At 64.4% G+C, this 229,653-nt stretch carries 197 protein-coding genes, 1 tRNA gene, 1 pseudogene and 1 riboswitch (1 of these 200 running past the window's edge); of the genes and pseudogenes, 92 read left to right on the plus strand and 107 right to left on the minus strand.

What is annotated here, in order from left to right; translation table 11 throughout:
• Positions 1–120 precede the first annotated feature (120 nt).
• The 3 genes from rpsO (at position 121) to FJW07_RS02140 (ending at position 4,107) form a co-directional block, all read left to right on the plus strand.
• The gene (gene rpsO, locus FJW07_RS02130) at positions 121–432 is read left to right on the plus strand and encodes a 30S ribosomal protein S15 (RefSeq protein WP_281405321.1); all 312 of its coding nucleotides are present in this window, start codon (positions 121–123) and stop codon (positions 430–432) included.
• 379 nt (positions 433–811) lie between these two features.
• Entirely contained in the window at positions 812–2,962 is a 2,151-nt protein-coding gene (gene pnp, locus FJW07_RS02135) for a polyribonucleotide nucleotidyltransferase (RefSeq protein WP_140645332.1), read from the plus strand.
• Positions 2,963–3,099: 137 nt separating this feature from the next.
• Entirely contained in the window at positions 3,100–4,107 is a 1,008-nt protein-coding gene (locus tag FJW07_RS02140; protein ID WP_140854137.1) for a class I SAM-dependent methyltransferase, read from the plus strand.
• A gap of 185 nt (positions 4,108–4,292) precedes the next feature.
• Here FJW07_RS02140 and FJW07_RS02145 read toward each other — a convergent pair whose 3' ends face one another.
• From FJW07_RS02145 to fabA, 4 genes are all read right to left on the minus strand, one after another.
• Positions 4,293–5,846 (minus strand): bifunctional diguanylate cyclase/phosphodiesterase, encoded by a 1,554-nt coding sequence (locus FJW07_RS02145; RefSeq protein WP_140854139.1) that lies wholly within the window; start codon positions 5,844–5,846, stop codon positions 4,293–4,295.
• 102 nt (positions 5,847–5,948) lie between these two features.
• Positions 5,949–6,761 (minus strand): enoyl-ACP reductase FabI, encoded by an 813-nt coding sequence (gene fabI / locus FJW07_RS02150; RefSeq protein ID WP_095765954.1) that lies wholly within the window; start codon positions 6,759–6,761, stop codon positions 5,949–5,951.
• A gap of 31 nt (positions 6,762–6,792) precedes the next feature.
• Positions 6,793–8,013, minus strand: coding sequence for a beta-ketoacyl-ACP synthase I (gene fabB, locus FJW07_RS02155; protein WP_140854140.1), 1,221 nt, complete (start codon positions 8,011–8,013; stop codon positions 6,793–6,795).
• A 115-nt stretch (positions 8,014–8,128) separates the two neighbouring features.
• Positions 8,129–8,644 carry a 3-hydroxyacyl-[acyl-carrier-protein] dehydratase FabA gene (fabA, locus tag FJW07_RS02160; RefSeq protein WP_140645328.1) on the minus strand — a complete coding sequence of 172 codons (516 nt, stop codon included), beginning with the start codon at positions 8,642–8,644 and terminating at the stop codon, positions 8,129–8,131.
• A gap of 246 nt (positions 8,645–8,890) precedes the next feature.
• On the opposite strand from fabA, the gene irrA reads away from it, so the two are divergent.
• Together irrA and FJW07_RS02170 are read left to right on the plus strand one after the other, a co-directional pair.
• Positions 8,891–9,322, plus strand: coding sequence for an iron response transcriptional regulator IrrA (gene irrA / locus FJW07_RS02165; RefSeq protein WP_140645394.1), 432 nt, complete (start codon positions 8,891–8,893; stop codon positions 9,320–9,322).
• Between the two features lie 10 nt (positions 9,323–9,332).
• The gene (locus tag FJW07_RS02170) at positions 9,333–9,713 is read left to right on the plus strand and encodes a DUF4260 domain-containing protein (protein WP_140854422.1); all 381 of its coding nucleotides are present in this window, start codon (positions 9,333–9,335) and stop codon (positions 9,711–9,713) included.
• A 141-nt stretch (positions 9,714–9,854) separates the two neighbouring features.
• On the opposite strand, the gene FJW07_RS02175 is transcribed toward FJW07_RS02170, so the two are convergent.
• The gene (locus tag FJW07_RS02175; RefSeq protein ID WP_140854142.1) at positions 9,855–10,412 is read right to left on the minus strand and encodes an SH3 domain-containing protein; all 558 of its coding nucleotides are present in this window, start codon (positions 10,410–10,412) and stop codon (positions 9,855–9,857) included.
• Positions 10,413–10,581: 169 nt separating this feature from the next.
• On the opposite strand from FJW07_RS02175, the gene FJW07_RS02180 reads away from it, so the two are divergent.
• Entirely contained in the window at positions 10,582–11,583 is a 1,002-nt protein-coding gene (locus tag FJW07_RS02180) for a D-glycerate dehydrogenase (protein WP_140645325.1), read from the plus strand.
• 6 nt (positions 11,584–11,589) lie between these two features.
• Here FJW07_RS02180 and FJW07_RS02185 read toward each other — a convergent pair whose 3' ends face one another.
• The 11 genes from FJW07_RS02185 to FJW07_RS02235 form a co-directional block, all read right to left on the minus strand.
• Positions 11,590–12,003: a DUF126 domain-containing protein gene (locus FJW07_RS02185; RefSeq protein ID WP_140854144.1), complete on the minus strand. Its 414-nt coding sequence runs from the start codon at positions 12,001–12,003 to the stop codon at positions 11,590–11,592.
• Positions 12,000–13,253, minus strand: a complete 1,254-nt coding sequence (locus FJW07_RS02190) for an aconitase X catalytic domain-containing protein (RefSeq protein ID WP_140854146.1) — start codon at positions 13,251–13,253, stop codon at positions 12,000–12,002. Before FJW07_RS02190 ends, FJW07_RS02185 begins: the two co-directional genes overlap by 4 nt.
• Positions 13,250–13,738, minus strand: coding sequence for a GNAT family N-acetyltransferase (locus FJW07_RS02195; RefSeq protein WP_140854148.1), 489 nt, complete (start codon positions 13,736–13,738; stop codon positions 13,250–13,252). The genes FJW07_RS02190 and FJW07_RS02195 overlap by 4 nt, the downstream gene beginning before the upstream one ends.
• Positions 13,739–13,740: 2 nt before the next feature.
• Positions 13,741–14,496, minus strand: coding sequence for a molybdopterin-synthase adenylyltransferase MoeB (locus FJW07_RS02200; RefSeq protein ID WP_140854424.1), 756 nt, complete (start codon positions 14,494–14,496; stop codon positions 13,741–13,743).
• Between the two features lie 94 nt (positions 14,497–14,590).
• Positions 14,591–15,751 carry a DNA replication/repair protein RecF gene (gene recF, locus FJW07_RS02205; RefSeq protein ID WP_140854149.1) on the minus strand — a complete coding sequence of 387 codons (1,161 nt, stop codon included), beginning with the start codon at positions 15,749–15,751 and terminating at the stop codon, positions 14,591–14,593.
• A 24-nt stretch (positions 15,752–15,775) separates the two neighbouring features.
• Positions 15,776–16,894 carry a DNA polymerase III subunit beta gene (dnaN, locus tag FJW07_RS02210; protein WP_140645319.1) on the minus strand — a complete coding sequence of 373 codons (1,119 nt, stop codon included), beginning with the start codon at positions 16,892–16,894 and terminating at the stop codon, positions 15,776–15,778.
• 201 nt (positions 16,895–17,095) lie between these two features.
• Positions 17,096–18,643: a chromosomal replication initiator protein DnaA gene (dnaA, locus tag FJW07_RS02215; RefSeq protein ID WP_140645318.1), complete on the minus strand. Its 1,548-nt coding sequence runs from the start codon at positions 18,641–18,643 to the stop codon at positions 17,096–17,098.
• Positions 18,644–19,483: 840 nt separating this feature from the next.
• Positions 19,484–19,750, minus strand: coding sequence for a 30S ribosomal protein S20 (rpsT, locus tag FJW07_RS02220; protein WP_140645317.1), 267 nt, complete (start codon positions 19,748–19,750; stop codon positions 19,484–19,486).
• Between the two features lie 196 nt (positions 19,751–19,946).
• A complete protein-coding gene (locus FJW07_RS02225; RefSeq protein ID WP_140656263.1) occupies positions 19,947–20,720 on the minus strand; it encodes an enoyl-CoA hydratase in 774 nt (257 codons plus the stop codon).
• Between the two features lie 47 nt (positions 20,721–20,767).
• Positions 20,768–21,658, minus strand: a complete 891-nt coding sequence (mutM, locus tag FJW07_RS02230; protein ID WP_140854151.1) for a bifunctional DNA-formamidopyrimidine glycosylase/DNA-(apurinic or apyrimidinic site) lyase — start codon at positions 21,656–21,658, stop codon at positions 20,768–20,770.
• The gene (locus FJW07_RS02235; protein ID WP_140854153.1) at positions 21,651–22,889 is read right to left on the minus strand and encodes a phosphopentomutase; all 1,239 of its coding nucleotides are present in this window, start codon (positions 22,887–22,889) and stop codon (positions 21,651–21,653) included. The genes mutM and FJW07_RS02235 overlap by 8 nt, the downstream gene beginning before the upstream one ends.
• Positions 22,890–23,063: 174 nt before the next feature.
• Here FJW07_RS02235 and FJW07_RS02240 point away from each other — a divergent pair, with 174 nt between their 5' ends.
• On the plus strand, positions 23,064–23,960 hold the full coding sequence (locus tag FJW07_RS02240) for a PhnD/SsuA/transferrin family substrate-binding protein (protein WP_140854155.1): 897 nt from the start codon (positions 23,064–23,066) through the stop codon (positions 23,958–23,960).
• Positions 23,961–23,964: 4 nt separating this feature from the next.
• Here the strand turns inward: FJW07_RS02240 and FJW07_RS02245 are convergent, their stop codons facing one another.
• The 3 genes from FJW07_RS02245 to FJW07_RS02255 form a co-directional block, all read right to left on the minus strand.
• The gene (locus FJW07_RS02245; RefSeq protein ID WP_246672412.1) at positions 23,965–24,537 is read right to left on the minus strand and encodes a TadE/TadG family type IV pilus assembly protein; all 573 of its coding nucleotides are present in this window, start codon (positions 24,535–24,537) and stop codon (positions 23,965–23,967) included.
• A 77-nt stretch (positions 24,538–24,614) separates the two neighbouring features.
• Positions 24,615–25,196 (minus strand): TadE/TadG family type IV pilus assembly protein, encoded by a 582-nt coding sequence (locus FJW07_RS02250; RefSeq protein ID WP_140854425.1) that lies wholly within the window; start codon positions 25,194–25,196, stop codon positions 24,615–24,617.
• Positions 25,197–25,367: 171 nt separating this feature from the next.
• The gene (locus tag FJW07_RS02255; RefSeq protein WP_140854159.1) at positions 25,368–25,790 is read right to left on the minus strand and encodes a pilus assembly protein N-terminal domain-containing protein; all 423 of its coding nucleotides are present in this window, start codon (positions 25,788–25,790) and stop codon (positions 25,368–25,370) included.
• 347 nt (positions 25,791–26,137) lie between these two features.
• On the opposite strand from FJW07_RS02255, the gene FJW07_RS02260 reads away from it, so the two are divergent.
• From FJW07_RS02260 to FJW07_RS02300, 9 genes are all read left to right on the plus strand, one after another.
• Positions 26,138–26,317 carry a Flp family type IVb pilin gene (locus tag FJW07_RS02260; protein ID WP_095765933.1) on the plus strand — a complete coding sequence of 60 codons (180 nt, stop codon included), beginning with the start codon at positions 26,138–26,140 and terminating at the stop codon, positions 26,315–26,317.
• Positions 26,318–26,475: 158 nt separating this feature from the next.
• Complete coding sequence (locus FJW07_RS02265; protein WP_140854161.1) at positions 26,476–26,994, plus strand: prepilin peptidase; 519 nt, start codon at positions 26,476–26,478, stop codon at positions 26,992–26,994.
• Positions 26,995–27,290: 296 nt separating this feature from the next.
• On the plus strand, positions 27,291–28,103 hold the full coding sequence (gene cpaB / locus FJW07_RS02270) for a Flp pilus assembly protein CpaB (protein WP_140854163.1): 813 nt from the start codon (positions 27,291–27,293) through the stop codon (positions 28,101–28,103).
• Positions 28,100–29,608, plus strand: coding sequence for a type II and III secretion system protein family protein (locus tag FJW07_RS02275; protein WP_140854165.1), 1,509 nt, complete (start codon positions 28,100–28,102; stop codon positions 29,606–29,608). Before cpaB ends, FJW07_RS02275 begins: the two co-directional genes overlap by 4 nt.
• Positions 29,609–29,622: 14 nt before the next feature.
• Positions 29,623–30,354, plus strand: coding sequence for a CpaD family pilus assembly protein (locus FJW07_RS02280; protein ID WP_140854167.1), 732 nt, complete (start codon positions 29,623–29,625; stop codon positions 30,352–30,354).
• 45 nt (positions 30,355–30,399) lie between these two features.
• Positions 30,400–31,683, plus strand: a complete 1,284-nt coding sequence (locus tag FJW07_RS02285; protein WP_181175225.1) for a CpaE family protein — start codon at positions 30,400–30,402, stop codon at positions 31,681–31,683.
• 30 nt (positions 31,684–31,713) lie between these two features.
• Positions 31,714–33,213: a CpaF family protein gene (locus FJW07_RS02290; RefSeq protein WP_140854169.1), complete on the plus strand. Its 1,500-nt coding sequence runs from the start codon at positions 31,714–31,716 to the stop codon at positions 33,211–33,213.
• 131 nt (positions 33,214–33,344) lie between these two features.
• Positions 33,345–34,358: a type II secretion system F family protein gene (locus FJW07_RS02295; protein WP_140645302.1), complete on the plus strand. Its 1,014-nt coding sequence runs from the start codon at positions 33,345–33,347 to the stop codon at positions 34,356–34,358.
• A 13-nt stretch (positions 34,359–34,371) separates the two neighbouring features.
• Positions 34,372–35,388 carry a type II secretion system F family protein gene (locus tag FJW07_RS02300; RefSeq protein WP_140645301.1) on the plus strand — a complete coding sequence of 339 codons (1,017 nt, stop codon included), beginning with the start codon at positions 34,372–34,374 and terminating at the stop codon, positions 35,386–35,388.
• 89 nt (positions 35,389–35,477) lie between these two features.
• On the opposite strand, the gene FJW07_RS02305 is transcribed toward FJW07_RS02300, so the two are convergent.
• On the minus strand, positions 35,478–36,305 hold the full coding sequence (locus FJW07_RS02305) for a tetratricopeptide repeat protein (protein WP_140656286.1): 828 nt from the start codon (positions 36,303–36,305) through the stop codon (positions 35,478–35,480).
• Positions 36,306–36,429: 124 nt separating this feature from the next.
• Between FJW07_RS02305 and FJW07_RS02310 the strand changes: the two genes are divergently transcribed.
• The 5 genes from FJW07_RS02310 (at position 36,430) to pdeM (ending at position 42,649) form a co-directional block, all read left to right on the plus strand.
• A complete protein-coding gene (locus FJW07_RS02310) occupies positions 36,430–37,794 on the plus strand; it encodes a leucyl aminopeptidase family protein (RefSeq protein WP_140854171.1) in 1,365 nt (454 codons plus the stop codon).
• A 126-nt stretch (positions 37,795–37,920) separates the two neighbouring features.
• Positions 37,921–38,271, plus strand: coding sequence for a MarR family winged helix-turn-helix transcriptional regulator (locus tag FJW07_RS02315; RefSeq protein WP_140782196.1), 351 nt, complete (start codon positions 37,921–37,923; stop codon positions 38,269–38,271).
• Positions 38,272–38,300: 29 nt separating this feature from the next.
• Positions 38,301–39,161 carry an NlpC/P60 family protein gene (locus FJW07_RS02320; protein WP_140854173.1) on the plus strand — a complete coding sequence of 287 codons (861 nt, stop codon included), beginning with the start codon at positions 38,301–38,303 and terminating at the stop codon, positions 39,159–39,161.
• A gap of 221 nt (positions 39,162–39,382) precedes the next feature.
• Positions 39,383–41,914 (plus strand): ligase-associated DNA damage response DEXH box helicase, encoded by a 2,532-nt coding sequence (locus FJW07_RS02325; protein WP_140782263.1) that lies wholly within the window; start codon positions 39,383–39,385, stop codon positions 41,912–41,914.
• An 18-nt stretch (positions 41,915–41,932) separates the two neighbouring features.
• Complete coding sequence (gene pdeM, locus FJW07_RS02330; RefSeq protein ID WP_140782194.1) at positions 41,933–42,649, plus strand: ligase-associated DNA damage response endonuclease PdeM; 717 nt, start codon at positions 41,933–41,935, stop codon at positions 42,647–42,649.
• 4 nt (positions 42,650–42,653) lie between these two features.
• Here the strand turns inward: pdeM and FJW07_RS02335 are convergent, their stop codons facing one another.
• From FJW07_RS02335 to FJW07_RS02345, 3 genes are read right to left on the minus strand one after another with little or no spacing between them, the layout of a single operon-like run.
• Positions 42,654–43,592, minus strand: a complete 939-nt coding sequence (locus tag FJW07_RS02335; protein WP_140854175.1) for a DmsC/YnfH family molybdoenzyme membrane anchor subunit — start codon at positions 43,590–43,592, stop codon at positions 42,654–42,656.
• A 6-nt stretch (positions 43,593–43,598) separates the two neighbouring features.
• Complete coding sequence (locus tag FJW07_RS02340; RefSeq protein ID WP_140854177.1) at positions 43,599–44,333, minus strand: 4Fe-4S dicluster domain-containing protein; 735 nt, start codon at positions 44,331–44,333, stop codon at positions 43,599–43,601.
• Positions 44,330–47,260 (minus strand): molybdopterin oxidoreductase family protein, encoded by a 2,931-nt coding sequence (locus FJW07_RS02345; RefSeq protein WP_140854179.1) that lies wholly within the window; start codon positions 47,258–47,260, stop codon positions 44,330–44,332. The genes FJW07_RS02340 and FJW07_RS02345 overlap by 4 nt, the downstream gene beginning before the upstream one ends.
• A gap of 279 nt (positions 47,261–47,539) precedes the next feature.
• On the opposite strand from FJW07_RS02345, the gene FJW07_RS02355 reads away from it, so the two are divergent.
• Complete coding sequence (locus FJW07_RS02355) at positions 47,540–48,427, plus strand: LysR family transcriptional regulator (protein WP_140854183.1); 888 nt, start codon at positions 47,540–47,542, stop codon at positions 48,425–48,427.
• 288 nt (positions 48,428–48,715) lie between these two features.
• Here the strand turns inward: FJW07_RS02355 and FJW07_RS02360 are convergent, their stop codons facing one another.
• The 4 genes from FJW07_RS02360 to FJW07_RS02375 form a co-directional block, all read right to left on the minus strand.
• Positions 48,716–49,972 carry an Hsp70 family protein gene (locus tag FJW07_RS02360; protein WP_140854184.1) on the minus strand — a complete coding sequence of 419 codons (1,257 nt, stop codon included), beginning with the start codon at positions 49,970–49,972 and terminating at the stop codon, positions 48,716–48,718.
• A 198-nt stretch (positions 49,973–50,170) separates the two neighbouring features.
• Positions 50,171–50,962, minus strand: a complete 792-nt coding sequence (locus tag FJW07_RS02365) for a TIGR02186 family protein (protein ID WP_140854186.1) — start codon at positions 50,960–50,962, stop codon at positions 50,171–50,173.
• Positions 50,962–51,885, minus strand: a complete 924-nt coding sequence (locus FJW07_RS02370; RefSeq protein ID WP_140854188.1) for a sulfite exporter TauE/SafE family protein — start codon at positions 51,883–51,885, stop codon at positions 50,962–50,964. The genes FJW07_RS02365 and FJW07_RS02370 overlap by 1 nt, the downstream gene beginning before the upstream one ends.
• A gap of 192 nt (positions 51,886–52,077) precedes the next feature.
• Entirely contained in the window at positions 52,078–56,145 is a 4,068-nt protein-coding gene (locus FJW07_RS02375) for an SEL1-like repeat protein (RefSeq protein WP_140854190.1), read from the minus strand.
• Between the two features lie 452 nt (positions 56,146–56,597).
• Between FJW07_RS02375 and FJW07_RS02380 the strand changes: the two genes are divergently transcribed.
• The 9 genes from FJW07_RS02380 to FJW07_RS02420 all read left to right on the plus strand — a co-directional run bounded on the left by FJW07_RS02380 (position 56,598) and on the right by FJW07_RS02420 (position 66,436).
• A complete protein-coding gene (locus tag FJW07_RS02380; RefSeq protein ID WP_140659424.1) occupies positions 56,598–57,062 on the plus strand; it encodes a MerR family DNA-binding transcriptional regulator in 465 nt (154 codons plus the stop codon).
• Positions 57,063–57,297: 235 nt separating this feature from the next.
• The gene (locus FJW07_RS02385; protein WP_140854192.1) at positions 57,298–59,094 is read left to right on the plus strand and encodes an acyl-CoA dehydrogenase; all 1,797 of its coding nucleotides are present in this window, start codon (positions 57,298–57,300) and stop codon (positions 59,092–59,094) included.
• A gap of 52 nt (positions 59,095–59,146) precedes the next feature.
• The gene (locus FJW07_RS02390) at positions 59,147–60,319 is read left to right on the plus strand and encodes an acyl-CoA dehydrogenase family protein (RefSeq protein WP_140782186.1); all 1,173 of its coding nucleotides are present in this window, start codon (positions 59,147–59,149) and stop codon (positions 60,317–60,319) included.
• A gap of 33 nt (positions 60,320–60,352) precedes the next feature.
• A complete protein-coding gene (locus tag FJW07_RS02395) occupies positions 60,353–61,561 on the plus strand; it encodes an acetyl-CoA C-acetyltransferase (RefSeq protein WP_140645285.1) in 1,209 nt (402 codons plus the stop codon).
• 15 nt (positions 61,562–61,576) lie between these two features.
• Positions 61,577–63,796, plus strand: coding sequence for a 3-hydroxyacyl-CoA dehydrogenase NAD-binding domain-containing protein (locus tag FJW07_RS02400; RefSeq protein ID WP_140854194.1), 2,220 nt, complete (start codon positions 61,577–61,579; stop codon positions 63,794–63,796).
• A 13-nt stretch (positions 63,797–63,809) separates the two neighbouring features.
• Complete coding sequence (locus FJW07_RS02405; RefSeq protein WP_140854195.1) at positions 63,810–64,352, plus strand: thioesterase family protein; 543 nt, start codon at positions 63,810–63,812, stop codon at positions 64,350–64,352.
• 147 nt (positions 64,353–64,499) lie between these two features.
• On the plus strand, positions 64,500–64,802 hold the full coding sequence (locus FJW07_RS02410) for a hypothetical protein (protein ID WP_140854197.1): 303 nt from the start codon (positions 64,500–64,502) through the stop codon (positions 64,800–64,802).
• A gap of 124 nt (positions 64,803–64,926) precedes the next feature.
• Entirely contained in the window at positions 64,927–65,568 is a 642-nt protein-coding gene (locus FJW07_RS02415) for a helix-turn-helix transcriptional regulator (RefSeq protein WP_140659412.1), read from the plus strand.
• A 10-nt stretch (positions 65,569–65,578) separates the two neighbouring features.
• On the plus strand, positions 65,579–66,436 hold the full coding sequence (locus FJW07_RS02420; RefSeq protein WP_348640173.1) for a thermonuclease family protein: 858 nt from the start codon (positions 65,579–65,581) through the stop codon (positions 66,434–66,436).
• Here the strand turns inward: FJW07_RS02420 and FJW07_RS02425 are convergent.
• Positions 66,399–68,048: a lysine--tRNA ligase gene (locus FJW07_RS02425; RefSeq protein ID WP_140854201.1), complete on the minus strand. Its 1,650-nt coding sequence runs from the start codon at positions 68,046–68,048 to the stop codon at positions 66,399–66,401. The genes FJW07_RS02420 and FJW07_RS02425 overlap by 38 nt on opposite strands.
• A gap of 155 nt (positions 68,049–68,203) precedes the next feature.
• Here FJW07_RS02425 and FJW07_RS02430 point away from each other — a divergent pair, with 155 nt between their 5' ends.
• A complete protein-coding gene (locus FJW07_RS02430) occupies positions 68,204–68,617 on the plus strand; it encodes a tellurite resistance TerB family protein (RefSeq protein ID WP_140645278.1) in 414 nt (137 codons plus the stop codon).
• Between the two features lie 15 nt (positions 68,618–68,632).
• Here the strand turns inward: FJW07_RS02430 and FJW07_RS02435 are convergent, their stop codons facing one another.
• Entirely contained in the window at positions 68,633–69,454 is an 822-nt protein-coding gene (locus FJW07_RS02435; RefSeq protein WP_140645392.1) for a transporter substrate-binding domain-containing protein, read from the minus strand.
• A gap of 279 nt (positions 69,455–69,733) precedes the next feature.
• Here FJW07_RS02435 and FJW07_RS02440 point away from each other — a divergent pair, with 279 nt between their 5' ends.
• The 3 genes from FJW07_RS02440 to FJW07_RS02450 all read left to right on the plus strand — a co-directional run bounded on the left by FJW07_RS02440 (position 69,734) and on the right by FJW07_RS02450 (position 71,963).
• A complete protein-coding gene (locus FJW07_RS02440) occupies positions 69,734–70,465 on the plus strand; it encodes a LuxR family transcriptional regulator (RefSeq protein WP_140854203.1) in 732 nt (243 codons plus the stop codon).
• 98 nt (positions 70,466–70,563) lie between these two features.
• The gene (locus tag FJW07_RS02445; protein ID WP_140645276.1) at positions 70,564–71,202 is read left to right on the plus strand and encodes an acyl-homoserine-lactone synthase; all 639 of its coding nucleotides are present in this window, start codon (positions 70,564–70,566) and stop codon (positions 71,200–71,202) included.
• 11 nt (positions 71,203–71,213) lie between these two features.
• Complete coding sequence (locus FJW07_RS02450) at positions 71,214–71,963, plus strand: enoyl-CoA hydratase-related protein (RefSeq protein WP_140854205.1); 750 nt, start codon at positions 71,214–71,216, stop codon at positions 71,961–71,963.
• A gap of 123 nt (positions 71,964–72,086) precedes the next feature.
• On the opposite strand, the gene ppk2 is transcribed toward FJW07_RS02450, so the two are convergent.
• Positions 72,087–72,992 carry a polyphosphate kinase 2 gene (gene ppk2 / locus FJW07_RS02455; protein WP_140854206.1) on the minus strand — a complete coding sequence of 302 codons (906 nt, stop codon included), beginning with the start codon at positions 72,990–72,992 and terminating at the stop codon, positions 72,087–72,089.
• A 201-nt stretch (positions 72,993–73,193) separates the two neighbouring features.
• Between ppk2 and FJW07_RS02460 the strand changes: the two genes are divergently transcribed.
• The 3 genes from FJW07_RS02460 to FJW07_RS02470 all read left to right on the plus strand — a co-directional run bounded on the left by FJW07_RS02460 (position 73,194) and on the right by FJW07_RS02470 (position 76,382).
• A complete protein-coding gene (locus FJW07_RS02460) occupies positions 73,194–74,459 on the plus strand; it encodes an ATP-binding protein (RefSeq protein ID WP_140854208.1) in 1,266 nt (421 codons plus the stop codon).
• Between the two features lie 108 nt (positions 74,460–74,567).
• A complete protein-coding gene (gene phoU / locus FJW07_RS02465) occupies positions 74,568–75,290 on the plus strand; it encodes a phosphate signaling complex protein PhoU (RefSeq protein ID WP_140647368.1) in 723 nt (240 codons plus the stop codon).
• Positions 75,291–75,377: 87 nt separating this feature from the next.
• Positions 75,378–76,382 (plus strand): magnesium and cobalt transport protein CorA, encoded by a 1,005-nt coding sequence (locus tag FJW07_RS02470; RefSeq protein ID WP_140854210.1) that lies wholly within the window; start codon positions 75,378–75,380, stop codon positions 76,380–76,382.
• A 120-nt stretch (positions 76,383–76,502) separates the two neighbouring features.
• Here FJW07_RS02470 and FJW07_RS02475 read toward each other — a convergent pair whose 3' ends face one another.
• Positions 76,503–77,021 (minus strand): GcrA family cell cycle regulator, encoded by a 519-nt coding sequence (locus FJW07_RS02475; RefSeq protein WP_140854212.1) that lies wholly within the window; start codon positions 77,019–77,021, stop codon positions 76,503–76,505.
• Between the two features lie 355 nt (positions 77,022–77,376).
• On the opposite strand from FJW07_RS02475, the gene FJW07_RS02480 reads away from it, so the two are divergent.
• The 3 genes from FJW07_RS02480 (at position 77,377) to FJW07_RS02490 (ending at position 80,656) form a co-directional block, all read left to right on the plus strand.
• A complete protein-coding gene (locus FJW07_RS02480) occupies positions 77,377–78,576 on the plus strand; it encodes an aspartate aminotransferase family protein (protein ID WP_140854214.1) in 1,200 nt (399 codons plus the stop codon).
• A gap of 16 nt (positions 78,577–78,592) precedes the next feature.
• Positions 78,593–79,504: an ornithine carbamoyltransferase gene (argF, locus tag FJW07_RS02485; RefSeq protein ID WP_140854215.1), complete on the plus strand. Its 912-nt coding sequence runs from the start codon at positions 78,593–78,595 to the stop codon at positions 79,502–79,504.
• Positions 79,505–79,627: 123 nt separating this feature from the next.
• The gene (locus FJW07_RS02490) at positions 79,628–80,656 is read left to right on the plus strand and encodes an Hsp33 family molecular chaperone (protein WP_140854217.1); all 1,029 of its coding nucleotides are present in this window, start codon (positions 79,628–79,630) and stop codon (positions 80,654–80,656) included.
• A 200-nt stretch (positions 80,657–80,856) separates the two neighbouring features.
• Here the strand turns inward: FJW07_RS02490 and apaG are convergent, their stop codons facing one another.
• Positions 80,857–81,249: a Co2+/Mg2+ efflux protein ApaG gene (gene apaG, locus FJW07_RS02495; RefSeq protein ID WP_140647374.1), complete on the minus strand. Its 393-nt coding sequence runs from the start codon at positions 81,247–81,249 to the stop codon at positions 80,857–80,859.
• Between the two features lie 277 nt (positions 81,250–81,526).
• On the opposite strand from apaG, the gene FJW07_RS02500 reads away from it, so the two are divergent.
• A complete protein-coding gene (locus FJW07_RS02500) occupies positions 81,527–82,669 on the plus strand; it encodes a ceramide glucosyltransferase (protein ID WP_140854219.1) in 1,143 nt (380 codons plus the stop codon).
• 138 nt (positions 82,670–82,807) lie between these two features.
• On the opposite strand, the gene FJW07_RS02505 is transcribed toward FJW07_RS02500, so the two are convergent.
• Positions 82,808–83,998 carry an O-succinylhomoserine sulfhydrylase gene (locus FJW07_RS02505; protein ID WP_140854220.1) on the minus strand — a complete coding sequence of 397 codons (1,191 nt, stop codon included), beginning with the start codon at positions 83,996–83,998 and terminating at the stop codon, positions 82,808–82,810.
• A 56-nt stretch (positions 83,999–84,054) separates the two neighbouring features.
• Positions 84,055–84,132, minus strand: a riboswitch (SAM riboswitch).
• Positions 84,133–84,209: 77 nt separating this feature from the next.
• On the opposite strand from FJW07_RS02505, the gene FJW07_RS02510 reads away from it, so the two are divergent.
• Positions 84,210–85,304 (plus strand): 2'-deoxycytidine 5'-triphosphate deaminase, encoded by a 1,095-nt coding sequence (locus FJW07_RS02510; RefSeq protein WP_140647377.1) that lies wholly within the window; start codon positions 84,210–84,212, stop codon positions 85,302–85,304.
• Positions 85,305–85,345: 41 nt separating this feature from the next.
• Here the strand turns inward: FJW07_RS02510 and araD1 are convergent, their stop codons facing one another.
• From araD1 to chvE, 4 genes are all read right to left on the minus strand, one after another.
• Complete coding sequence (gene araD1, locus FJW07_RS02515) at positions 85,346–86,341, minus strand: AraD1 family protein (protein WP_140854222.1); 996 nt, start codon at positions 86,339–86,341, stop codon at positions 85,346–85,348.
• Positions 86,342–86,541: 200 nt separating this feature from the next.
• Positions 86,542–87,834 (minus strand): multiple monosaccharide ABC transporter permease, encoded by a 1,293-nt coding sequence (mmsB, locus tag FJW07_RS02520; protein WP_140647379.1) that lies wholly within the window; start codon positions 87,832–87,834, stop codon positions 86,542–86,544.
• Entirely contained in the window at positions 87,831–89,363 is a 1,533-nt protein-coding gene (gene mmsA, locus FJW07_RS02525; protein ID WP_140706321.1) for a multiple monosaccharide ABC transporter ATP-binding protein, read from the minus strand. Before mmsA ends, mmsB begins: the two co-directional genes overlap by 4 nt.
• Positions 89,364–89,561: 198 nt before the next feature.
• On the minus strand, positions 89,562–90,632 hold the full coding sequence (gene chvE, locus FJW07_RS02530) for a multiple monosaccharide ABC transporter substrate-binding protein (RefSeq protein ID WP_140647381.1): 1,071 nt from the start codon (positions 90,630–90,632) through the stop codon (positions 89,562–89,564).
• Positions 90,633–90,924: 292 nt separating this feature from the next.
• On the opposite strand from chvE, the gene FJW07_RS02535 reads away from it, so the two are divergent.
• Positions 90,925–91,914: a LysR substrate-binding domain-containing protein gene (locus tag FJW07_RS02535; RefSeq protein WP_140659390.1), complete on the plus strand. Its 990-nt coding sequence runs from the start codon at positions 90,925–90,927 to the stop codon at positions 91,912–91,914.
• A 103-nt stretch (positions 91,915–92,017) separates the two neighbouring features.
• Positions 92,018–92,353, plus strand: coding sequence for a protamine-2 (modular protein) (locus FJW07_RS02540; protein WP_140647383.1), 336 nt, complete (start codon positions 92,018–92,020; stop codon positions 92,351–92,353).
• 256 nt (positions 92,354–92,609) lie between these two features.
• On the opposite strand, the gene FJW07_RS02545 is transcribed toward FJW07_RS02540, so the two are convergent.
• Positions 92,610–92,683: transfer RNA gene (locus tag FJW07_RS02545), tRNA-Gly, on the minus strand.
• A gap of 161 nt (positions 92,684–92,844) precedes the next feature.
• Between FJW07_RS02545 and FJW07_RS02550 the strand changes: the two genes are divergently transcribed.
• Positions 92,845–93,114, plus strand: coding sequence for a DUF6460 domain-containing protein (locus tag FJW07_RS02550; protein ID WP_181182533.1), 270 nt, complete (start codon positions 92,845–92,847; stop codon positions 93,112–93,114).
• Positions 93,115–93,126: 12 nt separating this feature from the next.
• Here the strand turns inward: FJW07_RS02550 and FJW07_RS02555 are convergent, their stop codons facing one another.
• On the minus strand, positions 93,127–94,029 hold the full coding sequence (locus FJW07_RS02555; protein WP_140854226.1) for a histone deacetylase: 903 nt from the start codon (positions 94,027–94,029) through the stop codon (positions 93,127–93,129).
• A 177-nt stretch (positions 94,030–94,206) separates the two neighbouring features.
• Here FJW07_RS02555 and FJW07_RS02560 point away from each other — a divergent pair, with 177 nt between their 5' ends.
• Positions 94,207–95,538, plus strand: a complete 1,332-nt coding sequence (locus FJW07_RS02560) for an MATE family efflux transporter (protein ID WP_140854228.1) — start codon at positions 94,207–94,209, stop codon at positions 95,536–95,538.
• A gap of 10 nt (positions 95,539–95,548) precedes the next feature.
• Here the strand turns inward: FJW07_RS02560 and FJW07_RS02565 are convergent, their stop codons facing one another.
• From FJW07_RS02565 to FJW07_RS02575, 3 genes are read right to left on the minus strand one after another with little or no spacing between them, the layout of a single operon-like run.
• Positions 95,549–96,538, minus strand: a complete 990-nt coding sequence (locus FJW07_RS02565; RefSeq protein ID WP_140854230.1) for a cysteine synthase family protein — start codon at positions 96,536–96,538, stop codon at positions 95,549–95,551.
• A 28-nt stretch (positions 96,539–96,566) separates the two neighbouring features.
• On the minus strand, positions 96,567–97,640 hold the full coding sequence (locus FJW07_RS02570) for a quinone-dependent dihydroorotate dehydrogenase (protein WP_140854232.1): 1,074 nt from the start codon (positions 97,638–97,640) through the stop codon (positions 96,567–96,569).
• On the minus strand, positions 97,637–97,984 hold the full coding sequence (locus tag FJW07_RS02575; RefSeq protein ID WP_140854234.1) for a DUF952 domain-containing protein: 348 nt from the start codon (positions 97,982–97,984) through the stop codon (positions 97,637–97,639). The genes FJW07_RS02570 and FJW07_RS02575 overlap by 4 nt, the downstream gene beginning before the upstream one ends.
• 111 nt (positions 97,985–98,095) lie before the next feature.
• Between FJW07_RS02575 and FJW07_RS02580 the strand changes: the two genes are divergently transcribed.
• Together FJW07_RS02580 and FJW07_RS02585 are read left to right on the plus strand one after the other, a co-directional pair.
• A complete protein-coding gene (locus FJW07_RS02580; RefSeq protein ID WP_140854236.1) occupies positions 98,096–98,530 on the plus strand; it encodes a hypothetical protein in 435 nt (144 codons plus the stop codon).
• 138 nt (positions 98,531–98,668) lie between these two features.
• The gene (locus FJW07_RS02585; RefSeq protein WP_140854427.1) at positions 98,669–99,328 is read left to right on the plus strand and encodes a response regulator transcription factor; all 660 of its coding nucleotides are present in this window, start codon (positions 98,669–98,671) and stop codon (positions 99,326–99,328) included.
• On the opposite strand, the gene FJW07_RS02590 is transcribed toward FJW07_RS02585, so the two are convergent.
• The gene (locus FJW07_RS02590) at positions 99,329–102,814 is read right to left on the minus strand and encodes a PAS-domain containing protein (RefSeq protein ID WP_181182534.1); all 3,486 of its coding nucleotides are present in this window, start codon (positions 102,812–102,814) and stop codon (positions 99,329–99,331) included.
• A 237-nt stretch (positions 102,815–103,051) separates the two neighbouring features.
• Between FJW07_RS02590 and mscL the strand changes: the two genes are divergently transcribed.
• Positions 103,052–103,474: a large conductance mechanosensitive channel protein MscL gene (mscL, locus tag FJW07_RS02595; protein ID WP_140854240.1), complete on the plus strand. Its 423-nt coding sequence runs from the start codon at positions 103,052–103,054 to the stop codon at positions 103,472–103,474.
• A gap of 111 nt (positions 103,475–103,585) precedes the next feature.
• A complete protein-coding gene (locus FJW07_RS02600) occupies positions 103,586–104,752 on the plus strand; it encodes a pyridoxal phosphate-dependent aminotransferase (RefSeq protein ID WP_140854242.1) in 1,167 nt (388 codons plus the stop codon).
• 73 nt (positions 104,753–104,825) lie between these two features.
• Here the strand turns inward: FJW07_RS02600 and hemA are convergent, their stop codons facing one another.
• Positions 104,826–106,103: a 5-aminolevulinate synthase gene (gene hemA, locus FJW07_RS02605; protein WP_140647393.1), complete on the minus strand. Its 1,278-nt coding sequence runs from the start codon at positions 106,101–106,103 to the stop codon at positions 104,826–104,828.
• A 331-nt stretch (positions 106,104–106,434) separates the two neighbouring features.
• On the opposite strand from hemA, the gene galE reads away from it, so the two are divergent.
• Entirely contained in the window at positions 106,435–107,430 is a 996-nt protein-coding gene (galE, locus tag FJW07_RS02610) for a UDP-glucose 4-epimerase GalE (RefSeq protein ID WP_140854244.1), read from the plus strand.
• Positions 107,431–107,613: 183 nt separating this feature from the next.
• Entirely contained in the window at positions 107,614–108,870 is a 1,257-nt protein-coding gene (locus FJW07_RS02615) for a D-amino acid dehydrogenase (protein WP_140854246.1), read from the plus strand.
• A 14-nt stretch (positions 108,871–108,884) separates the two neighbouring features.
• On the opposite strand, the gene FJW07_RS02620 is transcribed toward FJW07_RS02615, so the two are convergent.
• The 7 genes from FJW07_RS02620 to FJW07_RS02650 form a co-directional block, all read right to left on the minus strand.
• Entirely contained in the window at positions 108,885–110,231 is a 1,347-nt protein-coding gene (locus tag FJW07_RS02620) for an FGGY-family carbohydrate kinase (RefSeq protein ID WP_140854248.1), read from the minus strand.
• On the minus strand, positions 110,228–110,542 hold the full coding sequence (rhaM, locus tag FJW07_RS02625; protein WP_181182535.1) for an L-rhamnose mutarotase: 315 nt from the start codon (positions 110,540–110,542) through the stop codon (positions 110,228–110,230). Before rhaM ends, FJW07_RS02620 begins: the two co-directional genes overlap by 4 nt.
• A complete protein-coding gene (locus FJW07_RS02630; RefSeq protein ID WP_140854252.1) occupies positions 110,542–111,543 on the minus strand; it encodes an ABC transporter permease in 1,002 nt (333 codons plus the stop codon). The genes rhaM and FJW07_RS02630 overlap by 1 nt, the downstream gene beginning before the upstream one ends.
• Positions 111,540–112,517, minus strand: coding sequence for an ABC transporter permease (locus tag FJW07_RS02635; protein WP_140854254.1), 978 nt, complete (start codon positions 112,515–112,517; stop codon positions 111,540–111,542). Before FJW07_RS02635 ends, FJW07_RS02630 begins: the two co-directional genes overlap by 4 nt.
• Positions 112,514–114,073, minus strand: coding sequence for a sugar ABC transporter ATP-binding protein (locus FJW07_RS02640; protein WP_140854255.1), 1,560 nt, complete (start codon positions 114,071–114,073; stop codon positions 112,514–112,516). The genes FJW07_RS02635 and FJW07_RS02640 overlap by 4 nt, the downstream gene beginning before the upstream one ends.
• An 84-nt stretch (positions 114,074–114,157) precedes the next feature.
• Positions 114,158–115,153, minus strand: coding sequence for a rhamnose ABC transporter substrate-binding protein (rhaS, locus tag FJW07_RS02645; protein WP_140854257.1), 996 nt, complete (start codon positions 115,151–115,153; stop codon positions 114,158–114,160).
• 55 nt (positions 115,154–115,208) lie between these two features.
• A complete protein-coding gene (locus FJW07_RS02650; RefSeq protein ID WP_128259638.1) occupies positions 115,209–116,018 on the minus strand; it encodes a DeoR/GlpR family DNA-binding transcription regulator in 810 nt (269 codons plus the stop codon).
• 188 nt (positions 116,019–116,206) lie between these two features.
• On the opposite strand from FJW07_RS02650, the gene FJW07_RS02655 reads away from it, so the two are divergent.
• From FJW07_RS02655 to ggt, 3 genes are all read left to right on the plus strand, one after another.
• Positions 116,207–118,309, plus strand: coding sequence for a bifunctional rhamnulose-1-phosphate aldolase/short-chain dehydrogenase (locus FJW07_RS02655; protein WP_140854258.1), 2,103 nt, complete (start codon positions 116,207–116,209; stop codon positions 118,307–118,309).
• A gap of 88 nt (positions 118,310–118,397) precedes the next feature.
• Positions 118,398–119,690: an L-rhamnose catabolism isomerase gene (gene rhaI, locus FJW07_RS02660; protein WP_140854260.1), complete on the plus strand. Its 1,293-nt coding sequence runs from the start codon at positions 118,398–118,400 to the stop codon at positions 119,688–119,690.
• A 99-nt stretch (positions 119,691–119,789) separates the two neighbouring features.
• On the plus strand, positions 119,790–121,529 hold the full coding sequence (gene ggt, locus FJW07_RS02665; RefSeq protein ID WP_140854261.1) for a gamma-glutamyltransferase: 1,740 nt from the start codon (positions 119,790–119,792) through the stop codon (positions 121,527–121,529).
• A 44-nt stretch (positions 121,530–121,573) separates the two neighbouring features.
• Here ggt and FJW07_RS02670 read toward each other — a convergent pair whose 3' ends face one another.
• The 3 genes from FJW07_RS02670 to FJW07_RS02680 form a co-directional block, all read right to left on the minus strand.
• Positions 121,574–121,921 carry a hypothetical protein gene (locus FJW07_RS02670; RefSeq protein WP_246680626.1) on the minus strand — a complete coding sequence of 116 codons (348 nt, stop codon included), beginning with the start codon at positions 121,919–121,921 and terminating at the stop codon, positions 121,574–121,576.
• 213 nt (positions 121,922–122,134) lie between these two features.
• On the minus strand, positions 122,135–123,490 hold the full coding sequence (locus FJW07_RS02675; protein ID WP_140854263.1) for a sigma-54 dependent transcriptional regulator: 1,356 nt from the start codon (positions 123,488–123,490) through the stop codon (positions 122,135–122,137).
• Entirely contained in the window at positions 123,487–125,352 is a 1,866-nt protein-coding gene (locus tag FJW07_RS02680) for an ATP-binding protein (RefSeq protein WP_140854265.1), read from the minus strand. Before FJW07_RS02680 ends, FJW07_RS02675 begins: the two co-directional genes overlap by 4 nt.
• A 237-nt stretch (positions 125,353–125,589) precedes the next feature.
• Here FJW07_RS02680 and FJW07_RS02685 point away from each other — a divergent pair, with 237 nt between their 5' ends.
• Positions 125,590–126,924 (plus strand): dicarboxylate/amino acid:cation symporter, encoded by a 1,335-nt coding sequence (locus FJW07_RS02685; RefSeq protein ID WP_140854267.1) that lies wholly within the window; start codon positions 125,590–125,592, stop codon positions 126,922–126,924.
• 125 nt (positions 126,925–127,049) lie between these two features.
• Positions 127,050–127,631, plus strand: coding sequence for a histidine phosphatase family protein (locus tag FJW07_RS02690; protein ID WP_140854269.1), 582 nt, complete (start codon positions 127,050–127,052; stop codon positions 127,629–127,631).
• Between the two features lie 170 nt (positions 127,632–127,801).
• On the opposite strand, the gene FJW07_RS02695 is transcribed toward FJW07_RS02690, so the two are convergent.
• The 3 genes from FJW07_RS02695 to FJW07_RS02705 all read right to left on the minus strand — a co-directional run bounded on the left by FJW07_RS02695 (position 127,802) and on the right by FJW07_RS02705 (position 130,984).
• Complete coding sequence (locus tag FJW07_RS02695) at positions 127,802–128,545, minus strand: pseudouridine synthase (protein ID WP_140854271.1); 744 nt, start codon at positions 128,543–128,545, stop codon at positions 127,802–127,804.
• 97 nt (positions 128,546–128,642) lie between these two features.
• Complete coding sequence (locus FJW07_RS02700) at positions 128,643–129,242, minus strand: hypothetical protein (RefSeq protein WP_246677258.1); 600 nt, start codon at positions 129,240–129,242, stop codon at positions 128,643–128,645.
• A 38-nt stretch (positions 129,243–129,280) separates the two neighbouring features.
• On the minus strand, positions 129,281–130,984 hold the full coding sequence (locus FJW07_RS02705; protein WP_140854273.1) for a BTAD domain-containing putative transcriptional regulator: 1,704 nt from the start codon (positions 130,982–130,984) through the stop codon (positions 129,281–129,283).
• Positions 130,985–131,117: 133 nt separating this feature from the next.
• Between FJW07_RS02705 and FJW07_RS02710 the strand changes: the two genes are divergently transcribed.
• Together FJW07_RS02710 and FJW07_RS02715 are read left to right on the plus strand one after the other, a co-directional pair.
• Entirely contained in the window at positions 131,118–131,783 is a 666-nt protein-coding gene (locus FJW07_RS02710; protein WP_140647410.1) for a peroxiredoxin, read from the plus strand.
• A gap of 132 nt (positions 131,784–131,915) precedes the next feature.
• On the plus strand, positions 131,916–133,058 hold the full coding sequence (locus FJW07_RS02715; RefSeq protein WP_140854275.1) for an FAD/NAD(P)-binding oxidoreductase: 1,143 nt from the start codon (positions 131,916–131,918) through the stop codon (positions 133,056–133,058).
• A 41-nt stretch (positions 133,059–133,099) separates the two neighbouring features.
• Here FJW07_RS02715 and FJW07_RS02720 read toward each other — a convergent pair whose 3' ends face one another.
• A complete protein-coding gene (locus FJW07_RS02720) occupies positions 133,100–133,540 on the minus strand; it encodes a hypothetical protein (RefSeq protein ID WP_140706263.1) in 441 nt (146 codons plus the stop codon).
• 273 nt (positions 133,541–133,813) lie between these two features.
• Here FJW07_RS02720 and FJW07_RS02725 point away from each other — a divergent pair, with 273 nt between their 5' ends.
• Together FJW07_RS02725 and FJW07_RS02730 are read left to right on the plus strand one after the other, a co-directional pair.
• Positions 133,814–134,131: a hypothetical protein gene (locus FJW07_RS02725; protein ID WP_140854277.1), complete on the plus strand. Its 318-nt coding sequence runs from the start codon at positions 133,814–133,816 to the stop codon at positions 134,129–134,131.
• Between the two features lie 141 nt (positions 134,132–134,272).
• Positions 134,273–135,292 (plus strand): NAD-dependent epimerase, encoded by a 1,020-nt coding sequence (locus FJW07_RS02730; protein WP_140854278.1) that lies wholly within the window; start codon positions 134,273–134,275, stop codon positions 135,290–135,292.
• A 133-nt stretch (positions 135,293–135,425) separates the two neighbouring features.
• On the opposite strand, the gene FJW07_RS02735 is transcribed toward FJW07_RS02730, so the two are convergent.
• Positions 135,426–136,739 carry an MFS transporter gene (locus FJW07_RS02735; RefSeq protein WP_140643290.1) on the minus strand — a complete coding sequence of 438 codons (1,314 nt, stop codon included), beginning with the start codon at positions 136,737–136,739 and terminating at the stop codon, positions 135,426–135,428.
• A 220-nt stretch (positions 136,740–136,959) separates the two neighbouring features.
• Here FJW07_RS02735 and cyoA point away from each other — a divergent pair, with 220 nt between their 5' ends.
• The 7 genes from cyoA to FJW07_RS02770 are packed head-to-tail and all read left to right on the plus strand — an operon-like array spanning position 136,960 to position 143,848.
• Complete coding sequence (cyoA, locus tag FJW07_RS02740; protein ID WP_140654648.1) at positions 136,960–138,141, plus strand: ubiquinol oxidase subunit II; 1,182 nt, start codon at positions 136,960–136,962, stop codon at positions 138,139–138,141.
• A gap of 9 nt (positions 138,142–138,150) precedes the next feature.
• Positions 138,151–140,148: a cytochrome o ubiquinol oxidase subunit I gene (gene cyoB / locus FJW07_RS02745; protein WP_140654650.1), complete on the plus strand. Its 1,998-nt coding sequence runs from the start codon at positions 138,151–138,153 to the stop codon at positions 140,146–140,148.
• 9 nt (positions 140,149–140,157) lie between these two features.
• Entirely contained in the window at positions 140,158–140,784 is a 627-nt protein-coding gene (cyoC, locus tag FJW07_RS02750; RefSeq protein WP_140643283.1) for a cytochrome o ubiquinol oxidase subunit III, read from the plus strand.
• Positions 140,781–141,155, plus strand: coding sequence for a cytochrome o ubiquinol oxidase subunit IV (cyoD, locus tag FJW07_RS02755; protein WP_140643280.1), 375 nt, complete (start codon positions 140,781–140,783; stop codon positions 141,153–141,155). The genes cyoC and cyoD overlap by 4 nt, the downstream gene beginning before the upstream one ends.
• A gap of 59 nt (positions 141,156–141,214) precedes the next feature.
• The gene (locus FJW07_RS02760) at positions 141,215–141,976 is read left to right on the plus strand and encodes an SURF1 family protein (protein WP_140854429.1); all 762 of its coding nucleotides are present in this window, start codon (positions 141,215–141,217) and stop codon (positions 141,974–141,976) included.
• Positions 141,973–143,325: an ATP-binding protein gene (locus tag FJW07_RS02765; RefSeq protein ID WP_140854280.1), complete on the plus strand. Its 1,353-nt coding sequence runs from the start codon at positions 141,973–141,975 to the stop codon at positions 143,323–143,325. The genes FJW07_RS02760 and FJW07_RS02765 overlap by 4 nt, the downstream gene beginning before the upstream one ends.
• Complete coding sequence (locus FJW07_RS02770; protein WP_210239412.1) at positions 143,315–143,848, plus strand: response regulator transcription factor; 534 nt, start codon at positions 143,315–143,317, stop codon at positions 143,846–143,848. The genes FJW07_RS02765 and FJW07_RS02770 overlap by 11 nt, the downstream gene beginning before the upstream one ends.
• A gap of 21 nt (positions 143,849–143,869) precedes the next feature.
• Here FJW07_RS02770 and FJW07_RS02775 read toward each other — a convergent pair.
• From FJW07_RS02775 to FJW07_RS02790, 4 genes and pseudogenes are all read right to left on the minus strand, one after another.
• Positions 143,870–144,607, minus strand: a pseudogene (locus FJW07_RS02775) (SDR family NAD(P)-dependent oxidoreductase); the annotation flags it as partial.
• Between the two features lie 94 nt (positions 144,608–144,701).
• Positions 144,702–146,213, minus strand: coding sequence for an altronate dehydratase family protein (locus tag FJW07_RS02780; protein WP_140854282.1), 1,512 nt, complete (start codon positions 146,211–146,213; stop codon positions 144,702–144,704).
• Positions 146,214–146,402: 189 nt separating this feature from the next.
• Positions 146,403–146,732 carry an L-rhamnose mutarotase gene (locus FJW07_RS02785; RefSeq protein WP_140643269.1) on the minus strand — a complete coding sequence of 110 codons (330 nt, stop codon included), beginning with the start codon at positions 146,730–146,732 and terminating at the stop codon, positions 146,403–146,405.
• Positions 146,733–146,916: 184 nt separating this feature from the next.
• Positions 146,917–147,591, minus strand: coding sequence for a GntR family transcriptional regulator (locus FJW07_RS02790; protein WP_140643267.1), 675 nt, complete (start codon positions 147,589–147,591; stop codon positions 146,917–146,919).
• A gap of 342 nt (positions 147,592–147,933) precedes the next feature.
• Here FJW07_RS02790 and FJW07_RS02795 point away from each other — a divergent pair, with 342 nt between their 5' ends.
• From FJW07_RS02795 to FJW07_RS02810, 4 genes are read left to right on the plus strand one after another with little or no spacing between them, the layout of a single operon-like run.
• Positions 147,934–149,406 carry a sugar ABC transporter ATP-binding protein gene (locus FJW07_RS02795; RefSeq protein ID WP_246680627.1) on the plus strand — a complete coding sequence of 491 codons (1,473 nt, stop codon included), beginning with the start codon at positions 147,934–147,936 and terminating at the stop codon, positions 149,404–149,406.
• Positions 149,403–150,401: an ABC transporter permease gene (locus FJW07_RS02800; RefSeq protein ID WP_246680628.1), complete on the plus strand. Its 999-nt coding sequence runs from the start codon at positions 149,403–149,405 to the stop codon at positions 150,399–150,401. The genes FJW07_RS02795 and FJW07_RS02800 overlap by 4 nt, the downstream gene beginning before the upstream one ends.
• On the plus strand, positions 150,398–151,396 hold the full coding sequence (locus FJW07_RS02805; protein ID WP_246680629.1) for an ABC transporter permease: 999 nt from the start codon (positions 150,398–150,400) through the stop codon (positions 151,394–151,396). Before FJW07_RS02800 ends, FJW07_RS02805 begins: the two co-directional genes overlap by 4 nt.
• Positions 151,397–151,428: 32 nt before the next feature.
• On the plus strand, positions 151,429–152,364 hold the full coding sequence (locus tag FJW07_RS02810) for a sugar ABC transporter substrate-binding protein (protein ID WP_140854287.1): 936 nt from the start codon (positions 151,429–151,431) through the stop codon (positions 152,362–152,364).
• Positions 152,365–152,435: 71 nt separating this feature from the next.
• Here the strand turns inward: FJW07_RS02810 and doeB are convergent, their stop codons facing one another.
• The 10 genes from doeB to FJW07_RS02860 form a co-directional block, all read right to left on the minus strand.
• Positions 152,436–153,440, minus strand: coding sequence for a N(2)-acetyl-L-2,4-diaminobutanoate deacetylase DoeB (gene doeB, locus FJW07_RS02815; protein WP_140854289.1), 1,005 nt, complete (start codon positions 153,438–153,440; stop codon positions 152,436–152,438).
• Between the two features lie 4 nt (positions 153,441–153,444).
• Entirely contained in the window at positions 153,445–154,623 is a 1,179-nt protein-coding gene (doeA, locus tag FJW07_RS02820; RefSeq protein WP_140854291.1) for an ectoine hydrolase DoeA, read from the minus strand.
• A gap of 36 nt (positions 154,624–154,659) precedes the next feature.
• Entirely contained in the window at positions 154,660–155,652 is a 993-nt protein-coding gene (locus tag FJW07_RS02825) for a cyclodeaminase (protein WP_140854293.1), read from the minus strand.
• Positions 155,649–156,635, minus strand: a complete 987-nt coding sequence (gene eutB, locus FJW07_RS02830; protein ID WP_181182537.1) for a hydroxyectoine utilization dehydratase EutB — start codon at positions 156,633–156,635, stop codon at positions 155,649–155,651. The genes FJW07_RS02825 and eutB overlap by 4 nt, the downstream gene beginning before the upstream one ends.
• A gap of 5 nt (positions 156,636–156,640) precedes the next feature.
• Complete coding sequence (gene eutA, locus FJW07_RS02835; protein WP_140643321.1) at positions 156,641–157,417, minus strand: ectoine utilization protein EutA; 777 nt, start codon at positions 157,415–157,417, stop codon at positions 156,641–156,643.
• 5 nt (positions 157,418–157,422) lie between these two features.
• Entirely contained in the window at positions 157,423–158,082 is a 660-nt protein-coding gene (ehuD, locus tag FJW07_RS02840; RefSeq protein WP_140643319.1) for an ectoine/hydroxyectoine ABC transporter permease subunit EhuD, read from the minus strand.
• A complete protein-coding gene (gene ehuC / locus FJW07_RS02845; RefSeq protein ID WP_140854295.1) occupies positions 158,082–158,741 on the minus strand; it encodes an ectoine/hydroxyectoine ABC transporter permease subunit EhuC in 660 nt (219 codons plus the stop codon). The genes ehuD and ehuC overlap by 1 nt, the downstream gene beginning before the upstream one ends.
• Before the next feature lie 201 nt (positions 158,742–158,942).
• Entirely contained in the window at positions 158,943–159,794 is an 852-nt protein-coding gene (ehuB, locus tag FJW07_RS02850) for an ectoine/hydroxyectoine ABC transporter substrate-binding protein EhuB (RefSeq protein ID WP_140643249.1), read from the minus strand.
• Positions 159,795–159,888: 94 nt separating this feature from the next.
• Entirely contained in the window at positions 159,889–160,674 is a 786-nt protein-coding gene (gene ehuA, locus FJW07_RS02855; protein ID WP_140854297.1) for an ectoine/hydroxyectoine ABC transporter ATP-binding protein EhuA, read from the minus strand.
• A gap of 135 nt (positions 160,675–160,809) precedes the next feature.
• Positions 160,810–162,195, minus strand: coding sequence for a PLP-dependent aminotransferase family protein (locus tag FJW07_RS02860; protein WP_140854299.1), 1,386 nt, complete (start codon positions 162,193–162,195; stop codon positions 160,810–160,812).
• Positions 162,196–162,278: 83 nt separating this feature from the next.
• On the opposite strand from FJW07_RS02860, the gene FJW07_RS02865 reads away from it, so the two are divergent.
• The 4 genes from FJW07_RS02865 to FJW07_RS02880 all read left to right on the plus strand — a co-directional run bounded on the left by FJW07_RS02865 (position 162,279) and on the right by FJW07_RS02880 (position 167,158).
• Positions 162,279–162,767, plus strand: a complete 489-nt coding sequence (locus FJW07_RS02865; protein ID WP_140643242.1) for an Lrp/AsnC family transcriptional regulator — start codon at positions 162,279–162,281, stop codon at positions 162,765–162,767.
• A 360-nt stretch (positions 162,768–163,127) separates the two neighbouring features.
• Positions 163,128–164,621, plus strand: coding sequence for an NAD-dependent succinate-semialdehyde dehydrogenase (locus tag FJW07_RS02870; RefSeq protein WP_140854301.1), 1,494 nt, complete (start codon positions 163,128–163,130; stop codon positions 164,619–164,621).
• A gap of 34 nt (positions 164,622–164,655) precedes the next feature.
• Positions 164,656–166,035: an aspartate aminotransferase family protein gene (locus FJW07_RS02875; protein WP_140854303.1), complete on the plus strand. Its 1,380-nt coding sequence runs from the start codon at positions 164,656–164,658 to the stop codon at positions 166,033–166,035.
• 22 nt (positions 166,036–166,057) lie between these two features.
• Positions 166,058–167,158 carry an alcohol dehydrogenase family protein gene (locus FJW07_RS02880; protein WP_140854305.1) on the plus strand — a complete coding sequence of 367 codons (1,101 nt, stop codon included), beginning with the start codon at positions 166,058–166,060 and terminating at the stop codon, positions 167,156–167,158.
• Between the two features lie 51 nt (positions 167,159–167,209).
• Here FJW07_RS02880 and FJW07_RS02885 read toward each other — a convergent pair whose 3' ends face one another.
• Positions 167,210–167,650: an acyl-CoA thioesterase gene (locus tag FJW07_RS02885; protein WP_140782128.1), complete on the minus strand. Its 441-nt coding sequence runs from the start codon at positions 167,648–167,650 to the stop codon at positions 167,210–167,212.
• Between the two features lie 116 nt (positions 167,651–167,766).
• A complete protein-coding gene (locus FJW07_RS02890) occupies positions 167,767–168,621 on the minus strand; it encodes a LysR family transcriptional regulator (protein WP_246680630.1) in 855 nt (284 codons plus the stop codon).
• A 96-nt stretch (positions 168,622–168,717) separates the two neighbouring features.
• Here FJW07_RS02890 and FJW07_RS02895 point away from each other — a divergent pair, with 96 nt between their 5' ends.
• From FJW07_RS02895 to FJW07_RS02930, 8 genes are all read left to right on the plus strand, one after another.
• Complete coding sequence (locus FJW07_RS02895; RefSeq protein WP_140643230.1) at positions 168,718–170,049, plus strand: aspartate aminotransferase family protein; 1,332 nt, start codon at positions 168,718–168,720, stop codon at positions 170,047–170,049.
• A gap of 70 nt (positions 170,050–170,119) precedes the next feature.
• Positions 170,120–170,527 carry a cobalamin B12-binding domain-containing protein gene (locus FJW07_RS02900; RefSeq protein WP_181182555.1) on the plus strand — a complete coding sequence of 136 codons (408 nt, stop codon included), beginning with the start codon at positions 170,120–170,122 and terminating at the stop codon, positions 170,525–170,527.
• Positions 170,528–170,550: 23 nt separating this feature from the next.
• Complete coding sequence (meaB, locus tag FJW07_RS02905) at positions 170,551–171,525, plus strand: methylmalonyl Co-A mutase-associated GTPase MeaB (protein WP_246680631.1); 975 nt, start codon at positions 170,551–170,553, stop codon at positions 171,523–171,525.
• A complete protein-coding gene (locus tag FJW07_RS02910; protein WP_140854310.1) occupies positions 171,522–173,213 on the plus strand; it encodes a methylmalonyl-CoA mutase family protein in 1,692 nt (563 codons plus the stop codon). The genes meaB and FJW07_RS02910 overlap by 4 nt, the downstream gene beginning before the upstream one ends.
• A gap of 14 nt (positions 173,214–173,227) precedes the next feature.
• Complete coding sequence (locus tag FJW07_RS02915) at positions 173,228–173,989, plus strand: enoyl-CoA hydratase/isomerase family protein (RefSeq protein ID WP_246680632.1); 762 nt, start codon at positions 173,228–173,230, stop codon at positions 173,987–173,989.
• Positions 173,990–173,992: 3 nt separating this feature from the next.
• Complete coding sequence (locus FJW07_RS02920; protein WP_140854312.1) at positions 173,993–175,621, plus strand: AMP-binding protein; 1,629 nt, start codon at positions 173,993–173,995, stop codon at positions 175,619–175,621.
• Between the two features lie 41 nt (positions 175,622–175,662).
• A complete protein-coding gene (locus tag FJW07_RS02925) occupies positions 175,663–176,685 on the plus strand; it encodes an AraC family transcriptional regulator (protein WP_140854314.1) in 1,023 nt (340 codons plus the stop codon).
• Between the two features lie 304 nt (positions 176,686–176,989).
• Positions 176,990–178,108, plus strand: a complete 1,119-nt coding sequence (locus FJW07_RS02930; protein ID WP_140706217.1) for a branched-chain amino acid ABC transporter substrate-binding protein — start codon at positions 176,990–176,992, stop codon at positions 178,106–178,108.
• Between the two features lie 114 nt (positions 178,109–178,222).
• Here the strand turns inward: FJW07_RS02930 and FJW07_RS02935 are convergent, their stop codons facing one another.
• The 7 genes from FJW07_RS02935 to FJW07_RS02965 form a co-directional block, all read right to left on the minus strand.
• On the minus strand, positions 178,223–179,197 hold the full coding sequence (locus FJW07_RS02935; RefSeq protein WP_140854316.1) for a branched-chain amino acid ABC transporter permease: 975 nt from the start codon (positions 179,195–179,197) through the stop codon (positions 178,223–178,225).
• Positions 179,194–180,072 (minus strand): branched-chain amino acid ABC transporter permease, encoded by an 879-nt coding sequence (locus FJW07_RS02940; RefSeq protein WP_140706215.1) that lies wholly within the window; start codon positions 180,070–180,072, stop codon positions 179,194–179,196. Before FJW07_RS02940 ends, FJW07_RS02935 begins: the two co-directional genes overlap by 4 nt.
• A gap of 3 nt (positions 180,073–180,075) precedes the next feature.
• Positions 180,076–180,786 (minus strand): ABC transporter ATP-binding protein, encoded by a 711-nt coding sequence (locus FJW07_RS02945; RefSeq protein WP_140654700.1) that lies wholly within the window; start codon positions 180,784–180,786, stop codon positions 180,076–180,078.
• Entirely contained in the window at positions 180,779–181,579 is an 801-nt protein-coding gene (locus FJW07_RS02950) for an ABC transporter ATP-binding protein (RefSeq protein ID WP_140706213.1), read from the minus strand. The genes FJW07_RS02945 and FJW07_RS02950 overlap by 8 nt, the downstream gene beginning before the upstream one ends.
• A gap of 4 nt (positions 181,580–181,583) precedes the next feature.
• A complete protein-coding gene (locus tag FJW07_RS02955) occupies positions 181,584–182,933 on the minus strand; it encodes an ABC transporter substrate-binding protein (RefSeq protein WP_246680633.1) in 1,350 nt (449 codons plus the stop codon).
• Positions 182,934–182,957: 24 nt separating this feature from the next.
• Complete coding sequence (locus tag FJW07_RS02960; protein ID WP_140782122.1) at positions 182,958–184,058, minus strand: class II histone deacetylase; 1,101 nt, start codon at positions 184,056–184,058, stop codon at positions 182,958–182,960.
• Positions 184,059–184,266: 208 nt separating this feature from the next.
• Complete coding sequence (locus FJW07_RS02965; protein ID WP_181182538.1) at positions 184,267–187,002, minus strand: LuxR C-terminal-related transcriptional regulator; 2,736 nt, start codon at positions 187,000–187,002, stop codon at positions 184,267–184,269.
• Between the two features lie 82 nt (positions 187,003–187,084).
• Here FJW07_RS02965 and FJW07_RS02970 point away from each other — a divergent pair, with 82 nt between their 5' ends.
• From FJW07_RS02970 to FJW07_RS02985, 3 genes are all read left to right on the plus strand, one after another.
• A complete protein-coding gene (locus tag FJW07_RS02970) occupies positions 187,085–189,844 on the plus strand; it encodes a caspase family protein (protein ID WP_246680634.1) in 2,760 nt (919 codons plus the stop codon).
• A gap of 445 nt (positions 189,845–190,289) precedes the next feature.
• Positions 190,290–191,381 carry an OmpA family protein gene (locus FJW07_RS02980; RefSeq protein ID WP_140782118.1) on the plus strand — a complete coding sequence of 364 codons (1,092 nt, stop codon included), beginning with the start codon at positions 190,290–190,292 and terminating at the stop codon, positions 191,379–191,381.
• 7 nt (positions 191,382–191,388) lie between these two features.
• Positions 191,389–192,627, plus strand: coding sequence for a caspase domain-containing protein (locus FJW07_RS02985; RefSeq protein ID WP_246680635.1), 1,239 nt, complete (start codon positions 191,389–191,391; stop codon positions 192,625–192,627).
• Positions 192,628–192,669: 42 nt separating this feature from the next.
• Here the strand turns inward: FJW07_RS02985 and FJW07_RS02990 are convergent, their stop codons facing one another.
• Entirely contained in the window at positions 192,670–193,230 is a 561-nt protein-coding gene (locus FJW07_RS02990) for a hypothetical protein (protein ID WP_246680636.1), read from the minus strand.
• Positions 193,231–193,406: 176 nt separating this feature from the next.
• Between FJW07_RS02990 and FJW07_RS02995 the strand changes: the two genes are divergently transcribed.
• A complete protein-coding gene (locus tag FJW07_RS02995) occupies positions 193,407–193,940 on the plus strand; it encodes an OmpA family protein (protein ID WP_181182539.1) in 534 nt (177 codons plus the stop codon).
• Between the two features lie 348 nt (positions 193,941–194,288).
• On the opposite strand, the gene FJW07_RS03000 is transcribed toward FJW07_RS02995, so the two are convergent.
• The 8 genes from FJW07_RS03000 to tagH (FJW07_RS03035) form a co-directional block, all read right to left on the minus strand.
• On the minus strand, positions 194,289–194,504 hold the full coding sequence (locus FJW07_RS03000) for a hypothetical protein (RefSeq protein WP_140643195.1): 216 nt from the start codon (positions 194,502–194,504) through the stop codon (positions 194,289–194,291).
• 225 nt (positions 194,505–194,729) lie between these two features.
• Positions 194,730–197,171: a M23 family metallopeptidase gene (locus FJW07_RS03005; RefSeq protein ID WP_140854321.1), complete on the minus strand. Its 2,442-nt coding sequence runs from the start codon at positions 197,169–197,171 to the stop codon at positions 194,730–194,732.
• A complete protein-coding gene (locus FJW07_RS03010; RefSeq protein ID WP_140854323.1) occupies positions 197,168–197,659 on the minus strand; it encodes a DUF1036 domain-containing protein in 492 nt (163 codons plus the stop codon). The genes FJW07_RS03005 and FJW07_RS03010 overlap by 4 nt, the downstream gene beginning before the upstream one ends.
• Before the next feature lie 11 nt (positions 197,660–197,670).
• A complete protein-coding gene (locus FJW07_RS03015; protein WP_140854324.1) occupies positions 197,671–200,145 on the minus strand; it encodes a serine/threonine-protein kinase in 2,475 nt (824 codons plus the stop codon).
• A complete protein-coding gene (locus FJW07_RS03020; RefSeq protein WP_140854326.1) occupies positions 200,142–200,921 on the minus strand; it encodes a PP2C family serine/threonine-protein phosphatase in 780 nt (259 codons plus the stop codon). The genes FJW07_RS03015 and FJW07_RS03020 overlap by 4 nt, the downstream gene beginning before the upstream one ends.
• A 117-nt stretch (positions 200,922–201,038) precedes the next feature.
• Positions 201,039–204,566 carry a type VI secretion system membrane subunit TssM gene (tssM, locus tag FJW07_RS03025; RefSeq protein ID WP_181182540.1) on the minus strand — a complete coding sequence of 1,176 codons (3,528 nt, stop codon included), beginning with the start codon at positions 204,564–204,566 and terminating at the stop codon, positions 201,039–201,041.
• Positions 204,566–206,098: a type VI secretion system protein TssL, long form gene (gene tssL, locus FJW07_RS03030; RefSeq protein WP_140854330.1), complete on the minus strand. Its 1,533-nt coding sequence runs from the start codon at positions 206,096–206,098 to the stop codon at positions 204,566–204,568. The genes tssM (FJW07_RS03025) and tssL (FJW07_RS03030) overlap by 1 nt, the downstream gene beginning before the upstream one ends.
• A 296-nt stretch (positions 206,099–206,394) precedes the next feature.
• The gene (gene tagH / locus FJW07_RS03035; protein ID WP_140854332.1) at positions 206,395–207,474 is read right to left on the minus strand and encodes a type VI secretion system-associated FHA domain protein TagH; all 1,080 of its coding nucleotides are present in this window, start codon (positions 207,472–207,474) and stop codon (positions 206,395–206,397) included.
• Positions 207,475–207,780: 306 nt separating this feature from the next.
• Between tagH (FJW07_RS03035) and tssI the strand changes: the two genes are divergently transcribed.
• The 3 genes from tssI to FJW07_RS03050 are packed head-to-tail and all read left to right on the plus strand — an operon-like array spanning position 207,781 to position 211,629.
• On the plus strand, positions 207,781–210,105 hold the full coding sequence (gene tssI, locus FJW07_RS03040) for a type VI secretion system tip protein TssI/VgrG (protein ID WP_140854334.1): 2,325 nt from the start codon (positions 207,781–207,783) through the stop codon (positions 210,103–210,105).
• Positions 210,106–210,113: 8 nt separating this feature from the next.
• The gene (locus FJW07_RS03045) at positions 210,114–210,539 is read left to right on the plus strand and encodes a DUF6484 domain-containing protein (RefSeq protein ID WP_140706188.1); all 426 of its coding nucleotides are present in this window, start codon (positions 210,114–210,116) and stop codon (positions 210,537–210,539) included.
• Positions 210,540–210,546: 7 nt separating this feature from the next.
• The gene (locus tag FJW07_RS03050) at positions 210,547–211,629 is read left to right on the plus strand and encodes a hypothetical protein (RefSeq protein ID WP_140706186.1); all 1,083 of its coding nucleotides are present in this window, start codon (positions 210,547–210,549) and stop codon (positions 211,627–211,629) included.
• Between the two features lie 24 nt (positions 211,630–211,653).
• Here the strand turns inward: FJW07_RS03050 and FJW07_RS03055 are convergent, their stop codons facing one another.
• The 16 genes from FJW07_RS03055 to tssC form a co-directional block, all read right to left on the minus strand.
• Positions 211,654–212,601: a type VI immunity family protein gene (locus tag FJW07_RS03055; RefSeq protein ID WP_181182541.1), complete on the minus strand. Its 948-nt coding sequence runs from the start codon at positions 212,599–212,601 to the stop codon at positions 211,654–211,656.
• 13 nt (positions 212,602–212,614) lie between these two features.
• Positions 212,615–213,172 (minus strand): SMI1/KNR4 family protein, encoded by a 558-nt coding sequence (locus tag FJW07_RS03060; RefSeq protein ID WP_181175419.1) that lies wholly within the window; start codon positions 213,170–213,172, stop codon positions 212,615–212,617.
• Between the two features lie 13 nt (positions 213,173–213,185).
• Positions 213,186–214,136, minus strand: coding sequence for a DUF4150 domain-containing protein (locus FJW07_RS03065; RefSeq protein WP_140706179.1), 951 nt, complete (start codon positions 214,134–214,136; stop codon positions 213,186–213,188).
• Positions 214,136–215,152, minus strand: a complete 1,017-nt coding sequence (locus FJW07_RS03070; protein WP_140854337.1) for a beta-ketoacyl synthase N-terminal-like domain-containing protein — start codon at positions 215,150–215,152, stop codon at positions 214,136–214,138. The genes FJW07_RS03065 and FJW07_RS03070 overlap by 1 nt, the downstream gene beginning before the upstream one ends.
• 50 nt (positions 215,153–215,202) lie before the next feature.
• Positions 215,203–216,267, minus strand: coding sequence for a DUF2169 domain-containing protein (locus FJW07_RS03075; RefSeq protein WP_140706175.1), 1,065 nt, complete (start codon positions 216,265–216,267; stop codon positions 215,203–215,205).
• Positions 216,267–216,809: a type VI secretion system-associated protein TagF gene (tagF, locus tag FJW07_RS03080; RefSeq protein WP_140854339.1), complete on the minus strand. Its 543-nt coding sequence runs from the start codon at positions 216,807–216,809 to the stop codon at positions 216,267–216,269. The genes FJW07_RS03075 and tagF overlap by 1 nt, the downstream gene beginning before the upstream one ends.
• Positions 216,791–220,333, minus strand: coding sequence for a type VI secretion system membrane subunit TssM (gene tssM / locus FJW07_RS03085; RefSeq protein WP_140854341.1), 3,543 nt, complete (start codon positions 220,331–220,333; stop codon positions 216,791–216,793). Before tssM (FJW07_RS03085) ends, tagF begins: the two co-directional genes overlap by 19 nt.
• Position 220,334: 1 nt before the next feature.
• Positions 220,335–221,657, minus strand: coding sequence for a type VI secretion system protein TssL, long form (gene tssL / locus FJW07_RS03090; protein WP_140854343.1), 1,323 nt, complete (start codon positions 221,655–221,657; stop codon positions 220,335–220,337).
• 4 nt (positions 221,658–221,661) lie between these two features.
• On the minus strand, positions 221,662–222,996 hold the full coding sequence (gene tssK / locus FJW07_RS03095) for a type VI secretion system baseplate subunit TssK (RefSeq protein WP_140643169.1): 1,335 nt from the start codon (positions 222,994–222,996) through the stop codon (positions 221,662–221,664).
• 43 nt (positions 222,997–223,039) lie between these two features.
• Positions 223,040–223,492: a type VI secretion system lipoprotein TssJ gene (gene tssJ / locus FJW07_RS03100; RefSeq protein ID WP_140643168.1), complete on the minus strand. Its 453-nt coding sequence runs from the start codon at positions 223,490–223,492 to the stop codon at positions 223,040–223,042.
• A 4-nt stretch (positions 223,493–223,496) separates the two neighbouring features.
• Entirely contained in the window at positions 223,497–224,951 is a 1,455-nt protein-coding gene (gene tagH, locus FJW07_RS03105; RefSeq protein WP_140854345.1) for a type VI secretion system-associated FHA domain protein TagH, read from the minus strand.
• The gene (gene tssG, locus FJW07_RS03110; protein WP_140854347.1) at positions 224,948–226,015 is read right to left on the minus strand and encodes a type VI secretion system baseplate subunit TssG; all 1,068 of its coding nucleotides are present in this window, start codon (positions 226,013–226,015) and stop codon (positions 224,948–224,950) included. The genes tagH (FJW07_RS03105) and tssG overlap by 4 nt, the downstream gene beginning before the upstream one ends.
• Complete coding sequence (gene tssF, locus FJW07_RS03115; RefSeq protein ID WP_140854349.1) at positions 225,979–227,853, minus strand: type VI secretion system baseplate subunit TssF; 1,875 nt, start codon at positions 227,851–227,853, stop codon at positions 225,979–225,981. Before tssF ends, tssG begins: the two co-directional genes overlap by 37 nt.
• Before the next feature lies 1 nt (position 227,854).
• Positions 227,855–228,607 (minus strand): type VI secretion system baseplate subunit TssE, encoded by a 753-nt coding sequence (gene tssE / locus FJW07_RS03120; protein WP_140834178.1) that lies wholly within the window; start codon positions 228,605–228,607, stop codon positions 227,855–227,857.
• Positions 228,594–229,043 carry an Hcp family type VI secretion system effector gene (locus FJW07_RS03125; protein ID WP_181166839.1) on the minus strand — a complete coding sequence of 150 codons (450 nt, stop codon included), beginning with the start codon at positions 229,041–229,043 and terminating at the stop codon, positions 228,594–228,596. The genes tssE and FJW07_RS03125 overlap by 14 nt, the downstream gene beginning before the upstream one ends.
• A gap of 77 nt (positions 229,044–229,120) precedes the next feature.
• Positions 229,121–229,653, minus strand: partial view of a type VI secretion system contractile sheath large subunit gene (tssC, locus tag FJW07_RS03130; RefSeq protein WP_140643158.1) — the final stretch only. It continues 973 nt past the right edge of the window; the window shows 533 of its 1,506 coding nt (coding positions 974–1,506); its start codon lies beyond the right edge, outside the window — the gene reads right to left on this strand; the stop codon is at positions 229,121–229,123.

Genomic DNA, 229,653 nt, shown 5'->3' on the forward strand with positions numbered 1-229,653 from the left:
GACCTGCGACAAGCCGGCTTGACATTTGGGCTGGTGTTTTTTCCGGAATTGCACTATATGCGCCGCAGCTTCGCGCCCTGACGCGTCGCTTGCACTGGCCCCTGCTGGACGACATCCCGGCTGTGGGCGTCCCGTTTCCTCCAACAGATAAGGAAAAGCACGATGTCGATTACTGCCGACCGCAAGAAGGAATTGATGACCGAATTCGCAACCACCAAGGGCGACACCGGATCTCCGGAAGTCCAGGTTGCCATTCTTTCCGAGCGCATCAAGAACCTGACCGAGCACTTCAAGGACCACAAGAAGGATAACCATTCCCGCCGTGGCCTGCTTGCTCTGGTTTCCCAGCGCCGCAGCCTGCTTGACTACCTCAAGCGCAAGGATGACGCGCGCTATCAGACGCTGATCGACAAGCTCGGTCTCCGTCGCTGACGAATTGACCGGCGGGCTCTCCTCGGAGGGCCCGCCGGTCGCGCATTGGCGCATCGGTCGATCCGGTGCGATAATGCCGGAGCGCGACGCGCTCTTGAAATTCGCATTCGCGCAGGGCGCGTTCCGGAAACAGCGGTTTCCGGCGTCATGCGCAAGCCGGCCGATCGGTCGGCCAAACACGGTTCCGGACGCGCAGAGGGCCATTCGGAACCGCCCCATGGACGGTCATGGGGCAGGATTGCAGGATGCTCGCTTGGCTTATGAGCCGAACCTACGAGCCTCCCGTTGTCTTGCCCGTGGCTGCCCGAAGGAAGCCAGGAAAGGGAGAACCCGTGACCGTTAGGACGGCGCGGCCCTTTCCGCACATGAAGGACAAGACATGTTCAATCAACACAAAGTGGAAATCGAATGGGGCGGCCGTCCGCTCATCCTGGAAACCGGCAAGATCGCACGCCAGGCTGACGGCGCGGTGCTCGCCACCTATGGCGAGACGGTCGTTCTCGCCACCGTCGTTTCGATGAAGGAGCCGAAGCCCGGCCTCGATTTCTTCCCGCTTACCGTCAACTACCAGGAAAAGACCTATGCCGCCGGCAAGATCCCGGGCGGCTACTTCAAGCGTGAGGGCCGTCCGAGCGAAAAGGAAACGCTGGTTTCCCGCCTGATCGACCGTCCGATCCGCCCGCTTTTCGCCGACGGCTACAAGAACGACACCCAGATCGTCGTCACCGTCGTCCAGCATGATCTCGAGAACGATCCGGACATCCTGTCGATCGTCGCCACCTCCGCCGCGCTGACCCTTTCGGGCGTGCCCTTCATGGGCCCGATCGGCGGCGCCCGCGTCGGCTACATCAATGGCGAATATGTGCTCAACCCGCATATCGACGAAATGCAGGAATCCAAGCTCGACCTCGTGGTTGCCGGCACCGGCGACGCTGTGCTTATGGTCGAATCCGAGGCCAAGGAACTCTCCGAGGACCTGATGCTCGGCGCCGTAGTGTTCGGCCACAAGGGCTTCCAGCCTGTGATCGACGCGATCATCAAGCTGGCCGAGGTCGCCGCCAAGGAGCCGCGCGACTTCACCGCGCCGGATCATTCCGCGCTCGAAGCCGAGATGCTGAAGATCGTCGGCGACGAGCTTCGCGAAGCCTACAAAATCACCGACAAGCAGAAGCGCTATGCCGCCGTCGACGCCGTCAAGGCGAAGGTCAAGGCCGCGTTTGCGCCGGCCGAAGGCGAAGAGGCCAAGCACACCTCCGAGCAGATCGGCTCGGTGTTCAAGGAACTCCAGGCCAAGGTCGTGCGCTGGAACATCCTCGACACCGGCTCGCGCATTGATGGCCGTGATCTCAAGACGGTCCGCAAGATCGTCTCCGAAGTCGGCGTCCTGGCGCGCACCCATGGTTCGGCGCTGTTCACGCGCGGCGAAACCCAGGCGCTGGTCGTTGCCACGCTGGGCACCGGCGAGGACGAGCAGTATGTCGATTCGCTGACCGGCATGTACAAGGAGAAGTTCCTCCTTCACTACAACTTCCCGCCCTATTCCGTCGGCGAGACCGGCCGCATGGGTTCGCCGGGCCGCCGCGAAATCGGCCACGGCAAGCTCGCCTGGCGCGCCATCCGCCCGATGCTGCCGAGCGCGGACCAGTTCCCCTACACGCTGCGCGTCGTTTCGGAGATCACCGAGTCCAACGGCTCGTCCTCGATGGCGACCGTGTGCGGCACCTCGCTGGCGCTGATGGATGCCGGCGTGCCGCTGGCAAAGCCGGTCGCCGGCATCGCCATGGGCCTGATCAAGGAAGGTGAGCGCTTCGCGGTGCTCTCCGACATCCTCGGCGATGAGGACCACCTCGGCGACATGGACTTCAAGGTCGCCGGCACTGCCAATGGCGTCACCTCGCTGCAGATGGACATCAAGATCGATGGCATCACCGAGGAGATCATGGGCATCGCTCTGGCCCAGGCCAAGGATGGCCGCCTGCATATCCTCGGCGAGATGGCGCATGCGCTGTCCGGCGCCCGCGCCGAGCTCGGCGAATTCGCGCCGCGCATCGAGGTCATGCATATCCCGACCGACAAGATTCGCGACGTCATCGGCTCCGGCGGCAAGGTGATCCGCGAGATCGTCGAGAAGACCGGCGCCAAGATCAACATCGAGGACGACGGCACGGTCAAGATCGCTTCCGCGAACGCCAAGGAGATCGAGGCGGCGAAGAAGTGGATCCACACCATCGTCGCTGAGCCGGAAGTCGGCGAGATCTACGAAGGCACCGTCGTCAAGACGGCCGACTTCGGCGCGTTCGTCAATTTCTTTGGCCCGCGCGACGGTCTCGTCCATATCTCGCAGCTCGCCAATGAGCGCGTCGCCAAGACCTCGGACGTCGTCAAGGAAGGCGACAAGGTTTGGGTCAAGTTGATGGGCTTCGACGAGCGCGGCAAGGTCCGCCTGTCGATGAAGGTCGTCGACCAGGCGACCGGCAAGGAAATCGTCCAGGAAAAGAAGAAGTCGGACGGCGAGGAAGACGCCGCCTGATCGGTTTTACCGGATAATCCAAGACGGGCGCGCCGCGAGGTCGCGCCCGTTTTGTTTCGGGGCAATTCCACGAAAAGCGGGAACCGGTTTTCCGTCCGGAATTGCGTCGGAACAAAAAGGTTTTACGGAGCAGGTGAATGGCCGCGGAGCCGCTGAAGACGCTGTTCTACCCGTTCGAGGCCGAGGCGCTGCCTCTGCCGCGAAAGGATGCCCGCGTCCTGTTTCTCGGCGCCGAGCCCGGCTTCCGCTTGCCCGCCGGCTTCGAGGCGGCGCTGCAACTGGTGCAAGGCTTTCGGCCACATTTTCGAGCGCTGCAGGCGTCTGGCTGCGCGGTCACGCCGCGCGCCGAGGGTACCGGCTTCGAGCTGGCGCTGGTGCTTGCTGGCCGTCATCGTGGGCAAAATGAGTTGCGCATCGCCGACGCCATCGAACGCACCGTGCCGGGCGGGCTGATCGCGGTCGCGGGTGGCAAGGAGGACGGCATCGACAGCCTGCGCAAGCGGATCAACGCGCTGGTGTCGTTGGAAGGCCATCTGCCGAAGCACCACGGCGTCGCCTTCTGGTTCAGGCGAACCGGTACGGAGGCGGCCGCGACCCTGCGCGCCGGCAACCCCGATCTTGTCGTCGACGACGGCTTCAAGACCAAGCCTGGCATGTTCTCTTTCGACCGTGTCGATGCGGGATCGAAATTGCTGGCCGCGCACCTGCCTGGCGATCTCAAGGGCAATCTCGCCGATTTCTGCGCCGGCTGGGGCTATTTGGCGGCCGAGGTCCTGCAGCGCTCGCACGCCCTCACGGCCATTGATCTCTACGAAGCCGATTTCGAAGCCCTGGAAGCGGCCAGGCTGAACGTCCATGGCGCCACCGAGCCCCGTTTCTTCTGGATTGATCTTCTCACCGAGACGGTCGAGCGGCGCTACGACGCGATCGTCATGAATCCGCCCTTCCACAGTGGGCGTGCGGCTGAACCCGGCATCGGCGCCGGCATGATCCGCGCCGCATCGAAAGCCTTGAAACCGGGCGGCCGCCTGTTCATGGTCGCCAACCGCCAGCTTCCTTACGAACAGGCGCTGTCGGCGGCCTTTGCCAGCCACACCGAGATTGCGCGCGATGGGATGTTCAAGGTGTTTTCGGCACGCCGCTGAAGCAATTCCAGGAAAAGTGTGAAGCGGTTTTCCGTCCGGGATTGCGTCGTCAGGAAAAATGCAATTCCAGGAAAAGTGTGGAGCGGTTTTCCGTCCGGAATTGCGTTGTCAGGAAAAAAGCAATTCCAGGAAAAGTGTGGAGCGGTTTTCCGTCCGGAATTGCGTCAGGAAAAGAGCGAGGTGCTTTATTGCACGCTGACGATGCGGGCGGGTTCGTGCGTGCCGAAGGCGGGCCGCGCTTCGCCGAGCTCGACCTTGAGCGGCGCTGGCCGGCCGAACAGATAGCCCTGCACGACCTCGCAGCCGGCCGCTCGGAGCAGGGTGGCCTGGTTCTCGGTCTCCACGCCTTCGGCGATGATGCCGACGCCCAGTGCCCGCGACAGGCCGACAATGGTCGAAACGATCGCGCCGGAGCTGGAGTCGGTGTCGATGCGGCTGACGAACGAACGGTCGATCTTCAGCTTGCCGAAGGAGAAATCGATCAGGTAGCTCAAATTGGAATAGCCGGTGCCGAAATCGTCGACGGCCACGGAGATGCCCATCTCGGCAAGCTGCTCCAGGATCGCCGCGGCGCGGTTGCGGTCCTGCATCATTGCCGTCTCGGTGACCTCAAGCTCCAGCCGCGAGGGCTTGATGCCGGTCGATTCCATCACTTCCCGCACGATGCCGACGAAATCCCTGGTCATGAACTGGACCGGCGAGATGTTGACGGCGACGAAGCAGTCCTCCGGCAGGTAGCGGGCGTCGCTGCAAGCCTTGCGCAGCACCCACTCGCCGATCGGATTGATCATGCCGGTTTCCTCGGCGATCGGAATGAACTCCATCGGCGGGATCATGCCGCGCTCCGGATGCTTCCAGCGGATCAGCGCCTCATAGCCGACGATGCGGCCGCTCGGCAGGTTGAGCTGCGGCTGATAGTGAAGGCTGAAGTCGCCGCGGTCGAAGGCGGTCTTCAACTCCGACTCGATCCACTGCCGGTAGTCCGCCACCCGGCCCATGTCGGCGTGGAAGACAGACCAGTTGCCGACGCCGCTGGCGCGGGCGTTCTGCAGCGCCAGGTTCGAGCGGCGCAGGATGAGCACTGGGTCGACGCCGTCCTTCGGCATCGCCACGATGCCGACCGACAGGCTGACCGACTGCAGATGGCTCTGCAGCTGATAGGGCTCCATCATCTCGTTGATGAGCTTCTCGATGAGCCGCTCGATCGAACCCCTGATGTCGCGATCCGGCAGCAGCACGCCGAATTCGCCGGCGCCGAGGCGCCCGATCACCGCGTTCTTCGGCATGTTGTCCTTCAGCCTGCTGGTGAAGGCGCGGATCAGTTCGTCACCCTGGCTGTAGCCGATGGCGTCATTGATCTGCTTGAAGCGGTCGATGTCGATGTCGATGAGGAACACCGGCTCGCCTGTTCGGATCGTCCCGGAGGCGGCCTCGGCTATCTTGCCGACCATGGCCTGGCGCGACAAAAGGCCGGTCAGCTTGTCGAAATGGGTTTCCTTGAAGACATAGGCCGCCGATTCATCGACGCCCGCGAAGAACGACAGCGCGGCACCGCCCGCGGCCAAAGCGCAGAGCGCGGCGATGACGCCGGCCATCGTTTCGGCGGGCATGCCGGCCATGCCGTCGCCGAAGCCGAATCGCAGGCCCCATAGTCCAAGGATGAAACTGCCCATGCCCGAGCTGGCGATGGTGATCAGCCGGAACAGCGGAGTCCGTTTCGGATTGCTGACTGCAGGCATGCATTGTCCCTAGATTAGGGGACCTTATAGCGGATATCTCCTTAAAATGAGTTTCCGCCAATGCGTTCAATTTTACTGGAACGCTACTGTCGCGACTGCAAACTATTCGCGCGTGCCGTCGTTCTGCTTCAGTTCCTCCAGTGCCGGCATCGAAACGATGTGATAGCCGGAATCGACATAGTGGATTTCACCGGTCACGCCCGACGACAGGTCGGAGAGCAGGTAGAGCGCCGAGCCGCCGACTTCGTCGATGGTCACGGTGCGCCGCAAAGGCGAGTTGCGCTGCTGGTAGGAGAACATGTGGCGGGCATCGGACACGCCGGAGCCGGCCAGTGTCCGCACCGGCCCGGCCGAGATGCCGTTCACCCTGATACCGCGTGGACCGTAGTCGTTGGCAAGGTAGCGCACGCTGGCCTCCAGCCCGGCCTTGGCGACGCCCATGACATTGTAGTTCGGCATCACCCTGACTGAGCCGGCATAGGTGAGCGTGATCATCGAGCCGCCATTGCCCATCAGCGCGGCGGCGTTGCGGGCGATCTCGGTGAAGGAATAGCAAGAGATCACCATTGTGCGCACGAAATTGTCGCGGCTGGTGTCGGCGTAAAGGCCCTTCAGCTCGTTCTTGTCGGAAAAACCGATGGCGTGCACCACGAAGTCCAGCCCGCCCCAGGCCTTGCCGAGGGTCTCGAAGGTCGCGGTGACCGAGGCGCTGTCCTCGACATCGCAAGGCACGATCAGCGAGGCTCCTACCTTCTCGGCGAGCGGCTTGACCCGCCGCCCGAAGGCGTCGCCCTGGTAGGTGAAAGCGAGTTCGGCCCCGTGTTCCGACAGCTTCTTGGCGATGCCCCAGGCAATCGAATGGTCGTTGGCGACACCCATGACAAGCCCGCGCTTGCCCTTCATCAACCCTTCCATGCCTTGGCAATCCTTATGAAAAACGCTGGTCTTACGCGGAATAGCGCTGGAAAATCAACGTTGCGTTGGTGCCGCCGAAACCGAATGAGTTGGACAGGACGGTGTCGATCCTCGCGTCGTCGATACGCCTGCGCACGATCGGCATGCCCTCGAATTCCGGATCGAGCTCCTCGATATGGGCGCTCTCGCCGATGAAACCGCCCTGCATCATCAGGATCGAATAGATCGATTCCTGCACGCCGGCCGCCCCCAGCGAATGGCCGGTGAGCGACTTGGTCGAGGTGATGTAAGGCATTTTGTCGCCGAACACCTCGCGAATGGCGCCCATTTCCTTGGAATCGCCGACCGGCGTCGAGGTGCCGTGGGTGTTGATGTAGTCGACCGGCGAAGACACCGTGGCAAGCGCCTGGCGCATGCAGCGCATCGCGCCTTCCCCCGAAGGCGCAACCATGTCGTAGCCGTCGGAAGTCGCGCCGTAGCCGACGATCTCGGCGTAGATCTTGGCGCCGCGCGCCTTGGCATGTTCCAACTCCTCCAGCACCAGCACGCCGGCGCCGCCGGCAATGACGAAGCCGTCGCGGTTGACGTCATAGGCGCGGGAAGCGGTCGATGCGTTGTCGTTGAACTTCGACGACATGGCGCCCATGGCGTCGAACAGGTCCGACATGGTCCAATCGAGATCCTCATGGCCGCCGGCGAACATCACGTCCTGCTTGCCCCACTGTATCAGCTCATACGCATTGCCGATGCAGTGCGCCGAGGTCGAGCAGGCCGACGAGATCGAATAGTTGACGCCGTGGATCTTGAACCATGTGGCCAGGGTGGCCGACGCCGTCGACGACATCGCCTTCGGCACGGCGAACGGGCCGATACGCTTGGGGCTGTTGTTCTTGAGCGTGGTTTCGGCCGCTTCGACGATGGTGCGGGTCGACGGCCCGCCGGAACCCATCACGATGCCGGTCCGCTCATTGGTGACGTCGCCTTCGCTTAAGCCGGCATCGGCGATCGCCTGGTCCATGGCGACGTGGTTCCAGGCAGCGCCTTGGCTCAGGAAGCGCATGGCGCGGCGGTCGATCATCGGAGTGGGATCGAGCGTCGGCGCGCCCCAGACCTGGCAGCGGAAGCCGTGTTCGGCGAAGGAATTGGAAAAGCTGATGCCTGATTTGGCATCGTAAAGCGAGCTCTGCACCTCGTTGGCATTGTTGCCGATCGACGACACAATGCCGAGCCCTGTCACTACGACCCGTCTCATTCGCAACTCCTTCCCGCGTATTCGGGCGAAAGACCTAGCCGGTTTTCCCCTTGATCATACGCAAATAAACTGACGTGGCGTCCATTGGCTATGCGGGCGCCGTGGCGGAAAACGGTCAGGCGGCCGACTGCTTGGACAGGCCGACCTTCAGATCCGTAGCCGCATATATGGGTTCGCCATCCGCCTTGAGCCAGCCATCGGCTATGCCGAGCACCAGGCGGCCGCGCATCACGCGCTTGAAGTCGATGCCGTATTCGACCTTCTTCACCGATGGCGTCACCATGCCCTTGAACTTCACCTCGCCGGTCGACAGCGCCATGCCCTTGCCGGGTTCGCCCAGCCAGCCGAGATAGAAACCGGTCAACTGCCACATGGCGTCGAGGCCGAGGCAGCCCGGCATGATCGGGTTGCCGATGAAGTGGCAGGCGAAGAACCACAGGTCCGGCTTGATATCGAATTCGGCGCGGATGAAGCCCTTGTCGAAAGCGCCGCCGGTCTCGCTGATCTCGGTGATGCGGTCGAACATCAGCATCGGTGGGTAGGGCAGCTGGGCATTGCCCGGCCCGAACAGGTCGCCGCGGGCGCAGGCGAGCAGTTCTTCGTAATCGTAGCTGGACTTTTGACCCGCCATCAAGTTTCTGTCCCCGTGTTCTTCGCGGGCGGCAGGGCGCCCTTGTCGTTGGTTTCCTAACACACTCTGTTTGCGGCCGGAAACCGGCGTTTGCGCTTAACCCGTGCGCCTGCCCGGGTCAATGCGCGCTATTGATCGCATTCGGACTACAGAATATATGTCGGCTGATGTCCGGTTTTGGCTTTTGACGTCTTTTTGCCATGCTGGACCTGTTGATGGGCTGGGCAACAAAGCTTCGACGTGAAGATGGATTCGGGCTATCGGAAGGAAAATGTCGCTGTGGACAAGCGGGTTCGCGAAGCCGGCCTGAGGCCGACGCGTCAGCGCATTGCGCTGGCCGACCTGCTGTTCGCCAAGGGCGACCGCCACCTTTCCGCCGAGGAACTGCACGAAGAGGCGATTGCCGCCGGCGTGCCGGTTTCGCTGGCGACGGTGTACAACGCGCTCCACCAATTCACCCAGGCCGGCCTGTTGCGCATCCTGGCGGTCGAAGGCTCGAAAACCTATTTCGACACCAACACCTCCGACCATCATCACTTCTACGTCGAGGGCGAGAACCGGATTTTCGACATCGAGAGCGGACCGGTCACCGTCTCCAACCTGCCGGCGCCGCCGGAAGGCATGGAAATCGCCAATGTCGACATCGTGGTGAGACTGCGTCCCAAACGCTGCGATTGATCCCGTGGCGATGCGGGCCGTCGACCTGATTGTCCGGTCTGAATGGGTCGCCGTCGCCGCGTTGGCTATCGTTTGCTACGCAATGTCCGGCTTTTCCTGGTGGCTGTTTGCGCTGCTCATCCTTGCGCCGGACCTGTCGATGCTGGGCTACCTAGCCGGGCCAAGCGTCGGCGCCGTCATCTACAACGCCTTGCATATCCTGATTGCCCCGCTCGCTCTTCTGCTTGCGGGCGCGTTGCTCGCCGGCCCGATCACGACCGCTGTGGCGCTCATCTGGATCGCGCACATCGCCATCGACCGTGCCCTCGGCTACGGCCTCAAGCTGCCTACCGGTTTTCAGGACACGCATCTCGGCCGCATCGGCCGCGAGCGCCCTGGCGCGGCCCAATAGGGGCGTGCCGAGATTCAGGTCAGGCCGAGCCGAGAACGGTGGGCTCCGAGAACCGGAGCGGAGCGTACTAAAAGTACGTGAGCACCGGAAGCGCAGGAGACCGCCGTTCGCAGGCCGGCATCACCTGAATATCGGCACTCCCTAGTTCTTGACCTTCTCGCCCGGATAAGCGCCCCACACCTGCGACTGGGCCATCCAGCCGGTATGGCCGTCGAAGGTCATCTCGCACCATTGGCCGTCGCATTTCTTGATCGAGCCGATCACGCCCGGCTCGATGATGGCGACGACACCGGCATCCTTGTCGGGCTCGTTGAGCAGGTTGATTCGCCCGCCCTTGCCGCGCTGCCAGGGCGCGACGATGGCGGTGCGGCGGCCCGAGAGCAGCGACTGGTTGATCCAGCCTTCCGAGCCGTCGGCATCGCGCACGCGGCGCCAGGTGTCGAATTCCTGGATGACTTCCATCGGCAGGCCGGCCTTCAGATACATCCAGTTGACGGAATAATTGGCGCCGGGCCCGACGCGCGAGTTGACGCGGGCCGGCTTCAGGCTGACGAAGCGCGGCAGCGGCAGGCCGCTTGGGCCGAGCGTTATGGTCTGCGCGGGAGCGGCGGCACTCTGGGCGAACGCCTGCGGCGCGCAAAGCAGGACGCCAAGAAGGGCTGCGCTGAAGGCCAGGCGAAGCGACGCGAAACCAGACACTTTCGTTCCTTTCGGCGCCGGCCCGTCGGGACGGGCGCCCCTTTTTCTTTGTCTTCGGCGGCACCGCTTGTTACAGGAGTGGGCTGGTGCCGCGATTGGCTGCAAGTTTCGCCGGTCTTGGTTAAAGAGGTCTCAACGAGATCGGTTTCGAGGAAGCTTCGGGGATAAAATGGCAGGCAAAAAACGGCCCCTCGTCGTCATCACGCGCAAGCTGCCCGACCCGGTCGAAACGCGCATGCGCGAGCTGTTCGACGCGCGCCTGAATGTCGAGGACCGGCCGATGACGCAGCCGGAGCTGGTCGCGGCGGTCAAGGAAGCCGATGTGCTGGTCCCCACCATCACCGACCATATCGATGCCGCGCTGATCGCCCAGGCCGGCGAAAACCTCAAGCTGATCGCGAATTTCGGCAATGGCGTCGACAAGATCGACGTCGCGGCGGCGGCCAAGAAAGGCATCACCGTCACCAACACGCCGAACGTGCTCACCGAAGACACCGCCGACATGACCATGGCCCTGATGCTCGCCGTGCCGCGCAGGCTGGCCGAGGGCGCCAATGTGCTGACCGGCGAGAAGAAATGGGCCGGCTGGTCGCCGACCTGGATGCTCGGCCGGCGCATCTGGGGCAAACGTCTCGGCATCGTCGGCATGGGCCGCATCGGTACGGCCGTCGCCAGGCGGGCCAAGGCCTTCGGCCTCTCGATCCACTACCACAACCGGCACCGCGTGCTGCCGGCGGTCGAGGAGGAACTGGAGGCGACCTACTGGGAAAGCCTCGACCAGATGCTGGCCCGCATGGACATCATCTCCGTCAACTGCCCGTCGACGCCGGCGACGTTCCACCTGCTGTCGGGTCGTCGCCTCGCGCTGATGCAGCCTTCGGCCTACCTCGTCAACACCGCGCGCGGCGATATCATCGACGAGGAATCGCTGGTCAAGCTCATCCATGACGGCAAGATCGCTGGTGCCGGCCTCGACGTCTACGAGCACGAGCCGGCGCTGAACACCAAGCTGATGAAGCTTGCCGCCAAGGGCAAGGTGGTGCTTTTGCCGCACATGGGCTCGGCCACGCTCGAGGGCCGCATCGACATGGGCGAGAAGGTGATCATCAATATCCGCGCCTTCTTCGACGGCCACCGTCCGCCGGATCGTGTCCTGCCGCTCAGGACCTGAAAACGTTTAAACAGCGGCGGTCACTGTGCCGTCCGAGGCGACCGTGACGGTGGCTCCGCGGTAGCTGTCGAACGTGCCGCGTTCGAGCCGCACCGCCATCGGCGTTGCCCAGCCCATTTCCCGGGCGACGATCAGGCCGAGCAGCAGGATGGCGTCCGGCTCGTGCAGCACCAGGGCGGCCGGCGCGCGGCCGTTGTGGACGAGCTCCATCAGCACCGCCGAAGCGGATGACGAGCCGATCGTGCCCGGCAGGAACAGCACCCGGCCGGCAATGACTTCGCCATGCTGCGGGTGGCGGACATCGGCGATGCGGCCTGTCTTCGGATCGACGCCGCCCCAGAAGCTGATCGGCGCCGTCAGCACCAGCGCGTCGCCTTCGCCCGCCTTGCCCGGTACGAGGATTTCGGCTGCTGTGCTCATGCGGCGATCTCCGTGAAGACCGGCTTGCCCAGGACCGCGCTTTCGACGCAGTCGGCAAGCGAGGCGTAGAGCACCGCGTAGCCGGTGTTGCCCGGCGCGTAATGCGCGAACTTGCCCGAATTGGTCATCAAAACGCCGTTGCCGAGCTCCGGCATGATCGGCGTCACCACCACGCAGGTGTCGGCGACGATGACGACGCCGCTCGCTTCGAGCCGCTTCCGCCGGCCATTCTGCTCCAGCAGGGCAAGCGCATGGCGGCCGGTGCAGGCGTAGATCGGCACCGCGAGCCGCCGCCCGGCGATCAGCCGTTCCAGGCTGTCGAACTCGGCGTGCGACAGATGCGGGCTGCCGATCGCAACCGCGTCGATGGTTTTTGGCGCTGCCGCGGTCGACAGGCCGGCGCGCGCCTTCGCCACCATGTCGGGCGTCACGCGGATCACCGCTTCCGGCTCCTGCCCGGCCAGGATGGTTTCGACGTCGGGAGCCTCGGGCGTCACGCCGGCAATGTGGAACAGGCCGACCGCGCCGGACGAGGCTGCCGCCGCGCCGAAGGCCTTCAACGCGTCCTCGCCGGGATGACCGGTCACGCCTCTGACGACACCGATCGCATTGCCCACCTCGCGGCCATAGAGGCTGCCCAGCACCGGCCATGCGATCTCCGAGGCGAGGAAGGATGGCGACAGGCTCGAGACATCGAAGACAAGCCGCGCCCGGCGGTTATCAGGCCGGTGCAGGCCATAGTCCGGCGCGCGGCCGACAATCGCGCAGGCGATATCGAGAAAGTCGCCATAGCGGTTGGTGCGCGCGCCCAGCACCGAGTTGCAGAAGACGACCGCGTTGGACTCACCCCAGGCGACGTCGCTGCCGAGCGCGGGCCTGTGTCCGGCCTGGTAGGGGGCGCAGGTCCAGCTCTGCTCGCAGCCGAGCTTGCGATAGGCCTCCATCATCCGCCGCGCCATGCCGCGACGCGGCTCTTCGAGGCGGATGCGCGAGCATCCCATAAGGTCGAGCGCTCCGACATTGAGCGTCGAGCGCACCGCGACCTTCGCGCCGCCTTCGACCAGCCGCTCGGCGAACAAGGTACCGGAATCGCCATGGTAAAGCGCCCCGTCGATATGGGTGGAAGCGATCGGGATGAGACGCGGCGCGCCGAGCAGGCGGGCGCTTTCGGCGACGATGCGCATCGCAATTGCCGCGCCATCCTGGCCGGCGGCGATCGCCTGTTCTTGCGGGCTAAGTGCGAGGCTCAAGACAGCACCTTGCGCATGGTGACGGAGGTTGGCCTGTCATAGCCCGCATGCGCCGTGCGCGCGGTCTCGCCAAAGCCGAGCCGGGCGAAGGCCGCATGGTTTGCGGTCAGTTCGATACGGGTCTGAAGCTCGATCGCATCCTTGCCGCGCTTGCGGGCAAGATCCTCGACCGCTCGCATCAGCCGGGTTCCGATGCCTTGGCCCTGAAGCCGTGGCTCGACGGCGAGCTTGCCGACATAGAAATCTTGCGGCCGTTCCAGCGCGAAGACGCAGCCGACGATGCGGCCGTTCTCGACGGCCAGAAAACCCGTCTCCCGCTTCGCCTTCTCGCCAAGCGCCTTGGCGGTCAAAAGATACGCCGATGACGGCGGGTCGATGACGCCGTCCATATAGGCAAAAGCGCGCCGGATCATCGCGAGCAAGTCGCCCCATTGGTCGAAATCCGCGGCAAGGCGAATTATGGAGATGCCGACGATCTGGTCCATGCTTACACGGCCTTGTAGCGGATGGTGTCGAAGCGGGCGGTGAGCGCGTCATAGAGCAGCAGCCGGCCGATCAGTGGCTCGCCTATGCCGGTGATCAGCTTGATCGCCTCCATCGCCTCCAGCGTGCCGATGACGCCCGTCAGCGCGCCGACGATGCCGGCGACGGCGCAGGACGGCACCAGCCCTTCGGGCGGCGCTTCCGGGAACAGGTCGCGATAGCTCGGATTGCGCTTGCCGTCGGCGCCGGCCTCGAACGGCTTCAGCACCGTCACCGAGCCGTCGAAGCGGCCGACGGCCGCGGTGACGAGGGGCTTCTTCTTGCTGGCGCAGGCATCGGCGACCGCGTAGCGCGTTTCGAAATTGTCGGAGCCGTCGACGACGACATCGTAGCGGGCGACGAGGGCAGGGGCATTCTCCTCCGTCAGCCTCAGGCGATGCGGTTCCACCGTGACGTTGGGGTTGATGCGCATGATCGCTTCCCGCGCGCTGTCGGTCTTGGCCATGCCGATCATGTCGCTTCCATGAATCACCTGCCGTTGCAGGTTGGACAAGGAGACCGTGTCGTCATCGACGATGCCGAGCGTGCCGACGCCGGCGGCGGCAAGATATTCCAGCACCGGCGCGCCGAGCCCGCCGGCGCCGATCACCAGCACCCGGGCCCGTTTCAGCTTCTGCTGGCCGGGGCCGCCGATCTCGGGCAGCACGATGTGGCGGGCGTAGCGTTCGAGCTCTTTGTCGGTCAGCGCGGCATTGGTCATCGTCGAACCATATCGCCGGCGCAGAGCCTTGTCATGTACGGGCAAGGCGAAGCCTTGTCCCGCAGCGCAAGCCGAAGCCGGGTTCTTCAAGAGATCACCCGGTCACGCCGACGCTGCCGTGATCGACCGTCAGGAACTGCGCTCTGCCCTCAAGGCTGGAAAACAGCGCGGCATCCGTGCCTGTCATGAAGGCCTGGCAGTTCAGCTCCTCCAGGATGGAGAACAGCGCCGCGCGCCGGCCCGCGTCGAGATGCGCGGCGATCTCGTCCAGGAGGAGGATTGGCGTCAAGCCCGACATCTCGCCGGTCAGCCTGGCATGCGACAGCACGATGCCGACCAGCAGCGCCTTCTGCTCGCCGGTCGAACAGAGCTCCGCCGGCATCGACTTCGGCCGATGCCGGACCACGAGATCGGAACGGTGCGGCCCGTCCAGCGTGCGGCCGGCGGCGCGGTCGCGCTCGCGGCCATTGGCAAGCGCGCGGCGGAAATGCTCCTCGACATCGACGGCTGGCGCGACGGCGACCTCGCTTTCCAGATCACCGGCAAGGCTGATATCGGCCTGCGGAAACGGCCCGCCGCCAGGCAACCTGTCGACCATGGCGGCAAGCAGGCGCACCAGCTCGGCCCGCGCCGCGGCGATCGCCACCCCGGTCTCGGCCATCTGCGTCTCGATCGCGTCGAACCAGGCGCCGTCGCGGGAACCTTCGGTAAGCAAGCGGTTACGGCTACGCATGGCCTTCTCATAGTCGAGCGCGCGCTGGCCGTGGCCGGGGTCGATCGCCAGCACCAGCCGGTCGAGGAAGCGGCGGCGGTCCGCCGCCGGTCCAGGGAACAGCCCGTCCATCGCCGGTGTCAGCCACACGACCCGCAGCCATTCCAGCATATCCTCGGCCGATCGCGCCGGCGCGCCGTTGATCCGCACCTTCCTGCCGCCTTCACCGGCGGCGTCGCCGCCGGAAATTCCGGTGCCGATCTCCACCTGTCCCTCGGGTCCCTCGATGCGAGCATGCAAGGCGAAGCCGCCGTCGCCGCCTTCGCGCGCCACATCGCCATAGGGCGCGCGGCGCAGGCCACGGCCCGGCGTCAGGAACGAGATCGCTTCCAGGAGATTGGTCTTGCCGGCGCCATTGTCGCCCGACAGCACCACCGCGCCGGGCGCAAGTTCAAGCGAGAGCGCCGCGTAGTTACGGAAATTTGTAAGTGATAGCTTACTTAAATGGCTCTGTTGCCGAAGCTGTTTCGCATCCGCGGTCACGACGACATGTTGTCCGTGCCGAACCTAGACCCGCATCGGCATCAGCACGTAGAGCGCCGTTTCGTCGGCCATGTCGTGGATCAGCGTCGGCGAACCGGCATCGGCCAGCATGAACTTGGCTTCCGAGCCGGTGAGCTGGGCCGCGACGTCGAGCAGGTATTTGGCGTTGAAGCCGATCTCGATCGGGTCCGACGAATAGTCGGCCGCCAGTTCCTCGGTGGCGCTGCCCGAATCCGGATTGTTGACCGCGAGCGTCACCTGGCCCTCATTGATCGAAAGCTTCACCGCCCGGCCGCGTTCGGAGGAAATGGTCGAAACGCGGTCTACCGCCGCGGCGAAGCTCTGCCGGTCGATGATCAGCTTCTTGTCGTTGCCGGTCGGAATGACGCGCTGATAGTCGGGGAAGGTGCCGTCGATCAGCTTCGAGGTCAAAACGACGCTGCCGATGGTGAAGCGGATCTTGGTGTCCGACAGCTCCGTGGTCACAGCCACGTCGGGGTCGTCGACCAGCTTCTGCAGCTCGCTCACCGTCTTGCGCGGAATGATGATGCCGGGCATGCCTTCGGAGCCTGCGGGCGCGTCGATCTCGGCCCGCGCCAGGCGATGCCCGTCGGTCGCCACCGAGCGTAGTTTCAATTTGCCGCCCACCTCATGCGTGTGCAGGAAGATGCCGTTGAGATAGTAGCGCGTCTCTTCGGTGGAGATGGCAAATTGGGTCTTGTCGATCAGGCCCTTGAGCGCCGCCGATTCAAGCCGGAAGATATGCGAGAATGAACCGGCCGAAAGCTCCGGGAAATCGGATTGCGGCAGGCACTGCAGACGGAAGCTCGAACGACCGGAGGTGACGGTCATCGCGTTGCCGTCCTCGTCCGTCTTCAGCATCACCTCGGCGCCGTCGGAAAGCTTGCGCACGATGTCGTAGAGCAGATGCGCCGGCACCGTCGTTGCGCCGCCGCGCTCGACCTTGGCGGGCGTCGCTTCCGTCACCTCAAGGTCGAGGTCGGTGGCCTTCATCTCGAGGCTGGCGCCCTCGGCGCTGAGCAGCACGTTGGACAGGATCGGTATGGTGTTGCGCCGCTCGACCACGCGGTGGACGTGGTTGAGGGACTTCAAGAGATTTGACCGTTCCAGGATAACACGCATGACGAAACAGGCTCGCTTCAATGAATGAACGGGTCACCGGCAGGCGGCATCCCGCGAAAGCCCTGAAAGGCTTTCAGAATCTGTGTAAGCTGACAGTAAAAAGCCTGCGAACGCAAGCCCGCGGCACCGGTTCCGGCCGGCAGCGCGGGCTTTCTGGGGATAAAGCCGGCGAAGCGCGTCGCCGATTATTTCTGCGCCCCTTCAGGCCTGGTCGTTGATCAGCCTTCTGAGCAGCTCGAGTTCCTGCGCCAACGTGTTGTCCCCGCCCGAAAGGTCCTCGATCTTGCGCACGGCATGCAGCACGGTCGTATGGTCGCGGCCGCCGAAGCGGCGCCCGATCTCCGGCAATGAGCGCGGCGTCATCACTTTCGACAGATACATCGCCACCTGCCTCGGCTTGACGATGGTGCGCGTGCGCCGGTTGGACAGAAGCTCCGTCTTCGACACGTTGTAGTGGCGCGCCACGATGCGCTGGATGTCCTCGATGCGCACGCGCTTCGGCTCGCCGGAGCGGTAGATGTGGCCGAGAATCTCGTCGATGCGGTCGATGGTGATCTGCGGCTCGAAGGACTGGCGGAACAGAAGCTGGTTGAAGGCGCCTTCGAGCTCGCGCCCGCTGCCGGTCACCGTGCGCGCGACATGCTCCAGGATCTCGTCCGAGATGTCGAGCGAGGTGTCGTCGGTCTTGGTGGTGGCGCGGCGCAGTTTCAGCATGCCGAGCCGCATCGCGAAATCCGGCGCCGACATTTCCAGCGCCACGCCGCCATTGAGGCGCGAACGCACGCGCGGCTCCAGCGATTCCAGTTCCGAGGGCGGCCGGTCGGCCGCGACCACCACCTGCTTGGCGCTGTCGAGCAGCATGTTGATGAGGTGGCAGAACTCGTGCTGGATCGACTTGCCCTGCAGGAACTGCATGTCGTCGATGATCAAGAGATCGATGTCGCGCAGCTGCTCCTTCAGGGTCAGCGCGTTGTTGTCGCGGATCGCGGTGGCGAAGCGCCACATGAAATATTCCGCCGTCAGATAGACGACGCGCGACTTCGGGTTGTGCCGCAGCGATTCAGCGGCGATCGCTTGCAGGAGGTGCGTCTTGCCGAGCCCGACGGTCGCATGCAGGAAAAGCGGGTTGAAGCGCACCGCGCTCGACTGCGATTCCGCCACCGCCCTGGCCGCGGCGAAGGCCACCCTGTTCGACGGCCCTTCGATGAAGGAGGCAAACGTGTAACGCGGGTCAAGCGGTGACCCCAGCACATTGTGGCGGAACTCCGGTTCCGCGGACGCGCCCTGGCGGGGCGCCGGCGCCCGTTGTTCCACGCGCCCGGCGCTCGCGGTGCCGTTGGCGAGCGCGGTATGCGTTTGCTTGGTCATCTTGCGCGCCGGCGCGATTTCCGGCTCGACAGGGTTGCGCCCCTGCCGCGTCGCGGTGCGCACGACGATCTCGATCTTGAGGATGTCCGGATCCTCATGCCGCCACAGCTCCGCGATAAGCTCGAGATAATGGCCGTTGATCCAGGACCTCAGGAAGGCCGTAGGCACCGAGATGCGGATAATGCCGCGGGAGGCCTCGGCGACCTTCATGCGACCGAACCAGCTCGAATAGACCTCGGCCCCAAGACGCGCCTTCAGCTGGGTCTTGACCCGTTCGAACTTCTGTTCCGCGTCGCTGGATGCCGCCACGTCGCCCCCTCCGACAAAAGTTGCTGGAAATGGAAGCTCGCCCGCTAGCTCCCTCTCGATGCCGCTTTGCATGATCAAAGTTCCTTGTCTTCTCGTACCCTTTTCCACCGGGGATGCGCCTCCTGCATCCTTGGTCCGGCGACCTCATTTCGCCGCGATGCCGCTGCCGCCGCCGGCAACGATCGTCGCAACTCGCGCAAGGAACCAGCTGCCGGCTCCGCACGCCGGCCTCCGACAACGACAAGGCAATACATCACCCTCCGGCGAAAACGCCGGCGAGACATCGACTGCCATGTACAATTACGCCAGTCCCCTACCCGCACCGAAGAGACAAACCAAGCCGCACGCGGAATTGCTCCACGTCATGAATTCTGCCATTTTGTGCTGGCCGATTCAGGCTGGGTCAGGGGCTACAGCCCGTCCCTTCGATGGATGGACATTACCGAAATCGCTGTGGATAGGGCAAGGCCACATCTAACGGTTTTTTAACGAATCTGGTTACCAGACGGGGCTTGAAATCGGGTGCTGCGACGGCACATTTTGACAAAGCCATTGTGATTCAAACCCTTTTCCGGCGAATATGAAAAAGGCCGCCCGAAACGAAATATTCTGAAATAATTCTCTTGACAGCTACTTCTCCCCCGCCGCTCGATCTTGAGTTGAACAAGCTGTGGATGACCGGCTGTAAGTCTTTGAAAAAACTGCAGATTTTTTGCCAGGCAAATTTGGGCAGTTGCCGCGGGGAGGGCGTGCCGGTATCAGCGGCGTTGAATATGCCGGCAAAACATTACTGGCATTGGAATCACGTCGCAAGCGTTGCTTGCGAGCAATTTTTTTAAGTACTTGCCGGCAAACGAAAAAACCCGGCCTGTGCGACCGGGTTCAACATCGGTTGATTAAGGATTAAGTCGGTCAGGCCGACAGCGTCTTGACCCGCTGGGCAAGCCGCGAAACCTTGCGGGAAGCTGTGTTCTTGTGGACGACGCCCTTGGTGGCGGCGCGCATCAACTCCGGCTCCGCCGCCTTGAAGGCTGCCACCGCCGCGGCCTTGTCGCCGGCGGCCAGCGCCTCTTCGACCTGGCGCACATAGGTGCGGACACGCGAGCGACGGTTCTTGTTGACCGCCGCGCGGCGGGCGATCTTGCGCGTTGCCTTTTTGGCCGAAGACGTATTGGCCATGATGCCTCTCTTCCGATCTGGTGGGCGCCAGCGGGGTGCCGCAGGGCGCAAAAAACAAACGGGCAGCCACAGGGCCGCCTCGGTTGGTGCGGCTTATAGTTCAGCTTTTCCGGTGCGTCAACGCCACTTGGCGGTCTTTTTGGAGACCGAAAGCGCATCACGCCATGACCCGCCTTCAGTCATTCGGCAACGTGCCCTAGCGGTTGGTGAAATTCGGCTTCCGCTTCTCGACGAAGGCGGCCATGCCTTCCTTCTGATCATCGAGCGCGAACAGCGAATGGAACAGGCGCCGCTCGAAGCGCAGCCCTTCGGCAAGCGTCGTCTCGTAGGCGCGGTTGACGGCCTCCTTGGTCATCATGACCGACGGCAGCGAGAACTCGGCGATCTTGGCCGCCGCCTTCAGCGCCTCGTCGAGCAGTTCGGCGACCGGCACCACGCGCGATACCAGCCCGCTGCGCTCGGCTTCGGCCGCGTCCATCATCCGCCCGGTCAGGCACATGTCCATCGCCTTCGACTTGCCGACGAAGCGGGTCAGCCGCTGCGATCCGCCCATGCCCGGCATGACGCCGAGCGTGATTTCGGGCTGGCCGAACTTGGCGTTGTCGCCGGCGATGATGAAGTCGCACATCATGGCCAACTCGCAGCCGCCGCCGAGCGCGTAGCCCGCAACCGCCGCGATGATGGGCTTGCGCGTGCGCGTGAATTCCTCCCAGCCGACGAAGAAGTCCTGCGTGTAGGCGTCGGCGAAGGATATCGCCTGCATTTCCTTGATGTCGGCGCCGGCGGCAAACGCCTTTTCCGAGCCGGTAAGCACCATCGCGCCGATCCCGGGATCGGCATTGAATGCGCTCGCCGCCGCCACGACCTCCGCAAGGATTTGCGAATTCAGCGCATTGAGCGCCTTGGACCGGTTCAGCGTGATCAGTCCGACCTTGCCGCGTGTCTCGACGATAATGGTTTCATGGGCCATGGTTCGCTTCCTTCCGCGGCAGTGGGATGATCGATACCGTTCCTAGCTCACCGCTGACAGGTCCGGCAATAGAAGGTCGAGCGGCCGCTTTGCACGATGCGCTCGATGTGGCCGCGGCAGCCTGGCTTCGGACATGGCTCGCCCTCGCGATCGTAAACCGCGAAGGAATGCTGGAAATAGCCGAGCGATCCGTCGGCCTGGACATAGTCGCGCAGCGAGGAGCCGCCGGCGGCGATCGCGTCGGCAATGACCGAGCGGATCGCCTCGGCAAGGCGCGCGCTTTGCTCTTTCGCCTTCTTGGCCGACCCGGCGATGGTGCCGGCTTCGCGCAACGGCGAGAGGCCCGCGCGCCACAAGGCCTCCGCCACATATATATTGCCGAGTCCGGCGATCAGCCGCTGATCGAGCAGTGCCGCCTTGAGCGGCGATCTGCGATCCTTCAGCAGCGAGGCTAGCAGGGGACCGTCGAGCGCGTTGCCGGTCGGCTCGATGCCGAGCCCAGCCAGCATCGGATGCGTGTCCGGCGCCCCTTCGGCAAACAGCATGAAGCCGAAGCGGCGCGGGTCGTTGAAGACGACGCGGGAGCGCTCGTGCTTCGGCGAGACGACGTCGAAGACGACATGGTCGTGCGCGGCGCTTTTCGAGCGCTCGTGGTGGAAGGCGCCGGGGATGTCGCTGCCTGCGGCGGCTTCGACGCGGAACGATCCCGACATGCCGAGATGACAGATCAGAACCGGGCCGTTCTCGATATGCATCGTCAGGTATTTGGCGCGCCGGCCAAGCGCCGTCACGGTCTTGCCGGTAAGCCGCTCCGAAAAGCGTTCGGGAAAAGGAAAGCGAAGGTCGGGCCTGCGCGCCTCGACCTTGACGAGCCGCGCCCCTTCCAAGACCGGCTGCAGCCCGCGCCGGACGGTTTCGACTTCGGGCAGCTCAGGCATGGCCGCCTATTGTTGCGAGGAAGGATGTTCCGTGGCGACCGGCCGCCAGGTCGAGGTGGTCCGCGACGGTTTCGCCTATATCGGCGAAGGTCGGCCTGAGCCCGATGTCGCCGCCCGCCAGCCCCGGCCCGGTGCCGATCACCGGAATGCGTTCGCGCGTATGGTCGGTGCCGCGCCAGGTCGGATCGTTGCCATGGTCGGCGGTGAGGATCAGGAGGTCGCCCGGCCCGATGCGCGACAGCGCCTCCGGCAGCCGTCGGTCGAACGCCTCGAGCGCGCCGGCATAGCCGGCGACGTCGCGCCGGTGACCGAACTCGGTGTCGAAATCGACGAAATTGGCAAAGACCAGGTCGCCGTCGCCGGCGTCGTCCATCGCGCCGAGCGCCTTGTCGAACATCGCCATGTTGCCGCCGGCCTTGCGCACTTCCGAAATGCCGCGATGGGCGAAGATGTCGCCGATCTTGCCGACGGCGATGACCTTGCTGCCGCGCCCGGTCAGCCGGTCGAGCAGGGTCGGCTCCGGCGGCGGCACCGCATAGTCGCGGCGGTTGTGGGTGCGCTGGAAGGTGACGGGCGTCTCGCCCACGAAAGGTCGCGCGATCACGCGCCCGATCTTGAGCGGATCGACCAGCCGACGCACCGTGAGGCAAAGCTCATAAAGCCGCTCCAGGCCGAAATGCGTTTCATGCGCCGCGATTTGCAGCACGGAATCGACCGACGTGTAGCAGATCGGTTTGCCGGTGCGGATATGCTCTTCGCCGAGCCGTTCGATGATCTCGGTTCCGGGTGCATGGCAATTGCCGAGGATTCCCGGCACCTTGCCTTCGCGGATGATCGTTTCGGTCAGTTCGGCCGGGAAGGCAGGCACGGTGTCGGGGAAATAGCCCCAGTCGAAGCGCACCGGCAGGCCGGCGATTTCCCAGTGGCCGGAGGGCGTATCCTTGCCGCTCGACACTTCCTGGGCGGCCCCGTGGAAGGACGAGGCAAGCAACGGCGTATCGACGTCGAACGTGAGCCCGGTCGCCGTCTGCGCCGCTCGGCCAAGACCGAGCGACATCATGTTGGGCACGGCCAGCGGCCCGTTGCGCAAACCTTCCCGATCGGCGCGACCGTCAGCGCAGGCCTGAAAAATATGTCCGAACGTGTCGGCTCCGGCATCGCCATAGCGTTCTGCGTCGGCCGCGCCGCCGATGCCAAAAGAATCGAGAACGAACAGGAACGCGCGCGCCATGGGTATCTTTGTTGTCAGTCCTGGCTGCCAGACATAAGGTTCCCCGGCAGCGTTGGCAAATCGGAAACCAAACCGCAATGGCTTGGCGCCATAGTTGCGGCGAGACGCGGATGCGGCGGGAGCGAAGCAGGTATGGCAAGGCGCGGCAGAACCGCGGCAAGGCAGGCCGTGAGAATGTGCGCGGCAGCTCTCGCGGCGTTCGGCGCCGCCGCCGGGCCGACACGCGCCGACTGGCGTGACGACATCGGCACGTTCTGCATCGGCGTCGTTGCCGAACCGGGCGGCGGCAACACCGTCCCCGGGCTCGCGCGCCTGACCGACGCCTATGCCAATGCGCTCGGCATGAAGGTCGAGTTCGTCGTTGCGCGCGACTACGCGGCGTTGATCGAGGCGCAGGCGAGCGGGCGCGTGCAGTATGCGGTCTATTCGGCTCTTGCCTATGCCACGGCCTCGGAGCGCTGCGGCTGCGTCGAACCGCTGGTGGCGCCGGTCGATGCCGACGGCGCCGTCGGCATCCGTTCCGTCTTGGTGACGCGCGACGGCAGGCTTCCGGACCTTGCGGCGATCGCTTCGCACCGGATCGCGATTGCGCCGGTCGAGAATGTCGGCGGCGCGCTGCTGCCGATGGCGGCGCTGTCGGCCGAAGGCGTCAAGATCGCGCGGGATTCGCCCTTCCTGGCGCGCGCGGCTTCGGCCACCGCGGCCGAAACGATGCTGAGCGGCGGCGAAGCCGACGCGCTGTTCGGCTGGGAACCGGCCGATGCCGATGGCCGGTCCGCCCGTTCCGAGGGCACCGTCGCGCGGCTGGAGGCTGCCGGCATCCCCGAGGCGTCGCTTCGGGTGTTATGGACCTCGGGCCTGTTGCGCTATGGCCCGCACGCCGTCCGCAGCGATCTCGATCCGGAGGCAAAGCGGCGACTGACGGTCTTCCTGACCAGTCTCAGGTCCCAGACGCCCGATGTGTACGACCTGCTCGAGGGCGCGCATTCCGGGGGTTTCAGGCCGGCCGCGCGGAAGGACTATGCGATGGCCGTGGCGATCGTGCGGAAGGAAACGGCAGGGCAGGAATAGCGTGTCAGCAGTCGCTGCAGGGAATCGTCGGACTCCGGCGCGGCCTTAGATAATAGGTTTCGCTCATCGATATGTTGTTGAAGGCAGAGGTCAGCCCGAGCGTCTGCGAATTGCTGGCGGACCAGGTGATGATCGGCTTGTAGCCGAGGTCGCTCTCCACGCGGACCAGGAAGGTGTTGCGGATTATCAGCGTCGCCGGCACCGTGGTGGTCGCGTTGACGGCCGCATCGGCACTGTAGGTGGTGCCCACCACCTTGCGCGACCATGCAACCTGCACCCTCGGCGATGCTTCGTCGGTGATCTGTATGCCTGTGATGATGATCGTCGGCAATGAACGGTTGTAAGGCTGCAGCGTCGATGTACCGATCTTCATCATTGCATCGAGATTCGCCTTCACGACGGTCTGCTGCTGGGTGACGAGGTCCGCGACCATGCTGCCGATGCGGCTGACCTTCTTGCTGGTCTCGATGGCCTGCGAGGCCTCCATCGTGATGAAATACATGATGAGGAGCACCGGCACGATGAACGCGAACTCGATCGCCGCGACGCCGCGGCGATCGCGGCAAAACCGCTCCATCCTCGCCAAAATCCCCCCGAGTGCCCCCGCACTATGCATATCGTCCTCCACGCCCGCGGCTTAGCTGTCGAGCAGTCTCAATTGTCGTCGAACGGTTCGTTCTGCCAGGTCACGGACGCGAAATGCAGCGTTTTGCTGTCCTTCAGATTTGCCATCGACTTGGCCAGGAAATCGGTCATCACCGGCCATTTGTAGAACACCCGCAGCATGTTGATGGATTCCGCCAGTCCGGGCGAGACTGTAGGAGACATCGTGTTCGCGCCCTGCGTCAGCACGATATCGCCGCTCACGATCTTGAAACCCGCCGTCGCGGCGTCCGCGAAGCTCGAATATTCGCGCAGATCGACTAGCAGTGGAGCATTTGGCCCGGTATCGGTGCAGTTGTTGGAAACCATGATCTGCAGGCGATTGCAGATCAGTTGCTTGATCGAGGCTTCGGTGACGTTGTTCTGCTGAAGCTGCCCGGTGCGCAACTGGCGGGCGACATCGTCGGTGACGTTGGCCATCACCTCCTGGCCGGCGAACGAGATGCAGCTCTCGAGGATGGCGAAGACGAGAAGCGCGAACGGGATGGCAAGCATCGCGAATTCCATCGCCGTGCTGCCGCGCCTGTCGCTGAAGAAGCCGGGGTGGGCTTTGGCGTGCGCCTTGCTGTCCATGCCGTTGCCGGATGAGGCATCCTTGCTCATATCAAAGTTCCTGCCGGTCCCCTTTGCGGTACCGGCGGCAAGGTTAGCGAAAACCCATTGAGGTCCGGTTTGGATGATCGTTAAATTCGTCGGGCAAGCTTTAAGCTGTCTTTAATGCCCGTGGGTTCGCGCTCGCAGGGCTCAGTGACCGGCGCTCATTTCGGATTCGGAAGCCTTCTCGGCCTCGCTCTTGAACGCGCTCTCGCAATAGGGCGTGCAGGACATGGTCTGGACTTCGGCGCGTCTGTAGATGCGCACCGAGGAGGCGGCTTGTCGCACGACGGTCACCTGTTCATCGATGATCGGACTGCCGTCCGAATCGAGCACGACCATATTGGTGACACCGAAGCCCTTGCCGGTGAGGACGATGGTCGAGGCGTCCTGCACGGCGGCGTCGGCGATCGCCGGATTGCCGATGACGACCGTGTCGGCCGCGCGTGACAATTTGACGATCTTGGCCTGGTTCATGGTGACTTCTATACCCGCGCCGGCCCTGGCCGGCATGACCAAGGCGGCAGTTGCCAGCAGCGCGGCGACTGGAAACAGCGATCTCGACAACGTCATTGAAGCGCTCCCGGCGGGCAGATTCTTCAACGGAACATGAACGAGATTGGTGAACCAACGGTTAAGCCGGCCTGGCCATGATTAAGGATCGGCTCGCGTGGCGCGTCATGCGTCGGTGGTGCTTATTGTTTTAGGAGTATTGCACAAGCGCCGGTTTCCGGGAGGCCGAGCTGGCTGGCGATGTTTAGGCCACGGTTAACCACACAGCGCGTTCGCCACCGGAAAGGAATCGGTAAGGCTGTTTATTAAGCCGATCGAAACGGCTTCTCCATAGATTTGCAGCATCCGATCAACCGCAAGAGAAAAGTTGACGGAAGTGCTGTAACACGTGGAGTAGGAGCTCTCGAATGTCTAACCTCATTGCACGTTTCGTGAAGGACGAATCCGGCGCGACCGCCATCGAATACGGTCTGATCGCCGCTCTCATCGCGCTCGCCATCATGGTTGGCGCTACCCAGCTCGGCGGCGCGCTGAACGCCAAGTTCGCCAACATCGCCGCCACCCTCAACGGCGCCACGGCTCCGTAACAAGGCCGCGTATCGCGCCTTTTCGACAGAAGGAAAAGGGCCGCCAACTGGCGGCCCTTTTTCATGCAGTCGGCCGATTTTGATCGTCCGGCCTCATCGATCGTTAATCCAGCGCGCCTAGGATGACGCTGAAAACATGCCACAGGCACGCCGCATCCATGCTTGAAGCCGTGATCTTCGTCGTCTTTCCTTTCTGCATGCTGTTCGCTGCGGTCTCGGACGCCTTGTCGATGACGATCGCCAACCGTGTTCCCGTGTTGTTGGTGGCGACATTCGCGCTTGTCGCGCCGCTCACCGGCATGGACTGGGCAACCTATGGCTGGCACTTCGTTGCCGGCGCCCTCGTACTTGCCACGACCTTCGGCCTTTTTGCGCTCGGCGGCATGGGCGGCGGCGACGCCAAGCTTCTGGCCGCGACCGCACTATGGATGGGCCTCAACATCAACCTGATCGGCTATCTGGTGACGTCGGCTTTCATCGGCGGCCTGCTTACCCTCGCAATCCTTGCTTACCGGAAATCGCCGCTCGTCATGTACACCGGCCACAGCCGATTTCTGCGCCATTTCGCGGACGAGAGCGTTGGCATCCCCTATGGCATCGCGCTTGGCGCGGGTGGACTGATCACTTTCCCGGATTCGCCGCTGATGGTCTGGGCGCTGGCGAGGCTCACGGCCTGAATGCATGTCGCCCAGAAGTGCGCAGCGGTTCTGGGACAACGACATGCATCAAGCAAAGACTTGAATCGCGTGGTCTGAATTCCGCCACGCGCCTTAGGCCTCTGGCGATATAGATGTCGGCGATCCCGAGGCGGCCTAGCCGCCTTTTTTGTTAACGGCGGGGCCGTTCCATCCAATTTGAGTAAACCTTAAATTAATCACGATCGTAAGCATTACATTAACCTTGTTTTGACGATTGCAGCTGCAAAGTCCGGCCTGGCGAGGTGGTTTGCCACGAGGCGAAGGGTTTCGGACGAATGCCAGCATCCCGATTGATTATTCTGGGCGTGGCTGCGGTCGCGGCGGGTGGCGCGGGCTACGTGGCGAAGAACATGGTCGTGGCGCCGCCGCCTCAGGTCATTGTCGATGCGCCCAAGCAGCCGGCGATCGCATTGCAGGATGTGCTGGTGCTTTCCGGTGACGTGTCGATGGGCAGCCAGCTCGGCACCAACATCAGCTGGGAAGAATGGCCGGCCGATGGCGTCAACGCCAACTTCATCACGCGCGCCGCCGAGCCTGACGCGGTCGAAAAGCTCAAGGGCTCGGTCGCCCGCGTAGCCATGTATACCGGCGAGCCGTTGCGGCGCTCCAAGCTGGTCGGCGAGGGACAGAGCTTCATGTCGTCGATCCTGCCTTCCGGCACGCGCGCAGTCGCGACCGCGATATCGGCCGACACGTCCGCCGGCGGCTTCATCCTGCCCAACGACTTCGTCGACGTCATCATGACCCGCCGCGCCGACACCGGCAACGGCGGCAGCGGCTTCAACACCGAGACGATCCTCAAGAACATCCGCGTGCTGGCCATCGACCAGACCATCCAGGAAGACGAGGAAGGCAAGAAGACCAGGGTCGGCCAGACCGCGACGCTGGAGCTGACGCCGCAGCAGGCCGAGATCATCACGGTGGCGCAGCAGATGGCGGACCGCCTGACACTGGCACTGCGCCCGATCACCGACATCCATGAAAAGAATACGGACGAAGCCGACTATCTGGTCAATGGCAACGGCCGACGCGGAACCGTGCGGCTGATCAAGTCCGGCGAGGTTTCCGAGGTGGGAGCAAGGAAATGAGGCCAAACGGTAAACTGCTGCCCTTCCTGGCCGCCGCGGCGATCGGTTTTCTCCTGCTCGGCACCGGTGCCCCGGGACTGGTCGAAGCCAAAGCCGCGGGCGCCGGCGTCTCGGCTTCCGTCGCCACGCAGCGCGTCAAGCTCGGCCTCAACAAATCCGTGGTCATCGACTTGCCGAGCGACGCCTACGATATCCTCGTCGCCAATCCGGCGGTTGCCGATGCCGTGACCCGCACGGCGCGGCGCATCTACCTGTTCGGCAAGGCCGTCGGCGAAACCAACATCTTCGTTTTCGGCCCCAATGGCGAGCAGATCGTCAGCCTGGATCTGGCCGTCGAACGCGACGTCGCCGGGCTGGAAGACTATCTCAAGCGCTTCATCCCGTCCTCGCAGATCAAGGTCGAGCTTCTCAACGACAACGTTGTCCTGACGGGCATGGTCGACACGCCGCTCGATTCCAAGCGCGCCGTCGACCTCGCAACCATCTTCGTATCCGGCGGTGAAGCGACGACGGGTCAATATTCGCAGACCGCCGCCGGCGGCTCGGTCAATGGCGGCGTCGACATCAACAATCCCGACCAGGAGCGCCGGACCTCCAAGATCGTCAACCTCCTGCAGATCATCGGCGACGATCAGGTGACGCTCAAGGTTACCGTCGCCGAAGTCAGCCGCTCGGTGATGAAGCAGCTCGGCGTCAATATGGTAGGGAACGGGAGCACCAACGGCATAACCTTTGGCTCCGCCGTCGACACCTATCCCGGCCTCGGCAAGCCGTTGTCCAGCTCCGGCTTCGACTTCAAAAGTTCGTCTCTACAGGGCACCATCAACGCCATGGAACAATCTGGCGTCATGAAGACGCTGGCAGAGCCGACACTGACCGCCGTTTCGGGCGAGAAGGCGACGTTCAAGGTCGGTGGCGAGTACAACATGGTGAGTACCGTCACCAACAACAAATCGACAGACAATCAGACTGGCGAAAGGACATGGACGGCAGACAAGGTCGAATACGGCATCGGGTTGGAGTTCCAGCCGGTGGTGCTGTCTGCCGGTCGCATCAGCCTCAAGGTTAGAACCGCGGTTTCAGAGCCCACTACCGAAGGGTCGTTCGCGCTAGGCGACACGAATATCATATCGCTGCGCAAACGCTTGGCGGACACCACGGTGGAATTGCCATCCGGCGGCTCCATGATGATCGCCGGTCTCGTCCGCGACGATGTCCGGCAGGCCGTGGACGGCCTACCCGGGCTGACCAAAATTCCCGTCCTTGGCACGCTGTTCCGCAGCCGCGATTTCGTGCGCAACGAGAGCGAGCTCGTCATCATCATCACGCCCTATCTGACGCGGCCGGTGGCGCGCAACGACCTGGCCAAGCCGGACGACAACTTCAACGCGGCAAGCGATGGCGCCGCCATGTTCCTTGGCCGCGTCAACCGCGTCTACGGCACCATGCAGACCGACCGACCGCCGGGTCGCTACCACGGCGTCGTTGGCTTCATCTACAAATGAGTGGGAATGCGGATATGTCCAAGTCAGCATCGAAGGTCATGACGGTCCGGACAGCATCCGGTATCGCGAGGATCCGTCGGCAGATGGTACCGGCACTGGCGGTTATGCTTGCGGCATCGCTCGCAGGTTGCGCCAACCGCGACAGCGTCACGGTCGGGTCGATACCGGACGATTATCGCACGACCCATCCGATCGTCATCGCCGAGAAGAACCAGAAGATCGACCTGCCGGTCGGCGCCGGCGATCGCGGCATGACCGGCGCGCAGCGCGATACGCTGCTCGGTTTTCTCGACGGCTACGACAAGGGAGCCGCTCCGTCGCTGACCATCGCAATCCCGCGAGGCTCGGCCAACGAGGTGGCGGCACTGGTGGCGGGACGCGACTTCGCACGGGTCGCCATGGCGGCGGGCATCAAGCGCAACCGCATCGTCATGACGTCCTATCAGTCGGATGTGCCGGAGGCGTCCGCGCCGGTGCGCGTCGCCTTCGTCGCGGTGAGGGCCCAGACCGACAAATGCGGGCGTTGGCCCGACGACATTCTGGAGACGTCGGAGAACAAGCACTACGCCGACTTCGGCTGCTCGTACCAGAACAACATCGCCGCACAGGTGGCTAATCCCAACGATCTGCTCGGGCCGCGCAAGCAGTCCGATATCGATGCCGAGAACCGGGGCGCAGTAATCGACCTTTATCGCTCGAGAGGCATTTCGAACGAATTCCTCAGCAATTCGGAAGTAACCTACTGAGCCGCGCCGGACGACGAAGAGACCAGTCACGGAAAGAGCATGACGATGAGCAATCTTGCCTACGACACGCCCGCGGAAACCGGCGACCTTTCGCAGCAGGACATCGCCGCCATGCAGGCGCTGCGTCCCGTGCCGCGCATTTCGATCCAGGCCTTCTGCGAGACCGAGGGGGTCGCCAATCCCGTCGAGCGCGCCGGCGAGGATCGCCGGATGGCCAAGGCCCATCTCAAAGTCCATATGGGCGGCATCCCGACCGCGATCGAGTTCTACCAGTCCGCGCCGACACCGAACCTCATCCTGCTGGAATCGCGCAGCGAACCGCAGCAGTTGCTCGAACAACTCGGCCAGCTCGCGGAATATTGCGATCCGTCCTCCAAGGTCGTGGTCATCGGCCACTACAATGATGTCGGGCTCTATCGCGAGCTTATCCGGTCCGGTATTTCCGAATATGTCATCGCGCCGGTCTCGATGACCGACATCGTCAGCGTCGTGTCGTCGATCTTCGTCGATCCGGAATCGGAGCCGATCGGCCGGTCGATCGCGTTCATCGGCGCCAAGGGCGGCGTCGGCTCGTCGACCATCGCTCACAATGTCGCCTGGGCTATGTCTTCGCTGTTCAAGTCCGAAGTCGTCATCGCCGATCTCGATCTCGCCTTCGGCACCGCCAACATCAATTTCGACCAGGATCCGGCGCAAGGCATCGCCGAGGCGGTGTTTTCGCCCGAGCGGGTCGACGAGGTCTATCTCGACCGTCTGCTTGCGCAATGCGCCGAGCATCTGTCGCTACTCGCGGCTCCCTCCACGCTCGAGCGCGTCTATGATTTCGACTCCGAGGCCTTCTCGCAGATCATAGAGACAGCGCAGCGCAGCGCGCCCCTGCTGGTCCTCGATGTCCCTCACGTCTGGAGCGGGTGGACGAAGAGCACGCTGATCAAGGCGGACGAGATCGTCATCACGGCCACGCCCGAGCTCGCAAATCTTCGCAACACCAAGAACATGGTTGACATGCTGAAGCGGTTGCGTCCGAACGATCCGCCGCCGAAGCTGATCATCAACCAGGCGGGGGTACCGAAACGGCCCGAGATCGCGGCGTCCGATTTCGCCGAACCGCTCGGCATCACGCCGATGGCCGTGATCAACTTCGAACCGCTGCTATTCGGCAATGCCGCCAACAACGGCCGTATGCTGAGCGAGATGGACGCAAAGAGCCCGGTCGTCACCACCATCAATGAAATAGCGCATGTGCTGACCGGACGCAGCGAAATCAAGGCAAAGAAGAAGGCAGGCCTGGGCTCGATCCTCGGCAAGCTGTCGCGCAACAAGAAGTGACGCTGATTGAGCGGCATCGGGTAGTCGATCATGTTTGGTAAAAGAGGCAAAGACGACGGCAGCCGGGCAACGCCCGAATTCCGCCCGCCGGCAGCTGCTCCCGCCGCGCCCGCTTCGACGGGGACGATGACGGCCGAGCGGCCGGCTGCGCCGAACTCCAGCCCGCCCGCCGCCCAGCCGGTGCGCCGTCCTGTCGAGCCGCCGCCTATGGCGCCGGAGCCGCCAAGAAAGGTCCAGCGCGAGCGCTCGGAAACCTATTACGACACCAAGAGCCAGGTTTTCTCCGCACTCATCGACACGATCGACCTGTCACAGCTCGCCAAGCTCGATCCCGAGAGCGCACGCGAGGAAATCCGCGACATCGTCAATGACATCATCGCGATCAAGAACTTCGCAATGTCGATTTCCGAGCAGGAAGAGCTGCTCGAGGACATCTGCAACGACGTTCTGGGCTATGGACCGCTGGAGCCGCTGCTTGCCCGCGACGACATAGCCGACATCATGGTCAACGGCTCCAAGAACGTCTACATCGAAGTCAACGGCAGGGTCGAGCAGACCGGCGTCCGCTTCCGCGACAACCAGCAGCTGCTCAACATCTGCCAGCGCATCGTCAGCCAGGTCGGCCGCCGCGTCGATGAATCGAGCCCGATCTGCGACGCGCGCCTTCCCGACGGCTCGCGTGTCAACGTCATCGCGCCGCCGCTCTCGATCGACGGCACTGCGCTCACCATCCGCAAATTCAAGAAGGACAAGCTGACGCTGGACCAGTTGGTCAAGTTCGGCGCCATCTCGCCGCAAGGCGCGGAGGTTCTCAAGATTATCGGGCGTGTCCGCTGCAACATCGTCATCTCGGGCGGCACAGGCTCCGGCAAGACGACGCTGCTCAACTGCCTGACCAACTATATCGACCGCGAGGAGCGCGTCATCACCTGCGAGGATTCGGCGGAACTGCAGCTGCAGCAGCCGCATGTGGTCCGTCTCGAAACCCGGCCGCCCAATCTCGAGGGCGAGGGCGAGGTGACCATGCGCGATCTAGTCAAGAACTGCCTGCGCATGCGGCCGGAGCGGATCATCGTCGGCGAGGTGCGCGGACCGGAAGTGTTCGACCTGCTGCAGGCGATGAACACCGGTCACGACGGCTCGATGGGAACGATCCACTCGAACAGCCCGCGCGAATGCCTCAACCGTATGGAATCGATGATCGCCATGGGCGGCTATTCACTGCCGCAGCGCACGGTGCGCGAGATCATCGTCGGCTCGATCGACGTGATCATCCAGGCGGCCCGCCTGCGCGACGGCTCGCGCCGCATCACCCACATCACCGAGGTGGTCGGCATGGAAGGCGACGTCATCATCACCCAGGATCTTGTGCTCTACAACATCAAGGGCGAAGACGCCGGCGGCCGGCTGGTCGGCGAGCACGTGTCGACAGGCATCGGCCGTCCGCATTTCTGGGACCGCGCCCGCTACTATGGCGAGGAACAGCGCCTCGCCAACGCGCTCGAGGCGATGGAGAAACGCGCTGACTGATGCAGCTGGAGGTCTGAAGCAATTCCAGGAAAAGTGTGAAGCGGTTTTCCGCCCGGAATTGCGTCTAAACAAAGAGATAGGTCGGTTCGCCGTTTCATTGGAACGGCGAAATGCCCTGGGGATCCAGGTCGATGTTCGGAATTGACACCACTGTACTGGCTTTCATCGTGCTCGCCGGCTTCAGCGCCGGCGCGGTGGCCTATGCTTTTCTGTTCACGCGCATCGACAACGAGAAGCAGGCCGGCAAGCGGCTTCAGACCGTCAAGACAGCCGAAACCGACCGGTCGGTGGTGAAAGCGACGCGCGACCGCGCAGCGGAAGCGGTCAAGCGGCGAAAAAACGTCCAGGACTCGCTGAAGCAGCTCGACGAGAAACAGAAGACCAACGATCGCAACGTCAAGAAACCGCCGCTGAAGACTCAGATCCGCCAAGCCGGCATGCAGGTTCCGATCGAGCGTTTCTATATCTATTCCGCTGTCTGCGGGATCATCCTGACGGCCGTTCTCTTTTTCCTCGGCGCGCCTCTATGGGCTCTGCCCGGTGCCCTGCTGGTGGGCGGCCTCGGCCTGCCGCGCTGGTTCGTGTCGTTTCGCCGCACGCGTCGCGTCAAGGCCTTCCTGGAAGAATTTCCGAACGCGCTCGACATCATCGTGCGCGCGGTCAAGTCCGGCCTGCCGCTCAACGATGCGATCCGCCTGATCGCCAACGAATCGCCCGAACCGGTCCGGTCCGAATTCCGCCGCATCGTCGATTCCCAGCAGATGGGCATGTCGGTGCCCGACGCCGCCATGCGCATGACCGAGACGATGCCGTGCAGCGAGGCCGGCTTCTTCGGCATCGTCATCCAGATTCAGTCACAGGCCGGCGGCAATCTGTCCGAGGCGCTGGGCAACCTTTCGCGCGTCCTGCGCGACCGCAAGAAGATGAAGGCCAAGGTCCAGGCGCTGTCGATGGAAGCCAAGGCATCGGCCGTCATCATCGGCGCCTTGCCCTTCGTCGTCGCCTTCCTCGTCTATCTGTCGAGCCCGAACTACATCATGCCGCTGTTCACCACCAACGTCGGCAACCTGATCCTCGGCTGCTCGGGTGTGTGGATGTCGATCGGCATCCTGGTGATGCGCAAGATGATGAACTTCGAAGTCTAGGGGCGCGGATCCAGTGACAGAGCAGGTCGTCAAAACACTCACAGACCCTTCCTTCCTGATCGCGATGCTGGTCGGCATTGCCGTGTTCGCGACCGTCTTCACGCTCATGCCGGCGTTCGGCGGCACGTCGCTCAAGTCGCGCATGAAGAGCGTGGCGCTCGAACGCGACAAATTGCGCGCCGAGCAGCGTACGCGACTGGCCAACGAGGCCGACCGCCGCCGCAAGGGCCTGCGCGAGGAACAGTCCATCGGCATGCGCAACATCGTCGACCGCCTGGATCTGAGGCGCGCGCTTGCCGATGAAAGCACGATCCAGAAGCTCAAGGTCGCGGGCTTCCGCGGCCAGAACCCGCTGACGCGTTTTCTCTTCTTTCGCCTGGTCCTGCCATTCGTCGGTTTTGCCTTGGCGGCCATCTATCTGTTCGTGCTCGGCGGCCTGCCGCAGCAACCGGCTTTCATCAAGCTGTTCGTCTGTGTCGTTGTCGCCTATGGCGGCTTCTACACGCCGATCCTCTACGTCAACAACCGCGCGACCAAGCGCAAGCAGTCGATCCAGCTGGCCTGGCCGGACGCGCTCGACCTGATGCTGATCTGCGTGGAATCCGGCATGTCGGTGGAAGCGGCCTTGCGCAGGGTTGCCGACGAAATCGGCACGCAGTCGGTGGCGCTCGCCGAGGAATTCGTGCTCACCAATGCAGAGCTGTCCTATCTGCAGGATCGCAAGATCGCCTATGAGAACCTGGCAAGCCGCACCGGCCTGGAATCGGTGAAGTCGGTGTCGCAGGCCCTGGTCCAGGCCGAACGCTACGGCACGCCGGTGGCGCACGCGCTGCGCGTGCTCGCCTCGGAAAGCCGCGACATGCGCATGAACGCCGCCGAGAAGAAGGCCGCCGCACTTCCGCCAAAGCTCACCGTGCCGATGATCCTGTTCTTCCTGCCGGTTCTGTTCGCCATCATCCTGGGTCCGGCCGGCATCCAGGTCAGCCAGCGCGGCATCTTCGGCGACCAGCACAGCTCCTCCAGCCAGTAGGCGGGCCGTTCGCATCAATGAAAAAAAGCCGCGCGGACCCCCGCGCGGCTTTTTTCATTGTCGAAGCGGTCGGCGCTTGGCAGCGTCCGTCAGTTCGTGGCGACTTTCGCCTTGTCCTTGTCCTGATCCTTCAGCTGGCTCCAGGCATTCTGCTGGGCGAGCATCTGGCGCAGATAGGCGACGTTGGCCTGCGCCTGTTCGGGCGACAGTTCCTGCGAGGCGATCTTCTCGGCCTCGTCGAAGCGGCCCTGCAGCCCGACGACCAGCGCGAGGTTCTGCCGCACCCTGCTGTCGGCGCCGGGCTGCTGCGCGGCCGAGCGCATATAGGTCTCCGCCGTGCGCAGGTCGCCTTCGAGCACATAGGACATGCCGAGATTGGACAGCACCGAGGGCTCGTTCGGCTTCAGTTCCAGCGCCTTGCGATAGTCCTGCCGCGCTTCGTCCTTCTGTCCCATCTGGTCGAGAATGGCGGCTTCCGCCGAGACCAGCTTCCAGTCCGGATATTCGGGCGTCTGCGCGCGCCGCACGGCATCGAGGGCCGGCTCGAACTGGCCGTTGGCGGCAAGCGCCTTGCCATAGGCCGCAAGCACTTCGCGATCCTTGGGATAGGCGATCGCCAGCTTGCGCATCACCGCCAGCGACTGGTCGGCGTCGCCGTCCATCTGCAGCGCCGCCGCGAAGTTCATCGCGATGCGCTTGTCGTTCGGACTGCGGGCGTAGGATTGGCCGAGCCTGGACGTGGCGGTACGCAATTCGCTGGACGACATCGTTTCCAGCGGCCTGCTGTCGGAGCGGGAGATGGAACCCGTGGTGAACTTGCTGGTGCTGCCGCAACCGGCCACGCTGGCCGCAAGCGCCGCCATGAAGGCCGTGGTGATCAGACGCTTGGCTGTAAGGTTCAACGCTTTGGTAGGCATCGGCGCCCGGTCTCCATTCCTGTGCGGCCATTGGCTGGCCGTCTTCCCTCCCGCAGAAATATTCTGTTAACCCTAACGGACCGTTAAGAAGCGCCGACTCAGCAGTTCGGCCGGAGATCATTGCATGCCTGTCGAACTCGTCGAGCAGAAGCCGGAAGCCGCCTTGCCTGTCTATCTGGTGGCAACGGACGCCCTTGAAGCCGCGGCGTTGCCGCCGCCCGCTATCGCCTGGGCGAGGGCCAACGGTTTTTCTGGCGAGGCAGGGCGCACGCTGGTCCTGCCGGGCGAGGGCGGCGGCCTTGCCGGCGCGCTGTTCGGTATCGGCGACGGCGACGGCGCCCTTGCCCTCGGCGCGCTCGCAAGGGCTCTGCCAGAAGGCGACTGGCATTTCGCGTCGGGCCCGGCGCAGCCCGAACTCGCGGCGCTCGCGCTTGTCCTGGGCGGCTATGTCTTTACACGTTACGGCAAGAAGCCCGGCAAGGCTCTGCGCTTTGCGCTTCCCGACGGCGTCGACGCCGCGCATGTCCGCCGCGTCGCCGACAGCGTGTTCCTGGCGCGCGACCTCGTCAACACGCCGACCAGCGACCTCGGTCCGGTCGAGCTGGAAGAAGCCGCCCGAAAGCTGGCGGCCGCTCATGGCGCCGATATCGCCGTGATCCATGGCGACGATCTCCTGGCGCGGAACTTCCCGATGATCCACGCCGTGGGCCGGGCCTCGACCGGCGCGCCGCGGCTGATCGACATGAGCTGGGGGCCGGGCGATGCGCTGAAGGTGACGCTGGTCGGCAAGGGCGTCTGCTTCGATACCGGCGGCCTCGACATCAAGCCGTCGTCGGGCATGCTTCTGATGAAGAAGGACATGGGCGGCGCCGCCAACGTGCTGGGCCTCGCCTCCATGATCATGGCGGCGAAACTCAATGTCCGGCTGCGCGTGCTGATCCCCGCCGTCGAGAATTCGATCGCCGGCAATGCCTTCCGGCCCGGCGACGTGTTGCGCAGCCGCAAGGGCATCACTGTCGAGATCGGCAACACGGACGCCGAAGGCAGGCTGATCCTGGCCGACGCGCTGGCGCTGGCCGATGAGGAACAGCCCGCTTTGCTGATCGACATGGCGACGCTGACCGGTGCCGCCCGCGTCGCGCTGGGGCCCGATTTGCCGCCTTTCTACACCGCTGACGAGACGCTTGCCGCCGATCTGACCCAGGCATCGGTCGCGGTCGAGGATCCGCTCTGGCGCATGCCTTTGTGGCGCCCCTACGATGCGAAGCTTTCCTCAAGGATCGCCGACATCAACAATGTGACGACGGACGGCTTTGCCGGATCGATCACCGCGGCCCTTTTCCTCAAGCGCTTCGTCGAGAAGACCCACAGCTGGGCGCATTTCGACATCTTCGCCTGGAACCCGGCCGACCGCTCCTACGGCCTGACCGGCGGCGAGGCGCAAGGCATCCGCGCGCTGGAGCGCGTCATCGCCAATCGCTTTGGCTAGACCATGATCCCGAACCGGAGGTTAGCGCGGCAAAAAGTGGGACCGGTTTTTCGGATAAGATCATGGTCGAACAAAACAAATCGTCACTGAAACGGAACCGAAACAATTTGCCGGCATGCTTGGGCGATGTCGATCTCGATGCGCCCGAGCCAGGCCTTGCGACTGTGGCAGCAGGTGATGCTGGCCCAGGTGCGCGACGGCGCGCCGGATCTCACCATGCGCCAGACGGCGATCCTGTTCACCATCTACCTCGATCCGCCGCCCCATACGGTGCGCGGGCTGGCCGCCAAACTCAACGTCACCAAGCCGGTCATCACCCGCGCGCTGGATACGATGGGAGCGCTGAAGCTGGTTTCGCGCCATCGCGATGAGCTTGACAAGCGCAACGTGCTGATCCGGCGCACGGTGGAAGGCGCGCTCTTTGTCGAGCGCTTCGGCGATGGTATCGTCGCCAGGGCGCACGAACTGCCCATCTGACCTCACTGCCGACCACTGGATTTATCGATTTGACCGCCAGGGATGCCCGCCTTCATGCCTTCCGCTCCGACCTTGCCGATGCGAGGCTGAAGGGGGAGGTCGCCGCCGACCGCTTCGTCACCGGCCGCCCGGCGCGGGTCACGGTGTCGGTCGCCGATCTGCGCAAGGCGCCGCGCCCGGATGCGGGCGTGAACACACAGGCGCTGTTCGGCGACGACGTGCTGGTGTTCGAGGATGCCGAAGGCTGGGCTTGGGTGCAGGCCGAACGCGACGGCTATGTCGGCTATGTGGCCGATAATCTGATTGGCGCGCGCGACCATGCGCCCACCCACATCGTCTGCGTGCCGCGCACCTTCCTCTATCCGGGACCGGATCTGCGCTTTCCGATCAGTGGACAGCTGTCGATGGGCTCGACCGTGGCCGTGACCGGTTCGGCCGAAACGCGCGGCACGCATTATGCGTTGCTGCCCTCCGGCCAGGCGATCATCGCCGGGCATCTGCGGCCGATCGCCGAGCGGGCCGAGGACTACGTCACCGTCGCAGAAACCTTCCTGGGGACCCCCTATCTCTGGGGTGGCGTCTCCGGCTTCGGCATCGACTGTTCCGGGCTTGTGCAGTTGGCAATGCGCGTGACCGGCGAGAATGTGCTGCGCGATTCCGACATGCAGGCGGCGAGCATCGGCACGCCGTTCGAGCCGGGTCCGGACTTTGCCGGACTTCGACGAGGCGACCTCGTCTTCTGGAAAGGCCACGTCGCGATCATGACCGACGCTCGCGACATGATCCACGCTAATGGCCACACCATGCTGGTCTCGCGCGAGGGGCTGAAAGAGGCGGTCGATCGCATCGGCTATCTCTATGGCGGCCCGACGGGGTTTCGCAGGCCCTGATCTTTCCTTCTCCCCGTTCACGGGGAGAAGGTGCCCTAAGGGCGGATGAGGGGCAGCGCGAACCTGCGATTGCTCGCGCTGACCAAGCTAACCTCTGAACATTGGTGCAGCCCCTCACCTGCCTGCCGGCATCCTCTCCCCGTAAACGGGGCGAGGAACCATGATCCCTTTTTGTTCCGATTTTCCTTGGCGATTGCGCGCCGCCGCGCTACCTCTTGCGCGTGACCGAGCAGCCGCGCCTTGCCGAGCAGAATGCCGCTGTCCTGCTGCCTGAGCCATTCGTCAGATGGTTCGGCGAAAAGGGCTGGTCGCCGCGCGTCCATCAGCTCGAGTTGCTGGCGAAGGCTCAAAGCGGCCAATCGGTGCTGCTGATCGCACCGACCGGCGCCGGCAAGACATTGGCCGGCTTCCTGCCGTCGCTGACCGAGCTCGCCAACCGTCCCAAGCGAAAACCAGGCCAGGCGCATCGCGGCATCCACACGCTCTACATCTCGCCGCTCAAGGCTTTGGCCATCGACATCGAGCGCAATCTCGGCAAGCCGGTCGCGGAGATCGGACTGCCCGTCACCATCGAAACGCGCACCGGCGACACGCCTTCGCACAAGCGCCAGCGGCAAAAGCTTGTACCGCCCGACATCCTGCTCACCACGCCCGAGCAACTCGCGCTGCTGATCGCCTCGAACGACGCCAGGCGCTTCTTCGAGGATTTGCGCTATGTCGTGCTCGATGAACTGCATTCGTTGGTCACCTCCAAGCGCGGCCATCTGCTGGCACTTGGCCTGGCGCGGTTGCGCGCCTTTGTGCCCGGGTTGCAAACCATAGGCCTGTCAGCCACCGTGGCCGAGCCGGACGAATTGCGGCGTTGGCTGGTCAGTCAGGCTTCTCCCGGCGCCATGTCCGAGCTCATCGTCGTCACGGGCGGTGCCAAGCCCGAGATATCAATCCTCGATTCAGAAGAACGGGTGCCTTGGGCCGGGCACTCGGCCCGCTACGCCACTCCCGAGATCTATCGCGAGATCAAGCGGCACAAGACCACGCTGCTGTTCGTCAATACGCGCAGCCAGGCCGAGCTTTTGTTCCAGGAGCTATGGCGCGTCAATGAAGACACGCTGCCGATCGCGCTTCATCACGGATCGCTTGATGTCGCCCAGCGCCGCCGCGTCGAGAAGGCCATGGGCGAAAACGCTTTGCGCGCCATCGTCGCTACCTCGACGCTGGATCTCGGCATCGACTGGGGCGATGTGGATCTGGTCGTGCATGTCGGTGCGCCGAAAGGCGCCAGCCGACTCGCGCAGCGCATCGGCCGTGCCAACCATCGTATGGACGAGCCCTCAAAGGCGATTCTCATCCCGGCCAACCGCTTCGAAGTGCTGGAATGCCGGGCGGCGCTCGATGCCAATTATCTCGGCGCGCAGGACACGCCGCCGCTTGTCAATGGCGGGCTGGACGTCTTGGCTCAACACGTGCTGGGCTGCGCCTGCGGGGCGCCGTTTCATGCCGATATGCTCTTTGAGGAGATACGGACGGCTGCGCCTTACGCCAGCCTGGACAGGCCGACATTCGACCGGGTTATCGACTTCGTCGCCACCGGCGGCTACGCGCTGAGAAATTACGAGCGCTATGCCCGCATCCGTCAGACCAAGGAAGGCTTATGGCGGGTTTCAAATCCGGCCGTCGCCCAGCAATACAGGCTGAATGTCGGCACCATCATCGAAGTGCCGGCGCTCAATGTGCGTTACGTCCAGGCCGGCAGCAGAGGGGCGGCCTCGCGCGGCGGCAGGGTGCTGGGAAAGATCGAGGAAGCGTTTCTGGAGACTTTGACGCATGGCGACACCTTCATGTTCGCCGGCAAGATCCTGCGTTTCGAAGGCATTCGCGAGAACGAGTGCTTCGTCTCGAACGCACCCGGCAGCGACGCGAAGGTGCCCTATTATGGCGGCGGCAAATTCCCGCTTTCGACCTATCTCGCCGAGCAGGTGCGGGCCATGCTCGATGACCCGCAACGTTGGAAGAAACTGCCCGAACAGGTGGCGGATTGGTTGCGGTTCCAGGCGGACAAGTCCGTGCTGCCGAAACGCGACGACCTGTTGATCGAGACTTTCCCACGCGGCAACCGGTATTACCTCGTTGCCTATCCATTCGAAGGCAGGCTTGCGCATCAGACGCTCGGCATGCTGCTCACGCGACGGCTGGATCGGGCGGGCGCCAAGCCGGTCGGTTTCGTGGCCACCGATTACGCGCTGGCCATCTGGTCGCTGGCCGACATGGGCTGGATGTTCAAGAACAGAAAACCGTCGCTGGCCACGCTGTTCGATCAAGACATGCTGGGCGATGATCTCGAAGCCTGGTTCGCCGACAGCTGGCTGCTGAAGCGCACCTTCCGCAACTGCGCGCTGATTTCCGGACTGATCGAAAAGCGCCACCCCGGCAAGGAAAAAAGCGGCCGCCAGGTGACCGTTTCGACCGACCTCATCTATGACGTGTTGCGCAGCCATGAACCCGACCATATTCTGCTGCACGCCACCCGTACGGATGCCGCGACCGGGTTGCTCGATGTCAGCAGACTTGCCGACATGCTCTCGCGCATCCGCGGTCGAATCATGCATAAGAACCTTGAGCAGATATCGCCGCTTGCCGTGCCGATCATGCTTGAAATCGGCAAGATGCCGGTGAATGGCGAGGCGGACGAAACGCTGCTGATGGATGCCGCCACCCTCGTCGAAGAGGCCATGGGGCCGGAGATGGCGGACTGAAAGAAGGCCTAGGAGGGGATGAATTTTTCTTTGTCGCGCGCAACGCTGATCGCCGAGGCCGATCTCGTCGGCATCGCCGGCGAGCGTGCGGTCTGCGACCGGCGCGGCGTTCTCTATTTCCCCGACCTGCGATTGCTTGCCGTCTCCGACCTGCATCTCGAAAAGGGCTCGTCCTTCGCCCGGCGCGGCGCGCTGATCCCACCTTACGACACCGGCGCCACCTTGCTGCGGCTTCAGGCGGTCATCGCCGACTACCAGCCGCGGATCGTCGTCAGCCTGGGCGACTCCTTCCACGACGGCGGCGGCGCCGAGCGCATGCATCTGAGTTTTCGCGAAAGGCTGGAAGCGATGATGGCAGGCCGCGACTGGTTCTGGGTCGCCGGCAACCACGATCCCGATGCGCCCGCCGACCTGCCGGGCGAGACCGTCAAGGAACTCGCCATCGGCTCGCTGCTCTTCCGTCACGAGCCGTCGAAGACGTGGGTTGAGGGCGAAATCGCCGGCCATCTCCACCCTTGCGCTCGCATCGTCCAGCGCGGCCGCTCCGTCAGGCGGCGCTGCTTCGCCGGCGACGGCGGCCGCATGATCATGCCGGCCTTCGGCGCCTATACCGGCTCGCTCAACGTGCTCGACCGCGCCTATTCCGGCCTGTTCCGGCTGGAAACATTGATGGCCTATATGCTCGGCGCCGAGCGCATCTTCGCCATTTCCGGCTCGATGCTGCGGCCGGGCTGAAAGACTACTCGCGGCCGTAATAGAGTGTCACGGTGTGCTTCGCCTCGGCGAAGAACAGCCAGCGCTCGACAAGCATGCCGGCGAGCTGGGACATAGCCGCGAGCGCCGACGCAATCGCCACGTAGGGCCACGGCAAGGCGAACGCGACGGCAAGCAGGACAGCCGGCGCGATGAAAGCCAGGCCTTGGGCGATCCGCCTCAGCTTGGCGCTGTGCTTGCGCGCGATGCGGAAGCCCATTTCCTTCAGCAGATAATTTTCTTCGGTGTGCGGCCATTCGATCGACCGCACCGAGCCGCCTGCCAAACCAGTCGCCGTGTTGGCCGTGGTCGGGATCTCCAACCGGTCATTGTAGCGCCAGGTCGCAAGCTTCCAGCCCCAACCGATAAGCGTGGCAAGCAACGCGCAGATTAGCACCGCCGTTGAATCCAGCTTGAACCCCTGGAGCAAAGCGTTGGCGAGAACGCTTCCGGTCATCGCTGCGAAAATGAGATAAGCCGGCAAAGTATAGCGGCTGTGCCATTGGGCGATCGGCTTCAGCGAGGCGTAGATCATGCCCGTCGTGCAGACTGTCGTCACCGCGCCGGCCGCCGCCAGCAGGCCGGCGATCGCCACCCAGCCGCCGCTGCGGCCGAGAAGCACCCAGCCGATGCCGAACAAGGCAGCCGGAATGAAGGTGGCGACCGACGCCACGCCTTCGCGCGACAGCCACGAGCTGCGCCACTGAGAAAAAGCACGCCAGGCCCGCTCGGGCCGGCCGAGATGCCCGGTCGATGACAGCAATCCGGCCGCGATCAGGCCGAGCGCCAACCCCATGCCGACAAAGCCCAGCCAGAAATCGGCTGGGATGTACCCCAACCCGCCAAGCAGGCCGAGCAGCGCCAGCAGGCCGTAGCCGGCCCCTGTGGCTGTGGTGAAGAAGACGACCGAGAAAGCGGGATGCATGATTGGTCAGTTAGAAAGCATGCGATCGATCCAGCCGAGAAAGCCGCCCTCGGCCTTGATCGGCTCCAGTACCGGTGCGTCCACCTTCGCCGCCCGCTCGCTGCGGGCACGCGGCGGCAGATATCTGTTGGTCGGCTTGTAGCCAAGCTCCGGCATCAGCGCCACGCCGCCACGCTCCTCGACAAGCTGCGAGATCGCCGAAGCTGGATCGCCGAGATCGCCGAAATGCCGGGCGCTGGTCGGGCAGGCGGCGACGCAGGCGGGCACGCGATCCTCCTCGGCCAGATTGTCGTTGTAGATGCGGTCGACGCACAGCGTGCATTTCTTCATCACGCCGACATCGGTATCGAACTCGCGCGCGCCGTAGGGGCAGGCCCAGCTGCATAATTTGCAGCCGATGCATTTATCCTCGTCGACCAGCACGATGCCGTCCGAGGCGCGCTTGTAGGAGGCGCCGGTCGGGCACACGGTGACGCAGGCCGGCTGCTCGCAATGCAGGCAGGAACGCGGAAAGTTCACCGTGCGGCCGCCCATTTCGGTCGTGTGCTCGTAAGCGTGCACGCGGTTGAACCAGACGCCGTCGACCTGCCCGCCATAGGGATCGATGTCGGTCAGCGGCGCCATGTGGCCACCGGTGTTCCACTCCTTGCAGGCGGTGACGCAGGCCTGGCAGCCCACACAGGTGTCGAGGTCGATGACGAGGCCGAGTTTCTTGTCGGTCCGGGCGGGAAGGCAGGTCATTCGGCGGCTTCCCTGTTCAAGCGAAACGCGGCGCCGAAGCGAAGCACTTCGGGCGAAGGTTCGAAATGCGGCGGCTGGGCGAAACGCTCGAATTGCGGCTCGGTGAAGCCGGCTTCCTGCGGCGCGCATTTGACGATCCGCACGCGCACGTCGAACCACGCCGCCTGGCCGGTCACCGGGTCCGAATTGGAATAGCGCCTGCCGCTGGCGTCGGCCGCGGTCTGGTCGCCGATGATGTGGTTGAGCAGGAAGCCGCGATTGCTCTCCGCCGCGTCGTCCTTCAGGCCCCAACTGCCGCGCCGCTTGCCGACCGCGTTCCAGGTCCACACCGTGTCCGGATTCACGCCGTCGATCAGCTTGATCTGGCCTTTCACCCGGCCGTTGATGCTCTCGATCCATACCCAGTCATCGTCGGCAAGGCCGAGACCGGCGGCCGTCTGGTGATGGACGAACAGCCGGTTCTGGCTGGTGATCTGCCGCAGCCACGCATTCTGCGAGCCCCAGGAATGGTACATATGCATCGGCCGCTGCGTCAGCGCATGCAGCCTATATTTTTCGAGGCCGACGGTATCGTCCTCGAAGGGCGCGTACCAGAAGGGCAGCGGGTCCATATAGGCTTCGATGCGGCCGCGCTCGGCGTCGGGCGGCTGCACCTTGCCATGGCCGCGCGCGGCAAGCCTGAACCGCTGCATCGGCTCCGAGTAGAGCTGGAAGACAATAGGCTCGGCCTTGGGGATGAAACCCATCTCGCCGGCGAAGTCGAGATAGGCGCGGTTGCCCATTTTGTAATAGCGCTGGTCGTCGGAGAAATCGTGATGCCAGAAGCCGCCATTGTCGATGTAGCGCTGCAGCTGGTCGGGGTTGACGTCGCCCCTGCCGATCGAGCCGCCATTCTTGCCGCGCCAGCCGGCTAAAGGGCCGATGCCGGGCGTGCGCTGATGGTTGACGATGTAGTCGGCATAACAGCTGTATTTGGCCGAACCGTCCTCGTCGACGAAGCCCGGCAGGCCAAGCCGCGCGCCGAGCTCGATCAGCACCGACTGGAACGGCCGCACGTCGCGGTCCGGCTGCACCACCGGATGGCGAATGGCGTCGGCGGCCCCGTCGGCATGGCTGACCGGCCGGTCGAGCAGGCTGATGCAGTCGTGCCGCTCGAGATAGGTGGTGTCGGGCAGCACCAGGTCGGCGAAGGGCACGGTCTCGGAGTAATAGGCGTCGGAATAGATGATGAAGGGGATCTTGTAGGCGCCGGCCTCGTCCTTGTCGGTTAGCATGGCAATCGTCTCGACGGTGTTCATCGACGAGTTCCACGCCATGTTCGACATATACATCAACAGCGTGTCGATCGGATAAGGGTCGCCGGCCCAGGCGTTGCGGATGACCGAGTGCATCAGCCCATGCGCGGCCAGGGGAGCTTCCCAGGAATAGGCCTTGTCGATGCGGGTGGGCTGGCCGGCGTCGTCGACGAGAAGATCGTCCGGTCCGCAGACGAAGCCGAGCGGCATGCCGTCGAGCGGCGTCATCGGCCGAACGTTTTTTCCGCATGGCTTCGGCCCCGGCGGCGCCGGGCGCGGATAAGGCGGCTTGAAGCGGAAGCCGCCGGGGACATCGACGGTGCCGAGCAGCACCTGCAGCAGATGGATGGCGCGGCAGGTGTGAAAACCGTTGGAATGTGCCGAGATGCCGCGCATGGCATGCATCGAGACAGGCCGTCCCTTGATCGTCTCGTGCCGCCGGCCCGCCCAGTCGGTCCAGGCTATGGGCAGTTCGATCGTCTGCTCGAAGGCGACATGCGCCAGCTCCGCCGCGATGCGCCGGATCGTTTCCGCGCTGACGCCGCAGCGCTCCGCCACGGCGTCCGGCGAATACGTCTCGTCGAGATAGCGTTCGGCGATGAGCTGGAAGACAGGCACGCAGCGCTGTCCGCCGACCTCATGGCAGCCGGTCAGCGCTGGCTTTGCTTCGGGGTCGGCCGCATTGACCGGTTGCTTGGCCGCCCTGTCCCAGGCAAGCGGATTGCCGTCCGCGTCACGCACGAACAGCCCGTCATCGGCGGCCCCCGGCTCCTGCACGACCAGCACCGACGCGTTGGTGTAGCGCAGCAAATAGTCGAGATCGACGCGGCCGGCCTTGAGCAACTCATGGACCAGCGCCAACACGAACAGGCCATCCGTGCCCGGTCGGATACCGATCCAGTCGTCGGCGATGGCGTTGTAGCCGGTGCGGCAGGGGTTGATCGACACCACCTTGGCACCACGTGCCTTGAGCTTGCCGAGGCCGATCTTGATCGGGTTGGAATCATGGTCCTCGGCGACGCCGAACAGCATGAAGTATCTGGTGTTGTCCCAGTCGGGCTCGCCGAATTCCCAGAACGAGCCGCCGATCGTGTAGAGCCCACCGGCCGCCATGTTGACGGAGCAGAAGCCGCCATGCGCGGCGAAATTGGGCGTGCCGAATTTCGAGGCCCACCAGCCGGTCAGCGATTGCGACTGGTCGCGTCCGGTGAAGAAGGCGAGTTTTTTCGGGTCGGTGCGCCGGATCGACGACAGCCTTTCGGTGGCGATGGTCAGCGCTTCGTCCCACTCGATCTCGCGGAACTCGCCCGAGCCGCGCGGCCCGGTCCTCAGCAGTGGTTTCTGCAGCCGCGCTGGGCTGTAGTGCTGCATGATGCCGGCGCTGCCCTTCCCGCAGATCACGCCCCGGTTCACCGGATGGTCCTTGTTGCCGTTGATGTAGCGGACCTTGCCGTCCTTGATGTGGACGTCGATGCCGCAGCGGCAGGCGCACATGTAGCAGGTGGTCTTGGCAGTGCGGTCGGAGACGCTTGGCGAGGTCTCGATGCCGTCGCCCTCGTCCGGCGCTCGGCTGTCGGCCAGCGGACGCTGCGAGGGGGCGGAATTGGCGCCGCGCGGCGCGGCTTTGCTCATGATCCGCGAACGCTCTTGCCGTTCGCCATCTTGGCCTTCGTCTTGGGTCCCGGACCGCGCATGTAGTGGAGTTCGGGATGATAGCGCTCGCCGGCTAACTGCCGCTTCAGACGGCGGTTCCAATGCGCGAACAGGGATTTGAAGCGCCCTATCATTTCCCACTCTTGGTCTCTGGCGACCAATTTTTTCCAACTTCAGGCAAAAACTTAGAACAAAGCCATTGATGCGTCTAACAAGCGGCTCTTGTAATTCCGATCGATTTTGCTTCTTAGTTGCGCCATGACTCTCGACCAGTTGCGCATCTTCGTCGCCGTCGCCGAGCACGGCCATATGACCAAGGCCGCCGAGCGGCTAGGCATCTCGCAGTCGGCGGCCTCGGCCGCCATCCGCGCGCTCGAAAGCCAGCATGGCGTGCGCCTGTTCAACCGGGTTGGCCGCAACATCGAACTGGCGCAGACCGGCCATCGCTTCCTGCCGGAGGCGAAGGCGGTCCTGGATCGCGCCACCGCTGCCCGCGGCGTTCTGGAGGATGTCTCGCAGACCGTCGCCGGCAGCCTGTCGATCGCGGCGAGCCAGACCATCGCCAGCTACTGGCTGCCGCGTCGCCTTGCTGCCTTCCACGAAGCCTATCCGGCCGTGAAGCTGAGCGTGACGATCGGCAACACCAGGCAGGTCGAGACCAATGTGCTGGACGGCCGCGCCGATTTCGGCCTGGTCGAGGGCCGCACCGAGTCCGACATCCTGCGCCGCGCCACGGTCGATGAGGATCGCCCGATGCTGGTTGTGGCGCGCTCGCATCCCGAGATTCCGATGACCCGGGCGGGAAACCTCGACATCAGGGCGTTGCGCTGGATCATCCGGGAAGGCGGGTCGGGCACGCGCGAGGCGCTGGAGGATTTCGCGCTCAGTCAGGGGGTTCCGCCAGCGGAATTGCAGATTTTCCTCGTCCTGCCCAGCAACGAGGCCGTGCGTCAGGCCGTGGAGGCCGGCGCGGGGGCGACGATCATCTCGGAACTCGTCGTCGCGCGCTCCCTGGCGGAGGGCAGCCTCAGGGCCGTGCCGGTCGAATTGCCGAAGCGCGACTTCGCCATGATCACGCATCGCGACCGCCAGGCGAGCCTCGCCCAGATGGCGCTGAAGGCGCATCTGGGCGGAAAGGTCGGCTGAGCCCAGGCGGCATCCGGACTATGTTCTTGGGATGCTGATCATCGCGAACGCTCGCGATTAGCCGAAAGCCTCCGAACTTCGTCATCCACGGGCGGAGCGACGCGAAGCGGAGCGTAGACCCGAGGATCCATTCCGTGACCTTCGACGTGGAATGCAGCGGAGCAGAATTCTGCACCGGAGCAACGCTTCAAAGTCACGGAATGGATCCTCGGGTCTGCGCGCGTCGCTTCGCTCCTTGCTCCGCCCGTGGATGACGAAGTGACTGGCGTCTTAGTCAACCTCCAGCCCTCACGCATACTTGCGCTGTGCGTCGAGCGCGAGTCCCAGGCCGACCGAGCCGAACATGTCGCCTTCGATGACCGATGCCTGCGGCACCAGCGCCAGGATCTGCCGTTTCGCCAGCGGGATGGCGGTCGAACCGCCGGTGAGGAACACGGCGGTGATGGCCGAGGCAGGGATGCCGGCGTCGGCGATCGTCTGTTGGACCGTAGCGGCCACGCGTTCGATGTCGCCGCCGATCGTCTCCTCCAGGCCGGTGCGCGTGATCTGGGCCGCGAAGCGCGCGCCGGGCAGCGACACCTTCACTTCGGCCGAGGGCTGGTCCGTGAGCGCGATCTTGGCCCTTTCGACCAGGCCCGCCAGCGCATGGCCGTAGCGATGCTCGACGACATGGATGAAGCGGTCGACGAGGTCGGCACGCTCGGCCTCGTAGCGGATCTGCCTCAGATCCGTCATCGCCTTGGCGGTGTAGACGAGATTGATGCGCTGCCAGGTGGCGAGGTCGATGAAATAGGCGGCCGGCAGGTTGCGCTTGTGGTCCTTGGTCCGTGTCAGATAGCCGAGCTCGGGCATGACATGGGCGATGCTGAGCAGCCGGTCGAAATCGGTGCCGCCGATATGGATGCCGCAATTGGCAAGGATGTCGGCCTTGCGGTCGCTCGAGCGCGCGCGTTCCGGCGAGACCCGCACGATCGAGAAGTCGGACGTGCCGCCGCCCATGTCGACGATCAGCGCCAACTCCTCGCGGGTGACGTTCTGCTCGTAATCGAGCGCCGCCGCGATCGGCTCGAACTGGAAGGCGATGTGCTTGAAGCCTTGCGCGCGGGCGGCTTTTTCGAGCTCGCCCTGCGCCTTTGCATCCGCGGCCGCGTCGTCGTCGACGAATTGCACGGGCCTGCCCAGCACCACATTCTCGACCGGGCCGCCGGCGTCTTCTTCCAGCCGCTTCTTCAAATGGCCGACAAACATGCCGACAATGTCGATGAAGCCGACCTGGCGCGCCTTGATGCGCGTCTTTTCGTTGGCGAGGGTGCTCCCGAGAACGCTCTTCAGCGAGCGCATCAGCCGGCCTTCGACGCTGTCGGTGTAGTCGCTGATCGCGCGGCGGCCGAAATAGGTGTAGCCGTCCTCAAAGTTGAAGAACACGGCGCTCGGCAAGGTGGGTTGCTCGCCTTCCAGCGCCACCAGTCGCGCCCGGCCGTCGCGGATCACGCCCACGGTGGAATTGGACGTGCCGAAATCGATGCCGCCGAATGCCGATCGCATCGCAGCCTCCTGTCGTTGCCTGGGGCAGGGTTGCCGACGACGCGAAGCGCGCCGTCGTCCGGAAAGCCGGACCGCTCTGCCGAAAATCGAAATGTGTGCTTGTCCCTAGGGCTGGGAGGCGGCGATGTATCGCAAAACCGGGAAAAGGGAAACCCTCTTTTCACGGGAAAATGGGTCTTCCCATTTTTCCCGCGGGTATCAATCCTTGCGGAAGATGAGCCGGCCCAGCCAGCCGGTCAGCATGGCGAGCGATATGGCGAACACGCCATAGAAGAAGGAATAGTCGTGCGCGACGCGGAAGATCGATTGCTCGAAGCCGGACTTGCGGATTTCGAGCTGGGCCGAGCTTTCCTTGACGAACATGCCGCTCTTGAACAGGAACGCGCGGGCTTTATGGGTCCCGACCGGCACGTTGGGCGCGAGCCGCACGGTGGCGCGAAACAGGTTCTGCGACAGGAACTGCACGCCGCCGACATTTTCGCTGTAGAGGCCCGTCGCCGCCTTGCGGTCGCGTAGCGCGGCCGTGAATTCCTCGATGGTTGCCGGGCTGTCGGTCTCGTCGGCGGGCTTCATGTAGAGGTTCTGCGCGCCGAGCGAGAGCTGCTTGTATTTGGCAGGCTCGGCGATGTCCTGCAGCGGGCGCGTCGTCGCGACGGAATAGGAGACCGGCACGTTCTCGAACGTCTCCGAGTCCAGGTTGACCCAGACGCCGAGCACCCGGTCCTTGCGCCGGACGACAACAGGACGTGGCGGGCCTTCGAGCACGACGATCACGTCATAGCGCCCCTGGCGCGCGACCAGCGGATCGGGATTTTCCAGCGATCCGAAGATGGTCAGGTCGGCGCCGGAGAAACCCGCCGTGATCGAAACGGCGTCGGTCGACAGGCCGATCTGGATGCTTTCGGCAAGCGGCGTTTGCGCGGTTGCCGGGGAAAGGGCAAAGAGCATCGACAACGAGGCGGCGGCTGCAAATGCTCGTCGTGCCGCCATCAGTTCAGGCCCGCGGCGGAAAGCGAATAAAGATTGGGCGGCGTCACGAAGAGATCGACGGCAAGGCGGATGGCGACGGCCAGCACCAGCATCGCCAGCAGCGCCCGCAACTGCTCGCCGCGCAGCCTCTGGCCGGCCTTGGCGCCGTATTGCGCGCCGGCGACGCCGCCGGCCATCAGCAGGAAGGCCAGGATCACGTCGACCGTCTGGTTGGTCGTGGCGTGCACCAGCGTCGTATAGGCCGAGGTGAAGATGATCTGGAACAGCGAGGTGCCGATGACGACATTGGTCGGCACTTTGAGCAGGTAGATCAGCGCCGGCACCATGATGAAGCCGCCGCCGACGCCCATGATCGACGACAGGAAGCCGATCCCGGCGCCGAGCCCGAGCACCGGGATGACGCTGACGAAGAGCTTGGAAGCGCGGAAGCGCATCTTGAACGGCAACCGGTGGATCCAGTTGTGCTGTCCGGATTTCTTGAGCACCGGCGCCGCGCCGCTGCGGCTGGCGCGCAGCACGTTGACGCTCTCGACCAGCATCAGTCCGCCGACGGTGCCGAGCAGCACGACGTAGAGCAGCGAGATGAACAGGTCCAACTGGCCTAGGCGGCGCAACAGCGCAAAGACGAAGATGCCGGCCGTCGAGCCGACGATGCCGCCGGCCAGTAGCACGCCCCCCAGCTTGAAATCGAGCGTGCCGCGCTTGAAATGCGAAAGCGCGCCGGAGAAAGAGGAGGCGATGACCTGGTTTGCGCCGGTGGCGACGGCGATCGCCGGCGGGATGTTGTAGAAGATCAGGAGCGGGGTAATCAGGAAGCCGCCGCCGACCCCGAACATGCCCGACAGGAAGCCCACCGCCGCGCCCATCGCCAGCAGCACGAAGACGTTGACGGAAATTTCCGCGATCGGGAGATAGATGCCCACCCGTCTGTCTCGATCAGTTTGTCTGTCGGCCCAAAGTGCCGTCCCCGGACAATAAAGCACCGAAAAGCCAATTTTTTCTTGCGACGGCGCGGCGGCGGGTTCAACCCCCGCCGCCGCGCCGAAACAAAAACCATCTCAATCAGTTAACAGGCAAATGTGTGGCAAGGCGTCGCGTATGCGACGCGCCTGCCGTTATTTCTTCGCCAGGAGCGCCTTGACGAGCGGCGCGTCGATCTCGCCGGTCGGCTTCATCTTGTTGTCGGTCTGGAAGGCCATGATGGCGGTCTTGGTCTTGCCGCCCATCACGCCGTCGGCGCCGCCGGCGTCATAGCCGTTCTTGTTGAGGATCAGCTGGATGTTCTTCACCGCCTTCTTCATGTCGATGCTGGCGGTGGTCTGCGGCGCGCTGTCCTGCCAGGACTCCGGAACGTCGGCCGAGTTGGCGGCCGCGTTGAGCGGCTTGGCCTTCCACAATTCCGTGGCCGCGCGCGCCCGCTCGAGCTGCTCGGGCCGCAAAGCGTTGGCGATCTCGTCGCGCTTGGCGGCAGCGTCCTTGTCGCCGGTCTTGGCGACCAGGGCGAACCATTTGTAGGATTCTTCCAGGTCCTGCTTCATGCCGACGCCCTTGGCGGCCAGGATGCCGAGGTTGAACTGGCTGTCCTTGACGCCGAGGTCGGCGGCTTCCTGGAACCAGTGCGTCGCCGATTCATTGTCGGTCACGCCGTCCGCCGCCATGGCGAACAGCACCGCCAGATTGTGCATTGCGCTGGCGTTGCCCTGTTCGGCGGCGAGTTGATAGTAGGTCTTGGCCTTCTTGATGTCGCGCGCGACGCCGATGCCTTTTTCGTAGAAATTGCCGATACGGTATTCGGCCGGCGCGAAGCCGAGCTCGGCCGACTGCTCATACCATTTGGCGGCTGCCTTCATGTCTTCCTTCACGCCGCGCGATTCCGCGTAGCGCGAGCCGATCTCGAACAGCGCCTTGGCGTCGCCGCCGGCGGCCGCGTCGCGCAGCGCCACCGGACCGATTTCGGAGGGAATGTCGAATTTGGCTGCGGCCGTCTGACTTGCCGCGGGCGGCACGGCGCCTGTCGTGTCGGCGGAGGTGACAGTCGGCGCGCCGGCGGGGGAGCTCCCGGCGGCGGGGCTGGCCGTATCCGGGGCCTTGGCCATCGGCTGCGTGTCGCCATCCGTGTCCGTCGCGCCGGTGCCGGCGGCAGGTTCGGACGGCGTCGCCGACGCCAGCGGGGCCGGCGCCGGCGCGGCAAGCGCCACTGGCGCGGGCGTCGGTTCGGCCGGCATGGCGGCGGCAGCTTCAGGACTTGCGGGGATGGAAGCAGCCGGCGCCGCGTCCTTGACGGGCTCTGCCTGCCTGACGGGGCGGGCCGGGGTGCTTTCGGCCTGTGCGGTGTCCGTGTCGGCCTTCGGTGCGGCTGTGGCCTCGAGCGAAGCCGTATCGACCGTCTGCGTGGAGACGATCGGGGCGGGCTGGTTGTTGGCCGTTTCGACGGGATCGGCCAAGAAGGCCTTGCCCAGCTGCAGGCCCGCCAGCGCCATCATGATCGCCGCCGCCGCCATCAGGATCGGCTTGCGCCGCGCCTTGAGCAGGTCGCCTATCCTCAGCGCCTTCACCGGGCCGGTCATGGTCGATTGCCGCTTCAGCGTGTCGGCTTCCGCGGCGGCGGCCTGGGCCGCGCGGCGGGCCGCGGCGATGAAATCGGACTTGGCGGCGTCGCCCTCGGCGCGCCGGGCCGGCTGGCCGCCACGCTCGTCGCGCACACGCTTCATGATGGCGTTGAGGTCCGGCGCGCCGGAACCTGGTTCCAATGGCCGGTTGGCGGCCTTGGGGTCGAGCGGCTCGTCGATGTCGACGCTTGGCACGTCGCCCACCGGCGCCGAGCCGGCAAGCGGCGGCGTATCCGCATCCTTCTTGCCCTTGAAGGCGCGCGCCAGGCCGCTGAACATCGATTTCCTGCGGCCGGCCGTCTCGCTCTTGTCGCCGATCACGTCCGGTCCGAGCGCTGCCATGGCCGCTGCGGCCGCGGCTTCCGCGGGCGTGCGCGGCGCATCTGGCTCATCGCGCATGATCGCCGCCGCGCGGCCTTCCAGGCTGGCCATGTCTCCCGTGAGCGGCAGCGGCTGGTCGATGTCCATCGAAGGCGCGTCCTGCACCGCTATCTTGCCGCCGCGGCCGCCGCGCTTGCCGGCCGGTTGCGGATCGACCAACTCGCTGACCGCTTCGCTGGCCTCGCTCGTTTCCAGCGAGCCCAGCCGGTCGACGATCTTCAGCAGCGTGTCGTGGATCGCCTCGAATGTCCGCGAGTTGCGCTCGTCGGAGCGCCGGGTGAGCGCCTCGAGCGTCTTCAGATCCTGGGCGAGGCCGGCAACGGCGGTCGCGTTGGTCTGGGCCGTGCTGGACGTCGAGTCGGAAAGCGATTTGACGGCGCTCTCGGCCGCCTCGCGCGCCACGCTCAGGATGGAATCGCGCGTGCCGGCCAGCGACTTCTCGATCTGGTTGAGGCGCGGGCTTATGTCTTCGAACTCGGGCAGCGGCGTGCCCGGCTTGGAAAGATGCGCCGACAGGCCGGCGACCTGCGCTTCCAGGCTGCGGATCAGTGCCGGATCGATGCCCGCGACCTGCTGCGCGGACGATTCCAGCCGGCTGGAAATGTCCTCGAGCCGGCTTTCCAGCCCGCGGATCGCCATCTCGTTGGCGGGATCGGGCGTGCGCGTCTCGATGCGCTTGGCCAAAGCGGTGAAGCGGGCGTCGATCGCCTCCATGATGCCGGCGCTCTCGTCCCGGCGCATGCGCTGGTCGAGCCTGTCCGCGACCTCGTCCAGCCGACGCTCGAGATCGCGGAACAGCATATTGCCCTGTTCGATCGCATCGCCCTGGCGGCGCTCAAGCAGTATTGACAGCGCGTCGAAGCGCTGCTCAAGGCCCTGGAAGATCTGGTCGGCATCTGGCATGGCCGGCGCGCGGTCCATCTTGTCGGTGATCAAGGCGATCTGCTTGCCGAGCCGCTCCATGGCCTGCTCGGGCAGGTCCGCCCTGCCGGCCAGCTGATCCACACGGCTGGACAGGAGACTGAGGCGATCCAGAACTTCCGCTCCAGGCCGCGACTGTGCGACCTCTTCGATCTGAACCGCCAGGGAGGCCATGCGCTTCTCGATCCGGCCGAAGCTTTCGGGATCGAAGGCATTGGCCTGCGCGGCTACTGTCGACGCGACGATGGCGCGCGAAATCTCATCCAGCCGCTCGTCGATCATGGCGAGCGTCTCGCCACCGCGCGCGGTCTGCTGGCCGGCGAAACGGTCGACCGCGCCGGCAAGCGTGCGCACCTTCTCCTCCAGCGAGCGCAGCGAAAGCGATTCGGGCAGGTTGCTGACGGCGCTGCTGATCTGTTCGAGCCGATCGGTCAGCACCGAAAGGCTCGGGCCTTCGGCGCGCTTGCGCTGGTCGGCGTCGACGCGGTCCTCGAAGGCGCTCCAGCGGCGGTCGAAATCGTCCCAACGGCGGTCGACCTTCTGCAGGCTTTCCTCGCGCGCCAGCGTGTCCAGCGCGCCCTTTACCTGTTCCAGTTCCAGCCGCAGCAGGTTGATGCTGCGGTCGTCGCTTTTTTCGGCGAGCGTCTGGATGGCTCCCGAAAGCCGCTCGAATTCGAGGCCGAGCTCGGCGCTGCTCTTGTCGGGCATGCCGCTCGACGGAGCGCCGCCCTGGCTGTTGGCCTGCATGGCGCGATCGATGTCCTGGCGGAACGCTTCGAATTCGCGCTGCAGGCCGACGGTCATCTGGTGGCGCAGTTCCTCGCGCAGGCCGCGCAGTTCGACGGCGATCTTGCCGACCATGGCGACGCTGTCTTCCTGGCCGCGCACCCGGTCGATGTCACGCGCGATCGCCTGGTAGCTCTGGCCGAAGGCGGGCGCGGCGGGCGTCGGATTTTGCGGGGCGCGATTTTGCGGCCATTGGTTCTGCGGGCCGGGATTTTGCGGTGCCGGATTCTGCTGCGGCCGGTCCAGCGGCCTTTGCGCGGAATAGGTATCCTCGTACCAGCGCGGCTGGCCGTAAGGCTGCGTGCTTGGATAACGCGGCTGCTCGACCGGCCGCCGCAGGTCGGGGCGATCGGGCATGTCGGCGCGCGTCCGGTCCAGCCGCTGCTCCAGCGTTTCGAGCGAGCGGTTCAGTTCTTCGAGCGAGGGCTGCGGCCGGCGTTGCCTGCCGGCGTTGAGTGTATCGAGATAGGACCGCTTGCTGTTCATCGATGCGCCCGTGTTCAGAATGGCCGGCCAAAGGCCGGTTTCCCAAAGTCCTGTCGGGAACGAAGCGAGCCGGGCGGTTTTGCCGCGGAGGAAGACGGGCTTCCTGGGTTTTCACCCGCGCTTCGAAAAACCGTGAAAAATTCGCTACAGGATAACCACGGGTGACCGACATGCGCACATTTCGCCCAACGTGGTAAACAAGGCGTTAACCAAGCTTAAGAAGACGCGCATAAATCATGCGCCGCCTTACGGGTGCGGCATAAAGGTCCGTTTTGACAACGCCCTTGCGTCACCCCGTGGCTGTCGATATAGAATTGACGTAAACGTAAAAGGTGCGAAGTCGTGCCTCTTGCGATTGACTTGTTGCAACCACGATTGGAAGCACGCCCCCGCTTCCATTCAGGCGACGCTTGGTCCGAGACCGCGACGCCACCAGGGGAAAGCCAGTGACCATGAAACTTGTTTCGCCGGGCGAAGCCGCGGCCAATACCAATGACATACCGCTCGAAGCCGGCGAGGAATTCGTCCGCATCGGCGAGATGGCCAAGAAATACGGTGTGACGCTGCGCACGCTGCGTTTCTATGAAGACAAGGGCCTGCTCAATCCGCATCGCGACGGCTCGACCCGTCTCTATACGCGCCGCGACAAGGCCCGCCTGAAGCTGATTCTGCTCGGCCGCAAGGTCGGGTTCTCGCTGCGCGACGTCAAGCAGATGATGGATCTCTACGATCCGACCGGCACCAATACCAAGCAGTTGCGGCTGGCCCTCGACAAGTCGGAGAAGCAGCTCGCCCGCCTGCAGAAGCAGCGCGCGCTGATCGACGACGCCATCAACGAGTTGAGCACGTCGATGACGGCGGTGCGCCAGATGCTCGTCGAGCGCACAGCGGCGCCGCAGGCCAGCGCCGCCGGCTGAACGCTGGCCCTCAACAGGGAAGATCCCAGAAATGGAGAGCCGCGCGGCTGTAGCCGCGCGGCTTTTTTGTCGCCACAATGCCGAACCGCTCACATAAATTCTTGGCTGCGACGAAGTTGACGTTTACGCAAACGTCAATATTTGCTATCGGGGCATCGACATTGGCCCGGCCTCCTGTCCAGGACGTGGATAAGGAACTTGCTGGCCGGCCGGCACTATAAGGGTGGAGGAAGGCATGACGATCTACAGGGCGCCGGTCCAGGACACGCTGTTCGTTCTCAACGACGTGCTGGGCTATCAGCGCTATTCCAACCTTCCGGGCTTCTCGGATGCGACGCCCGACGTGCTCGAGGCGATCCTCGCCGAGGGCGCCAAGCTTGCCGAAAACGTCATGCATCCGTTGAACCGCGTCGGCGACATGGAAGGCTGCGTGCGCCATGACGACGGCTCGGTGACGACGCCCAAGGGTTTCAAGGACGCTTACGACCAGTATCGCGAAGGCGGCTGGATGGGGCTTGCAGCGCCTGCCGAGTTCGGCGGCCAGGGCCTCCCTTACGCCGTCCACACCGCCGTCTCCGAATATATGATCTCCGCCAACATGGCGTTGATGATGTATCCCGGCCTGACGCAAGGCGCGATCGCGGCCATCGTCACCCACGGCACGGACGAGCAGAAGGCGACATGGCTGCCCAGGCTGATCGAGGGCACCTGGACCGGCACCATGAACCTGACCGAGCCGCATTGCGGCACCGACCTCGGCCTGCTGCGCACCAAGGCCGTTCCCAACGGCGACGGCACCTACAGGATTTCCGGCCAGAAGATCTTCATCTCCGCCGGCGAGCACGACATGTCGGACAACATCGTCCACCTGGTGCTTGCCCGCGCCGAGGGCGCGCCGGAAGGCGTGAAGGGCATCTCGCTGTTCATCGTGCCGAAGCTCAAGCTCGATGCCTCGGGCAATCCCGGCCAGCGCAACACGCTCTCCTGCGGCTCGATCGAGGAGAAGATGGGCATCCACGGCAACTCGACCTGCGTCATGAATTATGACGAGGCGGAGGGCACGCTGCTCGGCGAATTGAACGGCGGCCTGAAGGCCATGTTCACGATGATGAACGAGGCCCGCCTCGGCGTCGGCCTGCAGGGACTTTCGGTCTCCGAGATCGCCTATCAGAACGCCGTTTCCTATGCCAAGGACCGCCTGCAGGGCCGTTCACTGTCGGGCGCCAAGGCGCCGGACAAGAAGGCCGACCCGATCATCGTCCATCCCGACATCCGCCGTTCGCTGATGACCATGAAGGCGTTCAACGAGGCCGGTCGCGCGCTGGCGTTGTGGACGGCGATCAAGTCCGACGTCGCGCATCGCTCGGGCGACGACAAGGACCGCCAGGCGGCCGACGACTACACCGGCCTGATGACGCCGGTGGTCAAGGGCGTGCTCACCGATAAGGGTTTCGATCATGCGGTGATGGCGCAGCAGGTGTTCGGCGGCCACGGCTACATCGAAGAGCACGGCATGAGCCAGTTCGTGCGCGACGCCCGCATCGCCATGATCTATGAAGGCGCCAACGGCATCCAGGCGCTCGACCTCGTCGGCCGCAAGCTGGCGCAGAATGGTGGCCGCGCGGTGCAGGCCTTCTTCAAGGAAGTCGGCGAATTCTGCGAGGAAAACCGCGCCGACGAGAAGATGGCGTCCTTCACCAAGGCGCTGAAGAAGGGTCTCAACGATTTGCAGGCGGCCACCATGTGGCTGGTGCAGAACGCCGTGGCCAAACCCGACAATGCCGGTGCCGCCTCGACCGACTATATGCATCTCTTCGGCTTGGTGGCGCTGGGCTACATGTGGGCGCAGATGGCGAAATCCGCGCAGGCGAAGCTCGCGGAAGGCGCCAACGGCGCTTCGGTGTTCTACGACACCAAGCTGGTGACCGCGCGCTTCTTCATGGATCGCGTCATGCCGGAAACGGCGACGCGTCTTGCCCGCATCTCGAGCGGCGCGGACACGCTAATGGCGCTGCCGGCGGAAGCGTTCTAGGTTCGGCGGACCGGCACCGCCGGCCTACAATTGTCGGAACGCGGAGGAAATCGTGGCGACAAATCCAGCCGAAATTCTTGGCCTGCCGAAGCCCGCCTGGGCGGCGGACGAAGTCGGCATGCTCTACGACATGGCGTCCCGCTTCATGTCGGAAGAAATCGCGCCGCGCTATGACGAGTTCGAGAAGAACGAGATGTTCGACCGCGAGAGCTGGCTGAAGGCCGGGGCCGCCGGCCTGCTCTGCGCTTCCATGCCGGAGAAATACGGTGGCTCGGGCGGCACCTTCGCCCATGAGAGCGCCATCATCGAGGCGATCGGCCATGTCGGCGTCGACGGCTTCGGCATCGGGCTGCACAATTCGATCGTAGCACCCTACATCCTGCATTACGGTTCCGAGGAGCAGAAACAGAAATGGCTGCCCAAGCTCGCGACCGGCGAGCTGATCGGCGCCATCGCCATGACGGAACCCGGCGCCGGCTCCGACCTGCAAGGCGTCAAGACCCGCGCCGAGAAGGACGGCAATCACTACAAGATCAGCGGCTCGAAGACCTTCATCACCAATGGCCAGCTCGCCAACCTGGTCATCGTCGTCACCAAGACCGACCCGGACAAGGGTGCCAAGGGCACCTCGCTGATCGTCGTCGAGACCGACGAGGTCGAGGGTTTTCAGCGCGGCCGCAATCTCGACAAGATCGGGCTGAAGTCGAACGACACCTCCGAGCTGTTCTTCAACGACGTGCGCGTGCCGACCTCGAACCTGCTCGGCCACGAGGAGGGCAAAGGCTTCGTGCAACTGATGCAGCAGCTGCCGCAGGAGCGGTTGCAGATCGGCACCGGCGCGATCGCCATGATCGAGCGGGCGCTGGCGCTCACCATCGATTACGTCAAGGAACGCAAGGCCTTCGGCAAGGCCGTCATCGATTTCCAGAACACCCAGTTCAAGCTGGCCGAACTGAAGACCGAGGCGACCATCGGCCGCGTCTTCTACAATGACTGCGTCGCCCGCCACATCGATGGCGGGCTCGACCCGGTGACCGCCTCGATGGCCAAATACTGGCTCAGCGACCTGCAGGGCAAAGTCGTCGACGAATGCCTTCAACTGCATGGCGGCTATGGCTACATGAATGAATATCCGATCGCCCGCATGTACCGCGACGCCCGCGTCCAGCGCATCTACGGCGGCACCAACGAAATCATGAAATTGCTGATCGGGCGCTCTCTCTGAGCGCGGCGGCCGGCAAAGCCAAGGAGCACGAAAATGACTGAGGCTTACGTCTATGACGCCGTGCGCACGCCGCGCGGCAAGGGCAAGAAGGATGGCTCGCTGCACGAGGTGCCGGCGGTCAGGCTCGCCGCCAGGACGCTCGAGGCGCTGCGCGACCGCAACGGGCTCGACACCGGCACTGTCGACGACATCATCTTCGGCTGCGTCGACCCGGTCGGCGAGGCCGGCTCCGTCATTCCGCGCGCCGCCGCCTTCGAGGCCGGCTACGACACAAAGGCGCCCGGCATGCAGATCTCGCGCTTCTGCGCCTCCGGCCTCGACGCCATCAATTTCGGCGCCGCCAAGATCGCGCAAGGCGCGGACGAGATCGTCATTGCCGGCGGCGTCGAATCCATGTCGCGCGTCGGCATGGGCATGTCCGGCGGCGCCTGGTTCATGGATCCTTCCGTCGGCCTGCCCGGCTGGTTCGTGCCACAGGGCATCTCGGCCGACCTGATCGCCACCAAATACGGTTTTTCCCGCGACGACGTCGACGCCTATGCCGTCGAGAGCCAGAAGCGCGCCGCGAAAGCCTGGGCCGACGGCCGTTTCAAGAATTCGGTGATCCCGATCAAGGACCAGAACGGCCTCACCATTCTCGACCATGACGAGCACATGCGGCCCTCGACCGACATGCAGTCTCTGGCCTCGCTCAACCCGTCCTTCGTCATGCCGGGCGAAATGGGCGGCTTCGACGCGGTCGCCGTGCAGAAGCATCCTGAGGTCGAGGAGGTCAATCACGTCCACCACGCCGGCAATTCCTCCGGCATCGTCGACGGCGCCGCCGCCGTGCTGCTCGGCTCCAAGAAGGCCGGCAAGGCGATGGGACTGAAGCCGCGCGCCCGCATCCGCGCCTTCGCCAACATCGGCTCGGAACCGGTGCTGATGCTGACCGGTCCGGTCGACGTCACCGAGAAGCTGTTGAAGCGCGCCAAGATGAAGCAGTCGGACATCGACCTGTTCGAGCTCAACGAGGCTTTCGCTTCCGTGGTGCTGCGCTACATGCAGGCCTTCGACATCCCGCATGACCAGATCAACGTCAATGGCGGGGCGATCGCCATGGGCCATCCGCTCGGCGCCACCGGCGCCATGATCCTGGGCACGGTGCTTGACGAGCTGGAGCGTCGCGACCTCAACACCGCGCTGGTCACGCTCTGCATCGGCGCCGGCATGGGCACCGCCACCATCATCGAACGCGTCTGACGGGGAGAGAAGAAGATGACCTATACCAATTTCACCCTCGACACCGACGCCGACGGCATTGCGCTGATCACCTGGAACATGCCGGACCGCTCGATGAACGTGTTCACCGAAGAGGTGATGCGCGAGCTCAACGACATCGTCGATAAGGTGGCCGGCGATGCCGCCATCAAGGGCGCCGTCATCACCTCCGGCAAGGATAGCTTCTCCGGCGGTGCAGATATCACCATGCTGCAGAAGATGCTGGCGACCTTCGCTGCCGCGAAGGAGAATGATCTCGACAAGGCGGCCAGGGCGCTGTTCGAGAATGCCGGCTACATGACCGGCCTGTTCCGCAAGCTCGAGACCTGCGGCAAGCCGTTTGTGTCGGCGATCAACGGCACCTGCATGGGTGGCGCCTTCGAGATGTCGCTCGCCTGCCACGGCCGCGTCGCCGCCGATTCCGACAAGGTGAAGATGGCGCTTCCCGAAGTGAAGATCGGTATCTTCCCCGGTGCAGGCGGCACCCAGCGCGTGCCGCGGCTGACCGACCAGCAGCAGGCGCTGCAGATGCTGACCACCGGCCAGAACCTGACGCCGCAGAAGGCGAAGGCGATGGGCCTGATCCACGAGATCGCCGAGCCTTCGAAACTCGTCGAGGCCGCCAAGGCGATGATCAAGAACGGGCTGAAGCCGGTGGCGCCCTGGGACGAGAAGGGTTTCAAGCTGCCCGGCGGTCCGATCTATTCGGCCGCCGGCGCCAATCTCTGGCCGCCGGCGATCGCCATCCTGCGCCGCGAAACCTACGGCAATTATCCGGCCGCGGCCGCTATCCTGAAATGCGTCTATGAAGGCCTGCTGGTGCCCTTCGACACGGCGCTCAGGATCGAGCAGCGCTATTTCACCGAGATCATGCAGTCGAAGGAAGCGGCGGCGATGATCCGCTCGCTGTTCCTGTCGCTGCAGGAATTGAACAAGGGCGCGCGCCGGCCGGCCGACGTGCCGGAGACCAAGTTCAAGAAGATCGGCATCCTCGGCGCCGGCTTCATGGGCGCCGGCATCGCCTATGTCACCGCGCGCGCCGGTATTCCGGTGGTGCTGCTCGACCGCGACCTGCCGTCGGCCGAGAAGGGCAAGGCGCATTCCGACAGCCTGATGGCCGATCAGGTCAAGAAGGGCCGCGCCAAGCCGGAAGACAAGGACAAGCTCCTGTCGCTGATCACGCCGACGGCGGATTATGCCGACCTTGCCGGCTGCGATCTCGTCGTCGAGGCGGTCTTCGAAGATTCGAGCGTCAAGAAGGAAGCCACCGAGAAGGCGGAAGCGGTGCTGAAGTCGTCGGCGATCTTCGCTTCGAACACGTCGACGATCCCGATCACCGCTCTGGCGAAGAACTCGGCGCGGCCGAAAAACTTCATCGGCATCCACTTCTTCTCGCCGGTCGACAAGATGATGCTGGTCGAGATCATCCACGGCAAGAAGACGGGCGACAAGGCCTTGGCCGTCGCCTTCGACTTCGTGCGCGCCATCAAGAAGACGCCGATCGTCGTCAACGACACGCGCGGCTTCTACGTCAACCGCTGCGTGCTGCGCTACATGTCGGAAGCCTACAAGATGCTGATCGAGGGCGTGCCCGCGCCGATGATCGAGAACGCCGCAAAGGCTGCCGGCATGCCGGTCGGCCCGCTGGCGCTGACCGACGAGACGGCCGTCGACCTTGCCCAGAAGATCATGAAGCAGACCATACGGGATCTCGGCGAGAAGGCCGTCGATCCCCGGCAGATGGCGTTGATCAACACCATGGTCGACACGCATGGCCGCTTCGGCCGCAAGAACGGCAAGGGTTTCTACGACTATCCGGCCAAGCCGGCGAAGAAGAAGCTGTGGCCGGGCCTGAAGGATCTCTATCCGCAGCTCAACCCCGATAAGGTCGACTATGAGGAGCTGAAGCAGCGCCTGCTGGTCGCCATCGCGCTGGAAGCGGCGCGGGTGATGGAAGAGGGCATCGTCACCGATCCGCGCGAGGCGGATGTCGGCTCGATCCTCGCCTTCGGCTTTGCGCCCTTCACCGGCGGCGCGCTGTCCTACATCGACGGCATCGGCGCCAAGCGTTTCGTCAAGATCGCCAAGGGCCTGCAGAAGAGATACGGCGCCGAGTTCAAGGCGCCGAAGCTTCTGCTCGACATGGCCGAGAAGGGCGAGACCTTCTACCAGCGCTTCGACCCCTACCAGAAGGGTGAGGTCAGAGAGGCGGCCTGACAACGAAGCCGGGATGTATGTCTGGGCGCGAATGGCCCGCACCATGGCCACGGCGGCGAGCCGTGGCCCTTATCGGGTCGGCGACGAAAGCCGGCTGGCCTTCCGCTGTCTGCCGATCGACATCGATTTCAACCTGCATCTGAACAATGCCCGCTATATGATGCTGGCTGATCTCGGCCGCATCGATATCTTCCTGCGCGTCGGCCTTATCGCGCTTGCACGCAAGAATGGCTGGGCGCCGATGATCGGCGGGCTGCAGGTGGCCTATGTACGCGAGATCAAGCTGTGGCGCCGCTTCGAGGTGGTCTCATCGATCGAGACCTGGGAAGGCACCTCCGTCATCGGCAGGCATCGTTTCGTCCTCGATGGCGGCGAGACGGCGGCGCTGATCCTGACCACCGGCGGCGTCTATGACCGCGGCGGCCGCCGCTTCCTCGACATCGACGAGGTCGTCGCGGCGCTCGGCCACGCCGCCAGTCCACGCCCGCCGACCGAAGCCGAGCGGGCCTTCATGCTTTCGCACCGGAATTTGCGCGAACAGGCCAAGGCCGCCTGATCGCGCTGACGTGGTCAGTCCGACTTGCCAGGTCAGCAACGGCTGGATCACATTTTAGAGGCGCGGGCATCGTCGGCTTTTTGGCGAAGGATTCGGATGATACATTAGTTTCATCTAATAAAAGTGTTGACCACGGGAGCAATCATCATGCGCATGATGTTGAGAATTTCCGTTCCAACCGTCGAAGGCAACAAGGCACTCAAGGACGGCAGCATGGGGAAGTTCATCGAACATACCCTGTCGGACCTTAAGCCGGAGGCCGCCTATTTCACCGCCGAAAAAGGTCAACGAACGGCTTACCTGTTCGTCGACATAAAGGATAGTTCCGACATGCCTCATTTCGGCGAGCGGTTCTTCCTGGCTTTCAATGCCGCCGTGGATTTCGTGCCGGTCATGAATGCGGACGAACTCAAGAAGGGCCTGCCCAAGGCCTTGGCCGGGATCGGATAGGTCGCGTAAGGACGCGAAAGCCACGCAGATTTCTCGATGTCCATCGGCCACGCCGATGGACAATGGTGTGGTCGCGCGCTAGACAGGCTTGAGGCATTTTTTCCTGTTCTGAAGGAGAGCGCGCGTGCTCTCACACGACCGCGTATGGGCCGCAATCGACGCTCTCGCCGAGCGCTATTCGCTTTCGGCTTCCGGCCTTGCCCGGCGTGCGGGCCTCGATTCGACGGCCTTCAACAAGTCGAAGCGCCTGTCTTCCGACGGCCGGCCGCGCTGGCCCTCGACCGAATCGCTGGCCAAGATCATCGAGGCCACCGGCGCTTCGCTGGAGGAATTCACCGGACTGGTCGAAGGACGCGGCGGGGCCTCCGTCGCCCAACATCGCAGCGCGGTTCCGTTGCTCGGCTTCGCCCAGGCCGGCGCGGGGGGCTTCTTCGACGATGCCGGCTATCCGGCGGGGCAGGGCTGGGATCTGGTCGAGCTTCCGGCGCGGGCGACCGAGACGTCCTACGCGTTGCAGGTACAGGGCGATTCCATGCTGCCGCTCTACCGCAACGGCGACGTGCTGATCGTCGAACCGGGCGCGCCGACGCGCAAGGGCGATCGTGTCGTGGTCAAGACCACCGCCGGCGAGGTGATGGCCAAGGTGCTCGACCGGCAAACGGTGAAATCGATCGTGCTGGTTTCGCTCAACCCCGCCCACCCGGACCGTGACATCCCGGCGCGCGATATCGAATGGGTGGCGCGCATCGTCTGGGCGAGCCAGTAGGTCCGGACCGGTGCGGCTTCTTCAAACAGCCCTGGCGGTTCTGGCGCTTCCGGTCATGGCGGCGCTCGTCGTGACCGGCGGGCGCGCAATCAAAGGCCATGAGAGCACGATCGCGGTGGATCAGATCGATCCGGACGCGCTTGCAGATCCAGGCACTGAGACGCCGCCGGACGAGCCGGCGACCTCGGCCATTCCCGCGCCTGCCGCTCCGCAGCCACCCGCTCATTCGAGGGCCATCGATCCCGAAGTGGTGGCGCCGCCCGCTCTTTCGGACAACGAACTCGAACGGGTGGAACCGCGCGCGCCGCTCAGCGATCTGGCGCTGGCTGGGCCGCCCAAGCCGCCCAAAACGAAGATGCCAGGCGACTGGAACGGCACGAAATTGTTCCAGCCGGTCGCCATCGCCGCCGGGCTGATCGAGTCGAAGGGCTATGCGGTCGCCGTGTCCGGCGTGGATGTCGTCAAGGCGGACGAAACCTGCGCCGACGAGGGCAAGAGCTGGGCCTGCGGCGCGCGCGCCAGGACAGCCTTCCGCGCTTTCCTGCGTGGCCGGGCGGTCGCCTGCACCGTGCCGCCCGAGGGCGGGCGCGATACCATTTCCGCCGAATGCCATATCGGCAATCAGGACATCGGCCAGTGGCTGGTCGAGAATGGCTGGGCGCGCGCCGCGCAAGGCGGTCCCTATGTCGAGGCCGAGAACAAGGCCCGCACGGCCAGGAAGGGTATTTTCGGCTCGGCGCCGAAGCTCGACGGTCTGCCGGCGCTGCCGGCCGCGTCAGGCCCGGCGCCGGTTGCGCCGGATTCGATCCTGCCGGCCGATGGCGGCGACGTTACGCCGCCAACTGACCAGCCAGCGCCCGCTCAATGAGCGCGCGCGTCTCGGCAATGCCGTAAAGCGCCGCGAAGGAACCGAAGCGCGGCCCGCGCTCCTGGCCGATCAGCACCTGATAGATCATCTGGAAGAAGGCGACCGACACGCCTGGCCCGCCTTCCGGGCTCTGCTTGGAGTGGTCCTGGTAGCGGTCGATCTTGCGCGCCACGTTGAGCGCCGCGTTCTGGATCGCCTCGCCATCGGCGCCCTGCGGCAGCGCGCCGAGCGCGTCGGAAAGCTTGGCCAGCGCTTCGCGCTCCATCTCGTCGGCGGCACGGTAGACCTTGGTCGGCTTCACGAAGTCGTCGAAATAGCGGATCGCGTAGCCGGTCAGCCGGTCGAGTTCCGGATGCGTCTTCGGCGTCACGCCCGGCGCGTGCCGCGAGATGAAGCCCCACAGCACAGCCTTGTCATGTGCGTTGGAGGCGCTCACCAGGTTGAGCAACAGCGCGAACGGTACCGGCAGGTCGATTGCCGGCGGGTTGCCGTCATGCATGTGCCATACAGGATTGCCGAGCCGCTCCTTCCAGTCCTGGCGCGGATACGCGCCAAGGAAAGCGTAATACTCGTCCACCGCCTTCGGGATGACGTCGAAATAGAGCTTCTTCGCCTGCCGCGGCCGCTGGTACATATAGAGGCCGAGGCTCTCGGTCGGCGCGTAGGTCAGCCATTCGTCGATGGTGAGCCCATTGCCCTTCGACTTCGAGATCTTCTGGCCTTCCTCGTCGAGGAACAGCTCGTAGACGAAATGCTCCGGCGCGCGGCCCCCGAGGATGTTGCAGATGCGGTCGTAGATCCCGGCATTGGTCTGGTGATCCTTGCCGAACATCTCGAAGTCGACGCCGAGCGCCGCCCAGCGCATGCCGAAATCCGGCTTCCACTGCAGCTTCACATGGCCGCCGGTGACCGGCAGCGTCGTCTCCGTGCCTTCGTCGTCGAAGGTGATGGTGCCGGCCTTGGCGTCGACATTTATCATCGGCACGTAGAGCACGCGGCCGCTCTTCGGCGAGATCGGCAGGAACGGGCTGTAGGTCGCCTGGCGCTCCGGCCCGAGCGTCGGCAGCATTACGCCCATGATCTCGTTATAGCGCTCCGCGGCGCGCAGCAGCACCTCGTCGAAGCGGCCGGCCTTGTAATACTGCGTCGCGCTGGCGAATTCGTAATCGAAGCCGAACGTATCGAGGAAACGGCACAGCATCGCGTTGTTGTGGTCGGCGAAGCTCGCATAGTCGCCGCCGAACGGATTGGGCACCGAGGTCAGCGGCATATGCAGGTAGGGTTCCAGCGCCGCGCGGTCCGGCACGTTCTCCGGGATCTTGCGCATGCCGTCCATGTCGTCGGAGAAGCACAGAAGCTTGGTCTTGACCTTGTCCTGCGTCAGCACGCGGAAGGCGTGGCGCACCATGGTCGTGCGCGCCACCTCGCCGAACGTGCCGATATGCGGCAGGCCGGACGGGCCGTAGCCGGTCTCGAACAGCACGGTTTCGGGAAAATCCTTGCCCTTGTAGCGGGCGATGATCTTCTTGGCTTCCTCGAACGGCCAAGCCTTGCTCTCGGCCGCCGCGGCAAGCATCTCGGGATTGAGATCGATGATGTTTGATCCCGTCATGTCGGAGTTCCAGTCATGGCCGTCTGTGCGGCGGATAAGGTTTGTCGACCGGTCTCTAGGCGCGCGAGATCGGAGCGTCAACGATTTGCGGCGGTTTTCCTTGCGGCGCCACAATCGCGCTCTTACGTTCGAGCCTCACTTTCAAGGAGTTTTGAATGCCTTTGCTGACGCCGCACGAAGCCCTGATCCATCTGATGGTCATCACGTCGGCTTCCGATCGCGACATGACGGATGTCGAGCTGGCGCGGATCGGCGATGTCGTCCGCTCCTGGCCGGTCTTCGTCGATTTCAACCAGGACAGGCTAATTGCGGTGGCGCAGGCCTGCCAGAAGGCGCTGCACGACAAGGACGGGCTGGAAGGCGTGTTGGCGCGCGTCTCCGAAGCGCTACCCGAGCGGCTGCGCGACACTGCTTATGCCGCTGCCTTTGAAGTAGCCGCCGTCGATCTCGAAATGCGTATGGAGGAAGTCAGGGTGCTGCAGCTCATCCGCCTCAAGCTCGACCTCGACACGCTGACCGTCGCCGCGATCGCGCGTGCGGCGAAAGCCCGCCTGCGCACGCTCACCTGAAGAAAGGCTGCGGGCTTAAAAGAAGCTGACAGGAAAATAGCGCAGGTAGAACTCGGCGAAGCTGCCTTTGATCGAGATTTCCTGCAGCGCGTAGTCGAAGGCGGCGGCAAGCGCGGTGTCGCTCTTGCGGGTGGCGATCGCCATGCCCGAGCCCAGATATTCCGGCGCCAGATACGGACCGCCGGCGAAGCGGCAGCAGCCGGCGGCGTCCGAACCGCCCAGCCAGAAGGCGAAGCGCATGCCGTCGCCGAAGGCGGCGTCGATCTTGCCGGCCTTGAGGTCGGTATAGAGGTCTTCCGGCGTGTCGAAGGTCACCACCTGGACGGTGTTGAAATAATCGCGCAGCATTTTCTCATGCGCCGAGCCGGCGACGACGCCGACCCGCTTGCTGCGCAATTTGTCGAGGATCGGCTCGGCGAAGGCCTTTGCCTTCGGCATGATGAAGCGGGCTGGAAATTGCATGTAGGAGCGCGAGAAGGCGTATTTCTCACGGCTCTCCGGCGTCGCGGCGATGCCGGCGATGATCGCCTCGCCTTCGCCTTTCTGGAGAGCGCCCTCCAGTTCGTTCCACGGCAAGGCCTGGACCTGGCATTTCTCGACGACGTCCAGTTCCGCGCAGATCGCCCGCGCCAGATCGATGTGGAAACCCGACAGCCGGCCAGCGCCATCGAGGAAGTTGAAGGGCGGAAAATCGGTGGTGGTGAGGAATCTGAGCCGCGGCAGCGCGGAGAGGTCGGGTTTCGGCAGCCGCTCCTTGGCGTCCCACAGCACCGGCACCTGCGGCTCCGCCGCCTGAGTCGCATCGGCGAGAGGCAACGCGCCGCCCACCAACGACATCAGGGCCAGAAATATCCACCGCAAGATCACGATATGGCTCCGCGCCTGTCCCCGTTCCTCGGCTTTTCGTATGAAAATGGGGCAGGCACAACGGTTTTTGATTTCAGGCGGCCGAATTAAGCGTATGATTCGGCGTGTTTGCAAGTGACCTGCGTGCCGGAAGGGGGAAGCTACCGGCTTTGCTGAGGCAATTGCGACCCGAGGTTGATGGCGAAGGGGTGTTCGGGCATCTACCGTCGGCAATGAGAAAAATAGAAGCAACATGGGGTAGATGTTGCGATGGGCCTGTTTGACAGAACTCTGGAATACATAGACCAGTTGCAGCATGCTGGCACCGCGGCCGCGGTCTGCGAGAGGTTGCTCGGCGTCACCTCGAACTTCGGCCTGACCGCATTGATGGCGGGAACCGTGCCGCAGCCGGGCACGCCGCGTGGCCGGCAGAAACAGCATGTGATGCTTTGCGATTGGCCCGGCGATTGGCTGGAGCGCTATGTGGCGCGCAACTATGTCGACCACGATCCGGTCGTCAGTCACATGAAGCAGCTTCAGGCGCCGTTCCAATGGCGGGACGCTTCAAAAAACGTCCTGATCGACAAGAGCAGCGACGAAGTCATGGGCGACGCCCGCGAGTTCAAGCTGCGCGACGGCTTGGCGTTTCCGCTGGTCACGCTCGACGGCCAGATCGTCATGGTCTCGCTGGGTGGCGAATCCGTTGACTTGTCGGATGCGGAATTCGGAATGGTGTCGCTCGCATCGACCTATGCGATCGGCCGCGCCATGCAACTGCACACCAAGGCCGAGAGCGTCATCGATCACATAGAATTGACGGCGCGTGAGCGGGAATGCCTGCAATGGGCCGCAGTCGGCAAGTCTGAATGGGAGATATCTCAAATTTTAGGCATATCGGAACACACATCCGAGAAACATCTTCTTAACGCCAAGAGCAAACTGGGCGCAGCCAACCGGGTGCAGGCAGTCGCGGAGGCGATTAGACGTGGCTATATTAGCTAGGTCGGCCGTGCCGACCTAGAAATTCTTGCCTGCGCATTCGCGCAATATTTTAAGGGACATCACGGCCGTATCTTCCTCTTAAGCCTAGGAGACGGCTAATGCTTTTTGCCCTTACCACTCAGGAATTGATGGAACGTCCCGACCTCTGGGAGGCGGTCCATCGCTTGCGCTACAAGATCTTCGTCGAGGAGATGGGATGGACCGATCTTGATCGTCCGGACCAGCTCGAGATCGACCAGTTCGATCATGACGAGGCCGAGCACCACCTCGTCATCCGCAACGGCGAGCTGGCTGGCTACCAGCGGATGCTGCCGACCACACGGCCGCATCTGCTCACGGACGTGCTGTCGGATCTCTGTGAGGGACCGTCTCCCTCGGGGCCGAATGTCTGGGAACTGACACGCTACGCGGTGGCTCCGGGTTTTCGCGACGGCAAGCGCGGCGTCTCGACGGTCGGCACCGAACTGATCGCCGGCTTCGTCGAATGGGGCCTCAAGCGCTCCGTCAATCAGGTCATCATCGAGTTCGAGCCGATGTGGGTGCTGCGGGCGCTGCAACTGCACTTCCTGGCAAAGCCGCTCGGCTACCAGCGCACCTATGGCAACCAGCAGGTCGTGGCGACGCTGCTCACCTTTACCGAGCATACGCTCGATGTCGTGCGGGCCCGCCGCAACCACCACCTGCCGGTGCTGAATCGGGGTTATCCCGGTCTGCTCGGCCTCAAGCAGGCTTCGTGATGGAGGCGGTCATGAGTTTCCATCCCGAACCGGAACTGCGCGGCCATACGCTGGTCGTCACCGTGTCCTCGCATGACGGCCGGCCGGTGCTCGACAGGCACGCCTATGCGAGCCTTGCCAGGACCTTGCACGAGGCAGCCGTCAATGACGAGGTCCGCGTCGTCATGCTGCGCGGCCTTGCCGGGTGCTTCTGCCTTGGCGGCGACTTCTCGGAGTTCCTCGACGCCACCAAGCACCGAGAGCTGATCGCCGCCGTCACCGACATGTTCCGCATGTTGGCGACCTTCCCCAAGCCGGTCCTTGCCTGCGTCGACGGCGACGCCGTCGGTGTCGGCTGCACCATCCTGTTCCATTGCGACATGGTGATCGCTTCCCGGGGCAGCACCTTCAGGGTGCCGTTCGTCGATTTCGGCCTGGTGCCGGACGCGGCGACCAGCATCCTGGCACCCCAGAAGCTCGGCTATGCCGGCGCCTTCCGCTTCTTCTGCCTAGGCGACACGCTGGGCGCCGAAGACGCCAAGGCGCTCGGCCTGGTCGGCGAGATCGTGACGCAAGGCAGCGCCGAGGAAGCGACGCTGGCGAGGGCGAAACAGCTGGCCAAGAAGCCCGTGGCGGCCCTGCTGCAGACGCGCAGCCTGCTCAAGGGCGACACGGACGTCTTGTGCGACCGCATCGACCACGAGATCACGCTGTTCCAGCAGGCGCTTCAGGATGACACCACGCTGAAGCGGCTGCAGCGGATCGCCCGCCTGGCTGCCTGAGCGCCTGGCCTAAAAACCTCAGCGCCGCGCGAGCCGAAAGGCGCGCGGCGCTGTAATTCGTCCGGAACTGCGTAAAAACAAAGAGATAGGCGTTTCGCCGTTTCCATGAAACGGGGAAAAGCACTAGTCCTTCAGGAATTCCGGTCCCTCGCCGATGATCTTCTTGTCGGGCTTGCCGATGGCATCGAGGTCGCGGCCGTCATAGGGCAGGGAAAGCAGGATACGTTGCATCACCGCGAGCCGGGCGCGGCGCTTGTCGTTGGCCCGCACGGCGATCCACGGCGAGAACTCCTTGTGCGTGCGCTCGATCATCTGGTCGCGCGCCCTGGTGTAGTCGTCCCACTTGCCGACGCCGGCGATGTCGATCGGCGAGAACTTCCAGTTCTTCAGCGGCGACCAGCGGCGGTCATGGAACCGTTCGAGCTGGGTCTCGCGGCCGATGTTCAGCCAGAATTTGAAGAAATGGATGCCCTCGTTGGAGATCATCCGCTCGAAATGCGGCGTCTCGTCGAGGAATTTCTCGTGCTGCTCCGGCGTGCAGAACCCCATGACCGGCTCGACGCCGGCGCGGTTGTACCACGAGCGGTCGAAGGTGACGAACTCGCCCGAAGTCGGGAAATGGTCGGCATAGCGCTGGTAATACCATTGCCCAGCCTCGGTCGGCGTCGGCTTGGTCAGGGCGACGTTGCGCGCCGTGCGCGGGTTCAAATATTGCCGCAGCACGAAGATCGTGCCGCCCTTGCCGGCCGCGTCGCGCCCTTCGAAAAGCGCCATCACCCGCTTGCCGGTGGCCTGCAGCCAGGCCTGGGCCTTGACCAGTTCGATCTGCAGAGTCTCGAGTTCCTTTTCGTACTCCTCGCCTTTCATCTTCTTGTCGTAAGGATAGCCGCCGGCGGTGAGCTTGTTGTCCTCGATCCAGTCCGGGAGCACCGGATTGTCGATGTCGAACTCGCGCTCCTTGCCGCCGATCTTGATCTTGATCGGTGCCGTGGCCGGCACCGCTTCAGCCGTTTCCTTGGCCTTTTTCATCCAGACGAACCTTTCCAGTTTGCGGACTCATGCTATGGAGCCTGTGCAGCGCAGCGCGCATTCGGGCGCAAAAACGCTGTAGCATTTTGATTTTGCGCATGAACCTTCGCGAAAATCGATCCTGATTTTCAGGGTTCCATGCGTCAGGCCGGTCCAGCGAGCCGCTGGCCGGTCGAACGGGATGCGGGGTGGCGCGGGCTTATGGCAGAGACGGGCGCGGGACAAAACAACAGGGGGCAAGCCTTGGCGGCGCGGCTGTCACGCAACCGCTGGCTGCTTGGCGCGGGTGTTCTCGCGGTCCTTGCCGTTTATTTTTTCGCCGGCGTCTCCGTCTATGTGCTGATGCTGGCCCTGGCCGCGCTGGCGGCCGCCGCGATGCTGCCGGCAAATACCGAACGCCAGCCAGCCGATACGGGAGCAGCGATCGAGGCAAGCGGGCTGCAGCGGCTCTCCGGCGAGTATCTGGCGGCCGCGGTCGCCGATCCGCTCATCATATTCGATCGCTCCGCCGCCATGGTTCACGCCAACGCCGCCGCCTTCGCCGCCTTCGGCGGGCTGGCTCCGGGGATGTCGCTGGCATTGAAGTTTCGCGCGCCGGAAATGCAGGCGCTGCTCGACGGCATTCTGTCGGGGCAGGTCGCCGCCGATGCGGTCGACTACACCGAGAAGCTGCCGGTGGAGCGGACATATCGGGTCAGCGCATCCACGGTCGGCCATGCCACCGGCCTTTACGTGCTGGTGTTCAAGGATCAGAGCGAGACGCGTCGCATCGATCGCATGCGAGCCGATTTCATCGCCAATGCCAGCCATGAGCTGCGCACGCCGCTCGCCTCAATCGCCGGCTTCATCGAGACGCTGCGCGGGCCGGCCCGCAACGATCCGGCGGCGCGCGACCAGTTCCTGCAGATCATGCAGAACCAGACCGGCCGCATGGCCCGCCTGATCGACGATCTGCTCTCGCTGTCACGGTTGGAGATGAAACCCTATCTGAGGCCGGGCACGGAGGTCGATCTTCGCCAGACGATCGATAGCGTCATCGATTCGCTCGGGCCGCTGGCCTGTGAGAACGGCGTCGTCATCGAGCGGGAGTTCGCCAACGGGCCGCTTGTCGTCCCCGGCGATCGCGACGAACTGTTCCAGGTCTTCGAGAATCTCCTAGAGAACGCCTGCAAATACGGCCAGTCAGGCGGGCACGTCACCGTATCGATCGCCGGCGGCGAGGATAGCCAACAGCCGGGCTTCGACGTCACGATAAGGGACTATGGTCCGGGCATTGCCGAAGAACACATCCCGCGCATCACCGAGCGCTTCTACCGCGTCGATGTCGAAAACAGCCGCACCCAGAAAGGCACCGGGCTTGGCCTTTCGATCGTCAAGCATATATTGACCCGTCATAACGCAAGATTGTCGATCAAGTCGGAAGTCGGCAAGGGCGCGGCGTTCACGGTTCATTTGCCGGCTCGCTGATCGTGTATCGGTTGCCAACCGGGATTTTCTTCTTTCTGTCATGCGGTTCGCGTATCAGCGACGGATTGAGGGAACGCACCAGCCGGCACAAACCGGGAAGGCATATCCATGCAGTCCGTCCATATCGCCAGTGCCTATGATGAAGAGCTGAAGTTCCTGTCGAAGCGCATCGCTGCGATGGGCGGCCATGCCGAGCGCATGGTCGAACAGGCGGTCGCGGCCCTGGTGAACGTCGACCATGGCCTCGCGCAGAAGGTCATCCAGGACGATCTCGTCCTCGACGAAGGACAGCGCGAGATCGACGACAAGGCCATCATCATCATCGCCAGGCGCCAGCCGATGGCGACGGACCTGCGCGAGATCGTCGGCGCGATCCGCATCTCGGCCGATATCGAGCGCGTCGGCGACTTGGGCAAGAACGTCGCCAAGCGCGTGGCCTCGGTCGACGGCCGCCAGCCGAATAGCCTTTTCCGCGGCTTGGAGGCCCTTGCCAATCTGGCGCTGACGCAGCTCAAGGAAGTGCTCGACGTCTATGCCTCGCGCTCGGTCGAGAGGATCGGCCTCGTGCGCGACCGGGACGACCAGATCGACGCCATGTACACCTCGCTGTTCCGCGAGCTTTTAACCTACATGATGGAAGATCCGCGCAACATCACGCCCTGCACGCATCTTCTGTTTTGCGCCAAGAACATCGAGCGCATCGGCGACCATGCAACCAACATCGCCGAGACGATCTATTACATCGTCACCGGCGACCAGATGCCGGCCGATCGGCCGAAGGGGGACAAGACCGACAAGGTCGTGCTTCCCGCCACGGTGCCGGCTAAGTGAACCGGCGCCTCTCGAACGGCTTCCTGATTTAGGGTAAGCTCCTCCAGACACAGCGATTTTGTCAGTCGCAGTCTCGGGAGGTTTGCGATGGAACAAGTTCGGAACCTGACCCCGGCCCCAACGTCGGGCATCATTGCATCCAGCGTCTATTCGGGCGGCAAGCGCGTCGCCGACATCGCCGTCGAACAAGCCGGCGAATGGGCGGCAAAACCTGGCCATGTCGTCTGGATCGGCCTGCTCGAGCCCGATCGCCACCTTCTGCTCCGGGTGCAGGCGCAATTCCACCTGCATGATTTGGCGATCGAGGATGCCGAGCATCCGCATGCACGCCCGAAGATCGAGCAATATGGCGACGCCCTCTTCATCGTCGCCCGCACCGCGCAATTGATCGACGGCCGCGTCACGTTCGGCGAGACTCATTTGTTCGTCGGCGCCGGCTACATCGTCAGCGTTCGGCACGGCCCGTCGACCTCCTACGCCGCCGTGCGCCAGCACTGGGAGAACTGCCCGCATTCGCTCGCCAAGGGCGAGGACTTCGTCCTCTACGCCATCCTCGATTTCATCGTCGACAATTACATGCCGGTGCTGGAGCAGATCGAGGACGAGGTCGAGGCGATCGAGGACAAGGTGCTTTTGAAGCCGATGACCGGTTCCGATATCGAGCGGCTTTACATGCTGCGCCGCGATCTGCTGCGCCTGCGCAATGCGGCGCTGCCGCTGGTCGAGGTCTGCCGTCGGCTGACCAGTGCCGAGCTGCCGCAGATCCATGCCGCCATGCATCCGCTGTTTCGCGACGTGACCGACCACATCCGCACCGTGCAGGAAAAGATCGACTCACTGCGCGAGGTTCTGGCCTTCGCCTTCGAAGCCAGTCTGCTGGTCGGGCAGAGCCAGGAAACCGCAATATCCAAGAAGCTCGCCTCATGGGCCGCCATTCTGGCGGTGCCCACGGCCTTCGCAGGCATCTACGGCATGAACTTCTCCGACATGCCGGAACTGAAGATGGAATACGGTTATCCAATCATCCTGCTGGTGATGGCCGCGATCTGCTCGTTCCTGTACTGGCGGTTCAAGAAGAATGGGTGGCTGTGAAATATGGGAGTAAGGGAGTAGGGCAGTAAGGGAGTAGGTAATAGGGAGCGACTGACTGCGAAACGTAGCGCATGAAGCGCTCTTTCCCCTACTCCCCTACTGCCTTACTCCCCTATTCCCCTATCTTGCCCTGCGCCGCTCCCCCGCCGGCTGGAACGCCACCCGGGAATGATACTTGCAATAGGGTCCCGTTTCGGCGGCGTCGTTGCCGCAGAAGTTGAAGTCTCCCGACAGCGGATCGCCGTTCGGCCATTTGCAGGTGCGTTCGGTCAGCTCGACGAGCTGCAGATGCCGCGAGATCGGCACGACCACGTTCTCGACCGGTCGGATATAGTGGCGCGCGACCGGCTCTGCGTCGAACTGCACCTGCAGCGCGGTGGCGCCGATGGTGGCTGTCACGTGACGCGTAGCACTTGCGGCGCGGGTCACCGATTTCTGCATCGTGGCGCCTTGCGTGGCCTTTTTCTGGCGCGCCGGGGCGGCCGTCGCGCGACCGCGGCCCGAAAGCTTCAGGCGGTGCACCTTGCCGATGACAGCGTTGCGGCTCACTCCGCCAAGCTGTGCGGCAATCTGGCTGGCGCTCAGGCCCTCCGACCACAGTTTCCTGAGAAGTTCTACCCGCTCGTCAGTCCAGTTCATGGGGCCGCGCTCCTGCTGAGGCGTGCGGTAGTCAGAATCCGTTCCCGACCCGGCTCCCGCCGGGCAAACGACACCACATATACCGGGTGATTAGGTCCGCCGCACGAAATCTAGTTATTTCTCGACTACAAATACCTTATGCGCTGACTCGGTGACAAGAGTCCCCAGGGCAACACGATTCGGTTTTTTCGGTTTTCCCCAACTTGCCGGTCTACTTATGAGCCGGCGTGGCGTCGGAGGTTCGCCACGCGCTTCTGCGTGACGTTTTCGTTGACTTCATGGCCGAAAAACATGATAAGCCGCAAAGGCCGCCGCATTGGCGGCTTTTTGATTTCCGGTTCCGGAGACGCATATAATGAGCGGTTCGGCGCTTTACGAGACCTTTGCTCGCGCCCCCCTGGCTTTCGACCGCGGGGAGGGGACTTGGCTGGTCACCGACAAGGGCGAGCGATATCTCGACTTCGCGGGCGGCATCGCGGTGAATTCGTTGGGCCACAGCCACCCGCATCTGGTGGCGGCGCTCACCGAGCAGGCCGCCAAGCTGTGGCACGTCTCCAACCTCTATGAGATCCCGGAACAGCGCCGGCTGGGCGAGCGGCTGGCCGAAGCGACCTTCGCAGACAAGGTGTTCTTCACCAATTCCGGCGCCGAGGCGCTGGAATGCGCCATCAAGACGGCCAGGCGCTATCAATTCGTCGAGGGTCATCCCGAGCGTTTCCGCATCATCACGTTCGAGGGCGCTTTTCACGGCCGCACGCTGGCGACGATCGCCGCCGGCGGCCAGTACAAATATCTCGAAGGCTTCGGCCCGAAGGTCGAAGGGTTCGACCAAGTGGCTTTCGACGACATCGACGCCGCGGAAAAGGCGATTACGCCGGAGACCGCGGCGATCCTGATCGAGCCGGTGCAAGGCGAGGGCGGCATACGCCCGGTGCCGACGCAGTCCTTGAAGCGGCTGCGGCAACTCTGCGACAAGCATGGCCTGCTTTTGATCTTCGACGAGGTCCAGTGCGGCATCGGCCGCACCGGCAAGCTGTTCGCGCATGAATGGACAGGCGTCACGCCCGACCTGATGGCGATCGCCAAGGGCATCGGCGGCGGCTTCCCGATGGGCGCCTGCCTTGCCACCGACGAGGCGGCGACCGGCATGACGGCCGGCGTGCACGGCACCACCTTCGGCGGCAATCCGTTGGCGATGGCCGTCGGCAACGCCGTGCTCGACATTGTCCTGGCCGACGGCTTCCTCGAGGACGTGCAGCGCAAGGCGCTGCTTCTGAAGCAGGGCCTAGCGGCGGTGGCCGATGAATTCCCCGACGTCATCGAGGGCATCAGGGGAACCGGCCTGATGCTCGGCCTGAAATGCGCCATGCCCAACACCAAGGTGAACATGGCGCTGCGCGACCAGCACCTGCTTGCCGTGCCGGCGGGCGACAATGTCATCCGCCTCCTGCCGCCGCTCACCGTCACCGACGAGGAGATCGGCGAGGCGCTGGATCGCATTCGCGGTGGCGCCAAGAGCCTGACCGACGCGATTGCGGCCGAAGCCGCCAAATAATTTCTGGAACCTGCCGATGAGTGTTCGCCACTTCACCGATCTATCCGCCGTTTCCGCAGGCGACCTGCGCATCATGCTGGACGACGCGGTGGCGCGAAAGACTAGGCTCAAGGCGGGCGAGCGTTCAAAACCGCTCGATGGCAAGGTGCTGGCCATGATCTTCGACAAGCCGTCGACGCGCACGCGCGTTTCCTTCGATGTCGGCATGCGCCAGCTCGGCGGCGAGACCATCATGCTGACCGGCACCGAGATGCAGCTCGGCCGGTCGGAGACGATCGCCGACACGGCAAAGGTGCTGTCGCGTTACGTCGACGCCATCATGATCCGCACCACCTCGCATGACCGGCTGCTGGAGCTCACCGAGAGCGCCACCGTTCCGGTGATCAACGGGCTGACCGACGACACGCACCCCTGCCAGCTCATGGCCGACATCATGACCTTTGAGGAACATCGCGGGCCGGTGGCCGGCAAGACCTTCGCCTGGACCGGCGATGGCAACAATGTGCTGCATTCGCTCCTGGAAGCCTCGGCGCGGTTCCGCTTCAATCTCAATGTCGCGGTGCCGGAAGGCAGCGAGCCGTTCGAGAAATATGTCGACTGGTCGAAAGCCAATGGCGGCAAGGTCCGGTTTTCCAGGTCCGCCGAGGAGGCCGTCGACAAGGCCGACTGCGTCGTCACCGACAGCTGGGTCTCGATGGGCCAAGAGCATCGCGCCCGCGGCCACAACGTCTTCCTGCCCTATCAGGTCAATGCGGCGCTGATGGCAAAGGCCAAGCCCGATGCCTTGTTCATGCACTGCCTGCCGGCGCATCGCGGCGAGGAGGTCACCGACGAGGTGATCGACGGGCCGCATTCGGTGGTCTTCGACGAGGCCGAGAACCGGCTGCACGCCCAGAAGGCGGTGCTGGCTTGGTGCCTGGGCGCTTGAGAAGGGCCGACCTGACCGCTTCCGGCCCGATCGGACTCAACTTGATCTGGGGATATGTGATGCCTATTTGCGGGCCATCACGTAAATTGAACGCGCTTCGACGCATGCGGCTCATCGGGTTGCATGGCTGCGCCCCGGAGTTTTGTCATGTTGGAAACCCAGACCTTGGCTGAGCATAAACCCCAACTCGGTGAATTCGGCTTCGCCGGCGACGATCACGTCGTGCCTTACGAGGTCGCGCCGCTCGATGTGCGCGGCCGTACCGTGCAGCTCGGGCCGATGCTCGACGCTATTCTGAGCCGCCACAATTACCCAGAACCGGTCGCCCGCCTGCTGGCGGAAGCCTGCGTGCTCACCGTGCTGCTCGGCACCTCACTGAAGTTCGAAGGCAAGTTCATCCTGCAGACCCGCACCGACGGTCCGGTCGACATGCTGGTGGCCGATTTCACCACGCCGCATGCGCTGCGCGCCTATGCGCGTTTCGATGCCGACCGGCTGCAGGCGCTGACCGCCGCCGGCGAGACCTCGCAGCAGACGCTGCTCGGCAACGGCGTCCTGGCTCTGACCATCGACCAGGGCGCGCATACGCAGCGCTACCAGGGCATCGTTCAGCTCGACGGTACCTCGCTGGAGGATGCCGCGCGCACCTATTTCCGGCAGTCGGAGCAGATCCCGACCGATATCAAGATGTCGGTCGCCAAGCTGGTCACGCCCGGCCCGGCCGGCGCGCGCGAGCAGTGGCGCGCCGGCGGCATCCTGGCGCAATTCCTGCCGCAATCGCCGGAGCGCATGCGCGTCCCCGACATTTCCGGTGGCGACGGCGATCCGCGTGACGTCGCGGACCACCCGGCCGACAATTCCTGGCAGGAGTTGCTGGCGCTGCTCGGCACAATCGAGCCGACCGAGTTGATCGACCCGACGGTGGGCGCCGAGCGGTTGCTCTACCGGCTGTTCCACGAACACGGCGTGCGCGTCTTCCGCGGCGTGCCTGTCGCCGACCAGTGCTCCTGCTCGCGCGACAAGATCCGCAGCATTCTCGAAGGCTTTTCGGCCCAGGAGATCAAGGACTCGACCGAGGATGGCGGCATCCATGTCGCCTGCGAGTTCTGCTCGACGCAATACGACTTCGACCCGGCCGAATTCGTGAAGTAAGCTCCTTTCTTCTCCCCGTTTCACGGGGAGAAGGTGCCCAAAGGGCGGATGAGGGGCAGCGCCTTGGTTGGTGGTGATAGCGACACGCTGACGACGCGGTCGTCTGCCTCAAAAAATCTCAGAAGTTTGGCGCTGCCCCTCATTGCCCTGCCGGGCATTTCTCCCCGTTGAACGGGGAGAAAGACGCTAATCGCCGACGCCTAATTCACCGTGCGCCTTGTCCCCGGCATATCGAGCGAGAAAGCCGGAATGGCGATATCGAACGTCTCGCCGCGGCCGTTGCGCATCGTGTAATGGCCGACCATGATGCCCGACGGCGTCGAGAGCGGGCAGCCCGAGGTGTACTGGTAGCTGTCGCCGGGATTGAGTTCCGGCTGGTCGCCGACGACGCCGGCGCCGCGCACCTCCTCGACCCGGCCCCGACCATCGGTGATGTGCCAGTAGCGCGACACAAGCTGCACGAACTCGTCGGAGCGGTTGTCGATCGTCACCTGATAGCCCCAGACATAGCGGTTCTCGGACGGATCGGAGCGGTCCTCCAGATAGAAGGGCCTGACCAGCACTTCGATGTTGCGCGTCACTGCGCGATACATGGGCCACTCCGGTTGCCGCTGCGGAACATTCGTTGCGCTTCGCTGTTACGCGCGCAACGCCGACCATCCTGCCAGCCTTGTAGCGCACGTGCCGAAAAACAATGTCATTTAAGTGACACATGACAATGTTGGTGTGCACAAACCGTGCCGGGCGACTCGGGCGCTCTGTAACTGATGAAATGGGCGCATGCGGCCGAGAGCAATTCCAGGAAAAGTGTGAGCAGTTTTCCGTCCGGAATTGCGTGAAAACAAAGAGATAGAGAGTGACCAGATCTCGATGGAACTGACTATCGCAGCCGGCCTGGCTTCGTCAGCCCTTCTTCTGTCCAATCTCACCAGCATCCTGCTCGCCGCGTCGCGGCTGAAATGGCGGCATGTCATTGCGCCGCCCGTCGGCGCACAGCCGGTCTCGATCATCGTGCCGTCGCGCGGCGTCGAGCCGTTCACACAGGAGACCCTGCAGCGCGCCTTCTCGCTCGATTGGCCGCGCTACGAGCTGATCTTCTGCGTCGCGCATGCCGAAGACCCGGTGGTCAAGCTGATCGATGCGGCGATCGCCCGCTATCCGAAGGTGCCGGCGCGACTCCTGATCGGCGACGACCGCGTCAGCGCCAATCCCAAGCTCAACAACTGCATCAAGGGCTGGCAGGCTGCGCGGCACGATTGGGTGGTCCTCGCCGATTCCAATGTTCTGATGCCGAGGGACTATGTCCAGCACCTGATGGCGGCATGGCGCCCGGATACCGGCCTCGTCTGCTCGACGCCGATCGGGTCGCGGCCGGATGGGTTTTGGGCCGAAGTCGAATGCGCCTTCCTCAACACGCTGCAGGCGCGCTGGCAGTATGCCGGCGAGGCGCTTGGGCTCGGCTTCGCCCAAGGCAAGAGCATGCTGTGGAACAAGCCGATGCTCGATGCCAATGGCGGTATCCAGGCTTTGGCCGCCGAGATCGCCGAGGACGCGGCCGCCACCAAGCTGGTCAACAGCCTGGGCCTGCGCGTCAATCTCGTCGCTTCGCCTTTCGAGCAGCCGCTCGGCCAGCGCCGGCTCGCCGAGATCTGGTCGCGCCAGGCGCGCTGGGCGCGGCTGCGCCGCGTCACCTTCCCGCTGTTCTTCGCGCCGGAGATCCTGACCGGCGCTGCGGTGCCGCTGCTGCTGGCGCTGATTGCGGCGGCAAGCGCCGGCGTCAGCCTGCCCACGACGGCCTTGGGCGTGCTGGCGATCGCCTACCTGCCGGAATGCCTCCTGGCCTTTGCGAAGGGCTGGTACCTGTCGCCGCGCAGCGTCACCGTGATGCTCACGCGCGACGCGATGCTGCCCGCCATCTGGGCGCGCGCCTGGTTCGGCGGCGCCGTCGAATGGCGCGGCAACGCCATGACCATCCGCACCAAGACGATGACCGAACTGGAAGAGCTTGCCTAAAGCATGTCGCGCAAAAGTGTGCAGCGGTTTTGCGATAACGACATGCATGAAAACAAAGGCTTAAAAGCGCGTCGCCTGAATCCGCTTCAGCGCGACGCGCTTTAAAATCCTGTGTAGCGACGGTCGCCGCTGCAGGTCTTATTTGGCCGCCTTCAGCGCCTGCTGGATGTCCTCCAGCAGGTCGTCGGCGTCCTCCAGACCGACGGAGAGCCTGAGCGTGCCGGGTCCTATGCCGAGTTCGGCCCGCGCGTCGTCGCTCAGGTTCTTGTGCGTCGTCGTCGCCGGATGGGTGATCAGGCTCTTGGCGTCGCCGAGATTGTTCGAGATCAGCACGATGTCGAGCGCGTTCTGAAAGGCGAAGGCCGCCTGCTTGCCGCCCTTGACGTCGAGGCAGATCAGCGTCGAGCCGCCCGACATCTGCTTCTTGACGACATCCGCCTGCGGGTGGTCGGCCCGGCCCGGATAGATGACGCGGGCGATCTCCGATCGGCCGGCGAGGAAATCCGCGATCTTGCCGGCGCTTTCGGTCTGCTGGCGCACGCGCAGCGGCAGCGTCTCCAGGCCTTTCAACAGCGTCCAGGCGTTGAAGGGCGACAGGCTGGGACCGGTGTGGCGGAAATAGTCGTGCAGGTTCTCGTCGATCCATTTCTTGTCGGACAGGATGACGCCGCCGAGGCAGCGGCCCTGGCCGTCTATGTGCTTGGTCGCCGAATAGACGACAATATGGGCGCCGAGCTGCAGCGGCTTCTGCTGCAGCGGCGTGGCGAAGACATTGTCGACGATCACGCGCGCGCCGATCGAATTGGCGAGCTTGGCAACCGCGGCGATGTCGACCACTTCCAGCGTCGGATTGGTCGGGCTTTCGAGGAAGAACAGCTTGGTGTTCGCCCTTATCGCCTTTTCCCAATTGGCGATGTCGGTGCCGTCGACCAGCGTCGCCTGGATGCCGTAGCGCGGCGCCAGCGTCTCGACCACCCAGCGGCAGGAGCCGAACAGGGCGCGCGCCGCCACGATATGGTCGCCGGCCTTGGCGCTGCACAGCAACGCGGCTGAGACGGCCGCCATGCCGGAAGCGGTGGCGCGGGCATCCTCGGCGCCTTCGAGCGCGCACATGCGCTTTTCGAACATGTCGACCGTCGGGTTGGCGTAACGCGAATAGATGAAACCGGGCTCCTCGCCCTTGAAGCGGGCTTCCGCGGCTTGCGCCGTCTCGTAGACATAGCCCTGGGTGAGATACATCGCCTCGGATGTCTCGCCGAAGCCGGAACGCAGCGTTCCGCCATGCACGAGTGCCGTCTGAGGTTTCCAGTTGCGCTTCTTGGTGCTCATAGCCCTGCTTCCAGACACAAAAAAACCGGCCGCGAAGTCGCAACCGGTCCATATAGCCTTGCGGCTCGACGGTCCTTTAGCGACTTGTTTAACGTGGCTGCAAGCCGACCGGCCAAATCACCACGGGATAACGACCCTTTAGACCCGCGCCGCGCTTGCGTCAATTGCCGGCTTCATTAAGAGGTTTGTACCAGCAGAGCGGAGTAAGACTTTGCGGCAGACAGGCATTCTTCCCGACCAGGATATTTCCGCGCTGTTCCAGTCCGGTGCGCTGAAGTCGCCGCGCGCGCTGGACACCAACCAGATCCAGCCGGCCAGCCTTGACCTGAGGCTCGGCGACACGGCCTTCCGCGTGCGCGCCTCCTTCCTGCCCGGTCCCGATCATCGGGTAGCCGACAAGCTCGAGCGGCTGAAGTTGCATGAATTCAGCCTCGCCGAGGGCGCGGTGCTGGAGACGGGTTGCGTCTACATCGTGCCGCTGCTCGAAAGCTTGGCGCTGCCCTCGAATGTGTCCGCTTCCGCCAATCCCAAGAGCTCGACCGGGCGGCTCGACATCTTCACCCGGGTGATGACCGATCGCGGCCACGAGTTCGACAAGATCGCCGCCGGCTATCACGGGCCGCTCTATCTCGAAGTCAGCCCGCGCACCTTCCCGATCGTCGTGCGGGCCGGCTCGCGGCTGTCGCAGATCCGTTTCCGCACCGGCAACGCGGTGCTTTCGGAGAGCGAGCTGCGCGACCTTCACCGCGCCGAGATGCTGGTCGCCACCGAGCCGCCCAATATTTCAGGCGGTGGCATCGCGCTCTCCATCGACCTCGACGGCGACAAGGACGGCCTTGTCGGCTATCGCGGCAAGCACCACACCGGCCTGGTCGATGTCGACAAGCGCGCCGCGCAGGATGTCGTCGATTTCTGGGAGCCGATCTACAAGAGCGGCGCCGGCGAACTCGTGCTCGACCCCGACGAATTCTACATCCTAGTCTCGCGCGAAGCGGTGCACGTGCCGCCGCTCTACGCCGCCGAGATGACGCCCTTCGATCCGCTGGTCGGCGAGTTCCGCGTCCACTATGCCGGCTTCTTCGATCCGGGCTTCGGCCATTCCGCCGCCGGCGGCAGCGGCAGCCGGGCGGTGCTGGAAGTGCGCAGCCACGAGGTGCCGTTCATCCTCGACCACGGCCAGATCGTCGGCCGTCTCGTCTACGAGCACATGCTGCAGCGCCCGCAGGCTCTTTACGGTACCGATCTCGGCTCGAACTACCAGGCGCAGGGCCTGAAGCTCTCCAAGCATTTTCGCGCCGCGCGCTAAGGTCTGAGCTGCTGATCTCCCCCTTGGGGGAGATCACGCTCTCACAGCGCCTTCACCGCCACCTTGACCGGCTTCTCGATCTCCAGCGGGTTGCGCAGCGGCAGGCCGAAATCCTGCGCTTCGATCTCGAACGTATCGCCGGCCTCGGTCCTGATGCCATCGGCGAAGGACAGCGTCGCCGTGCCGAACATATGCACATGCACGTCGCCCGGCTGGCGGAAGGCCGAATATTTGAAATGATGGTGCTCGAGATTGGCGATGGTGTGCGACATGTTCGCTTCGCCGGACAGGAACGGCTTTTCCCACAAAAGCTTGCCGTCGCGCCAGATGCGCGAGGCGCCCCTGATGTCGGCGGGCAAGCCGCCGATCAGGATCTCGGGGCCGAACGAGGCGTTGCGTAGCTTGGAATGGGCGAGGAACAGGTAGTTCACCCGCTCCGTCACGTGGTCGGAAAACTCGTTCGACAGCGTGAAGCCGACCCGGAACGGCGCGCCGTCGTCGCCGATCACATAGATGCCGGCGATCTCCGGCTCCTCGCCGCCGTCCTGCGCAAAGGCCGGCGACATCAGGGGCGCGCCGGGGGCCACCGCCATCGTGCCGTTGCCTTTGTAGAACCATTCCGGCTGCACGCCGACCTGTCCTTTGGCCGGCTTGCCGCCTTCCAGCCCCATGCGGAACATCTTCATGGAATCGGTGAGCTCCTCCTCGCCGCCCTCGCTGAGCTTCTTGTGCATGGAATCGCGCGTCGCCGCGGAGCCGAGATGCGTCAGGCCGGTGCCGGTGAGATGCAGATGCGCGGGATCGGGGTGGTTGATCGGCGACACCAGCCTGCCCCTCTTGTAGGCGGCATCGAGATCGACCGTCTCGCCATAGCCCTTGCGCTCGATCAGCGCTTCGAGCCCGGTGCCGGTGCGCGCGGCCTCCATCGCCAGCGAATAGACGCTGCGCGCGCCGTTGATGATCCTGGTCTTGCCGCCGCCGTTGCGGGCGACGACGCGGATCGTCTCGGCGTCGTCGAGGATCTGGGAGATCAGCATGTTGAAATCCTCTCTCATTTTGCCGGCCGCCCGCGGGCAAGCCTTGACTGGCGCGGCGCGGAGCAATCCCCGCCACGGTTGAAACGCTTCGTCCGGATTGCGTTCGCGAGCCTGGTCCTTGCTGGACTCTTGGCGCCGACGGGTTGCCGGCAGCTTCGCGATCTGAAACCCGTATGCCTCCTTAAATCCGCTTCCGGCCTTCAGGCCTTGTTCTTGTTGTAGACGTCGAAGATCACCGCGCCGAGCAGCACCAGGCCTTTCACCACCTGCTGCCAGTCGACATTGACGCCCATGATCGACATGCCGTTGTTCATCACGCCCATGATGAAGCCGCCGACCACGGCGCCGATCACCTGTCCGACGCCGCCCATCGCCGAGGCGCCGCCGATGAAGACGGCCGCGATGACGTCGAGCTCGCTGCCGAGACCCGCTGCCGGCACGGCCTGGCCGAGACGGGCCGCGATGATCAGGCCGCCGAGCGCCGAAAGCACGCCCATGTTGATGAAGACCAGCAGCGTCAGCCTCTCGGTGTTGATGCCCGAAAGCTGCGCCGCCTTGGCGTTGCCGCCCATGGCGTAGATGCGGCGGCCGATGGTCATGCGCTTGGTGACGAAGACGAACAACGAGATCAGCACGCCCATCACCAGCAGCACGACCGGCAGGCCCCTGTAGCTCGCGAACTGGAAGACCAGGAACAGCGCCAGCGCGCTGCCGACCAGCGTCTTGACGACGAACAGCGGGAAGGGCTCCGCCTCGTAGCCATGCCGCTCGCGCTTGCGCCGCGTCCTGAAGCCGAAATAGGCGTAGGCGAGCACCGCGACCAGACCCAGCACGATCGTCGTCATGTGCAGCGTCAAGCCGCTGCCGACGATGGTCTTGCCGGCGGCATTCACCGTCGGCGGGATCAGCGTCAGCGGGCCGATCACGTCCGGGATGAAGCCCGAGCTCAGCGCCTTGAAGTCGGGCGGCAGCGGACCGACCGAGGAGCCGCCGCCAAGCAGCGCCTGGCAGATGCCGCGGAAGATGAGCATGCCCGCCAATGTCACGATGAAGCTCGGTATCCGGTGATAGGCGATCCAGTAGCCTTGCGCCGCGCCTATGAGACCGCCGACGATCAGGCAGATGATCGAAACCACCAGCGGATTCGAGAATATCCCGAGCGGCCAGATCACCATCATCATCGCGGCGAGCGCGCCGATGAAACCGGCGACCGATCCCACGCTGAGATCGATATAGCCGGAGACGATGACCAGGAGCATGCCCAGCGCCATCACGATGATGAACGAGTTCTGCTGCACCAGATTGCTGAGGTTGACCGGTTTGAACAGCGTTCCCGACGTCGTGTACTGGAAGAACAGCATGATGACGATCAGCGCGATGATCAGGCCGTATTCGCGCAGATTCGTCGTCAACGCCGAGACGGCGACGCGCTGTCCCTGCTTGACGTCTTCGGCGACGCCGCTTTGCGGCGCGGGAGCGCTGTCTGTGCTCATGATGCTTTTCCTTCTCCGCGAACGATGGCGCGCATGATTTTTTCCTGGCTTGCGTCGCTTGCCGCCATTTCGCCGACGATACGCCCTTCATTCATGACATAGATGCGGTCGGAGATACCGAGCAGTTCAGGCATTTCCGACGAGATGACGATGATCGCTTTGCCCTCGGCGGCGAGGCGCGCGATGATCGTATAGATTTCGTACTTCGCGCCGACGTCAATGCCGCGGGTCGGCTCGTCCATGATCAAAACCTCCGGATCGGCGAACAGCCATTTGGACAGCACCACCTTCTGCTGGTTGCCGCCCGAGAGGTTGCCGGTGAGCTGGTAGACGCTGGAGGCGCGGATGTTGGTCTTCTTGCGATAGTCGTTGGCGACGCTCATCTCGCGCATGTCGTCGATGACGCCGCGGCTGGAAACGCCGCCCAGATTGGCCAAAGTCACATTGTGCTTGATGTGGTCGATGAGGTTGAGGCCGTAGGTCTTGCGGTCCTCGGTGACATAGGCGATGCGGTTCTCCACCGCCTTGCTCACTGTCGAAAGATCGAGCGGCTTGCCCCTGAGCAGCACCTCGCCGCTGATGCGCCGTCCGTAGGTGCGGCCGAACAGGCTCATAGCGAATTCGGTACGGCCGGCGCCCATCAGCCCGGCGATGCCGACAACCTCGCCCTTGCGCACATTGATATTGATGTTCTTGATCACCTGCCGCTCGGCATGGATCGGGTGGTAGACCGACCAGTCCTTGACCTCGAAGATGACCTCGCCGATCTTCGGCTCACGCGGCGGGTAGCGGTCGTCGAGCGAGCGGCCGACCATCGAGGTGATGATGCGGTCTTCCGAAATGTCCTTCCTCGGCAGGGTCTCGATGGTGCGCCCGTCGCGGATCACCGTCACCTTGTCGGCGACGCGGTTCACCTCGTTGAGCTTGTGCGAGATCAGGATCGAGGTCATGCCCTGGCGCTTGAACTCGAGCAGGAGGTCGAGCAGCGCCTGGCTGTCCTTTTCGCTGAGCGACGCCGTCGGCTCGTCGAGGATCAGAAGCTTCACTTCCTTGCTCAGCGCCTTGGCGATCTCGACCAGCTGCTGCTTGCCGACGCCGATGTCGGTGATCAGCGTCTTGGGGTCTTCCTTGAGGCCGACCTTCTTGAGCAGCGCGCTGGTGCGCGTCTCGTTGGCGTCCCAGTCGATGACGCCGTAGCTGGCGTGCTCGTTGCCGAGGAAGATGTTTTCCGCGATCGACAGCATCGGCACCAGGGCAAGCTCCTGGTGGATGATGACGATGCCGATATGCTCGCTGTCGTGAATGCCTTTGAAATTGCATTCCTGGCCGCGGAAGATGATCTGTCCGTCATAGGTGCCGGACGGATAGACGCCCGACAGCACCTTCATCAGCGTCGACTTGCCGGCGCCGTTCTCGCCGACGATGGCGTGGATCTCACCTTCCTCGACGCTGAGATTGACGTTCGACAACGCCTTCACGCCGGGAAACGTCTTGGTGATGTCGCGCATCTCCAAAATCGTCGAGGCCATCAGGATCTGCTCCCTGGCGCACGGCTCCCAAATCGGCATCGATCGTGGAAAGGCCTGTGCGCAAAATCAACATGCTGCGGCGGCTTCGCGTTGCGGATCGGCGCGTGACGCTGCAGAAGCCGGCAAAAACAATACCGGGGTCGGCTCTGAACGAAAAGGGGCCCTGCGTTGCGCAGGACCCCTCCCTTCGAGGCTGGATTACTTCAGCTCGTCGGCCTTGATGTAGCCGGAGTCGACGACCTGCGCCTGATAGTTCGACTTGTCGACCTCATGCGGCGTCAACAGGATCGAGGGAACGACCTTGACGTCGTTGTTGTAGGTCTTTTCGTCGAGGCCGTCCGGCTTGCCGCCGGAGAGCACCTTGTCGACCAGCTGCACGGTGGCCTTGGCCAGTTCGCGGGTGTCCTTGAACACGGTCGAATACTGCTCGCCCGAGATGATCAGCTTGACCGAGGCGGTTTCGGCGTCCTGGCCGGTCACGATCGGCCAGGGCTGCGCTTCCGTGCCGTAGCCGACGGCGCGCAGCGAGGCGGTGATGCCGCGCGACAGGCCGTCATAGGGCGACAGAACGCCATCGACGCGGCTGCCGTCCGAATAGTTGGCCGAAAGCAGGTTGTCCATGCGCGCCTGGGCGGTGGCGGCGAGCCAGCGCAGCGTGCCGACCTTGTCCATGCCCGTCTGGCCGGACTTGATCTTGATCGAGCCGTCATCGATCAGCGGCTGCAGGACCGACATGGCGCCGTTGTAGAAGAAGAAGGCGTTGTTGTCGTCCGGCGAGCCGCCGAACAGCTCGACGTTCCACGGCTTGGTGTTCGGGAAACGCTCCTTGAGGCCCTTGACCAGCGAGTTCGCCTGGATGACGCCGACGCCGAAATTGTCGAAGGTGGTGTAGTAGTCGACATTGCCCGTCTTCTTGATCAGGCGGTCGTAGGCGACGACGACGACGCCTGCGTCATTGGCCTTCTGCAGCGCGTCGGCCATGGTGGTGCCGTCGATCGAAGCGATGATCAGCGCCTTCGGGCCCTTGGTGATTTCGTTTTCCAGCTGGCTGAGCTGGTTCGGGATATCGTCCTGCGCATACTGCAGGTCGACGGTGTAGCCGAGCGCTTCGAGCTGGGACTTGACGGCGTCGCCGTCGTTGATCCAGCGCTGCGAGGTCTTGGTCGGCATCAGCACGCCGACGAGACCCTTGTCGGCGGCATGCGCCGAATAGGTCATGGCGGCGATGCCAAGGGCCGCGACGGCGGCCAGCGTCTTGATGATCTTCACGATTACTCTCCCTGGTTGATGGACGCGACACCTCGGGGCTTCGCGGGCCGCGCAACCGAACAGGTGCGCTGGCGCGCCACTGTCGGCTTTATCGATCTCCGGTATCCTCCCAATCGGCCCCGCGGCGCAGTTTAAATCGATACGAATTTGCTCGTTGCCGACCGTTGCGCCTCGGAACGCGCGAAGGGTGGGTCCCTTTGACATAACTGTCAAATGCGATCTTTGCTGGTTGCTATATCGAAACTGATATAGCTTAAGGAGCTGATAGAACCCGGACAAGAGACCGAAAACCATGGCGGCATTGCGCGATCCCGATGCGATTTCAGGGAGTTACGAGAAGTTGCCGGGAGATGGCGAGACGCTGCTGCGCAGCGGCCTCAGTCTTCGCCATATGCGCATGATCACCGCCCTGGACGATCACGGACGGGTGAGCGCCGCCGCCCAGGTCATGAACATCTCCCAGCCGGCCGCCTCGCGCATGATCGCCGAGATGGAGGCGGTGCTCGACGTGAAGTTGTGCGAACGGCTGCCGCGCGGCGTGACGCTGACCCCTTTTGGCCAGGCGCTCGCCCGCCGTGCCCGCTCCATTTTGCTCGAGATGCGGGAGGCCGACCGAGAGATTTCCGAGCTCAAGGCCGGCAAGGGCGGCTCGGTCTTCCTCGGCGCGGTGACGGCGCCGGCGATCGAATTGGCCGTGCCGGCGATCCGTGAGATCCGCCGCATCTATCCGCGCATCGAGATCACCATGCAGGTCGAGACCTCGAACGTGCTTGCCCGCGAGCTGATCGCGTCGCGTCACGACTTCATCATCGCCCGCATCCCCGACGACCTCAATCCGCGGCTCTTCGAATCGCGCGTCATCGGCGTCGAGAAGGCCTGCCTCATCGTGCGCCGCGGCCACCCCTTAGCGAGCGGCCGGATGGTGCGGCTGGAGGAGACGGCGGGCTATGACTGGGTGTTCCAGTCCGGCGGCTCGCCGCTTCGCCAGGCCATGGAAAGCAACTTCTTGAACCGCGACATTCCGCTGCCCGACCGCATACTCAACACCTCTTCGCTGTTGCTCACCTTGGTGATGGTGGCGCAGTCCGACGCCATCGCGCCGGTCTCGATCCAGGTCGCCAAGTTCATCCAGGGCGGCGACGGGCTGGCCGGCGCCATCGATGTCGTGCAGACCGAGTTCGACATCGAGGTCCGGCCCTACAGCCTGATCACGGTCAAGAATCGCGTGCTCTCGCCCGCCGCCAAAATGCTGCACGACTTCATCCTGCGCGAAGTGGGGTAATGGAACGAGAATGCTACTTGTGCGTTCAAACCGATCGGCCGCTCGCTGGAGCCCGTTGCGGGTGAGGGAAGGCTGCCGATGCTCAACAGCTCGGGAGGTTTCGATGGAACGTCGGTTGTTTCTGACTGGAATGCTTGGGGTTGCGGGGGCGGCAGCGCTTGCAAGCCTGGCCGGACCAGCCAAGGCGGTTGCCGGCATCCCCAAAGGCAACGGGATTCTCGATGAATTGGACAAGCCGGATCCGGCCATCTACGAGGAGGATGACCAGGCCGATCTGCTGCAGCCAGCTCAGTATTACCGCCGTCGGTATTACCGTGACCGGTACTACCGCCGCCGCCGTCGCCGCGTTTGGAGACGGGTCTGCCGCCGCTACTGGCGCTATGGCCGGCGTCATGTCCGCTGCTGGCGTCGCCGCGTCTGGATCGGCTTCCGGCTCTAGAGCATGATCATCCTGATCTAGGTCGATAGCGACCATGTACCCGGGCCTGCCGGGTGAATCGCTGACTGGGGTCTTGCATGGGTGTGCAAGACCCCAACGCTCGCTTTACAAACAGCCAAATTCACCCTCGCGCAAACTGCTCGGCCTGAGGGTCGATCCGATGCAATTCCGCCCCGCGATGGCCGGCAGGCGATCCGAATCGGTCGCGCAATTTGGTCCCTTGGTGAGGTCTGACTCAAATCCTTGCGCCGCAAGGTGGAGCGGGTAGCGGGAATCGAACCCGCGCGTTCAGCTTGGGAAGCTGACAAGCTACCATTACATCATACCCGCGTCGGCCACCTCGTTAACATGAGGCCCGGGCTGCAAGCAATCGGCAAAGCAGTGCTGCCAATGAAGGCACCCCCTTGACCTCCAGCAGCGCCGCTTGATGGCGGACAAGCGAATGCGTATTTCTGGGCCACGCTGCCGAATCGGGCGGCTCGAATCGGAGAATGGCCTTGTCCGCACTGACGCGCTTTCTTGGCGACACGCCGCTCAGGGTGTTCCTGAAGCTGCTGGTAGTCTCCTTCCTCGTCGGCCTCGTCATGCATGCCTTCGGCTGGTCGCCGATGGACGTCTTCTATGGCATCCGCCAGTTCTTCGTCGATCTGTGGAATCTCGGCTTCCACGCCATCGACCGCTTCCTGGGCTATATCGTGCTCGGCGCGGCGATCGTGGTGCCGGTGTTCATCCTGCTCAGGATCGCCAGCTACAGGAAATAGCTGGGCGTAGCATCACGCATATCGGGAGGCGACCTCGAACAGGATGGCGTGCCGTGCGGCCAGCGCCGGTACGTCGGTCGAGTAGCCGCCGCCGATGACGCCGCAAAACGGCATGCCCTGTTCACGGAAATGGCCGATGACCATGTCTTCGCGGGCGCTGAGGCCATCGTCGCTTAGTGCCAGCCGGCCCAGCCTGTCCTCGGCATGGACATCCACGCCGGCATTGTAGAAGACGAGGTCCCAGCGCCTTTGCCGGGATAGGTCCGGCAGGATGGCGGCGAGCCGCTCGAGATAAGCGCCGTCGCCGGTGCCGTCCGGCAAGGCGACGTCGAGGTCTGAGGCGATCTTGCGCACCGGGTAATTGCGCTCGCCATGCATGGAAAAGGTGAAGGCGCGAGGCTCGTCCTTCAGGATGTCGGCCGTGCCGTCGCCTTGATGCACGTCGAGGTCGACAACCAGCACATTTTCGACGGCGCCTTCGGCCAGCAGCGCCAGCGAGGCGACGGCGACATCATTGAAGGTGCAGAAGCCGGCGCCTTGCGCGCGCCTGGCATGATGGCTGCCGCCAGCCGCGTTGCAGGCGATGCCGTGTCTCAGCGCCAGCCTGGCGGCCAGCACCGTGCCCGCGGTGGCAAGCTGCGCCCTCAGCGACACGCGCGGACCGACCGGAAAGCCGATCTCGCGCTCTATTGTCTCCGGCACCTGGCAGGCGATTACCTGGTCGACATACTCGGCCGCGTGCGCGAGCTTCAGCCGTGCGGCCGGCGCCGGTTCCGGCATCGAGAGCGCGCCCGGTGCGGCCAGCCCGCGCATATGCAAGGCCTCCATCAAAAGCGGATATTTGCTCATCGGAAAGCGGTGGTTGACGGCGAAGCCGGCGTCATAGTCGGGGTGATGGACGATCTGCAGCGGCATGGATCGGGAGGCCTGCGCCAGCTCTGAGCATTCCAGGAAAAGTGTGAAACGTTTTCCGTCCGGAATGCGTAAGACCAGCAGAAAATTCGGTTGGCAGTTCGGCGGATGGTGGTTGCGTGGCGCCGGCAAACTGAGGCACATCGGGTTCTCGATCAAGCCGCAATCAGCCAGGCAGCAATGGACGCAACCCAAGCCAGCGCCAGATCCTTCGCCGTCACCAACCGCTCGGTGCTCGCGATCGCCGTGCCGATGACGCTTGCCTATCTGACGACGCCGCTGCTCGGCATCGTCGACACGGCGGTGGTCGGCCAGTTCGGCGACGCGGCCTTGCTTGGCGGCCTGGCGGCGGGATCGCTGGTCTTCGACGTCGTCTTCACCACCTTCAACTTCCTGCGCTCCGGCACCACCGGCCTCGTCGCCCAGGCATTCGGGCGCGGCGATCCGCTGGAGGAACAGGCAGTGCTGTGGCGCGCCGTGCTGATCGCGGTCGTCGCGGGCGTCATACTTGCCGCTCTTTCGCCGCTCTTTGCCGTCGCCGGCCAATGGTTCATGGGCGCCGAGCCGCGCGTCAGCGCGGCGATGTCGGTCTATATCCGCATCAGGCTGCTGGCAGCGCCCTTCTCGCTCATCAACTACGCCATACTGGGCTACGTGCTGGGGCGCGGCGAGGGCGGGCTCGGGCTGATGCTGCAGGCCGTGCTCAACGGCATCAACATCGCGCTCTGCTTCCTGCTCGGCCTCGAGCTTGGCTGGGGCGTTGCCGGCGTCGCCTGGGCGACCGTCACCGGCGAGTTCCTGGCCATGCTGCTTGGCCTTGCCATCGTGCTCAACCGTTTCCGCAAGCTCGAGCGGCCGTCACGCCGCCGCATCCTCGACCTCCCGGCCTACCGGCGCATGCTGTCGCTCAACCGCGACATCATGATCCGCTCCTTCTCGCTGCTTGCCGCCTTCGCGCTGTTCACCAGGCAGGGCGCGCAATTCGGCACCGTGACGCTCGCCGCCAACGCCGTGCTGATGAACTTCTTCCTCATCGCCGGCTATTTCCTCGACGGTTTCGCCACCGCCGCGGAGCAACTGGCCGGTCGCGCCATCGGCGCGCATGCGCCGGGCCCGTTCCGGCAGGCCGTCCGGCTGACGCTGATCTGGGGTTTTTGTCTCGCCGGCATCGCCACGCTCATCCTGTTGACCGCCGGCACCAGTCTGGTGGCACTGGTGACGACGTCTCCAGAAGTCCGCGCGGTCGCTGACACCTATCTGCCCTGGGCGGCCTTCACGGCGCTGAGTGGCGTGCTGGCCTTCCAGATGGACGGCGTCTTCATCGGCGCTACCTGGTCGCGCGACATGCGTAACATGATGCTGTTGTCGTTCCTCGTCTTCAGCGCCGCGCTCATCACCCTGGCGCCGGCCTTCGGCAACAACGGCCTATGGGCGTCGCTGCATGTCTTCCTGCTGGTGCGGGGAGCGAGTTTGCTTGCGGTGCTGAGGCTCAGGGTGCGCACGGCATTTTAGGGCCGATTGTTCAGCTTCGGCTGGGCGCCAGCGTTTCTCGGCCCCAGAGATCGGTCGAGAGGTACTTCAGGCCGGAATCGCAAATCACAACAGCGATCGTCTTGCCTGATTGATCGCCGCGCAGGAGACACAGCGCGGCGGCCACATTCGCTCCCGAGGAGAAGCCGCCGAAGATACCTTCGCTGCGCGCGAGCAGGCGCGTGGCCTCGCGTGCTTCATCGCCGGAAATCTGAAGATAACCATCGACGGGCGCGTTGTTCAGGAATGCCAGGTCCGGCATGGCGTAGCCGCCGCCTTGAATGGGATGTTCGGGCTGGGTGACCGTCTCTCCCGCGGCTGCCGCGGCGCCCTCGGGCTCGACGATGAAGCACTTGATCAGAGGGTTGCGTTCCTTCAGCGCCCTTGCCACCCCGGCATATGTGCCGCCCGAGCCGATGAAGTCGACGAATGCATCGATGGCGCCATGGCTGGCGTCCCAGATTTCCGGTCCGGTTCCGTGATAATGCGCAAGCCAGTTGCCGTCGCGATGGAACTGGTCGGCGCGGTACGCGCCACGTTCCGCCGCAACCGCTTTGGCGGCCTGCTCGACGAGCGCCAGGTCACCACCCGAGACCTGCCCCGGCACCGACCCCGGCAGCTGGTCCACGAGGATGACTTCCGCGCCGAGCGCCGTCATCATGCGTGCACGCTCTTCGGAGTTGCCCTTCGACATCACCGCGACGAAGGGGTAACCCCTGACGGCGCAAATGATGGCGAGCCCCGTGCCCATGTTTCCGGAGGTAAGCTCGACCACCGTTTGACCCGGCTTGATGGCGCCGGATCTCTCGGCCTCCTCGATTATTCCAAGTGCCGCACGGTCCTTCTTGGAAAAGCCCGGATTGAGATATTCCAGCTTGGCCAGGATTGCGCCGTCGACGCCCGCCTGCGCCGTCAGCCTGTCGAGCCGGACCAATGGCGTTCCACCGATCGAGTCCACGACGGAGTCCAGAATTTCGGCCATCGTTTGCCCTCCTGATTGGTGGGAATTCTCAGAGTCGTTCGGACCAGCTTGCGCAGCCGGTGTCGCGCAGCTCTCCGATGGATTTGAGGTGTTCCCTCTCCGCAAAGCGCGCCATGCCGGCAACGATGCGCCCCGGCAGCGCCGGTCCGGCATAGATCATGCCGGTGTAGAGCTGGACGAGGTCGGCGCCGGCGCGGATCTTTTCCAATGCAGCCTCGGTGGAATCGACGCCGCCGACACCGATAATGGCCATGTCGGGTCCGAGCAGCTTGCGCATGCGGGCCAGCACAGCGGTGGAACGCCCGAACAGCGGCTTGCCCGAAAGGCCGCCGGCTTCACCGGCCACGGTCGCGCTCCGCAACCCGGTCCGCGCCAGCGTCGTGTTGGAGACGATGACGCCGTCGATCTTTTTCTCGCTCACCTCGGCGGCGATGTCTTCGAGTTCCGCCTCGACGAGATCCGGCGCGATCTTGAGGAAAACCGGCGGTTGCGCCGACGCGGCCGCACGCGCGGCCATCACCCGCGACAGCAATTCGCCGAGCTGCTCGCGCGCCTGCATGTTGCGCAGGCCTGGCGTGTTGGGCGAGGAGATGTTGACCGTCAGATAGCTCGCATAGGGCGCGAAGCGGGCGACGCCGCGCTCGTAGTCGGCGATGCGGTCGGCGCTGTCCTTGTTGGCGCCGATGTTGACGCCGACGATCCCCGGTCGCCCCTTGCGCGCCGCAAGCCGTTTTTCGGCCGCCGCGTGGCCTTCATTGTTGAAGCCCAGCCGGTTGATCACCGCCTCGTCCGCCGTCAGCCGGAAGATGCGTGGCTTCGGATTGCCGGGTTGCGGCAGCGGCGTGATGGTCCCGACCTCGGCAAAGCCGAAGCCAAGCCCCAGCAGCGCGTCCGGCACTTCGGCGTTCTTGTCGTAGCCGGCGGCCATGCCGAGCGGGTTCGGGAAATCGAGGCCGCAAAGGCTCAGCTTGAGCCGCGCGTCGCGCGGCGTCGTCCCCCCGACCGGAAGCCCGCAGCGCAGCGCCGCGATCGACAGGCCGTGAGCGGTTTCCGGATCGAAGGAGAAAAGCAGTTTCTGGCCGATCCGGTCGAGCACGCTCATTCGCCCTCCAGCGCCGGGAATTCGTGGCCACCGGCGCCGTGCGGCAGCGGTTTCACCCAGAGAACGGCATCGAGAGCGAGCGCGGCGTAGAGATGCGGGAACAAGGCACCGCCGCGCGACACCTCGTATTTCAGCGCCTCGCCCAGTTTGGTCCCGTCGATGGCGATCAGCAGCAGGTCCGTCTGTCCGGCGAAATGCTTGGCCGCCGTCTCGCGCACCTGGCCGGCGGTGGAGAAATGGATGAAGCCGTCGGCGATGTCGATCGGCGCGCCGGTGAAGCGCCCGTTCCTCTCGGCTTCGCGCCAAAGCGCCTCGGGCGCGATCTTGTAGATAATCTGAGACATTGTCGCGCTATAATCCGAACCGAAGGTAGGGGGAAGGCTCAAGCTCGACTCTTCCCCATTTCCGGCGCAAACCTGTGATATGGCGCCTTCACTGGCTCATGGAGGAACAACATGCGTCTGCAGCACATCCTGATCCCCGCGGCGCTTTGCTCGCTGGTTGCCGCTTCCGCCTATTCCGAGGAGACCGACCACTACCGCTTGGAGAAGTCCGCCGACGGTTATGTCCGCATGGACACCCGAACCGGCGCCATGTCGATCTGCGAGGAGCGCTCCGGCCAGCTCGTCTGCAAGATGGCCGCCGACGAGCGCGCCGCCTACCAGGACGAGATCGACCGGCTGGACAATTCGGTCAAGGCGCTCGACGCGCGTGTCGCCAAGCTCGAGAATTCGCTCTCCGCCCGGCTGGAATCCAACCTGCCCAGTCAGGAGGATTTCAACAAGTCGCTCGGCTACATGGAGCAGTTCTTCCGGACCTTCAAGGACATCGTCAAGGACATGGACAAGGACGATAGCGACGGCGGCACCAAGCTAAATCAGAAGACCTGAACCGGGCGCGTGGCCGATCCGTCCTGGGGGAAAACCCCGCGCGCGGCCTTTGCCGCTTGAAAACGCGCCGCGTCGCCGCATAATCGGTCCGGTCCCCGCAAGAAGCACACAATGATGATGGGATCGGGGGAGGAATATTTGCCGTCGGGCCACACTTTCGTCATTGCCGACGACCATCCGCTTTTTCGCGGCGCGCTGAAGGAGGCGCTGGCCGGCATCGGCGACGTTGCCGCCATCCATGAGGCCGGCGATTTCGAAAGCGCCAAGGCGCTGGTGCTCGCCAACGAGGATGTCGACATGGTGCTGCTCGACCTGTCGATGCCGGGCGCCAGCGGCCTGTCCGGCCTGATCGCGCTGCGCGGCATCCATCCGGCGGTGCCGATGGTGGTGGTATCGGCGCATGACGATCCCGTCACCATCCGCCGCGCGCTCGATCTCGGCGCTTCCGGCTTCATCTCCAAATCGGCGAGCATGGAAGAGATACGCGGCGCCGTGCAGGCGGTGCTTGCCGGCGATATCGCCGCGCCCACCGGCGTTGAGCTGGGCGTCGAGCGCGATCCGGAAATCTCCGACCTGATCAAGCGGCTGCAGGCGCTGACGCCACAGCAGACGCGGGTGCTCGGCATGCTGGCGGAGGGCCTGCTCAACAAGCAGATCGCCTATGAGCTCGGCGTTTCCGAAGCCACCATCAAGGCGCATGTCTCGGCCATCCTGCAGAAGCTCGGCGTCGACAGCCGCACCCAGGCCGTCATCCAGCTTTCGAAGATCGGCGGCGACCCGCTGCAGCCGGTTGGCTGATCATTCCGCCGCCGGCGCCAACGGTCTGACGCGCGCCATCATCGAGCGCAGCACCGCCGGCTTCAGCGGCTTGTTGATGAGCGGAATGTCGAGCCGGTCGGCAGCCGCGCGCACCTCGCTGGAGCGGTCGGCGGTGACCAGCACGCAGGCAAGGTCCCGTCCGTAGGCGGCGCGCAATGTGGCGATCGCATCGAGCCCGGTGCCGCTGTCAAGATGATAGTCGGCAAGCACCAGGTCCGGCTTCGGCGCGCCGGGCTTCAAGAGATCGCCTGATCCCGAAGCCGTCTCGACATGGCATCCCCAGCCTTCGAGCAGCAGCCGCATGCCGTCGAGGATGCGCGGGTCATTGTCGATGCACAGCACATTGAGCCCGGCAAGCGTCGAGGCGGAGCGGGCCGGCGCCTTGCCGGCCTCGCGCGGCGGCGCGGCGACCGCCGCGACCGGCAGGATGACGGAAAAACGCGTGCCCCTGCCGGGGTTGGAGTAGATGCGGATCTCGAGCCTCAGCACCCTGGCGATACGGTCGACGATGGAGAGCCCCAGGCCAAGGCCTTCGGCCTCGCGCACGCCCTCGTCGAGGCGCGTGAACTCGTGGAAGACCGTGTTGAGCTTGTCGCCGGCAATGCCGATGCCGGTGTCGATCACCTGGATCTCGGCCAGTTCGCCGCGTCGCCGCACTCCAACCAGGATGCGGCCCTGGCGCGTGTATTTGATGGCGTTGGAAACGAGGTTCTGGATCAGCCGGCGCAGCAGGTTGCGGTCGGTCATGACGCCGAGCGAGGATGGGATGATCGTGAGTTCGAGCTTCTTCTCAGCGGCAAGCGGGCGGAAATCATTGCCGATCTGGCCGAGCAGTCCGCCGAGATTGAAGGCGGCGTTGTCGGGCTTCATGGCGCCAGCGTCGAGCCGCGAGATGTCGAGCACCGCGCCGAGGATGGTCTCGACCGATTCCAGCGAGGATTCGATGTTGATCGCCGCCTTGCCGGCCGGTCCCTTGCCGGCCTTCTCGATCAGCGACGAGCAATAGAGCCGGGCGGCATTGAGCGGCTGCAGGATGTCGTGGCCGGCGGCGGCGAGGAAGCGCGTCTTGCCGAGATTGGCCTCCTCGGCCAGCATCTGCGCCTGCGCCAGCTCCTCGTTGACGCGGGTGAGCTCGATGGTGCGGGTCTTGACCCGCTGCTCCAGCGATTCGTTGGCCCGCTTCAGCGCCAGGTCCTGTTCGACGCGGCCGGAAATGTCGGCATAGGTGGCGACGATGCCGCCATCGGGCATCGGGTTGGAGCGCAGCTCAAGGATGCGGCCGCTGGTCCTCAGCTCCATCTGCCACGGGCCGGCGAAGCTGGTCAGCCGGTTGAGCATCGTCACACGCTGGTCGGCGGGAATGTCGCCGCGCTCGGCGAGATGGCGCAGGATCCGGTCGAGCGAGACGCCGACCTGGCCCATCTCGTCCGGCAGGTCGAACAGCAGCCGGTATTGCCGGTTCCAGCAGATCAACCGGAAATCGCGATCGAAGACGGTGATGCCTTGCTCCATCTGGTCGAGCGCGATCTGAAGCAAGTCGCGATTGTGCTGCAACGCCTCGGTGGCGTCGTCGAGCAGCTTGAAGGCATCCTTGGAGTCGCGGTCGTTGCGGCGGAAGAGCAGCGACAGGATCAGCCGCGCCGAGGAAGAGCCGACGGCGCTTGCCAGCAGTTGCTCCGAGAAGCGGATGACATCCATGCTGGCCTGTTCGGTACCGTGCAGGGAGACTTTCGCGTCCCTTTCGAAGGATTGGAACGAGCGCTCCGTGCGCTCGACGCCGAGATAGCGCGAGATCGTATCCTTCAGGTCGTTGACGGTAACGGCAGTGCGGAAGCGTCTGAGGCTCGGCATCGGGCCGGCCTCGCGCGGCACGAAGATCGCCGCCTGGATGCGCTCCAGCGGCACGGATGCGCGGGAGAGGGAGCCGAGGACAAAAAACAGCGCGTTGACCGAGAGGCTCCACAGCACGCCATGGTTCAGCGGCTCGCCGACGGTGCCGAACAGCGCCTGCGGCCTCAGCGCCTCGAAGCCGAACAGGCCGTGGGCCACGATGTCGGAAGCGGGACCGACGAGCGAGGGGAGCAGCAGCGTGTAGCCCCAGACGGCGATGCCGGCGACCATGCCGAGCGCGGCGCCCCGGCCATTGGCGCGGCGCCAGATCAGGCCGCCGATCAGCGCGGGCGAGAATTGGGCGATCGCGGCAAAAGACATCAGGCCGATCGAGGACAGCCGCGCGCTGTTGGTGCTCTCGCGATAATAGAGGAAGGCGATGAACAGCATGATGAAGATCGAGGCGCGGCGCACATTGAGGATGAGCGTCGACCAGTCCTCGTTCTCCGAGGAACTGGTCTTGAGCACGCGTCGCACGAACAGCGGGATGACGAGATCGTTGGAGATCATGATCGACAGCGCGACGCTCTCGACGATCACCATGGCGGTCGCCGCCGACAGGCCGCCGACAAAGGCGGCCATCGCCAGCAGGTCATGCCCGCTGAGCAGCGGCAGCGACAGCACGTAAAGGTCGCTGCTGGTCCTGGCGCCGACCAGCGACAGGCCGGCAAAGGCGATCGGCAGCACGAAGAGGTTGATCGCCACCAGATAGAGCGGGAACACCCAGGTCGCTGTGCGCAACTCCGCCTCGCTGCGGTTCTCGACGATGGTGACGTAGAACTGTCGCGGCAGCATCAGCACGGCAAAGCCGCTCAGGCCGGTCAGCACCAGCCAGGTGGCCAAAGAGGTGCTGTAGCTCATGGCCTGGCGCACCTGGCCGTTTCCGGCGAGCTTGGCGAACATGTCGCCGGGCCCGCCGAAGATCAGGAACGTCACCATCAGGCCGATGGCGAGAAAGGCGGCGAGCTTGACCACGGTCTCGACCGCCACCGCGAGCACCAGGCCGTCCTGATGTTCCGTGGCGTCGGCATGGCGGGTGCCGAACAGCACCGCGAACAGCGCCAAAAGCATCGCCACTACGAGCGAGATATCGCTGACGAACGGATCGAAGGAGGGCGGAGAGCCGGTATAGTGCTCGACCATCAGGCTGACGGAGCCCGAGATCGCCTTCAGCTGCAGCGCGATATAGGGCACCGCGCCGATGGTCGCGATCAGCGTCGCGATCGCCGCGACGGTGAAGCTCTTGCCGTAGCGGGCGCCGAGGAAGTCGGCGATCGAGGTGATCTTCTCGCTTTTTGCCAGCCGGATCATGCGGCTGAGCAGCGGGAAGCCGAACACGAAGACCAGCACCGGGCCGGTATAGATGCCGAGGAATTCAAGACCGCGCTCGGAGGACAGGCCGACCGAGCCGAAAAAGGTCCAGGACGTGCAGTAGATGGCAAGGCTGAGCGCATAGATGAAAGGCCGTGCCCGGCCCAGGCCGATAGTAGCCGCACGCCGGTCGCCGACGCTGGCGATGGCGAAAAGCAGCGTCACATAGGCGATCGCGATGATGACGACGAACCAGCCTAACACGGTCCGCACTTCCTCCCTGGCCGTTTGCCTCCTCCGGCAATCACGACGCAACCACAGCCTGGCGCCTGAGTCCATCGCGGCTTTCGGCGTATATGTGCTTGATGACGCTGCGTAAACACAAAGCGGTGCTTTGGCCTATTTTCCGGTTTTGCAACTGGGGGTTTTTGTTATGGTGGCCTGGGGCCGGCGCGGAAGGACATTGGTGAGGCGGCAGCGCGGTCCGTCACGGAGGGTCGAATGCTGAAAGAATTCCAGGAATTCATTTCCAAGGGCAATGTGATGGACTTGGCCGTCGGCGTCATCATCGGCGCCGCCTTCGGCAAGATCGTCACTTCGCTGGTCGACGACATCATCATGCCGATCGTCGGCGCGATTTTCGGCGGGCTGGACTTCAACAATTACTTCTTCGGGCTGTCTTCGAACGTCCACTCGACCGCGCTGGCCGATGCCAAGAGAGAGGGCGCCGTCTTTGCCTATGGCAGCTTCATCACTGCCGTGCTGAACTTCCTGATCCTTGCCTTCATCATCTTCCTAATGGTCAAGGCCGTGAACAATATGCGCAAGCGTCTGGAGCGCGAAAAGCCCGCGCCTGCCGCTGCGCCACCGCCGGCCGACGTGCAGTTGCTGACCGAAATCCGCGACCTGCTCGCGAAACGGTAACTCCGCAACGAGCGCCCTGGACCAAAACCCCGGCCGCCTGCGGCCGGGGTTTTCTGTTTGCGGCTGCCGTAAAAGAGGCTAGCAGTCATGAAAAACCGGACGGATTCTTGCATGACCCTGATCCAGACCTTGCGCACCGAAGCCCGAGCCGCACCCGAAAGCGGCATAGTCGCCGTCATCAATCACGGCCGGTTGCGTGAAGGCCTGATCCCGCTCTGGGCCGGTGAGGGCGATCTGCCGACGCCTTCCTTCATCAGCGATGCCGCCGCCAAAGGGCTGGCCGACGGCGAGACGTTCTACACCTGGCAGAAGGGCATTCCCGCGCTCAGGCAGGCGCTCGCCCGCTACTACGCCAGGCATTTCGGCGGGACCTTCGCCGAGGAAGAGTTCATCGTCACCGGATCCGGCATGCATGCCATCCAGCTGGCCAACGACGCGATCGCCGGCAGCGGCGACGAGGTGATCTACCTCTCGCCCGCCTGGCCGAATTTCGCCGCGGCCGCCGGCGTGGCGGGCGCCGTGCCGGTGCCGGTCACCCTCGACCAATCCGGCAATGGCTGGTCCTGCGATGTCGACAAGATCGCCTCCGCGATCACGCCGCGCACGAAGCTGTTGTTCATCAACACGCCGTCCAACCCGACCGGCTGGACGGCCGACAAGGAGACGCTCCAGGCGATTCTCGACCTCGCCCGCCAAAAGGGCCTGTGGATTATCGCCGACGAGATCTATTCGTTGTTCCACTACGGCCATGGCCGCGCGCCGTCTTTCCTCGACATCGCCACGGCCGAGGACCGCATCCTGTTCGTCAACAGTTTCTCCAAGAACTGGGCGATGACCGGCTGGCGCGTCGGCTGGATCAAGACCCATCCCGCCTTGCAGCAGGTTTTCGAGAACCTGATCCAGTACTCGACCTCGGGCGTCGCGCAGTTCATGCAGCGCGGCGCGGTCGCCGCCCTTGACGAGGGCGACGGCTTCATCGCCGAACAGGTGGAGCGCGCGCGTGCCGCCCGCGATCTCGTCTGCGGCATTCTGGGCGAAACCGGCAAGGCGCGTTTCACCGTGCCGCAGGGCGCCTTCTACCTGTTCTTCAGGGTCGACGGCCTCGCCGATGCCCGAAAAGCCGCCTTCGACATCGTCGACAACGCCAATGTCGGCCTGGCGCCCGGCACCGCCTTCGGCCCCGGCGGCGAAGCCTTCCTCAGACTATGCTTCCACCGTCGCCTCGATCAGCTCGAGGAAGCGGCGCATCGTTTGGCGAAATGGATGAAGACGGTGTGAGGTCGCAATCGGGCGGGAAGTGTTTGTTTACGAACCCTTTTCCGCACCGCTTCGTTCTTAGGCAGACGTAACGTCAGCCGCCTGATTTCGGCACCAGGAGCGGAATGATCCGATCGGTCTTGGCGACAGCGGGACGGCCGGAGCTGGCATAGGGAATGCCCAGCGCATCCCAGGTCTCGACCAGCGCGTCCTGCAATTCGGCGATCAGCGCGTCCGAATGGAACGGCGTCGGCGTGATGCGCAGCCGCTCGGTGCCGCGCGGCACCGTCGGATAGTTGATCGGCTGGATGTAGATGCCGTGCACGCCGAGCAGGCGGTCGCTGGCCATCTTGCAAAGCTCGGGGTCGCCGACCAGCACCGGCACGATATGGGTGGCCGATTCCATCACCGGCAAGCCGGCCGCCGCAAGCACCTGCTTGGTGCGCGCCGCCTGGCGTTGCTGTGCGTCGCGCTCGACCTGCGAGCGTTTGAGGTGGCGGATAGAGGCGGTGGTGGCGGCGGCGATGGCCGGCGGCAGCGCGGTGGTGAAGATGAAGCCCGGCGCATAGGAACGCACGGCGTCGATCACCGCGCTGGTGCCGGTGATGTAGCCGCCCAGCGTGCCGAAGGCCTTGGCCAGCGTGCCCTGGATGATGTCGATGCGGTCGGCCAGGCCTTCGCGCTCGGTGATGCCGCCGCCGCGTGGTCCGTACATGCCGACGGCATGGACCTCATCGATATAGGTCATGGCGTTGTAGCGTTCGGCGAGCTCGACGATCTGCTTGATCGGCGCGATGTCGCCGTCCATCGAATAGACGCTTTCGAAGACGATCAGCTTGGCGCGTTCGCGGCCTGCCGCCTGCAGCAGGCTTTCCAGATGCGCGACGTCGTTGTGGCGGAAGATCTTCTTTTCCGCGCCCGAGCGCCGCACGCCTTCGATCATCGAGGCATGGTTCAGCTCGTCCGAGATGATCAGGCAATTGGGGAGCAGCCGCGCGATGGTCGAGATCGAGGCCTCGTTGGAGACGAAGCCCGAGGTGAAGACAAGGGCTGCTTCCTTGTCGTGCAGGTCGGCGAGCTCATGCTCCAGCTCGACCAGCGGGTTGGACGTGCCGGAGATGTTGCGGGTGCCACCGGCGCCCGAACCCATCCGGCCGGCCGCGTTCTGGAAGGCGGCGATGACATCTTCGTTCTGGCCCATGCCGAGATAATCGTTGGAGCACCAAACGGTGATTTCCTGGGCACGGCCGTTGGAACGCCAGATGGCGCGCGGGAACTTGCCCACCATGCGCTCAAGGTCGGCGAAAACGCGGTAGCGACGCTCGGCGTGGAGCTGGTCGATCGCATCTTCGAAGAACCGCTGGTAATTCATGTCGGCTTCCCAATTTTGCGGCGGATCATAGTCACTGCCCCATGCCACGTCCACCGGACCCAACCGGTCAAAATGCCACGCCTTTACCCTGTTCCTAACGATGCCGGATCGTGGCCTATTCCCGGCTGTTTGAAGCAGCTTTGTTTCAGTACGATGCCTCGGGCGGGAGGAACTGTTACGGACTTAACACTGTAGGGAGGCCAATGCATATCGCCCAAAAGTGCACAGCGGTTTGGGCGAACGACATAGGCTTAACGAGCTTGCGGCGGGGTTTCCAGCACGGTGGCTGTTGAGACAGTTTCCGATAAAATCTTGATCAGCGAGGTAGATGATGACGGTTTTGGTGACGGGCGGTGCCGGCTATATCGGCAGCCACATGGTCTGGGAGCTGCTGGACGCCGGCGAGAGCGTCGTGGTGCTCGACCGGCTTTCCACCGGCTTCGAATGGGCGGTGGCCCCGGAAGCAAGGTTGGTCGTCGGCGATGTCGCCGATCGTGACCTGGTTGGCCGGATCATCCGCGACAACAAGGTCGATGCCATCATCCACTTCGCCGGTTCGATCGTCGTGCCGGAATCGGTCGCCGACCCGCTCGGTTACTACGAGAACAACACCTGCAAGACCCGCACGCTGATCGAAACCGCGGTGCGCGAAGGCGTGCCGCATTTCATCTTCTCCTCCACCGCCGCCGTCTATGGCGGCGCCGGGCTGGAGCCGGTGCGCGAGGATGCCCGCCTTGCGCCGGAATCGCCCTATGGCCTTTCCAAACTGATGAGCGAGTGGATGCTGCGCGATGCCGCCCTGGCGCACGACATCCGCTACACGGCGCTGCGCTATTTCAACGTCGCCGGCGCCGATCCAAAGGGCCGCACCGGACAGTCGACGCCCGGCGCCACGCATCTGATCAAGGTCGCCTGCGAGACCGCGCTCGGCAAGCGCCCCTTCATGCAGGTCTTCGGCAATGACTATCCGACGCCGGACGGCACCTGCATGCGCGACTACATCCATGTCAGCGATCTCGCCGCCGCGCACCGGCTGGCGCTGCAGCGTCTGCGCGCCGGTGGCGAGAGCCTCGTCGCCAATTGCGGCTACAGCCACGGCTATTCCGTGCTCGAGGTGATAGACAGCGTGCGCCGCGCCTTCGGCCACGACTTCGATGTGCGCATGGGGGACCGCCGGCCGGGCGACGCCGCCGCCGTGGTCGCCAATTCCGAGCTTGCCCGCCACGAACTCGGTTGGACGCCGCAGCGTGACGATCTCGACTTGATCGTCAACGATGCGCTGGCCTGGGAACGAATCCTGACGACCAAGAACTCCGTTGGAACCTGAGCAATTCCGGGAAAAGTGTGTAGCGGTTGGGTTCGGCGACTTCGCCGTAGCCTTCCCTCCGGAATTGCGTAATGAAACTGAGCTGTTGGGCCAAGGGCTCGTCCGGCGTCTTTAGACGCGGTATTGAGCCTCATGCAGCGGTGCGCGGAGGCGCGCTGCCCTGTTCGATCCTGAGGGGACGGCATGAAGGTCTTGGTTCTCGGCGCCGGCGTGGTTGGCACGGCGGCCGCCTATTATTTGGCAAAGGACGGTCATGAGGTGACGGTGATCGAGCGCCACGAGGCGGCGGCGCGCGGCACCAGCCAGTCGAATGCCGGCCTGGTCTCGCCGGGCGACGCAACCGCCTGGGCCTCGCCCGCCGCGCTGAAGACCTTCCTGCGCGCGCTCTGGAACCACGACCTCGGCATCAAGGTCAGGCTGCGCCTCGATCCCTATTTCTATCTCTGGAGCCTGCGTTTCCTGCGCGAATGCACGGTGAAGCGCCTGCGCGCCAATACCGATATCAAGCTCAGGCTGGCTCTCCACTCCCGCGATTGCATCAACGCGCTCTCGGAGGAAACCGGCATCCATTACGACGAACGCAGGAAGGGCATTCTCTACTTCTTCCGATCGCAAAAGAGCCTCGACACCGGCACCGACAATTACCGCTATCTCGGCGAGCACGGCGTGCCGATCGAGATCGTCGGCCGCGAGCGCCTGGTCGAGCTGGAGCCAGGGCTTGCCGGCGTGAAGGAAAAGATCGCCGGCGGCATCTATTCGCCGATCGACCAGACCGGGGATTCCAAGCAGTTCACCGACCGGCTCGCCGCCTATGCAGCCGAAAAGCTCGGCGTGGAGTTCCTGTTCGGCACGACGGTCGAGGGCCTCGACATCGAGGGAGATCGGGTGCGTGCGGTGATGACCTCGGCAGGACCGGTCACCGGCGACGCCGTCGTCATCTCGATGGGACCGGAAAGCGGCCTGCTCGGCCGCCGCTACGGCATCGACCTGCCGGTCTATCCGGTGAAAGGCTACACCGCGACGATTCCCCTCGAAGACGAAAGCAAGGGGCCGACCATGGGCGGCGCCGACGAGGACCGGCTGATCGGCTATTCGAGGCTCGGCAACCGCTTGCGCATGTCCTCGACGGCCGAATTCACCGGCTTCGACCGCAGCTTCAAGCCCGGCGATTTCAGAACCATCCTGGAAACCGGAAAGGACCTTTTCCCGGGCGCCTTCGACGAGAAGAAGGCCGTGCTGTGGGCGGGCCTGCGGCCGATGATGCCGAACTCGGTGCCGGTCATCGGCCGGGCGAAATACCGCAATCTCTATCTCGACACCGGCCACGGCCATGTCGGCTGGACCATGGCCTGCGGCTCGGGACAGTTCCTCGCCGACGTCGTCGCCGGCCGCAAGCCGCAGATCGACCCGCGGGGACTGCTCTACGGGACGGTGCGCTGAGCCGGCTTAGAACTTCACGCCTGCTGCCAGGCCAACGCGTATTCGCGCCAGGCGCGCTCGATTGGCGGTGCGGTGCGTTCGCCTTTGCTCGTGACCGTAACATCCGACGCCAGCAGCGCGGCGCCGATGCTGGTGCCGGTCGAGGTCTCCGATGCAATGACGGGCCTTCCCGTCGCTGCCGCCAGCATGCGGATGAAAAGCGGGTTCTGCGCGAACGGTCCCTCGACGGTTGTCGGCCCGTCGCCGCCAATCAGCTCCAGGCAGGTCACGGTCATCAGCGCCAGGTAGAATGAGATGGCGGCGAAGCGCTGGCCGGAGCTCAGGTCGTCGGCGTTACACCATTGCGCGGCGCGCTGCGGAAACGGTCCGGAGCCCTGCTGAGTGGACGGCAGCAGCAGAGCTTTCTGCGCCAGCACGGCGGCAACGTCGTCTTTGCTCCATTCCTGTGGCTGGCCGTCGGTCAAAAGCGAGAACTCGCGTCCGCCCATGAAACGCGCCGACGGCACGGGATCGCCGAGCGCATTGACGTTGACCAGCGTGTCGCGCGCCGGGTCGAGTTCCACCTTGCTGCCGCCGACCGCCATCGACACCACCCATGTGCCGGTCGAGACGACCGAGAAGGGCGGTGCGTCGGACAACAGATGCGGCAGCAGCGAGGCGTTGGAATCGTGCAGTCCGCAGAATACGGGCGTCTGCGGGTCGAGCCCTGTGCGTTGCGCCAGCTCCGGCAGGATCGGGCCAAGCCGATCCTTTGCTGGCCGCACCGGCGCCATCAACCGGCGCCAGCCCATCCTGTCGACCAGCGAGGAGTAATCGGACGTCCAGGGATTCCACAGATCGGTGTGGCAGCCGAGCGACGTCACCTCATTGACCGCAACGCCGGTCAGCCGCAGCGCCCAGTATTGCGGATACATCAGCATCGCGGCGGCCTTGGCGAATTCCGCCGGGAATTGTCTCTGCTGCCAGAAGAATTGCGCGCCGAGATTGAGGCCGATCGGCAACCGCGGCGTACCGGTTTCGGCGAAGGACGGACGCACGGCGTCGTAGTCGGCCGCAAGCTGGTCGGGGCCGTCGAATTCATAGTCGAGCACCGGCAGCACCAGTTCGCCGGAGCGGTCGACCAGCGCGCCGGTCGCGCCATGCGTGGTGATCGATATCGCATCGATCCGCTGTTCGCGGTTGAGATCGGCCAGGCTGTCGAGGATGAACGTCCACAGCGCCCCGACATCGTGATGCGGGTAGGGCGCCTGCCGCACAGAAGCATTGGCGATACGGCGCAGTGCAATCTCGCTCAGCGTCGCGAGATCGACCAGCGCCACCTTGGCGTTGGTCTTGCCGATATCGATGACGGCGACGATCATGCCATATGGAACATTGTTTCCAGCGGCACCGCCACCGGCTCGTTGTCGGGTTTCGTCTCCATGAGGTCGGCCATATGCGCCCACCAGCCCTGCATCACCGGATGTCTAGGCAGGTCGGCCATGCCGTGGTCGTCACGACGCCACAGCACTCCGAACAGGATGTTGGTTTCCTCGTCCAGATGGATCGAATAATCGGAGACGCCGGCCTGCTTCAGCAGATCAACCAGCTCGGGCCAGATCTCGTCATGGCGCCGCTGGTACTCGGCCTTCATGCCGGGATTGAGCTTCATCTTGAAGGCGTATTTCTCCATCAGGCGAAGCGTCCCACGCGCAGGCGGCGCCAGATAATGGGCAGCGCGATGACGATGATCAGCAACAGGCCGATGAAGATCGACATGACGATGCCGGGCACGTTGAGCAGTCCGAGGCCGAACGTCACCAGCCCCATGATGAAGGCGGCGAGCACGACACCCAAAATGCTGCCGGCGCCGCCGAGGATCGAGACGCCGCCCAGCACCACCATGGTGATGGCTTCGAGCTCATAGCCCTGCGCGATCGACGGCCGCGTCGAACCGAGCCGCGAGGTGATCAGCACGGAGGCGATGCCCGACATCAGCCCGGTCAGGCAGAACAGGATGAATTTGATGCGGTTGACGCGCACGCCGGAGAATTGGCAGGCCACCGGGTTGTTGCCGATGGCGAAGACCCGGCGGCCGAAGCTCGTGCGGTGCAGGACGAACCAGTAGATCAGCGCCGCGACCAGGAACAGCGCCAGCTCGAACGAGAAGACCCACCAGACATAGCCCTGGCCGAAGAAGGCGAAGCTTTCCGGATAGCCTTTGTAGGCCTGGTCGCCGAGGATGATGAAGGCGATGCCGCGGAACAGGCTCATCGTGCCGATGGTGACAACGATGGAAGGCAGGCCGAGCCGCGTGACCAGCAGCCCATTGAAGGCGCCGCAGCCAAGGCCGACGACGATGCCGATCGCCACCAGCACCGGGGTGCCGGCGCCGGCCTGCACGGCCATGCCCATCATCGTCGAGGCCAAAGCCACGATCGCGGCAACCGAGAGATCGATCTCGCCGGAGATGATCAGCAGCGCCATGGCTAAAGCGATCAGCCCCTTTTCGGTGAAGTTGAAGGTCAGGTCCGACAGCGACCACGGGTCGAGGAAATAGGGCGAGGCGAAGCTGTTCACCGCGAAGATGGCGACCGCGATGACGACCAGCAGCGCTTCCCAGGAGAAGATCGCCGAGGACAGCGGCTTGTCGAGCCGGTCGGGGATATGGCGCGGGGTAGGGGTGTCGGTCATGCCGCTTCCGCCTTTCTCAGGATGATGCGGCCCTGCCGGCGCTCGCCGCGCGCGTTGAGCACCACGGCCAGGATGATGGCGCTGCCCGAGATCGCCATCTGCCAGAAGGGCGAGATGTTGATGACCGGCAGCGCGTTGGAGATGATGCCGAGGAACAGCGCCCCCAGCACCGCGCCGCCGACCGAGCCGATGCCGCCGGCGATCGAGATGCCGCCGATGACGCAGGCGGCGATGATGTTGAGCTCATAGCCGTTGGCGACCTCAACCGAGGCGATCACATAGCGCGAGATCCACAAATAGCCGGCGAGCCCGCCGATCATGCCGGAAATGCAAAAGACGATGAATTTGGTGCGGCCGACATCGATGCCGGCATAGACCGAGGCGGTCGGATTGACGCCAATGGCGTAGATCGAGCGGCCGATCGCGGTCCGCGTCATCACCAGGAAGAACAGCGCGATCACGACGATCGCGATCCAGGACAGCACCGGCAGGCCGAGGAAGGCAACGCGCTGGAAGTTGATGAAGTCCGGGCTCATCTGGTCGGCATTGACCCAGGCGCCGCCGGAGACGACGAAGGTGGCGCCCCGATAGATGGTGAGCGTGCCCAGCGTCACCACGATCGACGGGATGTTCAGCCGCCACACCAGGAAACCGTTGATCGCGCCGAGCACCAGGCCGACGAGAAGCGCGATGACGATCAGCAACGGGATCGGGATCGCCGGATGCGCTGCGTTGAGCATGGCCACCACCATGCCGGTGAAGCAGAGGTTGGAGGCCATCGACAGATCGATCGAGCGCGTCAGGATCACCACCATCTGCCCCAGCGCCAGGATCATCAGGATCGAGGTGTCGTTGAACACCTGGCGCAGATTGGCCGGGTCGGCGAAGCCGGGGAAGCGCGTCGAGATCAGGCCGATCAGCACGACGATGCCGGCAAGCAGCCAGATCTCGCGATATTTGAGGAAGCTCTTCATGCCGCGATCCCCGCTGCCGTCCGAACCAGCGTTTCGGCGTCGAGACTCTTGTTGTCGTAGGTCGCCGCGATACGGCCTTCGCGCATGACCACGACGCGGTCCGACATGCCGAGGATTTCCGGCAGTTCGGACGACACCATGATCACCGACAGGCCTTGCGCGACCAGCTCGGCCATGAAGCCGTGCACGGCGGCCTTGGAGCCGATGTCGATGCCCTTGGTCGGCTCGTCGAGGATGATGACCTTCGGCGCCGTCGCCAGCCATTTGGCGATGACCACCTTCTGCTGGTTGCCGCCGGAAAGCGTGCCGACGTCCTGGCTGAGCGATGAGGCGCGCAGGTCGAGCCGCTCGGTGTAGGAGCGGGCGAGTGCGAACTCCTCCACCAGCCGCAGCAGGCCGGATTTGGAGGTACGCGCCAGCGACGGCAGCGACACGTTCTGGAAGATCGGCAGGCCGATGACCACGCCCTGCTTGCCGCGTTCTTCGGGCACATAGACGATGCCGGCCTCGATCGAATCCGCAGCCGATTTCGGTGCGATCGTCCGGCCGTCGAGTGAAATCGCGCCCCGGCTCGTGCGGGTGATGCCGGCGATCGCCTGCATCACCTCGCTGCGCCCGGCGCCGACCAGCCCGTAGAAGCCGAGGATCTCGCCCTTGCGCAATTCGAAGCCGATATCGTCGAACTCGGTCGGATGCGACAGGCCGGAGACGGACAGCACCGGCGCGCCGATCTTCGGCTCGCGCTGCGGAAAGATGTGGTCGACATTGCGGCCAACCATCATGCGCACGATCTCGTTCTGGCTGGCGTCCTTGAGCAGGCCTTCGCCGACCATCTCGCCGTCGCGGAACACCGTATAGCGATCGGCGATGCGGTAGATCTCATCGAACTTGTGGCTGATGAACAGCACCGCCTTGCCATCGCTTTTCAGGAATTCGATCAGCAGGAAAAGCTCCTCGATCTCCTTCATCGAAAGCGCTGCGGTCGGTTCGTCCATGATGACGATGCGCGCATCGATCGACATGGCGCGGGCGACTGCCACAAGGTGCTTGTTGGCGATGCCGAGATCTCTCAGTCGTGCATCGGCGTCGATATGGCCGGCGCGCATCGTCTCCAGCACCTCGCGCGCGTTTTTGCGCATCGTGCGCCAGTCGATGGTGCCGAAACGGGTGCGCGGCGCGTGGCCGAGGAAGATGTTTTCGGCGACCGACAGATCGTCGAACAGCACGGTTTCCTGATGGATGGCGGTGATGCCGTGGCCGAAGGCGGCATGCGCGCTGGGCAGCGTCGTGGCCTGGCCGTCGATGCCGATCTCGCCTGAATCGGGCTGGTAGATGCCGGTCATGATCTTGACCAGCGTCGACTTGCCGGCGCCGTTCTCGCCGATCAGCGCCGTCACCTGTCCAGGATAGAGCGACAGGCTGACATTATGCAGGGCACGCACGCCCGGGAAGCTTTTCGAGATGCCTGAGAGCGTCAGGCGAGGAGAGGTGCTTTGGGCCGGGCCTGAAGGCTGGGGCCGCTCCGTCTCTATTTTGCGCTGGGCTGTCGTGTCCATATCCGTATCAGGCCCCGAGAGAAGGTCCGTTTGAAGATGCGGCGGGACAATTGTCCCGCCGCATGAGCTTGAAGTCGACCGGAATCAATAGATCTTGGAGAACTTCTCGATGTTGGTCTTGTCGAACTGGAAGGGCGGAGCCATCGCGGCCGAGTTGGTGTCGTCGAGCGTCACCTTTCCGACGCGGCCGATCGACAGCGTAGCGCCGGGCTTGGCTTCTTCCTTCTTCACCGCCAGGTCATGGGCGAGGTAGATCGCCGAGTAGCCGAGATCGATCGGGTTCCAGAGAGCAACGGCCTGCGAAGCGCCGTTGTCGATGAACTTCTTGAACTCGGACGGCAGCGCCAGGCCGGTGACGTTGACCTTGCCGATCAGGTTCTCGTCGGTGACGACCTGCGCGGCGGCGACGACGCCGACGGTGGTCGGCGCGATGATTGCCTTGAGGTTCGGATAAGACTTCAAGAGGCCCTTGGCTTCATCGGTGCTCTTGGCCGAGTCGTCATCGCCATAGACAGTGGCGACCAGCTTGATCTTCGGGAACTTCTCCGGCAGCACCTTCTTGGCCGCCTCGATCCAGGCATTCTGGTTGGTCGCCGTCGAGGACGCCGAGAGGATCGCGACGTCGCCGCCTTCCGGCAGGTAGTCGGCGGCAAGCTTGATGATCGTCTCGCCGATCAGGCCGGTGTCGGACGGGTTGAGGTGAAGCTGGCGGCCTTCCTTGGCGACGCCGGAATCCCATGAAATGACGGTGATGCCGCGCTCCATCGCCTTCTTCAGCACAGGCACCAGGGCGTCGGCGTCATTGGCCGAAACGGCGATCGCGTTGACCTTCTGCGCGATCAGCGAATTGATCACTTCGATCTGCGCTTCGGCGGTCGCCTTGGTCGGGCCGGTGTAGATGACATCGACATCGCCCAGTTCCTTGGCCGCTTCCTCGGCGCCCTTGTTGGCGGCGTCGAAGAAGCCGTTGCCGAGCGACTTCACCACCAGGGCGATCTTGACGTTCTCGGCATTGGCGGCATTCACGAACATGGCGGCGGAAAAGGCCGCCGTAACCAGCAGTTTCTTCAAAAAGCTCATCGAATATCCTCCCTTGAGCGTTGCATTCCATCGCCGCTGCGGGCGCGAGTTTCCCTCAGGCCTGCAGTGAAGATTCTTCCTTGTCGCTTGACTGTCTGCGGGCGACGATCAGCGCCACGCCCGCCGTTTCCAGCATCTTGGCCTCGCGATCCTCGATACCGTCGTCGGTGATCACGGTCGCGATGCGCGACAGCCCGCACAGGATCAGGCTGGAGCGCATGCGGAATTTCGAGGAATCGACCAGCACCACCAATTCATCGGCCTGGTCGATCAGCTTCTGTTCCGCCTGGATCAGCAGCGGATCGCCTTCCATCAGTCCGAGCGGCCCCAGCCCCTGCGCACCCATGAACATGCGCCGCGCATAGAAGTTGCGCGTCACGTCATTGTCGAAAGGCGACAGGATGATGTTCTGCTCGCGGTAGATCGTGCCGCCCGACAGCATCACCGTGTTCTTCGAGTGCTTGAGCAGATGCTCCGCGATCGGGAAGGAGTTGGTGAAGATCGGCATCCGGCGGCCGGTCAGGAAATGCACCATCTGGAAGGTTGTGGTGCCGCCATTGATGATGATCGGCTCGCCGTCCGTGCACAGGTTCACGGCTTCCCGCGCGATCGCCCGCTTTTGCGCGGCGTTCAGCGTTTCGTTGACCGAGAAGGGCCGGCCGGCAAGGCCGATGAACTGCGGCGGCGAGATCGCCTCGGCGCCGCCGCGCACCCGGCGCAAGCGTTTCTGGACGTGGAGGGCCGCGATGTCGCGCCGGATCGTCGCCTCGGAGGAGTCCGTCAGCTCGACCATTTCCTGCACCGTCACCACAGGCTTTTCCTGGACGGCGGACAGAATGATCCTGTGGCGCTCTTTCTCGTGCATGGTTCCTCCCTGCCCAAGCATCAGGCCTTAGAAAACGCGCAGTGTCAATCATTTCCGATCAAATATTTTCATTGTGCAGTGCAATATGATCGATATTGATCGTTTGTGATTGACAAGCGAGGCGCTTGCGTAGACATTCCTGGCGAGAAATGAGGGGTGCGGCGTTCGCGCTCCAAGGGAGGATACCTATGCTCGACAAGCGCTCCGGCTCGCGCCTCGCCAATCTTTGGGACGATGCAAAAGCCGAAGGGATGAGCGGTCCCGAGCTCCTGGTCTATCGCTCGAATACGCTGGGGTCCGACAAGCGCGTCACCAATTACGGTGGCGGCAACACCTCGTCCAAGGTCCGGCAGAAGGATCCGCTCACCGGCGAGGAGGTGGAAGTCCTCTGGGTCAAGGGCTCCGGTGGCGACAGCGCCTCGATCAAGCTTGACGGTTTCGCCACGCTTTACATGGACAAGCTGCGTGCCATCAAAGGTCTTTATCGCGGCGTCGAGCACGAGGACGAGATGGTGGGCTACCTGCCCCACTGCACCTTCAACCTCAATCCGCGCGCGGCCTCGATCGACACGCCGCTGCACGCTTACGTGCCGAAGGCTTGCATCGACCACATGCATCCCGACGCCATCATCGCGGTTGCCGCGGCCAAGGATTCCAAGGCGATCACCAAGGAGATCTTCGGCGACGCCATCGGCTGGCTGCCCTGGAAGCGGCCGGGCTTCGAGCTTGGCCTGTGGCTGGAGAAATTCTGCCTCGAAAACCCCGAGGCCAAGGGCGTCGTGCTGGAAAGCCACGGCCTCTTCACCTGGGGCGACACGCCGAAGGAGTGCTACGACACGACGATCTCGGTGATCAACCAGGCAATCGACTGGTTCGAGCGGAAATCCGAGGGCAAGGCGATCTTCGGCGGCGAGGCGGTCCAGTCGCTCGACGCGCCGGCACGCCGCGCCATCGCCGCCAAGCTGATGCCGAGGATCCGCGGCCTGATCTCCGAAACGAGCCACAAGCTCGGCCATTTCGACGACCAGCCGGCCGTGCTCGAATTCGTCAATTCGAAGGACCTGCGGCCGCTGGCGGCGCTCGGAACATCATGTCCCGATCACTTCCTGCGCACCAAGATCCGACCGCTGGTGATCGAGTTCGATCCGGCAAAGCCCGATGTCGACGCCGTCATCGCGCGGCTCGCCGAAGACATTGCCGCCTATCGTGTCGGCTACCAGGCCTATTACGACGGCTGCAAGCATCCGGACTCGCCGGCCATCCGCGATCCCAATGCCGTGGTCTATCTGATGCCGGGCGTCGGCATGTTCACCTTCGCCGGCGACAAGGCGACCGCCCGCATATCCGGCGAGTTCTATGTCAACGCCATCAACGTCATGCGCGGCGCCTCGACCGTCTCGTCCTATGTCGGCCTGCCGGCGCAGGAAGCCTTCGACATCGAATACTGGCTGCTCGAGGACCTGAAGCTGCAGCGTATGCCGAAGCCGAAGGCGCTGGCTGGCCAGATCGCGCTGGTCACCGGCGGCGCCGGCGGCATCGGCCGCGCCACCGCCAACCGGCTGCTGCGCGAAGGCGCTTGCGTTGTGCTCGCCGATATAGACGAAGCGGCTTTGGCCAGCGCCAATGACGAGCTCTCGAAGGCCTACGGAAAAGACTTCGTCCGTCCGGTGCGCATCGATGTCACCTCCGAGGATCAAGTGCTTTCCGGCTTCGCCGAAACTGCGGTCGAATTCGGCGGCGTCGACATCCTGGTCTCGAATGCCGGCCTGGCCTCCTCGGCACCGATCGAGGAGACGACGCTGGCGTTGTGGAACAAGAATATGGACATCCTGTCGACCGGCTATTTCCTCGTCTCGCGCGAGGCTTTCCGCCTGTTCCGCGCCCAGAAGATCGGCGGCAACGTCGTCTTCGTCGCCTCCAAGAACGGCCTCGCCGCATCGCCGAATGCGTCCGCCTATTGCACGGCCAAGGCGGCTGAGATCCATCTTGCCCGCTGCCTGGCGCTGGAGGGCGCGGAAGCCCAGATCAGGGTCAATGTCGTCAATCCGGACGCCGTGCTGCGCGGTTCGAAAATCTGGACCGGCGAGTGGAAGGAACAGCGCGCCGCCGCCTACAAGATGTCGACCGACGATCTCGAGGAGCATTACCGCTCGCGCTCGATGCTGAAGCGCTCGGTCTTCCCGGAAGACATTGCCGAGGCGATCTACTTCTTCGCCTCCGACATGTCGGCCAAATCGACCGGCAATATCGTCAACGTCGACGCCGGCAACGCGCAAAGTTTTACGCGATAAGCTTCCTTCTCCCCGTTCGACGGGGAGAAGGTGCCGGCAGGCGGATGAGGGGCAGCGCCGGCCGAACACGTTCTTGGGAGGAAGTGCAGTGTCCGAACAGATCATCTCGGCCGACGTCGTCGAAAAGGACAACGCCGCGCGCAAACCCGACCTCGAGCGCGATTACGCCTCGCTCGGCGAGCGCCTCGACCGGCGCGGCATCGCCATCGACGCCATCCGCGACAAGGTCGAGAAATTCGGCGTGGCTATCCCGTCCTGGGGCGTCGGCACCGGCGGTACGCGCTTCGCCCGCTTTCCGGGTGCCGGCGAGCCGCGCGACATCTTCGACAAGATCGAGGACTGCGCCGTCATCAGCCAGCTGACGCAGGCGACGCCGACCGTCTCGCTGCACATCCCGTGGGACAAGGCCGATGCGAACCGGCTGAAGCAGGCGGCGTCCCGCTTCGGCCTCGGCTTCGACGCGATGAATTCCAACACCTTCTCCGACGCGAAGGACCAGAAGCTTTCCTACAAATTCGGCTCGCTCTCGCATGCCGATGCCGGCACGCGCCGCCAGGCGGTCGAGCACAATCTCGAATGCATCGAGATCGGCAGGACGCTCGGCTCCAAGGCGCTGACGGTGTGGATCGGCGACGGCTCGAATTTCCCCGGCCAGGTCAATTTCGCCAAGGCGTTCGAGCGCTATCTCGATGCCATGCGCGAAATTTATGCCGGCCTGCCGGCCGACTGGCGCCTGTTCACCGAGCACAAGATGTATGAGCCGGCATTCTATTCGACCGTCGTGCAGGATTGGGGCACCAACTACATCATTGCCAGGGAGCTCGGCGACAAGGCCTTCTGCCTGGTCGACCTCGGCCATCACGCGCCCAACGTGAACATCGAGATGATCGTGTCGCGGCTGATCCAGTTCGGCAAGCTCGGCGGCTTCCACTTCAACGATTCCAAGTATGGCGACGACGATCTCGACGCCGGCTCGATCGATCCCTACCGGCTGTTCCTCGTCTTCAACGAGCTGGTCGATGCCGAGCTCTCCGGGGCGGACGGCTTCAACCCCGCGCACATGCTCGACCAGAGCCACAACGTCACCGATCCGATCGAAAGCCTGATGCTGTCGGCGGTTGAGGTGCAGCGCGCCTATGCGCAGGCGCTGCTGGTCGACCGCAAGGCGCTGGATGGCTTCCAGGAGGAGAACGACGCGCTGATGGCGACGCAGACACTTAAAAGCGCCTACCGCACCGATGTCGAGCCGATCTTGGCGATGGCCAGACTGCGCACCGGCGGCGCGATCGATCCGGTCGCCGCCTATCGCGAGGCCGGCTACCGGGCCAAGGTCGCGGCCGAGCGGCCGGCAGTAGCCGGCGGTGGCGGCGGCATCGTCTGACAGGCAGATATCGGATTTGATCTGGTCCAGCGCCATTGGCGGTGGACAGGTCCGCTGGCAGGGTCTTTCCTGGGCGTCCCCAACGCCAGGAGCACCGCCATGCCCTTGACCCGTCGGACGCTGATCGGCGTCACCCTTTCGCTCGCAATTGCCCTCGCGCCGCCGACCATCGTCCTCGCCGCCTCGCCGCAACCGGCCAAGGGCGAGCACGGCATGGTGGTGACGGCCCAGCATCTGGCGACCGAGATCGGCGTCGACGTGCTGAAAAAGGGCGGCAATGCGGTCGATGCCGCTGTTGCCGTCGGCTATGCGCTCGCCGTCGTCTATCCCAATGCCGGCAACATCGGCGGCGGCGGCTTCATGACCGTGCGCATGAAGGACGGCCGCACGACCTTCCTCGATTTCCGCGAGCGCGCGCCGCTCGCCGCGACCAAGTCCATGTATCTCGACAAGGACGGCAATCCGGTGAAAGGCGCCAGCCTCGACGGCTATCTCGCGGTCGGGGTGCCCGGCTCGGTCGCCGGCTTCGAGATGGCGCGCGAGAAATACGGCACGCTGCCGCGACAGGAATTGATGGCGCGGGCGATTGCATACGCCAAGGACGGCTTCGTGCTCAACCAGGGCGACGCGGCTTCGTTCGCCGGCGGCGCCGACCGGCTGGCGAAGGACCCGGCTGCCGCCGCCATCTTCCTCAAAAAGGACGGCAAGCCTTACGGCATAGGCGAGAAGCTCGTTCAGCCGGACCTTGCCGCCTCCCTTTCGGCGATCTCGGAAAAAGGCCCGGACGCCTTCTACAAAGGGTCGATTGCCGATGAAATCGTCAAGGCGAGCGGCGCGAAAGGCGGCATCCTCGCCAAGCCTGATTTCGAGCAATATGCCGTGCGCGAGCTGAAGCCGGTGACCTGTTCCTATCGCGGCTACGAGATCATTTCCTCGCCGCCGCCGAGCTCGGGCGGCGTCATCATCTGCGAGATACTCAACGTGCTGGAGGGCTATCCGCTCTCCTATCTCGGCGCCGGCTCGGCCGAGACGGTTCACGTCATGGTGGAAGCCATGCGCCACGCCTATGTCGACCGCAACTCGGCGCTCGGCGACCCTGATTTCGTCGACAATCCGGTCTCGAAGCTGGTCGACAAGGCCTATGCGAAAGACATTCGCGACAAGATCGACCCGTTCCGTGCCGGCGTGTCGAAGGAGCTGATGCCGAAGGGCTTCGGCGAGTCGAAGGAAACCACGCATTATTCGATCATCGACAAGGACGGCAACGCGGTGGCCGTCACCTATACGCTGAACGGCTCCTTCGGCGCCGGGGTCGTCGCCGACGGCACCGGCATCCTGCTCAACAACGAGATGGACGATTTCACCCAGAAGCCCGGCGTGCCGAACCTCTACGGTCTGGTCCAGGGCGAGGCGAATGCCATCCAGCCGAAGAAGACGCCTTTATCCTCGATGAGCCCGACCATCGTGACCAAAGACGGCAAGCCGTTCATGGTCATCGGCAGTCCGGGCGGTTCGCGCATCATCACCATCACGCTCGAGGCGATCGTCAACGTCATCGACCACGGCATGGACATCCAGCAGGCGATCGACGCGCCGCGCATCCATCATCAATGGCTGCCGGACACCATCTATGTCGAACCGTTCGGGCTTTCGCCGGACACGGAGAAGCTGCTTGCCGGCATGGGCTATCATCTGGACTTGAGCGACGAGACCTGGGGACAAGCCGCCGGCATTCTGGTCGGCGGCAAGAGCCTCAGCGAGATCGAGAAAGGCGGCGGCGCGCGCTACAACGGCGCCATTGACAGCCGCGCGGCAGCCGGCGAGGCTTTGGGATATTAAAGCATGATCCCAAAAAGCGTGAACGAGATCATGCTCAGATAAAATTACACGACCAGCGTGATGGTCGAGGCAATCAGCATCACGGCGGCGATGGCGACGAACAGCGCATAGATGCGTGGCCGGTCGAGCAGCAGCGCATTGCCGGAAATCCAGGCCGCCGTGGCCCCGCCAAGCGCGAACAGGAAGCCGTTGCGGTGGCCGAAGGACATGGAGGCGGCCATCAGGCCGCCGATGATCAGCGCGCCGAAGACGATGATGACGGCGACCGCGTATTTCTCGAAATCATTGCCGCCGCCCATCGCCGGCCCCATCGCATTGAGATTGGGCAGGTCGTCAGGGTCGAAGGGGCTGGTCGAGCCATATTCGTCTTGACCGAGGGATTCGCGCATCATTCGTTCTCCGCTGGGCGGCAACAAACCATCAACGCCTGCCGAGCGCAACCCGGCAAAACCGCCACGGCGATGCATCCGCTGCCCGGCTGATGCCGACGTGCCACGGTTTCCCGGTCGGTTTCAACGGCGCAGCGGCGTTGCGGTTCCCACAGCATGATGCCGAAAGATGCGAAGGGGTTTTCCGACGATATCAGCTCCATCTCTGGCCCTGATCTACCTGGAAAAATCGCTGCGCACGATGCCGTGCCGCTGCAGCTTGTCGTAGAACGTCTTGCGCGGAATGCCGAGCGCCTCGATGGTGCGGCGGACGTCGCCGTCATTGCGACCAAGTGTCTCGCGGATAATTTCGGCTTCGTAGCGATCGAGCCGTTCCGGCAAGGGCGTGGGGGTGCCGATCTCCGTTGCCGCCGGGGAAGACGCGGCGGCAACGTCGTCCAGCCCGAGCACGAAGCGTTCGGCGAAATGAGCGAGCTCGCGCACATTGCCGGGCCAGTCATGTTCGCCGAGATGGCGCTGAACCGCGGCGGAGATTGCTGGCACGGCGCGCCGGAAGCGGGCGGCGGCGCGATCGGCGAAATAACCGAACAACAGCGGCACGTCGTCCCGCCTTTCGCGCAGCGGCGGGATCGAAAGCGTCACCACATTGAGCCGGTAATAGAGATCCTCGCGGAAATTGCCGCGCTGGCCGGCGTCGCCGAGATCGACCTTGGCGGCGGCAACGACGCGCAGGTCGACCGGGCGCACCTCATTGGTGCCGAGCGGCGTCACCTCGCGCATTTCCAAGACGCGCAGCATCTGCACCTGCGTCGAGGCCGGCATGCTCTCGATCTCGTCGAGGAACAGCGTGCCGCCGCTCGAATGCTCGATGCGGCCAACGCGCTTCTTCTGCGCGCCGGTGAAGGCGCCGGCCTCGTGTCCGAACAACTCGCTTTCAATGACCGTCTCCGGCAGCGTGCCGCAGTTCAACGCGACGAAATTGCCCTTGGCGCGGCGGCTCCAGCGATGCAGCAGGCTCGCCACCACCTCCTTGCCCGAACCGGTCTCGCCGGTCACCAGAACGTCGACATCGGTGTCGGCGATCTGCCGCAATGTCCGGCGCAGCCGCTCCATGGCCGGCGTCTGGCCGATCAGCGGCAATCCTTCCTGCGCCTGCTCGGCCGCCTCGCGCAAGGCGCGGTTTTCCATCACCAGGCGGCGTTTTTCAGCGGCCCGGGCAACGCTCTGCGCCAGCCTGTCGGCGGCGAAAGGCTTAGTGATGAAGTCGTAGGCGCCGTCCTTGATCGCCTTCACGGCCATCGCGATATCGCCATGGCCGGTGACCAGGATGACGGGGATATCGGGGTCGAGTAGCAGCACGCGATCGAAAAGCTGCAGCCCATCGATCTCCGGCATGCGGATATCCGACACCACCACGCCGGCGAAATTCCTGTCGAGCGTCGCCAGCGCTTCGCTTGCCACCGAATGGGCCGACACCACAAAGCCGGCAAGCTCCAGCGTCTGTCTTGTCGCCTTGAGCAGATCGCTGTCGTCATCGATCAGGATCACCGGGGCTGGATCGTGCTTCGTCATGCAGCGCCGGCTTTCGACAGATGGATGGTGAAGCGTGTTCCCTGGCCGCTGCTCGAGACCTCGATGCGCCCGCCATAGTCGGTGACGATGTCCTTGGAAATGACGAGCCCGAGCCCCAGGCCTTTTTCCTTGGAGGTGTTGAAGGGCGTGAACAGCGACTTCAGGATCGCGGACGGAATGCCCGGGCCGTTGTCCGAGACCATGAGCGCGACGTCATCGCCGATCTCGGCCGTCGAAACCTCGACTTTCGCGTCGTCGCGGCCATCGAGTGCCTCCAGCGCGTTCTGGAAAAGGTTGATCAGCACCTGCTCCAGCCGCAGCCGGTTGCCCATAACCTTCAGCGCCGGCGGCGGCAGCGTGATCGCCAGCGCATCAAGCCGGCCGGCGAAGCGGCTCCTGAGCAGCACGACGGCGCCTTCGATCACGCCGCGCAGTTCGACCGGTTCGGCGGCGGTGCGGCCCTTGCGGGCGAAAGCTTTCAACTCTTCGGTGATGGAGCCGATGCGCTCGGTCAGCGCGGCGATGGCGCCAAGGTTCTCCTCGGCTGAGGCGCTCTGCTTGCGTTCGAGGAAGACACGCGCATTGTCGGCATAGGCGCGGATCGTCGCCACCGGCTGGTTGATTTCATGCGCGACCCCGGCCGCGACCTGGCCAAGCGTGGCAAGCCGGTTGGCCTGCACCAACTCCTGCTGCATCACCTGCAGCCTGGCTTCGGTGCTGCGATGGTCCGCGATCTCGGCCTGCAGCCGGTCGCGCGCCAGGCTCAGATCCTGCGTGCGCTCGACGACCCGGCGCTCGAGCTCGGCGCGCGCGGCCTGTTCGGCGGCAATCCGCATCTGGCCGGATTGCCGGCGCCACAACAGATAGGCGGCAAAGGCAATGAGCGGCACGAGGACACCGAGCACCAGGAGCCGCATTTCCCGCTGCGCCGCCGCGACCGGTGCTTCGGCAGGAACGAGATAGTCGAGGCGCCAGGGTGTCGACGGCACGGCTGTGGAAAGCCGCAGATATTCCGCATCGCTGCCGCCGGGCGTGATGGCCTGGACAAGCGCGACATCGGGGCTGAGCGGTTGCGGTTTCGTGATCGGCAAGGGCACCAGCGGCGCATCGCCGAATTGCTGGCTGGCGCGGATGTCGGCCGTAACCGGAGCGGCCAGCGGCGCCGTCGTCATGAAACGCCAGGAGGGCACGCTCGTGATCAGCACCACGCCATGCGCATCGCTGACATAGGCCGGCCGGTTCGCCTCGCGCCAGTCGGACTCGAGCTGGTCGAACTCCATCTTGACCACGACGACGCCGAGCGGCCCCGAAGCGCCGTCGACGCGGCGCGAGATGTAGAGGCCGGGACGTTTGCTGACATTGCCGAGCGCGAAATATTCGGCCGTGCCGGTTTCCATCGCGACAGAGAAATAGGCGCGAAAACCATAGTCGTTGCCGACGAAGCTCACCGGCTCGCGCCAATTGCTGGAGGCGATCGCCAGGCCGTCCGTGCCGGTGACATAAAGCACCGAGGCCTTGGTGCCCGAGACCAGCCCTTCGAGCTTGCGGTTGAGCACGTCGATCGATGCGGGGTTGCGCTCGGCCAGCGCATCATGCACCTGCTGGTCTTCCGACAGGAGCAGCGGCAGCGCGCGCGGATTTTCCAGCACCGCGCGCAGCAGCGCGACTTTGAGGTTGGCGTCCGTGCGCCCTTGCGCGGCTAGAGTCTCGATCTCGGCCGAGCGACCATAAAGCCCGGCGCCGTAGAGCGCCGCGAGCACGATCAGCAGCGCCACCGCCGTAAACAGCAGCCAGGTGCGCCGTGCCCGCCCGGCAAGCAGTTCGGGCGTTGGGGCGAGGGCAGCGGCCGGGCGTTGCAGCATGCCGCATCTGTGCATGATTTCGCACAAAGCGCAATTCAACCTATGCGGATAACCGCACTAGTGTTCTCCAACACGCTTGTCGCCGGATCGAAAAATCCAACAAAATCAACAGAGCGAGATTCCGGACATCATCTGGCACGCGGGTTGCAAATGCATCCCCAGCAGCCGCGAGGCTGTGGAGGTCAATAGCCCCCTGGGAGGTCGAGCGTCTCGATCGGGGGCCGAACGGAGGACATCATGCAGACAGCAATCGCTGCCGCCGAACCGCGCGGCAAGATTCCCTTTTACCGGCATCTCTACGTACAGGTCCTGGTGGCGATTGCCGCCGGTATCCTGCTTGGCCATTTCTACCCCGAGCTGGGCGCATCGCTGAAACCGCTTGGCGACGCCTTCATCAAGCTGGTCAAGATGGTGATCGCGCCGGTGATCTTCCTCACTGTGGCAACCGGCATTGCCGGTGTCTCCGACCTGCACAAGGTCGGCCGCGTCGCCGGCAAGGCGATGATCTATTTCCTCGTTTTCTCGACATTGGCGCTCATCGTCGGCCTCGTCGTGTCGAACGTCATCCAGCCCGGCGCCGGCATGCACATCAATCCCGCGACCCTCGACCCATCGAAGGTGGCGACCTTCACCGAGAAGGCGCATGACTCTTCCATCGTCGGCTTCCTGATGAACATCATCCCCGACACCATCACCGGCGCCTTCGCGCAGGGCGACATCCTGCAGGTCCTGTTCTTCTCGGTGCTGTTCGGCATAGCGCTGGCGCTGGTCGGCGAGCGCGGCCGCCCCGTGGTCGATTTCCTGCAGGCGCTGACCTCGCCGGTCTTCCGCCTCGTCGCCATCCTGATGAAGGCGGCGCCCATCGGCGCCTTCGGCGCCATGGCCTTCACCGTCGGCAAATACGGCATCGGCGCGATCGCCAACCTCGCCATGCTGATCGGCACCTTCTATCTGACATCGCTGCTCTTCGTGCTCGTCGTGCTCGGCACTGTGGCATGGTATAACGGCTTCTCCATCCTGGCGCTGATCCGCTACATCAAGGAAGAATTGCTCCTGGTGCTCGGCACATCGTCGTCGGAAGCAGCACTTCCCGGTCTGATGGCCAAGATGGAGCGCGCCGGCTGCAACCGCTCGGTGGTCGGCCTGGTCATCCCGACCGGCTATTCCTTCAACCTCGACGGCACCAACATCTACATGACGCTGGCAGCACTTTTCATCGCCCAGGCGACCGACACGCCGCTCACCTTCGGCGACCAGATCCTGCTCTTGCTCGTCGCCATGCTGAGCTCGAAGGGTGCCGCCGGCATCACCGGCGCCGGCTTCATCACACTGGCCGCGACGCTCTCGGTAGTGCCCTCCGTGCCGGTCGCCGGCATGGCGCTGATCCTCGGCGTCGACCGCTTCATGTCGGAATGCCGCGCGCTCACCAACTTCGTCGGCAACGCGGTCGCGACCATCGTCGTGGCGCGCTGGGAAGGTGAGCTCGACCAGACCAGGTTCGCCGCCGCCATGGCCGGCCAGTTGTCGGAAGAAGCCGACCTCGCGTTGTCGGGCGGCCTGCAGCCTGCCTAGCCAACCAGCATCCTCCCGATGCCGAACAGGTCGCGGCAATCGCCGCGGCCTGTTCTTTTTGTCGGCCGCCGCATAGGCTGCGCGAGCCGGATTCCCGGCGAAACATTCAGCCGAGAGGGCGGTCGATGAGCAGTGCGTATCCCGAGATCTATCTTGTCCGTCATGGCGAGACGGAGTGGAGTCTCTCGGGCAGGCATACCGGCCGCACCGACATCCCTCTGACCGCGAAAGGCGAGGAGGCCGCGCGCGGCGTCGCCGACCGGCTCAAGGGCCTGACTTTCCAGGCGGTCTGGTCGAGCCCGTCGCAGCGCGCCTTCGACACCTGCCGGCTCGCCGGTTTCGGCGAGCGCGCGGTGAAAAAGGTCGACCTGCAGGAATGGGACTATGGCGCCTATGAAGGCGTGACGACCAAGGAGATATTGTCCAAGCGTTCCAGCTGGCAGTTGTTTCGCGACGGCTGCCCGGGCGGCGAGACGGCGGCCGATGTCGGCGCCCGCGCCGATACCATCATCGCCGGGATGCGCGCGGTTGCCGGTAATGTGCTCATCTTCTCCAGCTCGCATTTCCTGCGTGTGTTCGCGTCGCGCTGGGTCGGCCTGCCGCCGCAAGGCGGCGAGCATTTCGTGCTCGACACCGCCAGCCTCAGCATCCTCGGCTACGAGCACGATCTGACCGAGCCGGTCATCCGGAGGTGGAACCAGAAGTAGCGAGCGCGGGCTCCCCCTCATCCGGCCGCTTCGCGGCCACCTTCTCCCCGGCGGGGAGAAGAGGCTGATTTCGGCGCCGGCGACCTCCTCTCCCCTTGGGGAGAGGTCGGATTGCCCCGAATTGCCTTCAATTCGGCTGGCAATCCGGGTGAGGGGGAGTGCTTGGCGCGTCAAGTCGACAAGATCGCCAGCTCCTCGCTCGTCAAATGCCGCGCCTTGCCCTTGGCGAGCTCGCCGAGCTGCAATCCGCCGATCGCCACCCTGATCAGCCGCAGCACCTCGATGTCGAAAGCGCCGAGCAGCCTGCGGATCTGCCGGTTGCGTCCCTCGTCGAGCACGATTTCCAGCCACGCCGTCCGCCCGCCGCTGCGCAACAGCGCGATCGAGCTTGCGGTGAGCAACTCGCCGTCGACGACCGCCCCTTGGCGAAAGCGCTCCAGCATCGCTTCGTCGGGCACGGCCGCGATCTGCACGTGATAGGTCTTGGCGACATGCGAGGCGGGGTCGAGCAGACCGTTCGCCCAGCGCGTGTCGTTGCTCATCAAAAGCAGCCCTTCGCTCGCCTTGTCGAGGCGGCCAACGGGTGACACGAAGGGCAGGTCGAGCCCTTCCAGGCAGTCATAGACGGTGCCGCGGCCTTCGGGGTCGTCGCGGGTCGTGACCAGCCCGCGCGGCTTGTTGAGCATCAGATAGACCTTGCGCTCGGCAACGACGCGCTCGCCGTCGACGGTGATGCGGTCGCGGTCGGGATCGATGCGCAGCAAGGCATCGCGCACCGTCTTGCCGCCGACCTGTACCCGCCCCTCGGTGACGAAACGCTCGGCCTGCGTGCGCGAGCAGAAGCCAAGCTTGGAAAGCGCTCGGGCGAGGCTGACCTTTGGGGTTGCTGATCGTCGGTCGGGTTGGCGTGCCACTGTCTCTGTCTTCGGACTTGCTCAAAACGCTGCAACCGATGCCACGCCTGGCGAGATGGGCGCAAGCGGCTCCATAACCCGGTTCGGGTCGCCGATCTCACTCCTGCGGCGCGCTCAACCGCCGGTAGGAGATGCCGTCGAATGTTGCCGTCACGAAGCTTTTGACCGACATTTTGCGCTTGCGCCCGTCGCTGCAGGCATAAAGCGGCCAGCCGGCCTCGCTGCATTCGCTGGCCATGCAGATGCGGGTCACGCAATTGCCTGCGGTCAGCCGGAAGCCACCCTTGCCGGCAAAGCCCTGCAGCAGGCTGCCATCCGAGGAACGCCATGTCCGTTGTTGGAATTCAGGCCGCAGCAGCCGAGGCTCGAGCGGCGCGGCCAAACCGGCCTGGTCCGTATGGCCCGAATATTGAAGCCGATAGCGCGCCATGCCGGTCGTGTACGCGGTGACGAGATCGGATTGGCCCGAATATGCCGCCGACAGCTCGGGACGATCGAAAAGATGGGAGGCGCGTGTCTCCGCCCCCGACGGTCTCGTCAGGGCAGCGATGACGACAAGGGCCAGGCAGACGCGCAGCATCCCGATTTCCAGCAGCCATACCGATCCGGCGTGCCGGTTTGCCCCGGCTGCGTTTACTACAATTCCGCCAAACAATGCTCTGTGCAAGTCGCCGTTGCCGGGGAAGACGCCTTTCATGCGGAGCCCTGGGCTACGCGCGAGCCAAAATTGGGGAATCAGCCGGCGGGGTTCATTCGTGCGAGGCAGCGGGCCTGGTCGCGTGGCCGCCCGAGTTCCTCGTAGCGGCCTGCCGCCTCCTCGAAGGCCGCCAGCGCGCGCATTTCCTTGTTCTGCGCCCGCCGCTGCACGCCGCGCGCCTCCCAGAGCGCCGCGGCCCAGGGGCCGCCTTGCCACATGCCGGCGATGCGCTCGGCATCGTTCAGGCGGCGATCGACCTGTTCCAGGTCGCCGGCTTCTGCAAGGGCTATCGCCGACGCGGTGCGCAGCGCCATCGAACAGGGCTGGCAGGCGCCGGGGATCAGCAGCCGGTCGCCGGCGAGGATTTCCTCGGCCACCATCTTGGGCGTGGAAGCGGCGCGTACGGCCAATGCCTGCATGCGCATGATCAGGTGTGGGGAAAGCCAGGATCGTTCCGCATCCGCCAGGCCGCGGCGGATGAGACGGCCGGCTCGCCACCTTTGGCCGCGTTCCAGCGCGATCTCGGCCAGCCGCTCGATTGCAAGCACGCGGCCTGCCACGGCATCCGCTTCCTGAAGCAATTGTTCCGCCGCGGCAAGGAAGCCTTCGGCGCCGTCGAGATCGCCCGAGAAAAGCGAGGCCTCTCCAAGCAGGAGGCAAGCGAGACCGCGGCCCGCGCTCGATCCGGCCTCTTCGGCCACGGTGAGCAATTCCCGCGCAAGTCCCGCGACCTCGGCATGGCCCTTCGCGCTGCACAGACAGAATTCGGAAAGGCACAGATGACCGTCGAACACATGCTGAACGAAGGCGGGTTTGGCGCGGACCCATTCGATGAATTCGGACCGGAACAGTTGCGGCCACCGGGCTTGCATCATCGATGCGATGCCCAGTAAGGCGCTGGACTCGCCGACCTCGCGCGGCAGGTCGGCGCCGAGTGCAAGGTCACGCGTGTGCCGGGCAATTTCGCTTGCCTTGTCGAATTCGCCGCTTTGCAGATGCACCAGCCCCCAGGCAAGCGACGTGCGTATCTGCTCCACCGGGCTGACGGTCTCCGTGCCGGACAGAGCCAGGGCCTTCTCGTAGAGCGCGATGGTGGCGGCGCTCGGCCCGACGCCGAGTTCGGCATGCAGATTGTCGCGAAGCTGATTGAATTGGCGGATCGCTTCCACGCGGTTGCCGGCATCGAGTGCTGCCTGCATCAGCGCGCATTGCGCCTGCTCGTCGGCCGGGTCGAGCGCGATCAGTCGCTGCCAGAGATTGCCGGCGCGCAGGAGGTCGCTATAGCGCTGCTGCAGTTGCGCGCGCGGGGCGTCCAGCCATTCGACGAACAGATCGTCGGGCAGGAGCCTGCCTCCGTAGAGCTCGGCGGCGTGTGCGAAGGCCTTGCTGTCGTCGCCTCGCAGGGCGCCCTTCGCGGCGGTCTCGAAGCTCTCCGTGTCGATCGCCAGTTCGACATCCGGGGCGAGCGCCACGATATCGTTGCTCACGTCGATCAGGTCGCGGCTGCCCAGCGCGCGGCGTGCGAAATGGACCGCCTTGCGCAGGCTGGCGCCGGCGGCGTCGGGGTCCGCGTCGGGCCAGAAGGTCTCCATGATCTGCTCGCGGTGGGCGCGATGTCCAGGCCGCAAGGCAAGCAGCTTGACCAAAGCCGCCGCGCGGTCGCGCCGCCACTCCGCCGCCGGGACCACCCGGTCATCGACGCTGACGGCGAACCGGCCGAGCAGATGGATCGAAACGCGCATGCATGCACCGTCCGGAAGAAAGGGCGCCGCCGCCGAAGCCGTCACCGGGCGGCCGTCGTCGGGGAACGCTGGCGGAACATAGATTTCCTAATTTAGCGCCGCAATCGAATTCCAACCGGAAAGGAACACAACCATGTCACTCCGTATCGCAGACATCGCCCCCGACTTCATGGCCGACACCACCGAAGGTCCGATTTCCTTCCATGAATGGCTGGGCAAGGATTGGGGCATCCTCTTCTCACATCCGAAGGACTACACGCCGGTCTGCACGACCGAGCTCGGCTACATGGCGCGTCTGAAGCCCGAGTTCGACAAGCGCGGCGTGAAAATCATCGGCCTCTCCGTCGACCCCGTCGAGAAGCATGCAGGCTGGGCAAAGGACATCGCCGAAACGCAGGGGACGGCCCCCAACTTCCCGATGATCGGCGATCCGACGCTGGCCGTCTCCCAGCTTTACGACATGCTGCCGGCCTCGGCCGGCAACACGGCCGACGGCCGCACCGCCGCCGACAACCAGACGGTGCGCAATGTCTACGTCATCGGCCCCGACAAGAAGATCAAGCTGGTCATTTCCTATCCGATGACGACTGGCCGCAACTTCGATGAGGTGCTGCGCGTCATCGACTCCCTGCAGTTGACGGCCAAGCACCGCCTAGCGACCCCCGTCAACTGGAAGCCCGGCGACGACGTCATCATCGCTGGCTCGGTGTCGAACGACGAGGCCAGGCAGCTCTATCCGCAGGGCTGGAAGGAACCCAAGCCCTACATTCGCATCGTGCCGCAGCCCGTCCTCACCTGACGAGTGCAAGCGGCAAGCCCGCTAGGCCTTGGCGGTAGGGGCATCGACGGCGAGGAGATGGAGTCCTCGCCGCCACTTCAGGGAATGAAGATCAACCGGCGCTTGGCGCCAGAGACATGGTGGGGAACTGAGATGAACACGGCAAACAAACCGCGCATCGTCGTCCTTGGGGCAGGCTTCGGCGGCCTCGAACTCACGACGCTGCTTTCCGAAGCGATGGGCGACGCCATCGACGTGACCCTGATCGACAAGAGCGATACCTTCATTTTCGGCTTCTCCAAGCTCGACGTCATGTTAGGCCTGAAGCAGCCGGACGCGGTTCGCCTGCCTTATGCCAGCTTCGCCAAGCCCGGCGTGCGCATGCTGAAGCGCACCATCACAGCGATCGATCCGCAAAGCCGCCGTGTCGTCACCGATGACGGCATGTTCGACGCCGACCATCTGATCGTGGCACTTGGCGCCGAATATGATTTCGACGCAACGCCTGGTCTTTCCGGAACCAACGAGTTCTATTCGGTGCCCGGCGCGGAACGGCTGCGCCACGTGCTGCCAGGTTTCAAGAAGGGCAGGGCGATGGTGGGGGTCTGCGGCGCGCCCTACAAATGCCCGCCGGCACCCAGCGAATGCGTGCTGATGCTGCATGACTATCTGGTGCGGCAAGGCGTGCGCGAGGCTTGCGAGATATCGCTGGTGCTGCCGTTGGGCAGCCCGGTGCCGCCTTCGCCCGACACCTCGCTCGCCTTGCTTGCCGCCTTCGCCGAGCGCGGCATCAAATTCATCCCGGGGCGCCGTGTCGCCTCCGTCGACAACACGCGAAACGTGGCCGTCCTCGACGACGGCTCGGAAATGCCTTTCGAGCTTTTCCTTGGCGTGCCCAAGCACCGGGTGCCGCCGGTCGTGCTCGAAAGCGGCATGTCTGAAAACGGCTGGATTCCGGTCAATCCGCGTACGCTCGAAACGAAATACGAGAATGTCTACGCCGTCGGCGACGGCGCTAACACCGGCACGCCCAAGGCCGGCGTCTTCGCCGAGGGCGCCGCGCGGGCGGTGGCCAGCGCCCTCGTGGCAAAGTTGCGCCACAGAGGCGGTGGGACCCTCTATGATGGGTTCGGGACCTGCTATATCGAGTTTGGCGGCGGGCGCATCGGCAAGGTCGAGGTCGACTTCTTCTCGGGGCCCACGCCGACCGGCAACTACTATGAGCCCTCGGTCACACTCCGTGCCGACAAGGAGATGTTCGGCGCGAGCAGGAGGTCGCGCTGGTTCGGCCTCTGACGAGAGGGACCGCGGCGGGCGCAGGCATCGTTCGCGGCCTTTCAGCTATTGGCGGCCGGGGGCAGCTCGAACAGGGTGGCGCCGTTCTCGCGCCCTCGGTCGACATAGCCGATCACGCGGAACCATTTCGCTACGTCGGGCCTGTCCAGCCAGCTGCGCGAATGTATGGGAAGGTTGCCGGCGAGCGCCTGGACATGGCGGATGTGGCGCTTGCAGAAGCGGACCGTCGAGGCGTTGAAGAAATCCTCCTGCGCGGCAAAGAGCGTATCGGCGGCGTCCGCATGCTCGTGCCAGGCGATGATCGCCACCGTCCTGTCGTCTTGCACGAGCGCATGCGCCCGGCCTTCCTTCAGGTTCATCATCAGATTGTCATAGGCGCTTTTGCTGTCCTTGCCGGCCGCCACATACTCGTCCGACATTCGCTTGGACAGGCCGTGGAAGACATCTTCCAGGTCTCCGACCGTCGCCGCGCGTGCTCTCATTTCTCCTCCTGACAGCCCGCTGGCAGTTTGCCCCAGTGAAGGGGGATCACCAAGAAAAGCAAATCCCCAATCGGGGCCGTGTGCGCAATCTCATTCCACGCGGGCGGGTTCGACCCATGTCCACGTCCCTATATAAGCGTTGGCTTGAGATTGAGCTTCCTGTGTCGGATACTGATGGTTTCTGGCCCGTCCGGCCCGCATCGTTCCCATGGCGGCCATGATCGATCTGATTGAAACCGTATACGAGCCTTCGTCCCGGAGCGATGGAACTCGGTGCTCCAGAAAGCGAGCGGCCTGTCGAACTCGGCCAGCGCTCAGGTCTTCGACGCCGGCGGAGGCACGGCTGGCAGCCGATCTTGCCGCAGGCCTCACTTTGGCGGAAACGGCCGCGCGGGGGCGGCATCACCGTCAAAATCCGCCCGCACCTATCTCGAGCGCGTCTTCCAGAAAACCGGCACCCATCAGCAGAGCCAGCTGCTCGCCATGTTGAAGACGCTGCAGCCGCTGGCTACCGCCGGCGCGATGACAGGGAGCTGCCTGGGAAATGGCAGAAGACAGCGTATCGTTGAATTCGACGCCGGCCTGCCATAAAAGGCGCAAGTCTCGACCAGCCTGAGGAATTCAAGGCGTGCCCGAACCTGTCGCCAAGATCGGCCTGGGCTGCGTTGATCCGCAGACTGTCCGCGGGCTATTGGTCGGTAAATGGTCTGGCTACAGCGTTAGGGGTATGCATTGACGTCGAGCAGGCCGATCCTGATCACCGGCGCAGCCGGCTTCATAGGTTTTCACCTTTGCCAGAGGCTGCTTGCCGAAGGCCGGCAGGTTGTCGGCCTCGACTCCATGAACGAGTATTACGACGTCGCGCTGAAGCAGGCGCGGCTCGAGCGGCTGAAGGCGTTCCCGAATTTTCGTTTCGAGCATGTCGATCTCGCCGACCGCGATGGCATCTCGAGGGTCTTTGCGTCGGTCGCGCCGGAGATCGTCGTCAACCTCGCCGCGCAGGCAGGCGTCCGCTATTCGCTGGTCAATCCGCACGTCTATGCGCAAAGCAATCTCAACGGCTTCCTCAACATCCTGGAAGGGTGCCGGCAGGCATCGGTCGGCCATCTCGTCTACGCTTCGTCGAGCTCGATCTACGGCGGTAGCACGCGCATGCCGTTCTCGGTGCATGATTCCGCCGACCATCCCCTCAGCCTCTATGCCGCCAGCAAAAAGGCGAACGAGCTGATGGCCCACACCTACAGCCATCTGTTCGGGCTGCCGACGACGGGCTTGCGTTTCTTCACCGTCTACGGTCCATGGGGACGGCCCGACATGGCCTTGTTCATCTTCACCAAGGCCATCCTCGCCGGCCAGCCGATCGACGTTTTCAACCATGGCAACATGCAGCGGGATTTCACCTATATCGACGACATCGTCGAGGGGGTGGTCCGCGTCATGCGGCATCCCGCGACACCCAACCCCGATTGGAAAAGCGCTGCGCCGGACCCGGCGACGAGCACCGCGCCGTTCAGGATCCACAACATCGGCGACAGTTCACCCGTCGAGCTCAGCCGGCTCATCGACGTGCTGGAAGACGCGCTTGGACGCAAGGCGATCCGCAACATGATGCCGCTCCAGCCGGGCGACGTTCTGGCGACCTTCGCCGATGTCACCTCGCTCGAAGAGGTGATCGGCTTCAAGCCCAGGATCCCGATCGAGATCGGCGTCCCGCGCTTCGTGGAATGGTACCGGGATTTCTACCAGGTCTGATTGCGCGCCTGCCCGCCGCGACAATGTACTAATGCGTGTCGCGCAAAAGTGTGCAGCGGTTTTGCGATAACGACCTGCATGAAAACAAAGCCTTAAAAGCGCGTCGCCTGAATCCGCTTCAGCGCGACGCGCTTTAGCGGTCGGTCGTGGACGCTTGCCTGTCGATCCAGAGCGCGATCAGCGTGCAGGCGGCGCCCGAAAGCAGGTAGGCGCCGGCGGCGATAAGGCCGAAATTGCCGGCCAGGAGCAGCGCGGCAAGCGGCGCGAAGCCGGCGCCGAACATCCAGGCCAGGTCCGATGTCACCGCCGAGCCGGTATAGCGGTGCTGGCGCGAGAAGCTCGATGCCACGACGCCCGAGGACTGCCCGAAGCTCAAGCCCAGCAGGATGAAGCCGAGCACCATGAACACCGTCTCGCCGACGGTGCCGCCGTTGAGAAGCTGTGGGGCAAAGCCGCTGAAAGCGGCGATGGCGACGGCGCCGCCGCCGAGCAAGGCACGACGTCCGACACGGTCGGCCAGCGGCCCCGATGCGACGATGGCCGCGATGCCGAACAGCGCGCTCACCGCCTCGATGACCAGGAAACGTTCCGGGCCCTCATTGGTGAACAGGAACACCCAGGATAGCGGGAAGACCGTCACCATATGGAACAGGGCAAAGCTCGCCAGCGGCGCGAAGGCGCCGACCACGACGTTGCGTCCTTCAGTCCGAACCATCTCCCTGATGCGCGTCGGCTGCAGGTCGCCGCTCTCGTAGAGTTTCGAGAATTCGGGCGTGACCACGATGCGCAGCCTGGCAAACAGCGCCACGACGTTGATGGCGAAGGCGACGAAGAAGGGATAGCGCCAGCCCCAGGCAAAGAAATCGTCCGCCGAGAGGTTGGCGACGAAGAAGGCAAACAGCGAGCTTGCCACGATGAGCCCGATCGGCGCGCCGAGCTGCGGGATCATCGCATAGATGCCGCGCCGGTTCTGCGGCGCATTTAGCGCCAGGAGGGAGGGCAGTCCGTCCCATGTCCCGCCGAGCGCCAGGCCCTGCAGGAAGCGGGTGAGCGCCAGCAGCCAGGCGGCGACCGCGCCGACATCCTCATAGGAGGGCAGGAATGCCATGGCGACCGTCGAGGTGCCGAGCAGGAACAGCGCGATCGTCAGCTTGGCGCCGCGGCCATAGGCGCGGTCGATCGCCATGAACAGCACGGTGCCGAACGGACGCGCGATGAAGGCCAGCGCGAAGATGGCGAAGGAGTAGAGCGTTCCGACCAGCGGGTCGTGCGTTGGGAACACAAGCTTGGGGAACACGATCACGGAAGCGATCGCATAGACGAAGAAATCGAAGAATTCCGACGTCCTGCCGATGATCACGCCGACCGCGATATCGCCCGCGCTGACCTGGCCGTGATGCGAGCCGATCAGCCTGCTGTCCGTTTCGGAAGTCGAAGTTTCAGCCATCGTTTCCGTCGCCACCGAGCTCAAGTTCGGAACGCGATTGTCGTCCCGATGCGATGTTGTCGTCATCCAATTATGCGTGCACACTTTCGCGAAAGCCATACCGACTGGGCATTGGACAAATTGTCCAATGTTGTCACCGTGCCTGCGGCAGTAGCCGTTGGTCCATATCGCATCGCAACCTGCAGAGATCCTGCTGCAGGGCCATCGAGGGCAGCGTTTGATGAGACGATCCGGAGCCTTGCTTCTTTTTCCGCTCGCGGTGCTGCTGAGCGGCTGCGATCTGGTCGTGCTGGTGCCTGCGGGCGACGTGGCAGTGCAGCAGCGCGACCTGCTCGTCGTCTCCACACTGCTGATGCTGCTCATCATCGTGCCCGTCATGGCGCTGACCGTGCTGTTTGCCTGGCGCTACCGGCAATCCAGCACCACGGCGACCTATACGCCGGACTGGGACCATTCGACCAAGCTGGAACTGGTGATCTGGGCGGCACCCCTGCTCGTCATCATCTGCCTGGGCGCGCTCACTTGGCTCGGCACGCATCTGCTCGATCCCTACCGGCGCATCGACCGGATCGAACCAGGACAGCCGGTCACCCAGAACCACAAGCCGCTCAAGGTCGAGGTCGTCGCGCTGGATTGGAAATGGCTCTTCATCTATCCCGATTACGGCATTGCCTCCGTCAACGAGTTGGCGGCGCCGGTCAACCAGCCGATCGACTTCCGCATTACCTCCTCGACGGTGATGAACTCCTTCTACATTCCAGCTCTTGCCGGGCAGATCTACGCCATGCCCGCTATGGAAACGAAGCTGCACGCCGTCATCAACCGTCCGGGAACCTATACCGGCTTTTCGGCCAACTACAGCGGCGCCGGCTTCTCCGGCATGCGCTTTGCCTTCCACGGCCTGTCCGACCAGGCCTTCGCCGATTGGGTGACGCAGACCAAGAGCGCGCAGGCCACGCTCAACCGAGACAGTTATCTCGAGCTCGAACGTCCGAGCGAGAACGAGCCGGTCCGCCATTATGCCTCCGTCGATCCCGACCTCTTCGGCGCCATCCTCAATTTGTGCGTCGAGCGCGGCAAGATGTGCATGAACGAGATGATGTCGATCGACGCCAAGGGCGGCCTGGGGCTCGCCGGCGTGCGCAACACCCTGCCGCTGCAATATGACAAGCTTGCCCGGCGCGGCGCGGTGTTCGGCAACGATCCGTCCTATGTCGCAAGCATCTGCACGGCGGAGGAAGCGGCCGCCGCCTCGCGCGCGGCCCGCGATGCCGACGCGAAATACTGGCCGGTGCGCGATCTTTCGCCATTGCGCGGGGCGGGGCTGCTCAGTCCAGGGGCAGGCAGCCGCCGCGCAGACGCCGAGACGCCGTCGCTCGGCCTGCTGCGCTTCGAATTGTGAGGATGGCGGATGCCTGAGACGCTGACCAAATTCATCTTCGGCCGCCTCACTCTGGAGTCGCTGCCGCTGCACGAGCCGATCGTCGTCGGCACCTTCATCGTGGTGGCGCTCGGCGGTGTCGCTGTTCTTGGCGCCATCACGTATTTCAAGCTCTGGGGCTATTTGTGGCGCGAGTGGTTCACCAGCGTGGACCACAAGAAGATCGGCGTCATGTACATGGCGCTCGGCCTCGTCATGCTGCTGCGCGGCTTTTCCGACGCCATCATGATGCGCCTGCAGCAGGCCATCGCCTTCAACGGTTCCGAGGGTTATCTCAACGCCCATCACTACGATCAGATCTTCACCGCCCATGGCGTGATCATGATCTTCTTCGTGGCGATGCCTTTCGTCACCGGGCTGATGAACTTCGTCGTGCCGCTGCAGATCGGCGCGCGCGACGTCTCGTTCCCCTTCCTCAACAATTTCAGCTTCTGGATGACGGTCGGCGGCGCCATCCTGGTCATGGCCTCGCTGTTCGTCGGCGAATTCGCCCGCACCGGCTGGCTGGCCTATCCGCCGCTCTCCGGCATCAACTACAGTCCCGACGTCGGCGTCGATTACTACATCTGGGCGCTGCAGGTCGCCGGCGTCGGCACGACGTTGTCCGGCATCAACCTGATCTGCACCATCATCAAGATGCGCGCCCCCGGCATGACGATGATGCGCATGCCCGTCTTCACCTGGACCTCGCTCTGCACCAACGTGCTGATCGTGGCGTCCTTCCCGGTGCTGACGGCGGTGCTGACGCTGCTCGCGCTCGACCGCTATGTCGGCACCAACTTCTTCACCAACGACTTCGGCGGCAACCCGATGATGTATGTGAACCTCATCTGGATATGGGGTCACCCGGAGGTCTACATCCTTATCCTGCCGTTATTCGGCGTCTTCTCCGAGGTCACCTCGACTTTCTCCGGCAAGCGCCTGTTCGGTTACACCTCCATGGTCTACGCCACGGTGGTCATCACCATCCTGTCGTATCTCGTCTGGCTGCACCACTTCTTCACCATGGGCTCCGGCGCAAGCGTCAATTCCTTCTTCGGCATCACCACGATGATCATCTCGATCCCGACCGGGGCGAAGATATTCAATTGGCTGTTCACCATGTATCGCGGCCGCATCCGCTTCGAACTGCCGATGATGTGGACGGTAGCCTTCATGCTCACCTTCACCGTCGGCGGCATGACCGGCGTGCTGCTTGCCGTGCCACCGGCCGACTTCGTGCTGCACAACAGCCTGTTCCTGATCGCGCATTTCCACAACGTCATCATCGGCGGCGTGCTGTTCGGCCTGTTCGCCGGCATCGCCTATTGGTGGCCGAAGGCCTTCGGCTTCAGGCTAGATCCGTTCTGGGGCAAGGTCTCGTTCTGGTGCTGGGTGCTCGGCTTCTGGTTCGCCTTCATGCCGCTCTATATCCTCGGCCTGATGGGCGTGACGCGCCGCATGCGCGTGTTCGACGATCCCTCGCTGCAGATATGGTTCGTCATCGCCGCCTTCGGCGCCGTGCTGATCGCCTGCGGCATCGCCGCCTTCCTGGTCCAGATCTTCGTCTCCATCCGCAAGCGCGAAGCGCTGGCCGATCACACCGGCGATCCCTGGGACGGACGCACGCTCGAATGGTCGACCTCCTCGCCGCCGCCGGCCTACAACTTCGCCTTCACGCCGGTCATTCGCGACAACGACGCCTGGTTCGACATGAAGAAGGCCGGCTACCGGCGCCCGCTGTCCGGTTTCAAGCCGATCCACATGCCGAAGAACACCGGCACCGGCCTCATCCTCGCCGTCTTCAGCGTCGCGCTCGGCTTCGGCCTGATCTGGTATATGTGGTGGCTGGCGGCGCTGAGCTTCGTCTGCCTCATCGCCACCGCGATCGGCCACACCTTCAACTATCACCGCGACTTCGACATCCCGGCTGCCGAGGTCGCGCAAACGGAAGAGGCGAGGACGACGCTCCTCGCCGCCCAGGGCTAGGGTTCGAGCATGGCATCGACGGCGATCACGGCCGATACCGCACCGGTCTTCCACCTGGAAGAGGAGCATGCGCACGCCGAAGGCGGCAGCACCATGCTCGGCTTCTGGCTCTATCTGATGAGCGACTGCCTGATCTTCGCCATGCTGTTCGCGGCCTATGGCGTGCTCGGCGGCAATTACGCGGCCGGTCCGGCGCCGAAGGATCTGTTCGATCTGGGCCTGGTGGCGGTCAACACCACCATGCTGCTCTTGTCCTCGATCACCTACGGCTTTGCCATGCTGACCATGGACAAGGGCCGCGTCGGCGCGACGCAAGCCTGGCTCGTGGTGACCATGCTGTTCGGCATGGCGTTCCTCTCCATCGAGCTATCCGAATTCGCGCACATGATCCATGAGGGCGCGACGCCGCAGCGCAGCGCCTTCCTGTCGTCCTTCTTTACCCTGGTCGGCACGCACGGCCTGCACGTGACCTTCGGCATCGTCTGGATGGCGACGCTGATGGTGCAGGTCGCCAGATACGGCCTCATCGAGGCCAACCGCCGCCGGCTGATGTGCCTCTCGATGTTCTGGCACTTCCTCGACGTCGTCTGGATCGGCGTCTTCACCTTCGTCTATCTGATGGGGATGCTCAGATGAGCGCGCATGATCATGCCGATCACGACCACACGCATGGCGGCGCCGCGCACGGGTCGCTGAAGGGCTACCTGATCGGCTTCGTCCTGTCGGTGATCCTCACCGCCATCCCGTTCTGGATGGTCATGAGCGGAGCCATCGACAACAAGCAGGCCACGGCCATCATCGTCATGGCCTTCGCGGTGGTGCAGATCGTGGTGCACATGGTCTTCTTCCTGCATATGAACCCCGCCTCGGAAGGCGGATGGTCGATGCTGGCGCTCATTTTCACGGTGATCCTCGTCGTCATCGTGCTCAGTGGCTCGCTCTGGGTGATGTACCACCTCAACGCCAACATGATGCCCGGGCTCCACGAGATGCGGGAGATGCCATGAGCCCCGTTTCGGGCGTGAGCGTGTCGGGCGTGGAGAGGGCCAAAGTCGAGGCAAAGGATATGATCGGCCGGACAAGTACTGGCTCTCATGCCACCCCGAAGGGCTCCGCGTCGCGATTCTTGCTTGCGCTGGCTGGGCTTCTCGGCGTCCTGGTGTTTCTCGGGCTTGGGATTTGGCAATTGGAAAGGCGGGTCTGGAAGCTCGACCTGATCGTCCGCGTCGACCAACGCATCCATGCTCCCGTCGTCGATGCGCCTGGTCCGCGGGACTGGAGCGGGTTGAGCGCGCCTGACTACGAATATCGCCATGTGCGGTTGACCGGGCGCTTTGAGGGCGGTGCCAACACGCTGGTGCAGGCGGTGACTGAGCTTGGCGGCGGCTATTGGGTGCTGACGCCGATGCGCGGCGACCGCGGTTTCACGGTCCTCGTCAACCGCGGTTTCATCCCGCAGGACCGCAAGGCCGAGTTCGAGCGGGAGGGTGGCGGGTCCACCGCGACGGCGACGGTAGACGGGCTGCTGCGCATCAGCGAACCGCGCGGCGGTTTCCTGCGCAGCAACGACCCGGCGGCCAATCGCTGGTATTCGCGGGACGTCGACGCCATCGCAAAGGCGCGCGGCCTGACCGATGTCGCGCCGTATTTCATCGATGCCGGAGCGTCCGAGCCGGCTGGCTGGCCGCGCGGCGGGCTCACCGTCGTCACCTTCCGCAACAGCCATCTGGTCTATGCTTTGACCTGGTTTGCCATGGCAGCGATGCTGGCGACCGCCCTCGCCAGGCCGATCTTCGCCGGACGTCGGAAGCGGGACGCGGCAAGATGAACATCTCGATCGCGCGGTTTCATCGCGACAAACCGATCCTGACGGTTCCGGTCGCCGGACAGGGAGGCGCCGCCTCGAATTCCGACGTGACGAACAGGAAGAACCTGCTGCTCCTCATCCAACTGCGCTGGCTGGCGGTGGCGGGGCAGGTGCTGACCATCTTGGTGACGCAATACTGGTTCGCGATCCCGCTGCCGCTCACCGAGATGGCCGGCGTGGTGCTTTTCCTTGTCGGGCTCAACATCTTCAGCCTGCTCGCCCTGCGCGGCAATCGCCGCATCTCCAACGCGCAGCTCTTCGTCGCGCTGATCTTCGACATGGCGGCGCTGACGACGCAGCTCTACCTGAGCGGCGGCGCCTCGAACCCGTTCGTGTCGCTCTATCTGCTGCAGATCACGCTCGGCGCCGCGCTGCTGGCGCCATGGTCGACCTGGCTCCTGGTGGTAGCCGCCTCGGCCTGCTTCGTCTTTCTCATCTTCGTTTTCCAGCCGATCGCGCTCCCGCATCACGGTGGCAGCGACCTCCTGGCGCTGCATCTGCGCGGTATGTTCATCTGCTTCGTGCTCGCGGCCGGCCTGATCGTGATCTTCATGACGCGCATCAACCGCAACCTGCGCGAACGCGATGCCTACCTCGCCGACCTGCGCCAGCGTTCGGCCGAGGAAGACCACATCGTGCGCATGGGCCTGCTGGCCTCAGGCGCCGCGCACGAACTCGGTACGCCGCTCTCGACCATATCGGTCATCCTGTCCGACTGGCGCCAGATGCAGGGCGTCAAGCGCAACCGCGAGCTTTCCGAGGACGTGGCCGAGATGCAGGCGCAGATCGAGCGCTGCAAAAGCATCGTCACGGGCATCCTCATGTCCTCCGGCCAGGCGCGGGGCGAGGGCACGATCCGCACCACGATCCGCCGCTTCCTCGATGATCTCGTGCAGGAGTGGCGTTCCAGCCGCCAGCCTTTCAAGCTGGATTACAGCAACGGTTTCGAGCCGGACGAGCAGATCGTATCCGACACGGCGCTGAAGCAAGTGATCTTCAATGTGCTCGACAATGCGCTGGAAGCATCGCACGATTGGGTCGGCATCACTGCCGAGCGGCAGGATGGGAAGCTGGTGCTCTCCGTCGAGGATCGCGGACCGGGTTTCGACAAGGATATTCTGGACACGCTCGGCCAGCCCTATATGTCGAGCAAGGGGCGGCCAGGCGGCGGCCTGGGCCTTTTCCTGGTGTTCAATGTGGTGCGCAAGCTCGGCGGCGACGTTTCGGCGCGCAACATGGCCGGGGGCGCCCGCGTTACCCTTTCGCTGCCGCTGGCGGCGCTGACCGATGGAGACGATCGTGAAATCTGATCGATCCTTGTTTGTCGTGGAGGACGACGCGACCTTCGCGCGGACGCTCAAGCGTTCCTTCGAAAAGCGCGATTACGATGTCGTGGTCTGCCACGACCGCGAGGCGCTGCTCGTCGCGCTGGAAACGGCCGTTCCGGTCTATGCCGTCGTCGATCTCAAGCTTGGAGCGGGATCGGGTCTCGAATGCGTCAAACTGCTCAGCGCCCGCAATCCGTCGATGCGGATCGTCGTGCTGACGGGATTTGCCAGCATCGCCACGGCTGTCGAGGCGATCAAGCTCGGCGCCTGCCATTATCTGGCCAAGCCCGCCAACACCGATGACATCGAAGCCGCCTTCGGCCGCGCCGAGGGCGACGTTTCGGTGCCGCTCACCAGCCGCCCCACTTCGATCAAGAACCTCGAATGGGAGCGCATCCACGAAACGCTGGTTGAGACCGGCTTCAACATCTCCGAAACCGCGCGCCGGCTCGGCCTGCACCGGCGCACGCTCGCCCGCAAGCTCGAGAAGCGCGTGGTGCAGTAGCGCAACTTTTCCTGGAATTGCTGTGCGCCCGCCCGACAGGTCGAATGTCGAGGCGGTGGTGAAGCTGTTTTCTTTCGAGACCAGCCACGCGACCATCGCGGCGGCTTCGTCGACTTCGAGCAGGCGGCCGCGCGGAATGCGCGAGCGCATGTATTCGATATGCTCGGGCGTCAGCTGGTCGAGGATGCGTGTCTGCGCGGTTGCCGGCGAAATGCAGTTCACGGCGATGTCGTATTGCGCCAGCTCCTTGCCGAGCGACTTCGTCAGGCCGATGACAGCTGCCTTCGAGGCCGAATAGGCGGCCGCGTTCGGGTTGCCTTCCTTGCCGGCCACCGAAGCGATGTTGACGATGCGGCCGTAATTGCGCTCCTTCATGCCGGGCACGACGGCGCGGTTGACGTAGAATGTGCCGTTGACGTTAATGTCGATGATCTTCTTCCAGACGTCGACGTCATAGACATCGAGCGGCGCCGCCGGGCCGGCGATGCCGGCGGAGTTCACCACGATGGAGATCTTGTCGGCGATCTCCTCGGTCCTGGCGCGGGCTGCATCGACCGCGTCCCAGTCGGCGATATCGACCACCAGCGTCGTGGCGGCCTTGCCGAGCTCCTGTCTGGCGGCATCGAGGCGTGCCTCGTCGAGATCCCAAAGCGTGACCGTGGCGCCCGAGGCGACGAAGCGCTTGGCCATGGCGAAGCCGAGGCCCTGGGCGCCGCCGGTCACCACCGCGTGCTGACCCTCCAGATCGATCCTGTTCATATCGGGCGTTTCCTCCAGTCTGATTTATCGGGATATTTCGGAAGTCGGTCGCAACAAGCCGGAATGCCTGAACCTCCGATCCGGCGTCGCGACGTTACATGGTGGCGCCGAGGCTCCACGGCACGAATTCATTGTCGCCATAGCCAAGCGCCTCGGACCTGGTGCGTCCGCCGGAAGCCACCCGCAGGATCTCCGCGAAGATTTCCTCGCCCTTCCGTGCCAGCGTCACGCCGTCCAGTATGTCGCCGCAGTTGATGTCCATGTCGTCGCGCATCTGTTCGAAGATGAACGAGTTGGAGGCGAGCTTGATCGAAGGTGTCGGCTTGCAGCCGAAGGCCGAGCCGCGCCCGGTGGTGAAGCACAATATGTTGGCGCCGCCGGCGACCTGGCCGGTGGCCGAGACCGGGTCGTAGCCTGGCGTGTCCATGAAGACGAGGCCGCGCTCGTTGATCGGCTCGGCATATTCCAGCACCGCGCGCAGGTTGGTGGTGCCGCCCTTGGCCGACGCGCCGAGCGACTTCTCCAGGATGGTCGTCAATCCCCCCAGCTTGTTGCCGGGCGAGGGATTGTTGTTCATCTCCATGTCGTGCCTGGCGGTGTAATCCTCCCACCAGCGGATGCGCTCGATCAGCTTTTCACCGACCGCCCGGCTTTCGGCGCGGCGGGTCAGAAGATGTTCCGCGCCGTAGATCTCGGGTGTCTCCGAAAGGACGGCGGTCCCGCCCTGCGCGACGAGCAGGTCCACCGCCGCGCCGAGCGCCGGATTGGCGCTGATGCCGGAATAGCCGTCCGAGCCGCCGCATTGCAGCGCCAGCACCAGTTCGGAGGCCGGTTGCGGCGTGCGCCGCGCGGCGTTGACGATCGGCAGCATCTCGACGATCGCCTTCACGCCGGCATCGACCGTCTTGCGCGTGCCGCCGGTTTCCTGGATCGTCATTGTGCGGAAGGTGACGCTCTCCTCGATGTCGTAGGACTGCATCCAGCGCGGGATCTGGAAGGCCTCGCAGCCCAACCCGACCATCAGCACGCCGCCGACATTGGGATTGGTGGCGAACCCCCATTGCGTACGCTTCAGGAGATCGTAAGCCGGGCCCTTGGTGTCGATGCCGCAGCCGGTGCCATGGACGAGCGAGATGATGCCGTCGACATTGGGATAGTCGCGCAAGATACCGGAGCGGTTGACCTCCTCGGCGATGAAGCGCGCGACGCTGGCCGAGCAATTCACCGAGGTCAGCGTGGCGATATAGTTGCGCGTGCCGACTTTGCCGTTCGGCCTGCGATACCCCATGAAGGTCGCCCGTTCGCCGTCGGGAAGCATCGCCGTTTGGCTGGCGTCCGCGCCATAGCCGTAGTCCCGCTCGAAATCGCGCAGGTAGACATTGTGCTCGTGCACCCAGTCCCCGGCCGCGATCGCTCCGCGCGCGAAGCCGATGGTCTGGCCGTACTTCACGATTGGCTCGTCCGCGGCGATGTCGCGTATGGCCATCTTATGTCCGCGCGGGATTCGGGCCCGCGCCGCGACGTCGCCGGCCTTCTCGCCGGTCGCTAGCGGATCGACCGCGAGCAGGATGTTGTCCGCATGCGAAAGCTTGATGAAGCGTGCCATTGCCCAAGACTCTGAAGAAAATTCTCGCCGGCGCCGGCCACGAGATCATCGACTAGGAATACTAATATAATAGAATGACGGCGGTCAAGGCTGCGACCCACTGGGCTCAGTCGGAACCGCTGTCGTGGGGCATCATTCACATGCCCGCGCCGTCCCCGCACCCGCGACCCGGTTGGCGTCGCGAGCGGTTCAGTCCAGGTGGAAGACTTCCTCCATCGCCGCCCACCACTCGCCTTGCGCGCGGGTGGCCAAGGGTTGCTGCATGGGGTCGCACAATTCCCACCATTTGCGCATCGCGGCCGATTCCCCCATCCGCGCGGCATCGGAGGCGAAATCGTCGCCGTGATATTCCCAACAGGCGAACAGCAGGTTCTCCGGCTCGCGCAGGAAGATGGAGTAGTTCCTTATGTTGGCGCGGCTGACGACCTCGAGCACGTCGGGCCACACCGCGGCATGGACGCGCTTGTATTCCTCGATCGCCTCGGCCTTCAGGCCGATGCAAAGCCCCATTCTCTTCATCAACTGGTCTCGCTTTGTTTGGCCGCGTCTTTTGTCGTCACGCAATTCCGGACGGAAAACCGCGTCACACCTTTCCTGGGATTGCAGAGCATGATCCCGAAAAGTGGGAATCGGTTTTCGGATAAGATCATGCTCCAACAAAGAGCTGGATCAGGATGGCGATTGAACGAAATGTCACCCTGATCTAGCCGAGGAGCTCGGCGGCGACTTCGAGCGTGTTGCGGAAGGATGTCTCCAAGTGGCTCTCCATCGCCTGCGCGGCGCCCTCGGCGTCCTGACGCTTGAGCGCGTCGAGAATGGCCTCGTGCTGCTCGATCGTCTGCTCGCCATAGCCGGGCTTGGGGATCGCGAGATAGCGGCCGCGATCCATCTGCGCCTTGGAGATGTCGACCACCCGCCAGATCGCCGGTAGGCCGCAGATCTCGGCTATGGTGCGGTGGAAGACGTCGTCGAGCTGGATCGCGACGGCATAGCGTCCACGCGAAATGGCGAGCTTGTGAGCGGCCATGTTGTCTTCAAGGAGTTCGGCTGCCTGCGGCGTCATCTTGGCCGCGGCACGCCTGGCGCTTTCCATCTCCAGCGCCCGGCGGATGACATAGGCTTCCTCAAGATCGGCGCGGCTGATCGGCGCCACATAGGTGCCGCTCTGCGCCAGGATCTTGACCAGCCCTTCGTCGCTGATGCGCTTGACCGCCTCGCGCACCGGCGTGCGCGATACGCCGAGCGCCTCGGCAATCGCAACTTCATTGATGATCTCGCCCGGCTTCAGCTGTCCGACGACGATCAGGTTACGGATCTTGTTGTAGATCTGGTCGCGCAGCGGCAGGGCCCGATTGAGGGTCGAAGGGTCTAGATCCATGGAAAATCCCATCGCTCGTCCACGCCAATGGATAAATTATATTAGAATGCCAACCGGAATGCACGTATGCGCGAAGCCGGTTGCCCCCTGCAAAAAGCGCTCTGAAAACCAGCTTGCCAGAACTGTTATATTAGTGCAATAGTGCCCGCCGTCGCGATTATCGGCGTCGTGGCGAAAGCGTTTCAGGGTGCCCAAGCGTGGTTGCGCGAAGGCCTTCTTGGTCGGTTTGAGGGACCGGCCATGCGCTTGATACGGCCGATGATCCCGTGCCGTGGAGCGCCGGCCGTCTTGCCAGGGAGGACCAAGCCAGAAATGACTGCCGTGGCGGATTGTGCCCTGGACATGCGAGGCATCAGCAAGGCGTTTCCGGGCGTGAAGGCGCTGTCGAACGTCAATTTCGCCGTGAAATTCGGCACCGTCCACGCGGTCGTTGGCGAGAATGGCGCCGGCAAGTCGACCCTCATGAAAGTGCTCAACGGCTCATACGCGCCGACCAGCGGCACGATCAAGGTCGGCGGCAATGAGGTGCGCATGCGCAAGCCGGCGGACGCGCAGGCGCTCGGCATCCGCATGGTTCACCAGGAGATCAATCTGGTCCCCGACCTGACTGTAGCAGAGAACGTCTATCTCGGCCGCATGCCCGGCAAATGGACCTGGCTGCGCAAGGGCGAGATGGCCAGGAAGGCCGCGGCGGTTCTCAAGGAACTGGGCGCAGCGATCAATCCGCGCGAACGGCTGGGCAACCTCTCGATCAGCCAGCAGCAACTGGTCGAGATCGCCAAGGCCTATGCCGCCCAGCCTCGCATCATCGTCCTCGACGAGCCGACATCGTCGCTAAGCGAGCATGAGACGGCGGCGCTCTTCCGCATCCTGCGCAAGATGCGCGGCGAAGGCATCGCCATCGTCTACATCAGCCACCGGCTGAAGGAGGTGCTCGAGATCGCCGACGAGGTCACCGTGCTGCGTGACGGCTCGATGATCGAGACGCGTCCCATCGAGGGGATCACCGCGGCCGAGATGATCCGGCTGATGGTCGGCCGCGAGGTGAGCAACGTCTTTCCCAAGAGCCCGGCCAAGATCGGCACATCGGTGCTGCGTGTCGAACGCATCGGCGACGGCGCGAGCTTCCGCGATATCAGCTTCGACGTGCGGGCAGGCGAGATCCTCGGCTTGACCGGCCTCGTCGGCGCCGGCCGCAGCGAAGTCGCGCGCGCCATCTTCGGCCTGTCGCGTCTGGCCGAGGGAAGCGTCAGCGTCAATGGCCGCAAGGTCGTCATCAGCTCGCCGTCCGAGGCGGTGCGAGCCGGCATCGCCTACGTTCCGGAGGACCGCAAGGGCGACGGCATCGTGCCCGGCATGTCGGTGCGCGAGAACATAAGCCTGCCTATCCTGCGCCGCCTGACCAGCTTCGGGCGCATCAGGGGCAGCGCCGACCGTTCCTTGTCGGCCCTTTACGTCAAGCAATTCTCCATCTCGCCGCCGGATGGCGAGCGGCGCATCAATCTTCTGTCGGGCGGCAACCAGCAGAAGGCGGTCATCGCCAAATGGCTCGCGGCAAAGCCCGCCGTGCTGATCCTCGACGAGCCGACGCGCGGCGTCGACGTCGGCGCCAAGGCGGAGATACATCACATCATCGGCCAGCTCGTCGCCGACGGCATGGCGGTGGTGATGATCTCGTCGGAACTGCCTGAAATCCTCGGCGTGTGCGATCGCGTGGTGGTGATGCGGGACGGCCGCGCATCGTCACCGCTGACCCGCGCCGAGCTCAGCGAGGAGCGCATCATGGCGCTCGCGACCGGCGAGGAAGCGGCGTGACGGAAGCGGCCATGGAGATCAGCGGCGTGAACCGCAACGACCGTTTTACGCGAGGCAGCAGGCTCGTCGATCTGCTGTCGAAGGCCGGCCTTGTGCTGGCCATCCTCGCGGTCATCCTCTACGGCTCGTTCGCCAGCCCGGCCTTCTTCACCGCCGGCAATATGCTCAACGTGCTGACGTCGATGTCGATCGTCGGCATCGTCGTGGTCGGCATGACCTTCGTGCTGGTGGTCGGCGGCCTGGCGGACCTGTCGGTGCCCGCCACCATCGCTTGCGGCGCGATCCTTTCGCTGGGGCTGCAGCCGCTGGTCGGCCCCGTGCCGGCCTTCGTCCTTGCCGTGGCGCTGGCCGGGCTGATCGGCCTGCTCAACGGCGTTCTCGTCGGCTATCTCGGCATCAATCCGATCATCGCCACGCTTGGCGTGGGAACCATCGGCCTCGGCATCGTCCAGGCCGCGGTCGGCGGCGTCATCGTCTACGGCTCGAACACCGCCTCCGCCGAATTCGCCAAGGGCCGGCTGCTCGGCATCCCGGTCGTGGTGCTGATCTTCCTGGCCGTCGCGCTGATCGGCCATTTCGCGCTTTCCAGGTCCTTCTGGGGACGCTGGACGCTGGCGACCGGCGGCAATTACAGCGCCGCGGAGGCCAGCGCCGTGCCCGTCAAGGCGGTTAAGGCCGGCGCCTTCGTGATCACCGCGCTCGCGTCCGGCATCAGCGGCGGCCTGCTTGGCCTGACCCTGCAGAGCGCGCGGCCGCTGATCGGCTCCGGCTACGAATTCAGCGCCATCACGGCGGTCGTCGTCGGCGGCGTCTCGATCATCGGCGGCTTCGGCTCGGTGCCGAGGGCCATCGCCGGGCTCGTCTTCGTGCAGCTCCTCACCAATGTCATGGTGCTGCAGGGCGTGCGCACGCCGATCCAGGGTTTTGTGCTGGGCACCCTGATCGTCGGCGCGGTCGGCATGGACGCCGCGCTGCGCAAGCGGGGAGTGGCATGATGCGCCTCCTGGTCCTTGCCTCGCAATATCGCGTTCTCATCATCCTCGGTCTGACGCTTGTCGTCTCGGCGCTGGTCGTGCCGGGTTATCTGGCGCCTTCGACGCTCGGCCTCGGCCTCGACCGGGCCGCGACCATCGGCCTGATCGCCATCGGCCTGACCTTGCTTCTGATCGCGGGTCAGATCGATCTCTCCGGCGGCGCGGTGTTCGCGCTGGCCGGCATCGTCTCGGTCATCCTGCAGCGCGAGATCGGCATTCTGCCCGCGGCGCTCGTCGGCATCCTTGTCGGCGCCGTCGCCGGCGCGATCAACGGCGCCTTGGTCGTCGGGCTGAAGGTCAATTCGCTGGTGCTGACCCTGGCCACGATGCTGATCTTCCGCTCGCTCGCGCATTGGGTCACCAACAGCCAGCCGGTGACCGGCACCGACATCATGCTGTCGCTGGCGCTGGCCAAGATCTATCTTGAGATATTCACCATCCGCAGCGCGCTGTTCATCGTCCTGATCGTGTTGCTGCATGTCTGGCTGACGCGCACCATCCCGGGCCGCAACGTCTTTGCCGTCGGCTCCAATCCGGCGGCCGCCAAGGAAAGCGGCATCGCCTCGGACCGCATCGTCTTTCTCGGCTTCGTCTTCGCCGGCACGCTGGCCGGCCTCGCGGGCGTCCTCCAGAGCCTCGTCACCAACACCGGTTCGCCCGTCTTCGGCTCGGAACTGACGGTCGCCGTTATTGCCGCCGTCGTCGTCGGCGGAACCCGCCTCGAAGGCGGCAGGGGATCCGCGCTCGGCACGCTGGGCGGCGTGCTGACGATCGGCTCGCTGACCATCGCGATGGAGTTCCAGTCCATACCCGCATACGTCCAGCAGGTCGTGTCCGGGCTGATCCTGATCCTGCTCGTCGTGCTCGATCGGGCCGTTACTACCAAGGGCAGGGCTCCGGGCCCGCGCCCTGCGCTCGTTCGCGACAAACCAATCACTCAAGGAGGAAACGTATGATCGGGAGGAAACGTATGATCGGGAGGAAACCTATGATTGACAAGAAAAGCATGCTCAAGATCGCCGCCGTGGCGCTCTTGTCCTCGACCGGATGGGCCAGCGCCAAGACCGTCTGCTACGTCACGGCGGCGGATTCGCATGCCTATGCGACGCCGGCCAACAAGGCGCTCGAGGCCCGCGCCAAGGAGCTTGGCGTCGAGATCCTCAGCCTCAGCCAGGACTTCGACGTACAGAAGGGCACCGAGCAGCTCAACACCTGCGTGGCGCGCAAGGTCGACGGCATCATCCTGTGGCCGCTCGACCCGCAGGCCTACATCCCGGGCCTTGCCCGCGCGCAGCAGGCGAACATCCCGGCGATCCTCATCAACTCGCCGATGAGCGACGATGCCAAGCCGTTCATCAAGTCCTTCACCGGACCGGACGTCTATGAGGAAGGCAAGCTGGCGGCGGATTCGCTGAGCAAGGCGCTGGGCGGCAAGGGCTCGGTGGTCATCATCGCCGGCCAGGCCGGCAACGGCACCACCATCGGCCGCGTCAACGGTTTCACCGACCGCCTCAAGGAAACCAACGCCGACATCAAGGTGCTCGATACGGTCAACGCCGACTTCGACCAGCAGAAGGCGCTGGTCGTCAGCCGCGACCTGATCACCCGCTTCGGCGACCAGATCACCGGCGTCTACGCCAATGACGACACCATGGCGCGTGGCTTCATCGACGCCTGGAAGGAAGCCAATCCGTCCAAGCCGACGCCGCCGATCGTCGGCATCAACGGTCAGAAGGATGCGTTCGAGTCGATCAAGAGCGGCGAGATGTACTCGACCATCGTGCAGTCGCCGGTCGAGGACGGCCGCCTCGCGATCAACACCATGGCCGAGATCATCGACGGCAAGGAGGTCAAGGACCGGCTGCCGATCCCGCTGACGGTCGTCACCAAGGACAATGTCGGCTCGGTCGAACCGGCATTCTGATCACGCGGCCGGCCCGGTTAAACCGGGCCGGCCTATCCGCTGCACGGCGCCCGTCCGACGCCGCGCCAAGATTATCCCCGAACGGCCACGCCCAGCACCGAGACGCAGTCGCCCGCCTTGACCAGGCCTGGGAAGTGACGCGCGGCGAGCAGCCCCGACATCCTGGCCCTGATCTCCCGCGGCGCCTGCCCGGTGCGCCCGACCGGATGGATGCGCGCCACAACCTGGCCGTCCTCCACGGGCTCGCCGAGATCGACCATCGTCTCGATCATGCCGTCATCCTCGGCGAAGGCGAAGCAATCGCCCGACGGCATGTCCAGCCACTGAGTTCCGCTTTTCTCGACCGCACCATCGACAATGCCGGCGTGGCGGAGCACGTTGAGGATGCCGCGCCGGGCAATCCGCACCGTCTCGGCGCGAGACGTTCCGCCGCCGCCGAGCTCGGTTGTGACGAAGACCTTGCCCATCTCCTCGGCGGCCGTGTCGTACATGCCGACCGCGTCGATCTCGGTCATGCGCATCGAGAATGGCGCCGAGAAAGCCTCGACCGCGGCGAAGGCCTTCTTCTCCTGCGCCTTGTCCGGCAGCGTGTGCGCCGCGCAGAACGGCACGAAATCCAGCGTCTTGCCGCCGGAATGGAAGTCGAAGACGATGTCCGCGCGGGGAAGCAACTCGCGCTGGAAATAGTCGGCGATCTTCTCGGTCGCCGTGCCGTCCGGGCGGCCGGGGAAGGAGCGGTTCATATTGCCCTTGTCGATCGGCGAGGTGCGCGTGCCGGCCCGGAACGCCGGATAGTTCATCGCCGGCACGATGATGACCGTGCCGGAGACGTTTCTCGGATCGAGCGTGCGGGCGAGCTCGTAGAGCGCCAACGGCCCCTCGTATTCGTCGCCGTGATTGCCGCCGGTGAGCAGCGCCGTCGACCCCTTGCCGTTGTGCAGGACACAGACCGGGATCATCACCGAGCCCCAGGCGGAATCGTCGCGGCTGTAGGGCAGGCGCAGGAAGCCATGCTGGACGCCGTCGCGCTCGAAGTCGACGGTCGGCGCGATCGGCGACGGACGCAAAGCGGACATCGGCTCAGTCCTTCACGAAGAGCTTGCGCGGCACATTGGCCAGGCACTCGACGCCGGTGTCGGTGATCAGGATCGACTCGGTGATCTCCAGCCCCATCGTCTCCAGCCAGAGACCCGTCATGAAGTGGAAGGTCATGCCAGGCCTGAGCTCAGTCCGGTCGCCGGGGCGCAGGCTCATGGTGCGCTCGCCCCAGTCCGGCGGGTAGGACAGACCGATCGAGTAGCCGGTGCGGTTGTCCTTGACGATGCCGTACTTCTTCAGCACGGCGAAGAAGGCGTTGGCGATGTCTTCGCAAGCGTTCCCCGGCTTTGCCGCGGCAAGGCCTGCCTCCATGCCTTCCAGCGTCGCCTTCTCGGCATCGAGGAAGGCCTGCGTCGGCTTGCCGAGGAAGACGGTGCGCGACAGCGGACAATGGTAGCGGTTGTAGCAGCCGGCGATCTCGAAAAACGTGCCTTCGTTCACTTTCATCGGCTTGTCGTCCCAGGTGAGATGCGGCGCCGAGGCATCGGCGCCCGACGGCAGCAGCGGCACGATCGCCGGATAGTCGCCGCCGATGCCGGCGACGCCGCGCGTGCCAGCATCGTATATCTCGGCGACCAGATCGCATTTGCGCATGCCGACTTCTACTTTGTCGACGATGCGCTGGTGCATCGCCTCGACGATGCGGGCGGCCTTGCGCATATAGTCGATCTCGGTCGGGCTTTTCACCGCCCGCTGCCAGTTCACCAGCGCGGTGGCATCGGCGAAACGGGCATTGGGCAGGTGCTTCTGCAGCGCCGCGAAAGCGGCGGCCGAGAACCAGTAGTTGTCCATCTCGACGCCGATCGTGAGCTTGTCCCAGCCGCGCTTGGCCAGCACGCTGGCGAGGTAATCCATCGGGTGCCGCTCGGTCGACTGCACGTAGTGGTCGGCGTAGCCGACGATGTTGTCATGGGCGAGATAGGCGGTGCGCTTGGCGCCGTTGGCGTCCTGGCCGCGGCCGTACCAGACCGGCTCGCCCGAAGGCGGCACCACCACCGCCTGATGCACATAGAATGACCAGCCGTCATAGCCTGTCAGCCAGGCCATGTTGGACGGATCGCTGACGATCAGCAGATCAACGCCTTTAGCCTCCATGGCTTTTCGCGTCTTGGCGAGGCGATCGGCAAATTCGCTCCGCGAGAATTTCAGGTTTGGCTGCATTTTGTTGTCCTCGTTTGTTGGGCCTGGCGGCCAGCATCAACTTTCGAAATTGAGCCCGGCATTGGTGGCGCGCGCACGGTCGCGAGCCAAAGTGGCGATTGCGGTGTCCTGCACGCCGGTGCCGGTGAGGTCGGCGATGGTGATGTCGCTTGCCGAGCGCCGGCCGGGTTTCTCGCCGGCAATGATCTGGCCGAGCTCCGTGACCTCGGCGTCGGCTGTCATCACGCCCGCCTCGATGGCGTGGTGAAGCTCGCCCAGGCGCCGCGTCTGCTTGGCGCTGTCGGCGACATATAGGTCGGCCATGCGCAGGATCGCCGGCGCGATCTCGTTCTTGTGCTCGGCGTCCGAGCCCATGGCGGTGATGTGCTGGCCGGCGGAGACGAAGCCGGGCTTGATGAGTGGTTCGATCGAAGGCGTCGTGGTGACGATGATGTCGGCTTCCGCTGCCGCGCTCGCCGCATCCGGCTCGGCCCGCACGGCAATGCCCAGTTTCTTGCGCAAGCGCGCGGCGGTCGCCTCCGCCTTGGCGGCGTCGCGCGCCCAGATGCGCGCTTCCTCGATCGGCCGCACGAGCCGCAGCGCTTCCAATTGCAGGCTGGCTTGCAAACCGGCGCCGAAGATCGCCGCGACCTTGGAGTCTTCGCGCGACAGATGCTTGGCCGCGACCGCACCAGCGGCGGCGGTGCGGATATCGGTCAGATAGCCATTGTCGAGCAGCAGCGCCTCGACCACACCGGTCTTTGCCGAAAGCAGCACCATCATGCCGCCGCCGCTCGGCAGGCCCAGCGTCGGATTGTCGAAGAAACCGGAGCTTATCTTGACCGCGAAACCGTCTATGCCGGGCACATAGGCGGACTTCACGTCGACCTCGCCGCGATGCTCATGAATGTCGAGCCGCAGAATCGGCGGCATCGCCACCGGCAGCGTGGCCAGGGCGCGAAAAGCGTTCTCGATACAGGCGACCGCTTCGAGATCGAGTGTCACGATCTTGCGCAATTCCGCCTCGGTGAGGATGGTCATGCGGCTCATGCAACGCGCTCCATCAGTGCAGGGTCGCCGCAGACAATGCGGCGATGCAGGCCCATATCGATATTGCGACCGGAGAGGATCAGAACAGTTGGGCCGCTCACTTTGGCCTTACCGGCAAGCAGCGCGCCCATGCCTACGGCGCCCGCGCCCTCGACGATCTCGCGCTCTTGCTCATAGGCATGGCGGATGCCAGCGGCGATCTCGTCCTCGGCAAGCAGGACGACGTCGTCGAGCAGGTCCCGGCACATGGCGAAGGTCAGCTGGTTGTCGAGGCCGATGCCGCCACCGAGCGAATCCGCCAATGTCGGCAGTTCCTCGACCTGCACCGGGCGGCCGGCATCGAGGCTGGCTTTCATCGCGGCACCCAGCGCCATCGAGATGCCGATGACTTTGGTGCCTGGGCTCACCCCCTTGACCGCCGCCGCGACGCCGGACGCCAGCCCGCCGCCGGAGAGCGGCACCAGCACCGCCGCGGTATCTGGAACCTGCTCCATGATCTCCAGGCCAAGCGTGCCTTGGCCGGCTATGATGCCGGGATGGTCGAAGGGCGGCAGCATGACCAGCCCTTCCTCGGCCACCAAGCGGTCGACCTCCTGCTGGGCATCGTCCTGGCTGTTGCCAACGATGCGGACATCCGCGCCGAGGCGGCGGATGGCGTCGAGCTTGTTTTGCGGCACCAGCTTCGACATGCAGATCACCGCGCGGATGCCTTCAAGCTTCGCCGCATGCGCCAGCGCGCGGCCGTGATTGCCGGTCGAGGCGGCGACGACGCCGCGCGATCTTTCTTTTGCGCTCAACGCGGCGATGGCGTTGGAGGCGCCGCGCAGCTTGAACGCGCCGGTGGTCTGGTGGTGTTCCAGCTTGAGATGAACCGGGCTGCCGGTGCGCTCCGACAGGCTTTGCGACAGCACGCAGGGTGTCCGCTCGACCTTGCCGGCAATGCGTTCGCGCGCTGCGCGAATATGCTGAAGCGTAACTGGCATTTCGATCACTGCGCCAGAGGCTTGGTCCACAGCCGGCCGAACTCCGGTCGCGGCTTGTCGTCGCCGCACAGCCGCAGGCAGTTCCAGGCGCTGGCCTGGTTGCTGGTGACGACCGGACGCCCGATCGCCTCTTCCATGCCGGGAACGGCGAGCGCGGCGCGCAGCGCGGTGCAGGAGACGAACAGCGCATCGGCCTGGGGGTGCATGATTTTGCGCGCCATCTCGACGAGGGACACCGGCGTGATCCGCGCCATCTCGCGGTCGTCCTCGAAGCCGAGGCAAGAGAAGCTCTGGATGTCGAAGCCGTGTGACGCGAAATAGGCTGCCATCGGCCGGCTGGTCTCGACGGTGTAGGGCGTGAGGATGCTGATGCGCTTCACGCCGAAGGCGTTCAGGCCGCGTATGCCGGCCATCGGCGGGGTGACGACGGGAACGCCTGGCTTGGCCGCCTGGATGGCAGCTTCGATCTCGGCATCGCCGATCACCACGGAGGCGGAGGTGCAGGAGTAGCAGATCGCATCGAGCGGCTCGTCCGGCAGGATGAGTGCCGCGCCCGCCGAAAGCGACGGCTGCATCTTGCGCAGATTTTCCGGCGTGGTCGGGTTGGCATAGGGGATGCGCGCGACATAGACGCCGACGCGCTCGCTCGCCACCATGCGGCGGAAATCCACCTCGCTGGTGTGATCGGTGGCCAGGGCGATCAGCCCGACGCGCTTTTGCAGCGGACGCGCGTCCAGCGCGGGGTGCGCCGTTTCGAGGCGGATGTCGGGCAATGCGTTCATGACTTTCATCTTTCGATCCTGCCGTAGCGATGCTCCAGCCAGCGCAAGAGCACGACGGAGCAGAGGCTGATGACGAGGAAGAAGGCGCCGACCAGCGTCATCGGTTCGATGTAGCGGTAATAGGTGTTGGCGACGCTCTTGGCCTGGTTCATCAGCTCCAGCACCGTGATCGCCGAAAGCAGCGGCGTCTCCTTGAACATGGCGATAAAATAGTTGGCCAAGGCGGGGATCATCGGCGGGATCGCCTGCGGCAGAATGATATGCGTCCAGGTGTGGCGGCCATTGAGATTGCAGGCCTTGGCCGCTTCCCACTGGCCGCGCGGCACATTGTCGATGCCGGCGCGATAGACCTCGGCCGTGTAGGTGCCGTAATGCAGGCCAAGCCCGATGACGCCCGCCACCAGCGGTGGCAACAGGATGCCGATGTCGGGCAGCACGTAGAAGATGAAATAGAGCTGCACCAGGAGCGGCGTGCCGCGGATGAACTCGGCGAACCAGCCGACCCCGCGTGCGACCATCCGGTTCTCCGAGCGCCGCGCCAGCGCGATCCCAAGCCCCACGATTGCGGCCAGGATCGAGCCGAGCACCGTCGCCAGGATGGTGATCTTCACCCCCTGGATCAGGGTAGGCATGATCTCCCAGACGAAGTTCCAATCCCAGTCCATCAGACACGCACCCCATCAAGGCCGCGCGCCATGCGGCGTTCCAGCGTGCGAACGCCCCAGGAGACGATCAGCGCGAGGGCGAAATAGATGACCAGCACGGAGACGAAGGGCATCAGTGTGCTGCCGGTCTGCGAGCGCACCACCTGCGCCTGGAAGGTCAGGTCGGCGAGCGAGATCAGCGACACGACCGACGTCGCCTTGAGCAGCTCGATCGCGTTGTTGCCGAAGGTCGGCAGCATGACCAGCAGCGCCTGCGGCAGGATTACGTGGCGCATGCCTTGCCAGCGGCCGAGATTGAGCGCCGTGCAGGCCTCGTATTGCTCGCGGCCGACCGACAGGATGGCGCCGCGCACCACTTCCGCCGCGTAGGCGCCGACATTCAAGCCCAGCGCCAGCACGCCCGCCTGCAGCGGCGTCAGCGACAGGCCGGCGAAAGGCAGCACGAAATAGGCCCAGAACAACTGCACGAAGATCGAGGTGCCGCGGAAGAATTCGATGTAGACGGTGGCGATCGCGCGCACGATGAAGAAGCGCGACACGCGCCCCATGCCGGCAAGGAAGGCCATGATCAGAGCAAGCACCGACCCCATCAGCGTCAGCTCGATGGTGACAAGCGCTCCTTGCAATATCAGGCCGAGATAGCCGGACCACTGGGTCATGGGGTTCCAACGTTTGCGGTTAGCTTCCTTCTCCCCGTTAACGGGGAGAAGATGCCGGTTTACCCTCCGTAGCTTCAGCGCAGCTGCTGCGTAGGACGGGTAGGCAGATGAGGGGCAGCGCGAACCTTGAAATGCTGCGCCGCCCCTCATCCGGCTCTTCGAGCCACCTTCTCCCGTAGGCGGGAGAAGGCAAAAGAGCGTTTACTTCGCCGAGCAGAGCTTCTCGCGCGTCGTCGACATCGCGGCCGCGGCCGAGAAGCCGTAGGGCTCGATGATCTTGGCGAACTCGCCGGACTTCTTCATCTTGGCGAGCTCGACGTCATAGGCATCGCGCAGCGCCTCGTCGCCCTTCTTGAAGGCGGCGCCGTCGCAATAGACCGGCGCGCCGACCACCGGGGCGATGACGTCGAGGTTCGGGTCGTTGGCCTTCTTGACCAGGTCGTTGATCGAGAGCACCGGCAGCGAATAGGCGTCGATGCGGCCGTCCTGCACCATCTTCAGACCGCTCTGGCCGTCCGGCACGACGATGACGCGGTCGCGCGGCACGCCGGCGTTCAGCGCCAGCTTCTCCTCGGTGCCGCCGCCAGGCGCGCCGACGGTCGCCGACGTATCCTTGGCGATGTCCTCATAGCTCTTGAAGCCCTTCGGATTGCCCTTCTTCACCAGGAGCGCCTCGGCATCGCAAAGCACCGGCTCGGAATAGGCGACCGCCGCGCAGCGCTCCGGCTTCATGAACAGGCCCGCGGTGACGACGTCGAAGCGGCCCGCCTGCAGGCCGGGGATCATGGCGCCATATTCGGAGATGGAGGCCACGACATCCGCGACGCCAAGCCGCTTGAAGATCTCGCGCGCAACATCCGGAGCCGCGCCCGAAACCTTGCCATCGGCGGCCACCGCCGTATAGGGCGGCTCGTTGGCGATGGCGAGGCGGGCGAAGCCCTGCGCCTTCAACTGCTCGAGCTTGCTGTCGTCGGCCGAACCCGCGCTGGTGGCGGCGAGCATGGAGGTCAGCGCGAGGCCGGCGACGCCAGCCAGAATGCCAAGTTTCTTCATTGTTCCCAACTCCTTGTTTGTCTTCTTGGTTTGCCTGGTTCGGGACGGCCGTTGGCCGCCCGTGGACGGCTTACGCCGCCCGTTTGCATTGCGGTCAGACGCGATGTCCGGCCGCGATGATCTTCTTCAGGAAGCTTTGCGTTCTTTCCTGTTTGGGATGGCGGAAAATCTCATCGGGCTTGCCTTCCTCGACGATCCTGCCGCGGTCGAAGAACAGCACGCGGTCGGCGAAGTCGTGGGCGAAGCCCATCTCATGGGTGACGAGCAGCATCGTCATGTCGGTCTCGGCGGCGAGCTTGCGCATGACGTTGAGCACTTCCTCGACGAGCTCCGGGTCGAGCGCCGAGGTGATCTCGTCGAACAGCATGATCTTGGGCGACAGCGCCAGCGCCCTTGCGATCGCCACGCGCTGCTTCTGGCCGCCGGAGAGTTGCGCCGGCATCGCCTTCGCCTTGTCGGCGAGTCCGACCATGTCGAGCAGTTCCATCGCCCGCTTCTCGGCGGCGGCGCGCGCGACGCGCTTGGTCAGCATCGGCGCCAGGGTCACATTGTCCATGACGCATTTGTGCGGAAACAGATTGAAGAGCTGGAAGACCATGCCGATCTTCTGACGCATCCTGGCCAGATGCCGCTCGTCGGCCGGCAGCAGCTGGCCGTTGCGCTCCATGTGGTAGAGCTGCTCGCCATCGACCTGGATATGGCCGCCGTCGATCTTCTCCAGCGTCATCAGGATGCGCAGGATCGTCGTCTTGCCTGAGCCGGACGGACCGATCAGCGCCAGCTTCTCGCCCGGCATGACCTGCATCGACAGGCCGTCCAGCACCTTGAAGGCGCCGAAGCTCTTGGAAATCGCATCGACCTTGATGATGGGCGCGGGCAATCCATGTCCTCGTCTGGAGAAGCCTATGCCCTTAACGATGCGAAACGTGCTAAATCATGTCAATTGGGAAAATAATATCATGACAATATTTCCAGCGCGGCACAATTTCAGGGCAATCTGAGCTCCATTTGTGCATCAGATGGCGAGCAGGAGATGCTCCGGATCGCCGAGCAACAGCTTGGCGACAACGCTCAGGCCGGCCCGCAGTTCCCCCTCCGTGGTCGATCCGAGCGAGATACGCACGGCCGGATGCCAGGGCGTGTTGGCGATGCGGAACGAGGTGCCCGGCGCGATCGCCACCCCGCGCAGGCGCGCCTGCGCGACGAAGCTCTCCTCGGCGCGGTCGCCCGGCAGTTCGAGCCACAGATGCAGCCCGTCGCGGTGGACGCGATAGTCGACGCCTGCCAGCATTTCGGCGGCAATCTCCTGGCGCCGCTTCAACGCCTGGCGCTGCCAGTTGACCAGTTCCATCGCGGTGCCGTCGCTCACCCAACGCGTCGCGATCTCGGCCACCATCGGCGTCGCCATCCAGTTCGAGACGAGGTGGCGGTTGGCGACGGCGGCGGCATAGCGGTCCGGCACCGCGAGGTAGCCGATGCGCAGGCCGGGCACGACGATCTTGGTGAAGGAGGTGACGTAGAGCGTCCGCTCCGGCGCAAAGGCGGCAACCGCCGGCGGCCGGCCTTCGACTAGCGGGCCGAGCACGTCGTTCTCGATGATGGCGATGTCGTGCTTGCGGGCAACCGCCGCAATCTGCTCGCGACGGGTGGCGTCCATCAAGGTCGCCGTCGGGTTGATCACCGATGGCTGGACGAAGACTGCGCGAATGTCTGACAGGCGGCAGGCCTCGTCGAGCGCTTCGGGGATCAGCCCGTTGCCGTCGATGGGCAGGCCTTCGAGGTTGAAGCCGAGATAGCGGGCGAGCGGGATCAGCGTGTGGTGACCGATCGCCTCCGTGGCGACGGTCGAGCCGGGCGGCGCCACGCTCATCAGCGCCACGGTCATGCCGGCGGTGGCGCCATTGGTGAGGCTGACATTCTGTGGCGATGCCTCCAGCCCGCAGAGCCTCAGCCATTCGACCGCAACGGCGCGGTGGCGCGGAAACACCATGTTCGGCCGGAAAGACAGCGCCGAGCTCGAAGGCAGGTTCTCGGCGAGCCAGCCCAGCGCCTGCTTCAATTTCTCCAAATGCATCGGTTCGCAGACCGGCTTCAAGATCGAGAGGTCGATGACTTCGCCCAGCCGTTCCGGAATATAGGGCGGCTCCGGTTCCCGGCGCTGCGTCTGCACGAAACTGCCGCGACCGACCTCGCCGGAAATAAGACCGCGCCGGATCAGTTCCTCATAGGCGCGGCTGACGGTCTGCACCGAAAGTTTCAGATCGTCCGCGAGGCGGCGGTGCGTCGGCAGCCGCGTTCCGTTGGCGAGCCGCCCGTCATGAATGGCGCGCGCGAACTGGTCGGCCAGCGAGAGATAGGCCGGTCGGCGGATGAGAGCAGGATCTGGCTGCCACAATGTCATGACTTATTAGAGAGCCAAATCAGTGCAATTGACAATCGAAATAATGCATCGTCATGGTGTCCGCGACGAAAGGCGAATCCCGCATGGCGGCAACGAAACTCGACCCGATCGACCTCAGGATTCTCGACGCGATCCAGCGCGACGGGCGCATCACCAAGCTGGCGTTGGCCGAGAAGGTCGGCCTCTCGCCGACGCCGTGCTGGATGCGGCTGCGCAAGCTGGAGAAAGCCGGCATCGTGTCCGGCTACCACGCCGCGATCGCCATGCGCGCTATCGCGCCGGTGGCGACGGTGCTGATGGAGGTGACCCTGGCCAACCACCGCCAGGCGGACTTCGATCGGTTCGAGCGGGTCGTGCGCGATGTTCCGGAGATCGTCGCCTGCTGGTCGGTGGGCGGCGGCGTCGACTATGTCCTGAAGGTGATGGCGCGCGACATCGATGCCTACCAGCGGCTGGTCGACAGCCTGCTCGAACGTGAGATCGGCATCGACCGCTACTTCACCTACATCGTCACCAAGACGGTCAAGGACGAGACGGTGCTGCCTGTGGCCGACCTGCTGCCCGATCAATGAAAGCGCCATCGTCATCCACGGGCGGAGCGACGCGAAGCGGAGCGCAGACCCGAGGATCCATTCCGTGACTTTCACGTAGGGTGCTGCGGAGCAGAATTCTGCATCGTCGCAACGCCTCAACGTCACGGAATGGATCCTCGGGTCTACACCGCGTCGCTTCGCTCCTTGCTTCGCCCGTGGATGACGACTTTGAAGAGGCTCGGCCAATTTTCACGGTTCGGCGCCGCCTGCTGGCCGGCCAGCTAGAGAGTTCGTCTGCTTCCGCGCGCCAATAGAGACAATCTCTCTATCAACAGCCGCTGAAACAGTCCCATTCTTTGCCCGACACGGTTGATGCTTCGGCATCGAATGGAGACGCCGATGTCCGCGCATTTTGCCCGCACCAACCACCATGAAGCGCTAGACCGGCTCGCCGATCGCCGGCTGCTGCGTGCGCTCGCCTATGTCGACGGCCACTGGACGGCGAGCGAAGCGGCGGCAAGTTTTGAGGTTACCGATCCGGCCACCGGCGCTACCGTCGCCTTCGTGGCCGCGCTCGATGCCGATCAGACGACAAAGGCAATCAACGCCGCATCCCGCGCCTTGCCGGCCTGGCGCTCGGCGCTGCCGCAGGAGCGCTCGAAGATCTTGCGGAAATGGTTCGATCTGATCATCGCCGCCAAGCACGACCTCGCGCTGCTGATGACGCTTGAGCAGGGCAAGCCGCTGAAGGAGTCGCTCGGCGAGATCGACTACGCCGCCTCCTTCGTCGAATGGTATGCTGAGGAAGCGAAGCGCCACAACGCCGAAAGTGTAACCAGCCATCTGCCGAATGCCGAGATGTCGGTGCGCCGCGAGCCGCTCGGTGTGGTCGGCGTCGTGACGCCGTGGAATTTTCCGTCGGCCATGCTCACCCGTAAGGCCGCCGCAGCGCTTGCCGCCGGCTGCACCATCGTGGCGCATCCGTCCTCGGAAACGCCGCTGTCGGCTTTGGCGCTGGCCGAGCTCGGTGAGCGCGCCGGGCTGCCGGCAGGCGTCTTCAACGTCGTCACCGGCGATGCGCGCACGATCGTCGCGGCGATGTGCGCCGACGCCCGCGTTCGCGCCATGAGCTTCACCGGATCGACCGAGGTCGGCCGTCTGATCGCCGCGCAAAGTGCCGCGACCATGAAACGGCTGGTGATGGAACTCGGCGGCCATGCGCCGCTGATCGTGTTCGACGACGCCGATATCGACAAGGCCGTCACGATTGCGCTGGATGCCAAATTTGCAACCTCCGGCCAGGATTGCCTTGCCGCCAACCGCATCTATGTCCAGCGGCCGATCTATGATCGCTTCTGCGCCGCTTTTGCCCGCCGCGTCGAGCAACTCCATGTAGGTAACGGTCTATCCGTGGATGCCGATGTCGGGCCTCTGATGCACGAACGTGCCGTCAAGAAAGTGGAGGAGCAAGTCGCCGATGCGCTCACCCACGGCGCGCGCTGCCTGACCGGCGGCAAGCGCCACGCTGCCGGGCCGCTGTTTTACCAGCCGACGCTGCTCGCCGATGTGCCGGACCCGGCTTTGATCATGCGCGAAGAAACCTTCGGCCCGGTCGCCGCGGTGACGCCGTTCGACGACGAGGCGGAAGTCGTCGCCCGCGCCAATGCCACGGAATATGGCCTGGTCGCCTATGTCGTCACCGAAAACGGTGGTCGCCAGGCGCGCATGGGCCGCGCCCTGGAGTACGGCATGGTCGCGATCAACCGGGTCAAGATCACCGGCGCGCCGATCCCCTTCGGCGGTGTCAAGCAGTCCGGCATCGGCCGCGAGGGCTCGCGCCACGGGCTCGAAGCCTTCACCGATCTGAAATACCTTTGCCTGGACGTTGCCTGAGCGCGCCGACAGGATCCGAACAAGGAGTCAAAAAATGCTCGAACAATCCAACGAACTCTCCGCCTGGGACCGCGACCACTTCTTCCATCCCTCGACGCATATGGGCACGCATGCGCGCGGTGAATCGCCGGCCCGCATCATGGCCGGCGGCGAAGGCGTCACCGTCTGGGACAACACCGGCAAGAAGAGCATCGATGCCTTCGCCGGCCTCTATTGCGTCAATGTCGGCTATGGCCGCCAGAAGATCGCCGATGCTATCGCCGAGCAGGCCAGGAACCTCGCCTACTATCACGCCTATGTCGGGCACGGCACCGAAGCCTCGATCACGTTGGCCAAGATGATCATCGACCGCGCGCCGAAGGGCATGAACCGAGTCTATTTCGGCCTCTCAGGCTCAGATGCCAATGAAACCAACATCAAGCTGATCTGGTACTACAACAATGTGCTGGGCCGGCCCGAGAAGAAGAAGATCATCTCGCGCTGGCGCGGCTATCATGGCTCGGGCGTCATGACCGGTTCGCTGACCGGGCTCGAGCTGTTCCACAACGCCTTCGACCTGCCGCGCGCGCCGATCCTGCACACCGAGGCGCCCTATTATTTCCGCCGCGCCGACCGCTCAATGAGCGAGGAGCAGTTCTCGCAACATTGCGCCGACAAGCTCGAGGAGATGATCCTCGCCGAAGGTCCGGACACGGTCGCGGCCTTCATCGGCGAGCCGATCCTCGGCACCGGCGGCATCGTGCCGCCGCCGGCCGGTTATTGGGAGAAGATCCAGGCCGTGCTGAACAAATACGACGTGCTGCTCGTCGCCGACGAGGTGGTGACCGGCTTCGGTCGCCTTGGCACCATGTTCGGCTCCGACCATTACGGCATCAAGCCGGACCTGATCACCATCGCCAAGGGCCTGACCTCGGCCTATGCGCCGCTGTCGGGCGTCATCGTCGCCGACAAGATGTGGCAGGTGCTGGTGCAAGGCTCCGACAAGCTCGGTTCGCTGGGCCATGGCTGGACCTATTCGGCGCATCCGATCTGCGTTGCCGCCGGTGTCGCCAATCTCGAACTGATCGACGAGATGGACCTGGTGAAGAACGCCGGCGAGACCGGCGGTTACTTCCGCGCCGAGCTCGCCAAGGCCGTCGGCAGACACCGGAATGTCGGCGAGGTGCGCGGCGACGGCATGCTGGCCGCGATCGAATTCGTGAAGGACCGCGACGACCGTGTCTTCTTCGATCCGGCGCTGAAGGTCGGACCGCAGATCGCCACGGCGCTCGCGGCAAGTGGCGTCATCGGTCGCGCCATGCCGCAGGGCGACATCCTCGGCTTCGCCCCGCCGCTCTGCCTGACGCGCGAGGAGGCCGACATCATCGTCGCAAAGACCGCCGACGCGGTGAACAGCGTGTTTGCCAGTATCTGAGAAGCGACATCTGAGAAGTGACATGAATGCGATGACCAGAACCGTCCCCGCCACGATGGCCGCCGTGCAGCTTACGGCCCATGGCGGCCTGGAGAAACTCGTCTACCGCACCGATGTGAAGGTGCCCGCGCCGGCCGCCGGCGAGGTCCTGGTCAAGGTCAGCGCCTGCGGCATGAACAACACCGATGTCTGGGTGCGCCAGGGCGCCTATGGCACGGAGGAGGATGCGGCTGCCGTGTCGACCTGGCGCCGGCAAGGCAACACGCTCACCTTCCCGCGCATCCAGGGCACCGACACGGTCGGCGCCATCGTCGCAGTCGGCGACGGCGTGCCTGCCGACCGCATCGGCGAGCGTGTCATGGTCGACTTCTCGATCTACAATCGCGACGACGATTCGCTGGCCGACATCGACTATATGGGCCATGGCCGCGACGGCGGTTATGCCGAATACCAGGCGCTGCCGGCTGAGAACGCGCATGTCGTCGACACTGATCTGAGCGATGTCGAGCTTGCCACCTTCTGCTGCGCCTATCTCACCGGCGAGCAGATGCTGGAACGCGCCGCGCTGAAGGCCGGCGAGCGTGTGCTGGTCACCGGCGCATCGGGCGGCGTCGGCTCCGGCATCGTGCAACTGGCTCGGGCACGCGGCGCCATCCCCTACGCGGTGGCCGGCAGGGGCAAGGAGCAGGCCGTGCTCGACATCGGCGCCGAGAAGGTGATCACGCGCGGCGTGGCCGACCTGCTCACCGCCGTCAACGAAGCGACGAATGGCCAGCCCATCGACGTGGTCGCCGATCTGGTCGGCGGCGCGATCTTCAACGACCTGCTGCGTATCCTGCGGCCCGAAGGCCGCTACACCACGGCGGGCGCAATTGCCGGACCGGTGGTGCAGCTCGATCTCCGCACCATGTATCTGAAGCAGCTGCAGCTCCACGGTTCGAGCCAGGGCACGCGGGCCGACTTCCGCCGTATCGTCCGCTACATCGAGGAAAAGAAGATCAAGCCGCTGGTCGGCGGCGTTTATAAGCTGTCGGATTTCCACCGGGCCCAGACCGACTTCATGAGCAAGGACTTCGTCGGCAAGCTGGTGGTGGTGCCGGATCCGATGTGGAGCGGCGCCTGACCCGGGAAGGAGGCCGGCGTGGTCGCCCCGCCAGTCGAGCCGCCGCCGGCGTCAGGCGCCGTTGTGACCAGGCACAGCAGTGGTCGGCATCCAGGATTTCAGGCGTTCAAGCATGGGCTCCGTCAGCGGGGTGGATTTCCGCTCCGCAAGGTTGAAGAAGACCGTCTTGGCGGTGAGCTTCGCCGCGAGCTCGCCGCCATGCAGCCTGCGCATCTCGTAGTCCGTCTGGATGGACGTGCGGCCGATAGCGCGGATCGTGCCGAAGATTTCCACGATGACCCCGGACGCCACCTCGCCGACGAAGTCGATCTCGTGCCGGACGTCCGCCCATCCCCTGTCGGCCCATTCGGGCGTCGTCGGCGCCCATCCGGTCGCCTGGCCGAGCAGGATGTTGATGGCGTCGTCGAAAAAGGCGACGTAGAACCGCGTCGTCATGTGGCCCATCATGTCGCAATTCCAGGGCTGAACCACAGCTCTCGTCAGTAAGATCATTTTTGCTCCCGATAACTCGTCCGATGCGACCGCTATCTAGCGGGGATTGGTTATCTCTGGGAGAGCCAATTGATGGTTGGAGCATTGCTCGCCCCATTTTGACGGGGGCAAGTCGATTACAGTGACGGCAGGACACCCCGGATGTGGCTGGCAAACGCCTCGACGGCCGGCGACCTCGTGGTCTCGGCGAAGGCGACCAGAACGCCGAGCCGGGACAATCTCGGAAGCGGCGCGTTGAGGATGAAGAGATCCGACGGGACGGCCCTCTGCGTCATCACGCTTATCGCAAGGCCGGAGCGCGCCACCGCTATCAGGCCGGTGAGGCTGTTGCTGGCATAGGATATCTTGTAGCGCAGCCCGGCGCGGGACATGGCATCGCAGGCGGCCTTGTGGTCCATCGCGTTCGATGCCGGCAGCGCCAGCGGCACGGTCTCGCCGAACTCGTGCAGCTCCAATGTCGGCTTGCTGCCGACCCAGACCATCGCTTCCGTGCGCACGACTTCCCTGGAGGCGCTCGCGTCCGGAATGGAGACGAGCGCCAGATCGACCTGGCGCGCATGCAGCAGATTGTGCAGTTCGACGGTCGGCGCCGACACGACCTTGATCTCGATGTCCGGATAAAGGCTTCCGAAGCTTCTCAAGAGCGTGGGAAAGAAGGCGCTCAAATAGTCTTCCGGGCTGCCGAAAATGATCGATCCCTGCAGGCCCTTGCCGGAGAAAGCCGAAACCGCCTCATCGTGGATTTTGAGGATGCGCTCGGCATAGGCAAGGAAGCGCTCGCCGCTGCCGGTGAGGCGGACGCCGCTGCCGCTTCGATGGAAGAGATTCTGGCCGCCGAGCGCGTCTTCGAGCCGTTGTATCTGCATCGTCACCGCCGATTGCGTGCGCCCGACTTGCACGGCGGTGGCGCTGAGCGTTCCCGAATGCGCCGCGCGGACGAAGGTCGACAGCAATCTGAGATCGAGGGGCATATCAATTCCATTGATATCGGAGTCCGATATCTATCAATTTTACTGCTGTAGCGCCAGACGCTAATCTTCGGGCCTGCGTTTTGGCGAGGCTGCGAGATGTCAAGAAATCTGGATAATGCCTTCTGGTCGGCGGCGCGAAAGCACCTCATCCGATATGGCGGCGCCTTCGAGCCCGCCATCATCGAGCGGGCCGAAGGCTCGTTCGTCTACGACGCCGATGCCCGGCCCATACTCGACTTCACCTCCGGCCAGATGAGCGCGCTGCTCGGGCATGCGCATCCGAGGATCGTCGCGACGGTGCGCCGCCAGGTCGAAACGGTCGCGCATCTCTTCAGCGGCATGCTGTCCCGCCCGGTTGTCGAGCTTGCCGAGCGCCTCGCCGCGCTGGCGCCCGGCCTCGACAGGGCGCTCCTGCTTTCGACGGGCGCGGAGTCGAACGAGGCGGCCATCCGCATGGCGAAGCTGGTGACCGGCAAGCACGAGATCGTCGCGTTCTCCAAAAGCTGGCACGGCATGACCGGCGTTGCGGCTTCCGCCACCTATAGCGCCGGGCGCAAGGGCTACGGTCCCGCGGCGGTCGGCTCGATCGCGATTCCCCCGCCGAACAGCTTTCGCCCACGCTTCAAGAAAGCCGACGGCTCGCTCGACTGGGCAACCGAGCTCGACGATGCCTTCGCCCTTGTCGACAGCCAGTCGACCGGCAACCTCGCGGCCTTCATCGCCGAGCCGATCCTGTCGAGCGGCGGCATGCTGGAGCTGCCGCAGGGCTATCTCGCGGCGCTGAAGCAGAAATGCCGCGAACGCGGCATGCTGCTCATCCTCGACGAAGCGCAGACCGGCGTCGGCCGCACCGGCGACATGTTCGCCTTCCAGCGCGACGGCGTCACGCCGGACATCCTCACTCTGTCGAAGACCATCGGCGCCGGCCTACCGCTGGCGGCGGTCATGACGACGGCCGAGATCGAGGAAGCGGCGCATGAGCGGGGCTTCCTGTTCTACACCACCCATGTATCCGATCCGCTGCCGGCCGCCGTTGGCGTGACCGTGCTCGATGTCGTGGAAGAGGAGCGCCTTGTCGAGCGCGCGCGCCATCTCGGAAGAAGGCTTTTCGACGGCCTGTCCGACCTGAAGCAGCGCTTCGAGTGCGTCGGCGACGTGCGCGGCCGCGGCCTGATGCTGGGGGTCGAGATCGTCAAGAACGGAGAGAGCCGCGAGCCCGATCACGAGCTCGGCGCGAAAATTGCCGCGGAAGCATTCAAGCGCGGACTGAGCATGAACATCGTCAAGCTTCCGGGCATGGGCGGCGTGTTCCGCATCGCTCCGCCGCTGACGATTTCCGAGGAAGAGCTCGACCTCGGATTGCGCACGATCCGCGACGCCATCGAAGCGGTGCTGTCCGCCAGCGGCGGCCGCATGGCTGCAGAGTGACGGACGGCGACCGATGAACGAAGCGGACATGACCGAACAGGCGCCGGGCGATGCGCCGGACCGGGACGCGATGACCGGCACCATCCGCGTGCTTGTCGCCAAGCTCGGGCTGGACGGGCACGATCGGGGCGCCAAGGTGGTCGCGCGGATCCTGCGCGATGCCGGCATGGAGGTCGTCTACACCGGCCTCTACAAGTCTCCGGACGAGGTCGTGGCGGCGGCGGTCCAGGAGGATGTCGACGTCATCGGCGTCAGCCTCCTTTCCGGCTCTCATGTTCCGTTGTTCCGGGAATTGGGGCGCTGCCTGCGCGAGCAGAAGGCCGACCACATCGTCGTCGTCGCCGGCGGGGTTATTCCAGAGCAGGATTATGCCGCTTTGTGGGACAGCGGCGTCGACGCGATCGTGCCGCAGGAGGCGCGGGCCGAACTGATCGTGACGACGATCAGGGACCTGATCGCCGCTCGTGGCCGCGTATGACCGTCTTCACGCCCTCGAGACCGGTGAGGCGCGCGGCATACAGGCCCTCGATCGAGCTCGTGCCCGAAATCCTCGCGGGCAACGTCGCGGCCATCGCCCGCATGATCACCCGCGCCGAGGCCGGCTATCCGGAAGCAGCGCCCGCGCTGGCGGAGATCTACGGGCATACCGGCAAGGCGCATGTCGTCGGTATCACCGGCGTTCCGGGAGCCGGCAAGTCCACGCTTGTGTCTTCTCTCATCCGGTCATTCGCGTCGGAGGGGCACAAGGTCGGCGTCGTCGCCGTCGATCCGAGCAGCCCGTTCTCCGGCGGCGCGATCCTCGGTGACAGGGTGCGCATGAGCGAGGCGGCCTCGTCCTCGCAGGCTTTCGTCCGCAGCATGGCGACGCGCGGCCATCTGGGCGGCCTTGCCCGTTCGACGCTGCAGGCGGTCGATGTCCTTGACGCCGCCGGCTACTCGCCCATCATCATCGAGACCGTCGGCGTCGGCCAGGACGAGGTGGAAGTCGTGACGGCGGCGCACAGCATCGTCGTTCTTTCGGCGCCTGGCCTTGGCGACGACATACAGGCGATCAAGGCCGGCATTCTCGAAATCGCGGATATCCATGTCGTCAGCAAGGCCGACAAGCCGGAAGCGGCGGCGACCGTTTCGGCCCTGCGCGGCATGATGACCCTCGGTACCGAACGGACGGGGTCGAAATGGACGCCGCCGGTCCTGCCGGTCAGCGCGGTCTCGGGCGAGCGGATCGGCGAGCTGAAGGACGCCATCTCCAGGCACTGGTCGCATCTGCGCGACAGCGGCGAGCTGGCCGAGCGGCAGCGGGGCATTTGCCGGACGCGGATTCTCGGCGCGGCCAAATATCTTTTCCAGCGCAAGTTCGATGAGCGGGCCGGCGAGGTCGGAGAGCACATCCAGGCCGTCGTGAACAGGGACATGGACCCCGCCGGCGCGGCCCGCCTTCTGCTCGGCTGGACGAACGAGGGGCAAGCGACATGAACCTGTTCTCGCAAACCGCGATCGAGGACATCCGCGAAAAGCAGGCCGCGTGGGAGGAAAAGGAACTCGCCACCGCGCTCGGCAGCAGGCCCGAGGAAAAGCCGGCCTACGCGACCGAATGCGGCATTCCGCTGAAGCGCGTCTACACAGCCGCCGACATCGCCGACATTCCCGCCGACGAGTTGGGTTTTCCCGGCGCCTATCCCTTCACCCGCGGAGCCTATCCGACGATGTATCGCGGCCGGCCTTGGACCATCCGGCAGGTCGCCGGCTTCGGCAATCCCGAGGCCACCAACCAGCGCTACAAATACATGATCCAGACCGGTCAGACCGGGCTCTCCACCGATTTCGACCTGCCGACGCTGCTCGGCCTGGACTCGGACGATCCGAGGGCCTTCGGCGAAGTCGGGCGCGTCGGCGTCGCCATCGACACCGTCGATGATGTCGACCGGCTGTTCGACGGAATAGATCTCGAAAAGATCTCGGTCTCGCTCACCATCAATCCGTCGGCCTGGGTGGTCTACGCCATGTATGTCTCCGTCGCTGAACGGCGCGGCTATGACCTCCACAAGCTGGCGGGCACGCTGCAGGCGGACCCGCTGAAGGAGTATGTGGCGCAGAAGGAGTGGATCTATCCGGTACGTCCCGCGGTGAGGCTGTTGCGCGACCTCATCATGTACAGCGCCAGGGCGACGCCGAAGATCAATCCGATCAGCCTCAGCGGCTATCACCTCTCGGATGTCGGCGGCAACGCGCTGCAGGAGATCGCCTTCATCATGGCCTTCACCATCGCCTATTGCGAGGAGGTCACCGGCGCCGGCATGGACATCGACGACTTCGCGCCTCGGTTGTCCTTCTTCTTCATCAGCCACCAGGACTTCTTCGAGCAGATCTGCAAGTTCAGGGCGGCAAGGCGGGTCTACGCCAAGATCATGGCGCAGCGCTTCAAGGCTAGGAAGCCGGAGTCCATGCGGCTGCGGGTGCATGTGCAGACCGCGGCGATGAGCCTGACCAAGGTCGAGCACCATAACAATCTCATGCGCACGGCCATCCAGGCGCTCGGCGCCGTGCTGGGCGGCTGCCAGAGCATGCACACCAACGGTCTCGACGAAGCCTTCGCCATCCCGACCGAAGAGGCCATGAAGCTGGCCATCCGCACCCAGCAGATCATCCGCGACGAGATCAACGTGACCTCCGTGATCGATCCGCTCGGCGGCTCCTATTTCATCGAGCGCCTCACCCGCGACATGGAGACGGAAATCTGGAAGCTGCTGGACGAAGTCGACGAGCGCGGCGGCGCCGTGAAACTGGTCGAGGACGGCTGGTTCCAGCAGAAGCTCGCGGACTCGGCTTACGTCACGTTCCAGAAGATCGATGCCGGCGAAAAGATCTCGGTCGGCGTCAACCGGTACGTCGACGAGACCAGCCGATCGGCCGAAGTGCACATCCATCCTTATGACGAAGCGTGCACGCAGTTGCAGATCGATCGCCTCCAAGCGGCGCGGGCGGACCGTGACAACGCCCGTGTCCGGCAACTGCTGAAGGAACTCGCCGAGCAGGCGAGATCCGACGACGTCAATCTTTTGCCGAAGACCATCGAGGCCGTGAAGGCGAAGGCGACGCTTGGCGAGATCTGCGCCGCGCTGCGCGAGGTCTGGGGCGCTTACGCCGAACCGATGATCGTTTGAGGAGGAACGCCAAGATGGGCGATGCCAAGATGGGCGCAGTCATTTCCAGGCACGACGGCGCAATCGCCTGGGTCAAGCTCAACCGTCCCGAACGGCTCAACGCCATGAACAGGCAGCTCGTCGACGACCTGTCCGAGGCGCTGGCGCGAGCCGAAGCGGACCCGTCGATCCGTGCCGTCATCCTGCACGGCGGAGGACGCGCCTTCTGCTCCGGCGACGACCTCAAGGATCTCGACTCCCAGACCACTTCCGAGGCCACGACGCAGGCCTGGGTGGACGCCATCCAGAACATCACTTTGCAGATCATGCAGTCGCGCAAGGTCGTGATTGCCGCGGTGCATGGCTGGTGCGTCGGAGGCGCGCTCGAATGGGCGGTGAATTGCGACTTCACGCTGTTCGCCGACAATGCGCGCTGGTTCTTTCCCGAAGTCAGCTACGGGCTGTTCGTCACAGGTGGCGTCACCGCCCTGTTGACCAAGCAGACCGGGCCGCAGGTCGCCAAGGAACTGATGATCCTGGGCGAGAAGCACGATGCCAGGAAAGCGCTCGAGGTCGGCATCGCCTGGAAACTCGTTCCCGAGGCGCAGTTGCTGGACGAGGCGGAAAAACTCGCTTTGGCGATAGCGGAGCGTCCGGAAGGAGCCGTGGCAGACATCAAGCATGCCATCAACAACGGCTTCCACTCTTCCCTGGCCGATGCGATGGCGCTCGAGACCAGGGCCACGGTGAGCGGTTTCCTTTCCCCCGATGCGCAGGCGCGGGCAAAGAATTTTTGATCCATGACCATGCTCGAACGCGCCCCGTCTTTCTACATCCCCGGCCAGCATGACGACGATCTGGAGAACCGGGTGCTGCCCAAGATCCTGCGCATGCAGGCCGAGCGCCTGGGCGACAGCCCTTTCATTGACATTTGCGGACGCTCCGCCGGCTTCGAGGAGATGCAGATCGCTTCAGGGCGATTGGCGCGAGGTCTTCGCGCCCTTGGCATCGGCAAGTCCGATCGTGTGGCGATGCTGTTGCCCAATTGTTTCGAGCTGGTCGCGATGTGGTTCGCGGTATCGAGCCTGGGCGCCATCGAGGTGCCCAGCAATCCGGGCCTGAAGGGCGACCTGCTTTGCCACAATCTGAACAATTGCGGCGCCGAAGTCCTGGTCGCCGAGGCCAACGCGCTGGACGAGCTCGCCAGGGTCCAGGACCGCCTGCCGGACCTGCGCACCCTCATCCTGGTCGGCGTCGATCCGAGCGAAGCCCGGGCGGCCGGCATCCGGATCGGCCGCATCGTCGGCTTCGAGGAATGCATGGCCGGGCAGCCGGATTTCGACCTCGCCGACATCCACTATTCCGACCCGATGGCGATCCTCTACACCTCGGGCACCACCGGTCCGGCCAAGGGCGCATTGATGTCCCATCATCACTGCTATTCCTGGGCCGCGGCGATGGCGCTCAATCTCGGCTACACGGCCGGCGACAGCTATTTCTCGGCATTGCCGCTGTTCCACACCGACGCGCAGATGTTCGGCGTCTACCTGCCGCTGATCTACGGCACCCGCACGACATTGGTCGACGGTTTCAGCGCGTCGCGGTTCTGGGACCAGGTGCGCGAAAGCGGCGCCACGGCGACGAACCTGCTCGGCGCCATGGCGGTCATCCTTTCGCGCCAGCCGCCGTCCGATGGCGACGGCGCCAATCCGGTGCGCATATGCCAGTGCATTCCCATGGTGCCGGACAAGGAAGCGTTCGAGCGGCGCTTCGGCATGCAACTCGTCACCGGCTATGGGCAGACGGAGACAGGTTTCGTCACCCTCGACACAGTGGGGAATACGAAGGCGGGCTCCTGCGGCTGCCCGCACCCCGATTGGGAGGTGGCGATCGTCGATGAGCGGGACCGGCCCCTGCCGCATGGGTCCGTCGGCGAGATCGTATCGCGCCCGCGCAAGAACTGGAGCATGTTTTCCGGCTATTACCGGGCGGACGCCAAGACGGTGCAGACGCTCCGGAACCTCTGGTATCACTCCGGCGACGCCGGTTGCCTGGACGAGGATGGCTGGCTCTATTTCAAGCACCGGCTGAACGAGGCGATCAGGCGGCGCGGCGAGAACATCTCCGCCTACGAGGTCGAGACCGTCGCCGAAAAGCACCCCGACATCGTCGAAAGCGCCGCATTCGGCATCCCGTCGGAGTTCACCGAGGAAGACATCATGGTCGTGGCCCAGCGGCGGCCTGGCTCCACGCTGGGGGCGGCCGACCTGCTGGCGCATTTCAGGGCAATGGCGCCGCGCCACATGGTGCCGCGTTACATCGAGATCACCGACACGCCGCTTCCGCGAACGCCGACGGAAAAGATCGCCAGGACCGCGCTGCGCCAGCAAGGTGTCGGCGCCGCCACATTCGATCGGGGCGAGCGCTAGCCAGGTCGAACGCAGGCAGAAGGAGGACGGAGCCCTACGCGATGCAGCGCCGGATGATCGCCCCCTGTTTCATGGACGACACGCTCGAATGCCTTCGCCGCCACAACGTCGAGGTGGAGCCTCTGCTGGCTCGCGTCGGGCTGCCGTCGGTGATTTCCGAGCCGATCTCGGCCGAACAATATGGCGCGCTCTGGCACGCCGTCGCGCACGAGATGGATGACGAGTTCTTCGGCGAAGGCGCTCGACCGATGCGGGCCGGCAGTTTCGCGCTGCTTTGCCAGGCGCTGCTCACCACCGAGACGCTGGAGCATGCCTTGCGCAGGGGCCTGCGCTTCCTGCGCGCCGTGCTCGACGATCCGCATGGCGAGCTGACCTTCGGCAACGGCCTCGCCGAAATCAGACTGAGCGATTCCGGGCCGCTGCGCTCGGCCTTCGCCTATCGCACCTTCTGGATCATCGTCCACGGCGTGAACTGCTGGTTGGTGGGCCGGCGTCTCCCGATCCGCTGGGTGGATTTCAAATGCAATATCCCGCCGACGGGGAGCGACTACCGGCTGTTCTTCGGCGCGCCGGTGCGTTTCGACCAGCCCGAAAGCCGCCTCGTCTTCGACGCCGAATTCCTGAAGCTGCCGGTCATCCGCGACGCCTGCGCGCTGCGCGAATTTCTGCGCGGGGCGCCGGCCAACATTCTGGTGCGCTACCGGCATGACGAGGGGCTTTCGGCGGCCATACGCGGACGCCTGCACGCCACCGCGCCGGCGGCGTGGCCGAGCTTCGAGCGGCTTGCCGCCGGCATGCGCATGCAGGCGCCGACCTTGCGTCGTAGGCTTCAGTCCGAGGGTCAGAACTATCGCTCGATCAAGGACGAGATGCGCAGGGCCCTGGCGATGGAGGCCCTGCTCAACGGCAGCCGCAGCGTCGCCGATCTCGCCGCCGACATCGGCTTTTCCGAGCCGAGCGCATTCCACCGCGCGTTCCACAAATGGACCGGCAAGAGCCCGGCCTTGTTCCGCCGCGAGGCCTCGTCCGACGCCGATCCGCGCGACAATGCGTCCGCGAATTAGCAGGCGAGCGACGCATTCCCGAAACATTGCAAAATCGATCACAAAATCTGGGTCTTACGGTCATCGTATGCCACTTCGCTTGCAGCCAATATGCCCTGAAGACGGGGCATTTTGGGTGCGGATGAAGGCAAGACATCTCTGGTGACGGGGCCTGCTCCGGCCTCATGTCCTGACCCGCTCGCCTGGGCCTGACCTTGCCCAACGGCAAAAACCGGCCCGCCCAATTCAAGTCAGCTCGATGCGTCGGACGTGGGCATCGCATCGAAGCCGCAACCAGTGCCCACCACGAAAATGGGAGTCTCATATGAAAAAATATCTTTTGTCGGCGGTAGCAGTGGCCGCGCTTGTCGCCTTCGCGGGCAACGCCTGGGCGGACATCGTCATCGGCGTCGCCGGGCCGATCACCGGTCCGAACGCGGCTTTCGGCGCGCAGTTCCAGAAAGGTGCGGAACAGGCGGCCGCCGACATCAACGCGGCCGGCGGCGTGCTCGGCCAGAAAATCAAGATCGAGATCGGCGACGATGTCTCCGATCCGAAGCAGGGCATTTCGGTCGCCAACAAATTCGTCGCGGACGGCGTGAAATATGTGGTCGGCCACTTCAACTCGGGCGTGTCGATCCCCGCCTCGGAAGTCTATGCCGAAAACGGCGTGCTCGAGGTATCGCCGGCATCGACCAATCCGCAATATACCGAGCGCGGCCTTTGGAACACCTTCCGCACCTGCGGCCGCGACGACCAGCAGGGCAAGGTCGCGGGCGACTATATCGCCGCGAATTTCAAGGACGCCAAGATCGCCATCGTCCACGACAAGACGCCCTACGGCCAGGGCCTCGTCGATGTCGCGAAGAAGGATCTGAACGCCGACGGCATCACCGAGGTGATGTATGAAGGCATCAATGTCGGCGACAAGGATTTCTCCGCGCTCATCGCCAAGATGAAGGCGGCCGGCGTCACGCTGATCTATTTCGGCGGTCTCCACACCGAGGCGGGCCTGATCATGCGCCAGTCGGCGGATCAGGGTCTGAAGGCGACGCTGTTCTCGGGCGACGGAATGGTCTCGAACGAGCTTGCCTCGATCGCCGGCGATTCGGTTATCGGCACCTTGAACACCTTCTCGCCGGACCCGCGGAAAAACCCCGCCGCCAAGGACATCGTCGAAAAGTTCCGTGCCTCGGGTTTCGAGCCGGAAGCCTACACGCTCTACTCCTACGCGGCGGTCCAGATCGTCGCCGCCGCGATCGACAAGGCGGGCTCGGCCGACGACGCGCAAAAGGTCGCCGCGACCATCAAGGCAGGCGGCCCGTGGAAGACGGCGATTGGCGACATCGGCTATGACGAGAAGGGCGATATCACGCGCCCCGACTATGTCATCTACGAATGGAAGAAGGGCGCGGACGGCAAGCCGACTTACGCCGAGAAATAAATGCCGCCCAGGCGGGTGAGCGTGACAGAGGATGCCCGGTCCAGACCGGGTGTTATCATCGAGATCACGCGCACTTGCCGTCGCGAATGCCGATGGCGGCGATGAAAACCGTCGTCAATTGCGGCTGGTTCGGCTTCGCTGCAGCCAGCCGCTCAACCCGTTCGGCCATGCGATGACGAAGACCGCCAGCAGCAGCCCAAGGCCGATGTTGCGGTAGTCGGACAACTCCCGCATGCCTTCGTCGGCCAGCATCAGCACGGCGGCGCCGAGCAGGGGGCCCCATATCGAGCCGAGGCCGCCGATGACGATCATCGCGATCAGGAACAGCAGCGTCGAGAAGGAAAAGACCGTTGGGCCGACGACGCGGAAATGGATGGCGTAGAAGCCGCCGGCGATGCCGGTGAAGAAGGCGGAGACCGCGAAGATCCACAGCTGGTATTTGAAACGGCTGATGCCGCGCGACATGGCGTAGCCCGGATTGTCGCGTAACGCCCGGAAGGCCAGGCCGAGCGGTCCCCGGATGACGACGATCGAAATCGTCACCGCGACCGCCAGCAGGGCCAGCCCGACATAATAGTGGGCGATGTACCATTTCGACGGGAACAGCGCGCGCAGGCCGATATCGCCGAACTGGCCGATGCCGCGCACGCCGCCGAACAGCGGCATGCAGCCGCCGACGGTGGTGAAGCAGTCGGTGTCGTTGACGATGAGCACATACATGACCTGCGCGATCGCCAGTGTCAGCAGCGCCACGTAGGGGCCGCGCAGGCGCAGGCAGGCCAGGCCGATCAGCAGGCCCATCGCGACGGTAATGACACCCGCCATCGGGATGGCGGCAAGCATGGGCACCTTCCAGTAAAAGCCCAGCATCGCCGTGGCGTAGGCGCCGGTGGCGAACAGCGCCATCTGCGCCAGCGAGAAGATGCCGCCTATGCCGAGCACGAGGTTCCACTGCACCACGACGATCGCCCAGATGAAGAACAGCGTCGACTGGGTGATGACGTAGCGCCCGGGCATGGCGAGCGGCAGCGCGATGGCGAAAGCCAGGCAGATAATACCGATCAGGATGTCGCGGCGGATCGATGTCATAGGCGCACCACCTGCTGTTTGCCGAACAGGCCGTAGGGCCGCCAGATGAGCACGAGGATGACCAGAAGCAGCAAGGTGGCGAAGCTCCAGCGCACGCCGAGCACATATTGGGTGGCGGCCTCGAGCAGCCCAAGCGCGATCGCCGCGATCACGGCGCCGTAGACATTGCCCAACCCCGCGACCACGCAGACGATGAAGGCTTTCAGCATCGGGTCGCCGCCCATCACCGGCGTCAGCGTGGCGATCGAGCTGATCAAGATGCCGGAAACGGCGGCGAGCGCGCCGGAGAGCGCCAGCACCTGCGCATAGACGCGGCCGACCCTGACGCCCATAAGCTGCGCCGCTTCGCGGTTCATCGAGGTGGCGCGGATGGCGCGGCCGGCGCTGGTGCGCTGCAGGAGGATTGCCACCGCCACCATCAGCACGATGGCGACGCCGAGGATGAAGACGTTCTGCAGCGGTATGTGCACATTGCCGATGACGACCTGGCCGCCAACCGCGAGCGGCTGCGGGATCGGATAGGGTCCAAAACCCTTCAGCATCAGGTTCTCGATGACGCTGCCGATGCCGATCGTGGCGATGAAGATGTTGGTCTCGAAATTCTCGGCCCTGAGCAACGGCAGCGCCGCGCTGAAATAGATCAGCAGCCCGACCAGCGCGCAGACGAATGCTGCGGCAAGAAGCGCGAGCACCGGATGCAGGCCGGCATGGACGATGGCCGCGTAGCAGATATAGCCGCCGAGCGTCAGGATGGCACCGTGCGCCATGTTGAGCATGTTGAGCGAGCCGTAGACCAGCGACAGGCCGATGGTGGCGACCGCGTACATGGCGCCGAGCGTCAGGCCGGAAGCGACGATCTGGATCAGGACGTCCATCGCTCACACTCCGAGATAGGTTTCGACGATTTCCGGGCGCGCCATCAGTTCCGCGCCCAGGCCCGACCAGGCGATGCGGCCATTGTCGAGCAGGTGGATCATGTCGGCATGCTCGGCGATCCGCTCGGCGTTCTCCTCGACCAGAAGAATGGTGCGGCCCTCGCGTCTTAGGTTGAAGATGACCTCGTAGATCTGCTCGATGACGATCGGCGCCAGTCCCAGCGAGGGCTCGTCAAGCATCAGCACCTCGCCGCCCGCCATCAAGCCGCGGCCGATGCCGCACATGCGCCGCTCCCCGCCTGAAAGCGTGCCGGCGGTCTGGTTGCGACGCTCCTTCAGCTTGGGCAGCAGCGCAAAGACGAAGTCGAGCCGCTCGGCCAGTCCGCCGCTGTTGGCGTAGGCGCCCATCAGCAGGTTCTCGTGCACGGTCATCGCCGGAAAGAGCAGGTCGCCCTGCGGAACCTGGATGACGCCGCGTTCGACGATCTGATCGGGGCGCAGGCGGTCGATGCGCAGGCCGTCGAGGCGGATCTCGCCCGACGTCACCGGCACCAGTCCGGAAATCGCCTTGAGCAGGGTGCTCTTGCCATGGCCGTTGGGGCCGACAATGGCGGTGAGCTCGCCCTTCCTTGCCGACAATTTGATGGCGTCGAGCACGATGCGGCCGGCATAGCCGGCGCTGGCGTCGACGATCTCGAGCGCCGCCTCAGCCATGCGTGGTTTCCATGAAGGAGCGCAGCCGCTCGGAGGCGCCCTGGCCGAGATAGACGTCGACGACGGTGCGGTCGTCGAGAAGCTTTGTCGGCAGGCCTTCGAAAATCTTTTCGCCGTGATGCATGATCATGATGCGGTCGGAGAGGCGTACCAGGAAGCGCATCACATGCTCGATGAGGATGATGGTGACGCCCGCCGCCTTGATGGCGCGCACTGCGTCCATCACACGGTCGACTTCGCGTGCGGTCAGGCCGCCGACGGGCTCGTCCATGAGAAGCAGTTTCGGCTTCGTCGCCATGGCGCTCGCCATCATCAAGAGCTTGCGGTCAAGCACCGGCAGCTTGCCGGTGACCTTGTCGGCGCAGTCGGCGATGCCCAGTATTTCAAGCGCGGCATCGGCGGCCTCATGCGCCGCGCGGCCGGCGCGCAGCGTCGGCACGGCCCGGTTGCTGCGGCCGAAATAGGCGCCGACCAGCACGTTCTCGCGCGCGGTCATGCTGTCGAAGCCGGCATTGAGCTGGAAGGTTCGGGCAACGCCGGCATGGCAGATCTGCTCGGGCGCATGCCCGGTGATGTCCTGGCCGTCGAGCACGATCGCGCCGGTGGTGGCCGGGTTCAGCCCCGATATCACCTCGAACAGCGTCGTCTTGCCGGCGCCGTTCGGTCCGCCGATGCCGAGGATTTCTCCAGCCCCGACATCGAAGGACAGATCGCGGACCGCCGCCAGCGCGCCGAAGGACTTGCCGACATGCCTGCACGACAGCAATGGCGTCGCGGCGGCGTCTCCCGTCATCCGGCTAGGCCTTGATCCATGGCGGCATCATGAACTTGGCCGTGCCGTAAGGCGCCGGCGCGATCAGGCCGGGACCCTTGGTGTAGTCCTGGATCTGCAGGAATTGATGCGGCATGCCGAGCGATGAATCGTTGACCTGGGTCGGATAGGTGTAGGCGGCGTTTTCGAGCGGCATGAAACGGGTCGTGCCGGTGACGCCGCGCCATATCATCGTGCTCATCCGGGCCGCGACCTTGCGGTTCTGGTCGTTGTTGCCGGGTTCGCCCGTGCCGCCGGCAAGCGCCGCGGCAGTCGCCCAGACATAGGCGCCGTCATAGGGCTGCGCGCCGGAATTGTGGCCTGCGTTCGGGCCGAACTTTTCCTTGTAGCGCTTCTCGAAGGCGGTGCCGATCTCGTCCTGCAGTGCGCCGACGACGGTCGCGTAGATGATGCCGTTGGCCGCCTGCTTGGCGATATCGCGGAAGGCCGGGATCGACGGGCCGTATTGCATATAGACCAGGCTCGGCGTCGGGTTGGAGGCGAACTGCAGCGCGAACTGCCCGAGATCGGCAGGCAGGAAGTGGGTGATGCAGATCACCGCTGGCGGATCCTGGCGGATCTTGGCCAGCGTCGGTCCCCATTCCGAAGCGGGCACGCTGACGGTCTCGAACAGGCTTATGTCCCAACCATAGCTCTTGGCCTGTTCCTTGACGGCGTTGGCGATGTTGGAGGCATAGACGCCGGCCGACAGGATCACCGCCATCTTGTTGTTCTTGCGCTTCCACTCGCCGTTCTCCTCCAGTCCCTGCAGGAACTTCAGGAAGCCGGGACCGTACCAGTATTCGGCCGGATCGCCCTGGAACGAGCCCCAGTAGCGGTCCGGGTTGGACTTCACCAGATTGTTGTGGCCGATCGTGGTGTCGTAGTGGACGTAGATGATGCCGTTGTCGGCGGCGACCTCCTGGATCGCGGCGCCCGAGCCGATATTGTAGCCGTTGAGGATGGCGTGCACGCCATGCCGGTCGACGAGGCGCTGCGCCGCCTGCACGTTGGTGGCGTCGCCCATCTGCCCGGTGTCCTCGAAGGAAGGTTCGAGCGGCCGGCCGAGGATGCCGCCCAGCGCGTTGATCTCCTCGCAGGCGAGCGTCAGGCCGTTCTTGAACTCTATCCCGTCGGGCGCGGCGAAGTCGGTGGTCGGCCCGCACTGGCCGACCGGGATCGGGTCGCCTTCGGCGCGCGCCTCGTTGTTCATCGCAAGCAGCATGGCCGGCATGCCGGTCAGCGTCGCGGCGGTCGCAAGTCCGCCCTTGATCAGGAAGTTGCGGCGAGAGCCGGCAACCACATTCGGCGTGGTGAGTTTCGAACTGCGCTTCATCTCGATTCCCCTTATAGGTTTTTGTCAGTTTATGTTTTTGACCAGTTCGGCCGCCTGGTCGATGATCGCCGTCTGATGCGGCTGCGCCGACATTCCACCCCATTGTCCCATCAGTTGATCCCACGGGTCCTCGACGCCCGTGCGGTGCCCGCAAAGCTCCTCGATCACGGCCAGGCCGCAGTAGGGCACGTACATTTCGGAGTAGCCGCCCTCATGCGTCATCACCAGGCGCCCGCCGCACAGCTCGCGCGCCGCGTCGAGCAGCATGCGCGCCAGCCTGCGGTAGCCGCTGGAATTCATCAGCATGCGCCCCATCGGATCGACGCCGGAAGCGTCGAAGCCCGAGGGCACCACGATCAGCTCCGGCTTGAAGCGCGTCAGCGCCGGGATCACCACGCGCTCGAACGCCGCGGCGTAAGCGCCGGGACCAGACCCCGGCGGCAGCGGGACGTTGATGTTGAAGCCCTTGCCCTTGCCCTCGCCATTTTCGCCGATCGCACCGGAATTGGCCGGGAACAGATTGTCCTGATGCAGCGAGATCGAAAGCACGCTCGGATCGTCGTAGAAGATCGCCTGCGTGCCGTTGCCGTGATGCACGTCCCAGTCGACGGTGGCGATGCGGGTGAGGCCGTGCAGCTGCTGCGCATGGCGGATGGCGATCGCCGCATTCGAGAACAGGCAGAAGCCCATGCCGACATCGGCGGTGGCGTGATGGCCCGGCGGACGGATCAGTGCATAGGCGTTGTCCACCTGGCCCGTGATGACGGCCTCCATCGCCTTGATGGCGCCGCCGGCTGCCAGGAGTGCGATTTCATAGCTGCCGGCGCCGAGCGGCGTCAGCGAGCTGGCGTCGCCATAACCACGGTCGCTGATCTCCCTGATCCTGGCGATATGCGCCGGCGTGTGGACCCGCGACAGTTCCTCGACAGTGGCGCGCCGCGGCTTGATGGCGACCAGATGGTCAAGGATGCCGCTCACTTCCAACAGGTTGCGCAGGCGCCGCTTGGTCTCGGGATTTTCGGCATGGGTGCCGGGCTGAACCGTCAGGCTCGGCGGAAAGACCTGGTTCCAGTTCCAGGTGTTGTGCCAAAGATAAAGTTCGTGGAAAACGAAACCCGTCGCCATGCGGCTCCCACCCAGCGTATTTCGACCGGATGATGGCCCGCTACATTGGCGCTGTCCCGACACCTTCGGGTAATGGGTGGTCTTTTCGAGCCCACCCTTTCGGGTGGTTAGAGCAATTCCAGGAAAAGTGTGGACGGTTTTCCGTACGGAATTGCGTAAAATTAAAGGGATAGAGCGGTTCACCGTTTCCGTGAAACGGTGACCCGCTCTATCCCGCCAATTGCCGCTCCGTGGCGGCGTCGAGCCCGATTTCCTTCAGCTTGAGGACGGCTTCCGTCCGGCTTGAGACGCCGAGCTTGCCGAATATGTTCTTCAGGTGCCATTTCACGGTGTCGGGCGCCATGGACAGCGTCTCGGCCAACTGGCGGTTTGTGTAGGCGCGCAGAAGCAGGGCGGCGACATCGGTTTCCTTGCTGCTGAGCATCTGCTTCCTGCCGGCGATTGCAATCGGGCGCGCGCGTTCGGGCGCGGTCTTGCCCAGTTCGCGCAGAAGCGTGTCGACAAAGGTGGCAGTGCTGGAATTGCGCGACCAGGCTGGAATTCGTGCCCGGGCGAATTCGAGCACCTCGCGCATCGGCAAGCCCTCATCGATCAGCGAGCGCAATGCGTTCTGTGGCAGCGCCAGGGTGACGACGTCGACCGCCGCCGCCAGCGCCAGCAGCGTTTCGGCCGCGCTGTGCGCGGCGATCGCGACAAGTGCCCGCACCTGCATGAAGCCGCGCAGGCGGCCATCGCGCCGCATGCGTTCGGCGATACGGTCGAGCACGGCGATGGCCTTCGCGGGGTGGCCCTCGGCGATCAGCACGCGCGCGGCGCCGATATAGGCGTATTCGTCGAGCGGATGGATCGGCGCGGGCCGGCTTTCGGCCGAAGGCTCGATGCCGCGCGAGCGCAACGCCAGCCGCGCGGCACGGACGTCGCCGCGCGACAACAGCAGCCGCACCCGCTCGTTCAGCGCGGCGGCCGTCAGCCGGCGGTAGCGCTTTTCGATGCCCAGCCGTTCGGCGCGTTCGAGGAAGACGATGGCCTCGTCATGCCGCCCATGCGCGGCGGAGAGCCGCGCCAGATGCAGCTTGCACGCCATCTCGTGCACGACGAGCCCGCATTCCTCGATGACCTGCCGGTGCTGGTGCAGGATGCGCTCGGCGCCCTGCAGGTCGTTCCATTCATAGGCGAGCTCGACATGGAAGATCGCCGTCATCGCTTCCGTGTAGGAACCCGACCCGAGGCGCTCGCGGGCCAGCCGGCAGGCGCGGTCGAGCAATTGGTGGGCCTCGGCGAGGTTGCCGGCGGAAATCTCGACCAGCCCCAGCAACAGGTCGCAATAGACGATGCCGAAGACGGAATTGGCGGCCGCGTGATGGTCGCGCGCCGCGAGGCTGCGCAGCCGCGCGGCGTCCAGCTCGCCGAGCGAATAGTGGCTGAAGGCGCAGATATTGGCGAGCGTGCCGCGCGCGAAAGGCTCGTCTTCGGGGAAGTCCGCCAGCCAGCGCGAGGCGACGCGGATCGCGGTGCGGGAGCGGTCGGTGGCGCTGATGACGCCAGCCGTCAGCGTCTGCAATTCGGCCTTGAGCGAGCGGGTGGTCGCGCGGTCGATCTCGCCGCGCTCGGAAAGCTGCCCGACCAGGATTTTGGCCTGTTTGAGGATGCGGACCGCCTGGCGTGGCCGGCTCATGTGGAACTGCGCCCAGACACGTGCAAGCAGCAGGCGAGGGCGGGCGGCGATGAGGTCTGGGGGAAGCTGGTTCAGCCACTCGGTCAGCTTGGGGATGTGGCCCTGCATGGTGAGCGGCATGGCGCATTCCTCAACCAGGCGCGCCGCATGGTCGGCATCGCCGCTGGCAAGCGCGTGGTCGACCGCGTCGGAGATATGGCCCCGGGCCGCCAGCCAGGCAGCGGCGGCGCGATGCAGGTCCTTGCGTGCCTCCGGCGCCCAGGCATCCAGCCTGTCGCGCAGGAATTCGGAGAACAGGTGGTGATAGCGGAACCATTGTCCCGTGGAATCGAGCGCGATCAGGAAAAGGTTCGAGTGCTCGATGGTCGCCAGTGCCGCGGCGCAGTCCCGTCCGGGACAGACCGCCTCGACGAGGCCCAGGCAGAAGCGGTCGAGGATCGAGGTTCTGAGCAGGAAATCCTGGATTTCGGGCGCCTGCCGGGCGAGCACGTCGTGGGTCAGGAACATCGCCACGTCGCGCTGGCTGCCGGAAAATTCGGCAATGAAGGCTTCTCGTGAGCCCTCATGCGCCAGCGCCAATGCGGCCAGCTGCAGGCCGGCCGGCCAGCCTTCGGTCTTGTGGTGGAGCGCCACCACGGCCGAGACGGCGAGGTCGAGGCCGCAGACATTGGCAAGATAGTCCTCGGTCTCCTCGAGCGAAAAGCGCAGGTCGCTGTCGCCGAGGCTGACGACATGTCCCTTCATCTTCATATGGGCGAGCTCGAGCGGCAGTTCGCCGCGGGTTGCGAGCACGATGCGCAAGGCCGGCGGCGCATAGGCGACCAGCATGTTGATGCAGGCGGCGATCTCGCCGGAGACGATCAGATGGGCGTCGTCGAGAACGAGGTAGATCGGCGCGGCGCGGCGCGACAATTGGTTGATGATGGCGGTGAGGATGGAATCGACCGGCGTCACCGGGCTGGAGTCGATCAGCGATTCCGCGTTGCCGGCAATATCGGGGTCGACGCGGTGGAATGCGGCGGCAAGATATTTGAGGAAGCGGGCGAGATCATTGTCCAGCCGGTCGATCGACAGCCAGGCGACCTGGGCGATGCCGCCGGATATGCCGGCCGCCCATTGCGAGAGCAGGGTCGATTTGCCGAAACCGGCAGGCGACGTCACCACCGTCAGCTTACCCGCCGTCGCGGCGTCCAGCGTGCGCAGCAGCCGCGGCCTCCGGACCAGGGCGTCGCGCAAATGAGGCGGCTGGAGCTTCGTCTCTATCAGCATCTGGTTCTCGGTTGCTGCTTTCGGCGCTTTTAATAAACGCGCAGTGCGGCGCGGAGGCAATGGTCGGGCTGGGAGCACGTCGATGATCGCGATCCGGTTCGTTGTTGCGAATCCGTTCTGCCGTTGCGGTGCCGAAGCCGCTGCGGTAATCTCAGGCGGACGATACGCATGCATCCTGTCGTTAGTGCGAGGGTTCCATCCTGCCTGGGCGGATTGTGAACTCTTTAACAGACCTCCGCGTCGCAAGCTGCGTTCTTGTGGCCGACAGGTCATAGCGGTTAAGGATTTTGCCATGCTGCGACGCTGCGCGCTGATTGCAGCCTTGATCCTCGTGGGCCTCACGACGGTGCAGGCGCATGCCGATCGAAGGGTTGCGCTTGTCATCGGCAATTCCGAATACCGCGAAATCCCGGCCCTCAAGAATCCCGACAAGGATGCGGAAGACGTGTCGAGCACGTTCCGGCTGGCCGGCTTCGATGTGTTCGTCGCCAAGGATCTGACCAAGCTCCAGTTCGAGAAGGAATTCCGCAATTATCTCGCGGCGGCGGACGGCGCCGATCTTGCGGTCGTCTACTATTCGGGACACGGCTTTCAGATTGGCGGCGAGAACTTCCTGATCCCGGTCGATGCGTCGCTCAAGGCTGCGGCCGACATCGAGGTCCAGGCGGTCAAGCTCGACGATGTCCTGCAGCAATTGCGCGCCAAATCGAAGATCCAGGTGATCATCCTCGATGCCTGCCGCAACAACCCGTTCCCGCGCAAGGATTATTGGTTGCGCGACCAGTTGATCGCGGCCGGCGGCACCGGCCTTGCGCAGGTGAAAAGTTCGCTGAACACGCTGATTGCCTTCGCCACCGAGCCCGGCGCGGTCGCCTATGACGGCTCCGGCGATCTCAGCCCGTTTTCATCCGCCTTCTCCCGCCGCGCCCTGGCGCCGAACCAGGAGATACGCTCGGTCATGGCGGCCGTCCGCCGCGATGTGGTCGAAGCCACCAAGGGCGCGCAGGTTCCTTGGGAGAACTCCTCGCTGATCGACGAGGTGGTGCTGATGCGCCGCGCCAATCGGCCGGCTTTGCCGCCAGTGCTGGAAAAGACCGTGCCGTCGGGCATCGGACCGGTCGCGCTCGACCTGCCGGTGCCAGTCGATGTCGACGGCGGCGCCGTCAGCATCAGCATCGAAAGGCCGCCGGCCCTGGGGCGCCTGATCCTGGACGGCAAGCCGGTCGCAACGGGCGAGCCGATAGAGGGCAAGGATCTGCCGCGGCTTCAGATGGATGTGCCGAAGGGTGCCGACGCCGAGGATCAGGTCGATATGCTGGCCTATGCGACGCACGACGAATGGGGCGGCGGATCGCAGGGCATCCTGGTGTTCCGGGTCAAGAATGGCGATGGCGCCGCGGGCAAGCAACTTGTGGCCTCGCTGGAGTCCGAGCAGAAGCAGGAGGTGGTGGAGCGGGGCATCCACATCGCCGGCGCCGCCGAAGCGATCGACAACCGCGACGTCAAGATACCCGTCGGCGTCGGCCCTGTGCCGCTGAAACTGGATGTCCCGACCAAGGATCCCGGCGTCAGCCTGAAGCTCGCGAGCTATCCGGCAACCGGAACGCTGTCCCTGCCGGATCGCACCTTGTCGCCGCAATCGAGCCTGATGGCCGATGAAGTCGATAAACTGCGCTACGAACCGCAGATAGGCGCCGCAAAACCGTTGATCGTCGGCTTCGACATCATAGCCGACAACACACCGTCAAAGCCGGCGACGATGAAGCTGTCGCCGAGCGTCGATCCTTGCGACACGCGGGCCGGCGAACCTTTGGACCTGCAGGGCGTCGTCCCCGGCCTGTTGCCGAACGAGATCGGCGCGGGAGCCGTGGAGGCCTGCCAGGCGGCGGTGAAGGCTTATCCCGATGTCGCGCGCTTCCATTACGAGCTAGGGCGCGCTCTGCTCGCCGCCGGCAAGGTCGACGAGGCCAAGAAGGCGATCGAGGAGGCCGCCGACAAGGGACATGTCCGCGCGGTGTTCGAGCTTGGTTATCTCGTCGCGTCCGGAATAGGAACAGCTGTCGATCCCACGAAAGCAAACATCTTCTATTCCGCAGCATCCGACAAGGGAGATCCTTACGGGATGACCGCATGGGGCCGCGCTCTGTTCAACGGTTTCGGAGTCCAGCGCGACCCGAGCAAGGGATTGGACCTGCTGCTCAAGGGCGCGGCTATGGGGCATACCTATGCCATAAACGAGCTTGCTTCGATTTTTACGGATGGCCGCAATGGTGTGCCTGCGGATTATGCTCGCGCAGTAGCCTTCCTCAAGGCGGGTGTAGAGCGGCAGGACATGTATTCGATGAATCTTTTGGGGCGCAACTATCTCACCGGAAGGGGCGTTGAAAAGGATCCGAAACAGGCGCAGGCGCTTTTCCAGAAGGCGATGGATCTTGGCCAGCCATATGCCCCTGCTAGCCTTGCACGTATGTACCGGGACGGTGTTGGTGTGGCGCAGGATTTTGACGAAGCCCAAAGGCTGTTCGAATTGGCGACTGCCCGCGGCGACTACTCCGGTGCCTATGACCGAGCAGCTCTTGAGATGCAGAAGGGTAACAAGGCCGACCAGGTTGTGGCTGTCCGGTATCTAGCATTCGCGGTGGGGCTTGATCTTCGTGACGAACTGCCGAGTGCCCAGACAACTCTAGCGCAATTTGGAGCAAAGCCGAAGGCTGCTGCCCTCAAGCAGTTGCGCTCGGAGCTCAAATCGAAAATCCCAACGGGTGGTTCGGTCGACGACCAATTGATCAAGACGGCGAGAGCTGTCTGGGAGCAAGCCAACCCGCGTCGAGACTTGTTTTGATCAATAAGGAGACAAGGTGGTGGGCAGGGCATTGAAAAAGGCAATCATCGCGACGATGCTATCCGGTGTCTTGGCGACCGCCGGGTGCACCACCGTACCCCCTAAGATTGAGCCGGCACCGACAGCGAAACACCGAACCAAGGTCGTTCGTACGACGACCGCACCGAAGGTCATCAAGCGTAAAAAGGTGACTGTTAAGAAACCGATCGAACCCGTTCAGAACGAAACGCCGCCTGTCATTGCGCCTTTGGGGGGAGGTGGCACAGGTGGAGGTTCCGCGGGAGGCGGTCACAGTTGGTGACGAGGATCGATGGAGACAAGCCGATCTCTGAATAGTTGATCCCGCTCTCACTTCACCTTGAACCGCTCGCCAAGCCCGGACAATTGCTCTATGCTCCCGTTACGTGCCGGTATCGAGATCGGGTTGTCCTGGCGGGGGCGTTCCATGTTCGAAGTCGTCGCATTCTGGCGAAAAATGCTAACCAAGGCTGCGGCTTTTGGCTTGATCGTTGTCGCGCTGCTGGTCTTCGGATCGCAGGCTGCGAGCGCCGCGCACAACTGGACGCTCGATCCGTCCGCTTCGGTGCTCACCTACCAGTCGGTCAAGAAGAACACGATCGTCGAGACCAACAAGATCAGGAACATCACCGGCACGCTGAGTTCCGCCGGCGATGCCAAGATCAGCTTCGACCTCAATTCCGTCGACACGGGCGTCGACCTGCGCAATGTCCGCATGCGCTTCCTATTTTTCGAGACCTTCACCTATCCGACGGCCGAGGTGACAGCGAAGGTGGACCCGGCGGCGTTCGCCGACCTGCCGACCAAGCGCCGGGTGAAGACGACATTGCCATTCCGCCTCAGCCTGCATGGCGTCGACAAGGATCTAGAGGCAAGCGTCGTCGTCACCATGATCAGCGATACCCAGGTTTCCGTCGCTTCGGAGGCGCCCGTCGCGGTCCATGTCGAGGATTTCGGGCTCTTGCCCAACATCGACAAATTGCAGCAGGCCGCCAACGTGACCAACATCGTGCCGACCGCTTCGGTGTCGTTCGATTTCGTCTTCACCGCCGACGGCGGCAAGCCGGCCGCCGTGCAGACCGTCGCGGCCAGCACCGCCGAGGTCGGCCCCGTCGCCACCGATGCCGCGAAAGCCAATTTCAGCGACGAGGAGTGCCTCAACCGGTTTGCCGTGCTCTCGCGCACCGGCGCCATCTATTTCCGTCAGGCGAGCGCAAGGCTCGACGCGAAGAGCCGTCCGCTGCTGGCTGAGGTGGAAGGTGTCGTCGGCAAATGCCCGGCCCTCAAGGTCGAGGTGTCCGGCTACACCGATTCCGACGGATCGCCCGAGGCGAACAAAGCGCTCTCTGAACGGCGCGCCCAGGCGGTCGCCGATGCTTTGGTTGCGGACGGCGTCCCGCGCAACCAGATCAGCTCGGCCGGCTATGGCGAGGACAAGCCTGTCGCCGCCAACGATACGCCCAAGAACAAGGCGCTCAACCGGCGGATCGAATTCTCCGCAAGCAAGCTCGCCAATTGAGGTGGCGGTGAATTCCGCTCCAATCGCCTTTTGCGGTGACGTGTTTCGCGCCGCCGGGCTTGTGGCGCTGGCCTTGCTCCTGACGTTGACGGCCGCGAACGCCGAGCGGCGGATTGCGTTGGTGCTCGGCAACTCGCAGTACCAGCACGCGGCGCCGCTCCTCAATCCGGCGCGGGATGCGCAGGCCATGGCCGATCGGCTCAAGGACCTCGGCTTCGAGGTGGTCTCCGGCTTCGACCTCACCAAGCAGCAGACACAGGCTACGGTCGCGCAGTTCGCCAAGCAGGTGCGGGGCGCCGACATCGCGCTTTTCTTCTATGCCGGCCATGGCCTGCAGGTCTCCGGCAAGAATTATTTGCTTCCCGTCGATGCCGCGCTCGAGGACGAGACCTCGCTCGATTTCGAGGCCGTCTCGGTCGATTTCATCCTGCGCCAGATGTCGCGCGAGACGAGCATAAGACTGGTTTTCCTGGACGCATGCCGGGACAACCCGCTTGCCGAGGTGCTGGCGAAGGCCGCCGGCATCAAAGGCGCAAGCAGCGGCCTTGCCGAAATCCCGATCGAGAATGGCGGCGCCGGCACGCTGGTCGCCTTCGCCGCCAGCCCGAACCAGCTTGCCTATGACGGGTCGGGCGACCACTCGCCCTTCACCACGGCGCTGCTCCAGCATGTCGGCGAATCCAACGTCTCCATCACCGAAGCGATGAACAGGGTGACCAGCGACGTCTTCAAGGCCACCGCCGGCAAGCAGCGCCCCTGGATCAACGTCTCGCTGACCACCGAGGTCGTCCTGCACAGGGTCGATCTCAATGCGCCGCTGATCGTCGGCGAGGCAAGCGCGCCGCAGGCCGAAGCGGGCTCCGAGACGCGCAACACCGGCGCCGCGTCCGGCCAGACCGACGACCAGCTTGCGCTCAATGCGCTGCGCGAAAAGATTCCGAAGTTGGAGACGGACGGCCCGATCCTTTTCGATCGCCCGGTCAAGTTCGGCGACCCGGCGATCGACGGCAAGAGCATAGCCCAATTGATCAAGGGGGAGCCGCTTTTCAGTCCGGTCGAAGGGCTCGACAAGTCGGTCTGGCAAGGCAAGCACTGCGACGGCTGCCACGAGTGGAACGAGACCCGCCTCTGCGAGCAGGCGAAGAATTTCGCCGCCAATGACGTCTCCGTCCTGCGCCTGCAACATCCGCTTGGTACCCGCTTCAAGGTCGCTTTGGCCAGGTGGGCGCAAGGCGGCTGTAAATGATGCTGAGTTAAGGACTTTCCGAGTCTTGTCCGGCGTAAAGCCCTAATACGCGTCGACAGATTGCCGCTGCGCCTCCATCTCCACCATCTGGACGCCCATTTCGACGAAGGCGGAAAGCACGCCAAAGCGGTCCGCGGTCGAGACGCGCGCCAGCCCCGCCAGGATCCCGGCGTTGACGGCGTGAGCGGCGGGGAATCCGGTCGATAGCATGTCGAAGGCCGGGTCACGCCACGCTGCCGACAGCGCGATCCATGCAGCCGGCGTCGCTGGCGACGGATCGACGGCACTGCTGAGCGCCGCTCGATGGCGGGGATTGCCGGGCTCGCCGACCCAATCGTTGACGAGCGCCAGCAATTCGAGTTCCCTATCGGCAAGGAGTTCTGAGAGATGGCTCAGGCATTCATGCCCCCACCAGACCGCGGCGCGATCGGGCAGGAGATAGGCGCAGAACGTGACGGCCTCCTCCGGCACGCGTCCGGCGAGCAGGGCGCGGCAGAATTCCAGCGGGGGTTGATTGGCGGCAGGCGATTTCATGTCCCGGGCGATCGCGGGACAGGCAAGAAACAAATCCCTTGCGGTTCTGTATCCGAGTTCGTTGGCCATGGCTGCCACACCCCGAGAGCCACCTGACAAGCACTCAAGCCTTTAGCCGAGAGCCGGTCAAGCGTTAGCTTCTAGCAGGTGGCGGCCGTCGGCAACGTGCGCTTGGTCACAGACAATCGTTTCAAGATTTGATATAGTTCGCGTCAGCGAAACCCGCTCAAACAGGAGAGACGGTCATGCGGTGGGGCAGCTCAGCCTTGGCATTGGCGACCGTGCTTTTTTCAACGCACGTTTACGCCGATCCGCTTCAGAAATCGGAAGACATCGTAAATTACTTCGCCGGCCAGGGTAATCTTGGCGCGTCACGCGGCATCTGCGTCGGCACCGAGGAAGAGTGCAAGAGCAAGGCCGAGAAGAACGAGGCGCCTCAAAAGGCCGGCCTCGACATGATGATCAATTTTGCCCTGGATTCGGCCCAGCTCGACCAGACCGCGCGCACGGAACTGGACGAGTTCGCCAAGGCGCTGAAGGACAACCGGCTGAGCACGTTCAGCTTCGTCGTCGAAGGTCACACCGACGCGACCGGTACGGATCGCTACAACCAGGACCTGTCGCAGCGAAGGGCGCAATCGGTGGCGGCCTTCCTGGCGGCGAACGGCGTTCAATCTACCCGGCTCGAGCCGATCGGCCTGGGCAAGTCGCATCCGCGCGTCGCCAATCCCTACGATCCGGTCAACCGCCGGGTGGAAATGCGGATCAGGACGCAATAGGGCGGCCGGCCCAGGCCAGTCAGCTCATAGCGAATTGCCGATGCGGGCGCTGCCGACAGGCTAGCTCTCATCTTCGATCGGTTCTTGAGTGCACCGCCCACCGCAATAGCCGGGCGGTCTTGCACAGCCGAAGCCTCCGCGGCATTGGACCGTGCAGCGATTTACCACTCATTCACGATATTAGCGCAACCTGATATTCGGTCATGCTGGTACAGCGTACATGCCAAAAGCCCTAAAGCGCGTCGCGTCGAAACGGATTCACGCGACGCGCTTTAGGTCGTTACTTGATGCATGTCGTTGTCGCAAAACCGAGTTCACTTTTGCGCGACATGCATTAGCGCCGATCCTTCAGCGCTGGGGCTTTTTACGCATGATCCATTCGACTATGTTGGGGTCGACATAATCGTCTCCGGTCACGATACGGACCAGCTTCGTTGCGCGCGGCCGCCATTGATCTTCAGGAACCTTGTCTTCGTCGACCCAGCGCTTGAACGCTTCGCGCATGACGTCGAATTCGAAGTATGAACCGTTGTCGTTGGATTGCTTTTTGACCATGGCGGGCAACGTCGAATTCGCTGAAATGTTCCAGCCTCAGATGTGAGCCTCGCCACTTACCCGAACCGTTAATGACATTGTTGCTCTGCGGATCACCATAACATGAGTGAATTCTAATGGAGATTTTGTGGATGGTGCGGCGCAATTCAGGCAGGCAGCGCGGTTTCCGTCCATGCGCAGGTTCGTCAAACTAGTCACCGCGCGTCGAAACGCTGTTGCTTGGTAAACCGAGAACTAGCCGGGCTCGAGCGTATTCTGGATCGAACCTATCAACGCGGCGATCGCCTGCTTGTATTTCTCGAACTCCGGCGATGTCTGCCGGACCTCGGTCGTGGTTGTCGTCGGCTGGCCCTGGTCGGTGACCACGCGTGGCGCTTTCTGCCCCATTTTCCGCTCGGCCCAGTCCACGACATAACTGGCGGTCTTGCCGGTGAGGAACGGGTTGGCCTGGATGACGGCTGATCCGAGAACCGCAGTCAATTGCGACGAACCCGGCGCCGCCAGCACCTGATGCGCCCCTTCCATGCCGAGGAAATGGCAAAGATAGAGGCGTCCGGCGGTGATCTGGTGGCCGCGGGCGCGCAGATAGGCTTCCCCTTCGCGCGCCAGGTTGCGCACCATTTCACGCGACAGCGTGGCGTCGTAGCGAAGCGCAAGCAGATCGGCGGTCGACAGCGAGCGGGCGAGGTCGGGCCGATAGGTGTTCATCATCCGGATCCAGGTCTTGGAGATGAACTGGCCGGCGCCGGTTGCCGAGGAAAGCGGATTCTTGGCTCGCGCGCTGCCGCCGCTTTCGACATGCACGATCCGGTCGGTCAGCGTCTCGACCGCGGCATCGCCGGAGCCGCCGGAACTGACGGACACGGCGGTAGCGACCGAGGTGACCGTGCCCAGCGGGTCGATCGCCTCGCCGTTCTGGTAGAGCTCGAAATGCAGATGCGGGCCGGTCGAAAGCCCCGTAGTGCCGATATAGCCGATGACGTCGCCGGCCTTCACCTTGGTGCCGACGGCGCTGGCGCTGGCGAATTTCTGCATATGCGCGTAGCGCGTCTCGCGGCCGTTGGCATGCGTGATCTTCACCAGATTGCCATAGCTGCCGCCATCGCCCTGGAACGAGATCTCGCCGTCGAAGGCGGCCATGATCGGCGTGCCGACCGGCGCCGCCCAGTCGACGCCCTTGTGGATTCGAACCGTGCCCAGGATCGGATGCTTGCGCGGGCCGAAGGTCGAGGTCATCACCCCGGCGACCGGCGTGACCATGCCGTTGGTGACGGTCAGCGAGCGGACCTGGTCGTCGCCGGTCACACAGGCATACTGGCCGTCGCTCTGCTGGAAGACGAAACAGTCGAGGCTCTTGTCCGTGCCCTGGACGCCGACATAGAGCACCCGTCCCGAAATCTCGCCCTGGCCGCGCGGCATCTGCGAATAGATCAGCACCAGGCGCTGGTCCTCGCTGGCGAAGGCGTCGAGGTCCTGTCCCCGCGACAGATACATGATCGCCTCGCCGATGACGCTGGTCGGCACCTTGTTGCGCGCCGCGGTCGAGTAGATCGCGTCGAGCAGGCGGTACTGCCGCTTGGGCCCGCCCTGGTCGGAAGCGCCGGAATAGTTGAAGAGGTCCTCGCGCACCCAGGGGTCGACGCCCGACACGAAGGCGCCGGCTGCATTGCGCGTCAGCGTGCCGACATAGACGTTCCTCGCGTAGATGGAGACCTGCATCAGCGACATGGTCGTCGTCTCGCGATTCGGCCGGAACCCGCGCATGGCCACGACAAAGCCGGGCTCCAGCCCGTCGCGGTTGAACAGCGTCTTCAGCGCTTCGCCAGCGAGCTTCGCGTCGTCGGCGGAGAAATGCGCGTCGAGCGCCACGCTGTCCAGGCTGCGGTCGTTGAGGATCTTCACGAAAGTGTCCTCGGTCGCCTCGAAGCGCTGGTATTCGCTGGCGACGGTCGCAACGGTCGTGTTGTTCTCGATCGCGGTTTTCGTGAAAGCCGGGAGTGCTGCCTCCCCCTGGTCGATGGTCTCGCCCCAGCCTGCCTCTGGATCGTCGGCGTCTGCCTTGGGCGCCGAGCCGGCATCGCTTTCGTCCGGCGCCGCCTGGAGATCATTCTGCAGGTCGCCTCGCGGATCGCCCTGTTGATCGTCCGGCGCCGCGGCCGGAGCGGGTGGGGCCGGTTGCGCATCTTCCGGCTCCGTTGCCGAAGGCTTCGGAGCGGCCTGCCGCTGTGCCTGGAAGAAGGCGAAATCCTCCTGCGTCGACGGGATCGTCGTCATGAACTTTTCGCTGGCGCTCAGCATCACGTCGGACAGGATTTCGATCTGCGGCGAAGCCCCGGAACTGTCGAGCTCGGCTGGACGCGCTACCGTCTTGCCCTTTGTCGCAGTGTCGGCATCGGGCGCCAGCGTGATCCACATCGGATCGCCGGCGAGATCGATGATCGCCGGCACATAGACCGAGGCGTCGGGCGGCACGTCTTCCATGTCCTCGACGGGATGCAGCTCTTCGTCCTCGTCGCCGAACGACCAGTAGTCCCTGGTCAGATAGAAGCCGGTGGCTAAGGCGACGACTGCGAGCGTGGCAAGGCCGGCAAGGGCCCGCCGCCAAAGCTTGCGCCGTTGCGCGGCCAGGCGCGCCTGCTTCTTCTGTCTGAAGCTCGTGTCGATCGCGTGCGTCACGGGCTGTTTCCGGTCAGGAAATAGGTCCAGCGCACCTGCTCGAGCGTGTCGACCTCGACGAAGCGCGCCGCGATATGGCCGCGCTGCCAGCACTCGTCGATGCCGCGGATCGAGAAGCGCCGCCGGTCGATGCACATCTCGGTCGAGCCGTTGAGGATCGCGTGGCCGAAGACGTCCGTCGCGTAGAGATAGATATAGCGGTTGGTCAGTTCCTCGCGGATGACGTTGACGCACTGGTTGGCGCCGATCGTCCACCAGCCGTCCGTCTGGTCGGCATTGTCGACCTTCTGTCCGACGGCGAGATTGACGACGTCGAGCGTCTGGTTGCAGACGGTGAATTCGGCATGCGCCTTGCCGGGCGAAAGGATCGAGAACAGCGCCGCGCCAAGCGCGGCAAGCGTCATGCGGCCCGGGAACGGCAATCGGAGCCGGCTACGCTGCTTGCGTGGCGGGGGCTGGTGCAAAGAACGCAAGGTGCGAAGGTTCATCGGCGTTCATGCTATCCGCCAAGCCGGAAATAGGTGGCCGTGGCGGAGAACTGCGATCCGTCGGCCTCGATCTCCTCGAGGATCCTGGGCAAAAGCTCCGAGGCCGGCGTCGGCCTGGAGAACATGGCGGCCTGGATGTCCTTGGGCCCGGTGATCACCAGCATGATCTGCGGCACCGCCTTGCCGGCTGCCTTGTCCGCGGCGGCGAGGCCGATCGGGATGTTGAAGGTCACCTTGTCGGTTTGCGGCACCATGCGGTCGTCGAGATTGAACGCCACGCCCTTGTGGTCGATCAGCATGATGTTCGAGACGAGCCCGCCGCCCGTATAGAGCGCGCCGCTGACCGGCGAGCCGTCCGGGACCGATGTCCGGTCCAGGACAAGCTGTGGCTTCGCGGCCGAGCTCCGGTCGAGGAAGCGAAGGAAAGTGGGCACTCCGCACTGGGAGAGCGTGATGAGGCGCACGCTGATGTCCGGCTCGATATGGAACCTCGTCTGGAAATCGCTGAGCAATTGTTCGAAGGGTTGGACCGCCGTCCCGTATCCCTCGATCGCGGGGGAAGCGCCGGGTCCCGATGTCACGTTCGCGTAAAAACAGCTGCCGCCGCTGAAATCGCGAACCCAGGAGCGCTGGTCGTTCCACTTGGCCGTGTCCTCTTCCAGTGACGGAAGCGCCGGCTTTGGCACATTGATGGCGACGTCAGTGTCCGGCTGCTTGGTCGCCGGCGGCTGCGGTTGCTGGGCCGGCTGTGCTGGCGCTGTCGGCGTTTCCGGCGGGTTGGCTGTTGGGGTCTGTGCCTTAGGCTCGGCCGGCGGGGTGGTCGGCTGCGCCGGCGCCGGACTCTCCGGAGCGGGGGGCGGGGAAGCGTTCGGCTTGGGCAGCTTGGAAAGCATGTCAACGAGGTCTTTTACGCTGGGCTTGGCTGCCGGCGGATTCGCCTCCTGCGCCGGCTTGTTCTCGGCCGCCTGGCTCGGTTCCGGCGTCTTGACCACCGGTTCGCTCGTCGGCTGCGCCGGCTTCTGGCTTTCGGCGGCCGTTGGTGCGGCAGCCGGCGACTGCTGCGCCAGGGGTTGTACGGGTTTGGTCCCGACCTGAGGCGTCTGGCTTTTTGCCTCGCTCTTCGGCTGAGCGGCGGGTGGCGTCGGCTTCTCGACGGTGGCGGCGCCGTCAGTTTTCGGCGATTCCAGCTGAGGCGCGGACGGCGTCTGCGGTTGGGGTTTCGGCGCTTCCGGCTGCTGCGCTTCGGCCACTGGTTTGGCGGCTTCGGCGACCGGCTTCGGTGCCAGCGGTGTGGATTTTTCCGTCACCGGCGGGGGCGCCAGGACGCCGCTGAAATAAAGGCCGCCCCCAGCCAGCACCAGCGCCGCAACGCCGCCGGCGATGACGGGTATCCGTGAAGCCTTTCGCGGCGCAGCCGGTGCGGTCGCAGATGCGCTCGCCGGAGCGGCAGCCGGTGCGGGCCATTGCTCCGACAGGTATGCAGGGCGCACATGCTCGACGAAGCGCGGCTCGCCGGGAGGCGTCGGCGGCTGGGGCTTGGAGTCCGGCGGCGCCGTCCACCCGGCGCGCGGCAAGCCGGAGCGTTCGCGTGCGCCAAACGACACCGGCGGCGGCAATGTCGCCTCGAGATCCTCGCCACGCGTCGCCCGGGCGATCTCGCTCATGCTGGCCGGCCGGTCGCGCGGATCCGGCTGCAGCATGGCCGAGATCAGGTCGTGGAAATCGGGATCGATATCCGACAGGTCCGGCACGGTCCGGCGCTTCTCGATGACCTCGTATTGCGACCCGCTCATGTCGAGCGGCTTTCCGCGCAGTGCCGCGGCCAGCACCAGCCCAAGGCTGTAGATATCGGATTGCTCGCTGACATCACCGCCATAGAGACCGAGCTGCTCGGGCGAAACATAGTTGTATTTGCCGGCGAATTTTCCGCCGATCAGCGTTTCGCCGCCGACGGTCGCCGAGCGCGCGATGCCGAAATCGATGATCTTGGCGCGCTCCACCCGGCCGCCGGGCAGGATGATGTTGTCCGGCGAGAGGTCGCGGTGCACGGCGCCCGCCTGATGCACGGCGCTCAAGCCGGAGGCGAGGCGATGGCAAAGCCGGCGCACATCGTTCCCCTGCATCGGTCCGCGCCGCATGACGTCGAACAGCGACTCCCCGTCGACGAACTCCATCGCGAGATAGGGACGGCCGATCCCCGTATCGATGGTGAAGACGTGGTAGCGCACCACTGCGTCATGCGACAGATGGTTGAGGATCGACGCCTCCTTGCGGAACAGCGACAGGATCGTCTGGTCGCGCGCGAATTCTGGCAGCACGATCTTGATCGCCACGTGGTCGCCGGTCTGGATGTTGTGGCCGCGATAGACTTCGCCCATGCCGCCGGAGGCGATCCTCTCGTCGAGCTCGTAAATGCCGCTGAGCTGCGTGCCCACCCCGGTATAGATGACGTTCGTCGAAATCCGCGTCTTGTCGTCGTCGCTCATCTGGCCTGGCCCTCCACTGCGGACCGATCCGGATGGAGCGCGCCGTTGCGCCCGCCGCCGATCTTCACGAGTACAATGGTCACATTGTCGGTTCCGCCGCGCGTCAGCACCATGTCCAGCAGGATCTGGCAGGCCGCTCGCGGTGTGGCGGATTTGACCGCGGCCTCGATTTCGGCGTCGCTGACATGCGCGGTCAGTCCGTCGGTGCCCAGTACGAAAACATCGCCCGCCATCAGCTCGCCCTGCTGGAAATCGATATCGAGCTCGTCGCTGACGCCGATCGCATGCGTGATCACGTTGCGGCGCGGCCAGGTGCGCGCTTCCTCCGCGCTGATCATGCCGCGGTCGAGCAATTCCTGCACCTCGGTGTGGTCCTTCGAAACCTGGAAGATCGAGCCGTTGCGCACGAGATAGATGCGGCTGTCGCCGGCCCACAGGCAGGCGAAACGTCCATCCATGGCAAGCAGGGCCGCGAAAGTGGAGCCGATGGTGATGCCGCGCGATCGCGATATGTCGCGGATCTCGGCATTGGCGCGGCTGAGCCGGTCCTCGAATCGGGCGCGAAGGTCCGGCGCGGAGCTCGCAATGCCGATCGTTGCCAGATGGTCGACGATGCTGGCCGAGGCGACTTCGCCGGCCTCATGCCCGCCCATGCCGTCGGCCACCACCCAGAGCCCGGTCTGCGGTTCGATGAGGTAATTGTCCTCGTTGTGATCGCGCACGCAGCCCTTGTGGCTCACGCCGAAGCTTTCGATGGGGAGGGCGACAGTGCTCAATTTGCCACCAAGCGCTCAGCAGGCGTCCTCTGTGACCAACCACGGGCCGCGTGCCCAGGCCACTCTGCCACAAGCGTGTACATTAGAGTACCGAAATGAAGGCTCGCTCCAGCCATGTCAGAACGCCTTCGGACAGCTGAAGCCGGACAAGGCCGGCAGCAGCAGGGGATTGGCGCCCGAGCCGGCCTGGATCGTGTAGGCGACATCGCGTCCGCCGATCACGAAGCGGGCTTCCGTATTGGCGCCGTCGCCGGTGATGGTCGCCTTGTCGAAAAGCCGCTTCAACGCCCACGGCCCTTCGAATTTGAGCGCGGACTCGCGGCCGGGCATTTCCGGCATGAGGCTCAGGCTCGCCGATCCGGAAGCGGCGCCGCTCGGCCATGTCACGATGCTCGGCGCGTTGCCGGCCTGGGCGCTCTGGACCGTCTGCCCGTCGACATTGAGCACAGCGCTGTCGACTTCGCTGTTCACCGACGTGGGGGTGATGGTGATCGAGACCGAAGGCACCGAGCCGCCGGAAGGGAAGAAGGCGCTACGGATTTCCGCGGCCGACTGGAACGCCTTCAAGGTCGACTTCGCAAGATCGCGGCTGGAGCGGGCGTCCTGTTTCCAGGTCCATTCCTGGCCGGTCATGTCGATCAGCGGCGCGAGATTCTGCGCGAAGAAACGGTCCATCAGCCCGCCCGGCGCGAACAGCTTGGTGAAATCCGCCATCGAGATCTCGTCTGTGCCGTCGCGGGTGAAAGGATAGCGGCCATTGACCGCCTCCTCGCAGGCGCGCGTCACCGTCTGGTCGAGGTTCTGGTTGAGGTTGGCGACTGAGGTCTCGGCGACATTGCCTTCGAACTCGTCCGCCGCTGCGTTGACCATGCGCGCCAGCGGCTTCGGCAGGCGCGAGACATTGGCGCGCAATGTCGAGATCTGCAGCTGCAGGTTGGCGTTGACGCGCTCGGTCTGTGTGGGGACATCGGCCGCGAGCTTCAGGCTCTGGAAGATGTCGTGGAAGTTCTGCGTCAGCGCATCGAGCGGCCGGTGTCCGGCGGCCCCGCCAACCAGCGCCTGGAACGAGCGGAACTGCGCCTCGACGCTCGCGCCGGCATTCTGCGCGACGGCCGAGCTTGCGCCGGCGCGGCTTTGCGACTTGCCGCCGGCGATCTGGAGGCCGATGCGGGCGAGGCCCTTGGCCATGCTGGCGGGGTCCTGCTGCGCCGTGCCGGTATCGCCCTCGGCGGCGCTGTCCTTCGTCAATGCGGTTTCATCGGCGATCGCGGTGAAGAGCTGGTCGAGAGGCGAGTCTGGCGCGGCGACGGCCGAGAGCGCCAGATATTGCGGCTTGTCCTTCAGCATCGCCTTGAGCTTCAGCTGGTCGAGAACGCCGTTCCAGGCGGCGGCGAATTCCTTGCCGTAGCGGTCGATGAGCTCGGGGCCGAGCTTGGGCAGGTCCTGGTCGATGCCGCCCTGTTCGCCGCCGCCGCCAAGCACCCATTGATCGTCCACGAGCATCTGCGCGATGCGCGACAGCTGCGGCAGGAAGAAGCTATTGAACCCGCCGCGCGTATAGAGGCCGGTGACCTGAAGATCGGCAAGCTCGCTGCCGTCCGTGCGCTCGAACAGCAACTGCGCTTCCGGACCGGCTCTCGCGGCGATGGAGAAGTCCTTGAGCCTTGCAGCATAGACCGCCGACTTGATCTGCGCCCAGGCGCGGTCGGTGAGGCTCATGCGTCCGAGCGAGCGCTGCGCGGCCTCCACCAGCGGCTGGTTGAGCTCGAAGACGGGATCATAGGCGTCGTCGAGCGCAAGCATGGCGCGCAGGTGCTTTTCGAGCTGCGCGCGGCCCTCGCGGTTGTTCTCGCCGGGGTAGCGGTTCTCCTCCCAATCTTGCTTCATCCAGGAGACAACCAGTTCGTCGTCGACCTTCGGCGCCTTGCCGCCCAGCATCAGGTAGATCTTTAAAGGCTCGTAGAGCGCGACGGGGTCGGCCATCCGAGCCTGGATCGTCCGCTCCGCCTGCACCAGCAGCCGCGAGCGGAAGGTTCGCTCCAGCGCTTGCCGGTAGGCGGTCTTGGAGGCCGACAACAGCCTCTCGCGCTGGCTGAGCCCGAACGTCTCCTCGATCGGCTTTGCCTGGTCGCCGTTTTCGAAGCCGGCCGGCAGGTTGCGCAACTGGTCGAGCGGACCGATGACGTTTTCGAGGTCGACGTCGGTCACCGTCGTGCTGTTCAGCAGCGTATCGGCGCTGTCGCGATAATGCGCCATGGCCTGCCTTGTGGAGGCGATCAGCTGCTTGTTGGCGAAGAAGCTGAGGCCCAGCATGCCGAGCGCCGCCAAAGCCGCCAGCGCGATCGCGGCGAGGCCGCCGAACCTCGCGAGCCTGGCGCGCCGCTCGGAGGCCCTGTCGAACGAGACCCAGCCTGATTCCGGAAAGATCACCTTGACCAGCAGATCATGCAGGAAGAAGCTCTTGCCGGCGCCGGAGAGATGCGCTTGCGAAGCACTGCCGAAACTGCGGCCGATCGCGCCTAGCACCTGGTCGAAAGGCGTCCCTTCCTGGGTGCCCGAGGAGAAATAGAGCCCGCGCAGGCTGACATTGACCTGACTGCGCGAGGTGTCGAACAGGCTGCCGACGAACTGTGTTATCCGGGCCTTCAGCGCGCCGAACTGCGCCGGGAAGCCGAACAGCGTGATCCGCGCTACCGGGTCGGCCTCTTCCTGCAGGCGGTCGGCGATCTCTTCGGCGAGCCGCTTCGCCAGTTCGTCGAAGGCTGCGGGCGCCTCGCCGGCCATGTTCCTGGTGCGGTCGGCCGTCCGGAATGTCGCGCCCCACACCTTGCGCCTGCGTGCCTCGTCGAAATCGCCGAAATAATCCATGAAGCCGCAGATGAGATCGGCCTTGGTAAAGAGCAGATAGACCGGGAATTGGATCTTCAGCGTCTCGTGCAGTTCGCGCAGGCGGGTTCGGATCTCGGTGACATGCGCGTCGAGCTGCCGGTCGTCGAAGCCGATCAGGTCGGCAAGGCTGATGGCAAGGATCACGCCGTTGATCGGTTGCCTGGTGCGGTGTTTCTTGAGCAATCCCAGGAAGGCGAGCCAGCTTGCCTTGTCGCGCTCGCGGTCCGACTCCTGCGTCGTATAGCGGCCGGCCGTGTCGATCAGCACCGCCTCGTCGGTGAACCACCAGTCGCAGGACCGCGTGCCGCCGACGCCGGCCACCGGCTGCGCGCTGCCGGAGCCGGCAAGCGGAAACTTCAGTCCGGAATTGACCAGCGCCGTCGTCTTGCCGGCGCCGGGCGGGCCGATGACGATGTACCAGGGAATGTCATAGAGGAAATTGCGCTTGCCGCTCGTCCGCTTCAGCGTCGCGATGGCTTCGCTCATGCGCGCTTCGAGCACCTGTGAATCGTCGTTGCGCTCGTCGCTGCGCACGATGGCCGTTTCGAGCGCCTTTTGCGCCTTGCGCCGCTGCCAGAAGCGGACCCCGTAGAACAGCGCGAGCGCCAGTATGGTGACGCCGATGATCGTAGCCCTGAGCCACGCAGGCGCAAACGGGCGTGTGTCGGCGAAGCGGACCAGCGGCCCGGCATACCAGACCGCCGCCGAGAAACCGGCAAGCGCAAGCAGGCTGAAGATCCGCGGCGTCCAGCGCATCAGTTGCCGTTCTCCGCGGAGCCGTTCTGCAAGGTCTCCTGTTTCGGGATCATCATGGCGACGCGGCGGTTCTTGGCGCGGCCGTCCGCCGTGCCATTGTCGGCGATCGGCTCGTCCTCGCCCTTGCCGTCGGCACTGAGCCGCGACGGGTCCTTCAATTGCGTGGCCACCAGCGCCTGGACGGCCTTCGCCCGGGCGACGGAAAGATCGAAATTCGATTTGAACGTGCTCGACTTCTTTGGCTTCACATTGTCGGTGTGGCCGACGATCTTGATCGGCCCGGGTTCGGCGTCGAGCGCCGTGGCGATGGCGGCCGCGATCGGCTGGAATTGCGGCTTCAGCTCCGCCTGGCCGGGAGCAAACAGAAGCTGGTTGTTGATCTCGACGACGATGAACTCGCCCTTCTCGCCGACGCTCAGTCCGCCGCTGGCGATCTCCTTGGCAAGTGCGGCGCGGATGCGGTCGATCTGGGTGGTGTCCGGAACCACGGGCGGCGGCGGGCTGGCTTGCGCCGGCTCAGTGGGCGCCGCCACGCTGGCGCGCTCTATGGTGACGGGCGTCGAGGGATTGAGCGCCAGCAACTCGCCGGCGGTCGCATCGCCTTCATCGGTGACCAGCACCCGCAGTCCGAAGAAGGCCGCCGTCACCAGCGTCGCCGCGGCGGCCGCGACCGCCCAGAGCGGCAGCCGTGCCCTCGGCTTCGGCAGCGCCGCCGCCATGCCCTGCCAGCGCGGCGAGATGTCGTCGCCGGCGCGCTGCTTGAAGTAACGCAGCGTGTCGTAGACGTCGCGCCGGACACGTTCGAGCGTGTTTCGCTCGCCCGCAAGCCCCCGATACTGGCCCTCGAAACCCAGCGAAAGGCATGCATGCATCAGTTCGAGCAGGTTGTAATGCGCTTCCGGCTTGGCGAGGACGTTGTTCAGCGCTTCGTAGAAGCCGGCGCCCGTCGGCTGGGTGTGGAAGAACTGCGCCACAAGGCTGTGCTGAAGCCAGCTGTCCTTGCTCGGCCATGGCAGATTGCCGACAAGGTCGTCGGCGGTTCCGCAAAGGGCGAATTTCGCGATTCGCGCGTCTTCCTCGGCTACGCCGGCTTTCGCGATTGCAAGCTCGAAGGTGTCGATCGCTTCGGCTATATGCTCCGCCAAGGGCGCCGCTTGCCGTTCGACCGGCATCAGCCGCAATTGGCCGAGAAGCATCAGCAGCGGCGCCGCGGCGGCAAGGATCGGATTAGCCGCGGCGTATCTCACGCCGCCGGCGGCGTCGAGCAGGGCATCCTGCTGCACCCCCGGCGCCGCATTGGCCTCTGCTCCCGGGGTAGGTCCCTGAAAGAGTACCGTTCCAGACGACCAGCCCGTAGGCATCTGCCGGCCGCCGCCGGGATCGAACACCGTCGATTCGCGGGAAGGCGATGGAGCGGACCGAACGCCTTCCGGACCGGAACTCTCGGCAGCCGCGAGCGGTCGTTGCTTCGGCCGCGGCGCGCGGATGACGGTTTTGTCCAGCGGCCTGGAGGGATCGTCCTTCGAGCTCATCGGCGACGACCCGCCGTCGAATTGCAACGAGCATGTCTTTGCCCGGCAAAGCGCGCTTCAGGCTGAGCCTCGGCGGGCCGCATGGAAAGGCACATCTCGCCGAAACATGACATTGCTGCACACGCCCCAAGCCACGCCGCGTTGCCCGCCAGGCAAGCATCCCTGTTCATTCTAATCGCCCGGGCATTCAATTGAAACGGGGCCGCCGATTGAAATCGGAAAGCAAGATGATCGAAGAGGCGGCTTCTTCTATGAGAACCGTCACATACAGCCGGCGCGGTCCGTGCCGATCCAGGCTATTTCTGCTTGTCGGCCTTGGCGTAGGCTTCGGCGAAATAGGCGAGGAAGACATCCAGCATGCCGTTCTCGTGCTTGTCTTCCATCGTCCGCCATGTCGCGACAAGCGCATCCCAGGCCTGGCTTTTCCTGGACGAGAAGGATGCCGGCGGAATTTTCTTGGCGATCGCCTCCGGCGACAGGTCGTCGAGCAACCGCGACAGCGCGGCCTGCATGGCGGCGTAGGTCGCGATTTCGTGCGCCTTCAGGTCGCGAAACGCGTCTTCGACACTATGCCTGGCGTCGAGATAGCCGGCCCTGCGCTTGGCGAACATGATCTCCAATATGTCGTCGATGCCCGGCACGAATTTCAACGGATTGTTGTCCTCGGCGCCGATCATCGTCCGGTTCGAACTCTTGGCGAGCACCTTTGCCGCCGCGCGCGCCTTGAGCAGCAGGGACAGTTGCTCGACAGTTGTCCTCAGCACGGAGCCGATCTCGGCCGCGACATCGTGCGGATCACGCGACTGCAGCAACTCCGGCGCGATGCCCGCCGCCTTGGCGATCTCCCGCAATATCGCGTCCGCCTCCGCGGGCCGGTTGGCTGGAACCGCCGGGCCGGGCTGCAGCGCCGAGGATGTCGAGACGGGCGCTGCCCCGGTTGGTCGCTGCTCTGCCGGATTGAAGAACGGCTCATGGCCGGGATCCAGGGGGCGGCCGGTCGAGGACGGCAACTCACGTTGCGTCGATCCTGTACTGGCTTGAGGATGTCCGGTCGCGGCTCGTTCGTCTTCGATCGAAACGCCGACGACATAACGGCCGATCAGCAGCCGGTCGCCCTGGGCCAGCCGATGCGGCCCGCTCATGCGCTGGCTGGAACCGTTGACGAAAGTGCCGTTGCGCGAGACATCGTAGAGCCAGAACGAGCCCGCCTGATAGCGGACCTCGCAATGCCGGCCCGAGATGAACTTGTCCGGATCGGACAGCGTCCAGTCGCAATTCTCGCGACCGATCTCGAAGCTGCGGTCGCGGGCGGCGTAGCTGGCGGCGGTGCCGGCCGGCAGCCTGTCGACATTGCTGATCTGGAGAGAGATGAACATCCGGAAGCGTCGCCCAACTTGGTCAACAAATGCTTATTTTCCGCGCAATTCCAGGCGGAAACGCCAACGCACCTTTCCTGGAATTGCCTTGGCATTCTAGCAGCTTGCGAGCGCGGCGGGAGAGGAGCGTTTCACACCGGCGCATGGGCAGTTTAGCCACAGCTGTTATTTGGCCCCCGCCAAACATATGCTAGGCTGAAAGCGGTCCGGTGCGGTGGGCGTGAAAAGTTCCCGAACGTGATGCGGTTAACATAGCGGGGGCTTCAATCCATCATACTGGCGGCCGCGTCCAGGAGGGGCACGACCATGCCGAACGAACGTGCCACGGTTGTACAGACGCCGGCTGGCGCCGACCTGACCTTCACCCATCTCGTCGGCCGCGATGAGATCAGCCGTTGTTTCGCCTATACGGTTGGCTTCGTGTCGAAGAATCGTGACGTCGATCCGTTGAAGATGCTGGGCGGCGTCGTTTCGGTCGAGGGCGAATCCGATCCGAAGCGCTGGTTCAGCGGCCTTGCGTCGGATTTCAAGCTGACCCGCATCGAGGACCGGCTGGCCTTTTACGAGGCGACCGTCAGGCCATGGCTCTGGTTCCTCGGCAACACCACCGATTGCCGTATCTTCCAGAACATGACGGCGGTGGAGATCGTCGAGAAGATATTCTCGAAATACGGCATCGCCAAATTCGAGAAGCGGCTGCAGGGGTCCTATCCCCAGCGCGAATATTGCGTCCAGTACGACGAGAGCGATCTCGATTTCGTGCAGCGGCTGCTCGAACACGAAGGCATCTTTTATTTCTTCGAGCACGACGAGGGCAAGCACACGCTCATCCTCTGCGATGCGATGAGCAAGCTGAAGCCGGCGCCCGGTTACGAGAAGGTGCTTTACAATTTCGAGGGCCAGGCGTCGCGGCGCGATGTCGAATACATCACCGAGTGGATACCTGGCAGCGCGGTGCGGCCGGGCGCCTATGCACACACGGACTACGACTTCGAGAAGCCCGGCGCCGACCTGATGGCGAAATCCGCCCAGCCTTTCGCCCATAAGGAGGCCTCGGGCGAAAACTATCGTCAGCCTGGCGCCCATCTCGATGTCGGGCGGGGCGACAAAATCGCCGGAATCCGTCGCGAGGAGCTTCAGGCAGTGCACCAGCACAGCACGGCGGTTGGCACGGTGCGCGGCCTTTTTTCCGGGTGCAAGTTCACGCTGGAGAGCTTTCCGCGCGACGACCAGAACCAGGACTATCTGGTGGTCAGCGCCGAATACCGGCTGTTCGATCCGGGCTACCGGACCCAGAACGAGGCCCACAGCGAGAATTTCAAGGTAGTGCTCGGCGTGGCGCCCACCAAATTGCCCTATCGCCCACCGCGCATCACGCCGCGCCCGATCATGCGCGGTCCACAGACGGCGACCGTCGTCGGCCCTTCGGGCGAGGAAATCTTCACCGACAAATATGCGCGCGTGAAGGTGCAGTTCCACTGGGACCGGCTCGGCAAGAAGGACCAGAACTCCTCATGCTTCGTGCGCGTCTCGCAAACCTGGGCAGGCAGCGGTTGGGGCTTCATCCAGATCCCGCGCATCGGCCAGGAGGTCATCGTCGATTTCATCGAAGGCGATCCGGACCTGCCGATCATCACCGGCCGCGTCTACAACGCCTCGCAGATGCCGCCCTATGGCCTGCCGGGCAACGCCACGCAATCCGGCTGGAAGTCGAATTCCTCGAAAGGCGGCGGCGGTTACAACGAGCTGATGTTCGAGGACAAGGCGGGCTCCGAGCTGGTCAACTTCCAGGCCCAGAAGGACAACCATCTGCTGATCAAGCACGACCGCAACAAGACGGTCCAGCACGACCAGTCCGATCGCATCGACCACGACGCCAAGCACTCCGTCGGCCACAACCTCGACGAGGATGTGGGCAACAACAAGACGGTCAAGGTCGGCGTCGACCAAACCACCAACATCGGCTCGAATGACACCGAGACGGTGGGCAAGAATCGCTCGCTGACCGTCCAGGCGAATGAGACCATCCACGTCGTCGCCAATTCGACCGAAAACATCGATGCCAACCATTCGCAGACGGTGGGGCTGAACCAGACGGTCACGGTGGGTATCGCGCGCGTCGACACGGTGGGCGCCGCCGAAGCGAGGACCGTGGGTGCCTCGCAGACGAATACGATTGGGGCGACCCGCGCCGTCAGCGTCGGTATCAGCCAGAGCCATGACATCGGGGCCGGCGACAGCTGGAACGTCGGAGCCGGTCAGACCGTTAACATCGGCGCCGACCAGAACGTGACCATAGGCACCGCCCAGTCGTTCAATGTCGGTGCTGCGCGCAGCGCCAGCATCGGCGCCGACGACTCGACGAATGTCGGTGGCGCCCATTCGCTGACTGTCGCAAAGGACAGTTCGATCGGCATTAGCCAAAACAGCGCGATCAATGTCGGCAAGAAGCTGGTGATCAATGCCGGCGACGAGATCCTTATCCAGACCGGGTCGGCCAAGATCATGATGAAGAAAGACGGCTCGATCGCGATCGAGGGCAAGGATATCTCGGTCAAGGGATCGGGTAAGATCGTTATTAAAGCATCGGGCGACATCACCATGAAGGGCTCGAAGATTGCGGAGAATTAGGAGGGCGCATGGCAAAGCTTCGTAATCGCATCGAAGGTGTCGTCATTGGCCAGTTTCTTGGCTTTGACGGCGACAAGCCGCTGGTCGTTTTTCCCGGCAATCCCTGGGAAACCGCGTTGCCGGCACGCAGCTTGGCCTCCTTGAGTTCCGACATGATCGGACAGGAGGTCGCGCTGCTGTTCGAAGACGGCAACCCGCAAAAGCCGCTGATCGTCGGCCGTATCGTGGAGCCTGCCAAAAAGCCAACAGGAGCTCAGGTCTTTCGCGATGGCGAGCGCGTGCGGATCCATGCCGAGGAGCGGCTTGAACTGCGCTGTGGCAAGGCCACGATTCTGATGGAGGCGGACGGCCGCATCACTATCCGCGGCACCTATGTCGCCAGCCATGCGAGCGCGACCAACCGCATGCGCGGCGGGTCGATCAGCCTGAATTGAAGGTCAGATGGCGGGCGCGGCGAAATTGAACCGGCCGCCTATCGCGGCGCAAGAGCAGATTGTCCCCGATATCGTACGCCAGCACGTCGAGCAGGCCGCATTCCTCTGGGCGCAGCGCGACATGCTGGCGGCCCAGAAGCCGCCGGACGAGAAAGCCATCGTGGGTATCGACCGGCGACTGGAGGCTAATCTGGACGGTGTGCGCGTCGCCGGAGCTGCCGCTTGGCCATTCATCACCGCAGCCTATGATGACTTTCCCGAGAGGGGCGAACTGTTCGTCTATGGCTGGACGGCAATAGAACAGACGGATGGGCGACGTATTCTCGAAGCCGTGGAGCTGGGCCGCACACGGGACGACGAAGTGCACGGGCTGGTCGGCGCACTTGCATGGCATGACGCCAAGGCGATCGGACCGCTGGTGCGCAACTGGATCGCGTCCGAGGATGGGTTCAAGCGTTATCTCGCGGTTGCCGCATGCCTGGAACACGGCGTGGATCCCAAGGACGTCCTGGTCCGCCTTGTCCGCGATCCAGATATGCGCGTGTGCGCAACAAGCCTGCGCCTTGCCGGCAAGGCGAGGCGCGCCGACCTAGTGCGCGAGATCGCTGCCGCCCTGGAATCGCAATATGAGGCGGTACGCCTTTCCAGCGCCCTGGCGCTGAACGAACTCGGTCACGCCGCTCTGGCAAAGCCCGAACTGCACAAACAGGTCCTGGCTAACGGACCCGACGCGCTGATTGCCTTGCGCACCATTGTGAAGATCGGGCCGGACAAGGATGTCCGCGCCTGGATGGGCGGGTTGCTGAAGTCGCCTGACACCGCGTCGCTTGCCGTGCGCGGGGCCGGCATGCTGGGTGACCGCACGATCCTGAACTGGCTTATTCATCAGATGCGCAATCCTGCGCTCGCCGTGGCGGCGGGCGGCGCGTTGCTCGAGCTTTTTCCGGAGGCGCGCAACGCGGATCTCTTCACGCTCGAGCCCGCGGAAATCGGCCAGGCATTCGAGGACCATTTCGGAGATTTCGGCCCGAATGTGCCGGTGGCCGACAAGGTGGAGGCCTGGGGAAGAGCGGCTGCCCTGCTTGGCTGACTGAGCCGGGTCACGGTTACGAGGTTATGCGGACGTCCAGGCGCTCGGCGCGGCAAATCGATGGATCCAGTCCACTGTGCAGGCCCTCTCGGCGAACGGTCCTTCGAATTCGGTGATGTCCGTCAGCAATACCGGATCGAGGAGAGACCCGGCCGTGAAATAGGAGGCCAGTTCAGGTTCCCGGCGGTGTCGGTCGCCCAGGATGGGCTTCTCCCCGAGCTGAAGCAGTGCGCCGGACCCGCAGGGCTTGAGCACCGCACCGGGTATCGTCTTCAACGACTGTCGCTGGCGCGCGAGTTTTGGATCGGCCAGGAACTTGGCGCCGATGAATGTGAGCCAGGAAATTGCCTTCATGCCGTTGTGCATGAACGGCAAAGCCGCGTTCAAATCCTCGACATCGACAGCCCAGTAGCGTTTCGCCCACGGGAAAATCTGGGCGAAAGCGGCTGCCTTGAAGTAGGGATCGTACAGGTGACAAAATCCGGCATGGCCGGACAGATATTGGATGTGTTTTCCCACTTCGTTGGCCAGGCTTGCCACCAGAGCCGGTGCCGTGTCCCAGGGAAAGAGAAACCGGTAGAAGGCGTGCTCCGGCTCGTTGGCCTGATGCGCGAGGCGGTATATGCAGGCGCTCCAGCTTTGCGAGAGCTTGCCGTCCCAGATGCGAAATTCCGTGCGCCATCCTCGGATGGTCCGATGACGGATCCGGTGCAGGAACGGAAAGGTTGCGCCATCCGAAAGCGGAGCGTTGATATAGTTGCCGGCAGGCAGCCTGCTGAAGCCGATATCGGGAGAGGCCTTAACCTTCGTCCAGACGTCTGCCGGCGCGTATTTTCGGTAGATATCGAGAACCGCCTCCCATTCAGGTACCGATAGGCGTTCTGCATAGATAGTGAGGTCGAGCCCGATCTCCAGCAGGGGAGAGTCGAGATCTCCGGGGGAAGGCAGTGTCAGGAGGGCGGGAGACGTCATCTGGAATCCCTGGTTACTCTTTGGGGTCCGGACCGGCGTCCGCCCCCTTCTCGTCCTTGATCCACTCGCGCACCTCGTCGTAATTGCTCTTGAGATATGCAGCCATGTCCTTATGTCGGGCCAATTCTCCCTCTTCGTAGGTGTATTCCACGACATCCATTTCGCCGTCGGCCCGGCGGGTGTCGATGTCGAGGTAAACGACAAAGGTGGTATCCGCGCCGCCGACGATCAGCAGATTATCCGGATTGTAAGGGTCTTCTCCCTCGCGCATCATTTTCTTGAAGCTTTTGACGCGGTCACGAATTTCCTCCTCATGGCGCTGTGCCAGGGACAAGAGGTCGGCTTCGTCCTCCAGGGCTATCCAGCCATCGTGCAGCAGCAGCATCTCGCGATAGCTTGGAGGCAGCGCGTAACCGAGGCTGCGTTCCAAGGCTTGTAGCTGCTGCTCGGAGGCAGGTGGCCCGAGGACTTGATCTGCTGATTGACCAAACGCCACCTGGTAGAACTCTTCCCGGGCCTGATATAGTTTCGAGACCAGAGCCTGTAGCCGTGCACGGATATCCTTGGCCATCGTTCCCATCCATCTATTTGCAGCAATCGAGCGTGACGCCCGTGTGTGCCTTGACCTTTTTCCCGTTCGCGTAGGTAAAATCGGTGGTCTTGAAGGCCCTCATCTTCGAACCAATCCATTCGTTCGGTTTTGACGGCATCATCCTAAGGTTCGCGAAGTCCTTGGTCGCACCGCCCACCTGAATTTCCTTCATGTGATCGGGGCTCATCCCCGGCAGGTTGGGTTTGGCTCCCTGATCCTTCCATCTGTCATGCGCGCATTTGTGGACGAAGTTGTCTTTGATGTCGTCGGGCTTGGCGGTGCCTTTGGGGGGGAGCTGGTCGGTCAGCGCCTTGCGATAGGCGTTGGCCCCCGCGTTGCCGAGCTTACGCAAGCTTTTTCGCCCGCCCGACCGCGGCGCGTGCGAAGCCTGACGCCGAAAATCGCCTTGCTTGTTCATTGCCAGGCATTTGGCGCACATGCATTTTATGTCGCATTCACGCTTCTCTTTGTTCCGTTCCTCTTTGTAGTCGGAGCATTTGATAATCAGCGGATTGCTGCCGGCTTTGCATACGTCTGGGATAATGCCTGCCATACAGATCGTGTTGCCGTGGTTCATCTTCAGCTTGTCGCTGAACCGGCAGACGTTTGCCCCGTCCATCTTCACATCGAAGGAATACGTGATCCACGTCGCCTCCTTCATAAAAGTGCTCGACACGACGCCGCCCGCGGTTCCAGCCTCATCGCCCGAGCAGCGGCTGAGTTCAGAGCCCTTGATCGCGCAGGAGTTGCCGTCCGCCGTGACAGTTGTGGTGCCATTAGCCAGGTCGCTGGCGTTTGAAATGATGACGGGGTATGGGATAGGCACTGGTCCGCCGGGGCTGGGTGTCTTGCACACGTCGGGAGCCGTGCTCATCGCGAAGTCGGAGCTGCCCTTGTGGACGATTCCGTTCATCGTGCCGTTGACCTTGACCGTTACCGACATCAGCGCGCCTGTGCCTCCGTGCGGGCGTGGACGAGAAACCCGCAGCGTTCGCCCGATTCCGAACTCGTGAATGCCGCCAGGACAGGTCCTGCGGCGTAGCGTTTCCTGGTGGCCGCCTCGGCCAGCATGAGCAGCAGCGGTCCGGAAGCCGCCCCCACATCGCCCCAGCAATCCGCCGGCGCCGTAAAGGCGTCGGGCGCGCGGAACAACTCGGCCGCGCGGATGCTCGCAAAGCCAAACTCATCCGCACGGTAAGGCTCGCCATTCATGTCGCAATACAAATGGTCTACCTTGATTGCGGGCGGGTCGCCGGCCAGGATTCGAAACATCGCCAGCAGGCCTTCGCCGGTGCACACGGTATCGGTCTTGATCAGGTTGGTTTCGCGGGCGATGGCAACCGACATGAGCTCTAGCGCTGCTGAGAGTTGATATGTTTGCGCCGCGGCTGTGGTCGTCAGCAAAACAAACCCCGCGGCCTCACCGGGGATGAAACCATAGGGATTGTTCTCCGCCCCGGCCGAGTGAACCTGATCGTTTTCTTCCAGCCATTCCAACGTTTCCGGCTCCAGATAGGAATCGACGCTACCTGCCAGCGCGAACTCGCAGGCGCCCGACCGCACCGCCTGCCACGCCCTTTCGATCGCCATCGTTCCGGCAGCGTGCCCGGATTCGATGACGATGGTTTTTTCGATGTGGCACAGAGGAGCCAGTTCCTCGCGCAGCCGGTCGACGACGATGGCGGCCACGTCACTTTCGCGGCCCGGTCGGGCAGACGGCAAGCCGACGAATAGGGAAACCCGAAGTTCGCCGGCCCAAGGCGCTGATGAAGGTCCGACGGCCTCTACTGCGGCGGGCGCCGCCAGTTCCGCTAACCGGGCCGCTCCCCTCACATCTATGTCGAGGTATGGCGCCAGGGCCACGATCATGCTCTTGCCGGCAGTGTCCACCACGAAAGGATGTTCGCCGAAACCGGCAATACCGGCACGCACGGCGGCAGCTGTCGCCGCTGCTGTCATGCCAACGGCCGTTCGGGCTCCTGATCCGATAAGCGCCACTCTCACTGCCCTTAACCACCTTCTTCATCAGGATCGCGCCAACTCTCATCGATCCCGGATGGGACCGAGCGCGGGTGTGCGTTCGTCACCGACAACAGGCTCACGCGCGTCCGGTCTAGCCGCTGCACATTGGCATGCGCCGGCAGCGACGTTCGCCAGACCAGCACCACCCGCGGCACGTCCGGCTCGATTATGACGGTGTGCAGGGTCCCTCGGTGCGTGATGCGTGGCTTGCCCTTGATATCCGTCTCAAACCGGAAGGCGAGGCGAGGTAAAAGAAACGCCATCCGCCCGGCCGGCGTCAGGTTCAGCAATTCCACAGGCTCTCCCCCTCGGAAGAAATGTTTCGGTCGCTGGTCCTCGGGAGAGCAAAGAAAGAAGCGGTCATCCAGGTCGAACGGATAGAGCGGGAAGTGATTTTTCTGCCACGCTTCATCATAGGTGCCGGCGTGTTGGGCACGCTGGCGCCAATGCGCGGGGATCGGTCCGAAGCCGGCCGCCTTGCTGCCACCGTTAGAGCCTAAGGTTTCAATATTCGGAGCGATCTTGCCGGGCACGGGCACCAGTCCGGTCCCGACTGGGTTGTATTGATCGAAGTGGGGCCGCTCCGGATCCTTGACCGGATCGGGCTCGCACCCGCCATACGCGCGCTCGTAGACCAGCGGCATGCGCATGAAAGGCTGCGGCGATCCGACACTGACACCGGACACTGAGTGCTGGTAGACGCGATCCCCGGTGACTCGGAGAGATTTTTGCAGGTCACCTATTCTCAAACTCACATCCACGGACGTCGCGGGTTTGTCCCCAACAGCGTAGGCATGGCCGCGCAGCAGCACGTCGGTCGTCGGTTTCGTCAGGTAGAAATCGGAATCGTACACCAGACTGCCGGCGCCCGGCCCGATGCCGAATTTGGGGGCCACGACCGGAGGCTCTTGTTCATCGGCGACAGCCGTTGTCCCATCCGGATTGACGCGCAGGCTGCATCGTACGGCGACCATCCAGACCTCGCCTCCGTCCCGGCCTCTGGTCCAGAGCCCGCTTGCTATGAACGGCGTATCGTTCTCGACCTGCCACATCAGCTGGTCTCCCAACTAGCGGCGAAGATCTGCTCCAGCGTCGATTGCGGCGCCTGCGGATCGACGTCGAAAATATCCGTATGCGCGGTCCACATAACCAGGTCGTCGACGACATCGCCCTCGCCTTCGACAAGCGGAACCGGCATGGCGGCCACGGCCGCGTCGAGCTCGTCGGTCGTCAGCTCTCCCCGCTGCGCGGCGAAGGCTGCGCTCTCGATGCCATCGAACCAGCCATCGCAATAGGCCAGCTTCAGCGGCGCGTCCGGGAGCCTTGCGACGACGCTCAATGGAAATTGCCGGCCGACCCGATCGGCGCTCTGCAACACGATGCCCGCCGAGCCGCCGAAGGCACCAGGGCCACTGAGGAACCGCAAGGACGTGCTTGCCAGCCAAGTTTCTATCCCGAACAGCGGCACGATGTGCTGCGCCAGCCAGCGGTCCCACACGCGCACGAAATCGCCCGGCAGCCGCCGCGTCACGAAATCGCCGGCGGCGGGCATCTTGCCGTAAAGGCCGGGCAGGATCAGATCTGTGGCGGACATGTGAACTTCTTGAACATTTCGAGCGTGTAGGGGTTCTCGACGCTGGCCGCCTTGAGCTCGAAATCGGCCCACATCCCCTTGGTGCCGAGCCGCAGGCTGTAGACGTCGGTGAGCTTGGTCGCGTTGAAGCGGCCGCCGCGCAGCATTCTCAGCCACGCCCAGCTGCCGGTCTCGTTGAGCATTATCTCAGGCGAGCCGTCGACGGGCTGGAAGGCGAGCGAGATCACACCGGTGCCGTCCTTGCCGGGCCATGTCATCGGCTGCGGCCTGGTCGCATTGTTGTAGTAGACGAGATTCTGGCCATCGAGGTTGAGCGTCACCCGCGCCACGTTGGGCGACAGGTCCTTCGGCTCCAGCGTAAAATTCATCACAGGGCCGGTGCCGCCGGGGAAGAGATCGTCGCGGATGTGGCGCGCCTGCTCGAACGCCGCCAGCGCCGCCGGGTCCAGGCCGAAATCGGCGCGCCATTTCCACGGTTCGCTGGCGGTGTCGACGTAGTTGATCAGGTGGTCGTTGGTGAAGGCGTCGATCAGCCCGGTCGGCCCGAACAGGCGCTGGAAGTCGCGCACGTTGACGTCGACCGCGCTCTCCGGACTGAACGGATAGCGGTTGTTGAGCGCGGCCTGGCAGAAGGGCAGGATGTCCGCCCGCCAGATGGCGTTGAGCTCGTTGGTGACGGCCTTCTGCGACAGGCCGCTGGTGTCGCCGGCAATCCCGCCCAGCCAGTCGTTGATCGGCGAGGGCAGGATCTGCGCTTGTCTCGCAACCGCGCCTGTGAGCTCGGCCAGCCCGCCCTGCTTCTTGATGGCGTCCTGCGGGTCGGGATTGGCGGTCACGGTCTGCAGCACGTTGGACAGCGCCGTCAGCGCCACGACGGCGGCGTCGAGCGCCGGCGGTTGGCCGTCGACCTGGGCGATCGTGCCCTTGAGCGGCTTGAAATGCTCGGCCACCAGGCTGCCGGTCATGTCGACCTGGTCGGTCGAGCCCGCGCGGGGCAGCAATTTCGCGCCGGTCTTCACCACCTTGCCCAGTTTTCCGAGCTTGCTGAGCAGCTTCGAGCCGGTCTTGGCGGCGCCGCCGCTCTTGTCGTCGGCAGCCGCATCGTCCGAACGGGTCAGGTCGGTCTCCTGCACCACCGCGGTCAGCAGGCGCTTCAGCGCGGAGTCGGCGCTGGAAAGATCCTTGAGGTTCTCGCTGGCGACGTTGAGGTCGGTCAGCGGCGCCAGCCGCATGTCGCGCAGGAACGAATCCCACTGCGCGATATAGTCGTCGTAATAGAGCTTCAGGATGTCTTCCGACAGCGCCGAGACCGACGTCTCCGAATTCTCCGAGCAGCCGCCGGCAAACACGGCGCGGTCGAGCGCCGCCTGTCCGGCGACATCCTCGACCCGGTCGAGGATCGCGTCGTGGAAGCCGGCATAGGTGTAGGGGCCAGGAACGCCGACGCGCAGCGTTTTGTCGGAACGGCGCGCGAACACCTTGGCGCCGTTCGGCCCGGCGAAATTGGCCGGCACCCATTCCTTGACCGCTGCCACTTCCGTGTCGGCCAGAAGCTGCTTATAGGCGCGCTCCGGCAGCGAGATCGTGCACACCGTCTTCAGCGCTTCGGCGACCAGCTCCTTGTCCGGCGCGATGTAGCTGTCGTCGACCGCCATGCGGCGGATGGTGGCAAGCTGGTGCTCTTCGGCGTCGGCGGTTGGGAAGGGGGCGGCAGGCGCGAATTGCGGCAGGCTGTTCACCCACCAGTTCTGCACGAAATCGGTGTCCATCTGCGACAGGCCTGTCATCATCCGGTAGGTCTTCAGCGCGCCGAGCATGAAATCCGGATCGCGTATCTGCCGCCACATCGTCGCCTCCAGCAGCGCGACCATATGCGGCTCCAGCACGTTGCGCAGCGCATGATCGTAGGTGTCGGTCTGCGCGCGCACCAGCTCGGCCGAAGCGGTCGGGCCGAGCAGATTGTGGATGGCGTCCGGCGGTGCGGTGCGGGCCGTCGCCACCGCGTCCATCGCCGCCAGCGCGCCGTCCATGGTCGGCTGCTCGACCGCGGCCGGCATGGCGGCGACGTCGGTCAGGGGCTGCTGCAACGCCTCGAACTGGCCGGCCTGCTCGGTGATCGCATTGCGGTTGTCGAGATAGGACCAGGTGAACAGTCCACCGGCGAGCAAGGCGGCGAGCGCGCAGGCGGCGGCGGCTCCGCGCCAGATCCAGGCGCGGCGGCGCTGCGCCAGCGGATCGAACGTGCCGAGGCCGGCTTCCTTGAAAATCACTTCGGTGAGCAGGTTTCTGAGGAAGAAGCTGCGTTTCTCGACGCGCGCCGCCGGAATGGCGCGGCGCGGCGGCAGTCCGAAGGATGAGGAAAGGGCGGCGGTCAGCCGGTCGATCGGCGCGCCTTCCTGCGTCGCCGAGGTCAGATAGAGGCCGCGCAGCCAGGCGGCCTCCTCGTAGCGGCTTTCGCCGAACATCGCCTCGACCAGCACCTGGATCGGCTCGGAGAGGCTCGCGAGCTGCGCCGGGAAGCGGAAGATCTCGGCGCGCTGGCCGAGCTTGTCCTCGTCCTCGAGCCGCGGCACCAGCCGCCGCTCCAGCTCGGAGGCCAGCCTGGCGAGTTCCGTCTGGATCGTGCCGGCGTCGACACGTGCGTCGAGCGGAAAAGTGGTTCCCCACACCTGCTCGCGCGCCGTCGTCGACAGGCCGCCGAAAAAGGCTTCGAAGCCTTTGATCAGGTCGGCCTTGGTCAGCATCAGGTAGACAGGCAGGCGGATCTCCAGCCGATCGTTGAGCTCCGCCAGCCGCCGGCGGATTTTTCTGCCATGCGCCTTGATCGCCTCGTCGCCCTCCGACAGCGCGTCGATCGACAGCGCGACGATGACGCCGTTGAGCGCACGCCGGCCCCGGTGCTTCTTGAGCAGATCGAGGAAGCCCAGCCATTCCGTCGCATCGACATCCGGCTGGCTTTCCTGCTGGACGTAGCGGCCTGCTGTGTCGATCAGCACCGCGTTCTCCGAGAAGAACCAGTCGCAATTGCGCGTCCCGCCGACGCCCTGCAGATCGTCGGTGAGGTCGATCGGGAAATTGAGACCGGACTGGCGCAATGCCGTTGTTTTGCCCGTCGCCGGCGGCCCGACGATCACATACCACGGCATCTCGCGCAGGAATTTTCTGCCGCCGAGCTTGCGCCGCTTGAGCTCGGCCATCACCTCGCCGAACTTGGCGCCGACGGCCGCGACGCTCTCCTCGCCGGGTGTGAGCTGCTTTTCGGCCACCGGCGCCGCGATCTCGGCCACGAACATGCGGTTGGCGCGGATCGCGCGGCGTTGCGCGACGATCAGCCAGATCAGCCACAGGATGATCAGCCCGGCGATAATGGCGATGCGCACATTGTCGGATTCGAACGGCGCGTAAGGGCCGACCTGCACGATCGGGCCGAATACCCAGATCAACAGCGAAAGCAGCGCGATGCCGATCAGCGTCCATAGGAATCGCGAGGTGATGACGGCCCAGAGGAAGCGCAGGATGAACATCTCAGAGCCTCTTCTCGACCAGAACCTCGACGCGCCGGTTGAGCGCGCGGCCTTCACGCGTCGAGTTGTCGGCCACCGGATCGGTTTCGGCGCGACCCTCGGAAGAGATGCTCTCTTGCGGCACGCCGGCCTGCACCAGAAGCTTGGCTATGGTTTCGGCGCGCGCTTCCGACAGACGCTGATTGCTGGCAAACGGATTGGACTTTTGCAGGCGCACATTGTCGGTATGGCCGACGACGGTGATTTTCCCGATCAGCTCCTTGTTGTCCAGGATCACCTTGGCGATCGCTGCGATCAGCGGCTCGTACCCTTCCGTCAGCGTCGGCCGGGAGGACTGGAAGAGCTCGGGATTGGAGGACTGGACGATCAGCTTGGCCAGCGAGACGCTCTCCGTGCCGCTCAGCGCCCCCTTGAGGTTGTCCGGCGCTTCGGCCTTGAATTCGGGCAGCAGCGCGAAATCGACGGGCTGCGGCGGTTCGGGCGCATCTTGCTGTGGCGCGGCGCGGGTGACGTCGCCGCGCGAGGCCGGCGGCAGCGTGCGCACCAGCGCCGAGAGCTCGACCGCCTGGCTGCTCAGGCCCATCGACAGGCCGATATAGGCGGCCGCGGCGACGACGATCGCCGCAAGCGCCATCACCCAGATCGGAACGATGAAGCGCTGCGGCTCGTCAGAAGCGATCACGCCTTTCCAGTTCGGCGACAGTGGCGCGTCCTCCGCGTCCGCGTTGCGCAGGAAGCGCGCCGCCGCCACGCGCACGGCATTCAACGACCGGTCGCCGGCGCGGCCGGGCACGCGATACTTGCCGCGGAAGCCGAGCGCGAGGCAATAATATTGCAGCTCCAGCATTTCCCGGTCCCGGGTGGGATGGCGCTCCAGCTCGTCGAGCCGCGTGAAGAACTGTGTGCCGGCATCGACGTCGCCGCGCAGCATCACCACAAGCGGTTGGCGCGGCCAGGCGCTGGCGCCGCCCCATGGCGTGTTGAGCGCAAGATCGTCGAGCAGCGCCGCCACCGCCCATGCGGCCTGGTCGGCGCGCTCCAGCGATGAACCAGCCGCAACCGCCGCGTCGCGGGCCCGCACCAGCTCGTCGAGCAGGCGCGTGCGCATGACTTCCGGGTTCTCCGGCGCCAGCGCGCTTTCGAGCTCCGGCGCGAATTCGAGCAGCGGCGCGAAGATGTTGATCAGCGTATTGGGATGGGAGCGCGCCCGTTTGACCGGCGCGCCCGGCGCCAGCGGCGCCATCGGCCGGGGCGCCGCGCCGGTCAGCCGGATGCGGGTGCGCTCGCGATCCTCCGACAGTCCGAAAGGATCATCCCGGCTCATGGCCTCACCTATTCACCGAATAGCAGTCGACCTGCGGCTCGCTCGGCAGCACACCGGAAACGCCGATGACGAAGCCGGGGGCGTCGAGCAGCGAGGCCCAATGCTCGCTCTTCTGGTCGAGCTCCAGGCACAGCCGGTCGCCGTCATAAGGGATCTCGCGCGGCTGCGAATGAAGCGGTTTCAGCGGAATGCCAGGCAGGCGAGACTTCCATAGGCCTTCGAACTGGTCGGCGGATCCGACCGTCGCCTGGTTGACGAAGATCTTGCGCAGCGCGTCTTCCGAAAGCTCGGAGCCGACGCGGATGACGATGCGGCTGGCGACCAAAAGCTTCGGGTTGTCGATGCGCACCTTCCAGACATTGGTCGCGTGCCGCATGACCGGCAGCGCGCGCGATTTCGGCTCGATGTAGCGCAGGCTGAGGATGAGCGAACGCAAGGCGTCGGCCAGCGCCATATAGGCGGGGCCGGGCGCCATGTGGTCGTAGGCCGGCAATTCGCCGAGCCGCCGCGAGCTCGAGCCGTAGGTAGCCATCTCGCCGGCGAGGCCGGCAAGTTCGAGATAAAGCTCGGCCGGATGGAAGACATCCTGGGCCAGCATATGGGCAAGGCGTGGCCGCGCGGCGTTCGCCAGGTGCAGCATCAAAAGGTCCTCGACGCTGCGCCCGGCCCCGCCCATCACCATCTTGCCATGCGCCTCGGCGATCTGGTCGAGGCCGGTGACGACCTCCTGCAGCAATTGCCGATACCAGTGGACGGCGCCGGTGATCAGCGTCGGCGGCAGGAAGGACTGGTCGAGCGAGACGCCGCCATCAGCGCGCACGCCGGTGATGTCGGCGACCGGCAGCGCGGTGTAGCCGCCGACCGATTTGCCGGGCGCCAGCAGCACCGCTTGCGGTCGGGCGATTTCGATTTCCTCGGGATCGGCGCCGCCCTGCACGGCATCGCGCACCGGGACGATCTTTCCGTGGTAGCGCGCGCCCGTCGATGCGGCATGCGCCGGATCGAATCCGACGCCGCCGGGCGGCTCGAGCGGCAACGCCACCAGCACCGGCCCGGCGCCGGTGTCGGCCGTGACCGGCAGCGGCTTCGGCGCGTCCATCAGTTCCGGGATGGAGAAGGGCGTGCCGTCCGGGAAGATGCCCCGGGCGGACACGATCGAGACCTGGCCGGCATCGAGCAGCGACTGGTCGAGCGTCAGCTGCTGGAAGCCGAACGTATGGAGCTGGCCGGCCTGCAAGGCGCCGCGCACCATCCCCTCGAAGAACCGGTCCTGCTGCTGGAAATGCTGGGTCCTGAGAAACAGGCCCTCCGACCACAGCACCCTGTTTGCGTCGCTCATGCCATTACTCTCTGCACTGCCCTGCCGCCTGGTTGCCACGTTGCTAAGCGGAGATGCCGCCCTTGCCGAGGCTGACGTTGATGGTGAATTTCGAGCCCGGCGACACCGACTTGGTCGTGCGCCAGTTGCGTCCGCCAGGCTCGCGGATCAGCGCCACGAAACCGAGCGCGGTCGCGTTCGGTTCGACCGTGATGGTTTTTGCCGCCGTCTTGCCCGGAGCAACCGAGATCGCGTCCGAGCCGATGAGGTCGGCGCCGAGCGCCGAGCCGGCATCGCCCTGCAGCGCGAAATAATCCGCCGAGTTGAACTTGCCGGTGCTGGCAAGCCGCATCACCAGCACCGTCACCGGCCGGTCGCCGCCGCCCGGTCCCGGATTCATGCCGGCGCCGCCGGTCACGTTGACGGAGATGACCGATGGTTTCGGCGGGCCGCTCTGGCAAGCTGCAAGCAGCCCCGTCGCGCCGATGGCAATGATGAATTCGCGTCTGTCGATCATGTCCCTACTCCTCTTCATATGCATCCCTGAAGTCTGCGCCGATCTCGCCCAGGAAGCTCGATTCCGCGCTCTGGGCGATGTCGCGATGGCGTTTCTGGTAAAGTTCCCACAGCTTGGCATTGCGCCCGCCGGCGAGCAGATTGCCGATCGCGGAATTGGACTTGAGCTCTTCCTCGATCGCGGCCGGATCGAAACGGTCGATCATGCGCCGCAGCGCCGCCTGCACGCCGCGCCAGGCGCGCACGTGATGCTGCGCGAGATCCTTGACCGCGTCGCCGATCGCCGCCTCGCCGGAGAGAAAGCCGGGGCTGCGTTCCGCGATGATGGTGACGATGACATCCTCGACCGTCGGCAGGAATTTGAGCGGGTTGACCTCGGAGGCGCCGACCATGGTTTGGGCGACACGCGCGCTTCCCTTCTCTTCGGCGCGCTTGCGCAGGAGCTGCATCAGGCCATCGAGCATCAGCCGGTATTCCCGCCCGAACTTTTCCATTTCGGCAATCGCATCGCGCCCCGGAAAATCGGCCTCCTCGACGCCCATGCCGCGCAAGAACGCGGCGCGCAACGCCATGTCGCTGGACGCCGGTTGCGCCGGACGCGATGGCTTGGGCACGGGAACAGGGCGAGGTGGTGGCGCTGAGGGGTCGGCCGCCTGCGCCGGTATCTCCCATGGACGGGCGGCCTTCGGCTTCTCGGCGGGCCGCCCGTCGCGACCGGTTGCGTCGGCGTTGCTGCCGGAAGCGGGCGTCGCGGCTGGTCCGAAGCTGAAATCGTCGAAGCCGGACGGTTTCGGCGCGGGCTCGGGCATATCGTTGCGCGATGGCATCTCGCCGAAGCCGAAGGGGTCCGCCCGGGCGGCGTCAGGTTCTTCGCTCAAGGCCGGCGTCGCCACCGGATCGAGGCTGAACGGGTCGTCGAAGGCGGGCGAGCTGCGTTGGTTCGCGGCGCGATCGTAAGCCCCGGGCACAGGCTGTTCGAACGGATCGGGCAGCCCTGCCGGGCGCGGCCGCTGCGGCTCTTCTTCGACCTTGGCCGAGAAGAAATCGTCGCCGCCGATGCTGGGGGGCGTCCGCGATTGCGGCGGCGACCATGCCGGCGCGGCGTTGGAGATCGGCGCCTGACCGATCGAGGTGTGGCCAGCGCTGGGTTGAACCTCGACATGCAGCACATAGTCGCCCAGGCGCAGCCGCATGCCGCTTTGCAGGCGCGTCGACCTGCCGGTGCCGAGCGGGCTGTCGGAATCGTCGATGAACAATCCGCTGCTCGACGTGTCGGTGACGAAGTAGCCGTCGCGGCCGCCGCTGATCTTGCAGTGGGCGCGTGAAACGAACATGTCCGGATCGTCGATCTGCCAGCCGGCATCGGCGCTGCGGCCGATCACCAGTTCGCCTTCGTCCAGCCGGGTCTGCCTGACCACCTGCGAGCGCGGACCTTGTTCCAGCGTCAGCAGCAGGCTCATGCGACTGCCTCCGCCATTTCCGGTCGCCAGCCGACGATGGTGCGCAACCTGAGATCGTCGGCGTCCCCCTTTTCGGCGGGCCGCGAAAGCCAGGAGGTTCGGCCAAGCTGGATGGTTCCCATCTTCGGCGAAGGCACGGCTTCACGCGCGAGCACGATGCGCAGATCGACATCGAGCGCTTCGCCGATCATGTCGCGCACTGCCTTCTTGAACAGGGCAAGGCGCCGTTCTCCGGGCAGGAAGGACCTGAAATCGTCGAGACTCAGCGGTCCGACGCGCAATTCGATCCGGCTCTGCCGGCTGAAGACGCGCGGCCCGATCGTCGCGCCGCCGCCGAGCGTCGCATAGGCCTTGCCGATACGGCTCTGCAGCGCCGCCGGAATGGTGATCCAGGCGGCGACGAATTCCTTGATCTGCACCGGCACCTTGAAGGCGGTGGCGAGAAACAGCGTCAGCCGCTCCGCACCGTCGACCTGGTTTGCCAGCCATCCGGCCTGCCGTAGCCGCACCGTGTCGAGCTCGGGATCCTGCGTGCCGGGAAGGCCGATCCCGGCCATGGCTTCCAGCATGGCGCGGACGCGCCCGCCGACCGAACGTTCGACCTGCACCGCCGGATGCGCGTCCGCCCATGCGCGGTAATAGAGCGCGATCATGCGATGCTGCAGGATGTTGACGAAGTCGACGAAGGTCGTGTCGCTGGTCTGCTCGGCATCGGCGCCGGTGAACCAGCGCTGCGACAGTCGGTCGAGCACCCAGCGCGTCAGATGCAGCGGCATCGGCCCTTCCGGCCCGAGCAGGCCGAGATTGGCGACGGTCACCCGCGCCGGAGCCTTTTCGCCCACATCCTGGAATTTGATCACGTCCCGCGCCGAGAAGCTCAGGCGCACATGCTGGCCGATCCTTGCCGGCTCACGGTCCGCGGTTCCGGAATGCCCGAACAGGCCGCGCCGCTGCTCCAGGCGGCGCAGCAGCTCGAAGAAATCGTACCCCTCCGACAGCGGCTCCGCTTCGGTTGGGGCCAGCCGCGCTAGATCAGGTAGCGATTGCCGGGCGTCATCGGCCATGGCACATCCTCCTGCTTCTGCAGCAACCGCGTACGCGTCCGCACGAAACCATTTATCCCGGCATGGCGGGCGAACAACCGCGCAAGCAGGGCCGAAAGCAGCAGCGTGCTCTGGCCCGCCAGCACCGACTGGTCGACATGCAGCGTCACCTCGGTGCCGCGGCCGAAACACATCGGTCCGTCAATCTTGAGCCGCTCGATCACCGGCCGCGAGTCGATGCGGGTGATCGAATGCACGTTGCGGGCAAGGCTCGGATCGCCGCGATCGGCGTAGAGGTCGAGCAAGGCATGCAGCGGATCGACGCCGCGACCTTCTTTGGCGAGGCTGAGGAAATTGAGCGAGAGCTGCGCCACCAGCCGCCAGGCGAGATTGTCGGCGCGGGATTCGCCTTCGGCGCCGGCCGGGAGCGCTGCCGGGATCGCCGGCTGCGGCGGCCGCAGCGCGCCGAGCAGCCGTACCGCTTCCACCGGATCGGCGGTCTCCAGCGTCAGCGCCGGCGTATCGTCCAGGATCGGCAGGTCGCGGTTGGTGCAGAGCGCCATCACGTCGAGCCGTTTCAGCGGCCGGTTGGGCTGGCTTCCTGCCGGACGCGAGACGGCGAGGAACACGTCGTCGCCTGTGTAAGAGGTGCGGGTCAGGCCGTCGCGCCGCTCGTCCTCCGTGGCCCGGCGGGGGCGCCGCTCCGTCGAATAGACCCAGCCGCTGCCGCGGTTCTGCCCCAGGCTGAACAATTCCGGAATTATCGCCTCGCTGCCTTCAGCATCGGCGTCTTCCACCCGGGTGACCCGAAAGATCTCGAAGTCCCGTGCCCGGGTGCGGTCGGCATGCAGCACCTGGCGCGTCCGGCGCGGGTCGATCTCGATGACATTGCACTCGCGTTCGAAGAGATTGATGATCGGCGTTGCGAACAGCTCGAAATCGGCCACCGCCACATCGGCGAGTTCCGGCACCGGACGCCGGAACAGGAAGATGATCTCTATTGCCCCATCGCACTTGCGCACCACTGGCTGCAGGCCGGCGACGCGCACATAGTGGAAGCGCTCGGGGATCAGGAAATATTCGCGCAGCAGCCGGTATCCCTCGAAGGTCGGGCGCGTGCGCGGCATCAGCGCTTCGTCGTCATGGATGCCGATCATTTCGGGCTCGGGCAGCGCCGTGAGCGGATTGGTCTTGCCTTCCGCCCGCGCGCCGACGGCCGAGCAGGCACCGAAGATCGCGTCGAAGATGAGCGGCGCCTTGGTGCGCCCGGCGAAGTGGAGATCGAGCCGGTCGAGCGACAATTCGCTGAGCTTGCCCTTCCCGGTCCGGGTAAGCGCGATGCGGAATGCCGCTTCGCCGCGCACGCCGCCAACCGGCGCGATGCCGGCGGCGGCCAGCGCGCTGCGGTCCTGGAAATAGCTGACCGAATTGATCGTGATCGGCCACAGCGTGACCTCTTGCGCGGTGGTGAAGGTCGAGCGCGTCGAGAGCCCGGGATGCAGGCCGGAAACCAGCCGCGTGCCGCGCGCCACGGCATGGCCGGCGATCATCGATTGCACCTGCTGTCCGGGTTTCAGCACGGCCATCGCGGTCGCCGGCGCCGGCGTCACCAGGTCCGGATAGAGCACGTCGAGCACGGCGCGCGAAAAGCGCGAGCGCTCGGCGTCGACCTTGAGCCGCGTGCGCGCGGCAAGAAAGGCGACGCCGTCGAGCAGCCGTTCGACATAGGGATCGGGGCAGGGAACGGTGTCGAGGGAAAGGTTGCGGGCGACTGCCGGATGCATGTCGGCGAATTCCGCGGCCAGCGCGCGGATATGCGTCAGTTCCTCTTCGTAATACTCCACGAAGACCCGATCCATCTCAGGTCTCCCGGAATTCGGTTCGCGCCAGGCCGTTGTCGAGATTGATCGTGGTGCGCAGCCGCATGCGTTCCGGCGTCGGCGTCATGATCAGCACGGCGTCGATCTCGATCTTGAGGCCGACGGTCTTGTCGCCAAGCGTGACGTTGACGGTCGTGGCGCTTTCCTTGAGGCGCGGCTCGAAAGTGGCGAGCACCGCGCGGATCTCGCGCGCCAGCGTGTCGCGGTCGAAATCCCGCGACGAGCGGCCGGAAAACGACGGCACGCCGTAGTTGACGACGCTGCGGCGCACCTCCGGAAAGTCGGCGAGCGGCGGCAGCTCATCCAGGGGCTGTTCGTGCTCGGCGTCGGAAAGCATCGGTGCGGACTCGAAACGCTCGGTGTTGAACAGAGCCTCGATGTCGCGCCGGACCGCTTCCCTGAGCACGCGCGCCGACACCACCACGCCGCGGCTTTCGATCTCTGTGCGATGCTCGGTCTGGAAGACCAGTCTGTGCAGTCGTCGTTTCTGCTCGGATGTCAGTTCGGCATCGGCATCGATGACGCGCGCGCTGCCGGCAAGAAGAGCCTCGACGCGCTCGGCGCCGAGTTCTTCTTCCAGCAGACGGCGCAGCCCGTCGATCTCCGACGTCAGCCCGGGCAAGTCGTTGACGAGGCGGTCCCAGAGGGAGGGCTGGACCGCCTCGCGCTTTGCCCGCGAACTGCCGGCAAGCTGCGCTTTCGCGCCAGGCCGCTTGGCCTCACTTGCCGACATAGACGTCCATTTCGATCTCGTCGTCCTTGTCGTAGACGAACTTGATCTTCTTGTAGGCGAAACTGACTTCTTCCTCGATCAGGTCCGCCTCGTCGTGGGCCTGCCGCATGTCGTATTCCATGACGGAGGCGTCGGTGAGCGTCACGACCAGATAGTCGCTGGTCTCGCCGTCAATGGTGCGGCGGGCCGAAAACACCACTTCGTCCAGCGCCTTGTTCTCGAACAGCGCCTTCTTCAAGTAGGGCGACGACTTGTCGTAGTGCTTGAAGAATTTGATCATTCCCATCGACACGCGGCCGCGTCGCGACAGCGAATTGGGATCGTAAGGCGCGATCATCTTGTAATCGACGCCATGGATCTCGATTTCGTCTTCGTGGCCGTCGCGCTTGCTCGGGCCCTTGATATCCGGGACTTTCAGGAAGCCGTCGATCTTCATCGAAGGCGCATCGGCTCTATCAGGCATTGTCTTTCTCCACCGCTTTCAAACGAAACAAGATGACTTCGCTTACGATTTCAGCCCTTCACTGACGGCAATTCCGACACCAGCCGGAGCGAGGCGTTGATGCCTTCCAGCTGGTAGTGCGGACGCAGATAGAAACGGGCATTGTAGTAGCCGGGCCGGCCTTCGACGCTGTCGACCTGGACCTCGGCCGCGGCAAGCGGGCGCTTGGCGCGCGCCTTGTCGTCGGCAAAGGCAGGGTTGGCCAGCACGTACCGGTTGATCCATTCGGTCAACCAGGTCTCCATGTCGGTGCGTTCCTTGAACGAGCCGATCTTGTCGCGCGCGATCGCCTTGAGGTAGTGCGCGAAGCGCGAGACCGGGAAGAGGTAGGGCAGGTTGGCGCTCAGCCGTTCGTTCGACTGGGCGTCGGGGTCGACCAGACGCCCGGCGCGCGTCTCGTCGTCCTGCAGCGAATGCGCGCCGATGAAGGCCGCGAGATCGGTGTTCTTGCGGTGCAGGATCGGCATCAGGCCGAGCTTCGCCAGTTCCGCCTCGCGCCGGTCGTCTATGGCGACTTCCGTCGGGCATTTCATCGCGATCGACC

This window comes from Mesorhizobium sp. B3-1-9 (assembly GCF_006439595.1).
In the GTDB taxonomy this organism is placed as follows: Bacteria; Pseudomonadota; Alphaproteobacteria; order Rhizobiales; family Rhizobiaceae; genus Mesorhizobium.

What these genes read in the sequence shown, in the direction of transcription:
- pnp (WP_140645332.1), top strand. Translation starts at nt 812, where the DNA reads ATGTTCAATCAACACAAAGTGGAAATCGAATGGGGCGGCCGTCCGCTC.
- FJW07_RS02140 (WP_140854137.1), top strand. Translation starts at nt 3,100, where the DNA reads ATGGCCGCGGAGCCGCTGAAGACGCTGTTCTACCCGTTCGAGGCCGAG.
- FJW07_RS02145 (WP_140854139.1), bottom strand. Translation starts at nt 5,846, where the DNA reads ATGCCTGCAGTCAGCAATCCGAAACGGACTCCGCTGTTCCGGCTGATC.
- fabI (WP_095765954.1), bottom strand. Translation starts at nt 6,761, where the DNA reads ATGGAAGGGTTGATGAAGGGCAAGCGCGGGCTTGTCATGGGTGTCGCC.
- fabB (WP_140854140.1), bottom strand. Translation starts at nt 8,013, where the DNA reads ATGAGACGGGTCGTAGTGACAGGGCTCGGCATTGTGTCGTCGATCGGC.
- fabA (WP_140645328.1), bottom strand. Translation starts at nt 8,644, where the DNA reads ATGGCGGGTCAAAAGTCCAGCTACGATTACGAAGAACTGCTCGCCTGC.
- irrA (WP_140645394.1), top strand. Translation starts at nt 8,891, where the DNA reads ATGGATTCGGGCTATCGGAAGGAAAATGTCGCTGTGGACAAGCGGGTT.
- FJW07_RS02170 (WP_140854422.1), top strand. Translation starts at nt 9,333, where the DNA reads ATGCGGGCCGTCGACCTGATTGTCCGGTCTGAATGGGTCGCCGTCGCC.
- FJW07_RS02180 (WP_140645325.1), top strand. Translation starts at nt 10,582, where the DNA reads ATGGCAGGCAAAAAACGGCCCCTCGTCGTCATCACGCGCAAGCTGCCC.
- FJW07_RS02185 (WP_140854144.1), bottom strand. Translation starts at nt 12,003, where the DNA reads ATGAGCACAGCAGCCGAAATCCTCGTACCGGGCAAGGCGGGCGAAGGC.
- FJW07_RS02195 (WP_140854148.1), bottom strand. Translation starts at nt 13,738, where the DNA reads ATGGACCAGATCGTCGGCATCTCCATAATTCGCCTTGCCGCGGATTTC.
- FJW07_RS02200 (WP_140854424.1), bottom strand. Translation starts at nt 14,496, where the DNA reads ATGACCAATGCCGCGCTGACCGACAAAGAGCTCGAACGCTACGCCCGC.
- dnaN (WP_140645319.1), bottom strand. Translation starts at nt 16,894, where the DNA reads ATGCGTGTTATCCTGGAACGGTCAAATCTCTTGAAGTCCCTCAACCAC.
- dnaA (WP_140645318.1), bottom strand. Translation starts at nt 18,643, where the DNA reads ATGCAAAGCGGCATCGAGAGGGAGCTAGCGGGCGAGCTTCCATTTCCA.
- rpsT (WP_140645317.1), bottom strand. Translation starts at nt 19,750, where the DNA reads ATGGCCAATACGTCTTCGGCCAAAAAGGCAACGCGCAAGATCGCCCGC.
- FJW07_RS02225 (WP_140656263.1), bottom strand. Translation starts at nt 20,720, where the DNA reads ATGGCCCATGAAACCATTATCGTCGAGACACGCGGCAAGGTCGGACTG.
- mutM (WP_140854151.1), bottom strand. Translation starts at nt 21,658, where the DNA reads ATGCCTGAGCTGCCCGAAGTCGAAACCGTCCGGCGCGGGCTGCAGCCG.
- FJW07_RS02235 (WP_140854153.1), bottom strand. Translation starts at nt 22,889, where the DNA reads ATGGCGCGCGCGTTCCTGTTCGTTCTCGATTCTTTTGGCATCGGCGGC.
- FJW07_RS02240 (WP_140854155.1), top strand. Translation starts at nt 23,064, where the DNA reads ATGTGCGCGGCAGCTCTCGCGGCGTTCGGCGCCGCCGCCGGGCCGACA.
- FJW07_RS02245 (WP_246672412.1), bottom strand. Translation starts at nt 24,537, where the DNA reads ATGGAGCGGTTTTGCCGCGATCGCCGCGGCGTCGCGGCGATCGAGTTC.
- FJW07_RS02250 (WP_140854425.1), bottom strand. Translation starts at nt 25,196, where the DNA reads ATGGACAGCAAGGCGCACGCCAAAGCCCACCCCGGCTTCTTCAGCGAC.
- FJW07_RS02255 (WP_140854159.1), bottom strand. Translation starts at nt 25,790, where the DNA reads ATGACGTTGTCGAGATCGCTGTTTCCAGTCGCCGCGCTGCTGGCAACT.
- FJW07_RS02260 (WP_095765933.1), top strand. Translation starts at nt 26,138, where the DNA reads ATGTCTAACCTCATTGCACGTTTCGTGAAGGACGAATCCGGCGCGACC.
- FJW07_RS02265 (WP_140854161.1), top strand. Translation starts at nt 26,476, where the DNA reads ATGCTTGAAGCCGTGATCTTCGTCGTCTTTCCTTTCTGCATGCTGTTC.
- cpaB (WP_140854163.1), top strand. Translation starts at nt 27,291, where the DNA reads ATGCCAGCATCCCGATTGATTATTCTGGGCGTGGCTGCGGTCGCGGCG.
- FJW07_RS02275 (WP_140854165.1), top strand. Translation starts at nt 28,100, where the DNA reads ATGAGGCCAAACGGTAAACTGCTGCCCTTCCTGGCCGCCGCGGCGATC.
- FJW07_RS02280 (WP_140854167.1), top strand. Translation starts at nt 29,623, where the DNA reads ATGTCCAAGTCAGCATCGAAGGTCATGACGGTCCGGACAGCATCCGGT.
- FJW07_RS02285 (WP_181175225.1), top strand. Translation starts at nt 30,400, where the DNA reads ATGAGCAATCTTGCCTACGACACGCCCGCGGAAACCGGCGACCTTTCG.
- FJW07_RS02290 (WP_140854169.1), top strand. Translation starts at nt 31,714, where the DNA reads ATGTTTGGTAAAAGAGGCAAAGACGACGGCAGCCGGGCAACGCCCGAA.
- FJW07_RS02295 (WP_140645302.1), top strand. Translation starts at nt 33,345, where the DNA reads ATGTTCGGAATTGACACCACTGTACTGGCTTTCATCGTGCTCGCCGGC.
- FJW07_RS02305 (WP_140656286.1), bottom strand. Translation starts at nt 36,305, where the DNA reads ATGCCTACCAAAGCGTTGAACCTTACAGCCAAGCGTCTGATCACCACG.
- FJW07_RS02310 (WP_140854171.1), top strand. Translation starts at nt 36,430, where the DNA reads ATGCCTGTCGAACTCGTCGAGCAGAAGCCGGAAGCCGCCTTGCCTGTC.
- FJW07_RS02315 (WP_140782196.1), top strand. Translation starts at nt 37,921, where the DNA reads ATGTCGATCTCGATGCGCCCGAGCCAGGCCTTGCGACTGTGGCAGCAG.
- pdeM (WP_140782194.1), top strand. Translation starts at nt 41,933, where the DNA reads ATGAATTTTTCTTTGTCGCGCGCAACGCTGATCGCCGAGGCCGATCTC.
- FJW07_RS02335 (WP_140854175.1), bottom strand. Translation starts at nt 43,592, where the DNA reads ATGCATCCCGCTTTCTCGGTCGTCTTCTTCACCACAGCCACAGGGGCC.
- FJW07_RS02340 (WP_140854177.1), bottom strand. Translation starts at nt 44,333, where the DNA reads ATGACCTGCCTTCCCGCCCGGACCGACAAGAAACTCGGCCTCGTCATC.
- FJW07_RS02345 (WP_140854179.1), bottom strand. Translation starts at nt 47,260, where the DNA reads ATGAGCAAAGCCGCGCCGCGCGGCGCCAATTCCGCCCCCTCGCAGCGT.
- FJW07_RS02355 (WP_140854183.1), top strand. Translation starts at nt 47,540, where the DNA reads ATGACTCTCGACCAGTTGCGCATCTTCGTCGCCGTCGCCGAGCACGGC.
- FJW07_RS02360 (WP_140854184.1), bottom strand. Translation starts at nt 49,972, where the DNA reads ATGCGATCGGCATTCGGCGGCATCGATTTCGGCACGTCCAATTCCACC.
- FJW07_RS02365 (WP_140854186.1), bottom strand. Translation starts at nt 50,962, where the DNA reads ATGGCGGCACGACGAGCATTTGCAGCCGCCGCCTCGTTGTCGATGCTC.
- FJW07_RS02375 (WP_140854190.1), bottom strand. Translation starts at nt 56,145, where the DNA reads ATGAACAGCAAGCGGTCCTATCTCGATACACTCAACGCCGGCAGGCAA.
- FJW07_RS02380 (WP_140659424.1), top strand. Translation starts at nt 56,598, where the DNA reads ATGAAACTTGTTTCGCCGGGCGAAGCCGCGGCCAATACCAATGACATA.
- FJW07_RS02385 (WP_140854192.1), top strand. Translation starts at nt 57,298, where the DNA reads ATGACGATCTACAGGGCGCCGGTCCAGGACACGCTGTTCGTTCTCAAC.
- FJW07_RS02395 (WP_140645285.1), top strand. Translation starts at nt 60,353, where the DNA reads ATGACTGAGGCTTACGTCTATGACGCCGTGCGCACGCCGCGCGGCAAG.
- FJW07_RS02400 (WP_140854194.1), top strand. Translation starts at nt 61,577, where the DNA reads ATGACCTATACCAATTTCACCCTCGACACCGACGCCGACGGCATTGCG.
- FJW07_RS02405 (WP_140854195.1), top strand. Translation starts at nt 63,810, where the DNA reads ATGTATGTCTGGGCGCGAATGGCCCGCACCATGGCCACGGCGGCGAGC.
- FJW07_RS02410 (WP_140854197.1), top strand. Translation starts at nt 64,500, where the DNA reads ATGCGCATGATGTTGAGAATTTCCGTTCCAACCGTCGAAGGCAACAAG.
- FJW07_RS02425 (WP_140854201.1), bottom strand. Translation starts at nt 68,048, where the DNA reads ATGACGGGATCAAACATCATCGATCTCAATCCCGAGATGCTTGCCGCG.
- FJW07_RS02430 (WP_140645278.1), top strand. Translation starts at nt 68,204, where the DNA reads ATGCCTTTGCTGACGCCGCACGAAGCCCTGATCCATCTGATGGTCATC.
- FJW07_RS02435 (WP_140645392.1), bottom strand. Translation starts at nt 69,454, where the DNA reads ATGTCGTTGGTGGGCGGCGCGTTGCCTCTCGCCGATGCGACTCAGGCG.
- FJW07_RS02440 (WP_140854203.1), top strand. Translation starts at nt 69,734, where the DNA reads ATGGGCCTGTTTGACAGAACTCTGGAATACATAGACCAGTTGCAGCAT.
- FJW07_RS02445 (WP_140645276.1), top strand. Translation starts at nt 70,564, where the DNA reads ATGCTTTTTGCCCTTACCACTCAGGAATTGATGGAACGTCCCGACCTC.
- FJW07_RS02450 (WP_140854205.1), top strand. Translation starts at nt 71,214, where the DNA reads ATGAGTTTCCATCCCGAACCGGAACTGCGCGGCCATACGCTGGTCGTC.
- ppk2 (WP_140854206.1), bottom strand. Translation starts at nt 72,992, where the DNA reads ATGAAAAAGGCCAAGGAAACGGCTGAAGCGGTGCCGGCCACGGCACCG.
- FJW07_RS02460 (WP_140854208.1), top strand. Translation starts at nt 73,194, where the DNA reads ATGGCAGAGACGGGCGCGGGACAAAACAACAGGGGGCAAGCCTTGGCG.
- phoU (WP_140647368.1), top strand. Translation starts at nt 74,568, where the DNA reads ATGCAGTCCGTCCATATCGCCAGTGCCTATGATGAAGAGCTGAAGTTC.
- FJW07_RS02470 (WP_140854210.1), top strand. Translation starts at nt 75,378, where the DNA reads ATGGAACAAGTTCGGAACCTGACCCCGGCCCCAACGTCGGGCATCATT.
- FJW07_RS02475 (WP_140854212.1), bottom strand. Translation starts at nt 77,021, where the DNA reads ATGAACTGGACTGACGAGCGGGTAGAACTTCTCAGGAAACTGTGGTCG.
- FJW07_RS02480 (WP_140854214.1), top strand. Translation starts at nt 77,377, where the DNA reads ATGAGCGGTTCGGCGCTTTACGAGACCTTTGCTCGCGCCCCCCTGGCT.
- argF (WP_140854215.1), top strand. Translation starts at nt 78,593, where the DNA reads ATGAGTGTTCGCCACTTCACCGATCTATCCGCCGTTTCCGCAGGCGAC.
- FJW07_RS02490 (WP_140854217.1), top strand. Translation starts at nt 79,628, where the DNA reads ATGGCTGCGCCCCGGAGTTTTGTCATGTTGGAAACCCAGACCTTGGCT.
- apaG (WP_140647374.1), bottom strand. Translation starts at nt 81,249, where the DNA reads ATGTATCGCGCAGTGACGCGCAACATCGAAGTGCTGGTCAGGCCCTTC.
- FJW07_RS02500 (WP_140854219.1), top strand. Translation starts at nt 81,527, where the DNA reads ATGGAACTGACTATCGCAGCCGGCCTGGCTTCGTCAGCCCTTCTTCTG.
- FJW07_RS02505 (WP_140854220.1), bottom strand. Translation starts at nt 83,998, where the DNA reads ATGAGCACCAAGAAGCGCAACTGGAAACCTCAGACGGCACTCGTGCAT.
- araD1 (WP_140854222.1), bottom strand. Translation starts at nt 86,341, where the DNA reads ATGCTGATCTCCCAGATCCTCGACGACGCCGAGACGATCCGCGTCGTC.
- mmsB (WP_140647379.1), bottom strand. Translation starts at nt 87,834, where the DNA reads ATGAGCACAGACAGCGCTCCCGCGCCGCAAAGCGGCGTCGCCGAAGAC.
- mmsA (WP_140706321.1), bottom strand. Translation starts at nt 89,363, where the DNA reads ATGGCCTCGACGATTTTGGAGATGCGCGACATCACCAAGACGTTTCCC.
- FJW07_RS02535 (WP_140659390.1), top strand. Translation starts at nt 90,925, where the DNA reads ATGGCGGCATTGCGCGATCCCGATGCGATTTCAGGGAGTTACGAGAAG.
- FJW07_RS02540 (WP_140647383.1), top strand. Translation starts at nt 92,018, where the DNA reads ATGGAACGTCGGTTGTTTCTGACTGGAATGCTTGGGGTTGCGGGGGCG.
- FJW07_RS02550 (WP_181182533.1), top strand. Translation starts at nt 92,845, where the DNA reads ATGGCCTTGTCCGCACTGACGCGCTTTCTTGGCGACACGCCGCTCAGG.
- FJW07_RS02555 (WP_140854226.1), bottom strand. Translation starts at nt 94,029, where the DNA reads ATGCCGCTGCAGATCGTCCATCACCCCGACTATGACGCCGGCTTCGCC.
- FJW07_RS02560 (WP_140854228.1), top strand. Translation starts at nt 94,207, where the DNA reads ATGGACGCAACCCAAGCCAGCGCCAGATCCTTCGCCGTCACCAACCGC.
- FJW07_RS02565 (WP_140854230.1), bottom strand. Translation starts at nt 96,538, where the DNA reads ATGGCCGAAATTCTGGACTCCGTCGTGGACTCGATCGGTGGAACGCCA.
- FJW07_RS02570 (WP_140854232.1), bottom strand. Translation starts at nt 97,640, where the DNA reads ATGAGCGTGCTCGACCGGATCGGCCAGAAACTGCTTTTCTCCTTCGAT.
- FJW07_RS02575 (WP_140854234.1), bottom strand. Translation starts at nt 97,984, where the DNA reads ATGTCTCAGATTATCTACAAGATCGCGCCCGAGGCGCTTTGGCGCGAA.
- FJW07_RS02580 (WP_140854236.1), top strand. Translation starts at nt 98,096, where the DNA reads ATGCGTCTGCAGCACATCCTGATCCCCGCGGCGCTTTGCTCGCTGGTT.
- mscL (WP_140854240.1), top strand. Translation starts at nt 103,052, where the DNA reads ATGCTGAAAGAATTCCAGGAATTCATTTCCAAGGGCAATGTGATGGAC.
- FJW07_RS02600 (WP_140854242.1), top strand. Translation starts at nt 103,586, where the DNA reads ATGACCCTGATCCAGACCTTGCGCACCGAAGCCCGAGCCGCACCCGAA.
- hemA (WP_140647393.1), bottom strand. Translation starts at nt 106,103, where the DNA reads ATGAATTACCAGCGGTTCTTCGAAGATGCGATCGACCAGCTCCACGCC.
- galE (WP_140854244.1), top strand. Translation starts at nt 106,435, where the DNA reads ATGACGGTTTTGGTGACGGGCGGTGCCGGCTATATCGGCAGCCACATG.
- FJW07_RS02615 (WP_140854246.1), top strand. Translation starts at nt 107,614, where the DNA reads ATGAAGGTCTTGGTTCTCGGCGCCGGCGTGGTTGGCACGGCGGCCGCC.
- FJW07_RS02620 (WP_140854248.1), bottom strand. Translation starts at nt 110,231, where the DNA reads ATGATCGTCGCCGTCATCGATATCGGCAAGACCAACGCCAAGGTGGCG.
- rhaM (WP_181182535.1), bottom strand. Translation starts at nt 110,542, where the DNA reads ATGGAGAAATACGCCTTCAAGATGAAGCTCAATCCCGGCATGAAGGCC.
- FJW07_RS02630 (WP_140854252.1), bottom strand. Translation starts at nt 111,543, where the DNA reads ATGACCGACACCCCTACCCCGCGCCATATCCCCGACCGGCTCGACAAG.
- FJW07_RS02635 (WP_140854254.1), bottom strand. Translation starts at nt 112,517, where the DNA reads ATGAAGAGCTTCCTCAAATATCGCGAGATCTGGCTGCTTGCCGGCATC.
- FJW07_RS02640 (WP_140854255.1), bottom strand. Translation starts at nt 114,073, where the DNA reads ATGGACACGACAGCCCAGCGCAAAATAGAGACGGAGCGGCCCCAGCCT.
- rhaS (WP_140854257.1), bottom strand. Translation starts at nt 115,153, where the DNA reads ATGAGCTTTTTGAAGAAACTGCTGGTTACGGCGGCCTTTTCCGCCGCC.
- FJW07_RS02650 (WP_128259638.1), bottom strand. Translation starts at nt 116,018, where the DNA reads ATGCACGAGAAAGAGCGCCACAGGATCATTCTGTCCGCCGTCCAGGAA.
- FJW07_RS02655 (WP_140854258.1), top strand. Translation starts at nt 116,207, where the DNA reads ATGCTCGACAAGCGCTCCGGCTCGCGCCTCGCCAATCTTTGGGACGAT.
- ggt (WP_140854261.1), top strand. Translation starts at nt 119,790, where the DNA reads ATGCCCTTGACCCGTCGGACGCTGATCGGCGTCACCCTTTCGCTCGCA.
- FJW07_RS02670 (WP_246680626.1), bottom strand. Translation starts at nt 121,921, where the DNA reads ATGATGCGCGAATCCCTCGGTCAAGACGAATATGGCTCGACCAGCCCC.
- FJW07_RS02675 (WP_140854263.1), bottom strand. Translation starts at nt 123,490, where the DNA reads ATGACGAAGCACGATCCAGCCCCGGTGATCCTGATCGATGACGACAGC.
- FJW07_RS02680 (WP_140854265.1), bottom strand. Translation starts at nt 125,352, where the DNA reads ATGCTGCAACGCCCGGCCGCTGCCCTCGCCCCAACGCCCGAACTGCTT.
- FJW07_RS02685 (WP_140854267.1), top strand. Translation starts at nt 125,590, where the DNA reads ATGCAGACAGCAATCGCTGCCGCCGAACCGCGCGGCAAGATTCCCTTT.
- FJW07_RS02690 (WP_140854269.1), top strand. Translation starts at nt 127,050, where the DNA reads ATGAGCAGTGCGTATCCCGAGATCTATCTTGTCCGTCATGGCGAGACG.
- FJW07_RS02700 (WP_246677258.1), bottom strand. Translation starts at nt 129,242, where the DNA reads ATGAAAGGCGTCTTCCCCGGCAACGGCGACTTGCACAGAGCATTGTTT.
- FJW07_RS02705 (WP_140854273.1), bottom strand. Translation starts at nt 130,984, where the DNA reads ATGCGCGTTTCGATCCATCTGCTCGGCCGGTTCGCCGTCAGCGTCGAT.
- FJW07_RS02710 (WP_140647410.1), top strand. Translation starts at nt 131,118, where the DNA reads ATGTCACTCCGTATCGCAGACATCGCCCCCGACTTCATGGCCGACACC.
- FJW07_RS02715 (WP_140854275.1), top strand. Translation starts at nt 131,916, where the DNA reads ATGAACACGGCAAACAAACCGCGCATCGTCGTCCTTGGGGCAGGCTTC.
- FJW07_RS02720 (WP_140706263.1), bottom strand. Translation starts at nt 133,540, where the DNA reads ATGAGAGCACGCGCGGCGACGGTCGGAGACCTGGAAGATGTCTTCCAC.
- FJW07_RS02735 (WP_140643290.1), bottom strand. Translation starts at nt 136,739, where the DNA reads ATGGCTGAAACTTCGACTTCCGAAACGGACAGCAGGCTGATCGGCTCG.
- cyoA (WP_140654648.1), top strand. Translation starts at nt 136,960, where the DNA reads ATGAGACGATCCGGAGCCTTGCTTCTTTTTCCGCTCGCGGTGCTGCTG.
- cyoB (WP_140654650.1), top strand. Translation starts at nt 138,151, where the DNA reads ATGCCTGAGACGCTGACCAAATTCATCTTCGGCCGCCTCACTCTGGAG.
- cyoC (WP_140643283.1), top strand. Translation starts at nt 140,158, where the DNA reads ATGGCATCGACGGCGATCACGGCCGATACCGCACCGGTCTTCCACCTG.
- cyoD (WP_140643280.1), top strand. Translation starts at nt 140,781, where the DNA reads ATGAGCGCGCATGATCATGCCGATCACGACCACACGCATGGCGGCGCC.
- FJW07_RS02760 (WP_140854429.1), top strand. Translation starts at nt 141,215, where the DNA reads ATGATCGGCCGGACAAGTACTGGCTCTCATGCCACCCCGAAGGGCTCC.
- FJW07_RS02765 (WP_140854280.1), top strand. Translation starts at nt 141,973, where the DNA reads ATGAACATCTCGATCGCGCGGTTTCATCGCGACAAACCGATCCTGACG.
- FJW07_RS02780 (WP_140854282.1), bottom strand. Translation starts at nt 146,213, where the DNA reads ATGGCACGCTTCATCAAGCTTTCGCATGCGGACAACATCCTGCTCGCG.
- FJW07_RS02785 (WP_140643269.1), bottom strand. Translation starts at nt 146,732, where the DNA reads ATGAAGAGAATGGGGCTTTGCATCGGCCTGAAGGCCGAGGCGATCGAG.
- FJW07_RS02790 (WP_140643267.1), bottom strand. Translation starts at nt 147,591, where the DNA reads ATGGATCTAGACCCTTCGACCCTCAATCGGGCCCTGCCGCTGCGCGAC.
- FJW07_RS02795 (WP_246680627.1), top strand. Translation starts at nt 147,934, where the DNA reads ATGCGAGGCATCAGCAAGGCGTTTCCGGGCGTGAAGGCGCTGTCGAAC.
- FJW07_RS02805 (WP_246680629.1), top strand. Translation starts at nt 150,398, where the DNA reads ATGATGCGCCTCCTGGTCCTTGCCTCGCAATATCGCGTTCTCATCATC.
- FJW07_RS02810 (WP_140854287.1), top strand. Translation starts at nt 151,429, where the DNA reads ATGATTGACAAGAAAAGCATGCTCAAGATCGCCGCCGTGGCGCTCTTG.
- doeB (WP_140854289.1), bottom strand. Translation starts at nt 153,440, where the DNA reads ATGTCCGCTTTGCGTCCGTCGCCGATCGCGCCGACCGTCGACTTCGAG.
- doeA (WP_140854291.1), bottom strand. Translation starts at nt 154,623, where the DNA reads ATGCAGCCAAACCTGAAATTCTCGCGGAGCGAATTTGCCGATCGCCTC.
- FJW07_RS02825 (WP_140854293.1), bottom strand. Translation starts at nt 155,652, where the DNA reads ATGAGCCGCATGACCATCCTCACCGAGGCGGAATTGCGCAAGATCGTG.
- eutB (WP_181182537.1), bottom strand. Translation starts at nt 156,635, where the DNA reads ATGCCAGTTACGCTTCAGCATATTCGCGCAGCGCGCGAACGCATTGCC.
- eutA (WP_140643321.1), bottom strand. Translation starts at nt 157,417, where the DNA reads ATGAACGCATTGCCCGACATCCGCCTCGAAACGGCGCACCCCGCGCTG.
- ehuD (WP_140643319.1), bottom strand. Translation starts at nt 158,082, where the DNA reads ATGGACTGGGATTGGAACTTCGTCTGGGAGATCATGCCTACCCTGATC.
- ehuC (WP_140854295.1), bottom strand. Translation starts at nt 158,741, where the DNA reads ATGACCCAGTGGTCCGGCTATCTCGGCCTGATATTGCAAGGAGCGCTT.
- ehuB (WP_140643249.1), bottom strand. Translation starts at nt 159,794, where the DNA reads ATGAAGAAACTTGGCATTCTGGCTGGCGTCGCCGGCCTCGCGCTGACC.
- FJW07_RS02860 (WP_140854299.1), bottom strand. Translation starts at nt 162,195, where the DNA reads ATGACATTGTGGCAGCCAGATCCTGCTCTCATCCGCCGACCGGCCTAT.
- FJW07_RS02865 (WP_140643242.1), top strand. Translation starts at nt 162,279, where the DNA reads ATGGCGGCAACGAAACTCGACCCGATCGACCTCAGGATTCTCGACGCG.
- FJW07_RS02870 (WP_140854301.1), top strand. Translation starts at nt 163,128, where the DNA reads ATGTCCGCGCATTTTGCCCGCACCAACCACCATGAAGCGCTAGACCGG.
- FJW07_RS02875 (WP_140854303.1), top strand. Translation starts at nt 164,656, where the DNA reads ATGCTCGAACAATCCAACGAACTCTCCGCCTGGGACCGCGACCACTTC.
- FJW07_RS02880 (WP_140854305.1), top strand. Translation starts at nt 166,058, where the DNA reads ATGAATGCGATGACCAGAACCGTCCCCGCCACGATGGCCGCCGTGCAG.
- FJW07_RS02885 (WP_140782128.1), bottom strand. Translation starts at nt 167,650, where the DNA reads ATGATCTTACTGACGAGAGCTGTGGTTCAGCCCTGGAATTGCGACATG.
- FJW07_RS02890 (WP_246680630.1), bottom strand. Translation starts at nt 168,621, where the DNA reads ATGCCCCTCGATCTCAGATTGCTGTCGACCTTCGTCCGCGCGGCGCAT.
- FJW07_RS02895 (WP_140643230.1), top strand. Translation starts at nt 168,718, where the DNA reads ATGTCAAGAAATCTGGATAATGCCTTCTGGTCGGCGGCGCGAAAGCAC.
- FJW07_RS02900 (WP_181182555.1), top strand. Translation starts at nt 170,120, where the DNA reads ATGACCGGCACCATCCGCGTGCTTGTCGCCAAGCTCGGGCTGGACGGG.
- FJW07_RS02910 (WP_140854310.1), top strand. Translation starts at nt 171,522, where the DNA reads ATGAACCTGTTCTCGCAAACCGCGATCGAGGACATCCGCGAAAAGCAG.
- FJW07_RS02915 (WP_246680632.1), top strand. Translation starts at nt 173,228, where the DNA reads ATGGGCGATGCCAAGATGGGCGCAGTCATTTCCAGGCACGACGGCGCA.
- FJW07_RS02920 (WP_140854312.1), top strand. Translation starts at nt 173,993, where the DNA reads ATGACCATGCTCGAACGCGCCCCGTCTTTCTACATCCCCGGCCAGCAT.
- FJW07_RS02925 (WP_140854314.1), top strand. Translation starts at nt 175,663, where the DNA reads ATGCAGCGCCGGATGATCGCCCCCTGTTTCATGGACGACACGCTCGAA.
- FJW07_RS02930 (WP_140706217.1), top strand. Translation starts at nt 176,990, where the DNA reads ATGAAAAAATATCTTTTGTCGGCGGTAGCAGTGGCCGCGCTTGTCGCC.
- FJW07_RS02935 (WP_140854316.1), bottom strand. Translation starts at nt 179,197, where the DNA reads ATGACATCGATCCGCCGCGACATCCTGATCGGTATTATCTGCCTGGCT.
- FJW07_RS02940 (WP_140706215.1), bottom strand. Translation starts at nt 180,072, where the DNA reads ATGGACGTCCTGATCCAGATCGTCGCTTCCGGCCTGACGCTCGGCGCC.
- FJW07_RS02945 (WP_140654700.1), bottom strand. Translation starts at nt 180,786, where the DNA reads ATGGCTGAGGCGGCGCTCGAGATCGTCGACGCCAGCGCCGGCTATGCC.
- FJW07_RS02950 (WP_140706213.1), bottom strand. Translation starts at nt 181,579, where the DNA reads ATGACGGGAGACGCCGCCGCGACGCCATTGCTGTCGTGCAGGCATGTC.
- FJW07_RS02955 (WP_246680633.1), bottom strand. Translation starts at nt 182,933, where the DNA reads ATGAAGCGCAGTTCGAAACTCACCACGCCGAATGTGGTTGCCGGCTCT.
- FJW07_RS02960 (WP_140782122.1), bottom strand. Translation starts at nt 184,058, where the DNA reads ATGGCGACGGGTTTCGTTTTCCACGAACTTTATCTTTGGCACAACACC.
- FJW07_RS02965 (WP_181182538.1), bottom strand. Translation starts at nt 187,002, where the DNA reads ATGCTGATAGAGACGAAGCTCCAGCCGCCTCATTTGCGCGACGCCCTG.
- FJW07_RS02970 (WP_246680634.1), top strand. Translation starts at nt 187,085, where the DNA reads ATGATCGCGATCCGGTTCGTTGTTGCGAATCCGTTCTGCCGTTGCGGT.
- FJW07_RS02980 (WP_140782118.1), top strand. Translation starts at nt 190,290, where the DNA reads ATGTTCGAAGTCGTCGCATTCTGGCGAAAAATGCTAACCAAGGCTGCG.
- FJW07_RS02990 (WP_246680636.1), bottom strand. Translation starts at nt 193,230, where the DNA reads ATGGCCAACGAACTCGGATACAGAACCGCAAGGGATTTGTTTCTTGCC.
- FJW07_RS02995 (WP_181182539.1), top strand. Translation starts at nt 193,407, where the DNA reads ATGCGGTGGGGCAGCTCAGCCTTGGCATTGGCGACCGTGCTTTTTTCA.
- FJW07_RS03010 (WP_140854323.1), bottom strand. Translation starts at nt 197,659, where the DNA reads ATGAACCTTCGCACCTTGCGTTCTTTGCACCAGCCCCCGCCACGCAAG.
- FJW07_RS03015 (WP_140854324.1), bottom strand. Translation starts at nt 200,145, where the DNA reads ATGAGCGACGACGACAAGACGCGGATTTCGACGAACGTCATCTATACC.
- tssM (WP_181182540.1), bottom strand. Translation starts at nt 204,566, where the DNA reads ATGCGCTGGACGCCGCGGATCTTCAGCCTGCTTGCGCTTGCCGGTTTC.
- tssL (WP_140854330.1), bottom strand. Translation starts at nt 206,098, where the DNA reads ATGAGCTCGAAGGACGATCCCTCCAGGCCGCTGGACAAAACCGTCATC.
- tagH (WP_140854332.1), bottom strand. Translation starts at nt 207,474, where the DNA reads ATGTTCATCTCTCTCCAGATCAGCAATGTCGACAGGCTGCCGGCCGGC.
- tssI (WP_140854334.1), top strand. Translation starts at nt 207,781, where the DNA reads ATGCCGAACGAACGTGCCACGGTTGTACAGACGCCGGCTGGCGCCGAC.
- FJW07_RS03045 (WP_140706188.1), top strand. Translation starts at nt 210,114, where the DNA reads ATGGCAAAGCTTCGTAATCGCATCGAAGGTGTCGTCATTGGCCAGTTT.
- FJW07_RS03050 (WP_140706186.1), top strand. Translation starts at nt 210,547, where the DNA reads ATGGCGGGCGCGGCGAAATTGAACCGGCCGCCTATCGCGGCGCAAGAG.
- FJW07_RS03055 (WP_181182541.1), bottom strand. Translation starts at nt 212,601, where the DNA reads ATGACGTCTCCCGCCCTCCTGACACTGCCTTCCCCCGGAGATCTCGAC.
- FJW07_RS03060 (WP_181175419.1), bottom strand. Translation starts at nt 213,172, where the DNA reads ATGGCCAAGGATATCCGTGCACGGCTACAGGCTCTGGTCTCGAAACTA.
- FJW07_RS03065 (WP_140706179.1), bottom strand. Translation starts at nt 214,136, where the DNA reads ATGTCGGTAACGGTCAAGGTCAACGGCACGATGAACGGAATCGTCCAC.
- FJW07_RS03070 (WP_140854337.1), bottom strand. Translation starts at nt 215,152, where the DNA reads ATGACAGCAGCGGCGACAGCTGCCGCCGTGCGTGCCGGTATTGCCGGT.
- FJW07_RS03075 (WP_140706175.1), bottom strand. Translation starts at nt 216,267, where the DNA reads ATGTGGCAGGTCGAGAACGATACGCCGTTCATAGCAAGCGGGCTCTGG.
- tagF (WP_140854339.1), bottom strand. Translation starts at nt 216,809, where the DNA reads ATGTCCGCCACAGATCTGATCCTGCCCGGCCTTTACGGCAAGATGCCC.
- tssM (WP_140854341.1), bottom strand. Translation starts at nt 220,333, where the DNA reads ATGTTCATCCTGCGCTTCCTCTGGGCCGTCATCACCTCGCGATTCCTA.
- tssL (WP_140854343.1), bottom strand. Translation starts at nt 221,657, where the DNA reads ATGAGCCGGGATGATCCTTTCGGACTGTCGGAGGATCGCGAGCGCACC.
- tssK (WP_140643169.1), bottom strand. Translation starts at nt 222,996, where the DNA reads ATGAGCGACGCAAACAGGGTGCTGTGGTCGGAGGGCCTGTTTCTCAGG.
- tssJ (WP_140643168.1), bottom strand. Translation starts at nt 223,492, where the DNA reads ATGATCGACAGACGCGAATTCATCATTGCCATCGGCGCGACGGGGCTG.
- tagH (WP_140854345.1), bottom strand. Translation starts at nt 224,951, where the DNA reads ATGAGCCTGCTGCTGACGCTGGAACAAGGTCCGCGCTCGCAGGTGGTC.
- tssG (WP_140854347.1), bottom strand. Translation starts at nt 226,015, where the DNA reads ATGGCCGATGACGCCCGGCAATCGCTACCTGATCTAGCGCGGCTGGCC.
- tssF (WP_140854349.1), bottom strand. Translation starts at nt 227,853, where the DNA reads ATGGATCGGGTCTTCGTGGAGTATTACGAAGAGGAACTGACGCATATC.
- tssE (WP_140834178.1), bottom strand. Translation starts at nt 228,607, where the DNA reads ATGTCGGCAAGTGAGGCCAAGCGGCCTGGCGCGAAAGCGCAGCTTGCC.
- FJW07_RS03125 (WP_181166839.1), bottom strand. Translation starts at nt 229,043, where the DNA reads ATGAAGATCGACGGCTTCCTGAAAGTCCCGGATATCAAGGGCCCGAGC.